Source organism: Salinisphaera sp. S4-8, from assembly GCF_040361235.1.
In the GTDB taxonomy this organism is placed as follows: Bacteria; Pseudomonadota; Gammaproteobacteria; order Nevskiales; family Salinisphaeraceae; genus Salinisphaera.
The window spans coordinates 402,404-580,686 of the sequence record NZ_APNF01000001.1; the positions used below are offsets into that span (position 1 = coordinate 402,404).

General features: G+C 63.2%; 162 protein-coding genes, 2 tRNA genes and 1 pseudogene (1 of these 165 cut by a window edge). 83 read left to right on the forward strand and 82 right to left on the reverse strand.

Features of this window, described 5'->3' with window-relative positions; genetic code table 11:
• Both S4A8_RS01870 and S4A8_RS01875 read right to left on the reverse strand, forming a co-directional pair.
• On the reverse strand, positions 1-155 hold the start of the coding sequence (locus S4A8_RS01870; RefSeq protein ID WP_353178696.1) for a plastocyanin/azurin family copper-binding protein. The gene continues 298 nt to the left of window position 1, outside the view; 155 of the gene's 453 nt are visible here — the first part of the coding sequence; the start codon lies at positions 153-155; its stop codon lies beyond the left edge, outside the window.
• Positions 156-374: 219 nt separating this feature from the next.
• Complete coding sequence (locus S4A8_RS01875) at positions 375-1,499, reverse strand: zinc-dependent alcohol dehydrogenase family protein (RefSeq protein ID WP_353218806.1); 1,125 nt, start codon at positions 1,497-1,499, stop codon at positions 375-377.
• Between the two features lie 196 nt (positions 1,500-1,695).
• Here S4A8_RS01875 and S4A8_RS01880 point away from each other — a divergent pair, with 196 nt between their 5' ends.
• Complete coding sequence (locus tag S4A8_RS01880; protein WP_353218807.1) at positions 1,696-2,262, forward strand: phosphoribosyltransferase family protein; 567 nt, start codon at positions 1,696-1,698, stop codon at positions 2,260-2,262.
• A gap of 78 nt (positions 2,263-2,340) precedes the next feature.
• Here S4A8_RS01880 and S4A8_RS01885 read toward each other — a convergent pair whose 3' ends face one another.
• The 4 genes from S4A8_RS01885 to S4A8_RS01900 form a co-directional block, all read right to left on the reverse strand.
• Complete coding sequence (locus S4A8_RS01885; protein ID WP_353218808.1) at positions 2,341-3,375, reverse strand: sodium:calcium antiporter; 1,035 nt, start codon at positions 3,373-3,375, stop codon at positions 2,341-2,343.
• On the reverse strand, positions 3,372-4,184 hold the full coding sequence (locus S4A8_RS01890) for a crotonase/enoyl-CoA hydratase family protein (RefSeq protein WP_353218809.1): 813 nt from the start codon (positions 4,182-4,184) through the stop codon (positions 3,372-3,374). Before S4A8_RS01890 ends, S4A8_RS01885 begins: the two co-directional genes overlap by 4 nt.
• A gap of 158 nt (positions 4,185-4,342) precedes the next feature.
• Complete coding sequence (locus tag S4A8_RS01895; RefSeq protein ID WP_353218810.1) at positions 4,343-5,014, reverse strand: dienelactone hydrolase family protein; 672 nt, start codon at positions 5,012-5,014, stop codon at positions 4,343-4,345.
• Between the two features lie 108 nt (positions 5,015-5,122).
• Positions 5,123-5,554 (reverse strand): polyribonucleotide nucleotidyltransferase, encoded by a 432-nt coding sequence (locus tag S4A8_RS01900; protein ID WP_353178916.1) that lies wholly within the window; start codon positions 5,552-5,554, stop codon positions 5,123-5,125.
• Positions 5,555-5,757: 203 nt separating this feature from the next.
• On the opposite strand from S4A8_RS01900, the gene S4A8_RS01905 reads away from it, so the two are divergent.
• Positions 5,758-6,288 (forward strand): pilin, encoded by a 531-nt coding sequence (locus tag S4A8_RS01905; protein ID WP_353218812.1) that lies wholly within the window; start codon positions 5,758-5,760, stop codon positions 6,286-6,288.
• 18 nt (positions 6,289-6,306) lie between these two features.
• Here S4A8_RS01905 and S4A8_RS01910 read toward each other — a convergent pair whose 3' ends face one another.
• Positions 6,307-6,705 (reverse strand): RNA-binding S4 domain-containing protein, encoded by a 399-nt coding sequence (locus S4A8_RS01910; RefSeq protein ID WP_353218813.1) that lies wholly within the window; start codon positions 6,703-6,705, stop codon positions 6,307-6,309.
• Between the two features lie 43 nt (positions 6,706-6,748).
• On the opposite strand from S4A8_RS01910, the gene S4A8_RS01915 reads away from it, so the two are divergent.
• A complete protein-coding gene (locus S4A8_RS01915; protein ID WP_353178711.1) occupies positions 6,749-7,027 on the forward strand; it encodes a DUF3634 family protein in 279 nt (92 codons plus the stop codon).
• 328 nt (positions 7,028-7,355) lie between these two features.
• Entirely contained in the window at positions 7,356-8,021 is a 666-nt protein-coding gene (locus S4A8_RS01920) for a glutathione S-transferase (protein ID WP_353218814.1), read from the forward strand.
• Between the two features lie 53 nt (positions 8,022-8,074).
• On the opposite strand, the gene S4A8_RS01925 is transcribed toward S4A8_RS01920, so the two are convergent.
• The 7 genes from S4A8_RS01925 to S4A8_RS01955 form a co-directional block, all read right to left on the reverse strand.
• Complete coding sequence (locus tag S4A8_RS01925) at positions 8,075-8,383, reverse strand: ComEA family DNA-binding protein (protein WP_353218815.1); 309 nt, start codon at positions 8,381-8,383, stop codon at positions 8,075-8,077.
• Positions 8,384-8,569: 186 nt separating this feature from the next.
• Complete coding sequence (locus S4A8_RS01930; RefSeq protein WP_353218816.1) at positions 8,570-8,953, reverse strand: hypothetical protein; 384 nt, start codon at positions 8,951-8,953, stop codon at positions 8,570-8,572.
• Positions 8,932-9,864 carry a histone deacetylase family protein gene (locus tag S4A8_RS01935; protein ID WP_353218817.1) on the reverse strand — a complete coding sequence of 311 codons (933 nt, stop codon included), beginning with the start codon at positions 9,862-9,864 and terminating at the stop codon, positions 8,932-8,934. Before S4A8_RS01935 ends, S4A8_RS01930 begins: the two co-directional genes overlap by 22 nt.
• Before the next feature lie 216 nt (positions 9,865-10,080).
• Positions 10,081-10,470: a DUF3015 family protein gene (locus S4A8_RS01940; protein WP_353218818.1), complete on the reverse strand. Its 390-nt coding sequence runs from the start codon at positions 10,468-10,470 to the stop codon at positions 10,081-10,083.
• A 77-nt stretch (positions 10,471-10,547) separates the two neighbouring features.
• Complete coding sequence (gene thiC, locus S4A8_RS01945; RefSeq protein WP_353218819.1) at positions 10,548-12,419, reverse strand: phosphomethylpyrimidine synthase ThiC; 1,872 nt, start codon at positions 12,417-12,419, stop codon at positions 10,548-10,550.
• Between the two features lie 92 nt (positions 12,420-12,511).
• Positions 12,512-13,141 (reverse strand): bifunctional nicotinamidase/pyrazinamidase, encoded by a 630-nt coding sequence (gene pncA / locus S4A8_RS01950; RefSeq protein ID WP_353218820.1) that lies wholly within the window; start codon positions 13,139-13,141, stop codon positions 12,512-12,514.
• A 7-nt stretch (positions 13,142-13,148) separates the two neighbouring features.
• Positions 13,149-14,621: a nicotinate phosphoribosyltransferase gene (locus S4A8_RS01955; protein WP_353218821.1), complete on the reverse strand. Its 1,473-nt coding sequence runs from the start codon at positions 14,619-14,621 to the stop codon at positions 13,149-13,151.
• 112 nt (positions 14,622-14,733) lie between these two features.
• Between S4A8_RS01955 and S4A8_RS01960 the strand changes: the two genes are divergently transcribed.
• Both S4A8_RS01960 and S4A8_RS01965 read left to right on the forward strand, forming a co-directional pair.
• Positions 14,734-15,480: a lysophospholipid acyltransferase family protein gene (locus S4A8_RS01960; RefSeq protein ID WP_353218822.1), complete on the forward strand. Its 747-nt coding sequence runs from the start codon at positions 14,734-14,736 to the stop codon at positions 15,478-15,480.
• Positions 15,481-15,687: 207 nt separating this feature from the next.
• On the forward strand, positions 15,688-16,443 hold the full coding sequence (locus S4A8_RS01965) for a lysophospholipid acyltransferase family protein (RefSeq protein WP_353218823.1): 756 nt from the start codon (positions 15,688-15,690) through the stop codon (positions 16,441-16,443).
• A 166-nt stretch (positions 16,444-16,609) separates the two neighbouring features.
• On the opposite strand, the gene S4A8_RS01970 is transcribed toward S4A8_RS01965, so the two are convergent.
• Positions 16,610-18,565 (reverse strand): non-ribosomal peptide synthetase, encoded by a 1,956-nt coding sequence (locus S4A8_RS01970; RefSeq protein ID WP_353218824.1) that lies wholly within the window; start codon positions 18,563-18,565, stop codon positions 16,610-16,612.
• Between the two features lie 23 nt (positions 18,566-18,588).
• Entirely contained in the window at positions 18,589-19,929 is a 1,341-nt protein-coding gene (locus tag S4A8_RS01975) for a cytochrome P450 (RefSeq protein ID WP_353178731.1), read from the reverse strand.
• 85 nt (positions 19,930-20,014) lie between these two features.
• On the opposite strand from S4A8_RS01975, the gene S4A8_RS01980 reads away from it, so the two are divergent.
• Positions 20,015-20,683 carry a 4'-phosphopantetheinyl transferase family protein gene (locus S4A8_RS01980; protein ID WP_353178732.1) on the forward strand — a complete coding sequence of 223 codons (669 nt, stop codon included), beginning with the start codon at positions 20,015-20,017 and terminating at the stop codon, positions 20,681-20,683.
• On the opposite strand, the gene S4A8_RS01985 is transcribed toward S4A8_RS01980, so the two are convergent.
• Together S4A8_RS01985 and S4A8_RS01990 are read right to left on the reverse strand one after the other, a co-directional pair.
• Positions 20,631-21,155 carry an NUDIX hydrolase gene (locus S4A8_RS01985; protein ID WP_353178734.1) on the reverse strand — a complete coding sequence of 175 codons (525 nt, stop codon included), beginning with the start codon at positions 21,153-21,155 and terminating at the stop codon, positions 20,631-20,633. The genes S4A8_RS01980 and S4A8_RS01985 overlap by 53 nt on opposite strands.
• Before the next feature lie 56 nt (positions 21,156-21,211).
• Positions 21,212-22,024 (reverse strand): UDP-2,3-diacylglucosamine diphosphatase, encoded by an 813-nt coding sequence (locus tag S4A8_RS01990; protein ID WP_353178735.1) that lies wholly within the window; start codon positions 22,022-22,024, stop codon positions 21,212-21,214.
• A gap of 185 nt (positions 22,025-22,209) precedes the next feature.
• Between S4A8_RS01990 and purD the strand changes: the two genes are divergently transcribed.
• The 4 genes from purD to S4A8_RS02010 are packed head-to-tail and all read left to right on the forward strand — an operon-like array spanning position 22,210 to position 26,688.
• Positions 22,210-23,520, forward strand: coding sequence for a phosphoribosylamine--glycine ligase (gene purD, locus S4A8_RS01995; RefSeq protein WP_353218825.1), 1,311 nt, complete (start codon positions 22,210-22,212; stop codon positions 23,518-23,520).
• Between the two features lie 56 nt (positions 23,521-23,576).
• Positions 23,577-24,137 (forward strand): retropepsin-like aspartic peptidase RloA3, encoded by a 561-nt coding sequence (gene rloA3, locus S4A8_RS02000; RefSeq protein WP_502950687.1) that lies wholly within the window; start codon positions 23,577-23,579, stop codon positions 24,135-24,137.
• Between the two features lie 11 nt (positions 24,138-24,148).
• On the forward strand, positions 24,149-25,690 hold the full coding sequence (locus S4A8_RS02005; RefSeq protein ID WP_353178738.1) for an inactive transglutaminase family protein: 1,542 nt from the start codon (positions 24,149-24,151) through the stop codon (positions 25,688-25,690).
• The gene (locus S4A8_RS02010; RefSeq protein ID WP_353178740.1) at positions 25,687-26,688 is read left to right on the forward strand and encodes an alpha-L-glutamate ligase-like protein; all 1,002 of its coding nucleotides are present in this window, start codon (positions 25,687-25,689) and stop codon (positions 26,686-26,688) included. Before S4A8_RS02005 ends, S4A8_RS02010 begins: the two co-directional genes overlap by 4 nt.
• Before the next feature lie 146 nt (positions 26,689-26,834).
• Here S4A8_RS02010 and S4A8_RS02015 read toward each other — a convergent pair whose 3' ends face one another.
• The 3 genes from S4A8_RS02015 to S4A8_RS02025 form a co-directional block, all read right to left on the reverse strand.
• Positions 26,835-27,452: a class I SAM-dependent methyltransferase gene (locus tag S4A8_RS02015; protein ID WP_353178742.1), complete on the reverse strand. Its 618-nt coding sequence runs from the start codon at positions 27,450-27,452 to the stop codon at positions 26,835-26,837.
• A 98-nt stretch (positions 27,453-27,550) separates the two neighbouring features.
• The gene (locus S4A8_RS02020; protein ID WP_353178743.1) at positions 27,551-28,126 is read right to left on the reverse strand and encodes a hypothetical protein; all 576 of its coding nucleotides are present in this window, start codon (positions 28,124-28,126) and stop codon (positions 27,551-27,553) included.
• 168 nt (positions 28,127-28,294) lie between these two features.
• Positions 28,295-30,226 carry an aconitate hydratase gene (locus S4A8_RS02025; RefSeq protein ID WP_353218826.1) on the reverse strand — a complete coding sequence of 644 codons (1,932 nt, stop codon included), beginning with the start codon at positions 30,224-30,226 and terminating at the stop codon, positions 28,295-28,297.
• A 301-nt stretch (positions 30,227-30,527) separates the two neighbouring features.
• Between S4A8_RS02025 and ndhC the strand changes: the two genes are divergently transcribed.
• The 13 genes from ndhC to nuoN all read left to right on the forward strand — a co-directional run bounded on the left by ndhC (position 30,528) and on the right by nuoN (position 45,260).
• Entirely contained in the window at positions 30,528-30,977 is a 450-nt protein-coding gene (gene ndhC / locus S4A8_RS02030) for an NADH-quinone oxidoreductase subunit A (protein WP_353218827.1), read from the forward strand.
• A gap of 55 nt (positions 30,978-31,032) precedes the next feature.
• A complete protein-coding gene (locus S4A8_RS02035; RefSeq protein ID WP_353218828.1) occupies positions 31,033-31,689 on the forward strand; it encodes a NuoB/complex I 20 kDa subunit family protein in 657 nt (218 codons plus the stop codon).
• Complete coding sequence (gene nuoC / locus S4A8_RS02040) at positions 31,689-33,437, forward strand: NADH-quinone oxidoreductase subunit C/D (RefSeq protein WP_353178749.1); 1,749 nt, start codon at positions 31,689-31,691, stop codon at positions 33,435-33,437. Before S4A8_RS02035 ends, nuoC begins: the two co-directional genes overlap by 1 nt.
• Entirely contained in the window at positions 33,434-33,901 is a 468-nt protein-coding gene (gene nuoE / locus S4A8_RS02045) for an NADH-quinone oxidoreductase subunit NuoE (RefSeq protein ID WP_006912265.1), read from the forward strand. The genes nuoC and nuoE overlap by 4 nt, the downstream gene beginning before the upstream one ends.
• A gap of 23 nt (positions 33,902-33,924) precedes the next feature.
• Positions 33,925-35,241 (forward strand): NADH-quinone oxidoreductase subunit NuoF, encoded by a 1,317-nt coding sequence (nuoF, locus tag S4A8_RS02050; RefSeq protein WP_353218829.1) that lies wholly within the window; start codon positions 33,925-33,927, stop codon positions 35,239-35,241.
• A gap of 14 nt (positions 35,242-35,255) precedes the next feature.
• The gene (nuoG, locus tag S4A8_RS02055; protein ID WP_353218830.1) at positions 35,256-37,940 is read left to right on the forward strand and encodes an NADH-quinone oxidoreductase subunit NuoG; all 2,685 of its coding nucleotides are present in this window, start codon (positions 35,256-35,258) and stop codon (positions 37,938-37,940) included.
• Positions 37,940-38,917: an NADH-quinone oxidoreductase subunit NuoH gene (gene nuoH / locus S4A8_RS02060; RefSeq protein ID WP_353178753.1), complete on the forward strand. Its 978-nt coding sequence runs from the start codon at positions 37,940-37,942 to the stop codon at positions 38,915-38,917. Before nuoG ends, nuoH begins: the two co-directional genes overlap by 1 nt.
• Positions 38,918-38,963: 46 nt before the next feature.
• Positions 38,964-39,479, forward strand: a complete 516-nt coding sequence (nuoI, locus tag S4A8_RS02065) for an NADH-quinone oxidoreductase subunit NuoI (protein WP_353178754.1) — start codon at positions 38,964-38,966, stop codon at positions 39,477-39,479.
• Positions 39,480-39,486: 7 nt separating this feature from the next.
• Positions 39,487-40,044 (forward strand): NADH-quinone oxidoreductase subunit J, encoded by a 558-nt coding sequence (nuoJ, locus tag S4A8_RS02070; protein ID WP_353178756.1) that lies wholly within the window; start codon positions 39,487-39,489, stop codon positions 40,042-40,044.
• Positions 40,041-40,349, forward strand: coding sequence for an NADH-quinone oxidoreductase subunit NuoK (gene nuoK / locus S4A8_RS02075; RefSeq protein ID WP_353218831.1), 309 nt, complete (start codon positions 40,041-40,043; stop codon positions 40,347-40,349). The genes nuoJ and nuoK overlap by 4 nt, the downstream gene beginning before the upstream one ends.
• Positions 40,346-42,196, forward strand: coding sequence for an NADH-quinone oxidoreductase subunit L (nuoL, locus tag S4A8_RS02080; protein WP_353218832.1), 1,851 nt, complete (start codon positions 40,346-40,348; stop codon positions 42,194-42,196). The genes nuoK and nuoL overlap by 4 nt, the downstream gene beginning before the upstream one ends.
• Positions 42,197-42,266: 70 nt before the next feature.
• Positions 42,267-43,796 (forward strand): NADH-quinone oxidoreductase subunit M, encoded by a 1,530-nt coding sequence (nuoM, locus tag S4A8_RS02085; protein WP_353218833.1) that lies wholly within the window; start codon positions 42,267-42,269, stop codon positions 43,794-43,796.
• 12 nt (positions 43,797-43,808) lie between these two features.
• Positions 43,809-45,260, forward strand: a complete 1,452-nt coding sequence (gene nuoN / locus S4A8_RS02090) for an NADH-quinone oxidoreductase subunit NuoN (protein WP_353218834.1) — start codon at positions 43,809-43,811, stop codon at positions 45,258-45,260.
• 202 nt (positions 45,261-45,462) lie between these two features.
• Here the strand turns inward: nuoN and S4A8_RS02095 are convergent, their stop codons facing one another.
• Positions 45,463-46,878, reverse strand: coding sequence for an FAD-binding oxidoreductase (locus S4A8_RS02095; protein WP_353218835.1), 1,416 nt, complete (start codon positions 46,876-46,878; stop codon positions 45,463-45,465).
• On the reverse strand, positions 46,879-47,775 hold the full coding sequence (locus tag S4A8_RS02100) for a TIGR01777 family oxidoreductase (protein WP_353218836.1): 897 nt from the start codon (positions 47,773-47,775) through the stop codon (positions 46,879-46,881).
• A gap of 172 nt (positions 47,776-47,947) precedes the next feature.
• Between S4A8_RS02100 and S4A8_RS02105 the strand changes: the two genes are divergently transcribed.
• Positions 47,948-48,023 (forward strand) — tRNA-Gly (locus S4A8_RS02105).
• A 326-nt stretch (positions 48,024-48,349) separates the two neighbouring features.
• Positions 48,350-49,906 (forward strand): c-type cytochrome, encoded by a 1,557-nt coding sequence (locus S4A8_RS02110; RefSeq protein WP_353218837.1) that lies wholly within the window; start codon positions 48,350-48,352, stop codon positions 49,904-49,906.
• Positions 49,907-49,934: 28 nt separating this feature from the next.
• Here S4A8_RS02110 and S4A8_RS02115 read toward each other — a convergent pair whose 3' ends face one another.
• Genes S4A8_RS02115 through S4A8_RS02145 form a run of 7 tightly spaced genes read right to left on the reverse strand, consistent with a single transcriptional unit; the run spans position 49,935 to position 59,070 of the window.
• Positions 49,935-50,471, reverse strand: coding sequence for a hypothetical protein (locus S4A8_RS02115; protein ID WP_353218838.1), 537 nt, complete (start codon positions 50,469-50,471; stop codon positions 49,935-49,937).
• A gap of 25 nt (positions 50,472-50,496) precedes the next feature.
• A complete protein-coding gene (locus S4A8_RS02120; protein ID WP_353218839.1) occupies positions 50,497-52,479 on the reverse strand; it encodes an acetyl/propionyl/methylcrotonyl-CoA carboxylase subunit alpha in 1,983 nt (660 codons plus the stop codon).
• Positions 52,476-53,276 carry an enoyl-CoA hydratase/isomerase family protein gene (locus S4A8_RS02125; RefSeq protein WP_353218840.1) on the reverse strand — a complete coding sequence of 267 codons (801 nt, stop codon included), beginning with the start codon at positions 53,274-53,276 and terminating at the stop codon, positions 52,476-52,478. Before S4A8_RS02125 ends, S4A8_RS02120 begins: the two co-directional genes overlap by 4 nt.
• Positions 53,277-53,291: 15 nt before the next feature.
• Complete coding sequence (locus tag S4A8_RS02130) at positions 53,292-54,449, reverse strand: acyl-CoA dehydrogenase family protein (RefSeq protein ID WP_353218841.1); 1,158 nt, start codon at positions 54,447-54,449, stop codon at positions 53,292-53,294.
• A gap of 20 nt (positions 54,450-54,469) precedes the next feature.
• On the reverse strand, positions 54,470-56,086 hold the full coding sequence (locus S4A8_RS02135) for an acyl-CoA carboxylase subunit beta (RefSeq protein ID WP_353218842.1): 1,617 nt from the start codon (positions 56,084-56,086) through the stop codon (positions 54,470-54,472).
• 8 nt (positions 56,087-56,094) lie between these two features.
• Positions 56,095-57,261 (reverse strand): acyl-CoA dehydrogenase family protein, encoded by a 1,167-nt coding sequence (locus S4A8_RS02140; RefSeq protein ID WP_353218843.1) that lies wholly within the window; start codon positions 57,259-57,261, stop codon positions 56,095-56,097.
• A gap of 12 nt (positions 57,262-57,273) precedes the next feature.
• Positions 57,274-59,070 (reverse strand): acyclic terpene utilization AtuA family protein, encoded by a 1,797-nt coding sequence (locus tag S4A8_RS02145; RefSeq protein ID WP_353218844.1) that lies wholly within the window; start codon positions 59,068-59,070, stop codon positions 57,274-57,276.
• 166 nt (positions 59,071-59,236) lie between these two features.
• Between S4A8_RS02145 and S4A8_RS02150 the strand changes: the two genes are divergently transcribed.
• The 5 genes from S4A8_RS02150 to S4A8_RS02170 all read left to right on the forward strand — a co-directional run bounded on the left by S4A8_RS02150 (position 59,237) and on the right by S4A8_RS02170 (position 64,659).
• Positions 59,237-59,893 (forward strand): TetR/AcrR family transcriptional regulator, encoded by a 657-nt coding sequence (locus S4A8_RS02150; protein WP_353218845.1) that lies wholly within the window; start codon positions 59,237-59,239, stop codon positions 59,891-59,893.
• A 156-nt stretch (positions 59,894-60,049) separates the two neighbouring features.
• A complete protein-coding gene (locus S4A8_RS02155; protein ID WP_353178785.1) occupies positions 60,050-61,030 on the forward strand; it encodes an NADPH:quinone oxidoreductase family protein in 981 nt (326 codons plus the stop codon).
• A gap of 185 nt (positions 61,031-61,215) precedes the next feature.
• Positions 61,216-62,262 carry a glycosyltransferase family 4 protein gene (locus S4A8_RS02160; RefSeq protein ID WP_353218846.1) on the forward strand — a complete coding sequence of 349 codons (1,047 nt, stop codon included), beginning with the start codon at positions 61,216-61,218 and terminating at the stop codon, positions 62,260-62,262.
• Complete coding sequence (locus S4A8_RS02165) at positions 62,259-63,455, forward strand: NAD-dependent epimerase/dehydratase family protein (RefSeq protein ID WP_353178789.1); 1,197 nt, start codon at positions 62,259-62,261, stop codon at positions 63,453-63,455. Before S4A8_RS02160 ends, S4A8_RS02165 begins: the two co-directional genes overlap by 4 nt.
• Positions 63,456-63,624: 169 nt before the next feature.
• Complete coding sequence (locus tag S4A8_RS02170) at positions 63,625-64,659, forward strand: hypothetical protein (RefSeq protein WP_353218847.1); 1,035 nt, start codon at positions 63,625-63,627, stop codon at positions 64,657-64,659.
• Positions 64,660-64,675: 16 nt separating this feature from the next.
• Here the strand turns inward: S4A8_RS02170 and S4A8_RS02175 are convergent, their stop codons facing one another.
• The 6 genes from S4A8_RS02175 to S4A8_RS02200 all read right to left on the reverse strand — a co-directional run bounded on the left by S4A8_RS02175 (position 64,676) and on the right by S4A8_RS02200 (position 70,813).
• On the reverse strand, positions 64,676-65,656 hold the full coding sequence (locus S4A8_RS02175; RefSeq protein WP_353218848.1) for an ArsA family ATPase: 981 nt from the start codon (positions 65,654-65,656) through the stop codon (positions 64,676-64,678).
• Positions 65,657-65,750: 94 nt separating this feature from the next.
• Positions 65,751-66,011 (reverse strand): cory-CC-star protein, encoded by a 261-nt coding sequence (locus S4A8_RS02180; protein WP_353178793.1) that lies wholly within the window; start codon positions 66,009-66,011, stop codon positions 65,751-65,753.
• A gap of 31 nt (positions 66,012-66,042) precedes the next feature.
• Positions 66,043-66,510, reverse strand: a complete 468-nt coding sequence (locus tag S4A8_RS02185) for a hypothetical protein (protein ID WP_353218849.1) — start codon at positions 66,508-66,510, stop codon at positions 66,043-66,045.
• On the reverse strand, positions 66,507-68,213 hold the full coding sequence (locus S4A8_RS02190; protein WP_353178796.1) for a carbon starvation CstA family protein: 1,707 nt from the start codon (positions 68,211-68,213) through the stop codon (positions 66,507-66,509). Before S4A8_RS02190 ends, S4A8_RS02185 begins: the two co-directional genes overlap by 4 nt.
• A 145-nt stretch (positions 68,214-68,358) precedes the next feature.
• Positions 68,359-69,462 (reverse strand): molybdopterin-synthase adenylyltransferase MoeB, encoded by a 1,104-nt coding sequence (moeB, locus tag S4A8_RS02195; protein ID WP_353178798.1) that lies wholly within the window; start codon positions 69,460-69,462, stop codon positions 68,359-68,361.
• Positions 69,452-70,813, reverse strand: coding sequence for a DNA recombination protein RmuC (locus S4A8_RS02200; protein ID WP_353178800.1), 1,362 nt, complete (start codon positions 70,811-70,813; stop codon positions 69,452-69,454). The genes moeB and S4A8_RS02200 overlap by 11 nt, the downstream gene beginning before the upstream one ends.
• Before the next feature lie 637 nt (positions 70,814-71,450).
• Here S4A8_RS02200 and S4A8_RS02205 point away from each other — a divergent pair.
• Positions 71,451-73,352, forward strand: a complete 1,902-nt coding sequence (locus tag S4A8_RS02205; protein WP_353218850.1) for an ATP-binding cassette domain-containing protein — start codon at positions 71,451-71,453, stop codon at positions 73,350-73,352.
• Between the two features lie 940 nt (positions 73,353-74,292).
• On the opposite strand, the gene S4A8_RS02210 is transcribed toward S4A8_RS02205, so the two are convergent.
• Both S4A8_RS02210 and S4A8_RS02215 read right to left on the reverse strand, forming a co-directional pair.
• On the reverse strand, positions 74,293-74,886 hold the full coding sequence (locus tag S4A8_RS02210) for a YceI family protein (protein ID WP_353218851.1): 594 nt from the start codon (positions 74,884-74,886) through the stop codon (positions 74,293-74,295).
• A gap of 128 nt (positions 74,887-75,014) precedes the next feature.
• On the reverse strand, positions 75,015-75,617 hold the full coding sequence (locus tag S4A8_RS02215) for an exopolysaccharide biosynthesis protein (RefSeq protein WP_353178808.1): 603 nt from the start codon (positions 75,615-75,617) through the stop codon (positions 75,015-75,017).
• Positions 75,618-75,736: 119 nt separating this feature from the next.
• Between S4A8_RS02215 and S4A8_RS02220 the strand changes: the two genes are divergently transcribed.
• The gene (locus S4A8_RS02220; RefSeq protein WP_353218852.1) at positions 75,737-76,720 is read left to right on the forward strand and encodes an aldo/keto reductase; all 984 of its coding nucleotides are present in this window, start codon (positions 75,737-75,739) and stop codon (positions 76,718-76,720) included.
• A gap of 52 nt (positions 76,721-76,772) precedes the next feature.
• On the opposite strand, the gene S4A8_RS02225 is transcribed toward S4A8_RS02220, so the two are convergent.
• Together S4A8_RS02225 and S4A8_RS02230 are read right to left on the reverse strand one after the other, a co-directional pair.
• Positions 76,773-78,089 (reverse strand): lytic murein transglycosylase, encoded by a 1,317-nt coding sequence (locus S4A8_RS02225; protein WP_353218932.1) that lies wholly within the window; start codon positions 78,087-78,089, stop codon positions 76,773-76,775.
• Positions 78,090-78,133: 44 nt separating this feature from the next.
• The gene (locus tag S4A8_RS02230; protein ID WP_353218853.1) at positions 78,134-79,327 is read right to left on the reverse strand and encodes a BaiN/RdsA family NAD(P)/FAD-dependent oxidoreductase; all 1,194 of its coding nucleotides are present in this window, start codon (positions 79,325-79,327) and stop codon (positions 78,134-78,136) included.
• 352 nt (positions 79,328-79,679) lie between these two features.
• Between S4A8_RS02230 and S4A8_RS02235 the strand changes: the two genes are divergently transcribed.
• The 4 genes from S4A8_RS02235 (at position 79,680) to S4A8_RS02250 (ending at position 85,768) form a co-directional block, all read left to right on the forward strand.
• A complete protein-coding gene (locus S4A8_RS02235) occupies positions 79,680-80,702 on the forward strand; it encodes a hypothetical protein (protein ID WP_353218854.1) in 1,023 nt (340 codons plus the stop codon).
• Positions 80,702-82,837, forward strand: coding sequence for a TRAP transporter large permease subunit (locus S4A8_RS02240; RefSeq protein ID WP_353218855.1), 2,136 nt, complete (start codon positions 80,702-80,704; stop codon positions 82,835-82,837). The genes S4A8_RS02235 and S4A8_RS02240 overlap by 1 nt, the downstream gene beginning before the upstream one ends.
• A gap of 83 nt (positions 82,838-82,920) precedes the next feature.
• On the forward strand, positions 82,921-83,967 hold the full coding sequence (locus S4A8_RS02245; protein WP_353218856.1) for a putative solute-binding protein: 1,047 nt from the start codon (positions 82,921-82,923) through the stop codon (positions 83,965-83,967).
• A 340-nt stretch (positions 83,968-84,307) separates the two neighbouring features.
• Positions 84,308-85,768, forward strand: coding sequence for an alanine/glycine:cation symporter family protein (locus S4A8_RS02250; RefSeq protein ID WP_353218857.1), 1,461 nt, complete (start codon positions 84,308-84,310; stop codon positions 85,766-85,768).
• 379 nt (positions 85,769-86,147) lie between these two features.
• Here the strand turns inward: S4A8_RS02250 and S4A8_RS02255 are convergent, their stop codons facing one another.
• From S4A8_RS02255 to S4A8_RS02270, 4 genes are all read right to left on the reverse strand, one after another.
• A complete protein-coding gene (locus tag S4A8_RS02255; RefSeq protein WP_353218858.1) occupies positions 86,148-86,354 on the reverse strand; it encodes a hypothetical protein in 207 nt (68 codons plus the stop codon).
• A gap of 399 nt (positions 86,355-86,753) precedes the next feature.
• Positions 86,754-88,019 (reverse strand): alpha-hydroxyketone-type quorum-sensing autoinducer synthase, encoded by a 1,266-nt coding sequence (cqsA, locus tag S4A8_RS02260; RefSeq protein ID WP_353218859.1) that lies wholly within the window; start codon positions 88,017-88,019, stop codon positions 86,754-86,756.
• 298 nt (positions 88,020-88,317) lie between these two features.
• Positions 88,318-89,340, reverse strand: coding sequence for a response regulator (locus S4A8_RS02265; protein ID WP_353218860.1), 1,023 nt, complete (start codon positions 89,338-89,340; stop codon positions 88,318-88,320).
• Positions 89,333-90,580 carry an ATP-binding protein gene (locus tag S4A8_RS02270; protein ID WP_353218861.1) on the reverse strand — a complete coding sequence of 416 codons (1,248 nt, stop codon included), beginning with the start codon at positions 90,578-90,580 and terminating at the stop codon, positions 89,333-89,335. Before S4A8_RS02270 ends, S4A8_RS02265 begins: the two co-directional genes overlap by 8 nt.
• A 380-nt stretch (positions 90,581-90,960) precedes the next feature.
• On the opposite strand from S4A8_RS02270, the gene S4A8_RS02275 reads away from it, so the two are divergent.
• The 3 genes from S4A8_RS02275 (at position 90,961) to S4A8_RS02285 (ending at position 95,867) form a co-directional block, all read left to right on the forward strand.
• Positions 90,961-93,396 (forward strand): EAL domain-containing protein, encoded by a 2,436-nt coding sequence (locus tag S4A8_RS02275; RefSeq protein ID WP_353218862.1) that lies wholly within the window; start codon positions 90,961-90,963, stop codon positions 93,394-93,396.
• Positions 93,397-93,470: 74 nt separating this feature from the next.
• Positions 93,471-94,022, forward strand: coding sequence for a lipocalin family protein (locus S4A8_RS02280; protein WP_502950694.1), 552 nt, complete (start codon positions 93,471-93,473; stop codon positions 94,020-94,022).
• A gap of 66 nt (positions 94,023-94,088) precedes the next feature.
• Positions 94,089-95,867 (forward strand): ABCB family ABC transporter ATP-binding protein/permease, encoded by a 1,779-nt coding sequence (locus S4A8_RS02285; protein WP_353218864.1) that lies wholly within the window; start codon positions 94,089-94,091, stop codon positions 95,865-95,867.
• Positions 95,868-95,886: 19 nt separating this feature from the next.
• On the opposite strand, the gene S4A8_RS02290 is transcribed toward S4A8_RS02285, so the two are convergent.
• The 7 genes from S4A8_RS02290 to S4A8_RS02320 form a co-directional block, all read right to left on the reverse strand.
• On the reverse strand, positions 95,887-97,071 hold the full coding sequence (locus S4A8_RS02290; protein ID WP_353218865.1) for an MFS transporter: 1,185 nt from the start codon (positions 97,069-97,071) through the stop codon (positions 95,887-95,889).
• A 211-nt stretch (positions 97,072-97,282) separates the two neighbouring features.
• Positions 97,283-98,167 carry a glycine betaine ABC transporter substrate-binding protein gene (locus S4A8_RS02295; RefSeq protein WP_353178832.1) on the reverse strand — a complete coding sequence of 295 codons (885 nt, stop codon included), beginning with the start codon at positions 98,165-98,167 and terminating at the stop codon, positions 97,283-97,285.
• 63 nt (positions 98,168-98,230) lie between these two features.
• The gene (locus S4A8_RS02300) at positions 98,231-99,175 is read right to left on the reverse strand and encodes an ABC transporter permease (protein WP_353218933.1); all 945 of its coding nucleotides are present in this window, start codon (positions 99,173-99,175) and stop codon (positions 98,231-98,233) included.
• Positions 99,175-100,392 carry a glycine betaine/L-proline ABC transporter ATP-binding protein ProV gene (gene proV / locus S4A8_RS02305; protein WP_353218866.1) on the reverse strand — a complete coding sequence of 406 codons (1,218 nt, stop codon included), beginning with the start codon at positions 100,390-100,392 and terminating at the stop codon, positions 99,175-99,177. The genes S4A8_RS02300 and proV overlap by 1 nt, the downstream gene beginning before the upstream one ends.
• A 285-nt stretch (positions 100,393-100,677) precedes the next feature.
• Positions 100,678-101,277, reverse strand: a complete 600-nt coding sequence (locus S4A8_RS02310) for a GNAT family N-acetyltransferase (RefSeq protein ID WP_353218867.1) — start codon at positions 101,275-101,277, stop codon at positions 100,678-100,680.
• 104 nt (positions 101,278-101,381) lie between these two features.
• On the reverse strand, positions 101,382-102,458 hold the full coding sequence (ada, locus tag S4A8_RS02315) for a bifunctional DNA-binding transcriptional regulator/O6-methylguanine-DNA methyltransferase Ada (protein WP_353218868.1): 1,077 nt from the start codon (positions 102,456-102,458) through the stop codon (positions 101,382-101,384).
• Positions 102,459-103,012: 554 nt separating this feature from the next.
• Positions 103,013-103,933, reverse strand: coding sequence for a Dam family site-specific DNA-(adenine-N6)-methyltransferase (locus S4A8_RS02320; RefSeq protein ID WP_353218869.1), 921 nt, complete (start codon positions 103,931-103,933; stop codon positions 103,013-103,015).
• 146 nt (positions 103,934-104,079) lie between these two features.
• Here S4A8_RS02320 and S4A8_RS02325 point away from each other — a divergent pair, with 146 nt between their 5' ends.
• Together S4A8_RS02325 and S4A8_RS02330 are read left to right on the forward strand one after the other, a co-directional pair.
• A complete protein-coding gene (locus S4A8_RS02325; protein WP_353218870.1) occupies positions 104,080-104,313 on the forward strand; it encodes a helix-turn-helix domain-containing protein in 234 nt (77 codons plus the stop codon).
• Positions 104,297-105,028, forward strand: a complete 732-nt coding sequence (locus S4A8_RS02330) for a type II restriction endonuclease (RefSeq protein ID WP_353218871.1) — start codon at positions 104,297-104,299, stop codon at positions 105,026-105,028. The genes S4A8_RS02325 and S4A8_RS02330 overlap by 17 nt, the downstream gene beginning before the upstream one ends.
• A gap of 271 nt (positions 105,029-105,299) precedes the next feature.
• On the opposite strand, the gene S4A8_RS02335 is transcribed toward S4A8_RS02330, so the two are convergent.
• The 9 genes from S4A8_RS02335 to S4A8_RS02375 all read right to left on the reverse strand — a co-directional run bounded on the left by S4A8_RS02335 (position 105,300) and on the right by S4A8_RS02375 (position 113,457).
• On the reverse strand, positions 105,300-106,097 hold the full coding sequence (locus S4A8_RS02335) for a hypothetical protein (protein ID WP_353218872.1): 798 nt from the start codon (positions 106,095-106,097) through the stop codon (positions 105,300-105,302).
• A 574-nt stretch (positions 106,098-106,671) separates the two neighbouring features.
• On the reverse strand, positions 106,672-106,866 hold the full coding sequence (locus S4A8_RS02340; protein WP_353218873.1) for a helix-turn-helix transcriptional regulator: 195 nt from the start codon (positions 106,864-106,866) through the stop codon (positions 106,672-106,674).
• A gap of 496 nt (positions 106,867-107,362) precedes the next feature.
• Positions 107,363-107,656: a hypothetical protein gene (locus S4A8_RS02345; protein ID WP_353218874.1), complete on the reverse strand. Its 294-nt coding sequence runs from the start codon at positions 107,654-107,656 to the stop codon at positions 107,363-107,365.
• 89 nt (positions 107,657-107,745) lie between these two features.
• Positions 107,746-108,966 carry a tyrosine-type recombinase/integrase gene (locus tag S4A8_RS02350; RefSeq protein WP_353218875.1) on the reverse strand — a complete coding sequence of 407 codons (1,221 nt, stop codon included), beginning with the start codon at positions 108,964-108,966 and terminating at the stop codon, positions 107,746-107,748.
• A 160-nt stretch (positions 108,967-109,126) separates the two neighbouring features.
• Positions 109,127-109,202: transfer RNA gene (locus tag S4A8_RS02355), tRNA-Phe, on the reverse strand.
• An 81-nt stretch (positions 109,203-109,283) separates the two neighbouring features.
• The gene (locus tag S4A8_RS02360) at positions 109,284-109,556 is read right to left on the reverse strand and encodes an oxidative damage protection protein (RefSeq protein WP_353178838.1); all 273 of its coding nucleotides are present in this window, start codon (positions 109,554-109,556) and stop codon (positions 109,284-109,286) included.
• Entirely contained in the window at positions 109,553-110,632 is a 1,080-nt protein-coding gene (gene mutY, locus S4A8_RS02365; protein ID WP_353218876.1) for an A/G-specific adenine glycosylase, read from the reverse strand. The genes S4A8_RS02360 and mutY overlap by 4 nt, the downstream gene beginning before the upstream one ends.
• Positions 110,604-111,212, reverse strand: coding sequence for an SRPBCC family protein (locus S4A8_RS02370; RefSeq protein WP_353218877.1), 609 nt, complete (start codon positions 111,210-111,212; stop codon positions 110,604-110,606). Before S4A8_RS02370 ends, mutY begins: the two co-directional genes overlap by 29 nt.
• Positions 111,178-113,457, reverse strand: coding sequence for an AsmA family protein (locus S4A8_RS02375; RefSeq protein ID WP_353178843.1), 2,280 nt, complete (start codon positions 113,455-113,457; stop codon positions 111,178-111,180). Before S4A8_RS02375 ends, S4A8_RS02370 begins: the two co-directional genes overlap by 35 nt.
• A gap of 213 nt (positions 113,458-113,670) precedes the next feature.
• On the opposite strand from S4A8_RS02375, the gene thiS reads away from it, so the two are divergent.
• From thiS to S4A8_RS02400, 5 genes are all read left to right on the forward strand, one after another.
• A complete protein-coding gene (thiS, locus tag S4A8_RS02380; protein ID WP_353178844.1) occupies positions 113,671-114,669 on the forward strand; it encodes a sulfur carrier protein ThiS in 999 nt (332 codons plus the stop codon).
• Positions 114,670-114,736: 67 nt separating this feature from the next.
• Positions 114,737-115,420, forward strand: coding sequence for a tRNA (guanosine(46)-N7)-methyltransferase TrmB (trmB, locus tag S4A8_RS02385; protein ID WP_353218878.1), 684 nt, complete (start codon positions 114,737-114,739; stop codon positions 115,418-115,420).
• Between the two features lie 292 nt (positions 115,421-115,712).
• On the forward strand, positions 115,713-116,333 hold the full coding sequence (locus tag S4A8_RS02390) for a TRAP transporter small permease (protein WP_353218879.1): 621 nt from the start codon (positions 115,713-115,715) through the stop codon (positions 116,331-116,333).
• A 45-nt stretch (positions 116,334-116,378) separates the two neighbouring features.
• Positions 116,379-117,662: a TRAP transporter large permease gene (locus S4A8_RS02395; RefSeq protein ID WP_353178849.1), complete on the forward strand. Its 1,284-nt coding sequence runs from the start codon at positions 116,379-116,381 to the stop codon at positions 117,660-117,662.
• 268 nt (positions 117,663-117,930) lie between these two features.
• The gene (locus tag S4A8_RS02400; protein WP_353218880.1) at positions 117,931-118,392 is read left to right on the forward strand and encodes a GNAT family N-acetyltransferase; all 462 of its coding nucleotides are present in this window, start codon (positions 117,931-117,933) and stop codon (positions 118,390-118,392) included.
• A gap of 180 nt (positions 118,393-118,572) precedes the next feature.
• Here the strand turns inward: S4A8_RS02400 and dctP are convergent, their stop codons facing one another.
• Positions 118,573-119,601 (reverse strand): TRAP transporter substrate-binding protein DctP, encoded by a 1,029-nt coding sequence (gene dctP / locus S4A8_RS02405; RefSeq protein WP_353178851.1) that lies wholly within the window; start codon positions 119,599-119,601, stop codon positions 118,573-118,575.
• Between the two features lie 24 nt (positions 119,602-119,625).
• Between dctP and S4A8_RS02410 the strand changes: the two genes are divergently transcribed.
• From S4A8_RS02410 to S4A8_RS02420, 3 genes are all read left to right on the forward strand, one after another.
• Positions 119,626-119,877 carry a hypothetical protein gene (locus tag S4A8_RS02410; protein WP_353218881.1) on the forward strand — a complete coding sequence of 84 codons (252 nt, stop codon included), beginning with the start codon at positions 119,626-119,628 and terminating at the stop codon, positions 119,875-119,877.
• Positions 119,878-120,005: 128 nt separating this feature from the next.
• Positions 120,006-120,890, forward strand: a complete 885-nt coding sequence (locus S4A8_RS02415) for a phosphoribulokinase (RefSeq protein ID WP_353178855.1) — start codon at positions 120,006-120,008, stop codon at positions 120,888-120,890.
• A gap of 40 nt (positions 120,891-120,930) precedes the next feature.
• Complete coding sequence (locus tag S4A8_RS02420) at positions 120,931-121,971, forward strand: NADP(H)-dependent aldo-keto reductase (RefSeq protein ID WP_353218882.1); 1,041 nt, start codon at positions 120,931-120,933, stop codon at positions 121,969-121,971.
• Between the two features lie 37 nt (positions 121,972-122,008).
• On the opposite strand, the gene S4A8_RS02425 is transcribed toward S4A8_RS02420, so the two are convergent.
• Complete coding sequence (locus S4A8_RS02425; protein WP_353178858.1) at positions 122,009-123,499, reverse strand: hydroxymethylglutaryl-CoA synthase; 1,491 nt, start codon at positions 123,497-123,499, stop codon at positions 122,009-122,011.
• 161 nt (positions 123,500-123,660) lie between these two features.
• Here S4A8_RS02425 and mvaD point away from each other — a divergent pair, with 161 nt between their 5' ends.
• From mvaD to idi, 4 genes are all read left to right on the forward strand, one after another.
• The gene (gene mvaD, locus S4A8_RS02430; RefSeq protein WP_353218883.1) at positions 123,661-124,647 is read left to right on the forward strand and encodes a diphosphomevalonate decarboxylase; all 987 of its coding nucleotides are present in this window, start codon (positions 123,661-123,663) and stop codon (positions 124,645-124,647) included.
• Between the two features lie 2 nt (positions 124,648-124,649).
• On the forward strand, positions 124,650-125,675 hold the full coding sequence (locus S4A8_RS02435; protein WP_353218884.1) for a mevalonate kinase family protein: 1,026 nt from the start codon (positions 124,650-124,652) through the stop codon (positions 125,673-125,675).
• Positions 125,676-125,765: 90 nt separating this feature from the next.
• Positions 125,766-128,042 carry a hydroxymethylglutaryl-CoA reductase, degradative gene (locus tag S4A8_RS02440; RefSeq protein WP_353218885.1) on the forward strand — a complete coding sequence of 759 codons (2,277 nt, stop codon included), beginning with the start codon at positions 125,766-125,768 and terminating at the stop codon, positions 128,040-128,042.
• Between the two features lie 6 nt (positions 128,043-128,048).
• Positions 128,049-128,630, forward strand: a complete 582-nt coding sequence (idi, locus tag S4A8_RS02445; RefSeq protein ID WP_353218886.1) for an isopentenyl-diphosphate Delta-isomerase — start codon at positions 128,049-128,051, stop codon at positions 128,628-128,630.
• Positions 128,631-128,639: 9 nt separating this feature from the next.
• On the opposite strand, the gene S4A8_RS02450 is transcribed toward idi, so the two are convergent.
• A complete protein-coding gene (locus tag S4A8_RS02450) occupies positions 128,640-129,260 on the reverse strand; it encodes an ABC transporter substrate-binding protein (protein WP_353218887.1) in 621 nt (206 codons plus the stop codon).
• Between the two features lie 212 nt (positions 129,261-129,472).
• Here S4A8_RS02450 and ispA point away from each other — a divergent pair, with 212 nt between their 5' ends.
• Positions 129,473-130,360, forward strand: a complete 888-nt coding sequence (gene ispA, locus S4A8_RS02455; RefSeq protein ID WP_353218888.1) for a (2E,6E)-farnesyl diphosphate synthase — start codon at positions 129,473-129,475, stop codon at positions 130,358-130,360.
• 16 nt (positions 130,361-130,376) lie between these two features.
• On the opposite strand, the gene S4A8_RS02460 is transcribed toward ispA, so the two are convergent.
• The 5 genes from S4A8_RS02460 to S4A8_RS02480 are packed head-to-tail and all read right to left on the reverse strand — an operon-like array spanning position 130,377 to position 135,234.
• Positions 130,377-130,994, reverse strand: a complete 618-nt coding sequence (locus tag S4A8_RS02460) for a Type 1 glutamine amidotransferase-like domain-containing protein (protein ID WP_353218889.1) — start codon at positions 130,992-130,994, stop codon at positions 130,377-130,379.
• Between the two features lie 46 nt (positions 130,995-131,040).
• Positions 131,041-131,571 carry a hypothetical protein gene (locus S4A8_RS02465; protein ID WP_353218890.1) on the reverse strand — a complete coding sequence of 177 codons (531 nt, stop codon included), beginning with the start codon at positions 131,569-131,571 and terminating at the stop codon, positions 131,041-131,043.
• Positions 131,572-131,574: 3 nt separating this feature from the next.
• Positions 131,575-132,945, reverse strand: a complete 1,371-nt coding sequence (locus S4A8_RS02470) for a DUF4139 domain-containing protein (protein WP_353218891.1) — start codon at positions 132,943-132,945, stop codon at positions 131,575-131,577.
• The gene (locus S4A8_RS02475; RefSeq protein WP_353218892.1) at positions 132,942-134,456 is read right to left on the reverse strand and encodes an AmpG family muropeptide MFS transporter; all 1,515 of its coding nucleotides are present in this window, start codon (positions 134,454-134,456) and stop codon (positions 132,942-132,944) included. The genes S4A8_RS02470 and S4A8_RS02475 overlap by 4 nt, the downstream gene beginning before the upstream one ends.
• A complete protein-coding gene (locus tag S4A8_RS02480; RefSeq protein ID WP_353218893.1) occupies positions 134,443-135,234 on the reverse strand; it encodes an exodeoxyribonuclease III in 792 nt (263 codons plus the stop codon). The genes S4A8_RS02475 and S4A8_RS02480 overlap by 14 nt, the downstream gene beginning before the upstream one ends.
• A gap of 148 nt (positions 135,235-135,382) precedes the next feature.
• Here S4A8_RS02480 and pyrE point away from each other — a divergent pair, with 148 nt between their 5' ends.
• The 4 genes from pyrE (at position 135,383) to S4A8_RS02500 (ending at position 140,056) form a co-directional block, all read left to right on the forward strand.
• The gene (gene pyrE, locus S4A8_RS02485) at positions 135,383-136,036 is read left to right on the forward strand and encodes an orotate phosphoribosyltransferase (RefSeq protein WP_353218894.1); all 654 of its coding nucleotides are present in this window, start codon (positions 135,383-135,385) and stop codon (positions 136,034-136,036) included.
• A gap of 909 nt (positions 136,037-136,945) precedes the next feature.
• Positions 136,946-137,827: a DUF4153 domain-containing protein gene (locus S4A8_RS02490; protein WP_353218934.1), complete on the forward strand. Its 882-nt coding sequence runs from the start codon at positions 136,946-136,948 to the stop codon at positions 137,825-137,827.
• Between the two features lie 210 nt (positions 137,828-138,037).
• A complete protein-coding gene (locus tag S4A8_RS02495; RefSeq protein ID WP_353218895.1) occupies positions 138,038-138,343 on the forward strand; it encodes a hypothetical protein in 306 nt (101 codons plus the stop codon).
• Positions 138,344-138,373: 30 nt separating this feature from the next.
• A complete protein-coding gene (locus tag S4A8_RS02500) occupies positions 138,374-140,056 on the forward strand; it encodes a methyl-accepting chemotaxis protein (protein WP_353218896.1) in 1,683 nt (560 codons plus the stop codon).
• Positions 140,057-140,102: 46 nt separating this feature from the next.
• Here the strand turns inward: S4A8_RS02500 and argB are convergent, their stop codons facing one another.
• The 3 genes from argB to coaBC are packed head-to-tail and all read right to left on the reverse strand — an operon-like array spanning position 140,103 to position 142,751.
• Positions 140,103-141,014 carry an acetylglutamate kinase gene (argB, locus tag S4A8_RS02505; protein ID WP_353218897.1) on the reverse strand — a complete coding sequence of 304 codons (912 nt, stop codon included), beginning with the start codon at positions 141,012-141,014 and terminating at the stop codon, positions 140,103-140,105.
• Positions 141,015-141,051: 37 nt separating this feature from the next.
• Positions 141,052-141,507 carry a dUTP diphosphatase gene (dut, locus tag S4A8_RS02510; RefSeq protein ID WP_353218898.1) on the reverse strand — a complete coding sequence of 152 codons (456 nt, stop codon included), beginning with the start codon at positions 141,505-141,507 and terminating at the stop codon, positions 141,052-141,054.
• Complete coding sequence (gene coaBC, locus S4A8_RS02515) at positions 141,507-142,751, reverse strand: bifunctional phosphopantothenoylcysteine decarboxylase/phosphopantothenate--cysteine ligase CoaBC (RefSeq protein ID WP_353218899.1); 1,245 nt, start codon at positions 142,749-142,751, stop codon at positions 141,507-141,509. The genes dut and coaBC overlap by 1 nt, the downstream gene beginning before the upstream one ends.
• Positions 142,752-142,869: 118 nt before the next feature.
• Here coaBC and radC point away from each other — a divergent pair, with 118 nt between their 5' ends.
• From radC to rpmG, 5 genes are all read left to right on the forward strand, one after another.
• Entirely contained in the window at positions 142,870-143,544 is a 675-nt protein-coding gene (gene radC / locus S4A8_RS02520; protein WP_353218900.1) for a RadC family protein, read from the forward strand.
• Between the two features lie 132 nt (positions 143,545-143,676).
• Positions 143,677-144,348, forward strand: a complete 672-nt coding sequence (locus tag S4A8_RS02525) for an outer membrane beta-barrel protein (RefSeq protein WP_353178894.1) — start codon at positions 143,677-143,679, stop codon at positions 144,346-144,348.
• A gap of 201 nt (positions 144,349-144,549) precedes the next feature.
• Positions 144,550-145,206 carry a putative outer membrane beta-barrel protein gene (locus S4A8_RS02530; protein WP_353178896.1) on the forward strand — a complete coding sequence of 219 codons (657 nt, stop codon included), beginning with the start codon at positions 144,550-144,552 and terminating at the stop codon, positions 145,204-145,206.
• Between the two features lie 139 nt (positions 145,207-145,345).
• Positions 145,346-145,579: a 50S ribosomal protein L28 gene (gene rpmB / locus S4A8_RS02535; RefSeq protein ID WP_006912358.1), complete on the forward strand. Its 234-nt coding sequence runs from the start codon at positions 145,346-145,348 to the stop codon at positions 145,577-145,579.
• Positions 145,579-145,734: a 50S ribosomal protein L33 gene (rpmG, locus tag S4A8_RS02540; protein WP_209060564.1), complete on the forward strand. Its 156-nt coding sequence runs from the start codon at positions 145,579-145,581 to the stop codon at positions 145,732-145,734. The genes rpmB and rpmG overlap by 1 nt, the downstream gene beginning before the upstream one ends.
• A 108-nt stretch (positions 145,735-145,842) precedes the next feature.
• On the opposite strand, the gene S4A8_RS02545 is transcribed toward rpmG, so the two are convergent.
• Positions 145,843-147,864 carry a hydantoinase/oxoprolinase family protein gene (locus tag S4A8_RS02545; protein ID WP_353218901.1) on the reverse strand — a complete coding sequence of 674 codons (2,022 nt, stop codon included), beginning with the start codon at positions 147,862-147,864 and terminating at the stop codon, positions 145,843-145,845.
• Between the two features lie 80 nt (positions 147,865-147,944).
• On the opposite strand from S4A8_RS02545, the gene S4A8_RS02550 reads away from it, so the two are divergent.
• The 10 genes and pseudogenes from S4A8_RS02550 (at position 147,945) to S4A8_RS02595 (ending at position 157,433) form a co-directional block, all read left to right on the forward strand.
• Positions 147,945-148,880 (forward strand): ABC transporter ATP-binding protein, encoded by a 936-nt coding sequence (locus S4A8_RS02550; protein WP_353178900.1) that lies wholly within the window; start codon positions 147,945-147,947, stop codon positions 148,878-148,880.
• The gene (locus tag S4A8_RS02555; protein WP_353218902.1) at positions 148,877-149,647 is read left to right on the forward strand and encodes an ABC transporter permease; all 771 of its coding nucleotides are present in this window, start codon (positions 148,877-148,879) and stop codon (positions 149,645-149,647) included. Before S4A8_RS02550 ends, S4A8_RS02555 begins: the two co-directional genes overlap by 4 nt.
• The gene (locus S4A8_RS02560) at positions 149,647-150,990 is read left to right on the forward strand and encodes a GldG family protein (protein WP_353218903.1); all 1,344 of its coding nucleotides are present in this window, start codon (positions 149,647-149,649) and stop codon (positions 150,988-150,990) included. The genes S4A8_RS02555 and S4A8_RS02560 overlap by 1 nt, the downstream gene beginning before the upstream one ends.
• A gap of 7 nt (positions 150,991-150,997) precedes the next feature.
• Entirely contained in the window at positions 150,998-151,948 is a 951-nt protein-coding gene (locus S4A8_RS02565) for a DUF4340 domain-containing protein (RefSeq protein WP_353218904.1), read from the forward strand.
• A gap of 68 nt (positions 151,949-152,016) precedes the next feature.
• Positions 152,017-152,832 (forward strand): bifunctional DNA-formamidopyrimidine glycosylase/DNA-(apurinic or apyrimidinic site) lyase, encoded by an 816-nt coding sequence (gene mutM / locus S4A8_RS02570; protein ID WP_353218905.1) that lies wholly within the window; start codon positions 152,017-152,019, stop codon positions 152,830-152,832.
• Positions 152,833-152,853: 21 nt separating this feature from the next.
• Entirely contained in the window at positions 152,854-154,443 is a 1,590-nt protein-coding gene (locus tag S4A8_RS02575; RefSeq protein WP_353218906.1) for an FMN-binding glutamate synthase family protein, read from the forward strand.
• A 144-nt stretch (positions 154,444-154,587) separates the two neighbouring features.
• A complete protein-coding gene (locus S4A8_RS02580) occupies positions 154,588-155,010 on the forward strand; it encodes a YkvA family protein (RefSeq protein ID WP_353218907.1) in 423 nt (140 codons plus the stop codon).
• A 4-nt stretch (positions 155,011-155,014) separates the two neighbouring features.
• Positions 155,015-155,824, forward strand: a complete 810-nt coding sequence (locus S4A8_RS02585; RefSeq protein WP_353218908.1) for an SDR family NAD(P)-dependent oxidoreductase — start codon at positions 155,015-155,017, stop codon at positions 155,822-155,824.
• A gap of 411 nt (positions 155,825-156,235) precedes the next feature.
• A pseudogene (locus tag S4A8_RS02590) lies at positions 156,236-156,421 on the forward strand (GlsB/YeaQ/YmgE family stress response membrane protein); the annotation flags it as partial.
• Positions 156,422-156,761: 340 nt separating this feature from the next.
• Positions 156,762-157,433 (forward strand): hypothetical protein, encoded by a 672-nt coding sequence (locus tag S4A8_RS02595; protein ID WP_353218909.1) that lies wholly within the window; start codon positions 156,762-156,764, stop codon positions 157,431-157,433.
• Positions 157,434-157,440: 7 nt separating this feature from the next.
• On the opposite strand, the gene S4A8_RS02600 is transcribed toward S4A8_RS02595, so the two are convergent.
• From S4A8_RS02600 to S4A8_RS02610, 3 genes are all read right to left on the reverse strand, one after another.
• Entirely contained in the window at positions 157,441-157,875 is a 435-nt protein-coding gene (locus S4A8_RS02600) for a PaaI family thioesterase (RefSeq protein WP_353180191.1), read from the reverse strand.
• A 54-nt stretch (positions 157,876-157,929) separates the two neighbouring features.
• Positions 157,930-158,664, reverse strand: a complete 735-nt coding sequence (locus tag S4A8_RS02605; protein WP_353180189.1) for a sulfite exporter TauE/SafE family protein — start codon at positions 158,662-158,664, stop codon at positions 157,930-157,932.
• Between the two features lie 125 nt (positions 158,665-158,789).
• Positions 158,790-160,946, reverse strand: a complete 2,157-nt coding sequence (locus tag S4A8_RS02610) for a dihydrolipoyl dehydrogenase family protein (protein WP_353218910.1) — start codon at positions 160,944-160,946, stop codon at positions 158,790-158,792.
• Between the two features lie 220 nt (positions 160,947-161,166).
• Here S4A8_RS02610 and S4A8_RS02615 point away from each other — a divergent pair, with 220 nt between their 5' ends.
• Complete coding sequence (locus S4A8_RS02615; RefSeq protein ID WP_353180186.1) at positions 161,167-162,243, forward strand: 3-deoxy-7-phosphoheptulonate synthase; 1,077 nt, start codon at positions 161,167-161,169, stop codon at positions 162,241-162,243.
• A gap of 75 nt (positions 162,244-162,318) precedes the next feature.
• On the opposite strand, the gene S4A8_RS02620 is transcribed toward S4A8_RS02615, so the two are convergent.
• Positions 162,319-164,328, reverse strand: coding sequence for an SDR family oxidoreductase (locus tag S4A8_RS02620; protein ID WP_353218911.1), 2,010 nt, complete (start codon positions 164,326-164,328; stop codon positions 162,319-162,321).
• 169 nt (positions 164,329-164,497) lie between these two features.
• On the opposite strand from S4A8_RS02620, the gene S4A8_RS02625 reads away from it, so the two are divergent.
• Entirely contained in the window at positions 164,498-164,839 is a 342-nt protein-coding gene (locus S4A8_RS02625; protein ID WP_353180182.1) for a histidine triad nucleotide-binding protein, read from the forward strand.
• A gap of 174 nt (positions 164,840-165,013) precedes the next feature.
• Positions 165,014-165,874, forward strand: coding sequence for a GTP cyclohydrolase FolE2 (gene folE2 / locus S4A8_RS02630; RefSeq protein WP_353218912.1), 861 nt, complete (start codon positions 165,014-165,016; stop codon positions 165,872-165,874).
• Between the two features lie 738 nt (positions 165,875-166,612).
• Here folE2 and S4A8_RS02635 read toward each other — a convergent pair.
• Entirely contained in the window at positions 166,613-167,275 is a 663-nt protein-coding gene (locus S4A8_RS02635) for a hypothetical protein (protein ID WP_353218913.1), read from the reverse strand.
• Positions 167,276-167,418: 143 nt separating this feature from the next.
• Here S4A8_RS02635 and lexA point away from each other — a divergent pair, with 143 nt between their 5' ends.
• Entirely contained in the window at positions 167,419-168,057 is a 639-nt protein-coding gene (gene lexA, locus S4A8_RS02640; RefSeq protein ID WP_353218914.1) for a transcriptional repressor LexA, read from the forward strand.
• A gap of 101 nt (positions 168,058-168,158) precedes the next feature.
• Here lexA and S4A8_RS02645 read toward each other — a convergent pair whose 3' ends face one another.
• From S4A8_RS02645 to S4A8_RS02660, 4 genes are all read right to left on the reverse strand, one after another.
• The gene (locus S4A8_RS02645) at positions 168,159-169,175 is read right to left on the reverse strand and encodes an OmpA family protein (RefSeq protein WP_353218915.1); all 1,017 of its coding nucleotides are present in this window, start codon (positions 169,173-169,175) and stop codon (positions 168,159-168,161) included.
• Positions 169,172-169,600 carry a hypothetical protein gene (locus tag S4A8_RS02650; protein WP_353218916.1) on the reverse strand — a complete coding sequence of 143 codons (429 nt, stop codon included), beginning with the start codon at positions 169,598-169,600 and terminating at the stop codon, positions 169,172-169,174. The genes S4A8_RS02645 and S4A8_RS02650 overlap by 4 nt, the downstream gene beginning before the upstream one ends.
• Positions 169,601-169,673: 73 nt before the next feature.
• On the reverse strand, positions 169,674-170,354 hold the full coding sequence (gene murU, locus S4A8_RS02655) for an N-acetylmuramate alpha-1-phosphate uridylyltransferase MurU (protein WP_353218917.1): 681 nt from the start codon (positions 170,352-170,354) through the stop codon (positions 169,674-169,676).
• An 8-nt stretch (positions 170,355-170,362) separates the two neighbouring features.
• Positions 170,363-171,415, reverse strand: coding sequence for an aminoglycoside phosphotransferase family protein (locus S4A8_RS02660; protein WP_353218918.1), 1,053 nt, complete (start codon positions 171,413-171,415; stop codon positions 170,363-170,365).
• A gap of 203 nt (positions 171,416-171,618) precedes the next feature.
• Between S4A8_RS02660 and S4A8_RS02665 the strand changes: the two genes are divergently transcribed.
• From S4A8_RS02665 to rsmA, 4 genes are all read left to right on the forward strand, one after another.
• A complete protein-coding gene (locus S4A8_RS02665; protein WP_353218919.1) occupies positions 171,619-173,982 on the forward strand; it encodes an LPS-assembly protein LptD in 2,364 nt (787 codons plus the stop codon).
• Complete coding sequence (locus S4A8_RS02670; RefSeq protein ID WP_353218920.1) at positions 173,979-175,403, forward strand: peptidylprolyl isomerase; 1,425 nt, start codon at positions 173,979-173,981, stop codon at positions 175,401-175,403. Before S4A8_RS02665 ends, S4A8_RS02670 begins: the two co-directional genes overlap by 4 nt.
• Positions 175,404-175,409: 6 nt before the next feature.
• Positions 175,410-176,414 (forward strand): 4-hydroxythreonine-4-phosphate dehydrogenase PdxA, encoded by a 1,005-nt coding sequence (pdxA, locus tag S4A8_RS02675; RefSeq protein ID WP_353218921.1) that lies wholly within the window; start codon positions 175,410-175,412, stop codon positions 176,412-176,414.
• Positions 176,415-176,496: 82 nt separating this feature from the next.
• Positions 176,497-177,282: a 16S rRNA (adenine(1518)-N(6)/adenine(1519)-N(6))-dimethyltransferase RsmA gene (rsmA, locus tag S4A8_RS02680; protein WP_353218922.1), complete on the forward strand. Its 786-nt coding sequence runs from the start codon at positions 176,497-176,499 to the stop codon at positions 177,280-177,282.
• A gap of 42 nt (positions 177,283-177,324) precedes the next feature.
• On the opposite strand, the gene S4A8_RS02685 is transcribed toward rsmA, so the two are convergent.
• Positions 177,325-178,062 carry an EAL domain-containing protein gene (locus S4A8_RS02685; protein ID WP_353218923.1) on the reverse strand — a complete coding sequence of 246 codons (738 nt, stop codon included), beginning with the start codon at positions 178,060-178,062 and terminating at the stop codon, positions 177,325-177,327.
• Here S4A8_RS02685 and S4A8_RS02690 point away from each other — a divergent pair.
• The coding region (locus S4A8_RS02690) for a hypothetical protein (RefSeq protein WP_353218924.1) at positions 178,033-178,283 on the forward strand (251 nt) is incomplete at its 3' end. The two genes, S4A8_RS02685 and S4A8_RS02690, sit on opposite strands and share 30 nt — an antisense overlap.

A 178,283-nucleotide genomic window follows, 5' to 3' on the forward strand; every position in this document is an offset into this window, starting at 1 on the left:
TTGATGGTCACTTCTTCGCCCGGCTTGACCGTGATCGATTCCTGGCTGAAACGCAGGCTGTTCATGCCTTCGATTTCGACCGTCTTGGCCTGGGCGGCCACTGCCAGCGTGGACAACGCGGCAAACAATACGAACAGGACAGTTTTCTTCAACATATCGCTCGATCTCCTTTGAATTCGTCAATGCACAATGCATCGAATCAGTGCAATACGCAAGCTTCGACAAGGCTTTGCGGCTCATCATGCAGGCCAATTCAGCCTCCGCTCATGAGCTTGTCGAGTCTAGTCGAAAAGGCTGAACGATCGCTGACGGATACCTGGCCCAAGGGCCGGTCTTGACGGGATACGCCATCGCATTGCCCGTGACGACAGGCGCTAGAACACAATCACCTGGCGAATGGCCTCACCGGCGGCCAGACGTTCGAAGCCGACATTGATCTCGTCCAGTGTCAGCCGATGCGTGAGCAGGCGGTCGACCGGTAGTCGCCCGGCCTGGTACAGGGCGATGTATTCAGGGATATCGAGCTTGGGCACATGCCCGCCCAGATACGAGCCCATGAGTGTGCGTTCCTGGGCGACCAGCTGGGTCGGCGACACCGGCAGACGCACATCCGGGTGCGGCAAGCCCGCAGTGACCGTCTTGCCGCCCTTGCCGGTCGCGGCGAATGCGAATTCGAGCGCCGGCTGCACGCCGGCAAATTCCGCGGCGATATCCACGCCGCCGCCCGTCCATTCCTTGATCTTGTCCAGGGCGTCGTCGTCCTTGGTATTCACCGTGGCCGTGGCACCTAGCTCGCGCGCGCGTTCGAGTTTGTCGTCGTCGATATCGGCGGCGATCACCTGGGCGGCGCCGCCGGCAATCGCGCCGAGGACCGCCGACAGACCGACCCCGCCCAGGCCCACGACCAGCACGGTCTGGCCCAGACGCAAACCGGCGGTATGCACCATCGCGCCCACACCGGTGAGCACGGCACAACCGAAGATGGCCGCGATCTCGAAATCGAGGTTCTTGTCGATTTTGACCAGCGATTCGGTACGCACCACCGCATATTCGGCAAAGCCGGATACGCCCAGATGGTGATAGACATCGTTGCCCTGTTCTTTCAGACGAATGCCGTCATCGAGCAGCGTGCCGGCGTTATTGGCCACCGCACCCGGGGTACACAGCGCAGCGCGCCCGTCGGCACAGTATTCGCAGTGGCCGCAGCTGGGCACGAACGAACACACGATGTGATCGCCCACCTCGAAACCTTTCACGTTCGGCCCAACTTCGATGATCTCGCCGGCGGCTTCGTGGCCGAGCACCATGGGCGTGGGCCGTGGGCGATTACCGTCGATGGTGGACAGGTCGGAATGACACAGCCCGGCTGCATGGATCTTGATCAGCACTTCCCCCGCCTGCGGGTCATCGAGCTCGAAGGTCTCGATCTTGAGCGGCTGAGAATCGCTGTACGGACGCTGCGCGGACATCTCGCGCAATACGGCAGCTCGGGTCTGCATAAGAACTCCTGGTCTAAAAAAACGCTGGCAACATAAGCGGCCTGCGCTCGAATCTATCATTCGAAACGATGTTTCGGGAGTATGAATCTTACCCGCGAGGCTTCGAGGGTCCTGTCAGTCGTGCAAAAATACGGCCCTTATACGTTTACTCGACGGTCAGTGCGTCGTGCGCTGGCTCGTTCGCAAAGGCTTTGACATGACCCCCAGCACCGAGACCTACCCCATCGATATCGCCGGCCTGCATCGCGAGCTTCCGCTGTTCGAGGTTTCCAGCGGAACCCGCATCGCAGTGCTCAACGTACTCGGCGACACCGAACTGGTAGAAACCGCCAGCCGCGCGCTCGCCAAAAAACTCGATGCCGTGGACTACAGGGTGCTCGTCACCGCCGAGGCGAAATCGATCCCGCTGGTGCATGCCCTGTCGGTGGCTACCGGCAAGCCCTACGTCGTGCTGCGCAAGAACTACAAGCCGTATATGGGCGATGCGCTCAAGGCCGAAACGCTGTCGATCACCACCGGCGAACCGCAGACGCTGTTTCTCGATGCCAAGGACCGGGCCCTGGTCGACGGCGCGCGCATTATCCTGCTCGACGATGTGATCAGCTCCGGCTCCACGCTCAAGGCGATGCAGGCGATCATGGATCGCGCCGGTGCGATCGTGGCCGCCGAGGCCGCGATCCTCACCGAAGGCGAGCGCGAAAGCTGGCACGAGATCATCGCGCTTGGCCATCTGCCGGTCTTCACCGACGATCAAAGCTCGTAATCCGGCGCAAAACAGCTGACTTGGTCAGCTGTTTTCAACCCGAAAAATCATGGACTGGTCTGCCGGATTAATCGACCTCTACACGGCAAAGACCGCGGTCGCGATACCGAAACCATAGAGCACGACCAGCGCCGCACTTTCGAAGCCGATATTGGCCAGCCCGCGCTTTTCGCGGCGAATGAGGCCCAGCAACAGCACGCCGGTCATGAGAATCGACAGCGCCATCCATAGCAGCGTCTGTTGCGGAATGGCGTGATAGATCGAGCCGTCGCGATAGGCGATATCCGCCGCGCCCGCGAACAGGCAATCGAAGGCATTACCGCCGATGATGCCACCCACCGCCAGCTGCAACGCACCACGGCGTACCGCCGCGATCGAGGTCACCAGTTCCGGCAACGAGGTACAGATGGCGGTGAGCACCACGCCCACCGCGGTCGCACCGAGACCGGTCTGGGCACCGATACGGCTGGCCACGGTTTCGAGCACGAACCCGCTGAGGCCCAGCAGCGCGGCCAGCGCCGCAAAGCTCAGCCATAGCGACACCAGCGAACGCGCCAGCGCGTCGTCGTCGGGCTCGTCCGCACGGGTTTCACCGGTTTCGCGCGGCGCCCACATGCGCAGCTGCTGGGCATCGTTGACCACGCGCAGACCAAAGCCGTAGCCGGCGAACAACACCAGCGTAGCGGGATGAATACCGGCGATCGTATAGTCCGGCGTATAGGGCGCGACCAGCAATAGCGACAACAAACAGATAAGCAACGCGCTCTGGGCCAGATTGGCGGTGGAGGCAGCGGCATGTTCGAGATTGGCGCGCTGATAGACCCCATCGGCGATCGCCAGAAACACCGTCTGTACGGCGATGCCACCCAGCGCATTGCTCATGGCCAGCTCCGGCTCACCCTTGAGCGCGGCGGTCACCGATACGACGATACCCGACAGCGACGTCGCCGCCCCCAGCAATACCGCACCCGCGATCGCTTCGCCCAGGCCGGTACGGTCGGCCAGATCGTCGGCGATATGGGTCAGGCGCGTGCCGACCACGGCAATCACGACCGCGATCAGTGCAAACAGGCCCAGGTTGGCTTCCAGCCCCAGCGACGCGATCCAACTCATCCGGAAATACTGCGCCGTTTGAAGGGTTTGTCGCGTTCCTTGCCGTTGCGCGCGATGCTGATGCGCTGATTCACGCGTCCGATCAGTCGCCGTTGCCAACGCCGCTCGGCAGCGGTGGCCGCCGATTCACTGGCACCCCAGGCTTCCTGCAACAGGAATTTTCCGGCCGCGACGGCATCCGGCGAGTAGGCGCTCATCTCGAGCGCAATATCGCGTGCGGCTTCGGCCGGATTGGCGTCGATATGGGTGACCAGACCCAGCGCATGGGCTTCGTCAGCACCGATGATCTTGGCACTCATGACCAGTTGCTTGGCCACATCGATACGCACCAGCTCGCGCAACAGGGCCACGCCGCCCATATCCGGAACCAGGCCCCATTTGGTTTCCATGATCGAAAACCGCGCATCCGGAGCGGCCACGCGCACGTCCGCGCCCAAAGCCAGCTGTATGCCGGCACCAAAGCAGTTGCCATGGATAGCCGCGACCACGGGCACGGCGATATCGCGCCAGGCCAGGCTCCAGCGTTGAAACCGATTGGCATAGGGCAGCAACAGTTGCGCCATCGCCGGTGCCGCGGCCAGCGGCGACTTCATCACCGACGCGAAATCCAGACCGGCACAGAACGAGGGCCCGTTGCCCTGAATGACGATCGCACGCAGATCGCGATCCTTGGCCAAGGTGCTCGCGGCGTCGTTAACCGCGTCCAGCATGGCCAGATTCATGCCGTTGTGCTTGCGCGGCCGGTTCAGGCACACCCGCGCCAGATTACTTTCATGTTCGACGACGACGGTTTGCTCCGCTTCGCTCATAGGCCCTCTCCGGCGCAAAAGATCTCACTTTGCCGGCTTTTGATCCGATCGCCTAGCGCGGGGCGACGCCCGTTTAGCGATCGGCCGCGCACACGCCTACCGGCCAGGCAAAAAAAGACGGCCCGCAGGCCGCCTTTTCGACGCATTGCGATCGCGCTTTATGCTTTCAGATGCTTTTCGAAAAACGTCATGCTGCGTTGCCAGGCTTTCTTGCTGGCCTCGGGATCGTAATAGTCCCAGTCTTCGTTGCCGAAGGCATGCGGCGCATCATAGCGATAGGCTTCATAGGGCACGTTTGCCGCCTTGAGCTTGTCCTCGAAGGCATCGGCCTGATCGATGGGGAAGAAGGTGTCCTGCTCGGCGAAATGACACTGCAACGGGATGGTAATCGAGGCCGGATCGCCGGCTTCGTCCGGCGGAATGCCATACCAGGACACCGCGGCATCGGTTTCGTCGTTATGCATGGCCGACAGCACCGCGAGCACGCCGCCCATGCAGAAACCGATGACGCCGACCTTGTCGCTATCGGCCTTGAGGTATTGCTGCGCACCGCGAATATCCTGGGTCGCGGCATCACCGAAGTCGAGCTCGTTCATCTTGTGCTCGGCTTCTTTTTCATCCAGCGCCTTGTCGCCGTGATAGAGATCGGGCACCAGCACCCGATAGCCGGCGTCGGTCCACTGCTGGCCGACCCGCTTGATCTGGTCGTTGAGCCCCCACCATTCCTGGATCACCACGATACCCGGCGCATTCGCATTATTCTGCGGCTCGGCATAGAAGCCGCTGGCCGTGCCGCCGTCGGGCCGCTTGTATTCGATATTTTCGGACATGGCGTGTGTTACTCGATAAGAAAACGTACCTGCATGCTACCGCGCCCGTATTGCGTTTTTAAACGCGACGATCGCGGGCGCGGCGCATGTTCGGCTCAAGTGAGGCGCCTAGCGCGCAGCCTGCTGACGCACGCCGGTCAGGGCCGCGAACTGGGTATCGTTAAGCACGGCATCCAGCGGCAACCAGGCCTGGCTGTCGGGGGTACGGGTGCGCAGGGCCGGATCGGCCAGCGAGACTTTTTCGCCGGTCTTTTCCTCGATGATGCGTTCGATGGCGGCCGCATCCAGTTCACCTTTCTGCAGCTTGACCAGTTCGGCCTCGTCCAGCTCCAGGGTGGTGTTGTTCGCGCTGCCCGGCAGATAGATCGCGCCGGTGGCAAAGTCCACGGCAAAAGCGATCACGCCCGGCACGATGAAGAACAGCAGGCCCACGGCATCGAGCACGGCGACGGCCGGATCGATACGGCCATCGACCTGGCCCTTGCGCTCGGGATACAGGATCACACCACAGGCCGTGGTGCCGATCAGCGTCGCCGTCATCGTCGCCACGATACCCACACGGCGCGCGTTTCTGAATCGATCGGTCATATGTTTTCCCCATGAATGATTGGACGTCGAGTGTGTAGCGCGCCCATCCCGCGCCATGACCTCGACCGAATGATTGTAGCGCCTACTCAGGATTCGCGCGCGCGGCCGATCAAGTGGGTAGAGCCCTTCCCGCCCACGCAGCGCGAACGAACACCATGGCGAAATATAACGGGTCGGCGATGGACCGAACCCAGGCATTTGCGACGAGCGCAGAGCCGGCCGGCGACAGTGCGGGCTTCACCCTGATCGAACTCATGATCGTGGTCGCGATCATCGGCATTCTCGCGGCCATCGCGGTACCGGTTTATATCAATTACATCGCCCGTGCCAAGGTCAGCGAAGGCCTGGCGCTGGCAGCACCGGTGAAAACAGCGGTCGTCGAGTACTACAGCATCCACGGCAAACTGCCCGATGTCGAAGGCAACAACTGGATCCAGGTACTCAAGGCCCTCAACCTGCCGGACAGTTCGGACGCCGGCGCGGCCTCGGGCAAGTACGTCAAGCGTATCTGGTGGTACAACAACGCCGATGCCCCGGCGATCAAGATCCGCTATAGCGGCATTCCCATCGACGACGATCTGTTGTTCCTGGAAGCCGACATCAACGACGGCGCGATCCGCTGGAACTGCACCGCGCCCAGCAGCGACGGCGTGGACGATCGTTACCTGCCCGCCAGCTGCCGCTGACCGGCACCGTGATCGGGCTTATTCGCCCTGCTTGAAACGCCGCAGTTCGCGGCGCTGTTTCTTGTCCGGACGTATGGCCGGCCGTGGCATGGACATGCGCGCCGCCCGCCGCTCGGCGGCCTGAGCTGCACGGCGTTCGCGGCTGGCATCGGTTTCGTTATAGAGCTGCACCGCCTGCACCGCCGGGCCGCGCTGCTCGCTGAGCCCGCATACATCGATCTCGAACGCTGTCTCGCCCTTGGTGATATCCAGCCGGTCGTCGACCTTGACCGCCGTGCTCGCCTTGGCCCGGTGGCCGTTGACATGCACCTTGCCGCCCTTGACCGCCTTGGCGGCCATGGAGCGGGTCTTGAAGAAACGCGCCGCCCAGAGCCATTTATCGACCCGTACGGCAGTGTTGTGTGGAGCCTGCGTCATGCCCAGACTGTGACATCAAATTCGATGACCGCAAACCATTCGCGTGTTCGATCGTTTCCGTCTGATCTATCGCCTGCGTGCGACGCCCGAAGGGATTCATGTCGTTGCCGGGCGTGTACCGCCGCGTTTTCTCGCGGCCGTGCGCGATATCGCCCGTCTGCACGGCATCGACTGCGGCGAGATCGAATGCAAGGGCCGCGCCCGCCATGCGCGTCTGCGCTTTTCCGACGATTTCCCCAAAACCGGCCGTCAGGCCATACGCAATGTCTGGACACCGCCAACCGCGCCAGGACCAAGCGGCGGCCGACGTGCGCGCGGCTGAATACCCGCAGCCCACGCAATGGGCTGCTTGACGATGGATGAAACGCAGCTGGCTTTTCTCAAGCAGGCAGTTTGTCCGCCAATGAACGCGAAGACACGCGAATAAGGCAAAGACAGATCGCGCGAAGGCCGGCTGGGCTGATGTTCGCGCCACACGCTGAACCTTGTAAATTATCAAGGCAGACTTTGCGCTCGGCCCGACCTCTCGTCCGGCCATCAACCCGCCGGCACGCACACCCGGCCAACCCCGTGAGATACGACAAAGGTCTGACATCGATCGATCGAATGGCGTATGTTTACGCGGGGCTTCACTTCGCAGGGACAAGCGCATGATCACGGTTCACCATCTCGAGGATTCACGCTCGCAACGCGTGCTATGGCTACTCGAAGAACTGGAGTTGCCCTATGAGGTCAAGCACTACAAGCGCGATCCCAAGACCATGCTCGCGCCCGCCGAACTCAGGAAAGTGCATCCGCTGGGTAAATCGCCGCTGATTACCGACGACGAGCGCACGGTTGCCGAAACCGGGCTGATCATCGACTACATCGTGGAAACCCACGGCAACGGCGCTTTGGCCCCGCCCCGCGGCAGCGAACAACGCATGGCCTACGACTACTGGCTGCACTATGCCGAAGGCTCGGCCATGCCGCCGTTATTGCTGCATCTGGTCTTCGATACCGTGGAAAAGAAGGCGCCGTTCGTAATCCGCCCCATCGCGAAGGCGATTTCGGCCAACGTGAAAAAACAGTTCATCCGCCCGCAGCTCAATCTGCATATGGACTATATCGAGCACGCCCTGCGCCAACATACCTGGTTCGTGGGCGATACCTTCAGTGCGGCCGATATCATGATGAGCTTTCCCCTGGAGGCCGCCTGCGCGCGTATGGATCTACAGCCGCGCTGCCCCAATATCGCCGCCTTCGTCAAACGTATTCACGAGCGTCCCGCCTATCAGCGCGCCCTCGAGGCCGGTGGCCCCTACGCCTACGCCTGACGTGAACAGACCCGCGAAGAGCGGGCCTGTTCGACACGTTCGCCCGTAACGGCTTAACTGCCGGACGATTCGTCCGCACTCTCGTCGGCCGTCGACGACGCGTCATCGCCGACCGTGACCTGGTCGCGGATTTCCTCGACCGTCTTGTCGCCGATACCGCTGACCCGCGTCAGATCGTCCACCGATTCGAACGGCCCGTGGGCTTCACGTTCTTCGATGATCGCAGCCGACTTGGATTCGCCGATATAAGGCAGCTGACTGAGCGCCTCAGCATCGGCGCTATTGATATTGACCGCTGCCATGGCGAGACCACTGAGGCTCAGCAGGCAGGTGGCGATGAAAAGAATGGCTATTTTTTTCATGGTTTAGACTCCCGTGCATTCGGAAGCTTAAACCTATCGAGTCCGATCGGATGGCGCAAACCGATTGATTTGATAGGGCCGATAGCCACTATCGAGAAACGAAGACTCAATTACTTACGGCATTTTTCGCTTAAATTTCGAAATAGCGTTCTAAATCCGAAAATCCAATATGCGCACTCGCCACTGTCATCGCGTCCCGGGCAAGCGCGTCACGAACTTCGCCTTTTCGACCTGCCAGCGCCGGGCCAGACCGCTGACCCGATCACAGCCCAACGCGCGCGGCTCGGATCGCGGTGCAAGGGTGAACTCGCTGGGACTCTGGGCGCGGGTTGCGCCGGTGTAGGCCATCAATACGACCCGGATGGCGCGTTTGGCATGGCTATTGGCGATCTGGCGCAACTGGCCCCGGTGGCGCATGCAGTCGGCAGTGAGCACCGTGCTGAATACGAGGTAGTCGCGTGCTGTCGGCTTGTCGGCCCGCGGGTTGCCGAGCGCCAGCAACACAACCAACGCCAGCGTCATCGCTACGGCGAGCCGTAGCCCGGCAATCAACGCTCGCCGGCCTCGCATAACGCACGGATATGCACGGCAGCACTGGCCGCCAGCGCATCCAATGCATAGCCGCCTTCGAGGGTGGATACGACGCGGCCCTCACACAAGCGGTCGGCCGCCTCGACGATGCGTTCGGTAATCCACTGATAATCCTCGGCCTCGAACATGAGATCGGCCAGTGGGTCCGAGCGATGGGCATCGAAACCGGCGGATACGAAGATCATGTCCGGCGCGAAAGCGTCGAGCGCCGGCAACCAGTCGCGCTCGACGGCCTGACGAAACACACTGCCCGGCGTACCGGCCTTGAGCGGTGTCTTGATCAGGGTGTCGTGCGTATTGTCGTCGGCGGTGAACGGAAACAACGGGTTCTGATAGCTCGAACAGAACAGCGCCCGCGGCTCGTTACGCAACACGTCTTCCGTGCCGTTGCCGTGATGGACATCGAAATCCAGCACCGCCACGCGGCGCAGGCCATGGACATGCAATGCATGGGCTGCAGCCACGGCGACGTTATCGAAAAAACAAAATCCCATGGCCCGATCGCGTTCGGCATGGTGGCCCGGCGGACGTACGGCACAAAAGGCGTTGGCCGCCTGGCCAGCCAGCACTGCATCGGTGGCCGCGACGACCGCGCCCGCGGCATGCAGCGCCGCGTCGAGGCTATGGCCGTTCATCGACGTATCCTCGTCGAGGCGTACGCGCCCGCGGGTCGGCGCGAAACTCACCAGTTCGTTGACATAGGCCGGCGCGTGCACCCGTTTGATCGCATCCAGCGATGCGCGCGGTGCTTCGCGGCGCGCGACCTGGCGGTCTACCCCGACCACACTCATGCCTTTTTCGACCGCCACGAGTCGCGCAGGCGACTCCGGGTGGCCGCGCCCCATGTCGTGCAAGGGGCAACTCGAATGGCTGAAATAGGCAGTGGTCATAGGCGGGTCCGTATACCGATGATTAAGCCGGCATAAAACAGCGGGTCGTGGCCAGCTGTTTCCACGCTTTCTCAACGAGCGCCAGCGTATGCCGGCATCGAACAACAGCACAACCGGCAATGCAAGTATGCCGCACCGGCCAGCCCCGCGCGGCGATCGCCTCGCCAAAAAAAACGCCGCACGAGGCGGCGTTTTTCTCGGTGGCTGATATCGGCGCTAGCGCATGGCCACGATACGATCGACCACGTTGCTTTGCTGCGCAGCCTGCGGACCATAAAGCTGGGCATAGTTATCCTGCATCCAGCGCCCGAACGCATCCGGGTCGTCTTCGTGCAGCAGCGCGGCCAGCGCGTCGAGATTCTCGCCGTCACCCATGGCGGCTTCGCGACGCAGCGCGACCGACTGGGTATCGGCAAAGTCCTGAGCCTGGGTGAAATCATCATCGATGTTCTTGCCGACGATATAAGCCGTGGTGCCGGCCGTACTCGCGGTGGTAATCAGATCATCGCGATCACGGGCGGAGCCGATGCTCGCCACGCTCAGACCCACAACGGCCACGCCACACAAGGCGATACGGCGCATCAACGGACTGCTCTGTTTGTTCACGGGATTCTCCCTATGGTTGCATCTACCACCGACGTTAGTGCGCCGTTGATGAATTATCGCTGAACTGCAGGCGCCGCTCATTTGTAGAGCGCGTGGCCACCCTCGCGAAATTCCTCGGCTTTCTCGGCCAGCCCGGCGTCGAGTGCGTCTTGCGGGGTTTCGATACCGCGCTCGGCGGCGAACTCGCGGACTTCCTGGGAAATGCGCATGGAACAGAACTTCGGCCCGCACATGGAACAGAAATGCGCGACCTTGGCACTGTCCTTGGGCAGGGTTTCGTCGTGGAACTCACGCGCTTTCATCGGATCGAGGCCGAGGTTGAACTGGTCTTCCCAGCGGAATTCGAAGCGCGCCTTGGACAGGGCGTTGTCGCGAATCTGGGCCCCCGGATGGCCCTTGGCCAGATCGGCCGCGTGGGCCGCGATCTTGTAGGTGATGATGCCTTCGCGCACATCGTCCTTGTCGGGCAGGCCGAGATGTTCCTTGGGGGTGACATAGCACAGCATCGCGGTGCCGTACCAGCCGATCTGGGCCGCGCCGATCGCCGAGGTGATGTGGTCGTAGCCGGGGCCGATATCGGTGGTCAGCGGGCCGAGCGTATAGAACGGCGCCTCGTGGCAATCGGCCAGCTCGGCGTCCATGTTCTCCTTGATGCGCTGCATGGGCACATGGCCTGGGCCTTCGATCATCACCTGCACGTCGTGCTTCCAGGCGATCTGGGTCAGCTCGCCCAGGGTACGCAGCTCGGCCATCTGGGCTTCGTCGTTGGCATCGGCAATCGCGCCGGGGCGCAGGCCGTCGCCGAGCGAAAACGCCACGTCATAGGCCTTCATGATTTCGCAGATCTCTTCGAAATGCGTGTACAGGAAGGACTCGGTGTGATGCGCCAGACACCACTTGGCCATGATCGAGCCGCCTCTGGAGACGATACCGGTGACCCGATTGGCGGTCATCGGCACGAACGGCAGGCGCACGCCGGCATGGATGGTGAAGTAGTCCACACCCTGCTCGGCCTGTTCGATGAGCGTGTCGCGATACATTTCCCAGGTCAGGTCTTCGGCCTTGCCGTCGACTTTTTCCAGCGCCTGATAGATGGGCACCGTACCCACCGGCACCGGCGCGTTGCGGATGATCCACTCGCGGGTTTCGTGGATATGCTTGCCGGTGGACAGATCCATGATCGTGTCGCCGCCCCAGCGCGCGGCCCAGACCATCTTCTCGACTTCCTCGGCAATCGAACTCGTCACCGCCGAGGTGCCCATGTTGGCGTTGATCTTCACCCGGAAATTGCGCCCGATGATCATCGGCTCGGATTCGGGGTGATTGATGTTGTTGGGAATGATCGCGCGCCCGGCCGCGATTTCGTCGCGCACGAATTCGGGCGTGACGTAGTCGGGGATATTCGCGCCATAGCCTTCGCCCGGATGGCGCCGCAGCAGTCGCGAATCCTTGATCGCATCGATCTTCGCATTCTCGCGAATCGCCACGAACTCCATTTCCGGCGTGACGATACCCTGGCGGGCATAGTGCATCTGCGACACGTTGGCGCCTGCCCTGGCCTTGCGCGGCACCCGCACGTCGGGAAAACGCAGATGGCCGGTCGCGGCATCTTCGGCCCGGGCACGCCCGAACTGCGACGACAGCCCCTCGAGCAGCTCGGTATCGCCGCGCTCCTCGATCCAGGCTGCACGCAGTGCAGGCAGGCCGCGGGTCAGATCGATCGGGGCGTCCGGGTCGGTATACGGCCCGGAACAATCGTAAATCGTGATCGGCGGGTTCTTTTCCACGCCGAACGTGGCTGGCGTATTCGACTGGCTGACCTCGCGCATGGGCACGCGAATATCCGGCCGCGAGCCGGTTTCGTGAATCTTGCGGGAATTGGGGAATGGCTCGCGCATTTCGTCGGCCAGACGCGCGGACACCGCCAGATCTTTGGGAACAGCGCTCATATCGATTTGCCGTCGGGGGAATAGGCTTTCAATCTACCAACCTGCCGTGTGCAATAAAAGCCACGCGCGTACGCAGGCGGCGCGGTTGGAGCTCAGCGCGGCGCGCCCGCGAGCGTGGCACTGTCGGCAATCACCGCCCCGGCTGCGCGCATGGCCTCGATCGCAGCCTCGGTGTCGCCGGGCTGCATATCCACACCGCGCACGCCGTCGCGCACGAGCGTGACCGCAAACCCTTCGGCCAGCGCATCCAGGACCGTGAACTTCACACACACATCGGCGGCCAAGCCGAGCACCACCAGATGATCGATACCGCGTGCCTTCAAATGCGCGCCAAGCCCGGTGGCATTGCGATGGTGGTTGTCGTAGAAGGCCGAATAACTATCCAGGCGCCGGTCCATGCCCTTGCGCACGACATGATCGATGCCAGCGATATCCAGCGCCGAGGCAAAGCCTGCGCCGGGTTGGCCCTGGACACAATGCGCCGGCCACAGAATTTGTTCGTAGCCGTCGAGTTCGATCACCTCGAACGGCGCGCGCCCGGGATGTTCGGCCGCGAACGACAGATGCTGCGGCGGGTGCCAGTCCTGACTGGCCACCACATACTCGAATGCCGGCATCAAGGCGTTGGCCACCGGTACCACGGCATCGCCGTCGGCAACGGCAAGCGCGCCACCGGGCAGGAAATCGTTCTGTATATCAACGAGTAGAAGCGCCTCGGTCATATCGATCTCACTCGGCCATCTTGCCGGATCGGCTCGGCCGCGGGTTATCGCGTCGCGCCAGCCAGTCGCGCAGCGCATCGGTGGATTCTTCGAGATAGCGGTCGATCAGCGCAGGATAATTGGCACGCGCGGCGAAGTAGGCAAACTGCTCGCCCGCATGGGCACGTACGTCCGCTAGCGCCGGTGCCGATCCTACCCGCTGGCCGTTTTGTACCACCGGCGCCAACAGATCGATATGCGGCGCGTTGGCCTCGAACTGGTGACACTGGGGGCCGCAGGTACCGGCCCAGGCGGTGCTCGGCGCGGCCTCGTCGAACAGCAGATCGGCGCTGGGCTCACCGTTGCGGGTGAACCGGCGTACCTGATGCACACCGGGGCGGGTGAGCTTTCCCGGCGTATCGGAGAGCTTCATTCGATACGACCAGGTCCCGCGATCGCTACGAATCGCGCCGAGTTTGTAGACACCGTCGAGCGCGGCATCCGGCTGGGCAGTCGTCAGACGCGTGCCCACACCCCAGAGCACGATGGGCGCGCCTTCGCGCTTGAGCTCGGCGATGACGTTTTCATCCAGACTGGAGCTGGCCGCGATGCGGACGTTCTCGAAACCGGCCGCGTCGAGCATGCGCCGCGCAGTCTTCGACAATTCGGCCAGATCGCCGGAATCCAGCCGGATACCGGCCATTTCATGACCGTTTTCGCGCAGTTTCTCGCCAGCCCGAATCGCGTTTTCGATCCCTTCTATCGTGTTGTAGGTATCCACGAGAAATACGCAGTTGTCCGGCAGCGCCCGGGCATAGGTATCGAAGGCATCGATCTCGTCGTCGAAGGCCATGACCCAGCCGTGGGCATGGGTGCCGGAAACCGGGATACCGAACAGCTGCCCGGCGAGTACGTTCGATGTACCCGCACAGCCGCCGATATACGCCGCGCGTGCCGCCGACACGCCGCCGTCGATGCCCTGGGCCTTGCGCAGCCCGAAATCGAGCACCGGGTCGCCGCCGGCCGCATGCGCGATACGTGCGGCCTTGGTCGCGACCAGGGTGGGGAAATTCATCATGTTCAACAGCGCGCTTTCCAGCAGCTGCGCCTGCAGGATCGGCGCGCGCACCCGCAGCATCGGCTGATGCGCGAACACGGCGGTGCCTTCCGGCACGGCATGAATATCGCCGGTAAAACGCAGATCGCCCAGATAATCGAGAAAGCCGCGCTCGAACAGCGGGTTGCCGGCGTTGTCCTCGAGCGTGGCCAGATAGGCGATATCGGCCTCGGTGAACGCCATCTGGGTGACGTATTCGACCGCCGTTTCCAGCCCGCAGGCGATGGCAAAGCCGTTGTCGAACGGCGCCTCGCGAAAGAACAGATGAAATACCGCCTCGCGCTCGCTGGAGCCGTTATGCCAGTGGGCATAGGCCATCGTCAGCTGATAGAGATCGGTCAGCAGCGCGGGCGCGCGGCCGTAGAGTTGCCCCAGCAAGGACATAGACAAAAGCGCAGGAATGATCCGGGTAGAATGCGAACGTTGGCCGCGAGTTTCAACTCGCCGTCGCCACGCGTACTTGCGCAGCGACGCCGGCCGCCGCAAGCTCGGCGCCATGGACAGGCAGACATCCAAGGACGCCCAGCGCCGCGCCCGCCAACCCGCGCACGAGAAAAAGCGCGGAAAACGGCCACCGTCCCTGGGCAAGCGACTCCTCAGAACGCTATCGCAGTGGGCGATGGCCGGCTATATCTGGCTGTTGCGCCTGACCTGTCGTATCGACATCGTCGCCGGCCGCGAACACCTCGAAGACACGCTCACGCGCGCGACCCCGGTGGTGCCCTGCGCCTGGCACCAACGGCTGGTGCCGAGCGGTTTGTTCCTGCGCTCACTGGTCGCGCGCGGCATGCATGTGGGTTTTCTGATCAGCCCGTCGCGCGAAGGCGAGTTCATGTCACGGGTGGCCCGCAATCATCGGGTCGAACCCATCCGCGGCTCCTCCAGTCGCACCGGGCGCGAAGCGATGCAGGCCCTGGTGGAAGCGGTAGCACACGGTATATCGCCGATGATGTACGGCGACGGCCCGCGCGGGCCCGCACGCGTATTCAAGACCGGCGCCGTGATTCTTGCCAGCCGTACCGGCGCGCCGCTGTTTCTGGTGGGCGCGGCGGCCAGCCGCTACTGGGAGGTCAAATCGTGGGATCGAATGCACGTGCCCAAACCGTTCTGCCGGTTTAAAATCGCGGTGGGCGAGCCGTGGCCGATCGGCCAACTGCACGCAAAACACGAAGCCGAAGACATCGCCGAACAACTCGGCCAGCGGCTCGATTCGCTTTGCGAGGTTGCCCACAACGCCGATTGAGCCGGTATGAAAATGGCTGATTTTCGGGCTGAGGGCATACCTCGGTATGCGCCGCGCCTTGAAGCCGCAACGGCCATCCCCATGACCCATCGCTATGTGTCGACGTTTATTTTTCCATGACGCTGGAAACGGCTGACCCCGTCAGCTTTTTTGATGCCGGATCATTAATAACAAGCCCAGTCATAAGCACAGGAACATGTCGGGTCTATGAGTGAAGACAGTCAGGATCGGCCAAGCTGGCAACACCGGCTGACCATGCGTGTCGCTGTGCCCCTACTGCGGTTGTTGGCGCGCGCGCTGCTGGCCAGCTGTCGTCTGCGCCATGTCGAAGGCGATACGCATCTGACACAGGCAATCGATAGTGGGCGCGCGTTTCTGCCCTGCTGCTGGCATCAGCGCTTGAGCGTGAGCGTGGGTTATCTGCTGCGTGCTCGCGCGCGCGGACTGCGGCCGGGCTTTCTGGTATCGCCCTCGCGCGACGGCGAGATCGTGGCCGGCGTAGTCGACGGCATGGGCGCCGAGATCATCCGCGGCTCGGCCACGCGCACCGGCGCACGCGCCATGCGCGATTTGTATACCGTGATGAAGACCGGCGTCTGCCCGATCATCCACCCGGACGGCCCGCACGGGCCGGGCTTTGTCGCCAAACCCGGTACGCTCATGCTCGCCCAGATGACCCAGGCCGTGATGCTGCCGATGGCGTTTTCGGCCGATCGCTACTGGCAGCTCGGCTCCTGGGATCGACTGATCATTCCCAAGCCGTTCGCACGCGTGGCCATCGTCATCGGCGAACCCATGGCCGTGGCCCGCGGCGACGATATCAACGCCGCGGCCCAGACGCTCAGTGCGCACCTGGATGCGCTCACGCGCGAGGCCGACCGACTGACCGGCGCCAGCCCGCGGCCACCCAGGAAGATGGGCCCACCGGCAGACAATCCTCCGCCCCCGAACACCGCTGCATAACCCGTTGCGACTCGCGTTCGAGTCCTCGAACGCGTGGCGACAAGGCCTGCGCGCGCCGCGCCTGCCTCATGGGCGGATCCAGCTCGGCAACGCCGTTACGGCGCCTTTTAGGCCGAACCCGTTAAACGCCGCCGGCGCGACCACGAGCGATTGTTCAGAGCGCCCCCTAGGCAGGCGCCACTTCGTCCTGCAGATAGGCCGCCAGGGCGTTGATGGTCGGATATTCGAACAGATCGGTCATCTCCAGCCGGTCCGGCCAGCGGTTTTCGATGCCTTCGTGGATCTGGGCCAGTTCGAGCGACGACAGCCCGATTTCGAACAGGTCGTCATCGACACCGATATCCCGGCCGGGCACGACCTCCTCGCAGATGCGCGTGAGTTCGGCCGTAATATCGTTACTGGCGGGCGCCGGTTGTTCGGCCTCGTCGCTGGCGAGCAGCGTATCGAGCCGGGCAGCAATCTCGTCGAATTCGCCCTCGGCATACTGGCGTGCCAGCAATGCGCGCTGCAGCTTGCCGCTGGTGGTCTTGGGCATGCGCGAGATCGGCAGGACGCGCGTCGCCACAAGGCCCGCGCGCTGATTGAGTGCACCGCGCAGCGTGCGCGCGATCTCGGCGAAATCCTCGAGATGCCCACGAAAGACCACGAACAACACCAGCGCCTGCTCGGTCGTGCTCGGCGCCTGTACGCCGGCCGCGGCGAGCTTGTTGAGTTCTGCGCCGGGCAGATCCTGTAGCAGTGCCTCGATATCCTGCGGATAGTGGTTCTGGCCGTTGACGAAGATGATCTCCTTGGCGCGACCGGTAATCACGAGCTCACCGTCGTGACAGAAACCCAGATCGCCGGTATCCAGCCAGCCGTCGCCCATGAGTGCGCCCGCGTTGGCCTGGGGATTATCGTGATAGCCGGCGGTCACGTTGGCACCGCGAATCCAGACCCGGCCCACTACGCCATCGCCCACGGCCTGGCCGTTGTCATCTGCCAGCCGGACTTCGGTGGCCGCGACCGGCGTACCCAGACACACGAGTTCGAGTGCGTGCACGCCGTCGTCGTAGCGCACCGTATCGCCCACGCCCAGCTCGCCGCGCGCAACCGACACGGTACGCAGACCCCGACCAGGCGCCGGGAACGTGGCCGCCAGGCTGGCTTCGGCCAGGCCGTACACCGCGAACATGGTTTCGCCAGCCAGACCGGTGGGCGCGAGCGTATCGAGAAATTCGCGCACCAGCGCCGGCGCAATCGGCTCGGCGCCGTTATAGATCAGACGCACGCGGGACAGATCGAGCTCGGGCCGGCCCTTGGCCGCGATTGCCCGCAGGGTGTGGCGATAGCCGAAGTTCGGCGAGCACAGCAGCGTGGCCCGTGTTTCGGCCGCTTTTTCCAGCCAGAGCAGGGGCCGACGTGCAAACAGATCCGGCGTCATCAGGTGATGCGCAAAGCCGTTGTAGACCAGCGTCAGGTGAAAGCCGATCAGGCCCATATCATGGGTCAAGGGCATCCAGGACAGCGCAATCTCGTCGGCCCCGAACCGTGAGCCGCTGCTGATCGCCTGAATATTGGCCAGTACGTTGGCATGGCTGAGCACCACGCCCTTGGGATCGCCGGTCGAGCCGGAGGAGAACTGGATGAACGCCGTATCCTGCGCATCGAGCACCGGGCGCTCAGCCGGCTGATCCGCCGCCGGGGGCTCGTCCGAGAAGGCCGTATCGGCCAGCCGCGCGGCGGCGTCGGCTTCACCGCGCTGTTCGAGAAAATCGCGCACGCGCTCGATATGCTTTGGCGCCGCCACGATCCGCGGCTCGTCCAGATGGCGCCATACCCGCACCAGCTTTTCGAGCTGGGCCGGGGTCGCGCCCGCCGCGATCGGCACCGGCACGATCGCGCCGTAGATCGCTCCCCAGAAGAATTGCAGAAAGCGCATGTTGTCTTCGACGAACAGGATCAGATGATCGCCGCGACGCATGCCCTGCTGTTGCAGCACCGCGAGCCGGCCCTCGGCCGATTTCGACAGCATGCGGTAGTTCAGACCGCGCTCGTCGTGGGCACCGTCGATGAATACGATGCCATTCGGCGAGTCGATTTGTGCATCAAGCGCGTCGGCAAGCGTACGAATACCGGACATAAGCAGACCTCTAGGACGATTTCTTATCGCGCGTGCCAGCGAATCGGCACGCCGTCGCCGGGGCGCAGATTGATCCGCGCCTCCAGCGTGGGGGGATGGGCGCCGGCATAAACCGGCGTAAAACGGCGCAGCATCGTGATCAGATGCACACGCATTTCCGTCATTGCCAGATGCTCGCCCACGCAATGGCGCGGGCCGGCGGCAAACGGAATATAGGCAAAACGCGGCGCGGCCGGGCGCTCGGCCAGAAAACGCTCGGGCATAAACCGATCCGGCGTATGCCAGTGCTCCCGATCGCGGTGCAGCACGTAGGGGCTGATGAATATCTGATCGCCGGCCGCGATCTCGTAGTCGCCAAGCGTGTCGTGCGCGATCGCGCGCCGCGACAACAGCCAACCCGGCGGATACAGGCGCAGCGTTTCGTGGATAAGGGCATCGATGAAGCGCAGCCGATGACTGGCGTGATCCGCGAGAGCGGCCAATTCATCGTCGCCCAGATCCGGGCCCAGCGCATCGACCTCGGCCTGCGCCCGCGCACAAAGGTGCGGATGGGTCGCGATCTCGTACCAGGCCCAGGCCAGCGCACTGGCGGTGGTTTCATGCCCGGCCACGATCAGGGTCAAAACCTCGTCGACGAGCTGGCGCCGGCTCATGCCCGCGCCGTCGCGATCGCGTGCCGCGAGCAGATGACCGAGAAAGTCGAAAGATACGTCCGCGCCGCGGGTGCGCGCATCAGCGCGGTGATCGATGACCGATTCCACGACCTTGCCCAGGCGATGAAAGCGCGCGGCAAAACGTAGATCACGGGTCGCCTCTTCGCTGAGCAGCGAAAACGGGTTGCTCGCCCCATCGACCAGGCTTTGATAATCCGCCCCGAAGATCGATTTAAGTACGATCACCAGCGTGAGTTCGCTGATATGGGCGGCCACGTCGACCGGCGTATCGGGCGGCACGTCGGCCTGCCAGCGCTCGGCCAACGCCCTGTTCTCCGCCGCGATCATGGTATTGAAATCGGCCAGACGCCGCGGCTTGAACGCAGGCTGGAGCATGCGCCGCTGGCGCGCCCAGAAATCGCCCTCGCTGACCATGATGCCCTCGCCCAGTAGCAGGCGAACGCGATCCAGACCCATGCCCTTGGCATAGTTGCCCGCGCGCCGCACCATGATCTGCTGCACCAGTGCCGGGTCGTGAATCACCCAGTACGGCGAACGCGCCTGGGGCGCCGGTATGCGATAGACCGGGCCGTAGACCTCGTGCCAACGCACGAGCATGCGCCGGGTCGCTTCATCGGGGGCCACATCGAATTCGACGCTCGGGCCGGCTACGTCGGCGGCACAGACGATATCGGATAGGCTGCTGGACATCGGGCAACGCCCCACTCGGAACGCAGCCCCTATCTCCTCGAAAAGCGTGGGCTACGCGGTTAACAAAACGAACCAGTTATTTTTTATGGTACGTGTATTCTACATCTTTATAAGCGAAAAAGATCAACTCGCCTTCGCCCGGCAGGCCGGCGATACCGATCCGCCCGCCTATCGCGAACGCTTGCAACGCATGGCCGATACCGGGGCGCGCACTCGTACCCGTGCTGGTTTGTGGTTATTACAGCAATTACTGGGGGCCGCGGGCTATCCGGGCAATTGCCTAGCGCGTATCGGTTTCAGTGCCAGCGGCCAGCCGCAGATCGCCGGCGCGCCTGCCTTCAGTATTTCGCATAGCGATACGCTCGTGGCCTGTGCGCTATGCGATCACGCGCATATCGGCCTGGACGTGGAACGCCGACGCCTGCGCGACATGCAACGCATGGCCCGTCTGCTCGACGGCGACGAACGCCGGCGTGTCGAACACGCGCCGCTGGCGTTTTTCGACTACTGGTGCGCACGCGAAGCCACGGTCAAGGCCAGCGGCCGGGTAGGACTCAAACGTATCCGCGCGCTCGAGCTCAACGGCGATCGCGCCCGCCTGGACGAGCGCGACTGGTATCTGCAGGCAATCGAGCTGGACGCCGACTATGCCGCCTGTCTGGCGAGCGATGGCCCGATCGGGACGCTGGAGCTACGCGAATTCAGCCTGGCCGATGCAGAAAATACAGACCGGCAAAGATCTTGGGATCGATAAGCAGGCCCTCGGCTTCACGCGCAGCCAGCCACTGCTCGACCTCGGCCAGCGGGACCGCATGCGGAATGATGTCTTCGCTGGCATCGCCGCCCCCGGCATCGATCCGGGTCAGATCGAAAGCACGATAGAAGCTCAGGGTTTCGTTGGCCAGGCCCGCGCTGGGCGGGCCAGCGGTCAAGAACGCCATGCGCGCCGGCCGGTAGCCGGTTTCTTCCTCGAGTTCGCGCGCGCCGGCGATCTCCATAGCCTCGTTCTCGGCGCCGGGCACATCGCCAACCAGACCGGCCGGCAGTTCGATCACATGCTTTTGCAGCGGCAGGCGCGGCTGTTCGACGAGCAGCAATTCATTAGCGTCGGTTACCGCCACGATCACCACCGCGCCACGGGCGTTGGCGCGCTCGACGTACTCCCAGTGGTCGCGGCGTTTCAAACGCAGGAACTCGCCTTCATGCAGGGTGCGATCGGCAGACATAGCGGCTTTCGGCCTCGAACGACAAAGCCGCTAGTCTAACCTGCTTGCCAGACGCGTCAGGCTACGCGCAGCGGTTGCACGTTGCTGGGTTTGATCGTGTCCTTGATATCGTTCCAGTAGACGATTTCCATGCGCCCGTCGAAATGCTCGACCAGCGCGCTCGCCGACTCCACCCAGTCGCCCGAGTTGTAATAGCGCACGCCTTCGATGGTCTTCATCTCGGCGTGGTGGATATGGCCACAGACCACGCCATCGAAACCGCGGCGCCGACATTCGTGGGCCACTGCCTTTTCGAATTCGCTGATGAAGTTCACCGCCGACTTGACCTTGTGCTTGGCATAGGCCGACAACGAAAAGTACGGATAGCCCAGCCGCGCGCGCGCATTGTTGAAGTAGCGGTTCACGCGCAGCAACGTGACGTATGCCACATCGCCGATACGCGCCACCCAGCGATGATACCGGGTGACCACGTCGAACAGATCGCCATGAATGACGAACAGCTTGCGGTTGTCGGCGGTGACATGCACGGCATCGTTGACGATCTGGATATTGCCCATGCGCAGCTCGTAATCGACGAACTTGCGCAGGAAATCATCATGATTGCCGGTCACGTAGTAAACCTGCGTACCGCGCCGGGACTTGGTCAGAATCCGACGGATGACATTGGTATGTTCCTGCGGCCAGAAAAAGGTCGAACGCAGCCGCCAGCCATCGATGATATCGCCGACCAGATAGAGTTTTTCGCACTCGCAGTGCTTGAGAAACGCCGATACCGCTTCAGCCTGGCTACCCGCGGTTCCCAGGTGCACGTCGGAAATGAACACGCTGCGATAGCGTAGTGGCTGGCGTTGCTTGCTGTCTTTTGGCATGGCCTGTCCCGTAACGGTTTCGCCATGCAGGCTAGAACGGCCAAATCACGCGGCGATGACGCTTTGATTGCGTTTTCATGACAACCGCGGGGCGCGCCGCGCCCGACGCTTTTGCTAAGCTTCGCCGCACGAGTCCACCCGGCTGCGCCGTAGCGGTCTGGCCCCTTTCGACGACAAGACAGCACATGACAACGACACCACACCGGGTTCTCATCGTGGGCAACGGCGGGCGCGAGCATGCGCTGGCCTACAAGATCGCGGCCTCGCCGCGCGTCGAGCGGGTGTTTGTCGCGCCGGGCAACGCCGGCACCGCGCGCATGGCCGATGTCGAGAATGTCGCGATCGCGGCCACCGATATCGACGCGCTGCGCGATTTCGCCCGCGATCAGGCGATTTCGCTGACCGTCATCGGCCCGGAGGCGCCGTTGGCCGCGGGCATCGTCGATGTCTTCGAACAGGCCGGTCTGGCCTGCTTCGGCCCCCGACAGGGCGCCGCGCAGCTGGAAGCCAGCAAGGCCTTTTCCAAGGATTTTCTGGCCCGCCATGCAATCCCGACCGCCGACTACGCGGTATTCAGCGATTACGACGAAGCCGCAGCCTATATCCACAACGTCGGCGCGCCGATCGTGGTCAAGGCCGACGGCCTGGCGGCCGGCAAGGGCGTGTATCTGGCCGACAGCGAAGAAGCGGCCTTGGCGGCGGCGCGCGACATGCTCGAAGACAATGCCTTCGGCGATTCCGGCGCACGGATCGTGGTCGAACAGTTTCTGGTTGGCGAGGAAGCCAGCTTCATCGCGCTGGTCGACGGCGAAAACATCCTGCCCCTGGCCAGCTCCCAGGACCACAAGGCCGCCTTCGATGGCGATACCGGCCCGAACACCGGTGGCATGGGCGCCTATTCGCCAGCGCCGGTGATGACCGATACGGTCTTCGAACGAGTCATGCGCGATGTCATTCGTCCGACCGTGGCGGGTATGGCCGCCGACGGTAATGCGTTTACCGGCTTTCTGTATGCCGGGCTGATGATCGACGAGGCGGGCGATGCGCGCGTGCTCGAATTCAACGTCCGCCTGGGGGATCCGGAAACCCAGCCGATACTCATGCGCCTGCAAAGCGATCTGGTGGACCTGATCGAGGCCGCGCTGGACGCCCGCCTCGACCAGATCGAAGCCGAATGGGACCCGCGCGCCGCGCTCGGCGTGGTCATGGCCGCCGGCGGCTATCCCGGCGCCTATGCCAAGGGCGACGAGATCGGCGGCCTGGATGCGGCCGAGGCCACGGGCGCCCGCGTATTTCATGCCGGCACCCGCCTGGCCGATAACGATCGTGTAGTAACAGACGGCGGGCGCGTGCTGTGTGTCTGCGCACTCGGCGACGACGTTGCCCAGGCCCAGGCGCGCGCCTATGCTGGGGTCGAAAAAATAAGCTGGCCCAAGGCGATGTATCGTCGCGATATCGGGCATCGCGCGATTTCACGTACGCCCACGTCCGTTTGAATCATTATTTTAAAACCCTGCCCGTCCGCGATCTGACTGTCTCAAGGAATATAGCGATGAAAACGACTCGTCTCGTGAGCCGTATGTGCCTGTTGTGTGTGTTGTTCACCATGACCGCCGCCAGCCAGGCCGCCAGCGACAAGACCATTTACGGATGGGTCGAAAAGGCACAGCTGGTTCCCTGGGGCGTGACCGTCAAGGCCAAGCTCGATACCGGTGCCCTGACCTCGTCGATGCATGCCACGGATATCGAGAAGTTCGAAAAGGACGATGAAAGCTGGGTGCGCTTTACCACGCGCGTCGAAGATCAGCGCACCGAAGAGATGGTCGAGAAGAAATTCGAGCGTCCGCTCTATCGCGAGCTCGAGGTCACCGGCGCGGGCGGCAGCGACCAGCGCCCTGTCGTGCTGCTCGACGTGTGCATGAACAACACCATCTACGAAGAACAGTTTTCGCTGCGTGATCGCGGCGACATGATCTACCCGATGCTGCTGGGCCGGCGCACGATTCGGCATCTCGGGCTGATCGATGTCAGCAAGAGCTTTCTCAACGACCCCGAGTGTGATCACGATTCGAAAGTCGTCGAACACAAGAACGAATCGGATTCCGACGACTGACGAGCGGCTAAGTGAAAGACTTCCATCTGAAGATGCTGGCGCTGTTTCTCAGCGTCGTGGCCATCGGCGTGTGCTATTACAAGACCGAACGTCTGGGCGTGCCGCTGACCCCGCAGTCCAGTGCCCAGGTCTGGACCGCCGAGGCCACCGTACGCTTCAACGGTCAGAATCGGTCGGCCAAGATCAATCTTGCCGTGCCGCGCACGCCGCCCGGTTTTTCCGTGCTCGACGAGAACTTCATTTCGGCCGGCTACGGGCTGGCCACCGACGATGTCGGCGCGAATCGCGTGGTGCAATGGGCGGCACGCAATCTCAGCGGCCCACAGACGCTCTACTACCGCGTGGTGCTGACCGAAGATGCCTCCGCGCATCGCGATCGCACCCAGCCCACGCCGAGCTACCCGGATATTCCCGAGTATTCGGACCCGGAACGCGCGGCCGTGTTCACGCTGCTCGACAGCGTACGCTCACGCTCGGCGGATACCGCCTCCTTCGCCCACGAGCTGCTGCGTCGCTTCAACGACCCTACCCCCGAGGCCGAGGTGAAGGTTCTGCGCGACGAGTCGGCGAATGCCGTGGCCCAGGTCGAGCAGATACGTCATATCCTCGCCGGCGCGCGTATTCCCTCGCGTATCGCCCATGTGCTGCCGCTGTCGGGCAGCCTGCGCCATGGCAGCCTCACACCCTGGCTCGAGGTCTATAACGGCGAACGCTGGCTGGCGTTCAATCCGCGTACCGGCGCGGCGGGCTTTCCGGCCGATGCGCTGGTCTGGTATTCCGGCGACATGCCGCTGGTCGAGGTCGAAGGCGCGGACGATGCCAGCGTCCAGTTCTCGGCCCTGCGCACCTCGCGTGATGTCATGGGCCTGGCGCAGCAGCGCGCCCGGCTGATCAACTCCGATGTGCTCGAATATTCGTTGCTGTCGCTGCCCATCGCCACCCAGAACACTTACAAGATTCTGCTGACCGTGCCGCTCGGCGCGCTGGTGGTGGTGCTGCTACGCAACTTTATCGGCCTGCGCACCTTCGGCACCTTCATGCCAGTGCTGATCGCCCTGGCCTTTCGTGAAACCGAGCTGGTGTGGGGCTGTATTCTGTTTACCGTGCTCGTGGCACTGGGGCTGATCGTTCGTTTCTATCTGGAGCGACTCAAGCTGTTGCTGGTGCCGAGACTGGCGTCGATGCTCACCATCGTGATCCTGCTCATGGCGGGTGTTTCGATCATCAGCCACAAGCTCGGCATGGAGCACGGGCTGTCGATCGCGCTGTTCCCGATGGTGATTCTGGCGATGACCATCGAGCGCATGTCGATCGTCTGGGACGAAAACGGGCCCAAGGACGCCCTGCTTTCGGGGCTGGGCAGTCTGGCCGTGGCAGCGGTGGGCTTTCTGGTGATGACCAATCCGCTGGCCGAGTATCTGGCGTTCGTATTCCCCGAGCTTCTACTGCTGGTGCTTGCATTCACCCTGCTGGCCGGACGCTATACCGGCTACCGTGTCTCCGAGCTGTGGCGCTTCCGCGCCGCGGCCCGTGCGATCAGCAACAAGCAATGAGCAGTATCGGCCGGGGTTGGCGAAGCCGGTTGCGCCTGCTGCGGCGCAACCCGCCGTTTCGCATGCCGTCCACGCTCAAGGCGCTGGGTATTCTCGGCATGAACGAGCGTAACGGCGACTACATCAGTATCTACAACAAGCGCAAGTACTATCCGCTGGTCGACGACAAGCTCAAGACCAAGCAGCTGGCCCTGGAAGCCGGCATCGCCACACCCGAACTCTACGGGGTGATCGAGATCGAGCACCAGGTGCGCGATCTGGATACGATTCTGGGCGATCGCCAGGATTTCGTGATCAAGCCGGCCCAGGGCTCCGGCGGCAGCGGGATCATGGTCATCGGCGGTCGGCGCGGCAATCAGTTTCTGCGCTCGTCGGGCGTGAGTGTGTCGCGCGGCGAACTCGAGCACTTCATCTCCAATGTGCTCTCGGGCATGTACAGCCTGGGCGGCCTGCCCGACAAGGCGATCATCGAGTACCGCGTGAAACCGCATGCGGTATTCGATGCAGTGAGTTTTCAGGGCGTGCCCGATATTCGCACCATCGTGTTCCGCGGCATCCCGGTGGCCAGCATGGTGCGCCTGCCGACCCGCCAGTCGGACGGCAAGGCCAATCTGCATCAGGGCGCGATCGGCGCCGGCATCGACCTGGCCAGCGGGCGCACGGTCGACGGCGTGTGGTTCAACAGCGTGCTGGATTCACATCCGGATTCGGGCAATGTCGTGCGCGGCATTCAGGTGCCGGACTGGCAGCTGCTGCTGGAACTGGCCGCGCGCTCTTACGATCTCACCCAGCTCGGCTATCTGGGCGTGGATGTGGTGCTCGATGCCGAACACGGGCCACTGGTGCTCGAATACAACGCGCGGCCGGGGCTGAACATCCAGCTCGCCAACCAGATGGGCCTGCGCCATCGTCTGGAAAAGGTGCGGGCCCTGGAGAGCGTGCCCGAATCCGCCGCCGAGCGCGTGGCCCTGGGCCAGCGCCTGTTCGGCGAAAGCTGAGCTACGAGCCCGCCCCAACCCGTGCTAGCCGGCCGGTCACCCGGCATTACACGCATACAGGCCTCGCGCTATCGGCCGCGAGGCCCACGAAAACAGCTCGGGCGCGCTTGTATGCGTCGCGGCGCAAAAAAAACGCCGCTGGCGGCTCAACCGGCCTTGTTGCGGGCGTGGATGAAGGTCCAGTAGCCGAATGCGTTAACCGGGCGCTGTTCGACGACGTCGAGATCGGCCATCTTGAGGAACTCGTCCAACGGAAACGACGGCCGGAAACCCACCAGTTTCGACAGCGGCGACACCATGCGTTCCAGCGAGGCCATCGCGCCCTTGCCCTGGCTGAAATGGTTAACAATAAACAGATCACCACCGGGCTTGCAGACGCGCTTCATCTCTTCGACGACTTTCTTCGGATCCGGCGCGACGGAAACCACGTACATCGCCACGACCTTGTCGAAGCTGTTGTCGGCGTATTCGAGCGCCTGCGCGTCCATGAGCGCCAGCGAGATGCGATCGGCATTGCCATTGACCCGCGCCTTGGCGTATTCGAGCATCTCGGGCGAGACATCGATACCCACGACTTCGACATCGTCGGCGTAGTGATCGAGCGAAAGCCCGGTACCGACGCCAACCTCGAGCACACGATCGCCTGCCCGACAGTCCATCTTGCGCACCGCCACTTCGCGTCCCTGTTCGAAGACCGGGCCGAAAAAACGGTCGTATTGCCGTGACAGGCGGCGATACGCGGTGACGACGGATTTTTCATCCATGAAATAGGTTCCCGTAAATAAGCCGTGAGACCACTTAGGCGAGCGAAGAATACGCCTGTGTCGACAGGGACACAAAAATCGGCTGTACACGAGCGATTCTAATTCGGCCGTGCCAAACGTTCGCCACGGTGCTCGTCGACCAGTTCGAACAGCCCGCGCATATCCGCCCCGCGATGACTCAGCCGCGGTCGGGTTTCGTCTTCGAAAAAACGAATGGTGCGAAAAGCGCGCGTACCATCCATACGAAACCAGTGCCGGAGCCCGGCGGGCATGCGCACATAATCGCCCGGCTCGCAGGCCAGCGCGTACACCGTGTCGGCTGTGCGTATGAACAAAACGCCCGCGCCGTGCACCAGCAACTGGGATTCCACGGCATCGTGGGCATGCTCGATCATGAGCTCGCGCTCGATGGTGTCGCGGCGCGGATGGGTGAGCGCCACACTGGCGACATCGAGCGCGACCCGCGGCATTTTTCTCATAAGCCGATCGAGCGGTTCGATATAACTGCCGATCACTTCGTCCGGACGCGATTCTTCATCGAAAGCCAACGGCGGCAACTCGACATGGTCGTAATGCACGCCCACCCCTGCCAGACGGGCCGCGATACAGCGGCGTTCGGTGTCACACAGCCGCAAGCGATAGGCATGGTCGACATCGCGATAGAGCTCAGTCATGGTCGTTGCCCTGGCGCAAGAAGATTGATTGAACACCCCGACAGCCGCCGTCGTCGACTGGATTCGACACGACCGCCGGCCGCGCACCATAAAAAAGGCGCCGGCATGGTAACCGGCGCCGCGTGACAACGCCATGTCTAACCGGCGCTAACCGGTGCGCGCCAGGGGCTAGCCCTGATCGCGCTTCCAGTTGATCAGCCCGCCCGCACGCAGGATGTCCACCTGCCGCTCGGACAATGCATGCTTGCAGCTGATCGTCTCGCCGTCCTCGGTTTCCACTTCCACACTGTCGCCCGAAGCCAGCGCCTCATGTAGACCGCTGATCTTGAGTTTGGTGCCCTGCTTGAGGTTACCCAGGTCACCGCCGTCGGCGAAGGTCAGTGGCAATACGCCGAAATTGACCAGGTTCTGCCAGTGAATACGGGCATAGTCCTTGGCGATGACAACACGCAGCCCCAGATAGCGCGGCGCGATCGCGGCATGCTCGCGCGAACTGCCCTGGCCATAGTTGGAGCCGCCGATGATGGCGTGATCGCCCGTGTCCTTGGCGCGATCGGGATAATCCTCGTCGACCACGTCGTAAACGAACTCGGCGATGGCCGGAATATTGGAGCGAAACGGCAATACCTCGGCCCCGGCACGCATGATCTCGTCGGTCGAGATATCGTCGCCGACCTTGAGCAACACCGGCAGCTCGAATTCGTCGGGAATGCCGTCGAAATCCGGCAGCGACTTGATATTCGGCCCCTTGACCAGTTCCACCTTGCGCGCTTCCTCGATCGGCAACGGCGCTTCCAGCATTTGATCGTTGACCACCGGATCGTCCGGGTTTTCGATCTTCGGGTAGTCGAAATCCAGCGTGCGCGGATCGGTGATCTTGCCCATCAGCGCCGAGGCGGTCGCGGTCTCCGGCGAGCACAGAAACACTGAATCCTCCTTGGTGCCGGAGCGCCCGGGGAAGTTACGCGGCGTGGTGCGCAGGCTATTGCGCCCCGACGCCGGCGCCTGGCCCATGCCGATACAGCCGTTACAGCCGGCCTGGTGCAGGCGCGCGCCCGAGGCGATCAGCGGCCCGAGCAGATTGTCGCGGGCCAGCGTCTGCAGCATGGCGCGCGACGACGGATTGACGTCGAAGGACACCTCCTTGGAGACATGACGCCCGCGCACCATTTCGGCCGCAATAGCGAAATCGCGATAGCCCGGGTTGGCCGAAGAGCCGATATAGGCCTGGTAGAGCTCGTCGCCGGCGACCTCTTCGACCGGAACCACGTTGCCCGGCGAGGTGGGCTTGGCAATCAGCGGCACCAGCGTGGACAAGTCGATTTCGTCGTGCTCGTCGTATTCGCAGCCCTCGTCGGCCACGAGTTCCTCGTATTCGTCTTCACGGCCCTGGGACTTGAGAAAGCGTTTGATCTCGGCATCGGCCGGAAACACGGTGGTGGTCGCGCCCAGCTCGGCGCCCATATTGGCGATCACGTGGCGATCCATGGCTTCCAGGTTATCCAGCCCCGGACCGTAGTATTCGATGATCTTGCCGACACCGCCGGATACACCGTGGCGGCGCAGCATCTCCAGAATCACGTCCTTGGCCGAGACCCATTCCGGCAATTCACCAGTGAGCTTGATACCGAAGACCTTGGGCATCTTGGTGTAGAGCGGTTCGCCGGCCATCGCCATGGCGACCTCCAGACCGCCCGCGCCGATGGCGAGCATGCCCATCGAGCCGCCGGCCGGGGTATGGCTGTCGGAACCGAGTAGCGTCTTGCCCGGCCGGCCGAAGCGTTCCATATGCACGGCATGGGAAATACCGTTGCCCGGGCGCGAGTAATAGGCCCCGAAGCGTTCGCAGGCGGACTGCAGGAACAAATGATCGTCGGGGTTCTTGTTGTCTTCCTGAATCAGGTTGTGGTCGACATACTGGGCCGATATCTCGGTCTTGACCCGGTCGAGTTCCATCGCCTCGAGCTCCAGCATAACCAGCGTGCCGGTCGCGTCCTGGGTCAGCGTCTGGTCGATTCGCAGCGCAATCTCCTCGCCTGGCGTCATTTCGCCATCGAGCAGATGCGATTCGATGAGTTTCTGGGCAACGTTCTGGGCCATGGATCCCTCCGGCGTGTTTGTTGCCTTCACCATAGCCTGCGTCGATCCAATCACAAAGCCACACACCGGATATATAGCAAAAAATATGCCGTGAATGAGAATCAGTTTCATTCAAGAGCATTTTTAGTTCGCACAGACCGGGGTAAATCGGCTACCGTTAGCGCGGCGATGCCTCAGGCATCGGCTGGCCACGAGGGAATGCCGGCACCGGCTTCTTGTGTACACTACACCTATTCATATCGGCACAAGGCGTGCGATATGAGTCGACGGGCGAGTGCTTCGCGTAGAATAGGACCACGCCATGAATGCCGCTACCGAACAAGCCGTTGTCATCTGGCCCTTGCTGCTATTCGCAGCCGGCGCGCTGGGACTGATTATTTTCATGCTCGGCGTTTCGGCGGTTCTGGGCGGGCGCCATAGTTCACGGCTGGGTAACCAACCCTACGAATCGGGTATCAAGCCCACCGGCAGCGCACGGATGCGCTTTTCGGCCAAGTTCTATCTGGTGGCGATCATCTTCGTGCTTTTCGATCTCGAAGTGGTCTTCATCTTCTCCTGGGCCATCGCCGCACCCGCGCTGGGCTGGCCCGGCTACTTTGCATTTCTGTTCTTTCTCGGCGTGCTGACCCTGGGCCTGATCTACGAGTGGCGCATCGGCGCACTCGACTGGGCCCCCAAGGCACCGCGCCAGTATCGACTGGAGGCGATCGAAAGCAATCGCCGCCGTAATCTCGATGCTGCGCCGCGGTGACGTACGCGCACTGTGAACACGACGTTCGATTGAACACCCGACAGGACGATCATTAATGGGATGGTCACTGACTAGCACCGACAAGAATCCGAAACCCGGCTCGGCCGGTTCGGACGACGGCAGCGGCGGTACGCTCGAAGACGCGCTGGCGCGTAACGTCGTTACCGCCAAGCTCGACGACATGATCGCGTGGGGGCGCAAGCACTCCATGTGGCCGTTCAACTTCGGCCTGTCCTGCTGCTATGTGGAAATGGCCACGGCCCTGACCGCGCCGCACGACATGGCGCGCTTCGGTTCCGAAGTCATTCGCGCCACGCCGCGTCAGGCCGACGTGATGATTATTGCCGGCACCTGTTTTCTGAAAATGGCGCCGGTGATTCAGCGTCTCTACGACCAGATGATGGAGCCGCGCTGGGTGATCTCCATGGGTTCATGTGCCAACTCGGGCGGCATGTACGACATCTATTCCGTGGTTCAGGGCGTGGACAAGTTCCTGCCCGTCGATGTCTACGTATCGGGTTGTCCGCCGCGCCCCGAGGCCTTCCTCGAAGGCCTGCTGCTGCTTCAGGAAAACATCGGCGCAGAAAAACGCCCGCTGTCGTGGATGATCGGCCCGCAGGGCGTCACCCAGCGGCCGAAACTGTCGATGCGCGATCGCAAGCGCAGCGAGCGCCTGTCGGTCACCACTCTTCGTACGCCGGATTCGGTCTGATGCTCGATCGCGTCGATATCAAACAGCAGCTGTTCGAACGCTTTGACGAGCGTACGTTCACCGAGCAGATCACCGCCGATGGCATGCCCACCCTGTGGGTCGGCCGCGACAGGATCTGCGACGTACTCAAGTTCCTGCGCCAGGACAGCACCCCGGCCTACCGGATGCTGTTCGACCTGACCGCGATCGACGAGCGCGTACGCGAGCACCGGCTCAACCAGCCGGCCGCGGATTTCACCGTGGTCTATCACCTGCTCAGCCTGTCGCCGGTCGCCGAGATCCGCCTCAAGGTCGCGCTGTTCGACGACGATCTGAGCACGCCCACCGCCACCGGCGTGTGGCCCAACGCCAACTGGTACGAGCGCGAAGTCTGGGACATGTTCGGGATCACCTTCGACGGGCACCCGAACCTGCGCCGTATTCTCATGCCGCCGACCTGGAAGGGCCATCCGCTGCGCAAGGACCACGCCGCGCGCGCGACCGAATTCGAGCCGCTGCATCTGGACCCCAAGCGCCAGGACGAAGAAGAGAACGCCCTGCAGTTCAAGCCCGAAGACTGGGGCATGAAGCGTGAGTCCGGCGATAGCGAGTTCATGTTCCTCAACATGGGCCCGAACCACCCGTCGGTGCATGGCGTGTTTCGTGTTGTGCTACAGCTCGACGGCGAGGAAATCATCGGCGCGGTGCCGGATATCGGCTATCACCATCGCGGCGCCGAGAAGATGGCTGAGCGCCAGTCCTGGCATACCTACATCCCCTATACCGACCGGGTGGACTATCTCGGCGGGGTGATGAACGAACTGCCCTACGTCATGAACCTCGAGCACGTGCTCGGCATTCAGGTGCCGGAACGGGTCAAGGTCGTGCGCGTGATGCTGTGCGAGTTCTTCCGTATCACCAGCCACCTGATGTTCTTCGGCACCTATGTGCAGGACATCGGCGCGATGAGCCCGATCTTCTGGATGTTCTCGGATCGCCAGAAAGCCTATGACGTGATCGAGGCGATCACCGGCTTTCGCATGCATCCGGCGTTCTTTCGTATCGGCGGCCTGACCATGGACCTGCCGAACGGCTGGGATCGCAAGGTCAAGGAATTCCTGGATTGGTTCCCGCCACGGCTGGCCGAATACAAGAAAGCCATGGCGCGCAACAGCGTGCTGGTCAAACGCTCCAAGCATATCGGCGCCTATTCCCAGGACGAGGCGATCGACTGGGGCATCACCGGCCCCGGCCTGCGCTCGACCGGCGTGGACTTCGATCTGCGCAAGGCCCGGCCCTACTCGGGCTACGAGAACTTCGACTTCGAGATTCCCACCGGCACCAACGGCGACTGTCAGGACCGTCTCGATGTACGCATCGAAGAGATGTTCCAGAGTTGTCGCATCATCGAGCAGTGCATGAAGAACATGCCCGCCGGTGACTACAAGGCCGATCATCCCTTGACCACACCGCCGGTCAAGGAGCGCACGATGCACGACATCGAGACGCTGATCGCGCATTTTCTGACGGTGAGCTGGGGACCGGTGGTGCCGGCGATGGAATCGGCCTGCATGGTCGAAGGCACCAAGGGCCTGAACGGCTATTACAGTATTTCCGACAAGCATGCGATGAGCTATCGCACGCGTATTCGTACGCCCAGCTTCGCCCATCTGCAGCAGATACCGCTGATTGCCCAGGGCGGCCTGATTGCCGACCTCGTGGCGATTATCGGCGCGATCGACTTTGTTATGGCAGACGTGGACCGATGAAGTTATCGAAAACCGAAATTGAGGCCATCCAGCACGAGATGACCCTGTACGAGGACCCGGGCGCTGCGACCATCGAAGCGCTCAAGATCGTGCAGGAACATCGCGGTTGGGTATCGGACGAGTCGCTGGAGGCGGCCGCGGCCGTGGTGGGCGTGACCCCGACTCAGATGGAAGCGGTGGCCACGTTCTACAACCTGATCTTTCGCCAGCCCGTGGGCCGGCACGTGATCATGATCTGCGACTCGATCTCCTGCTATCTGACCGGCTACGAGGAAATCCTGGCCTATCTGAAGAAGACACTGGGCATCGAGTTCGGCCAGACCACGCCGGACAACCGCTTCACGCTGCTGCCGATCTGCTGTCTGGGCAACTGCGACAACGGCCCGGCCATGCGTATCAACACCGACTATCACGGCCGGCTCACGCCCGATAAGGTCGACGCCATTCTGGCGGAATACCCCTAGGCGCGGCGCAAGGACGAACAGTCATGGAAAAGGTTCTTACCAAAAACATCCGCGACAACCGCGAGCCGATGACCCGGGCCGAATACGAGCAGGCCGGCGGCTGGGAGGCCTACAAGAAGGCCCTCCATGAGATGAAGCCGACCGAGGTCGCCGATCTGGTCAAACAGGCCGGCCTGCGTGGCCGCGGCGGTGCGGGCTTTCCCACCGGCGTGAAGTGGTCGTTCATGCCGCGCTTCGAGGAAAACCCCGAGAAGCGCCCGGCCCACGTCTATCTCGTGGTCAACGCCGACGAAATGGAGCCCGGCACCTTCAAGGATCGCCTGCTCATGGAAGGCGATCCGCATCAGCTGATCGAAGCGATGGCCATTGCCAGCTATGCGATCGGCGCGGATATCGCCTACGTGTTCATTCGCGGCGAATACACCGAATGCCAGCGCAAGCTCCAGCGCGCGATCGACGAGGCCATGGAAGCCGGCTATCTGGGCGAGGATATCCTGGGCACCGGCTTCAATCTCAAGATGTATCTACACATGAGCGCGGGTCGTTATATCTGCGGCGAGGAATCGGCGCTGCTCTCCGCGCTCGAAGGCCGTCGCGCCGTGCCGCGCCACAAGCCGCCGTTTCCAGCGGCTTCCGGCCTGTTCGGCCAGCCGACGACGGTTAACAACGTCGAAACCATCTGCAACGTCCCGCATATCGTGAAAAACGGCGCCGAGTGGTACAAATCGCTCGGCCTGCACAAGGACGGCGGCACCAAGATCTTCGGCGCCTCGGGCCATGTCGCCCGCCCCGGACTGGTGGAACTGCCGCTGGGCACCAAGCTGTCCGACCTGCTCGATCATTTCGGCGGTATTCGCGGCGGGCGCAAGCTCAAGGCGCTGCTGCCCGGTGGCGGCTCCACGCCGCTTTTGACCGACGAGCATCTGAATACGCCGATGGACTATGAGGGCGTGGGTGCGGTCGGCAGCCGTCTGGGCACGGGCACGATGGTGGTCATGGACGACCAGACCCCGATCGTGGGCGTGCTCAAGAACCTTGAGCATTTCTATGCCCAGGAATCCTGCGGCTGGTGCACGCCCTGTCGTGACGGCCTGCCCTGGGTCGAGCGCATTCTCACCAATCTGGAAGCCGGGCACGGCAAGCCGGGCGATATCGAGCTGCTGGATCTGCACGTCAAACTGCTCGGCCCGGGCAAGACGTTCTGTGCCCATGCGCCTGGCGCCATGGGCCCGCTCGAATCCGGTCTCAAGTATTTCCGCGATGAACTGGCGGCGCTTATTCCGCCGGACGCAGAAACGCTTGAGCTCACCCAGCCGGCCAACGCCGCCTCGAACAACTAGCGCACGGTTTAGCGATGGCAACGATCAAGATCGACGGCAAGCAGTTCGAGGTGGACCCCACCGACAATCTGCTCAAGGTCGCGCTCTCCAAGGGCTTCGACCTGCCCTATTTCTGCTGGCACCCGGAGCTGCATTCCGTGGGCGCCTGTCGCCAGTGCGCGGTCAAGCAGTACAAGAACGAAGACGATACCCAGGGCCAGATCGTCATGGCCTGCATGACCCCGGCCGCGGACGGCGGCTGCTTCTCGATCGAGGACAAGGAAGCCAGCGATTTCCGGGCCCAGGTCATCGAATGGCTGATGATCAACCATCCGCATGACTGCCCGGTATGCGAAGAAGGCGGCGAATGCCATCTGCAGGACATGACCCTGATGACCGGGCATACGCGCCGGCGCTATCGCGGGCCCAAGCGGACCCATCGCAATCAGGAGCTGGGCCCGTTCATCAATCACGAGATGAACCGCTGTATCGCCTGCTATCGCTGCGTGCGCTACTACCGCGACTATGCCGACGGTGACGATCTACGCGTGCTCGGCTCGCATTCGAACGTCTATTTCGGCCGCGAAGCCGATGGCGCCTTCAACAGCGAGTTCTCGGGCAACCTGGTGGAGGTCTGCCCCACCGGCGTGTTTACCGACAAGACGCTGGGTGCCCACTACAACCGTAAATGGGACATGCAGAATGCCCCCGGCATCTGCACCCATTGCTCGTTGGGCTGCAACACCAGCCCCGGTTCGCGCCAGGGTATCCTGAAGCGTATCCAGAACCGCTATCACGGCGAGATCAACCATTATTTCCTGTGCGATCGCGGGCGTTTCGGCGCCGGCTTCGTCAACCGCGAAGACCGTCCGCGCCAGCCCTTGGTACGCGCCGACAACGGCGTGCTCGAGCCGCAGGACATGGATGTCATGCTCAGCTCGCTCAAGCGCGTGCTGGCCGAGGCCAAGGGTCTGGTCGGTATCGGCTCGCCGCGGGCATCGCTGGAAGACAACTTCGCACTGCGCCATCTGGTCGGCGCCGATAACTTCCATAACGGTATGAGCGGTCCGGAAAGCCATGCCAGCTTGGCCGCGCTCGCGCTGTTGCAGGAACACGCCGGGCGTTTGCCGACGCTGCGCGAGGTGGAATCCTGTGACGCGGTGTTCGTGCTGGGCGAAGACGTCACCCAGTTCGCCCCGCGCTTGGCGCTGTCGCTGCGACAGGCGGTACGCAACGAGCATCACGTGCTTGCCGAGGCCGCCAATATCCCGAAATGGCATGCCCGCGCGGTGCGCGACGAGGGCCAGCATTTCTACAGCCCGCTGTTCATGGCGGTGCCGGCAGCCACGCGTCTGGACGACGTGGCCACCGAGCTGTTTCATCTACGCCCGGCCCGTATCGCCCAGCTGGGCTTTGCGGTCGCCGCGATGCTGGACGACACGGCGCCGATGCCGGCCGATATCGACGACGAAACCCGTGCCCACGCCGAAACCATTGCCAATGCGCTCAAGACGGCGAAAAAACCGTTGGTGGTGGCCGGCACGAGCCTGGGCAGCGAAGCGGTGCTCACCGCGGCCGGCAATGTCATGCGCGCGCTCGAATCGGTCCACGACGATGCGGGCCTGTTCGTTACGCTGAGCGAGGCCAACAGCCTGGGCATGGCCATGATGAGCGATCGCGATGTCGATCACGCCTTCGAGGCGATCAACAGCCGCCGGGCCGATACGCTCATCGTCATGCAGAACGATCTGTACGAACGCGCCCAGCAGGGCAAGGTCGATGCCGCGATCAAGGCGGCCAAGAACCTGATCGTGCTCGATCACAGCATGACCGCAACCATCGCCAAGGCCGACTACGTACTGCCGGCCGGCAGTTTCGCCGAGGCCGACGGTACGCTCGTCAACAACGAAGGCCGCGCCCAGCGCTTTTTCCAGGTCTTCATTCCCGAAGCGCCGCTGCAGGAAGGCTGGCGCTGGTGTGCTGATCTCAACCGCGCCATCGGCAAGCCGGTGAACTGGTATGGCATGGACGATCTCATCGATGCGATCGAGTCGGCCTGCCCGCAGTTCACGGGTATCAAGACGGCCGCTCCGAGTACGAGCTTTCGCAAGGCCGGCATGCGTTTTCCGCGCAGCCCGCATCGGTATTCCGGGCGTACAGCACTGTATGCCAATGTGGACGTGCGCGAGCGCCGTCCGGAAGTCGACCCGGACTCGGCACTGGCCTATTCCATGGAGGGCTACCACGGCAGCGACCAGCCGCCGGCGCTGATGGCGTATGCCTGGGCCCCGGGCTGGGATTCCAACCAGGCCGCGATCACCCGTTTTCAGGATGAGATCGGCGGCCATCTGAAAGGCGGCGATCCGGGTACACGCTTGCTCAAGGTCGATGCCAACGTCCCGGAATACGCGCCGGCCGAGCCCAAGCTGGTCGAAGGCTGGCAGGCGATCCCGCGCTATCACATCTTCGGTAGCGAATCGCAGTCGGCCAAGGCCCCGGCGATTCAGCAACGCATGCCGCGGGCCTGGTTCACGCTCAACGAGGCCGGCGCGAAGGCGCTGGGTCTGGCCGCGGCGGATACCCTGCGCCTGACCATCGATGGCGAGATCCATGCCCTGCCGGTCACGATCGACCCGAGCCTGCCCGACAAGACCATTGGTGTGCCCGTGGGCGCACATGGCTTGATGGGCGTACGCCTACCTGCCGCGGTGTCGCCCTGATGTTCGGTATAAGCACAGACACACTGCTCGACCTGGCGTTCACCGCCTTCGAGACGATCGCCATTCTGCTGGCCGTGGTCATCGCCGCGGCGCTGCTGATCTGGGTCGAACGCCGCCTGCTGGGTGTCTGGCAGGATCGCTACGGGCCGAATCGCGTCGGTCCGTTCGGCATCCTTCAGGTGGCGGCGGACATGATCAAGATCTTCTTCAAGGAAGACTGGATCCCGCCGTTCGCCGACAAGGCCGTGTTCGTGATCGCGCCGGGGATCATCATGTTCACCACACTGATGGCGTTTGCGGTGGTGCCGTTCACCGAAACCATCGGCGTGGTCGATCTGAATATCGGTATTCTGTTCGTGCTGGCGATGAGTTCGCTGGGCGTGTATTCGGTGATTCTGGCCGGCTGGTCCTCGGACAACAAATACGCGCTGCTTGGCGGTATGCGTACCGCCGCCCAGATGATCTCCTACGAGGTCTTCATGGGCCTGAGCCTGCTGGGCGTTGTGCTGCTGGCCGGCAGTTTCGATCTGCGTACGATCGTCGAATCGCAGGCCGGCATGTGGAACGTGATCCCGCAGTTCCCGGCATTCGTGATCTTCTTCATCGCCGGTATTGCCGAAATTCACCGCGCGCCCTTCGATCTGCCGGAGGCCGAACAGGAACTCACCGCCGGCTATCACACCGAATATTCGGGCATGAAGTTCGGCATGTTCTTCGTGGGCGAATATCTGGGCATCGTGCTCATCTCCTGTCTGACCACGGTGCTGTTCTTCGGCGGCTGGCTGGGCCCGATTCTGCCGGGCTTTGTGTGGTTTGCGCTCAAGGCCGGATTCTTCATCTGCTTTTTCGTGCTGCTGCGCGCGGCCACCGTGCGCCCACGCTACGACCAGCTCATGGCCTTTGGCTGGAAGATCCTGCTGCCCATCGCACTGGTCAACGTTGCGATCACGGGCGCTGTCGTGGTGGCCATGGCATGAGCACGTCGTACTCTCTACTCGATTTCACCGGTTACGCGAGTCACCTATGCTGAGTGTTCTGCGCACCATCTGGATGACCCTGATGCACACCTTTCGCAAGCGCGATACGGTGCTGTATCCGGAAGAAAAGCCTTATCTGCCGCCGCGTTATCGCGGGCGTATCGTGCTTACGCGCGATCCGGACGGCGCCGAGCGCTGCGTGGCCTGCAATCTGTGCAGCGTGGCCTGCCCGGTGGACTGCATCAGCGTGGTCAAGGCCGAGGACGAAAGCGGGCGCTGGTACCCGGAAACCTTCCGCATCAATTTCTCGCGCTGCATCTATTGCGGCTATTGCGAGGAGGCCTGCCCGACCTACGCGATCCAGCTCACCCCGGATTTCGAGATGGGCGAGTTCGATCGTCAGAACATGGTCTACGAGAAATCGGACCTGACCATTGCCGGCGTCGGCAAGCGGCCCGGCTACAATTTCTATCGCGTCGCCGGCATGGCCGTGGGCGGCAAGGACAAGGGCGAGGCCGAGAACGAGGCCGAGCCGATCGACGTTAAAACCCTTCTGCCGTAGGCCGGTCATGGAAATCGCCTTCTATCTCGCCGCTATCGTCGCCGTTGCCGCCACCGCGCGGGTGATCAGCTGTGCCAATGCCGTGCATGCGCTGCTGTATCTGATCGTGTCGCTGCTGTCGGTGGCGATCGTGTTCTATACCCTGGGCGCGCCGTTTGCGGCCGCGCTCGAGGTGATCGTCTATGCCGGCGCGATCATGGTGTTGTTCGTATTCGTGATCATGATGCTCAATCTCAATCATGAAACCGTGGCGCGCGAGCGCAGCTGGCTGGCGCCGCGGGTCTGGATCGGGCCGGGCATACTCGGCATCGTGCTGCTCGGCGTACTGGCCGTGGCCCTGGCCAGCGGCGGCTCGATGGGCAACGTCGACAGCACGCCGCTGATGGCCTCGCGTATCGGCATGACGATGTTCGGCCCCTATGTGCTGATCGTGGAACTGGCCGCGTTCGTGCTGCTGGCAGCACTCGTGGTCGCTGCCCATCTGGGCCGCGACGATCGTGACGTGGCCGAAGAGAAACGCGTTGCCGCCGCCCGCGGGCGCCGTCATCCGGGAGGCGAACAATGAACGGGATTCCCATGGAGCACGGCCTGGTGCTCGCTGCCCTGCTGTTCACGCTCGGGCTGGTGGGTCTGGTGGTACGGCGCAATACGCTGTTCATCCTCATGTGCCTGGAAATCATGCTCAATTCGGCCGGCCTGGCCTTCATCGTCGCCGGCGCAGCCCATGGCGCGCCCGATGGCCAAGTGATGTTCATTCTGGTGATCACGCTGGCCGCTGCCGAGGCCAGCATCGGTCTGGGCCTGCTGCTGCAGCTGCATCGCCGTTTCAAGACCATCGACATCGACGCCGCCAGCGAGATGCACGGATGAATTTGCTAGCTCTGACCATCGTCTTTCCGCTTGCCGGCAGCCTGGTGCTGTCGTTCTTCCCGCGCATGCCCGATCGTGCCGCCGCCACCATTGGCGCCGGGTCCGTGGGCCTGTCGGCGCTGGTGTCGGCGCTGCTGATCTATACCTTCGTCAGCGGCGACGCCATGGCCTATAACCAGACACTCTGGACATGGGTGTCGGTCGGCGATTTCACCCCGGCGTTCGCGCTCTATTTCGATGGCCTGGCGGCGACCATGCTCGGTGTGATCACGGGGGTGGGTTTTCTCATCCACCTGTTCGCCGGCTGGTACATGACCCACGATCTCGACGGCGAACCGGGCATGGGGCGCTTTTTCGCCTACATGAACCTGTTCATCGTCGCCATGCTGCTGCTCGTACTCGGCGACAACCTGTTCCTGCTGTTTCTGGGCTGGGAAGGCGTCGGCCTGTGCAGCTATCTGCTGATCGGCTATTACTACACCGACGAGGCCAATGCCTGGGCGGCCTTCAAGGCGTTCCTGATCACCCGTATCGGCGACGTGTTCCTCGCCATCGGCCTGTTCCTGCTGTTCACCACTTTCGGCACGCTCGATATTCAGACCCTGCTGCACCAGGCACCGCAGGCCTGGGCCGAGGGCGATACGATGGCCAGCGTCGCCGCGCTGCTGTTGCTTGGCGGCGCGGTGGGCAAATCCGCCCAGCTGCCGCTACAGACCTGGCTGCCCGACGCCATGGCTGGCCCCACGCCCGTGTCGGCGCTGATTCACGCGGCCACCATGGTCACTGCGGGCGTCTATCTGATCGCACGCATGCATGGCATCTTCGAACTCGCGCCGGTGGTACTCGCCCTGGTGGGCGTGGTCGGCGCGGTCACGTTGCTGCTGGCCGGCTTCGCGGCCCTGTGCCAGACCGATATCAAGCGCGTGCTGGCCTATTCCACCATGAGTCAGATCGGCTACATGTTCCTCGCGCTCGGCGTGGGCGCCTGGGATGCGGCGATCTTTCATCTGATGATTCATGCCTTTTTCAAGGCACTGCTGTTCCTGGCCTCGGGCTCGGTGATCATCGCCTGTCACCACGAGCAGAACATCTTCAAGATGGGCGGGCTGCGCAAGAGCCTGCCGCTGGACTACGCCGTATTCATGATCGGCGGCGCGGCCCTGGCTGCCCTGCCGCTGGTCACCGCCGGTTTCTATTCCAAGGACGAGATCCTCTGGCTGTCGTTTGCCAACGGCCATTACGTGCTCTGGTTTGCCGGGCTGGCCGGCGCGTTCCTGACCGCGCTGTATACCTTCCGTATGATCTTCATCGCCTTCCACGGCGAGGCCAGGATAAAGGCCCATGCGGGCAAGGGCATTGCCCATCACCTGCCGCTGATCGTGCTCGCAATTCTGTCGACCTTCATCGGCGCCTGGATTCATCCGCCGCTGGCCGGCGTACTGCCGGGCCACGAAGGCGGCGATCACGGCACCACCAAGCTGGTCGTCGAAGTACTCTCGGCCGTAGTCGCGGTTGTCGGCCTCGGCATCGCCGCGGCGCTGTTTCTGGGCAGCCGCCAGACCGCCGAAAAGCTCGCCAGCAATCCGCTGGGTCGCAATCTCTGGCAGCTGTGGCACAACGCCTGGGGCTTCGACAGCCTGTACGATCTGGTATTCGTGCGCCCCTATCTGATGCTCACCCGGCTGCATCAGCGCGATTGGATCAACTCGACCATCAATATCGCGCCGCAGTTCGCGCTCATGCTCAACAGCGCACTCGTCACCACCCAGAGCGGGCGACTGCGTTGGTATGCCCTGTCGTTGTTTGCCGGCGCGGTGGTGTTGCTGGCGGCTTTGCTGTTCGGGTGATGCGCATGCGTACCTATCTTGACGACATCGCCGCCGCGCGTTCATTCACAGGTCCCAAGGAACGCTTTCAATGATCCTGTGCTGGCTTTTATTCGTTCCCTTCATCGGCGGCCTGCTGTGCTGGCAGCTGGAAAGCCGCCATGCGCCTGCACAGGCGCCGCGCTGGATCGCGCTGCTGACGATGCTGATCGTGCTCGCGCTGGCGTTGTGGCTGTGGTTGACGGGCGACTACACGCTGGCCGGCGGCGCAGTGGGCGATGCGCCGAACTGGGCCCACCAGATCCGCCTGCCGTGGATCGATCGCTTTGGCATTTCCTTCCATCTGGCGCTCGACGGCCTGTCGCTGATCATGATCATGCTGACGGGCTTTCTCGGCGTGCTCGCCGTGGTGTGCTCCTGGCAGGAAATCACCAACCGGATCGGCTTTTTCCACCTGAACCTGCTCTGGATCATCGGCGGCGTGGTCGGCGTGTTCCTCGCCGTGGATCTTTTCCTGTTCTTCTTCTTCTGGGAAATGATGCTGGTGCCGATGTATTTCCTGATCGCGCTGTGGGGGCACAGCGGTTCCAAGGGCAATACCCGCATCGGCGCGGCCATCAAGTTCTTCATCTATACCCAGGCCAGCGGTCTGTTGATGCTGGTCTCGATTCTGGGCCTGGTGTTCGCCCACTACAGCCAGACCGGCACCTTCACCTTCGATTACATGGTGCTGCGCGACACACCGCTGACCGGGCCGATCGCTTACGTGCTGATGCTGGGCTTTTTCATCGCCTTTGCCGTCAAACTGCCGGTCGTGCCCCTGCATGGCTGGCTGCCGGATGCCCACGCACAGGCGCCCACGGCGGGCTCGGTGGACCTGGCCGGCATTCTGCTCAAGACCGCGGCCTACGGCATGCTGCGTTTCGCGATCCCGTTGTTTCCCGAAGCCTCGGCCCAGTTCGCGCCGGTGGCGATGGCGCTGGGCCTGATCGGTATCTACTACGGCGCGCTGATGGCCTTTGCCCAGACCGACGTCAAGCGCCTGATCGCCTGCTCGAGTATTTCGCATATGGGCTTCGTGCTCATCGGCATCTACTCCGGCACCCTGCTGGCGCTGCAGGGCGTGATCGTGCAGATGGTCGCGCACGCCTTCTCGGCGGCCGGGCTGTTCATCATTTCGGGCCAGATCTACGAGCGTATCCATACCCGTGACATGCGCCAGATGGGCGGTCTGTTCGGGCGTATGGGTGCGCTGCCGGGCTTTGCACTGGTGTTCGTCATGGCGTCGCTGGGCATGCCCGGCACCGGCAACTTCATCGGCGAATTCCTCATTCTGTTCGGTGCCTTCAACACCGTGCCGTGGGTCGTGGTTGCGGCCAGCGGCGGCCTGGTGATGGCCGCCATCTATTCGCTGGTGCTCATGCACCGTGTCTACTGGGGTGCACCCAAGTCGCAGGCTTCGCTCGGCGGGCTCGACGTGCGTGAATACAGCATGATGCTGCTATTGCTCGTGCTCACGCTCTGGCTGGGGCTGTACCCGAATACCGTGCTCGATATCTCGCATACGGCGATGACCGAAGTCACCGACTGGTTCGCCGTTGCTCCCTTGCCGTCCCGTTAAGCGAAAGGCGTCATGACCGACTTTTCCACTCAGATGCTCGCCCTCGCGCCGTTGCTGATTCTGTGCGCGACCGTCGTCGGCGTGATGTTGTCGATCGCCATCGGTCGTCATCATTTCACCGCGGCGACGATGACCGTCATCGGCCTGAATGCCGCACTGCTGTCGCTGCTGGGCGTGCTTCAGGTGACGCCGATCCAGGTCACGCCGCTGTTCGTCATCGACGACTACTTTCTGTTGTTCAGCGCTATCGTGCTGGTGGCGTCGCTGGCCTGTACGACCCTGGCCCATGCGTATCTGGAAACGCTGCCGGACCGGCGCGAAGAGTTCTATATTCTGTTGCTGTGTTCGGCCGGCGGCGCCCTCGCGCTGATCGCCAGCCGGCATTTCGCGTCGCTGTTCATTGGCCTGGAGCTGTTGTCGGTACCGCTCTACGGCATGGTCGCCTATGCCTATCGCGACCGTATTTCGCTTGAAGCCGGCCTGAAGTACATGGTGCTCTCGGGCGCGGCCTCGGCATTCCTGCTGTTCGGCATGGCCCTGCTCTATGCGGCCTCGGGCTCGCTGGAATACGCCGGCCTGGCCGACACCCTGGCCGGGAATAGTGGCTCGCCGTGGCTGCTGGCCGGCGTAGGCATGATGGTGGTGGCCCTGGCCTTCAAGCTGTCGCTGGTGCCCTTTCATATCTGGACGCCGGACGTCTACGAAGGCGCCCCCGGGCCGGTTTCGGCGTTTCTGGCCACGGTCAGCAAGGTCGCCGTGTTCGCCCTGCTGCTGCGCTTTTTCACCCTGGCGCCGCCGGCCGCCAACGGCTGGTTGTTGACGCTGATGGGCGTGATCGCCATGGCCTCGATGCTCATCGGCAACCTGCTCGCCCTGCGCCAGCGCAACGTCAAACGCCTGCTGGGTTATTCCTCGATCGCGCATCTGGGGTATCTGCTGACCGCGATCGTGGCCGGCGGGGCCTTCAGCATCGAAACCGTGGGTATCTATCTGGCGACTTATGTGGCCACCACGCTGGGTGCCTTCGGCGTGGTCACCCTCGTATCCAGCCCCTACTCGGGCACGGATGCGGGCGCGCTGCACCACTATCGCGGGTTGTTCTGGCGCCGGCCGTATCTGGCTACCGTGTTCACCATCATGATGCTGTCGCTGGCCGGCATTCCGATGACCGCCGGTTTTCTCGGCAAGTTCTATGTGATCGCCATCGCCGTGCAGTCCGGCCTGTGGTGGCTGGTCGGCGGTATCGTGCTCGGCAGCGCCATCGGCCTGTACTACTACCTGCGCATGATGGTGATCCTGTTCCTGGACGAGCCCGGCGAAAGCCGCCGCGACGCGGTCTCCGGCTGGGGCCAGCAATCCGGCGGCATCATGGTGCTGCTGATCGCCGCAGCCGTAATCTTCTTCGGCATCTACCCGCAGCCGCTGATCGCACTGGTGAACGCAACGGGCATGGCCGGCGGCTAAACAAGCCAGCCACGGCGGGCGTTTTTCACGCCCGACCGGGCATACCCGCAGATATCAGATCAGGGTATTCGGCTCTGAAATGTCTCCATGGCGATTGCCAACGCCGCGCCAATGACCGCCCATTATCGATTTGCGTTGTATTGGCGTGGATTTGCGGACGGCCTTTCGCCGGCCGGCTTGCACAAACCCTGTGCCCGATGGGTCAGGACTCGGCAACGATGACCCCCGGATTCAACCGGTTGTGCGGGTCCAGCGCGGTCTTGATCGCTTTCAGCATGTCGCGCTCGACATCGGACTTGTAGCGATCCAGGGCCGCGACCTTGAGCCGGCCGATGCCGTGCTCGGCGGCGATCGAGCCGCCCATCTCGGCGACGATATCGTGCACCACGGTATGCGCGGTTTCGGCCTGGGCCAGAAACGCCGCGCCGTCGGCGTCCACCGGCTGCGACAGGTTGAAATGCAGATTGCCGTCGCCGACATGCCCGAACGGACAGGGCCGTACGCCCGGCAACGCTTCGCGCACCGCCGCGAGCGCCCGATCGAGAAAAGCAGGCAACTTCGATACCGGCAAGGAAATATCGTGCTTGATCGACGCGCCTTCGGCGACCTGGGCCGGTGGCAGGGATTCGCGCAGATGCCACAGCCGCCGGCTGGTATCCGTATCGTGGGCGACGATTACATCCACCAGTTCATGCGCCTGACGGGCGTTTTCCACCACCGCCGACAGGGCCTCCAGCAGCCAGTGGCCTTCTGCCGAACTGGCCAGCTCCACCAGCAGATACCAGTCGTGATCGACATCGAACGGCTCCTCGCAGCCATCGATATGGGTACAGGCCAGTTCGACGGCCTGACGCGACATCAGCTCGCAGCCGGTCAGGTTGTGCCCCGAGGCCGCGGTCAGCCGGCGTTGCAATTTCACGGCCTGGGCCGGTGATCGCAGCGCGAACAAGGCGCTGGCCTGTTGCACCACCGGTTCGTAAAGCTTGAAGACGGCGGCCGTGATGATCCCCAGCGCGCCTTCACTGCCAATGAACAGGTCGTCGAGATCGAAACCGCTGTTGTCCTTGCGCAGACCGGTGAGGTTGTTCCAGATGCGCCCGTCGGCAAGCACGACTTCCAGACCCAGCGCCAGATCGCGGGTGTTGCCATAGCGCACCACGTTCAGCCCGCCCGCGTTGGTCGCCAGGTTGCCGCCGATCCGACAGCGATCGCGCGAAGCCAGGGTCAGTGGAAAGAACAGGCCGGCATCGACGGCGGCCTGTTGCACGTCGGCCAGAATACAGCCGGCCTCGACGGTGATCGTGGCATTGTCGGCGTCGACTTCGCGTACACGATTCATGCGTTCGAGATTGACGATCACATGGCATCGGGGATCACTGGCCGCGGCGCCGCCCACAAGCCCCGTGTTACCGGACTGCGCGATGACCGCACAATCGGCCCCGGCACAGGCTCGCACGACCGCTGCGAGCTGATCGGTATCGGCCGGGCGTACGACCGCGAGCGCCTGCGGCTGGAACGCGCCCCGCCATTCCACCAGATAGGGGGCCGCAGCCTCGCCTTGCAGTACGTCCTCGGTGCCGACGATTGCACCAAGTTCGGCGATCAACCCATCGCTCATTCAGCGTGCTCCGACCAGATCCTGCAATGCCGGCTGCAGCCGGCGGAATTCGAAGTTGAACCCGGCCTTTTCCAGGGCGCTGGGAATGGCGCGCTGACCGGTGAGCAGCAGATGCGCCATTTCGCCCACCATCAGCTTGAGTGCCGGCCCAGGCACCCAGGCGAACTTGGGCCGATGCAGCACGCGCGCGAGCGTGGCCGTGAATTCGCGGTTGGTGACCGGCTCGGGCGCGGTGAGATTGAACGCGCCGCTGGCATTTTCCTGATCGATGAGAAAACGGATCGCGCGCACTTCGTCGCGAATATGAATCCAGGGCATGTACTGCGCGCCGGTACCGAAATGCCCGCCCAGGCCGAACCTGAACGGCGTGATCATCTGTGCGAGCGCGCCATCGTCGGCGCCGAGCACGATACCGGTACGGATACGACACACCCGGATGCCAGCGGCTTCGGCACGCCGTGCTGCCTGTTCCCAGGCCACACAGAGCTCCGACTGGAATTCGTCGCCCGGCGGCTGGCTTTCATCCAGTACGTCCGCCCCCCGCGCGCCGTAATAGCCCACGGCCGAACCGCTGATCAGCACCTGTGGCAAGACGTCCCAGGCACCGATCGTTTCGGTGAGTTCGCGTGTAATGCGCAAGCGGCTTTCGCGCATCTCGCGCTTGCGGGCTTCGGTCCACCGGCCATCGGCCAGATTCTCGCCGGCGAGGTTGATCACCGCATCGGCCGGCTCGGCGGCTTTGATATTCGCGACCGGCACCACCCCGGCCGGCAACACCCGGGCGGCAGCGTCGGTATCACGGGTGATGACCTGAACGGCCCAACCATCCGCCAGAAACGATTCACAAAGATGCCGGCCGATAAAACCGGTGCCGCCGGTCACCAACGCCTTTTTCATCACAGGCTCCGCGGGTAAAAAATCAATATCCGGTGCGAACTTGCAGACTAGATCGCCGCCAGCCCGTAGCCGAATGTTACTAATACAATACGCTGATCGGGCATGCTGCGTTGCATCGTTTTGCCCGTGCTATTGCAAAAACACGAAAGATCGCGTTAGCTATGCGGGCGTGGCGGCGGTAGCTCAGTTGGTAGAGCGCGACCCTCCCACGGTCGAGGTCGCGAGTTCGAATCTCGTCCGCCGCTCCATCGCATCGCCCGGCGCAGCCCCAACTAGGGTAACCAGCCCACACTTTTAAGTGCCCCCTAAGTGCCACAGGCAGTACGGGCGCGGCAGCACCGGCGCAGCACTAGGTGCTCGTACGATCTGCGCTGTGCGCATCATCGGGCAATCTTTGGCATTCAGCGCAAATCGCGAGACGCCCCCGCGTGCCCGCTTTCAGCGATTGTGTCTGGGACTGGGTTCGAGACGATTCCCGGCACCTGCACGACAACAATAACTTTTTCGTCTATCTTCATTCCTACGTGGAATACAGCGTCGGCCCGGCCGCGCTGGCTGAGTGGGGGCGTTCGTCATGGCACTAAGCAAACGTACATTCTGGGCATTCGCCCTGTTGATGCCAGCGGCTGCGCTTGCGCAGAGCCCGGCAGCCGATATCGCACAGCAAGGCGTGGGGAATACGGTCCCGCCCTGTAGCAGCTGTCACGGGCCTGACGGTCAGGGCAACCCCGCCGCCGGCTTTCCGCGGCTTGCCGGCCTGGGCTCGGTCTATCTCCAGGATCAGCTCGACGCCTATGCCGATGGTCGCCGGGAAAACGCCATCATGCAGCCGATCGCGAGTGCCCTGTCCGCCACGCAGCGTCGCGCCATGGCCAACTATTACAGCGCGCTTGCGTTCAAGCCCAGCGAAACCAACGCCCCGCAACAACCGATATCCGCCGCCGCTGTCGAACTGGCCGAGCACGGTCGCTGGGATGACGCGATTCCCGCCTGTGTGCAATGCCACGGGCCCGGCGGTATGGGCGTCGGCGATCGCTTTCCGGCACTCGCTGGCCAGTCCGCGAACTATATCGCCAGCCAGCTACGCGCCTGGCGCGCGCACAAACGCCCGGCCGGGCCAATGGACCTGATGGCCACGATCGCCAATCGGCTCGACGCGGCCGATATCATGCCGGTGGCCGAGTACTTCGCGGCCCAGCCGAGCACGACTGCGCCGGCCACGAACAAAGCCGACGACAAGGCGAACGACTCTTCGACCGGCTCAGCAAAACCGGCTGGTACGCCGAATGCCTCCGGCGTTCAGGCGTCGACTTTCGTACCGCCGGCCCGCGGCACGATTCCCGACAACGAATTCGGGGCCATGGTACGCAAGGGCCGCGCAATCTTTACCGATACCCAGCAGCATGCGGCACGCTTTGTCGGCAACGACCTGCAATGTGCCAACTGCCATCTCGATGAAGGCCGGCTCGCCGATTCCTCGCCACTGTGGGCCGCCTGGGCGATGTATCCCGCCTACCGTGGCAAGAACAAGCATGTGAATGATTTCCCCGAGCGCATCCAGGGCTGTTTTCGTTACAGCATGAACGGCACACCGCCGCCGCGCGGCGACGAGGTGTTGCTGGCGCTGGAAACCTATGCCTACTGGCTGGCCAGCGGCGCGCCCGTGGGCAAGGCGCTGTCCGGTCGCGGCTACCCCGAACTCGACGCGCCCAGGCAATCACCGAGCTTCGAACGCGGCGCGCAGGTCTACACCGAGCACTGTGCGTTATGTCATGGCAGCGATGGCCAGGGCCAGCGCGCGGCCGACGGGCGTATCGCATTTCCGCCGCTATGGGGACCGCGTTCCTATAACTGGGGCGCGGGCATGCATCGCGTGAACACGGCTGCGGCCTTCATCAAGGCCAATATGCCGCTGGGCGCGACCACGCTGTCCGAGCAACAGGCCTGGGATGTGGCCCAGTTCATCGGCAGCCACGAACGCCCGCAGGATCCGCGTTTCACCGGCTCGGTCGCCGATACCGCCAAGCAGTATCACGGCAAGTACTCGATGTATGGCCAAACCGTCAACGGCGAGGTACTGGGCCAGAACGCCCCGCCGTCAGGCACCGCGCCCGCCGCGAAGACGCGGTAAAACCCGGGCGACGAGCCCAGGCGCGCGTTTACGGGCGCTGGTAGAGCAGCGCGGCCTGATCGAGCGCGGCCACGATCTGACGGGCCAATGCATCGGCCTGCTGCGATACCGCAGCACGCGCGCCGGCCGGGCTTTCGATTGCCAGCTGTACGGCCACACGCTGGTCCGCATTGTCTACGACACGCACGTTGTAAGCCGGGCGGGCCTGGCCGATGACCCGACGCGACACGCTGTCCATATCCGCCAGTTCGATCACGATGCTGGCCTGCGCACCACTGGCACGGCTGGCCGCATGCCGGCTGGCGCCGTCCTGTTCACGCGTGGGCGGTGCGGCATCGAGCATGGGCGTACATGCATGGCCGGCTGCCAACAGCCGCTTGCACAGCGCCTGCTCGAAGGCCGCTTCGATGGCCAGATCGGTAAAGGCCGCATAGGCGATAAAGCCGTCATAGCGTGTGTCGTCATAGCCCGGATCGACGAAGCGATAGGCCGGCGTGCTTGCGCAGCCGGCCAGCATCAGACACACGAGCGTCAGCACAATACGGCGGCAAAAATCGAACAACACGACTTTCCGACAGGCGAATGACGCCTCAAAGATTAGCCGGCGTGATCACCGCCAACAACTGGCGCGCGGCGACCTGATCACCCGCTTTGCAGCTCAGGTTTTCGATCTCGCCGTCGATGTCGGCCGCGATGGAAAACTCCATCTTCATGGCTTCGAGCACCAGCAGCGTGTCGCCCGCCTGCACCTGATCGCCCACGGCCACATCGACACGCTGGATCTTGCCATCCATACGGGCCAGCACGCGGCCATCGCCTGCCCCATCGGCAGACTCGGGCGGCAGCCGCAGGGCATCGGTATAGAGTGCTGTACGCCCCTGGGCACACAGCCACACATCCGCGCCGTGGCACAGCACATCCGCGCGCGCGGCCACGCCGCTCAACACATAATCGAAACGCGTGCCGTCGAAGGCCCCGATACGCAGATCGATCCACGTATCGTCGACCCGCACCTGATAGTCCCCGCCGTCATGGCGCAGCCGCAAGTCGTTGCGGCGATCGCCCTGTATCAACACCAGCGGCGTTTCATTGGTGCCCGCGCTGCGCCAGCCCGCCAATGCGTCTGCCAGGCCGGCGCTCGCCGCGAGACGCCCTGCATCATGGGCATGACAGGCCACCGCCGCGAGCGCGAGATGTTCACGCCCGGGGGCATCGCCGGCCAGGGCCGGCTGCATATGCGTGCCGACGAAACCGATATCGAAATCCCCCGACACGAACGCCGGCTCGGCGAGTATGTGCGCGAGAAAATCGCGATTGCTGACCGGGCCGAACAACAGGGTTTCGTCGACCGCGGCGGCCAGCCGGCGGCGCGCGATATCGCGGGTTTCGCCCCAGGCGATGATCTTGGCCGCCATGGAATCGTAATGCGGGGTCACCATCTGGCCTTCACGCAGGCCATGGTCGACGCGAATACCCGCCCCCTGCGGCACCCGCCAGGCCCGTACGAGGCCGGTCTGGGGCATGAAATCCTGGGCGACGTCTTCCAGGCACAGCCGTACTTCGATCGCATGGCCGTCGAAACGCACATCGTCCTGGGCGAGCGTAAGCGGCTCGCCGGCGGCGATACGCAGCTGCCAGGCGACCAGATCGAGTCCGGTCACCAGTTCGGTCACCGGGTGCTCGACCTGTAGCCGCGTATTCATTTCCATGAAATAGAACGCGCCGCTGGCATCGAGCAGAAATTCCACCGTGCCGGCGCCACGATAACCGATCGCAGCCGCAGCATCGACCGCAGCCTGGCCCATGCGTGCCCGTAATTCGGCGTCGACAGCCGGCGACGGCGCTTCTTCGACGACTTTCTGGTGGCGACGCTGGACCGAACAATCGCGCTCGCCCAGGTGAATCACATGGCCGTGCATGTCGGCCAGCACCTGAATCTCCACATGGCGTGCGCCGAGCACGGCTTTTTCCAGAATCAGTTCGTCCGAACCGAAGGCACTGGCCGCTTCCGAACGCGCGCCGCGTATCGCCTCGGCCAGATCGGCTTTGCGCTCGACCAGTCGCATGCCGCGCCCGCCGCCGCCCGCCGACGCCTTGACCATCAAGGGAAAGCCGATCCGTTCGCCCTCGGCAATCAGCGTGTCGTCGTCCTGGGCCTGCCCCTCGTAACCGGGCACGCAGGGCACGCCGGCTTCGATCATGCGCTGCTTGGCCGCGCGCTTGCGCCCCATCAGATCGATGGCCTCCGGCGTCGGCCCGATAAATATCAACCCGGCCGCTTCGACCGCACGGGCGAAATCCGCGTTTTCGGCCAGAAACCCGTAGCCGGGATGAATCGCCTGGGCGCCGCTGGCCTTTGCGGCGGCGATCAGTTTGTCCACCGCCAGATAGGATTCAGCCGCCGGCGCGGGGCCGATCGCCACCGCCATGTCGGCTTGCTGCACATGCAGCGCCTGGGCATCGGCGCTCGAATATACCGCCACGCTGCGACACCCCACCGCGCGTGCGCCACGGGCGATACGGACGGCGATTTCGCCGCGGTTGGCGATCAGAACGCTGTCGAAACCATTCATGTGCGGGCCCATCGGGGTGTGCGTTTTTCGCGAAATGCCTGCGTACCTTCGGCGCCTTCGTCGCTAAGCAGACAATCGGCAAACAGCGCTGCTGCCTGATCGGCGAGCCGGTCCATATGGCGGCCATCGAGCATAGCCAGCAGTTGTTTGGAGGCGGCATTCGCACCCGGCGCACAGGCCTTGATATCGGCCAGTACGCCCTCGAGCGCGCGATCGGCCGCGGCGAGATCGTCGACGACGGTATGGGCCACGCCGAGTCGATAGGCCTCGGCGCCATCGAAGCGCAGCCCGCAGACGGCAACCCGCCGGGTCGCGGTCATCCCGATACGCGCGACCACGAACGGCATGATCTGGGCTGCGGGCAGGCCGAGCCGGGTTTCGGGCATGCCCATCGTCGCATCGCGGGTCACGATGGTGATGTCGGCAACACACAACAGGCCGAAGCCGCCGCCGAGAGCCGCGCCCTGGGCTACGACCACCACCGCCTGTGGTGCACGATCGATCATCGTCAGCACCTCGCCGAAACGGCGGTTGAAGGCAACGACGGCCGCGCGCCGGTCTGCGCCCGTCACATCGCCGATGGATTTCAGGTCCGCGCCGGCACAGAAATGCCGGCCGGCCCCGCGCAGCACGATCGCGCGTACGCTGCGATCGTCGGCGACTGCTTCGAAGACGGCGGCCAGCTCTTCCACCGTCTCGCTATCGAGCGCATTGGACACGCCGGCACGATCGAATACGACCTGCAATACGCCGTCGCGCAGTGCCAGGGTCAGCTGTGTTGTCTCGGGTAACGCCATGGCAGGGACCTGGGCTTAACGCGAGCGCAGTTCGAGGCGCTTGGCGATGATCGAAAGCATCACCTCGTCGGCGCCGCCGCCGATCGAATGCAGGCGCAGGTCGCGATAGAACTGGGCGGTGGTGGATTCGGCCATATAGCCCTGCCCGCCCCAGAACTGCAGACAGGTATCGGTGAGCTGTCGGGCCAGGCGGCTGGTCTTGAGCTTGGCCATGGAGGCGTTGAGGGTCACGTCGCGACCATCGACCAGATCGGCCGTGGCCTGATACGTCAACGCACGGGCGGCTTCGAGTTCGGTGGCGAGTTCGGCGAGCGTGAACTGGACATACTGGTTGTCGATCACGCCCTGGCCAAAGGCCTTGCGCTCGCGGGTGTAGGCCACGGTGTCGTCGAACACCCGTTGCATGGCCTCGAGAATGCTGGCCGCCAGAAACAGGCGTTCTTCCTGGAACTGCTGCATCTGGTAGCTGAAACCCTGGCCTTCTTCGCCGATGAGATTGCGCGCCGGCACGCGGACATTGTCGAAGAAAATGATGGCCGTATCCGAACTGCGCTGGCCGAGCTTGTCGAGTTTCGTCTCGCGGTTTACGCCCGGCGCGTCGAGCGGCACGACGATCAGCGACTTGTTGCGATGCTTCGCCTTGTCATCGCTTACGCCGCCGGTCACACACAACAGGCAGATCCAGTCGCCCTGGGTGCCGTTGGTGATCCACATCTTCTGGCCATTGATAACGTAGTCGTCGCCATCGCGCTTGGCCGTGGTGGTAATACCCGCCACATCTGACCCCGCACCGGGTTCGGATACGCCGATACAGGCGACCTGATCGCCGGCGATCGCGGGGGCGAGGAATTCGCGTTTCAATGCCTCACTGCCATAGCGGGCCAGGGCCGGCGTGGCCATATCGGTCTGTACGCCCACGGCCATGGGAATACCGCCACAGGTCATACGCCCCAGACTTTGTGCAAAGGCAAGCTGGTAGGAGTAATCCAGCCCGAGTCCACCGTATTCCTCGGGCTTGGTAATCCCGAGCAGGCCCAGATCGCCCAGGCCCTTGAACAGCTCGTGGGCCGGGAACAGGCCCGCCTGCTCCCATTCGCGTACGTGTGGATTGACCTGTTCCTCGATATAGCGCTCGGTGGTGCGCCGTATTTCATCGTGTTCGTGGGTGAACATGGCAATTCTCCTCGCGCGCCCTAGAAGCGGGCCACGCCGAAATCGTTGGGCCGTACGTCGCGTCGGCGCGCTTCGCGGCATACGGACAGCGTGAGCGCGAGCACGCGGCGGGTATCGCGCGGGTCGATCAGCCCGTCGTCGAACAGGCGCGCGCTGCCGTAGAAGGCATGGCCCTGCTCCTCGAACTTGGCGGTGATCTGTGCGTACATCTTGTCGAGCAGGCCGTCGGGCGGGGTTTCGCCGCGGCCTTGGTACTTGGCTTCGGTGACGATCTGCATGACACCGGCCGCCTGTTCGCCGCCCATGACCGCGGTACGCGAATTGGGCCACGCGAAGATGAAATCCGGCGAAAAGCCGCGCCCGCACATGCCGTAGTTGCCGGCACCGAAAGAGCCGCCGATCACGAAGGTGACCTTGGGCACATGGGCGTTGGCCACGGCCTGGATCATCTTCGAGCCGTGCTTGACCATGCCCGCCTGTTCGGCGTCCTTACCGACCATATAGCCGGTGATGTTCTGCAGAAACACCAGCGGAATATCGGCCTGGCAGCACAGCTGGATGAACTGGGCGGCCTTGTTCGCGCCCTTGGTGGTAATCGGCCCGTTATTGGCCAGCACGCCGACCGGACGCCCTTCGACCGCGGCATGTCCGCATACCAGCTGGCCATCGAAATCGGCCTTGAATTCATCGAAATCGGAATCGTCGACCAGCCGGGCGATGACTTCGCGACAGTCGTAGGGCTTTTTGTGATCGGCCGAGACGATGCCGCACAACTCGTCGATGTCGTAGCGCGGCGGCGCAAACCCCGGTAGCTCGGCCTTCGGCGCGCGCGCGTTCCAGTCCAGCCGGGCCATGACCTCGCGCGCCTGACGGATGCCGTCGGCATCGTCGGCAGCCAGATATTCGCAGGTACCGGCGGTGCCTGCATGCATGTCGGCGCCACCTAGCGCTTCGTCCTCCGCGATCTCACCGGTGGCGGCCTTGAGCAGCGGTGGGCCGGCCAGAAACACCTTGGCCCGCCCGCGCACCATGATCACGTAGTCGGACAGCCCCGGCATGTACGCGCCGCCAGCGGTCGAGGAACCATGCACGACCGTGATCTGAGGCAATCCCTGTGCAGACAGCCGCGCCTGGTTGGCAAAGGTGCGTCCGCCTTCGATGAACATTTCGTCCTGATAAAGCAGATTGGCGCCGCCGGACTCGATCAGCGACACGATCGGCAATTTCTGGATTCGCGCGATTTCCTGTATGCGCAGGGTTTTCTGTACACCCCAGGGGGTCATGGTGCCGCCCTTGATCGCGCTGTTGGAGGCATTGACCATGCAGCGCACGCCCGACACATAACCGATACCGCAGATACTGTTGCCGCCGGCCAGCGAACCATCGGTATCGTCGTGGCAGCCATAGCCGCACAGCGTGGATAGCTCCAGAAACGGCGAACCGCGATCGAGCAGCAGATTCACCCGATCGCGCGGCAGCAGCTGTTCGCGCTTGCGATAGCGCTCGGCCTTGCTCTGTTCGGTCGCATGGACCTTCGCTTCGATTTCGCGCAGTGCGTCGACCGCGGCGAGCATGCCTTCGCGATTGCGCTGAAAGCTGTCGGCGTTGTGATCGACACGGGTGGAGAGAACCGCCATATCCGAATCTAACCCCGCTGGCCGGGCAGAATGCCCATCGTTTTGCAGATGATGCCAAGCATGACTTCGTCCGCGCCGCCCCCGATCGAGGCCAGGCGGGTATCGCGAAATGCCCGCGAAACCTCGGCTTCCCACATATAGCCCTGACCGCCCCAGTACTGCAGACAGGCATCGGTGACTTCGCGCACCAGGCGCCCGGTCTTGAGCTTGGCCATGGAGGCCAGTTGCAGCACACCGCTATCGTCGGGGTTGACGACATAGCGTTCGCAACAGCGATAGGTCAGTGAACGCAGGGCTTCGATCTCGGTCTGCAGTTCGGCCAGGCGAAAATGCACGACCTGGTTATGCAGAATCGGCACGCCAAAGGTCTGGCGGTCCGAGGTGTATTCGATCGTGGCGTTGACCACGTTTTCCAGGCCCTTGAGCGCGGAGGCCGCAGCGAATATGCGCTCTTCCTGGAACTGCTGCATCTGCATGGTGAAGCCCATCCCTTCGGCACCGATGCGGTTGCGCTGCGGCACGCGCACGTCGTCGAAAAACAGCTGGGCCGTATCCGATGACCACATGCCGAGCTTGTGCAGCTTGCGGGCACGTTCGACGCCGGGGCTATCCAGCGGCACCACGATCAACGACTTGTTCCGGTGCGGCCCGTCATCCGAGGTGTTGGCCAGCAGGCAGATCCAGTCGGCCTTCATGCCATTCGTGATCCACATCTTGGAGCCGTTGATGACGTAGTCGTCGCCATCCTTTCGTGCCGTGGTCTTCAGCTGGGCGACATCGGAGCCGGCCTGCGGTTCGGATACACCGATGGCGGCTACCTGCTCGCCGGCGATGGCCGGGGCCAGAAACTCACCGCGTAGTTCGTCGCTGCCATAGCGCGCCAGCGCTGGCGTGGCCATATCGGTCTGTACGCCGATGGCCATCGGCACGCCGCCGCATTTGATCCGGCCCCATTCCTCGGCGGCGACCATGGCATAGGAATAATCCAGCCCCTGACCGCCGTAGGCCTCGGGCTTGTGGATACCAAGCAGGCCCAGATCGCCCATCTTCTTGAACAGTTCGTGCGAGGGAAACTGCTGGGCCTGCTCCCAGTCGGCGACATGCGGGTTGATCTCGCGATCGATAAACCGGGCAATGGTGTCGCGCAGGGCGTCGTGTTCGGGGGTGAATTGCATAACAGGCTCTCGTTAAACAGTGTCGATACGCGCGGCGATCGCCGGGGATACCGGCACCGGAAAATCCAGCAGTATCTGACCCAGACACTTGCCCTGGGCGTCGGCGCGCAGCGATGCCACGCCGCCACCGCCCAGTACGCGGGTGAGCAGGAAATTCATCGAATGGGTGCCGGGCAGTTCCCAGTGGCAGACCTCGCCTTCGAGCAGGTGGGCAAACCAGTCAGCAACCGCGGCATCGGTGAGGGCAGCGCGCAGATACGGCAAATAGGCCGGATCGCGCGCGATCACGCCGATATTGGCGGCATCGCCCTTGTCGCCACTGCGCGCCAACGCCAAGCGAACAAGCGGTACGGACACAGGATCATCGAGCGCGATGTCGTCGGCCGGATTAGGCTCGCTTGCCCGTGAGTCGCGGTCGAAACCGCCGTTGGTATCGATTACGACCTGTGCGATCGTGGCGTCGATATCGACCTGTACGGCCACTGCTGCCTTGGGCACGAAACAGGAATACAGCCGGATCACCGGGCTCACGCTGGGTCGCCCGCCGAAAAAGCCGGTCACCCCCGGCACCATGCCGGTGGCAGCCTGGGCCAGTTCGCGGGTAAACAGCGCCAACGCGTCCTTCGACTCGTGGCGTACGGCCAGTTTGAGCACGACTTCCCGGCTGTGTGCGGCGGCCTCGCGGGCATTCGCGCCATACATCGCTTCCGTGCCGAGCACGGCGATATCGTAGTCGGCGTAGGGGCCGAGCCCGCGCTCGGCGAACAAGCGCTCGGTCTTGGCCAGGATGGCCATGGCTGCGCTGTGCGCCTTGGCCCCGGCCTCGATGCCGCCAACAACGAACACCGCTGTGCAGCGGTAACCATCCATATAGGTGGCCGAAATCTTGTAATCGGCATTGGGCGCCTGACCGCGCGCGCCGGCGACCGCGACCCGATTCTCGCCGACCTGGGATAACGTTACCTGGGTGAAATCGCAGGCGACATCCGGCAACAGATAGGCCCGCGGATCGCCGATTTCGTAGAGCATCTGCTCGGCGACGGTATGACAACTCACCAGCCCGCCCGTACCCGCCGGCTTGGTCACCACGAACGCGCCATCACGCGCGACCTCGACGATGGGAAAGCCCATATCGGCATAGCCGTCGGCCACGAGATGCCAGTCGGTGAAATTGCCGCCCGTGCACTGACAGCCACATTCGATGATATGCCCGGCCAGACTACCCGCGGCGAGCCGGTCGTAGTCCTGCCAGTGCCAGCCGAATTCATGCACCAGCGGCGCGAGCACGAGCGCGCTGTCGACACAGCGCCCGGTGATCACGATATCCGCACCGGCATCGAGTGCGGCGACAATGCCCGGCGCACCGAGATAGGCATTCATGCTCACCGGCGCCTGCGGCATGGCGCCTTCGCCCGCCATGGGCTCGATGGCGCTGGCCAGACGCGCGCGCTCGGGCATGAGATCGTCGCCGGTCACAATCGCAATCTTGAACGTCAGCCCGGCTTCGGTCGCTGCCGCGGCCAATGCATCGCGACAGGCCGCCGGGTTGATACCGCCGGCATTGCTGATCACCCGAATGCCGCGTGCCTTGATTTCGGCCAGCACGGGCTTGAGCGCATGGGCGACGAAGTCCTCGGCGTAGCCGGCACCGGGATCGCGACGGCGCTTGGCCGCGAGTATCGACATGGTGATTTCCGACAGATAGTCGGACACCAGATAGTCGATATCGCCCTCTTCGACGAGCTGGGCGGCGGCGGTGTTGGTATCGCCCCAGAATGCCGACGCACAGCCGATGCGGATCGAATCCACGGGTAATGGCGCTCCTGCCGAAAGGCGGTCGCCGATCACGGGCGCTTTCGTACCCGAGCGGCGACGCTATGGTTCTGATGACCTGTTTGAGATGAGAGTGCAGCGCCGTTGTTTTTAAGTCAAGTCGAGTGACTCACCTTAGGAATAATTGCGCTAGACTTGCCCCGTGCCCCAGTCAGGAAAGCCCATGGCCAGCGCCAGCCCGGCCGCCGCCTACCATCGTCAGATTTCAGCCGAGAAACGCGATGCCATTCTCGATGCCGCCCTCGAGTGTTTTCTCGAGCGCGGCTTTGCCGGCACCAGCCTGAACCGGATCGCCAAGGCCGCGGGTGTGTCCACGGCCACCCTGTACCGGCATTTTCCGAGCAAGGACGAGCTGTTCGCGCAGATTATCGAGCGCCCGTTTCTGGATGGCTCGCCGGAATCGCTCGCCGAGTTGCCGGCCGGCGAACCCGAACGCGTACTCCACGAAATTGCCGAGCGTTATGCCCGGCTGATTCTCACCCCCTATTTCCATCCGCTGGTGCGCGCACTGATCGCCGAGGCGCTACGGCTGCCGCAGATGGGCCACGCCCTGGAACAGCGCGGCCACGGCCCGTTTCTGGCCGCGGTAAAAGGCTACTTCGAACGCGAACACGACTTGGGTACGCTCGATGTGCCCGATGCCGGCCTGGCCGCGGAACAGTTTTTGGGCATGATTTCGAGCGTGGTGTTCTGGCCGCGCATGCTCAACGACGAACGCCGGCCTTCCGCGGCCAAGGTGCAGCGCACCTGCGATGCGGCCGTAGCGACGTTTCTGGCCCGATACGCCGTCGCCGACTAGGCGTCGCCCGAGAGGCCTGGCCGATTTGTGCCGAGCCCGCTGGCAAGCGACGATCGGATCAGGTTCAGGCAGAATGCATGAACGAACGTCCGTTCATGGCTGCGCCGTGTAGCGGCGCTCAATCAAGACAATCGTCAATAAAGAGGAGACCCCCTGATGCGAGCATTGCTCTGCAAACAATTCGGCCCGCCGGAAACGCTGGTCGTCGAAGAACGCCCCACGCCCGAGGTCGGCCCCAAGCAGGTGCTCATCGACGTGCAGGCCGCGGCAGTGAATTTCCCGGACAGCCTGATCATCGAGGACAAATACCAGCTCAAGCCGGAGCTGCCCTTTTCGCCGGGCGGCGAACTCGCGGGCGTGATCAATACCGTCGGCGACGAGGTCACCCATCTCAAGCCCGGCGACAACGTGATCGCCTTTACCGGCTATGGCGCCATGGCCGAACAGATCGCCACCGACGCCAACCGCGTGATCCCGATGCCGGACGGCGTGGACCACGTGACCGCCAGCGCCTTCGTGATGACCTATGGCACCACCTATCACGCCCTGGCCGACCGCGCCGCGCTCAAGTCCGGCGAAACGCTGCTCGTGCTGGGTGCGGCCGGCGGCGTGGGCCTGGCCGCGATCGAGCTGGGCAAGGCGCTGGGCGCGCACGTGATTGCGGCGGCCTCCAGCGAAGAAAAGCTCGCGGTGTGTCGCGAGCACGGCGCCGATGAAACCATCAACTACGTCGAAGAAGACCTCAAGGACGCCATCAAAGCCCGCACCGACGGGCGCGGCGTGGACGTGGTCTATGACCCGGTCGGCGGCGACATGACCGAAAAAGCCCTGCGCGGCACGGCCTGGCGCGGACGTCTGCTGGTGATCGGCTTCGCCGCTGGCGAGATTCCCAAGCCGCCGCTGAATCTCGCCCTGCTCAAGGGCTGCTCGATCGTGGGCGTGTTCTGGGGCTCGTTCACCCAGCGCGAACCGCAGGAAAACCAGAAACAGCTCAAGCAGATCTTTACCTGGCTGGCCGAAGGCAAGCTGCGCCCGCATGTCTCGGGCACCTATCCGCTTGAACGCGGCGGTGAGGCCATCACCATGCTGGCTTCGCGCAAGGCGGCCGGCAAGCTGGTCATCAAACCGCAGGAATAGTCTGATCGGCCGGCCCGGCCGAACCGCGCCGGGCCGGCACTGCCCTATTTCGTTCCCGCGACAACGCGGCGATGTTGTCATGCAAACGACATCGCCGTGTCATCCCGGCGTTATCTGAACGACCCACACTGCGCTCCATTGCAAGCCGGCTGTCATATCCATGACAGCCCGCAACGAGGAGCCGCATGCGTATTGCATTGCTCACCGACGCGTGGAAGCCGCAGGTCAATGGCGTCGTCACGGCGCTGACCGCCCTGGTTCGAGAACTGGAAGCCGCCGGTCATGACGTGCTGGTCATCCATCCGGGCCTGTTCGTGACCGTGCCCTGCCCCACGTACGCCGAAATCCGGCTGGCCGCCGCACCGCTGCCCGGCGTGGCCCGCCGGCTGCAACGCTTTGTGCCGGATGCCGTGCATATCGCCACCGAAGGCAGTGTGGGCCTGGCGGGCTGGTTGTACTGTCGGCTGCGCGGCTGGCGTTTCACCACCTCGTTTCATACCCGCTTTCCCGAATACATCAATGCACGCTGGCCGATGGTGCCGGTGGGCCTGGGTTATCGGGTACTCAATCTGTTTCATCGGCGCAGCGTACGCACCATGGTGAGCACGCGCCCGCTGGCCGATTATCTGCAGGATCGCGGTTTTTCGCGCCTGGCCCTGTGGGGCCGCGGCGTCGACACCCGGCTGTTTCGCCCGGTCACGCCGGCCGTTGTCGATCTGCCCGGGCCGGTATTTCTCTACTTCGGCCGCGTGGCGCCGGAAAAGAACGTCGAAGCGTTTCTCCAACTCGATCTGCCCGGCAGCAAGCTGGTAGTCGGCGACGGCCCGGCCCGCGCCGCGCTCGAACGCCGCTATCCCGATGCCTGTTTCGTGGGCATGCGCCTGGGCGAAGACCTGGTCCGTCATATCTGTGCGGCCGACTGCATGGTGTTCCCGAGCAAGACCGACACGCTCGGGCTGGTGCTCATGGAGGCCATGGCCTGTGGCGTGCCGGTGGCTGCCTACCCGGTCACCGGGCCCAAACAGGTGGTCGAGCCCGGTATCACCGGCGTGCTCGACGACGATCTGCAGGCCGCGGCGCTGGCTGCGCTCGAACTCGACGGCGAGGCCGGCATCGCCTATGCCCGTGCCCATAGCTGGGCCGCCTCGGCGGCCGAGTTCGCGACCCAGCTCGCCCCGGCACGACGCCCCAACCTGCGCTTTGCGACCCCGGCATTGGAGAACGCACGATGAAAGTCCTCATACTCGGCGGCGACGGCTTCTGCGGCTGGCCCACGGCATTGCATCTTTCCGGTCAGGGCCATGAGGTGACACTGATCGACAATCTGTCGCGGCGACATATCGACAACGAGCTCGGCGTGAGTTCGCTCACCCCGATTTCGCCGATCGATATCCGTCTGGCCGCCTGGAAGGAACTCACCGGGCGCACGATCGCTGCGCTGCATATGGATGTCGCCCGCGAATACGACCGCCTGGAGGCCACGATCGAACGCCTGGCGCCGGATGCCATCGTGCATTTCGCCGAACAACGCTCGGCGCCCTATTCGATGAAACACGCCCGCGCCAAACGCTACACGGTCGAGAACAATCTCGCCGCGACCCAGAACGTGCTCTGTGCGCTGGTCGAAACCGGCATCGATGCCCATTTGGTGCATCTGGGCACGATGGGCGTCTATGGCTATGGCGGCGGGCTGCGTATTCCCGAGGGCTATCTCACGGTCGAAGTCGACGACAGCGCCGGCGCGCGTACCCAGCGCGAGATTCTGTTCCCGCCGGATCCGGGCAGTATCTATCACATGACCAAGACCCAGGATCAGCTGCTGTTCTATTTCTACAACAAGAACGACGGCCTGCGGATCACCGATCTGCACCAGGGCGTGGTCTGGGGCACCCAGACCCGCGAAACCCGGCTCGACGAACGCCTGATCAATCGCTTCGACTACGACGGCGACTACGGCACCGTACTCAACCGTTTTCTCATGCAGGCCGCGGTCGGCCACGATCTGACCGTGCACGGCAGCGGCGGCCAGACCCGGGCCTTCATCCATATTCAGGACACCGTGCGCTGTATCGAAATGGCGATTGGCAACGCGCCGGCCGCCGGCGAACGCGTGCGCATCTACAACCAGATGACCGAAACCTGGCGCGTGGGCGAACTGGCCAAACTGGTTGCGCGCATGACCGGCGCACAAATCGCCCATCTGCCCAACCCGCGCCGTGAAGCGCCGGAAAACGACCTGTGCGTGGATAACGCCTGCCTGCTGGATCTGGGGCTGGATCCGACCACGCTGCGCGACAACCTGCTGGGCGAGATCATCGACGTGGCCCAGCGCTATGCCCACCGTTGCGACGAAAGCCGGATTCTGTCGACCTCGCAGTGGGTACGCCCGCGCCCGGCGCCGGCGTCGCAGGCCGTGGCCGGCTGATCGCGCGGCGGCCGGGCCACCCCGGCCACGTACCAGACTGCCGTGGCACAACGCCGGCAGCCCATGGCGGAACAAGCGATTGGAAGTAGCCGGATATCTATCGCGTTCGACTCAATTGCGCGCCGCTGATCTATAATCCGTTTCAGGTTACGAACCGGATACGCTGCCTGTGCCGATCGATGGCCGCTGGACGCTTGCTGCGCTGACCAGCGCCCTGCTCGTACTCTATTTCACGCCCTGGCTGGCCCTGGGCGACGGCGTCGATAGCTCGGGCTATGCGCTGTCGTCCGGCCTGGCTGTCCTGCTCGCCCCGATCGACCGCTTCGATATCGGCCAATATCTGGGCCCGGTACTGGGCTGGACACTACCGCTGATCGGCTTCGTGGGCCTTGTGCAGAGTGCACGCGGGCGTATCAGCCTGTGTGCGATGACGCTGGCGGTGTGCGTATGCAGCCTGCTCGGATTCGGCTTCTGGCAATCGCCCTGGTATCAGGCCCCCACCCTCGCCTCGCTGCCATTGACCCATGCCGGCATGGCGGTACTCGCCAGTGCCCTGCTCAGCCTCGTCGCGAGCCTGCTCGTTGCGCTGTTGTCGGGCTGGCGTGACCATCGACACGGCATCACCGAGCATCGCCGCGCCGATGGCACCGTCGCGATCGAGATTCGCCCGCCGCGCTGGCGCCCCTTGCGGCGATTGCTCTACTTCGTCGCCAATGTCGCGATCATCTACGTCGCCCTGCTTTTCTGGGCGCATCACCATCTTCTGGAACTGGCCGACCAGGCGATGGTACCCGTCACCCTGATCGTGCTGGCGTTCATTGCCCTTGCCGTGGCGGTGATCGTGCGCTCGGCACTGCGCCACAACCGGCGTGCCCGTATCGTCATCGACCAGCAATCGCTGAGCGTGATCACCGGCGGCGATTGCGGCCGCTATCAGCGCCAACACATCAACGGGCTCTACGTTCCGCAGCAAGCCGACGACAACGTGCGCGACTATTACGACGCCGCGCACGGGGCCGACGCACTCACCCTGCCCGTCACAACGCAAATCCCCGATACCGTCACGGCCGAGCCATTGCTCGGCAAGCCCCGTACCCGGGTGATGATGCGCCTGCGCCATCGTACGGTCGCGCTCGCACACCATCTGGGGCCGGCCCAGGCCCGGGAGCTGGTCCGCCGGCTGACCATCCGGCTGCTCGATTGAACGCCTGGCGGGCGCGCTAGCCCACGCCCGGCGTACTCAGGCGGGATGCCAGTGCTTCGAGCTGGCTGCGACCGACGATATCGCGTGCACTCTGGGCGACCTCGATAAGTGCCTGGCCGGCAAAGCGATCGCGTATTTCGGCCAGATATTCGTTCTGCTGGGCCACGCGTTCGGTCACGAATGTACTGCGCTCATCGGCCGGCCAGAGCCGGTTCACATACAACGCGCCCACCGGGATATGGGTATCGCGCAGCTGTTCGATCACGCGGGCGGTTTCTTCGATCGGCAGACGTTCGGCCTGCAACACCGGATGGAACACCGATTCGTCGTGCAGACGCTGGCGGGCCTGGGCGAAGCGTTCGGCGCGCTGGCGCAGGCGTACGAGCACCCGGTCTTCGCGCTCGGGCTCGCGGACACCGGCCATGGAGCGCCACATGCCCTGTAGCTTGTTCACCTTGGCGCGCTGGGCCTGTAAACCTTCGACCCAGGCCCCGAGCATGGACGGCAATGTCAGCAGGCGCAGCGTATGGCCGCTGGGCGCGGTATCGAATACCACCCGATCGAAGCGTTGCGGGCACCACTCCATGATTCGGGTAAAACGATCGAACAAAGCCGACTCGGCCGTGCCCGGCGCCTGTACGGCCAGCTTCAGATGCCGGTCGAGCGCCGGCAGCACCGCCTTGGACACCGCCGATTCCGCGTCTTCGCGAATCCCTTCGACATAGGCCCTGGCATCGGCTTCGGGGTCGATCTCCATGGCCCAGAGATTGTCGCCGGCCACGGTCGGCTCGGCGCCGAGCCGAGTTTCCAGCAAGTCGGAAACCGAATGGGCCGGATCAGTGGAGACCAGCAGCGTACGTTCGCCGGCCGTGGCCAGGCGCAGCGCATTGGCCGCCGCGAGCGTGGTCTTGCCGACCCCGCCCTTGCCGCCAAATAGATAGAACCGCGTGGGCAGATCGTGGCCATCGCGGTGGTGATGTGCATGAGAATGCGCCATGGCTCGCGTCTATCGGTCGACCTGGGTTAATTCGATTGCCGTATTGCGCGCACCGTCCGAACGGGCATTGCCCGCACGTACAGAGCACTCGTCGTCAGCAACACACGCCGGCTTCGGGAAAGGTTTCCATGCCCATGCGCTGGTGCCAGCGATGGAATGCCTCGATCAGATCCGGATACAGCTCAAGCGCATAATAATCCGCCGGCCCGGGGATACCCAATGCCTCCAGAAACAACAGCGCAACCAGCGCATCTTCTTCCGAACGCGCCTCACGCGCGATACCGGCGCGCCACGGCGCCATGAACAGTTCGTCGTGGTAGTCGGAAAAACGTTGCCAGAGGCTTTTTTCGCTCATCGGTTTCGACCTGCGGTAACCCGGGCTGTCTTCACGCCGGTAACGAGCGCCCGGTGTATTCGAGCACGGCTTTCACGACCGTCGCCGTATCCGGCAGGCGCCCCGAGTAGAGCGTATGGCCATCGACGACCACCGCCACCGGCGCCCCGGCACGGGCCACGGCCCGCAGTGCGGCGAACACGCCGGCGCCGTCGGCACGCGCGGATTTCCAGACCGCCGGATACAGCCACAGTAAATTACGCGGATCGGCCACCACCAGTTCGAGATCGGGCGCAGCCTGCGCGAGCGCGCGATAGATTTCTCCGGTGTGTTGCATACGTGCCCGGCTGTGACTGAAATCCGCGGCCGCACCCAGCGCAGTGTGACATTCGCCGAGACGACCACAACACCCCGAACCGCTGTGCTGGGCATCCTGCTCGCGCACCAGAATCACCTGATGCGCGCCCGTGCCGCGACGCCGATCGCGATACGCGGCGGCCGGCGCGGGCATAGCGGTCATGATTGCTCGGTAGCCGCGCTCGGATTACGCCGCTCGCGGTTGAAGGCCGTAAACGCTTCCACCACCAGCCACGCGGCCAGCACGAAGATCGCCGCATCCATGATTAGCAGCAGCCAATCACCCTTGGCAAAGAAATCGCCCAGGTTGAGCACCAGCGCCCAGGTGGTCATGAACAGCAGAAACACCAGCGGAATGAGCGCCGCCAACGGGTTGCGATTACGTGCCAGCAGCCATACGCCGATAATCGACAGTGCCAGTCCGGCGGTGAGCTGGTTGGTAGTACCGAACAACGTCCACAACCGGCCGAAGGCAAAGCCCTTGCCGCCAGCGCTGTCGCCACCCGGCAGCAGCGCCAGCCCGAGCGGAATCAGCACGGCGAGCGTGGTGAGCAGATTCACCCGTCCGACCAGCGATTTGACGCCCGCCAGCTCGGAAATCTCTTCAAGAATATAACGTTGCAGACGTACGCCGGTATCCATCGTGGTGCCGGCAAAGGTGATGACCACCACGGCCGCGAACGTCGCCCCCAGCGTCGCGGGGATGCCGAGATTGCTTAGAAAATGCCCGGTGCCATTGACGAAGTGGCCAAGCGCACCGCCGGAGGCCGCACCGAAGTCGGCGTACGCGGCATTCCAGTCGCCGGCCGCGCCGAGCCCGGCGGTACAGGCCAGAATCGCAGCCAGCGCCAATGCACCCTCGCCGAGCGCACCGCCATAGCCGACGAAACGCGCCTCGGTTTCGTTACCCAGCTGTTTCGAAGTGGTGCCGGAGGCGACCAGGCTATGGAAACCCGAGATCGCGCCACAGGCCACGGTGATGAACAGATAGGGGAACCAGTGCGGCGAATTCGGCGCCACTTCGTTGACCGCCGGCGCGCTGACCGTATCCCAGCCGACGAGCACGCCGAGAAAGATCACCACCAGCGCGACAATCAGCTGCTGGCCGTTGATGTAGTCGCGCGGCTGCAGCAATACCCACACCGGCAACCGCGAGGCAATCCAGGTATAGGCGAAGATGAGAATGATCCAGGTGGTACGCACCGACAGTCCGACCGCCTCGGCTAGCCCGTCGACATAGATCGGATAAGCCTGGCCCACCGGGATTGCCGCATAGAGCAGCAATAGACCGATGACCGAAGGAATGATGATCGACCGGCCCATGCGATAGGCCCATTGGCCAATGAACACCGCGATCGGGATGACGATCAGCGCCGGGATCACCGCGCCCGGATTCTTTTCGAACAGAATCGCCATGACCACGCCGAACACCGCGTTCACGAGCGTGAGCAAAAAGAAGATGATCAGCAGAAACAGCGTGCTGGCTCGGGCGGATACCACCTTGCCGGAGAGCGTGCCGATATTCTGGCCGCGATTGCGAGCAGAGACGACGATCGAGCCGAAATCATGCACGCCCGCCGCGAAGATCGTGCCCAGCACCACCCAGGTCAATGCCGGCAGCCAGCCCCAGTAGACCGCGATCGCCGGACCGACGATCGGCGCCGCGCCGGCCACCGAGGTGAAATGGTGGCCGAGCAACACATGTTTATGCGTGGGTACGAAATCCACCCCGTCGCGCATGGCATGCGCGGGGGTGACGAAGTTCGGATCGAGCCGATAGACCTTCTCGGCCAGGTAGCGTGAATAGAACTTGTAGGCGAAATAGAACGCCACCAACGTAATCACGATCAGAAGAAAGGCCGGCATCTCGTATCCCCTCGCGATCGCGCCCATCCAGACCGGGCGCTATAAAGTCGCCGAATCCTAGCAATCCGCCCTACCACGACGATAGTCGACTATCGTCGGTTGTCATGTACAGCGTGTGTCAAATACGCATGCACGCGTCGGCGGATCACCCGCCGGCACAGGTCGCACAGTGTGGATCGGCCGGTATCTGCAGACTGCGCCAGCGCTGGGTCTTGGCATCGAGGGTGAGCACCCGTGCGGTCAGCGTGTCGGCCATGCCCACGATCAGCTTGATGGCTTCCAGTGCCTGAAGTGTGCCCACGATGCCCGGCACCACGCCAAGCACACCGGCTTCGGCGCAGGTCGGTGCCGCCCCGGCCGGCGGTGCACTGGCGAACAGACAGCGATAACAGGGCTGGCCACCGGCCGGAAATACGCCGACCTGACCGGCAAAGCGCTCGACCGCCCCATAGACCAGGGGAATACGCGCGGCGACACAGGCATCGTTGATGGCATAGCGCGCGCTGAAATTGTCGCTGCCGTCCACCACCAGGTCGTAGCCGGCCACCAGCTCGGCGGCGTTGTCGGCGCTCACGCGCTTTTCGATCGGCTCGATATCGATACTCGGATTGAGCGCACTCAGGCTGGCCATCGCCGAGCGCACCTTGGGCTGGCCGACGCTGGCATCGCGATGCAGGATCTGGCGATGCAGGTTGGAGCGATCGACCACGTCGTGATCGACGATGCCGATATGCCCCACGCCGGCCGCGGCCAGATAATAGGCCGCCGGCGAACCCAGCCCGCCGGCGCCGATGATCAGTACCCGCGCATCGCGCAGCTTCGTCTGGCCGGCTTCACCGACCTCCGGCAGGGTGAGCTGGCGCGCATAGCGGGCGCGATCGGCGGTATCGAGCATGGCCGGGGTTTCGAAGGCCAGCCCGGCGTCCTTCCAGGCATCGAAGCCGCCTTCCACCGAGCGCACATCGGTATAGCCGAGCCGCGTGAGCTGATCGGCCGCCAGCAGCGAGCGCGAGCCGGATGCACACATGAGCAGAATGGTCTGGCTCGGATCGCTGACCTGTTCTTCGATCCGCATTTCCAGAAACCCGCGGCCCAGCGCTTTCGCCCCCACCGGCGTGCCCTGGGCAATCTCATCGGCCTCGCGGATATCCACGAGCAGCGCGCCATCACCGGCCAGTTCGGCCGCGCGTTCGGCGGCCACCGGCGGTATACGCTCGCGCAGCAGGGCAAGCTCGTCTTTAAGGCTCATGGCGTTCGTCCAGGTCGTCGTTATCGTCGTCGGGCGCTTCATCGGCGTGCGTGGATGAGCCCAGCTCGGCCTGGCGCACCCACGTGGCCCCCATCGACTTGCTGGTATTCGCGCCCATCTTTTTCAACTGTTCGCTGCGCCGAACGATATTGCCGCGTCCGCTCACCAGCTTGTTGCGGGCGGAATCGAAGGCCTTGTTGGCGGTGTCCATGGCCCGGCCCAGCTTGTCCAGATCGTCCACGAAGCCCACGAACTTGTCGTAGAGCGCGCCCGCCCGGTTGGCGATCTCGGCGGCGTTTTCTTCCTGCTGCTGGAGCTTCCACAGGTTGGCGATCGCCCGCAGCATGGGCATGAGCGTGGTCGGCGACACCAGCGCGATATTGGCATCCAGCGCCTCGCGCTGCAGATCGAAATCCCCGCGCAGGGCCTCGACGTAGGCCGCTTCCGAGGGGATGAACATGAATACATAGTCCAGCGTTTCGATGCGGTCGATGTTCTGGTAGTTCTTGGCCGACAGACCCTTGAGATGACGCCGTACCGAGGCCACATGATCGGCCAGGGCCGTACGGCGCGTGGTTTCGTCCTCGGCTTCGTGCACCCGCAGATAGGCGGTCAGCGACACCTTGGCATCGACCACGATGCTGCGCTGTTCGGGCAGATGCACCACCGCGTCCGGTAGCTGGCGATTGCCGTCCTCCGTGGTGGCCGCGAACTGGGTTTCGTACTGCACGCCCTTTTCCAGCCCCGAACGTTCCAGCACGGTTTCCAGAATCATCTCGCCCCAGTTGCCCTGGGTCTTGGATTCGCCGCGCAGCGCATTGGCGAGATTGGTCGCATCCTCGGCAATGGCCTTGTTGGACTGTTCGAGCAGGCGCACCTGTTCGGCCAATGCCGAGCGCTGCCGGTTTTCCTGGTCGTAGGCTTCGCGCACCTGTTTTTCAAAGCGCCCGATATGCTCGCGCAGCGGGTTGATCAACGGTTCCAGGCTGGCCTTGTTCTGCTCGGTAAAGGCCCGGCTTTTTTCCTCCAGAATCTCCTGCGACAGGGTCTTGAACTGGTGGGTGAGCGCTTCGCGTGCGTCGGTGAGCGTCTTGAGCTTGTCCTCGGCATGGCGGCGCTCGGCCTCCAGGCGGGTTTCCAGGCGCGCGTTGTCGGCGCGGGCGTTATCCAGGGCAGCCCGGACATCGGCCAGTTCGGCCGCACGCGTGTCCGCTTCGCGCTGGGCGCTGGCACGGTCGGCCACCAGCTGCGCCTGTTTCGAGCGCGCCCATAGCAGCACGAATACGCCGCCCAGCAGCACACCGGCCCATAGCGCAGCTGCCAGGTAAAGCGTGGTAACGGATGGCATCATCAAATCGCGGCTCTTGGTGATGGGTAACGAACGTCAGCATACGGGTTGCAGCACGGCACGCTTACCCGCCGAACTACCGGTCTTTCGCGTATTTTCGCGTTCATTTTCGAACAGATTGCCTGCTCGAGAACAGCCCGCTGCGTTTCATCAATCACCGAGAAGACATTTATCCGCAGATTACGCAGATCACACAGATTGAAGACAAGAAATCGACGGCCGTTCGGCATCGTCTGGCCCCTGTGCCACGCGCTTCTTCATCTGCGTAATCTGCGAAATCTGTGGTTCCTCTTAAGGAACGAAGCCATCACAAGGTCGCTTACCGAACTGCGCCCACAGAGTGCACCCTCTGCGAATTGCCGTTAGCGTACGGCCCGAACATCTCACCGCCCGGTCTTCTAGCAATCTGCCTGTCGCCTATTCGCGTGTCTTCGCGTTCATTTGCGGACAACCTACTTGCCTGAGTGCAGCAGCTGCGTTTCAGCCAAGATCGAGAACCCATCGGCCCGTGGATTGCGTAGATGGGTTGTTTGGGCCGTGATGGGCAGTCGCTTCGCTTGCCGGGCCGCGGCCCACGACCGCGCCCGCCAACGCGTACAATACCCGCCTCTATTTCCCACCTCGCGATGTTGTCGCGCCCATGATTCTGCAACTGCGCAACCTGCGTCTGGCCTACGGCACCCATCCGCTGCTCGACGACGCCGAACTCAGCATCGACCGCGGCGAGCGCGTCGCCCTGGTCGGGCGTAACGGCACCGGCAAATCCACCCTCATGCGTATCGTGTCGCGCGAGATCGAGCCGGACGAGGTCATCCGCGAACAAAAGCCGGATCTGCGTATCGCGCGCCTCGAACAGGAGGTGCCGGCGGACACTTCAGGCGCGGTATTCGATGTGGTGGCCGGCGGACTCGGCGACGTCGGCGCGGCCCTGGCGCGTTTTCACGAACTCACCGCCCGGTTGTCGGCCGGCGAGGACGTGATGGACGCCTTTTCCAAGGCCCAGGCCCGGGTCGAGGCCATGGACGGCTGGACGCTCGCGCCGCAGGTCGAATCCACCCTGTCGCGTTTGAATCTAGACGCCGATTGGCAGTTCGAAGCGCTCTCGGGCGGGCAGAAACGCCGCGTGCTACTGGCCCGCGCGCTGGTGCAGGAACCCGACCTGCTGCTGCTCGACGAACCCACCAACCATCTGGATATCGCGGCCATCGCCCAGCTCGAGGAAATGCTGCTGGCGTGGAACGGCGCCTTGCTGTTCATCACCCATGATCGCGCCTTCCTGAAGAATCTGGCTACCCGCATCATCGATCTGGATCGCGGCAAGCTCACCTCCTGGCCGGGCAACTACGATGCCTTCATCGAGGGCAAGGAAAAGATGCTGGCCGACGAGGAAAAGGCCAACGCCCTGTTCGACAAGCGCCTGGCCCAGGAAGAAGTCTGGATTCGCCAGGGCATCAAGGCCCGGCGTACCCGCAACGAAGGCCGCGTGCGCGCGCTCAAGGCCATGCGGGCCGAGCGCGCCGAACGGCGCGAACGCGGCGGCACCGCCAATATCGTTACCCAGGACGCTGCCCGCTCCGGCAAGCATGTGATCGTGGCCGAAAACCTGGCCTATACCTGGCGCGATGGCGACAACGAAAAACCGATCGTCAACAATCTGTCGACCGTGATCCAGCGCGGCGACAAGGTCGGCATCATCGGCCCCAACGGCTGTGGCAAGACCACGCTCATCAATCTACTGCTCGGGCGCATCGAGCCCGATGCCGGCACCATCAAGCTCGGCACCAATCTCGATATCGCCCATTTCGACCAGCACCGGGCCGCGCTCGATGACTCCATCAGCGTGCTCGACAACGTGGCCCAGGGCCGCTCCTCGATCACCATCAACGGCCAGGACCGGCACGTGATGAGTTATCTGCAGGACTTTCTGTTCTCGCCCAAGCGCGCGCGCAGCCCCACGCACGTGCTCTCCGGCGGCGAACGCAACCGCCTGCTGCTGGCCAAGCTGTTCACCCGCCCGGCCAATCTGCTGATCATGGACGAGCCCACCAACGATCTCGACGTGGAGACCCTGGAACTGCTCGAAGAACGGTTGATGAGCTACGAGGGCACGCTGCTGCTCGTGTCGCATGACCGTGCCTTTCTCGACAACGTGGTCACCAGCAGTCTCGTGTTCGAAGGCAACGGCGCGGTCAACGACTATGTCGGCGGCTATACCGACTGGCTGCGCCAGCGCCCGCGCAAGGCCGAACCCGCGCCCGCTGCGACCAAAAAACCGCAAGCCTCCGCGCCGCCGGCAGCGCCCAAGCCCAAACCGACCAATCCGCTGAGCAGTGCCGAACGCAAGGAACTGCGCGCCCTGCCGGACACAATCGAAAAGCTGGAAACGAAGATCGAAGGCTTCGAAACCGAGTTCGGTCAGCCCGGTTTCTACGACCGGCCGGCCGACGAAATCAAACGCAAGACCGAAGCGCTGGGCAAGGCCCAGAGCGACCTCGAGCACGCGTTGGAGCGATGGGAGGCTTTGGAGGCGCGCCAGGGTTAATGGCCGCGGCCATTGCCCGCGCGAGTTGTTTCAACCGTGTTGGCTTCGTTCCTCAGGCGGAACCGCAGATTGCGCCGATTACACAGCTGAGGAAGCGCGCGGCACAGGCGCCAACGACAGCGAACGACCGCGGCTTCCTGTCTTTGATCTGCGTCGATCTGCGTGATCTGCGGACGGTTGCTTGGCGCTAGTCTCACCGACGCCGCGGCTCAAATGAAGCCGGTTGCCCACTACGACTAAATCAATGCATCTGCGTAATCGGCGTAATCTGCGGATAAATGCCTTTTTGGTGAGGGATGAAACGCAGCTGCTGCAGTCAGGCAAGCAGGTTGTCCGCGAATGAACGCGAAGACACGCGAATAACACAAACAAAGAATCGCTCGAAGGCCGGTTGATCTGAAATGCACGCACCGCACTGCTACAGGCAATCCGCAGATGCAGCACGATGTATCCGGAGCTCGGTAAGCGACCTTGTGGTGGCTTCGTTCCTCAAGCCGAACCGCAGATTTCGCAGATTACGCAGATGAAGAAGCGCGTGGCACAGGGGCCAGACGATGCCGAACGACCGTCGATTTCTTGTCTTCAATCTGTGTGATCTGCGTAATCTGCGGATAAATGTCTTCTCGGTGATGGATGAAACGCAGCGGGCTGTTCTCAAGCGGGCAACTTGTCCGCGAATGAACGCGAAGACACGCGAATAAGACGAAAGATAGATCGCTCGATGGCCGGTCGCTGTGCTGTTCGCGCCGCATGCTGACCTTTGTACATAATCAAGATCGGGGACGAATAAGACGGGCGTGGTGGCCGAGTCGCGACCCTTTAATTGGCACGCCTAGCATTCATTTGCGGACTTTTTTTGAAGCAACGAAGCCTCGCGATCACCGACACGCCTGCGATCAGCCGGTGACGCGTTCGAGCCACCGGCTGATAACGCGTTGGTCTAGCCTTGGTCGTTGGGCCGGTTGGCTTCGGCTTCGATCTGAATTTCGACTTCGTCGGCTACCAGCGGGATAAACGCATCCATGCCGAAATCGCTGCGCTTGATCTCGGTTTCGGCCGAGAAACCGCAGGTGTATTTCTTCTCGTCCATGGGGTTGGTCTTGCACACGATATCGTCGACATCGAGCGTGACGGGCTTGGTGGTGCCATGCATCGTGAGCTCGCCTTCCACGGTGGCTTCGTCATCGCCGTCGAAGGTCACGCTCGTGGACTTGAAGCGCATTTCGGGATATTTCTCGACCTCGAAGAAACCTTCGGTTTCGCGCAGATGTTCGTCGCGCTTGTCGTGGCCGGTATCCACGCTGGCCGGATCGAGGGTCACCTCAACGCGGCTGGTATCGCCGTCGCGATCCATGACGATTTCGCCGCCGGTGACATCGATACGCCCGTGCATGGTGGACAGGCCCATATGGCCGATCTCGAAGTTGCCATAGGTATGCGAGGGATCGATCGTATAGGTTGCGGCTGCGTTCGCACTGAGGGCGGTGGCAGCGAGCAGCCCGCTCGTGGCCAGCCCAATGAAGATTTTATTCATACGATTCACTTCCTTGCGAGGATAGGGTTTGATTGTCGAATCCGAGTCTAGCGGATTTCGAATAAACACTGGCCGCACGATAATCCGTCGGATCGATGGGCCGCGCCAGCGCGCTTGCCGGTGACGGCCTAGCTAAGCACGGTATAGACGAAATAGCCGGCCAAACCGGCCGGTACCAGACCCGCCAGCACCCAGAATCCATCGCGTCCGGTCAGCCCTAGCCCCATGAGCGCAATCCCGAGTGCGGGCGCGGCGGCAGCGAACGGCAGAATTTCCAGTGGCACCATACACAGGCCAAGGGCGACACAGGCCAGGCCGATCAGCCGGGTGCTCGCGCCTTGTACGAGCACGGTCAGACGCGGACGCACGAGCCGATCGATACGGCGTGTCCACGGTATGAGCCGGCGCGAAACCTGACGATAGCGATGCCGCTCGATCGCCAGGCGGCGCAGACGTTTGGGCAGCCAGGGATGGGCCTTGCCGAAGATCAGCTGGGTGGAGACCAGCGCAATGGAAATACCGCAGACGCTGGGAATGCCGGGCACCGCGCCCGTGGGCAACGCCGCGATGAGCGCCAGGATGAGCACAAGCGGGCCGTAGCCACGCTCGCCGATGACTTCCAGCACTTCGCCAATCGACAGCTGATCGTCCGAACCATGACTGTCGGCCTGGCCTTGGGCGCTGGAATCCAGCGATTCCAGGAGTCCGGTCAGGGTGGTCTGTTCGCCCATCGGGGCTTGTCTCTGCGTGAGTTCGAATGCGCGTCAGATTAGCACGGTCGCGCCCGGTTCCCGAGCGACGCTGCCTGCTTTATTGTATGTGGCATCGATTTTTCAAAAGCGTATACGCCATGCAGTACAAACGTCTTGGCAGCACCGGCACGAAAGTCTCGCCCCTGTGTCTGGGCACCATGACTTACGGCACGCCCGAATGGCGGGAATGGGTGCTCGACGAACAGGCCAGCCGGCCGTTTCTCAAGCAGGCGCTGGATGCCGGCATCAATTTCTTCGATACCGCGGATATGTATTCGCTCGGCGCTTCCGAGCGGGTGGTCGGCAAGGCGTTGACCGACTACGCCCGGCGCGATGAGTTCGTGCTCGCCACCAAGGTGTACATGCCCATGGGCGACGGCCCGAACGACCGCGGCCTGTCGCGCAAGCACATCATGAGTGCGATCGACGGCTCGCTCGAACGCCTGGGCACCGATCATGTCGACCTCTATCAGATCCATCGCTGGGATTACGACACGCCGATCGAGGAAACGATGGAAGCGCTGCACGACGTGATCAAGGCCGGCAAGGCCCGGTATATCGGCGCATCGTCCATGTATGCCTGGCAATTCGCCAAGGCCCAGCAGGTGGCCGAGCGCCATGGCTGGACGCCGTTCGTGACCATGCAGCCGATGTACAACCTGGTCTATCGCGAAGAAGAGCGCGAAATGCTGCCGCTATGCGCCGATCAGGGCGTGGGCGTGATTCCGTGGAGCCCGCTGGCGCGCGGCGTGCTGGCCGGCAAGACGACCCAGGGCGAAGGCGGCGAATCCACGCGGGCGAAAACCGACGAAAACACGCGCAAGTGGCATCTCGGCGGCGAAATCGACGCCCCGGTGATCGCCGCGCTACGCGAAGTCGCCGAAGCCCGCGATGTGTCGATGGCCCAGATCGCGCTGGCCTGGGTGGCGTCCAATCCGGTGATTACCGCGCCGATCGTGGGGGCCAGCAAGTCCCATCATCTCGATCAGGCGATCCAGGCAATCGATATCGAGCTCAGCGCCGACGAGAAGCAAACGCTGGAAGCGCCCTACCTACCCCACCCCATCGCTGGCCATAACTGATCGGCCGCGTTGTCGCCATAAGGCCGGGCGCGGCCGCGCCCGGCCTTTGCGGTCAGCCGGCGGCGCTACGAATCCGGCGCAGCAATTCGTGGGTCGGGTAGCCGTCGGCGGTCAGCCCCTGCGAACGCTGAAATGCGCGCAGCCCGGCACGGGTATTCGGACCCATGATGCCGTCCGGCGTGCCGGTGCCATAGCCAAGCGCGTTGAGCAGGCGTTGCATATCCTTGATTTCGGTACGCGACAGGCTCGCCAGCGTACGCGGCCAGTCACCATAGACGCCGGGCGCGCCAGCCAGCCGGTCGGATAGCAGACCGACCGCCAGCGCATAGCTGGTGGCATTGTTGTAGAGCAGGATGGTGCGGAAATTCGGCCCCACCAGGAACGCAGGCCCATGCGCGCCAGCCGGGGCGATGATGGCCGCCGCGGTGAACGACGGGAGCCCGCGGCTGTCGACCGCGCGCACGCCCACGGCCTGCCACTGGGCGGTGCTGCGCCGCGTATCGAGCTCGGCCTGACCGTAGTCGAAGTTCGGCGGCAAGACGACTTCACGGCCCCAGGTCTGGCCGCGCTGCCAGCCATTCTTTTGCAGATAGTTGGCCGTCGAACCCATCACGTCGGCGATGCTGCCCCAGATATCGCGACGGCCGTCGCCATCCTCATCCACGGCGTAGGCCAGAAAGCTGGTGGGAATGAACTGGGTATGACCCATGGCACCCGCCCAGGAGCCGCGCATGCGCTCGCGATCGATATCGCCGTTGGCCAGAATCTCCAGCGCGGCATAGAGCTGCTCTTCGGCAAAACCCGTGCGCCGACCGTCGTAGCCGAGCGTGGCCAGGGCGTCGATGGTTTCGTAGTTGCCGAAGTTGCGGCCGTAATTGCTTTCCACGCCCCAGATCGCGCCGATGATCGTCGCCGGCACCCCATAGCGACTCTCGGCTTCGCGGGCCTCGGCCGAATAGGTCGCCAACTGCTCGCGGCCCTGGCGAATCCGCGCGTCGGATACCGCGCTGTCGAGATAGTCCCAGATAGCGCGCGAAAATTCGGGCTGGCGCCGGTCGAGTTCGACGATACGGGGGACAAATTCGGCGCCGTCGAACGCTTCGTCAAGCGTGCCCGCCGATACGCCGCGCGCGGCGGCGCGGCGGCGAAAATCCGCGACCCAGCGTTGAAAACCCACGGCGTCGCGGGCCGGCGCGGCCGGCGGCTGCGGCGTACTGGCCGGCGGCGCGGACATGCGCATGTCCGCGGCGACGTCGGGGCTGGCATCCGATGAGCGCGCCGTTTCGACCGACTGCGAGGCACAGGCCACCAGCGTGAGCATACCCAAGGGCCACAACAGATCACGCCATCTGCCGGTCACGCATCGCATCCGCATAACGATCAATCCTTTGCCGAAAACGCCTGAAAGAAGGCCTAGACTACCTCGCCCGCGGCCTGCGCACAGGCCCAGGCCCACTGAAAGTTGTGACCGCCGAGATGGCCGGTCACATCCACCACTTCGCCAATAAAATACAACCCGTCCACGTCCTTTGCCGCGAGCGTGGCCGAGGACAACGCATGCGTGTCGACGCCGCCAAGGGTGACCTCGGCGGTGCGATAGCCTTCCGTGTCGGCCGGGGTGAACGGCCATGCCGAGAGCTGGTCGACCAATACGGGCGTGGTGGTGGCATCCAGCTGCTTGAGCCGTTTGTTACCTGACGCACAGCGTTCGGCCAGCCAATTCGCCAGCCGGCGCGGCAAGCGGGTGGCCAAGGCGCTGGCCAGGCGCGCATTCGGCCGTGCTGCGCGCTCGTTTTCAAGCCAGTCGCCGACATCCGTACCTGCAAACCAGTCGATGACGATCGTGTCACCCGGCTGCCAGTAAGAGGAAATCTGCAGCATGGCCGGGCCACTCAGGCCGCGATGGGTGAACAACAGCCCGGCCTCAAACAGGCCATCGTTGCAACCAGCCTCGACCTGGGTCGCGATGCCGGAGAGCTCGGCGAAGGCTGCACGTGCCGAAGCATCGACGGTAAACGGCACCAGCCCGGCCCGCGTCGCACGCACGGGCAGGCCGAAATCGCGGGCGATCCGATAACCGATACCACTGGCCCCCATCTTGGGAATCGACAGCCCGCCGGTGGCCACCACCACGCTTTCGCCGTGCAGCGGGCCCGCAGGCGTATCCACGATGAAGCCGCCCTGCGCGTCGCGGCGCACCTGTTCGATCGGCGTATTCACGCGGATATCCACGCCCGCGGCAGCACATTCGTCGAGCAGCATGGCCACGATCTGCTTGGACGACTCGTTGCAGAACAGCTGTCCGCGTTCCTTTTCGTGATAGGCGATGCCATGGGCTTCAACCAGCGCGACGAAATCGGCCGGGGTATAGCGGGCCAGTGCCGACTTGCAGAAATGCGGGTTCGCCGAAAGAAAATTCTCTGGCGCGCAATACAGATTGGTGAAGTTGCAGCGCCCACCGCCGGACATGAGGATCTTCTTGCCGCAGCGCTTGCTGCCCTCGACCACGGTTACGCGACGACCGCGCGCGCCTGCTACCGCCGCGCACATCAGCCCGGCCGCGCCGCCGCCGAGCACGATTACATCTGTCGATCGCTTGTCATTCATGAGCTGTGTCGCTATCGCGCCCGAGCCGCGTCAAGACGGCTGCCGAACCGGTATGAAGGCGGGCTTTGCAACGCGCGATTGTCGCATGGCCAAGCGCTTGCCCGAAGCGCGGCCGGGCCTGCCGGGGGCGGTGTATGGTCCACGAAAACTTGGTTTCGGCGGGCGTAAAAGATATATTTTCCGAACTGCCCGTGGCGCTGGGGGCAACGATGTCGGATATTGATCGCTGTCGGCAACGGCATTCGGCGCCCGGTAGCGATATGTGCGCGGCATGAACAACAACAAGGCTAGCCGGCGTCACGTGGTGCGAGTACACAAGGATTACAACAATACGTAGGAGGGCTTAACCGCCATGTTGAAGAGACTCTCGCTGCCGCTCATGGCAGGCATTGTCGTCGCGCTGAGTGGCTGCGGCCTGATCTACAAGCCCACCGGCCATGTGCTCGCCCACTATTCGCAGGATGAGGTCGTGCCCTACGTGATCGGCAGCGGCGACCTCGATCTGGCCGCCTGCGGTACCGGCATGGGCCAGCATCAACTGCTGGCGTCGTTCAGCCGGGTGATCGGCCGGCCCTCCCAAGTCTTGCTCAACACCAGCCTGCTGGCCGGGCTGTGCTCGGAAGCCGAGGCCCAGGAAGAACAGCTGCGCTTTGCGCGCGCACTGCGCGAAGGCAATACCGAGGAGGCACGCGACGCGCGCGTCGAGTCCCAGCGGCTGTTCCGGCGCACCGCGCTGCGCCGTTATGCGGTATATCGCGACACGGTCGACGCTTTTGGCGAACTGGGCAACGGCGAATGCCCGTCGCTGGGCAGCGATGTCGAGGAATTCGAATACATGGTCGGCACGCTGACCTCGGTACAGGCCCTGCTGAGCGATATTCAGGCGTCGAGCAGTGTGGGCGTGCCCCAGGATGTGGCCGCGCGGGCCGGCCGGGCCACCGAGTGCATGGATAACGAAAAATGGTGGGGTGTCCCGAATGCGCTGCAGGCCGTCGTCTGGCTGAGCGTGCCCGGTACCGCGCCCGAGGGCAGCGATGCCTGGAGCCAGCTGACCGAGGCGGCCGATTACGGCGAGTCCAAGGGCATGCCGATGGCCGCCATGCTCTACGCCCTGGCGGGCTATGGCCAGTCCGACGAGGCCCGCGAAAAACAGGGCATTCGTCAGGTCGCCAAGATCTACAACGCGGGCGATGGTCCGCCGGATTACATGATCCTCAGTGAAGTCGCCTATGCCCAGGCGCTGTATCTGTCCGACCGCATCTGGACCCGTGAAACCGGTCAGCGCACGCCGTTTCTTGCGCTCGGCGATTTTCCGGGCGATGACGACAGCAGCGAATCCGATTCCAACTTCGATGCCGGCAGCTTCCTAGACTGATGAGTGATCAAAACCTAGATAGCGGATCGACCGCGCTCGATCCGCAAAGCGACGACTTGTCCACGAGCTATAGCGCAGCACGCAACTGGCTGATCACCCTGCCGATCGCGGCGTTGCTGCTGTTGGCGATCCTGTTTGGCACGAGCGCGTTCATTCATGGCCAGCTGCTCAGCCTCGGCGGCGATATCTGGCAGAACTACAACATGTTGCGCGTCGACATGGACGAGCCGACGTGTAATCCGGATATGGATATCGACGCGCGCGTGGCCCAGAGTCAGTCCAGAGCCGCGACGCCCGACGAAGACAGCCTGTTCGATGCGGGCCCGTCCGATCCGGAGGCGCTACGTCGCTCGCTGGAGGCCCAGCGCGGCCAGTGTCGTGAAAGCTACGAGCGCTACGAATACAACCAGCGCATGACCTCGACCTCCACGCTGCGCGCCTTTCGCTCGCTCGAACTGGGCATGGGGCGCATCAACCAGATGGGTCAGGGCCTGCAAGCCTATATTCTGGTGCTGCTGATCATGCTCGGCGGCTTCGTGGCACTTGCGCTCAACGAACAGATCGCGCTGCGCATGCCCAAGTCACAGCTGGACTATCGGGTCAGCGCTGGTGCGCAGGTAGCCGCCAATCTGGCCATGGCAGTCAGCGGCTTCGTATGGATGCGCCTGGATTCCGGTGGCGACTTCGGCCTGAACCTGGTCTGGCTGATCGGCTTTCTGGCCCTGGCAGCCGTAGCGGCCTACCGGTTTTTCCGTATCCCCGCCAGCGCCACGCCGGGCGGTTCGTTCTTCCATGCCCAGCTGACCATCCCGCTGTATTGCTGGCTTGCGCTCATCAGCCTGCTGTATTTCTTCATCAGCGAAGGCTATATCGCCGGCCCGGCCATTCAGTTGACCAAGATGATCCGGTTTGCGGATCTGTATACCGGCATCGGCCTGTATGTGTGGGTGGGCATGATGCTCAAGCACACCCGGATCGCCGAACTGCTGTTCGGCGTATTTCGCTCCTGGGAGATGCGCCCGGAATTCATCGTCATCATCGTGGTGATCGCCTCCGCCTGGCCGACGGCCTACACCGGCGCGTCGGGGATCTTCGTGCTCGCGATCGGCGCCGTGATCTATCAGGAACTCCGGATCGCCGGCACCTATCGCCAGCTGGCGGTGGCCTCGACCGCGATGTCGGGCAGCATGGGCGTGGTGCTCAACCCCTGTCTGATGGTGGTAATCATCGCCGCGCTCAACCGGCAGGTCACTACCGATCAGCTCTATGGCTGGGGGCTGTACGTGTTCGCACTCAGCGCGACGCTGTTCACCGGCTTCGTCTATCTCACCCGCAAGAGCCGCCCGCATCTGGCCACCCCGGACGACGCGCTGCCAGCCACGCGTCGGGCGCTCGGGCCGATCATCCCCTATGTGGTGATCGCGGTCGCGGTGGTACTCATCTACGCCAAGCTGCTCGGCCAGAGCTTCAACGAGTTCTCCGCGCCGGTGATCCTGCCGTTGATGATGATCGCCCTGCTCGGCTATGACCGCTGGCGCGCACGCCGGCTCTACGACAAGGCCATCTATGCAGCCGATCGTGGCCAGGCGAAAGCCCCCGATCACGAGCCGGCAGGTTTCTGGAATGCCTTGCGCGCCTCCACCGCGGATACCTCGGTGTTGCTCGGCGCGCTGCTGATGCTGATGGTGCTGTCCATCGTCTTCGGCGGCGTGATGGAGCGCTCCGGCGTGATGGAGCTGTTCCCCGAAAACCTCGGCAACGTGTGGTACGCAACCGGCATTCTCGTCATCATGCTGGTGATCATCGGCATGATCATGGAGCCCTACGGCGCCATCATTCTGGTAAGCGCGACGCTTGCACCGCTGGCCTACGACAACGGCATCAATCCGGTGCATTTCTGGATGATCGTGCTGGTGGCCTTCGAGCTGGGCTACCTGAGCCCGCCCGTGGCACTCAATCAGCTATTGACGCGCCAGGTCATCGGCGATGCCGAGATTCAGGCGGCCAAGGCCGAGGTCGCCAACGACCCGAGTTTCTGGCGCCGCCACGAAGCCTTGCTGTTGCCGATTACGGTGATGGGCTCCTCGCTGTTGCTGGTGGCCTTCATTCCGCTGATCTTCATGGCGCTGTTCTAGCCGACGCCCCGGGGTCGCGCCACGACCCCGGGCCATTTCGTTGAACGTCCCGTACTACAAAGACACCCCGGAGGATAAGACCCATGCTGTCCCGAAAAATGACGTCCTACCTGAGCGCCGCCGCGCTCGGCGCCGCCGCCCTGCTGGGCGGTGCGCTGCAAACCGCCAGCGCCCAGGAAACCCGCTCCCTGTGTATCTATGACCCCATCGGTGCCAACGGCTTCATCTACCAGTCCTTCCAGGACTATGTCGTGCAGGCGCGCGAATGGGGCATCAAGTTCGATACCCGTGCCTATACCGACGAAGCCGTCGCCGCCAACGACTTCAAGGCCGGCAAGTGCGACATGGCCGCGGTGACCGGTATTCGTGCCATCCACTTCGTCAAGTTCGCCGGCAGCCTCGACATGGCCGGCGGGCTGCAGACCTACGATCAGGAAAAGACCGCGATCAAGGTCATGTCCAGCCCCAAGGCCGCCGATCGCATGAGCGAAGACGGCTATGAAGTCGTCGGTGTCGTGCCGTTGGGCAAGGCCTTCCTGTTCTCCCGCGACAAGGCCTATCTGGAAAGCCTGGATACCATCGCCGGCAAGAAGATCGCCGTGATGTCGTACGACAAGCAGGCCTCGACGCTGGCCAATGTCGCCGGTGCTTCGCCGGTGGGCGCGTCGATTGCCTCCTTCGGGCCCATGTTCAACAACGGCAGTGTGGATCTCGCCTATGCCCCGTCGTTCGCCTACAACGCACTCGAGCTCTACAAGGGCCTCGGTGAAAAAGGCGGCATCGCCGACTTCGTGCTCGGCATGCTCTCGGGTCAGCTGATCATCCACGAAGACAAGTTCGACGACGGCTTTGGCCAGAAGTCGCGCAGCTGGGTGTTCAACAACATGTACGACTCGACGATGCGTCGGGTGAAAAACGCCGACCAGGAAATCCCGGACAAGTACTGGGTGCATATCTCGGGCGAACGCGATGCCAACTATCGCGAGATGTTCCGTGAAACCCGGCAAAAGCTGTGGGATGAGAACTGGTACGACCACGACATGCAGCATATGCTCAAAAAGATCCGCTGCTCGAGCGATGCCGGCCTGGCCGAGTGCAGTCAGGATAGCGAGGGCGGTCCGGTCAACTGATCGTCGCCATAGCGTTGCCACCCGTCGCATGGACACCATGCGGCGGGTTTTTTTTGCCCGCTCGATACGCAGGCCAAGCCGCAAGCCCTGCCCCGGTCATGGCCGTTAAGCGCGGCGCACCCACCCGCTGCACGTTACGGCCACTTCGACCAATCGCGGTATGGCGTTCGCGCCGCGGCGGGCGTAGGCTCGATGGAACACGCCGTGGGGACGGCGTTCGACTGGCATTCGATAACGCGTCGCAAGACACGCTGGCGTAACAATTGCTTGAACACATCACCGGGTGGAACGCGACGACAAACGCGCCACGCTCGTCTATTCGATCAGGGGGAACCCGATAATGGAATTCATTGAAACGTTGCGCGGCGCGATCTATGCCGTGATGACGCCGGTTAGCGATTTTGTCTGGACCTATATCCTGTTTTATCTGCTTTTCGGCGCCGGCATCGTATTCACCGTCGCCACCCGCTTCATGCAGTTCCGCATGCTCGGGCATATGGTGAAAATCACCTTTGACAGCCGCAGCAGCGATCAGGGCGTGAGCTCCTTTCAGGCACTCGCGACGTCGCTGGCCGCTCGTGTGGGGACCGGCAACCTGGCCGGCGTAGCCCTGGCCCTGTGGGTCGGCGGGCCCGGCGCGGTGTTCTGGATGTGGATGACCGCGCTCGTCGGGCTGGCCACCACCTTCATCGAATGTACGCTGGGCCAGGTCTACAAGATTCATTACGCCGACGGCGTCTATCGCGGCGGGCCCGCCTACTACATCGAACGCGCGCTCGGTCAGCGCTGGATGAGCATCATCTTCGCGGTGTTTCTCATCATCGCCTACGGCTTTGCCTTTTCGGGCGCACAGGCCAATACCATCGCCAAGGGCATGCAGGGCGCGTTCAATGTCCCGACCTGGGCGACCGGCCTCGTACTGGTCGTGCTCGCCGGGATCGTCGTCTACGGCGGCCTGCGCTCGATTGCCAAGACCGCCGAAAAGATCGTGCCGTTCATGGCCATCGCCTATTTCCTGGTCGCGGTCTATATCCTGATCGCGAACTACGAACAGGTACCGGGCATGTTGGCGCTGATCGTGAAGAGCGCCTTCGGTTTCGGGCCGGCCGTCGGCGGTGCTGTGGGCTACACCATCAAGGTGGCCATGGAAAACGGCGTCAAACGCGGCCTGTTCTCCAATGAGGCCGGCATGGGCTCCACGCCGAACGCCGCGGCCACGGCCGAGGTCAACCACCCGGCCGCTCAGGGCCTGGTGCAATCGTTTGGCGTGATCGTGGATACGCTGATCATCTGCAGCTGTACCGCCGTGGTCATTCTTCTGTCGGGTGTGTACGACCAGATGCTGTCGACCCAGACCGGTGGCGACTCCATGCAGGGCATTCAGCTCACGCAGGACGCCATGGCCGATCATCTGGGCAGCTTCGGGGTCGGCTTCATCGCGCTGGCGATCTTCTTTTTCGCCTACACCTCGATTCTGGCCAACTTCGCCTATACCGAGATCAATCTGGAGTATCTCGCCGGCAAGCATCACGCCAAAGCCGTCGCCATCCTGCGGCCCCTGATTCTGGCCATGGTGATGATCGGATCGATGGCCACCCTGACCTTCGTCTGGGATTTCGCCGATCTGGCGATGGGCCTGATGGCCACAACCAACCTGATCGCGATTCTGCTGTTACTGCCGATCGCCTTGCGCGTACTCAAGGACTACGAACGCCAGCGCGCCGAGGGCATCGACGAACCGGTCTTCCATCGATCGGTACTCAAGAACCCCGATCAGGTGGAACCGGGCATCTGGGACTAGCCCTGCCCCGGGCTCGACGGCATGCCGTCGAGCCCATTGACCTGGCGGCAGCCAGGCAACGGCCAAGTAACGACCAGGGAACGACCAGGGAACGACTAGAAAAGCCAAGGAAGCGCTGCCCAACCTCACGCGGATCGCGTTCGAGTCCTGACAGACGGTGCAGCAAGGCGTCCAAGCGCAGCGCCTGCCTTATTGGCAGGTCAAGCTTGGCAACCCAACTGCGGCATCTGAGGCCGAACCCCTTGCGGGCCGCCGGCTTTGCGCGCTCCTGGTCTTCGTCAAGACACGCTGGCGTGCAACAAACACGCTACGTGCACCGTTGCTCGCCCGCCACGCGCAAAGCACGCCGGCGCGACCGTGACAGGTTGTGCAGAGCGTCCTAAAGCACCTCGCGTCCCTGCCACTTCAAGGGCAGGCTTTCATGCCCAGCGTTTTCGCGGGCGCGGGCGATGAGGGAGTCGAAATCCTCCGGGTTTTCCAGGACTTCCTGGATCCTGTCGGCATCATCGCCTTGTTGATCGGCGATCGCCTGCAATATTTCGACGCTGGTATCGGTCTTTTCGCTGAGTTCGTTTAGATCGGTCATGGTAGTCATTGCCTTGGCATGGCGTCGCTGTCACAAACAACGACGCAAATCATTCCTCGCCGCTTAATTCTGCGACGAGGCGCACACGGCTGTTGTCGACGCCGCAACCAACCAATGCAGGAATCAACCCGGGTTGAACACGCGTGTGCAAACGCATGCACACCCGTGCCCGGCGCCAAGCAGCCGTCAAACCAGCCGATGCAGTCGGCTGGTGCAGTGCCGGACCATAACAACGTGGCGGGCCCGGATACATACGCACGATTACGGGCAGGCACACGCCCACCACCACGACGGCACCCGCCGATGCCGTAACCGGTTTGCACGACTGCGCGGGCCGTATAAGGGGAAGGATACGGCGCGTCGGCCCGCAAGACGGACCGACGCGCCGCACAGGCACAATCAGGCCGCGTTCGCGCGTGCCACGGCAGCATACTTGCCGCCGCGTCGGGTCGAAGGCCAGTTCGCCAGATCCACTTCCTCGCGTATCTCGCGACAGACATCGATCACGCGGTTGAGCTGGGCATAGCTGTGGCTGCAATTGACCGACAGCCGGATCAACGACCGCTTGGTGGCCGTGGCCGGCGCGCAGAACACCGAACCGAATACGCCCCGCGATTCCAGCGCGTCGCGCAGGATGATGGTCTGCTCTTCGCGACCGGCCTCGAGGGCAATCATCTGCGCCTGGCCGCTATCCACGTTGTAACCCAGCGCGTCCAGATGGCGACGCAAATACGCAGCGTTGGCGTGCAGGCGTTCACGTTCGTTATCGGCGCCCTTGATCAGATCCAGCGTACGCGAGAGCGCGGCGATATCGTGCGGTAGCAGCGATGAACTGAAGATCGCCGGGAACGAGTTGTACTTGATGAACTGGCGCAGGCGCTCGCTACAGGCAATGACCCCGGCCCGTCCGGCAAAGGCCTTGGCCAGGCTCGCGGTCACAAAGTGCACCTGCGATTCCAGACCGAGTCCGGCCACCAGCCCCCGGCCCTGATCGCCGTGGGTACCCAGCGAATGCGACTCGTCGACGATGGTCACGCAGCCATGTCGGTTGGCAACCGCCACGATCTCCTTCAACGGCGCCACACTCCCGGTGGTGCTATAGATCGAGTCGATGACGATGATGCCGGCACCATTGCGCTTGATCATGGTTTCCAGATGCGAGGGGTCGTTATGGCGAAACGGCTTCCACTCGAGTCCTGCGCTGCGCACCCCCTCCCAGAGCGAGGCATGGGCGAACATATCGACATACACCGGCGTGCCGGGCGCGCCGATCGCCTGAATCAGCCCGACATTGGCCGCATAGCCGGACTGGCACAGCAGACTCGACTCCATGCGCAGCCAGCGGGCCATACGCCGTTCGAGATGCAGCTGCGGGCTGTCGCCGTGCAGATACACGCCCGACATGACCACCGTATTGTCGGATGCGCGCAGACAATCAATCTGAGCCTGAATGACTTCCGGATGGTTGGCCAGATCGAGATAATCGTTGGTCACCATCAGAATGGAATCGGCGTCCGGCTGACGGCCATGCATGATATGCCCGCCCTGCCAGGTCTTCTCGACGCGTTCACGAAAATAGTGATCGACGTGATGCTGGAGAAAGGCGGGCTCGGTAGCCGAGTGTGGACGCAGCGAAGAATAGCGCGATGTGTCGAATTCGTTCATGGCAACCTCGTCTTGTATTGATATGGCGGTTCATTGCTTTGCGACGGCCGCTCGCGACCGCACGCGCAATTTTTAATTGAACTCTATTTATATTAAATATCTGCGCCATACAAAAATGCGCCGCCGCAATAGCGGGCAATTTCATATTTGCCAAGCCGATGGACGCCAACTTTTGAAAGGATGTTTCAAAAGCGCACGAAAAGAACGGTAACCGCATGCCGGCAGCGGCCTGAAAGCCCCGCCAGGTAAGCCTCGACAGACGATCGCGGTACGGGCGCCCGGACGGCGCCCGAGGCGTCTACATCAATGAATATCCGACCGTATCCAGCCACTCGAGATAGCGATTGAAGGTCGCCTTGGGCCGGCTCATGCCATGCTCTTCAGGGTCGGATTCGAACACGGCCCAGCGATAAGTGCGCGCGCCTTCAACCCGCTCGGCCACGCGCATATGCGACTTCCAGTGGCGATACGACTCGCCGGCGGCGTTGTTTGCGCGCCCCAGAAAGGCCGGGTCGAGCAGATTCTCCCCGGCCTGGAGCAGACGCACGCATTCCGTGGGCGCGCCGAGCGCGACCGCCTGCTCGACCAGGGTTTCCTGTTCGTCCTCGTCGACGATCACCAGGCGATAGAGTTCGCCGTCGCCGTCGATGAGCACGAAGCCGGTGGGATTGAGCACCATGTAGTATTCGACGAACTCGTAGCGCGAGCGCAGCGTGGCGAGCAGCTGTGCAATCGCCTCGTCGGCCAGAAGCGCCGGGACCTCGACATCGAACATATCGATCGCGGTCGTAAACGTGTCCAGGATATGGTCGTGCTGGAGTTCTCGAATCGTACGATTGAGGTGCTCGTAGACGTTGTGCTCGCTTTTGCGGATATAGCGATCGATCACACCGGCATTGAACCCTTCCACCGCCTCGGCCTCGGTGGCCACGCCAGTGAACAGGATCTTTTTGATATTCGGATCGCCGATACGGCGACAGAACTCGAGGCCGTTCATGCGCGGCATGGCGTAGTCGATCATCGCGATCGATATCCGCGAAAACCGGTTGGTGAAGTGCATTTCGCGCGCCAGGGCCTCGGTATCGAGGGTAACGCGACGCCGGCCGTCGGCCTCCTCCTGCAGCTTGAAAAAGCGCTGTCGCGACGGCGCCTCGTCTTCGCGGTCGTTGATATAACCGAGCGCTTTCTGGGTGGAATCGAACAGCAGATACGGTAGATCGGCTTCCAGTTGCAGGCTGAGATTACCGAGAAAGTCGATATCGTCATCGACGAGCACGATCTGAGTGGGGTGAAAATACGGCGCTAAACAGGTTTTATTCATCGCGGCCTACCGCAGGAAACAACATGACGAATTCGGTATAACGTCCGACAACCGAATGACACCGGATATCGCCGCCGAAGCTGTTCATTACCATACGCGCGAATGCCAGGCCGATGCCCGTGCCCTGGCCGTGCGGCATGGCGGAATAGAACCGCTCGAATATACGCGGCAACACATCGGGATGTATGCCCGGCCCGGTATCGCGAAAATACAGTCGGTGCGCGCCGCCGGCTTCACGCTCGGCCCAGATACGGATATCCCCGTCATCCACCCTGGCCAGAAAATACAGCGCGTTCTTCAACAGATTGAACAGTACGTGGACCATCAACACGGACGATCCATAAAAACGAAAATCCGCGCCCTCATCCCAATGCACCATCGCGCGCTCCTGGGCGGAATGAAACGGATAACGCGCAAGTGCCTCCTGTACGCAGGCGCCGATGTACACGGTTTCGAAAGTGGTTTCGTCGACTCGCGTGCGGCTCGAGTTGACCAGCAGCATATCCAGAATGACGTTCGTATATTCGGCCTCGGTGCTGATGCGATCGAGCACGGCATGCATTTCGCGGTAGTGCGCGGTACGGATACGCTTGACCGGCAGCCCGTGTTCGCGCGCCATGTCGAAGCCTTCGAAAATTGACGGCAGATAATTCTGCAGTCCGCGCGCGCCGCTTCGAATACCCAGCAGCGGCGTACGCAGTTCGTGCGCCATGGTGCCCACCGCCGAGGTGATCGCGGCCAGTTTTTCGCGCGCAACGAGTTCGGTCTTGTAGTTGAAGACACTGCCGCCAAGCAGCGCGAAAAGATAGGTCGGCACCAACTGGCCCAGCGTCTCGGACTGCGCGCTCATGTCGCCGCCGATGGCGATATAGACCAGACAGGCCAAGACCGTACCGAGACCCGCCATCAACATGATCATCAGCCAGTCGAAGACCAGCAGTACGAGAAACAACGATGCGGCCATCGTCGAGAGCGCCCACACCGTGTCGAAATGATTCATCAACGCCATGAACACGAAGAAAAACGGCAGCTGGTAAATAAGAATCAGAAACCAGTAGATACGAATGCCGCGTCGCCATTCGCCGCCGCGAAACAGATAGCGCCCGAACAGCATGGGCAGGGCCACCACCACGCTGAACGCGCGCAGCCAGACGCTTTCGAAATCCTGAGGTTGGAACTCGGTCCAGTAGACGTAGAACACGGGGTGGCATACGACAGCCACGATGGCGAACAATCGCATGTTGGCCAGAGAGTAGGTCGCACTCTGGCTCAAAGACGCCGTCAGTCGAACCCGCAGCCGCCGTACGAGGTTCGGCATATGACTGGCGAGCAACCCGACCGGGCGCCATAAAAACACGTCAACCCCCGATACGGCGCGTTCGAAGCGCGAATTCGGGTTGATAAAAATCACCGATCATGGCGCCATCCTATACGTGGACTGCGAGAATTCGTAGTATCCAGGATATCGGTTCAATGGATATTCAGTGGTTTGTCATCGCATGCGCGCTATGATTACGCCCTGCAACCGACGATCGAGGCCAGGTCGAAACATATGTTTTCCGCTCGCCGCCCGAACTTTTCGGCCGATATGGGTATCGGCCTGTCCATGACACGGTGGCCATGAAACTCGCGCGCCGCCGGCTTATTGTCATCGTGGTTGCCCTGAGCAGCGTACTCGCTGCGCAGATCGCCATGCTGACCCTGAGCTACGCTGCCGGCACGATCGCAATCCTGGCCATGAGTGGCCTGGCGATGATTTCGATTCTGGGTGTGATCGTACTGTGCTGGCATGCGCTCTACGACAGCGACCCGGATCGTGATAACGCGATCTCGCCGCTGATCAGCTGGCTGGACCAGTCCGATATCGTCGGCCAGCACGCCGCGCGACGCCCGCCCGCGCTCAGCGGTGTCGATGGCCGCCTGGCGGATGCGGTAGAAAACCTCGTACACCGCGTACAGCGTTACCGCGACAAGCTGCTGGTACGCCACCAGCGCGTACAACGGCTGTTACGCAATGTCACGGACGTGCTTTATCACACCGACCAGGATGGGCGTATCACCTGGGTCACCGATACCGTCACCGACATGCTCGGCTACCGGCCCGACGAGCTGGAAGGCCGTCTTCTGCGCGACCTGCTGGCCGATGCGGACGACGAGCGCACCCTGCTCGACAGTGCACAGCTGCATCGCCACCCCACCCGGGTCTATCGTCGCAACGGTGAAATCGCCTGGCTTTTGATCTCGTCGCGTCGTATCGACGATACTGCCGGTCGCGCCATCGGCAGCGAAGGCGTATGCCGCGACGGCACCCGACTGATCGAAACACAGCAGGCGCTCAACGAACACAAGGAACGCGCCCAGGTCACGCTCGCCTCGATCGGCGATGCCGTGATCACCACCGATGCCAGCGGCGCTGTGGACTATCTCAACCCGCGCGCCGAACAGATGCTGGCAGTACGTATGGACGCTGCGCTGGGCCGGCATTTCGACAAGATCTGCAATTTCGTCGACACCGAACGCAACGTGGCCGTCAACGGCCTGGTGCACAAATGCCTGGCCAGCGGCACGATGCAGGAGCACGACGAGGACCTCACCCTCTACGATCGCGCCCCCGAACAGACCGGCCACACCGTCAAGGTCACGATCGCCCCGATCCGTGACAGCGCCCACACCATCACCGGCACCGTGATCGTGTTGCACGACATCACGCGGCTGCAACAGATCTCGCGCGAGCTCGCCTATCAGGCCAACCACGATCTGATTACCGACCTGCCCAACCGACGCGCCTTCGAGCAACTGCTCGATCAGGCCCTGGCCGAAGTCGACGACAGGCACAGCCACGCGCTGTGCTATATCGATCTCGACCAATTCAAGCTGGTCAATGACACCTGCGGACATAACGCCGGCGACGAAATGCTGCGCCAGATCGCCGCACGCCTGGGCACCTGCATCCGCAACGACGATACGCTCGCACGCCTGGGCGGCGACGAATTCGGACTGATCATGCGCGATATGTCGATTATCGACGCGCAGGCCAAGGCCGAGGAACTGCGCACCGAAATCGATCGCTTTCGTTTTCGCTGGGACGAAAAGCTCTTTCGCCTGGGCGCCAGTGTGGGCGTGGCCTCGATCGATCGCGAGGCCATCGATGCCAACGAACTGTTACGCCGGGCCGATACCGCCTGCTATCTGGCCAAGGAAAAAGGCCGTAATCAGGTCTATGTCTACCACGGCGACAGCGACGAGACGCTCACCCGCCACGGCGACATGCAACGCATGCAGCAGATCAGCGAAGCGCTGGACAGCGACAGCTTCGAGTTGTTCGCCCAGTTCATTCAGCCGATCGATCGCCGCGAAAACCCGGGTTACGGCGTGGAATTGCTGCTGCGCGTTCGCGATACCGACGGCTCGGTTCTCTCGCCCCAGAATTTTCTGATTACCGCCGAGCGTTACAACATCGCCCCGCGTATCGACCGCTGGGTGCTGCGCCGTGCGATCGAGCTCATTACCCAGGCCGGCGAAGATCATGCCGCGATCGAGCATTACAGCATCAATATCTCCGGCCAGTCGATTACCGACGAACAGTTCGTGGACTATGCGCGCGGGCTGATCGAGGCCGCCAGCGTGGACCCGCACCGGCTGGTCTTCGAGATCACCGAAACCGCGGCGGTGACCAATACCCGCCGTGCCGGCGAGCTGATTCATTCGCTGCGGGCGCTGGGCTGTCGCTTTTCGCTGGATGATTTCGGCAGCGGGCTGAGCTCGTTTTCCTATCTCAAGAACCTGCCCTCGGACTTCATCAAGATCGACGGCAAGCTCGTCTCCAACATCCTCACTGATCCGGTCGAGCGCTCGATCGTCGAAGCGATCAATCAAGTCGGCCAGGCGATGGGCCTGCTCACCGTGGCCGAGCATGTGGAAACACGCGCCATGCTGGATGCCCTGCGCACCATCGGCGTGGACTATGCCCAGGGCTATCACGTAGCCCGGCCGATCCCCTTCGAAATGCTCTCCTCCGCACTCGGCACGCGCGAACGCGTGGTGCGCGCCCGCTGATCGAAGCGGCGGCGGGCATCCACGGCCCGCGGGTACGACGTAGTATCCTGATCATCGCAAATATCAACATGCCCATGACCATTTTCAAGCAACTGCTCGTGCTGCTCGCCCCCGGCCTGCTGGCTGCCTGCAGCCTCATGCCGCCCGCCGATTTTCCGGTCGCCGAACAGGTGGATATCGATCGCTACATGGGCAAGTGGTATGTCATCGCCCATATCCCGCCGAGTGCGACCGAGAACGCTTATAACTCGATCGAACGCTACGAACAGAGCGAACCCGGCACCATCGACACCACCTTCACCTATCGCGAGGGCGGTTTCGACGGCGAACGCAAGACCATGCACCCGGTCGGCAGCGTACTCGAGGGCACCAACAACGCCGTCTGGGCGATGCGTTTCTACTGGGTGCTGCGCATGCAGTACGTGATTTCCTATGTCGACGACGATTACCAGACCACGATCGTCGCCCGCGACAAGCGCGACTATGTCTGGATCATGGCGCGTACGCCGCAAATCGACGAGGCCACCTACGATTCGCTGGTCAAGAAAGTCGCCGACTACGGCTACGATATTTCCAAGCTGCGCAAGGTGCCCCAGCTGCCGCTCGATCAGCGCGACGACGGCTAGCGCCGCCGACAGCCACAACGCGTCCGGGCCGCACCGCTGGCGCCCGCCCGGACGGTCTGGAGCGATTTGAAAAACGACGCGACTCAAAGCGAGGCGCCGCGCGACGAATGGCGACGCCTGTCCGCGCTGTGGCCCTATCTGTGGGAACATCGGCTGCGCGTGGCAGCGGCCCTGGTGCTGCTTATCGGCGCCAAGGGCGCGACCGTGCTGCTGCCGATCGTACTCAAGCATATCGTCGATGCCCTGGATGCCAGCGAGACCGCACGCATCAGCCTGCCCGTGGTGCTGTTGCTGGCCTACGATGCGTTGCGTCTGGCCTCGGTGCTGTTCGGCCAGCTGCGTGATCTGGTCTTCGGCCGGGTGACCGAGCGCGCGATGCGGCGTATTGCGCTGACCGTGTTCGAGCATCTGCATGCCCTGGACATGGATTTTCATCTGTCGCGGCGCACCGGCGGCTTGTCGCGCGATATCGAACGCGGCATTGGCGGCATCAGCTTCCTGCTGCGCTTCATGCTGTTCAACATCATTCCCACGCTGCTCGAGATCGCGCTGGTGGCCGGCATTCTGCTGTTCTACTACAGCGCGTGGTTTGCCGTGATCGTGCTCGTAAGCGTTGTCATCTATATCGGCGCCACCGCCCTGCTCACGGAATGGCGCACCCGCCACGTGCGCGAATCCAACCGACTCGACGCCCGTGCGAATACGCGTGCGGTCGACAGTCTGCTCAACTACGAAACGGTCAAATACTTCGGCAACGAACGCTACGAGGCCGAACGCTATGACCGCGAACTGCGCGACTGGGAAGCCGCGCTGCGGCGCTCGCGTCTGTCGCTGGGCACGCTCAATACCATTCAGGCCACGGTAATCGCGATCGCCATTACCGCCATGATGCTGCTGGCCGGTTCGCGCGTGGTCTCCGGGCAGATGACCCTCGGCGATCTGGTCATGATCAATGCCTACATGATTCAGCTGTTCGTGCCCCTGAACTTCCTCGGCTTCGTTTATCGCGAACTCAAGAAATCACTGGCCGATACCGCGCGTATGTTCCGGCTGCTCGATGTCGAGGCCGGCGTCGATGACGCGCCCAACGCACACACGCTTGTTGCGACGCGTCCGCAGGTGCGCTTCGAGAACGTGCAGTTCGGCTACCAGGCCCAGCGCCAGATTCTGCGCGGCATCGATTTCACCATCGAACCCGGCAAAAAGCTGGCCGTGGTCGGTCAGTCCGGTGCCGGCAAATCCACACTCGCACGGCTTCTGTTTCGCTTCTACGATGTCGATGGCGGGCAAATCAGCGTGGACGGCCACGATATTCGCGATGTGACGCTGGCCAGCCTGCGCGATGCGATCGGCGTCGTGCCCCAGGATACGGTGCTGTTCAACGACACCATCGAATACAACATCGCCTATGGTCAGCCGGATGCGCCGCCCGCGGCGGTGGCTCGCGCGGCGCGCATGGCCCATCTGGACAGGCTGATCGAACGCCTGCCCGACGGTATGGACACGCTCGTGGGCGAGCGCGGGCTCAAGCTCTCCGGCGGCGAAAAACAGCGTATCGCCATCGCCCGGGCAATACTCAAGAACCCCGCGATCCTGATCTTCGACGAAGCCACGTCGTCACTCGACAGCCACGCCGAACAGGCGATCACCACCGCGCTCGCCGAACTGGCCGCCGATCACACCACGCTGGTGATCGCGCATCGGCTATCCACCGTGGTCGATACCGACGAAATCGTGGTCATGGACGATGGGCGGATCATCGAGCGCGGCCGGCATGCCGAGCTGCTCGCCGCCGACGGCCACTACGCAGCGATGTGGCGGCTACAACAGCGTGAATCGTCCTGACCGCACCCTTTGCTGCGGGTCAGTACGATTCGCGCCGACGAACGAGCAGACTGACCAGCGCCACCGCGGCCAGTACCGCCACCGCGGCCGAAAACCCGATACCCGCACTACGCAGGCCCAGCGTCTGGGCCGCCACACCGATGCCCACGACGGGAATCGAGATCGCGACATACAACACCACGAAAAATGTCGACGCCACTTCGCCGCGACGCTCGGGCGGACTGGCTGCGGTCACCGCCCCCATGCCCGCCCGAAACGCCACGCCCTGACCGATACCGGCCACGATCGCGCCGGCCACGAGCACCGCGAGCGACGACAGGATGATAGCCAGCGCTACCAGCGCGATCCCCACGATCAGACCGATACAGCCCAGCGGCAAACGCCACGCTTGCGGCAAACGCGCCTGACCGATCTGTCCCAGCGTCGAGGCGACGAACAAAACGAATACCACGAGGCCGGTCAGGGCATGGTTTTCATAGTGCAGGATCTTGCCCATGAACGCCGGCGCGATTGCGGTGAACAAACCGAGTACGGAAAAACCGGCAAAGCCGGCGATCGCAGCCGGTATGAATACGCCGCGTACTTGTGCCGGCACCTGCAACGACTGGATCCGCAGACGTACCCGGGCCGGACGGCGGGCTGTTTCGGGCACACATAGAATCGCGACAGCGGCCAGTACGATCAACACCAGATCCACGATGAAACACAGGCGCAACGGCGCCGGCAGATACTGCGACAACACGCCCGCGAACAGCGGCCCGAAACCCAGCCCGCCCATATTCGCAGCGGTGGCAATCAGCGTCGCGCTGCCCGCCCACGCCGCCGGCGCGAGTTCGACCACGGCCACGGTGGCCGTGCCCGTGAATATGCCGGCTGAGATACCCGAGAGCACGCGCCCGATCAGAAGCGCCGTGAGCCCGCCGCCCCAGAGAAAGGCACAGGCACTGGCGGCCGAAAAGATCAGCCCCAGCGCCAGCATCGGCCGGCGCCCCAGCTGGTCCGACCAGCTGCCGGTCACGATCAGCGCGCCAATCACACCGACCGCATAGGCCGCGAAGATCACGGTGATGATCAGCTGCGAAAAACCCAGTTCCGATTGATAGATGGGATAGAGCGGCGTCGGCAAGGTCGTGCCCATCATGGTCACGACGAAGGCAAACGCAGCGCCGAAAAACAGCGCAGCACGACGGTTCGACTCGGTCATTCAATCATCCTGAAATGTGCGAAAACCGGGCAGAATCGCCGCGGCCGGATCGCAAGAGAGCGATGGAGGCTAACAGGCTTCATCATGCACGCATATCGTTATCGTCGATCTCGAACCGTATCCGCGGAGCCGGGCGCTCGATACGATAAGAGCGCGCATAAAAAAGGCCCGGCGATGCCGGGCCTTGCACATCCATCGCCAAGAAGCGAAATCAGCTCTGTTCGAACCAGCCTTCGATCTGGTCGCCGTGGCTGTCGATATATTTCTGGATGGCTTCGTCGTAGCTCGTTTCCTGGGCCTCATACATGGCGGCCTGGAGTTCGTCGAGATCCAGCTTGTAGTTGCTCAAAAAGGTGGCAACTTCCGGATAGTCTTTCTTGAAGCCCTTGCGCGCGATCACGTCGACATGCTGCGCTTCGCCCAGCGTGCCTTTCGGATCGTCGAGAAAACGCAGGTCCCAACGGCCGAACATCCAGTGCGGCGTCCAGCCGGTGACCACGATCCATTCGTCGCGCTTCTCGGCACGGGCCAGCGCGGCGGTCATTGCGGCACCACTGGCCGACACCAGGCGATAGTCGTCGCCCAGATCGTAGGCTTCGATGGTCTTGTTCGACAGCTGCATCAGCCCGGCGCCGGGATCGATGCCCTGGATCTTGCCACCAAGCTTGTCCTGGACCTCGGCTTTTTTCAGATCCTCGATCGAGGCCAGCTGATCCTCGGGAATCGAGTTCGGCACCACCCAGCCTAAACGGGCGCCACCATAGATCGTGCCCATATCGACGACATCGTCCTTGACGCGTTTCATGTAGTCGGCATGGGTATCGGGCAGCCAGGCCATGAGCATGGCGTCGAGATCGCCATTGGCCACGCCCTGATACTGCACGCCGATGGCCGACAGCGTGAGCTTGACGTTGTAGTCGGTATGTTCCTCGATGACCTGCTTGGCCAGCTTGGTCACGAACTCGGCGTCCGACCAGGCAGTCCAGCCGAATTCGATCGTATCGTCGGCGGCCTGGGCGCTGCCCAGCGCGCCGAAGGTCAGGCCGGCCGCCATCGCGGCCGTGCCGAGCCAGTGCTTGAATGAATGCGTTTTCATCTTTTTGGTCTCCCTTCGAATGATCGATTGGCCGGCGCTACGCGTCCAGGCGCGCGCCCGGCCCTAGTGACTGCCCGCGCCCTCACCGCGCCCAAAGAAGGTCTTCAAGCGGGTGGCAATCGACGTGCGCTGGCGGCTGCGCTGGGCAAAGCTCTGGGTCAGGCGATCGAGGATGATCGCCAGGATCACCACCCCGAGGCCGCCTTCGAAGCCGGTGCCCAGACGCAACTGTTGAATCCCGGCAAGTACCGGATCGCCCAGCCCGCCGGCGCCGATCATCGACGCGATGACCACCATCGACAGCGCGAGCATGATGGTCTGGTTGATACCGGCCATGATCGAGGGCAGCGCCAGCGGCAATTCCACCTTGAACAGCAGCTGCAACGGGTTGCAGCCGAAGGCGCGCCCGGCCTCGACGTTTTCGGCCGGTACCTGACGAATGCCCAGATTCATCATGCGCACCGCGGGCGGCATGGAGAAGATGACGGTGGCGATCGTACCCGGCACGCGACCGGTGCCGAAAAAGATCACCGCCGGAATCAGATACACGAATGCCGGCAGCGTCTGCATGAAGTCGAGCACCGGGCGTACCGTGGCGGCCAGCAGTTCGCTTTTTGCCATCGCAACACCCAGGGGCAGGCCCACGCCGAGTGCTGCCAGCGTCGCCGCGATCACCAGCCCCAGCGTATCCATCGACTCGGCCCACAGGTCCATGCCGAGCACGACATACAGCCCCACGAGTACGAACAGGGCAAATCGCCAGCCCACGCGCCAGAGCGCGAGGATCGCGAGCACACCGAATACCAGCTGCGGCGGCAGGTAGTTGAAAAACGCGGTGAGATTGTCGGCAACGAAACTGATCGTATTGGCAACCGCAGTAAAAAACAGGTCGAAATGCGCCTGCATGAAATCGACCACCGCGGTGAAACCTTCACCGATCGGCAGATCGATCACGAACGCCTCCTTGAGCGTTTGCCAGAACGCGCCGATACCCGCTTGCAGACTCATCATGCGGCAGCCCCCTTGTCCGTACGATCGAGCGTGTGCAGCAGCGTCGCGCGTGAAATCGTGCCCTTGTAGCGACCGTTGTCATCGACCACCGGCACCGGATAAGGGCTTTCGGCCACCTGCGTCATGAGTTCGGTCAGCGGTGTATACGCTGCCACCGGCTGAATTTCGGCGATGAACGCATCCTCGATACGGCCGTCGTCACGCCGGCCCAGCCCGTCAATACAGGCCATGAGCGAATCGATGCTCACCACGCCTTGATACATGCGGCTGCGATCGTGGACCACCGCGGCCGAGCCGTCGTGCTCGCGCAGACGCTCGAGCGCGGCGCGCACGCTCACACCCGGACGTTCCATGACCGTGACCTGATCGCGCCGAGCGACGTCAGCGGCGGTAAACACATGGCTGACATCCACACCGCGAAAGAAGGAACGCACATATTCGTTGGCCGGCTCGCGCACGATCTCTTCGGGCGTGCCGACCTGGACCACCGTGCCCCCCTGCATGATCGCAATGCGATCGCCCACGCGCATGGCTTCGTCCAGATCGTGGGTAATGAACACCACCGTGCGCGCATGCTCGGACTGCAGGCGCAGCAATTCATCCTGCATCTCGGTACGAATCAACGGATCGAGTGCGGAAAACGCCTCGTCCATGAGCAGAATGCCGGGGTCGACCGCCAACGCACGGGCCAGGCCGACCCGCTGTTTCATGCCGCCCGAGAGTTCGTCGGGATAACTGTGCGCATTGGCCTTGAGGCCGACGGCGTCCAGCGCGGCGAGCGCTTTTTCATTGCGCTTGGCGCTGTCCACGCCCGCCACCGCCAGTCCAAAGGCGGTGTTTTCGAGCACGCTTTGATGGGGCATGAGCGCAAACGACTGAAACACCATGCTGATCTCGCGGCGACGCAACGCAATCAACTGCTTGCGCGTCATGCGCGTAATGTCCTGGCCGTCGATATGAATAGAGCCGGCGGTCGGCTCGATCAAGCGATTGAGCATACGCACGAGCGTGGACTTGCCGGAGCCGGACAGCCCCATGACCACGAAAATCTCGCCTTCGGCCACATCGAAACTGGCATCGGACACGCCAACCGTCATGCCGGTGGCGGCGAATATCTCGTCCTTGGTCTGTCCTTTTTCGATGCGTTCGAGCGCGCGTTTGGGATGCGCGCCAAAAACCTTATAGACGTGATCTACCGATAATTTAGTGCTCAAAGGCGTCCCCCCGACGCTCCCTGCGAAGCTGGCCCTACCCTAACGCAAGTTTCACACCATTGTCGCGCGACAGCCCCGACCCTATCGCTTGACCAGGGTCCGAATCCCGGCGCGCCGGCCGTGGTATTGCCCCGCTCACACGAGCCCTGGCATCGACGGGTGCGCCATGCGATGTGCGCGCCGGCATGACCCGTGCACCTGGTTGGTGCGCGCCCGCAACATACCGAACAGGTCGTCGTCGGGCGCTCGAATACGGCGGATTCGCTGGGTTACAGACTCGCCGGATTATTCGTCGAGTCGGCGCAGCCAGAAGGTCAGGCGCTTGTCGGTTTCCTGTGCTCCATCGATATCGCGCCAGCGGTAGGTCGCACAGATATCGTCGCGGCGCACGAAACCGCGCCGCTGCCAGAACGCATCCAGCGGCTGATAGTCGGCCGGGCGCAGCGGATGATCGGCCGGGCGCTGCACCGCACAGAAACAGGCATGGGAGAAATCGCCCGCCTGGCGTGCCCAGGCTTCGCGTTCGTCGAAAAAGCGATGCCCGAGTCCGTGGCCCCGGTAATCGCCCAGCAAAAGCGATTCGCCGAAATAGAACACCCGCGCCACATCGAAGCCGGCATCGGCGAGCGGCTTGCGAAATGCCGGCTCCTCGTCGGCCAGCGGCAAGGCCGTGGTCGCGCCGACGAGCCGCTGGCCTTCGTGTACGAGAAATGCCAGCGAGCGCGCTGAGTTCACATAGGTCGCCAGATAGTCGCGCTCGTAATCGAGATCGCCGTCGTAGAGATAAGGAAAATCGCGAAATACGCGAATACGCAGCTCGGCGAGGTCATCGACATGCGGCGCGATTTCACGGCCGCTCACGCGCATGAAAGACAGATCGGACATACGAACCAGACCGGCATGTTCGAATTCGAACACGAGTGTAGAACAGCGCTTGCGCGCCGCGCATCCCGCTTCCACGGCACAGCAGCGCGCGAGGTTCGAAGCCGTCAACAGTCGGTATGCGCGTCGTTGTGTGCGGCCTTTGCCTCGCGATCGAGCAAGGCGCGTTTTCGTGCCACGCCCCAACGATAGCCGGAGAGCGCGCCATCGGTGCGCACGACGCGATGACAGGGAATCGCTATCGCCAGCGTATTGCCCGCACAGGCACGCGCCACCGCGCGGGCAGCCGCGGGCGCGCCGATACGCGCTGCGATCTCGGCATAACTGGCGGTCTGCCCGCAGGGAATGCGTTGCAGCGCATGCCACACTCGCTGCTGAAAGACGGTGCCGCGGATATCCAGCGGCAGATCGAGCGCCTGTGCCGGGGCTTCGACAAAACCGACCACGGTGGCGACGTAGTCTTCGAACACGCCGTCACCGCCAATCAATTGCGCGCGGGCAAAACGCGCTTGTAGCGACTGAATCAGCCCCTCCGGATCGTCGCCCAGGCTGATTGAACAGATACCGCGTTCTGTACCCGCCACCAGAATGGTGCCTAGCGTCGTTTCGCCGAGCGCGAAACGAATCACCTGATCGGTACCGCCATTGCGATAGGCCGTCGGCGCCATGCCCAGCGCTTGATCGGCGTTTGCATAGAAATGCCCGCTCGATTCGTACCCGGCGCCAAATACGGCCTCGGTCACGTCCTGGCCGCTGGCGAGCGCTGTCTGCACCCGCCGCTCGCGACAGGCGATCGCATACTGACGCGGCGTCATGCCGATCGCATCCTTGAACACACGCTGAAAATGAAACCGGCTCAGGCCCGCGCGCTCGGCCAACACGGCCAGCGATGGCGCCTTGTCGCTGTCCTCGATGAAGCGACAGGCCTGGGCCACACGCTCGGTGTTGCGGGCTGCGCGCGAGCGTTGCTGCGGCTGGCAACGCTTGCAGGCACGAAACCCGGCCTGCTCGGCCTGGGCCGCATCGTCGAAAAAAAGCACGTTCTCGCGCCGCGGGGGGCGCGACGGGCAACTGGGCCGGCAATAGATGCCCGTGGTCTTGACCGCATAGAAGAAATCGCCGTCCGCGCGGGCATCATTGGCCAGCACGGCGGCCCAGCGGTGTGCGTGTGGCTGCTCGCTCATACCCGTTCCGCCTCGCTGTTGGATACGCCGAACCAATCTAGCGCGAACGCGGCTGCAAAACGTCTCGAAACTTGCGCTGTCATTCGCGACCGCGGCGCCCGGCACTCGCCAAGGCAAGTGCGCAAACCAGGTGGACGCGCTTTACAAGCGATTGCATCGCGGCGGCACGGCTACGCGCGAAACACGCATGGCGTATTCAACGCATCAGAACGCCGAACATTCAAGCAACGGGCAGGGGAAAAATGGTGGCCGGAGGTGCTACCAAATTGGGCACTAACTATATGTCTATGCTTGACTTTTATAATGCAGAAATAATTAGTACCGCCTCAAGGTACCGTCAATACATTTCCGCCAAGTGGCAAGCAAACCGCTCCGGATTATCCGTGCGTTGCGCCCCAATAGATTGTTCTTCGGAAGAGTCTCTCAGTACCGATGAGAGGAGCGGTCGCCACGTGCGCCCGCGCGAAACGCTGCGAAAACAACGATCGCACCTTGTTAAGGACGCCGCCACTTACCTATCAAACCATTAAAAGCAGCTGCTGCTAACGTCTCGATTAGGCGGTTTGGTAGTCGCCACGAGCCTCAAGGAGCCGAAGCTGCTCCGCAGGCTCTTCTGATGCATACACCACATCCCCCACATCTAATGAAGTTACCAACGCTTCGACCATCGAATTACGGTTATTTTCGCGCCCACCGACGTGATAAAAATGCTCTTGAGTCAAAATCTTGAATACGCCCCAGTGGGTATCAATATATTTATTTGACCTGAACTTATTATGATGCCACGTGGACAAAATAAATGAAGCACTCGACTGGTCTAGACTTTTAAATAAGGCTTCTTCGTTGTCCGAATCCCAAGCGTTGAAGTAATCAACGTGTCGATCAATGTAAGGCGGATCGCAATAAATAATGTCATCGTCACTCGCTTCAGCCACAGTATTCGAAAACTCTTGGCATTTAAACTCGAAGCTGTTGCGCGTAATAATTTCTTGTGCCGCAGCCACTTGGTTGACTATCTTCGTAACGTAAGCGCGCGCGAATCTTTTTGGCTTTTTACAGAAAGGGATATTAAATTCACCCTTTCTATTAAAGCGTATCATTCCGTTAAAGCCAGCCCGGTTTAGGAATAGAAAATCCAGCGGATCCTTTTTTTCGTTAAATCTTTTTCGAATAAAGTAGTAGTGGGAGTCGCCAGAGCTTCGAAGTTGTTCACCCTCGCGCTCAAGATAATCACGAACTATAGCTGGCGTAATGGCTCCTGACTGGATCGACTTGTAGAAGGCGACCAAGTGGGGATTCGTGTCGCATAGAAGTACGTTTCTGGGCGCGACGTTCAGTCCGACTACGCCTGTGCCCATGAAAGGCTCTATCCAGCGCCCCGAGAAGTCATCCGGGACCAAGCTTCGTATCCACGGCACCAACTTAGTCTTAATGCCTTGCGACTTAATGGGGGGAACTATTACTGGGTTAGTCATAAGCAAGCCTTCTCTTCTATATCCGTGCGCAAGGCCATACGGAATTGGCGGTAGTCTAAACGCTTCGCCCGAAAGCTTCAATCCTGTTTTGGGATATTCTAGCAACACCTTCAAACTTTGCGCAGCAAGACTAGCGGGAAAAATAAGTGCTCAAGGTTTTGTTGAAGCAGCGACGCCTCAGCCGCGGTATTACTCAGCAAGAACTAGCTCGCAAGCTAGGAAAACCTCAATCGTTTGTCTCTAAATATGAAAGCGGCGAGCGGCGGCTAGATGTCGAAGAATTTATCAATGTTTGTCTGGCGCTGCACGACTGTCCAGAAGAGCTAATTCGCATCTTGCGCCATAACCAAGCGAAGGAAGATAATGTCAACGAAGGATAAATTTGACGAGCTAATGGAGCGTTATGATAAAGATCAGGATTTATGCGGCGTCATCTCCTCAGGTAAAAATGTATACCCATTAGGGAGCGATACGAAGGTACTAAGCACTATTTTTGAGCTGTTCTCAAGACCTCTCGTCAAACACTTCGCAGATAAATATGGGTACGAAGTTATTGAGCCAGACAAACAAAATCACTACCCAGACTTCACCCTGCAACGAAACGCTTGTGACAGGGCAAAGATCGCTATCGACGTCAAAACCACTTATGTTATCGCGCCAACTGACAGATTCAGCTATACGCTAGGCGGATACACAAGTTTTATACGAAACAATACAAAGAACATTGTTTTTCCATTCAACCATTACAGCGAGCACTGGGTGCTTGGTTACGTTTACACCCGATCAGCTTTAAAAAAATCAGCAACCCATAAAGTCTATAAATTAGACGAAATAGATGAAATACCGCGACCATACCAAGATGTAGAGTGGTTCTTCCAAGAAAAGTGGCGCATCGCTGGAGACAAAGCAGGCTCGGGCAATACTACTAATATTGGAAGCATATACGGGTGCTTGGAAGACTTTCAGGCAGGCAACGGGCCATTTCGCAGTGAAGATGAATTTTTGGATTACTGGCGACACTATGAACGAACGGCCGAAGAGCGCGCCCGGAAATTTTCCCACGTGGAAGGTTACAGGCAATGGCTTAAGAGCTAGTTTTCCGCATCACCGGCAAATTAGCATCTCAGGCACACTGAATGGCCAACGTGAGCGGGCATCGACGCACCTGACTCCGCGCTAGCATCCTGGTATTCAACTAGCTCAAAGCCTTTGCATCCCAATAGTTTCGGACGCATCTGCTAGCACAACTCAACGAAGCCGAGCGTAGCCGAGCACGGCAGAGCCGAACCGAACGCGACCTCTATGGGGAAGGTGGTTATCTCCCCCGCGCGCGAGGCGCGCCTCTGCCGTGCTGGCTGGGCGTCTATCACAACTCGGCGATGCGCTCGGCCTCGTCGCGGGTCATGTCCGGCCCGCCTATTACCTTCTGAACGCGCGAGTAATCCGATCCGTCACTCGCACACGGCCCGCCGACGAGAATCCAAATCCTCGGCTGCCGCCTCAATGCTGGAATTAGGCGATCCGGGCGTAATTTTCCTTCTTCTGCACGACATACCTGATCGATCTCGCGCCGCATGTCGCGGCTTTTTTTAGGTATGAGAAAGTCGCCCTCTATCCCGCGCGACGTGCCTCGCTCGAACTGCGCATTCCAGTAACGATTGACGCGAGTTCTAGCGTCATCCCCCTCTATGATTACGAAGGTGCAGATGACCTTACCGCCTTCGACCTTCCGCGTCGGATAACGTCTCGATGAGCGCAGCTCCAACGCGGGGCTTGAACGACCGGGCGTCAGCATCGTGTGGTAGCCATCAAAGCGGGCGCAGTAGACTTCCGGCTCTAAGTCGGCATCGTCATCGTCCAGTGGATCATCGCCCGGCTCGTCTGCAATTCCCGGCCCGCTCTCCGCTGCTGAGCGGGAGGGAAACTCTATCGGATCGCCGTGCCGGTTATGCAGCGGCGCGCGCGGCTCCGCCTGCCACGTGTCAGAACGTAGAGTGCGCGGAGACTGGCCTCGATCGTCGAACGTAATCGGCTTGTCCAAGTCTTCGGCCCCGAACTCCTGCCCGTCGTCGTCTAAACCGCGGATATAACTGTCCCAATCTTCCGGGGCTTGGCTCGTATCCTCGATCGCTTGCGGCTCTTGCAGAGTGTTGTTGCCTGACACCGTTTTCCTCCTTTTTGGTTAGGCTGGGCCTCTTCGAAGGCCCAGCCCGAGATGCATAATTGATTTCGCTGCGGTCAGCTAGGCCGCGTTCTTAAGCCGTGACGGCCGTCGCGCGCTCCGGCGCAAAGCTCTGCGGATATGGGCCTGAGCGCTAGCGACCTCGGGGTAGACCCTCTGGACGGCTTCGGCCTGTTTCGTCGACAGGCCGGGGGTCACAGGCGCTCTGCCGCCGCATTTCGATGCTTCCGTAAGCCACGGACAAACCCGTTCGCCGTCGATATGCGTTCGCTGTCGCCATAATGGGTCGAGTGGACATACCGGGGCGTTGCAGCCCGCAAACCTCGTACAGTCCTGCGGCTGGATGCCGTGTTCACGATTCCGGGCGGAGCGGTCCTCCGCCGGGGCGTCATTCTCGATTAAAGGGGTGGGGGTGCCGTCGAGTTCGGCACTGTCATGTGACGAATCCATGATTGCGTCCTCGCATTGGCGGCGTGGTGCCGTGTGCGAATGCCGCTGTGCTGCGGCGCGCGTCTCCCGGTCGATGCCGGGGCCAGTCTTGGCGCTGGCGATGCCTTCAAGCTGCGCGGAAATACTCGATCCTCTCGTCAATCCATCGTTTTACCTCGCTCTCTACCCATGCCACGGCGCGCTTGCCAATGCTGACGGGTTTCGGGAATGGGTGCTGCTCGCTTTCCATTGCTCGATACAGGCTCGAATTGCTGCCGAAACCTGCAAGCTCGCGGACTTCGGCGCGGCGAATGAGTCGCATACTCTCGATTCCTCCTCGATTGTTGAAAGAACGCCTGCGGCTTCTTGGGCCGCGTTATTCAACTTATCAGCGAATAAAAGAGTGTCAAACACGGATTTTTAAGCCATTCCCACACAATTCCCACGAGGCGATTTTTACTTTTAACTTACTGATTATCAACAACCCTGCGGGGGTTAATAACCCTCAAATACTCGCATAGTTTGTTAGTAGGCGCGCGCAAAAACTGTTAGCTAAAAACTAATCGATTCTCGTCTAAAGTCATAGTTAGACGAGCGGGCTGACTGCGGGGATCAGTATTTTGTTTCGTTTCGCTATGTCTCTGGGGAAAGGAGACAGGCAATCAGGCGGGCGGGGTGAACGCGGAATAGCACGCAACGATCCACCCCGTATGGCTCCACGCTCAATCAAACCGGGGGCGGGGTCGCGTCGCGTCTAATCGCTGTCTAAAAAGAGCGTGCGATCTAATCGGTGGAGGCTAGCGCGCTGTCACACTCGTCTAACCTGTGTCACGTGACACGCGGCACGCCTCGGCCAGCCGCGCGGCACTGGCTTCGAGTTCGGCGAGCATCGCCAGCAGGTCGCCCGTGTGTACCTGTTCGCTCTGTGGTCGGGCGTCTGTGATCGACGCATCGGCCAGCAGGCTACCGAGCGCGGCCATGCCAGCGGATGCGATGCGCTGTACGTCGTCGGCGCGGCCTACGATAGCTTGGCGCTCGCTCGCCGGCTGCGCTTGCGCGTGCTCTGGCGAATGGATCAGGCCCGCGATACCGGGAAAGGCTGTGGTCTGCATTGCGTGTGTCTCGTCTCGTGCGAATGAGACAGGGACGCTATACCGCGCAAATGCCGGTTAACAAAGGATTAGCGCGCGTTAGTCATTCGCTAACGGGCGGCGGCGTGTAACGGCACGACCTTATCGGCCTTCCCCTCGCGGAGCCGATCCAGATAGTCCGCCCATGCCTGCATCATCTGGCGGCGCTCCGGTAGATGCTGGGCCTTGTTGTACGCGGCCCGTACCGCGTTGCCCTCGACGTGCGCTAGCTGGCGCTCAATAGCGTCCGGGTGCCAACCCTGCTCATTGAGCAACGTGCTCGCGATAGTGCGAAAGCCGTGTACGCTCATTTCTTCTCGCCCGAAGCCCATGCGTCGCAGCGCCGCTAATGGCGCGTTGTCGGTCATGGGCCGATCTGCGCTCCGCTCATTTGGAAACACGAGACGGCCTCGCCCAGTTAGCGGCTCGATCTCGCGGAACACGGCAATCGCCTGCTCTGGCAACGGCACGATATGCGCTCGCCCACCTTTCATCCTGTCGAGCGGTAGCCGCCACTCTGCGGCCTCTAGGTCGATCTCGCGCCATTCGGCTCCGCGTAGCTCTTTGCTACGAAGAAACAACATCGGCAATAGCTTGAGCACGCATCGCGTCTTGAGGTTGCCGTAATAACCGTCTATCGCCCGCAATAGACCGCCGATATCGGCCGGGTCTTGGAGGCTGGCGTGATTTTTCGACACCGGCTGCGGCAGTGCGCCCTTTAGGTCGGGGGTCGGGTCGCGCTGTGCGCGGCCTGACGCTAGCGCGTGGCAGAATACCTCGCTGCAAATGCCTTTCACACGCTTGGCGGTATCACGCCTGCCGGTATCCACGATGCGCCTGAGGCAATCCAGCATGACGGGTGGCGTGATGTCATCCATCCGCATGTCGCCGATGAACGGGAAGACGTGAATCTCAAAGCGGCGGATTTGCTTGTCAGCGTGGGCCACCGACCAGTTCGGCACTTGCTCGGCGTACCACTCGCGGGCTATCGCCTCGAACGTGTCTGCGCCGCGCTCTGTACGCTTGTGTGCCTTGCGCGCTTCCATCGGGTCGATGCCCTCGGTCAGCGTCGTGCGGGCCGCTTGGTGCGCCTCTCTCGCGTTCGCAAGCGTGGTATCCGGGTAGACGCCCAGCGCCATCGTCTTGCGCTTGCCGCCGAAGCGGTAGTCGAAGCGGAAATACTTCGCGCCGTTCGCGTTGACCTTAACGTAAAGCCCGCGCCCGTCCGGGAGCCTCGCGCCCGGCTTGGCGGTTTTGATCTGGCGATCTGTCAGCTTGTGCTTGCCTGCCATGACGGTATCCGCTCCCCTCGTCTGCCTGATACCGCCAGCCGCTACCGTCAATGCGACGGTATCTGACGGGATCAGTGGATTGCATGGAACAGAGCGAAGCAAAAAAAAGCCCGTCAACACAAGGCGTGTGGGACGGGCTGGACCGTATGGGTCTTTGTGTTGGTGGCCGGAGGTGGAATCGAACCACCGACACTGCGATTTTCAGTCGCATGCTCTACCAACTGAGCTATCCGGCCAGATCGTGGAATCCGATCTTGGAGAGCGCGTATTAAACCGATCCCGAGGCCTAACGTCAACCTCGGTCGCGCCCTTTCGGCCTATTGTTCGGGCGGCACGTAGTGCGTTTCGGCGGTCTGGCCGCTGCCAAAGAAATATTCTTCGGTTTGTTCCATCAGGAACTCGCGCGCTTTCGGATCGGCCAGGTGCAGGCCGTATTCATTGATCAGACGCGTCTGTTCGGTCATCCATTGCTGCCAGGCCTGCATCGAGACATTCTCGTGAATGCGTTTGCCGAGCTCGCCGGGTAGCGGCGGCCGCGGCAGGCCTTCGGCCTCTTTATCGAGTTTGACGCAGTGTACGGTATGGCTCATAGCGCTAGCGTGTGTTGCGGGCTGTCCAAAAGCTTGGCAATGGGCGCAGGCACGCCGGGGCGCGCACTGTCGGCAAACCATTGCCGCGAAGAATCCATGATACGTGTCGCATGCCGGCTATGCACCCGCGTGGCATGAATGCGCAGCTGAAAATGGGTAAACGCATGCTCGATGGGCGCAAGTTCTGTGATGTGCTCGACCGCCAGCCCGAATTGCGCCTGACACTGCTCGGCGATATCGGCGTCGAGCGCTACCTCCGGCAGGCTCCAGAGCCCGCCCCAGATACCGCTTGGCGGGCGTTTTTCCAGCAGTACCCGATTGTCGGCATCGGTTATCACCAGCACACGGGTTTCGCGTAGCGGGCGTTTGGCGCGTTTGCGCGGCGCCGGGATATGCGCCTGTCTGGCGCTGGCATAGGCTTGGCAGCGATCGGCCAGCGGGCAGCGCTGGCAGGCCGGCCGGGATCGGGTGCACAGGGTGGCGCCCAGATCCATGATCGCCTGCGTATAGTCGGTCACACGCGTACGCGGCGTATAGCGTTCGGCCAGTTGCCAGAGCGGTTTTTCATAGGCGGCCGTGCCGGGCGTGGCTTCCAGCGCGGCCAGCCGCGCGATCACCCGCTTGGCGTTGCCATCGAGTATGGGCGCCCAGACGCCAAACGCCTGGGCCACGATCGCCCCGGCGGTGGACCGCCCGATGCCGGGCAGGCGCATCAGCGATTCGACATCCTGCGGGAATTCGCCGCCATGTTCGGCCACCACGGCCTGTGCGGCGGCGTGCAGATTACGGGCACGCGCGTAATAGCCCAGCCCCGCCCAGTGCGCCATGACGTCGTCGCTGGGCGCCGCGGCGAGCGTGTACACATCGGGAAAGCGCGCCATGAAGGCGTTGAAATAATCGATGACCGTGGCCACCTGCGTCTGCTGGAGCATGATCTCGGCCACCCACACGCGATAGGCGCTGCGCGGATGCTGCCACGGCAGATCGTGGCGGCCATGCACGTCGAACCAGGCGAGCAGCGCATCGGCGATTGTGGCCGGCGCGCGCTCAGTCGCGGTCTGGGCGGTCGTTGTCATAGTCGCTGGCAAGCCGTTCGATGGATTGGCCGGTCACGCGCGCCTGGCGGCGCAGTTCCCGGGCGATCAGATAGGGGCCGATCAGTGGCGGCACCCAGAAATCGGGTTCGATCTCGGCTTCGAAGACCAGCCGGGTCGCGCCGCTGTCTTCGCTGCTGAAACGCCAGTCTGCGTGACCGGACTTGAGATCACCCGCGCCGGGCACGACCTGCATCGAGATCGCGTCCGGCGGCGTTTGCCGATAGCGCATGACCTGTTCGACCTGCTTGCAGATCAGGGCCACGCACAGACGAATGGTCGAACGCAGCCGGTCGCCGGGCAGGCGCTTGCTTTCGATGATGCTCGGATTGAATTCGGGCAGGCGTTCGTAATCGCTGGCCGCACGAAAGGCCTGGCGCTGGGCGATTGCAAGCTGCATGTCGGCGGTAATCGTATAGCGCGTATCGGCGCGTTCGACCTGCATGCGTTCGATGGTCACCGCCGGCGCGCTCGCGCTTATACATAGCGCGAGCGCGGCCAGCGCCTGGCACCTGCGTGCCCCGGCCTTACCGCTCGGAATCGTCGCTGCCTTGCGGCGCATCGGCATCCGATTGCGTACCGGCTTCGGCCTCGCTATCGGACTTGGCGGCTTTCTTGTTACCGCCAAACAGGCTGTTCAGGCCTTTTTCGATACGCGCGCGGGTGTCCTCGTCGACTTTCTTGCCGCGCTCTTCGAGCTTTTCGCGCACCTTGTCCTTGAGCTCGTCCTTTTCCTCGCGCAGGCGCTGTTCGGCCGCGCCGCGCAGCGCGCTTTTCACATCCAGGCTGTAGTTCGGCGACATCAGGTTGCCGGTGAGCTTGATCGGCACGCTCAAGCCCGCCAGTTCGCCGAGCTTGCCGGAGGCATTGTCGGGCACCTTGACCGCGACGGTGTAGTCGAGCGCGTTGTCGGCCAGGTCATAGCTGCCCGAACCGTCGGCCTCCAGTGCCGCGGTGGCCAGATTGAGATCCTTGCCGGCGAGCACGCCGTCGCTGACGTTGAACGACGCCGCGAAACGGTTGAATGGCGTTTTTTCTTCGCTGCCGACGCCATTGTCGACGTCCGCGCTCTTATCCCCGGCCAGCCGGGCACGTGCGCCAGCGATCACCTGGGCAAGATTGAAACCATTGAAGGCACCGTCGCGCAGATCGAAACTGAAACGGCCATTGAGGGCGCGCTTCATCGAGGCCACCTGCTTGCCGGCACTGGTGACATCCACGCTCATATTGGCCAATGCCGAGACGCGGTCGGTATCGGCCACGTCTTCGAGCAGCGGCTGGAACTGCAAGCCGTTGAGATTGCCCTTGAGGGCATAGCGCGGCGTATCCTTCGAGGCATCCACCCGGGCATTCACGCGCACGTTGCCATCGTAGAGATCGGCGGTGAGTGGCTCGATCGTCAGCACGCCGTCGCGCGCTGCGACTGTGAGTTCGGCCTGGGTGACCTCGATATTCGCGGCTGTCAACGAACCCGCGGAGAGCTGGCCGTTCAGGCGTAGATCCTTGAGCGCGGACAGATCGATCTCGGCGGCTTTCTGTTTTTCGCCGCCGCCGGTTTCGGCTGGCTGTTCGCTTTTCGCCTGCTCGGCGCTGCCCGGCGGCAGATAATCGTCGATATTGAGCTTGTCCAGATCGAGATCGAACGTGAACGCCGGCCGCTCGAAATTCTCGACCGCAGCCGTGCCCTTGAGCGAGCTGTCGTCGAGGGTTGCCAGGATCTGCTTGAACTCGGCGCGCTGACCGTTGACATCGAACTGGGCATCGAAACCAGCCGACGACAACGCGCCGGATTTCTGCGTGGCCGGCGCGTCGATGGCCAGCTCGTTCATGACCGCGCGCGGGTCGAAGCGTTTAACCGTGACCCGTCCGGCATAGGATGGCTTGTCGTTCAGACCTACGCCGTCGACACTGGCGGTGACGTTCAGACCCGCGCCCTGGAATGTCACCCCGGAGAGCTTGAGTCGGCCTTCCGCGGCATCGTATTCGCCGCTGCCGGACAGCGAGCCCTGCTGCTTGCCGTTGGGCACGGCCTCGCCAGTGGCCAGCACACTCAGGCTCAGATCGGAAAAGCGGTAGAACTGGTCGGCGATATTGGGCTCGACCCGCGAAACCAGATTGAAGTCGGCTTTCAGATCCTGCGCGGGTGCGGCCAGATCGCCGGAGAACTCGAGACGAACCGGCTGACCGTCGACGAGCCGGCCGGTGGCCAGCCGCACGCCGCTCAGACGATAGTCCGCACCCGTGGTGGCATCGCGCCAGGACACCGCAGCGTCCGAGATATCGATCGCGCCGATCTGTAGCGATTCCAGGGTAAAACCGCCCGGCGTACGCGTGCTGCGATCGACCTCGTCGGGGCTTTCGGTCTGCTCGGCCTGTTCGGCTTCGGCCTGGGTCTGACTCAGATGCTCGCTGATATCGGCCCAGTTGCTGCGCCCATCCGCATTGCGGGCCAGACGCAGGCGCAGGCCATTGAGACTGACCGTACCCACTTCGATATCGCGGGCGAGCAGTGGCAGCAGCTTGACGCTGATCTCGGCGGAGTTCATTTCGGCCATGGGCTTGTCGCCGAAGCCCTGGGCGTTGGCGACCTCGACCCGGCCGAGCTCCAGGCCCAACCAGGGGAAGACCGACAGGCCGATATCGCCGCTGATATTCACTTCGCGGCCAATCTGGCGTTCGATCGCGGCGTTGATCTGCGGCTTGTAATCGTTGGGGTCGAAGATCAGCGGCAAGGTGATCATCGCGACCACGACCAACACGACGAGCACGCCCAACACGGCAAGCAGAATCCGGACAAAACGTTTCATGCGGGCAAGGCCATACTGTAATTATCGAAGCGGCGCGCAATGCATCGCCGACCCGGCGGATGGACCACGCATACGCCGTGGCGTTCCTCGCGGACGATGGCGCCTTGGCTGCGTGCCGCGCAAGTCGCGTGCAACCGCGAGGCGCGTTATTCTAGCGCGTCTGGACAGGCGAGATCGCCTGTTCGCCACTCTCGAACGACGTCAGACAACATCATGCAGATCGAAGTCAATGGTGCCCCCACGCAATGCGCCGAGCACGCCACGCTCGCGCAGCTGGTCAGCGATCTGGGCTATGGCGAGCAACGCATCGCGGTCGAACACAACGGCCAGATCGTGCCTCGCGAACGCTACCAACAGACGATGATCGCGCCCGGCGATACGCTGGAAATCGTGCATGCCATCGGCGGCGGTCAGGCGGTCGCCGAGTCCGACCAACTCACCATTGCCGGACGCAAGTTCGAATCGCGCCTGCTGGTGGGCACCGGCAAGTATGCCGATCTCGACCAGGCCGATGCCGCCATCCGCGCCTCGGGGGCCGAAATCGTCACCCTCGCGATCCGGCGCACGCCCGCGCTCAACGATCCCGAGGCGGCCAAGCGACGCAATCTGCTGGATATCATCCCGCCGGAAAAATACACCCTGCTGCCGAATACCGCCGGCTGCTACACCGCCCAGGACGCGGTGCGCACCTGTCGCATGGCCCGTGAACTGCTCGACGGCCATAACCTGGTCAAGCTCGAGGTGCTCGGCGACAAGAAAACCCTCTATCCGGACATGAGCGAAACCCTGGTCGCCGCAAAACAGTTGGTCGACGACGGCTTCGAGGTCATGGTCTATACCAGCGACGATCCGATCGCCGCGCGCCGCCTGGAAGACATCGGCTGTGTCGCGATCATGCCGCTGGCCGGGCCGATCGGTTCGGGGCTGGGTATCCAGAACCGCTACAACGTGATCGAGATCGTCGAAAACGCGAACGTGCCCGTGCTCGTGGATGCGGGCGTGGGTACGGCCTCGGACGCATCGATTGCCATGGAGATGGGTTGCGACGGCGTACTCATGAATTCGGCCATCGCCCATGCCAACAAACCGGTACTCATGGCCCAGTCCATGCGCCATGCGGTCATTGCCGGGCGTATGGCCTTTCTGGCCGGGCGCATGCCGCGCCGACGCTATGCCTCGGCCTCTTCGCCGATGACCGACCTGCCGTTCTAGGGCGTGTCGTCATTCGCAGCTTGGTTCGATCGGGCGCGGCGCGCCGCATTTGCCAGGATGACATGACGTGAACACGACGCACGAACGCCGTATCCGCAGCTTCGTACGCCGCGAAGGCCGTCTGACCAGCGGCCAACAGAAAAACCTCGGCGTGCTCTGGCCGCGTTATGGGCTGACCATGCCCGATGCACCGGTCGACTGGGCACGGGAATTCGGCCGCGACGCACCGCGTACGCTGGAAATCGGCTTCGGCGCCGGCGAGGTACTGTCCGATCTGGCCGCACGTCACCCGGACGAAGACTTCATCGGTATCGAGGTCTATCTCACCGGTGTGGGGCGGCTGCTCGGCGCGCTCGACGCCGCTGGCGCGACCAACGTACGCGTATTCAATCTCGACGCAGTGGAGGTGTTGGCGGCCGGGTTTGCCGATGCCAGCCTCGATCAGGTGCTGCTCTACTTTCCCGACCCCTGGCCGAAGAAGCGCCACCACAAACGCCGGATCGTACAGCCCGGCTTCGCCAGCGAGATCGCGCGGGTGCTCAAACCGGGCGGCCTGTGGCGCCTGGCCACGGATTGGGCGAACTACGCCGAACACATGCGCGACGTGCTCGATGCCCACGAATCGTTCGAGAACGTCGGCGATCGCGACGGCTTCGTAAGCGATCCCCCGCGAACGGGAACGCGCTTCGAAGCGCGCGCCCTGCGCAAGGGACATGCCGTATTCGATATGGCGTACCGCCGCCTGCCCTGACCACTTTCCCCGCGTCGAGCAGCACGCGTGCCGTCCGTTTTCGGGCTCACGCGCCCCGCGTCTGGCATCGCTTTTGCTAGCTTTAAAACCAGTTGCGCGAGCGCCGCGGGCATACCGACGTTGGCCGAATGGCGAGTAGCGCAGTGCGCGGGATGCCTGTACCGTCAATCAATGGCGCGGCAAGCCGCGCAGGCACAAGGCCCCGGTTCGCAACCGCTGTGCCCTGTGATTTGGGGGCAATCGGCCGGGCAGGTCAGGCCGACGATGGGAAAATGAAGACGAGGCAGCACACATGAGCGAAAACCCAACCGCTGAGGCCGGGCATCGCAATATCGTTCTATCGATACTCAATGCGATCGACCAGACATTCGGCTGGATCGAGCGCGTGGTGGTAGCGGGCAGCGTACTGATCATGGCTGCGCTGATGAGCGCGCATGTCGTCGGCAACCTGCTGTTCGACCGGGGTATTCCCGGCACCTACGAAGTCACCGAAATGCTCATCGTGGTCATGACCTTCGTCGGGGTCGGCTATGCCGCACGCTGTGCACGCCATATCAGCATGTCGGCCATTTACGATCAGCTCAGCGGCGGGCTGCGCAAGACCTTGCTGATCATCATCTGCCTGGGCACCGGCGCGCTAATGTTCTACTTCGCCTACAAATCCGCCCAGTACGACATGACGCTTTACGAACGCGGCCGTGCGAGCTCATCGCTGGGCGTGCCGCTATGGACGGTGAACCTAGCCCTGCCCATCGGCTTCACGCTGGCTGGCGTGCAGTATCTGCTGACCATCATTCGCAATCTGGTCAGCGACGATATCTACCGCTCGTTCAACGAAAAAGAAGAATATTCCGCCGTGCCGATCGACGACAGCGGCCAGACCCATACCAGCGATGAGCCGCACGGTATTTGAGTGCCGAGCGCTTGGACTGGGAACGATGATGACGAGGGATAGCGCATGTTGATGTGGTTGGGTTTGCTGATGCTCGTGCTGTTGATGCTCGGGTTTCCCATGATGGTGCCGTTGGCCGCGGGCACGCTTTACATGATGTTCACGGGCATGACGTTCTTCGGCCCTGACCAGGCCGTGAGCTGGATGATCAACGGCGTGGGCAGTTGGGTGCTCGCCGCGGTACCGATGTTCATCTTTGCTGCCGATATTCTCACCAAGGGCCATACCGCCAATCGGCTGCTCGATCTGGTGGATGCCTTTACCCGCCATATGCGCGGCGGCTTGCCAATTACCACCGCCGCCTCCTGTGCGTTATTCGGGGCCGTGTCCGGCTCCACCCAGGCCACGGTCGTGGCCATGGGCGGGCCCATGCGCCCGCGCCTGCTGGCCAAGGGCTATCCGGACAAGTTCGCCCTGGCGCTGATCATCAACGCCTCCGATATCGCCCTGCTGATTCCGCCGTCGATCGGTTTCATCGTCTACGGCGTGGTCATGAAGACCTCGATCGGCGATCTGTTCCTCGCCGGCATCCTGCCGGGGCTGCTGATCCTGGGGATGTTCTCCGTCTACTGCTATATCGGCGCCATCATTCAGGACATCCCCGCCGAGCCCAAGGCCAGCTGGGGCGAGCGCTTTACCGCGCTGCGCAAGACCATCCTGCCGCTGGGCTTTCCGGTGCTGGTGGTCGGCGGTATCTATGGTGGCTATTTCAGCGCCGTGGAAGCCTCGGCCATCGCCGTGGCCTATGCGCTGGTGCTCGAAGTCATCATCTATCGCCAGGTTTCCATTCGCGATCTCGGCTCGCTGGCACTGTCGACGGGCATGATCACTGCCGTGGTGTTCATCCTGGTGGCGGTGGGCGCGGCGTTTTCGCAGACGTTGGGTACCGCCGGCGTGCCTGAACAGCTGCTCGGGCCGGCTATCGATGCCATCGGCGACAACAAGATTCTTGCCCTGCTGCTGATCGCGGCCGCGTTCTTCGTCGGCTGCATGTTTGTCGATCCGATCGTGGTGATTCTGATCCTGGTGCCGATCTTCAAGCCGCTGGTGCAATCTGCCGGGCTCGATCCGGTGCATGTGGGTGTAATCGTCACCCTGCAGGCCGCCATCGGCTCGGCCACGCCGCCCTTCGGCTGCGATATCTTTACCGCGATCGCGGTATTCCGTCGGCCCTATATGGACGTGATCCGCGGCACACCGCCGTTCATCGCCATCCTCATGCTGGCGACCTTCATTCTGATCCTGTTCCCGGAAATCTCGCTGTTCCTGCCCTCGATCGGCGGGCAATAGCGGCACGGGCAAACGCCGCCTACACGCAACGATGCGCACGTTATTAACCCGGCACACATAGATGAATTATCGGGTTAATAACGCGAGTGCGCCACAGCGTACTCGCCGCGGCCGACGGCCGCGAAGCTATTGAAAATCAAGGACGGACACGTGCCGGCCTTGATTTTCAATCGCGTTGAAAACGGCTGACAGAGCCAGCTGTTTGGGTGCCGGGTTAATAATCGCGCCCCGTAAAGGGGCGCATTTTTGGTGCAAGAAAAACTTTAGCGTGGCCACACTTCGTTCGGCAGGGCAAGCCGATCTCGACGAGGTCATCCCCTGGATCGGCTCGGCGCTGCAGTGTCGGCATTGGGCGGGCCCGCGGGTGTCGTATCCGATCGACAAGACGAAGCTGGCCGAACAAATTGAATGGGCCCATGCCTACCCTTTCTGTCTGGCCGATACGCAGGAATTGATTGGCTTCGGACAGCTTGTACCCAAACCGGAAAGCCGTCTTCATTTCGCGCGCCTGATCGTCAAACCGGCGCATCGAGGCCATGGCTACGGCCTAGAACTCGCATACTGGCTACTGCGCTGGGCCCTGGGCAGGCAGCCTGAAACGATCTCGTTGAACGTATTCCGTGAAAACGAAGCAGCGATCGCGCTGTATAGGCGCCTGGGTTTTGTGGAGGCATCACCTGCCGCCAGCGATCCCCGCTCGGAGGCGCTGCATAGGCGCTACAAACGGTGAGTTCCCCCGGGCTCGCGCGCGTACAACGGACGGCCGTCGCTACAACGCGGTCGTCAAGGAAACGGCGCCGCGTTCAGGAACCGCTCGCCCTGCCCCGGACATGAAAAAACCCGGGCAGCGGACTGCCCGGGTTTTCATTATGACGCCCGATCAGGTCGACCGGGCAGGCGCAACGAAGCCTTACTGGCTGTCGCTGTCGCTCTTGTGCTCGTCGATGGCCTTGAGCAGCGCATCAAGCGAAGCCTGACCGCGTTCGCCCACGTCTTTTACGTAGGTGTCACGTACCGGCTTGGCTTTTTCCTCGAACTTGGCGCGCTCGTCGTCGCTGAGTTCGATAATCTTGATATCGCTTTTTTCCTTGATGGTATCCAGACGCTCGTCATTGAACTTGTTCTGGATGTCGTAGCCGACCTTGACCAGGTCCTGGGTGGTCTGTTCGACCATCTTCTTCTGGTCGGCGGACAGGCTGTCCCACCAGTCCAGGTTGCCGATCATGTTGGCCACGAACTGCGACTGGTTGGCGAAGATCATGTAGTCCTGAACTTCGTAGAAGCCCATTTCTTCATGCGCGAACACCGGCTGGATGTTGGCATCCGCCTGGCCCTGCTGCAGCGCGCTGTAGAGTTCGCCGTAGGCAATGGTGATCGGCGCAGCACCGTAGGCGCGATAGGTCGCACGCAACAGGCTGTTGTCCATCACGCGGATATGCAGGTTCTTCATGTCATCCGGGGTACGGATTTCGCGGTTCGCGGTCCATACCTGATAACCCTCGGGCAGCTCGGCCAGCGGCACCAGGCCACGATCCTTAAACGACTTCTGCCAGGCATCGCTTTTCAGAAATGCATCGGAGTTGAGCACTTCGGCGGTTTCCAGCTGATCGTCGGGCATGACGAAGTTCAGACTCATGAGCTGACTCTCCGGCACGGTACCGCCCAGAAAGCCCGAACCGAAGCCGATCTGAATGGCGCCGTTCTGGATGGCGTCATACAGCGCGGAATAGCTCGAACCCCACTTGCCGTAGGGCAGCAACTGCACGGTGATATCGCCACCGCTCTTTTCCTCGATGCGCTCCTTGAATTCCTTGGCATATTCGTACTGGACGCTGCCTTCAATCTCTTCGAGACCGAAGCGCCAGGTTTCGGCATTTGCCACGCCCGCAACCGTGACGAGCCCGAATGCAATGGCTAAACCGATGGCTTTGAGCCGCATAAAATCCCCCTTCGTGGATTCTGAATGAGTGGTTTCACTAAATGGTATAGACCGGTTCCTGTCAAGCTGCAGCGCAACACGAGCACGATCGATGCGAACGGCTACGCCACGGCGGCACAGTCTTTGCGGCCTGATAACGAGTGCATGCAAAAGGCCTGCCGCAAGACGGCAGTACACTGCGATCCGGCGCATGGCAGTGGTATGGTGAGTAATCGACAAACCGCGTTTGTCGATCCGACGGCAAACCTGTCGTCTGGGGGTACGCTCGTTTTTTAATGCCATTCTCTATCGCGGCCGGTAGCGGCTGCGGCGGGCCGCGCACGGCGTCGCGGTCGTCGCGACGCATCGCTCGCAGCGGCTGGATTGGCTATGGTACGGGCCGCAGTACTGGGAGTTATCGCAACATGTCCGTGATCCATCCGATCGTCGCGGTGACGGGGTCCTCCGGTGCCGGCACGTCGACCGCGCGTATTGCATTCGAGCACATCTTCCATCGCCTGCATGTGCGCGCGGCCTATATCGATGGCGATGCGTTTCATGCCTACAGCCGGCGCGAAATGGCCAAGGCGGTACGACGGGCCACCATTCGGGGCGAGAACTTCAGCCATTTCGGCCCGGGCGCCAACCGCCTCGATCGTCTGGAAAGGCTGTTTGCCGAATACGGCGATCGCGGCACCGGCGAAACCCGCCGTTATCTGCACGACGAAATCGAAGCCGCCGAGTTCGACCGCGAACCGGGCACATTCACCGACTGGGAACCGATCGCGTCCGATACCGAACTGTTGCTCTACGAAGGACTGCACGGCGGCGTGGTCACCGATCAGGTGGATGTGGCCCAGCATGTGGATCTGATGGTCGGCGTGGTACCCACCATCAACCTCGAATGGATCCAGAAGATCCGGCGCGATATCGATGTGCGCGGCTATGCGCCGGAAGATGTCGCCAAGGTGATCCTGCGACGCATGCCCGATTACGTGCGCTATATCACCCCTCAGTTCACCCGCACCGATGTCAATTTCCAGCGCGTGCCGCTGGTGGATACCTCCAACCCGTTCGTGGCCCGCGACGTCCCCAACGATGACGAATCCATGGTGGTGATCCGGTTTCGCGATCCGGCCCACTGGGCGGTTGATTTTCCCTATCTGCTGACCATGATCCATGGGTCGTTCATGTCGCGCCCGAATACGGTGGTGGTACCCGGCACGAAAATGCGCATGGCCATCGAAATCATCATCGGGCCGATCATCCGACGCCTGCTCGAACAGCGCGAAGCCGCGCTCACCCGTTGAGCACGCCAGAACACATCACACGCCAGTAAAGAAGACTTTCATGCAATACCGCAAACTCGGCCGCAGCGATATCGACGTCAGCCGTATCGCGCTCGGCACCATGACCTTCGGCGAACAGAACACCGAGGACGAAGCCCACCGCCAGATCGACTATGCCCTCGATCAGGGCGTGAACTTCATCGATGCCGCCGAGATGTATCCCGTGCCGCCCAAGGCGGATACCCAGGGCCGCACCGAGGAATACATCGGCTCCTGGCTGGCCGCCTCCGGCCGGCGCGACGACGTGGTGCTGGCCAGCAAGGTCACCGGCCGCTCCAAGATGGACTACTTGCGGGATGGCTTCGAAACCCGCCTGATGCCGAAACAGATCCGCAGCGCGCTGGAAGCCAGCCTCGATCGGCTGCATACGGATTATCTCGATCTGTATCAGGTGCACTGGCCGGATCGCGCGACCAACACCTTCGGCAAGCGCGGCTATGTCCACAATGAAGACGACGACGCCGTACCCATCGAGGAAACGCTGGGCGAACTGGGCCGCCTGGTCGAGGAAGGCAAGATCCGCTGTGTGGGGCTGTCCAACGAAACGCCCTGGGGGCTGATGCGCTATCTACGCGCGGCCGAAAACGAAAACCTGCCACGCGTGGTGTCCATTCAGAACCCCTATTCGCTGCTCAACCGCACCTTCGAGATCGGCCTGGCCGAATGCGCGGAACGCGAGGATGTGCGTCTGCTGGCCTATTCGCCGCTGGCGTTCGGCATGCTGACCGGCAAGTATCTCGACGGCGCCATGCCCGAAGGCGCACGCCTGACCCGCTGGGAGCGTTTCTCGCGCTATACCAACGCCCGTGGCCAACAGGCGACCGCCGATTACGTGGCGCTGGCACGCAAGCACGGCGTGGACCCGGCCCAGATGGCGCTGGCCTATGTGAACAGCCGCAGCTTTCTGACCTCGAACATCATCGGCGCGACCACCATGGAACAGCTGGAAACCAATATCGCCAGCGCCGATATCGAGCTATCGGACGAGCTCATCCAGTCGATCGAGGCGATTCACGCCGACAATCCCAACCCCTGCCCCTAGGCGCCGGCACGGGCGTCATGTTGCACCGCAGGCGTAATCAGCGCCTGCGGTTGCGCGTATGGCCGTTGGCGACATAGCGGTAGTACTCGATGCCCACGTCGCGAAAGTCCGGCTCGTCGCGCGCGCCGATCGCATCGACCACGAACTCGTCATGCGCGGGCACCGGATCGAGCGCGGCCACGCGCCCGTCGTGCAGGGCCACGTACTGATCCTGGTCGAGATCGAGCGGATCACCGAGCGCGGCCATGAAATTGATTCGCTCGGCGGCGTTGCGCCAGCCGTCGGCCACGCGCATGGGCAGGGCCTCGGCGGCATCACCACTGCCATAGCCCAGCGCCAGCCAGCGTTGGCCGTCGAGATCGGTATTTTCGCGCAGCGCCTGCACGAAACCGGCCGCCAGCCACGCCGGCAGGGCCGCGGTATAGAGATTGCCCAGATCGCGCATCATTTCGCTGCCCAGCGACAGCTTGCCGGTGACCAGCGTCTTCCAGAGGTCGGTACTGCGCAGATAACGCAGCAGTAGCGAGGCCAGCGGGAAGGCATCGTCACCGCTCAGGCCCGCATGCACGCGCTCGCGCATATCCGGCGCCGCCCCGCCGATCTCGGCGAGCACGGCGTCGTAGTCCATATCGGCCTGTGCGCAGTAGTCGCGCAGCTCGGCGCGCGCGGCGTCATCGCCCTCGGCCAGGGCGAACAGATACGCCATGGCCCAGCCGGAGGCCGGCATCTTGTGGTACGGCCGGTGCATGAACACGGCGTCCACATCGTGAAAGTAATCGGGCCAACGTGCGTGCTGGCGCGCCAGCAAGGCATTCATCGCATGACGCGTGGCATCGATATAACAGCTGGTCGAATAGCGGCCGTTGAACACCGGCAGATCCTGCATCTGGCCATCGATACGACTGGGCTGACCACGAAAACGCGCGAACGGCTTGCGAAAATCCACCATTCGATAATCCGAGGCGCTGCCCGCGCCGGCCAGATCCACATGCAACAGTTGCGGCTCGGCCTCGAGCAGCATCGCCACCGCGCCCGCGCCCTGGGTCGGCTCGCCGCTGCTGCCGCGCTCGTATTCAGCAATATCCGAACAGATCACGATCGCCTTGCGCGTGGCCCCATCGGTGGCCAGATAGCGCAGCGCGCCCTTCATCGCATACACGCCGCCCAGACAGGCATGCTTGTATTCCGGCACTTCGCATTCGCGCGACATCGCCGGCATCTCGTGGGCGGCGAGCGCGTCATCGAGCATGCCCTTGACGATCACCGAGCCGGCCGAATTATCGCTGGAGGATTCGGTGCCCAGCGCCAGATAGCCGATCTCGCGCGGGTCGATATCGTAGGCTTGAATCAAGCGCCAGGCGGCATTCGCGGCGAGTGTATACACGCTCTGTTCCGGGCCGCGCATACGAAAACTGCGCCCGACCACGTTACGAATCTTGTCCCAGGGCTGGTCATTCCATTCGCACCAGTCGGCCAGCTGTACACGATAGGGCGGCAGATAAAGCGCCAGTCCACTGATTCCAGGCATCGCGATCTCTTGTCTTCGCGGCTGTGCCGATTATCGGCAGGCCAGTTTGAATGCCGCTATGCTAGCAAATGCTGCACCCTGTACGGCCCTGCCCGGCCTGCGCCCTGTGTGCGCTTTCGCGTATCCTCTCACCTGGTTTCGACCGGCCTGGAACTCGCCCGATGGCTGCTGCACCGATTTCGCCTGTCACTGCCCGCGCGCACAGCAACATCGCCCTGATCAAGTACTGGGGCAAACGCGATGCCGCGCTCAATCTGCCGGCGGTGGGCTCGATCTCGATTACCCTCGACGGGCTCTATACCGATACCCGCGTGGGCTTTCATGCCGGCGCCGAACGCGACAGCGTGGATATCGGCGGGCGCAAGGTCGACGCCGCCCCGTTCACGCGTTTTCTCGATCTCATCCGCGCGCGCGCCGGCATTGATTACCGGGCTCGGGTGGAATCCTGGAACAACTTCCCCACCGGCGCGGGTCTGGCCTCGTCGGCCTCGGGCTATGCCGCGCTGGCCCTGGCCGGCAGCCGTGCGGCCGGGCTCGATATGAGTCCGCGCGCACTCTCGATTCTGGCCCGCCAGGGCTCGGGATCGGCCGCGCGCTCGATATTCGGCGGCATCGTGGAAATGCATCGCGGCGAAGCCGACGACGGCGAAGACGCGTACGCCGAAGCCCTGCTCGCCGCCAACGAATGGCCGCTCGAGGTGGTGGTCGCGATCACCGATCGCAACAGCAAAGCTGTGAACTCCACCACCGGCATGAGCGCAATCGATACGCGCTCGGATTATTACGATGCCTGGGTCAAACACGCCCCAGACGATCTGGCCGCAATGCGCGCCGCGATCGCCGCCCGCGATTTCGAAACCGTGGGCGCGCTCGCCGAAATGAGCTGCCTCAAACTGCACGGGCTGATGCTGTCGACCCGGCCCGGGCTGATCTACTGGAACGCCGCCACCGTGGCCGCCATGCATGCGATACGCGAACTGCGCGACGCCGGCACACCGGTGTATTTCACGATCGATGCCGGGCCCCAGGTCAAGGCCCTGTGCGCACCCGAACACACGGCTCGGGTGGCCGCGGTTCTGGCCCAGGTGCCGGGCGTGCTGGATACGCGTATCAGCGGCCTCGGCCCGGGCGCCCACCTGCTCGACTGATCGTGCATATCGAAGCCAGCGCCCCCGGCAAACTGTTTCTCATCGGTGAATATGCCGTACTCGACGGCGCGCCGGCGCTTTTGAGCGCGGTCGACCGGCGGGTACAGGTCACCATCGCGCCCGCGCCGGATGGTCGTTGGCGCCTGACCGCGGCGAATCTCGGCATCGAAGCGCTCGATCTGGGCGCCGACCTGCCCACGCGCGCCGAGCTGGATAGCGCCACGCGCCAACGGCTTGCCGTCTTCGAGGCCGTACGCGCGCACAGTGCCGTGGCAATCGGGGCACGCCTTGCCCCACGGCATGTCACGATCGACAGCACCGATTTCGCCCAGGACGGTCACAAACTCGGTCTGGGCTCGAGCGCGGCCGTGGCCGCGGCACTCACTGCGGCGTTGTCGCGGGCCAGCGGCGAATCGCTGGACAAGGCCGCGCTGTGTGAGCGCGCAATCACGGCCCATCGCGATGCCCAGAACGGGCGCGGCAGCGGCGGCGATGTCGCTGCGGCGGTCTATGGCGGTCTGATCAGCTATACCCGCGATCAGACACCGATACCGCTGCCCTGGCCGACCGATCTCGCCGCATTCGTGGTGGTCACCGGCACCGGCGCGAGCACACCGGATCTGGTGCAACGCGTAGCCGACTACGGCGAGCGCGCGCCGCACGCCCATGCCCAATACATGGCGGATTTGCGCGCACTGGCCGAGGCCGTCACCCATAGCCTGGACGATACGGCTGCGTTTCTTGCCCTGGCCGGCGATTATTTTGCTGCGCTATGTCGGCTCGACAGCGCCGCGGGCGCCGGCATCGTCACACCGCAGCATTTTCAGCTGGCGGAACTGGCGGCAAGGCATGGCGGCATATTCAAGACCTCCGGTGCGGGTGGCGGCGATGTCGGGCTGGTGTTCACCCGGCGCGGTGCCAACGAAACACGCCTGCGCGGCGCACTCGAACAGGCCGGCGCGCATATCGTGAATCTGGGTTTTGCGGCCCCCGGCGTGGCCTGCCACGCCCGACAATCGGCGGGCTGAGGCGCGTCTGCGATAAACTGCGCCCCTGTTTGCTGTGCGCCAGCCCGCGCGCCCGCGATTTTGCCCCTGCCACATACGCCTTCGACTGCGATGAGCCATTCCCGCATACCGTCGTTCTACAAGTTTTCCGTTGCCAATCGGCTGCGTGTTCTACTCGAGCGCGAGGTGATCGACGAACGCGAATACGAGATGCTCGTCGACGGCAGCCACATGATGGACGCCAGCCAGGCCGACCGGCTCATCGAAAACGTCATCAGCGTATTCGGCCTGCCCATGGGCCTGGGCCTGAATTTCCAGATCAACGGCCGCGACTATCTCGTGCCCATGGTTGTGGAAGAGCCGTCGATCATCGCCGCGGTCAGCTCGGCCGCCAAGATCGTACGCGGTGCGGGCGGTTTTCAAAGCCAGGCCGAGCGCCCGCTGCTGATCGGCCAGATTCAGGTCGTGGGCGTGCCCCATGTCGCCCATGCCCGTCAGGCGCTGTTGCAGAACGCCCAGGAGATTCTGGAGCTGGCCAACAGCCTGCATCCGAACATGGTCGCCCGTGGCGGCGGCGCGCGCGAGATCGAGGTCCATACCCACGGCACGACCGCCGCGCACGGCGACATGCTGGTGGTGCATCTGCTGGTCGACACCCGCGATGCCATGGGCGCGAATCTGGTCAACACCATGTGCGAGGGCGCGGCCCCGCTGGTGGAAAAGATCTCCGGCGGGCAGGTGTTTCTGCGGATTCTGTCGAACCTCACCGATCGCGCGCTGGTGCGGGCCAAGGCGGTGATTCCGACCGATCGGCTGGCCGCCGGCGATTACTCGGGCGAAGAGGTGCGCGACGGCATCATCCTCGCCAACGAATTCGCCGAAATCGACCCCTACCGGGCCACGACCCACAACAAGGGCATCATGAACGGCATCGATGCCGTGGCGATTGCCACCGGCAACGACTGGCGCGCGATCGAGGCTGCTGCCCATGCCCATGCGGCGCGTACCGGACGCTACAGCTCGCTGACCCGCTGGTACGCCAATGCCGCAGGCGATCTGGTCGGCGAACTCGAAATTCCGCTCAAGGTGGGCACGGTCGGCGGCCAGGTCGAATCCAACCAGGCGGTGCGTATCGCCCATCGCGTGCTGGGCATCGAATCGGCCGCGGAGCTGGCCCAGGTGATGGGCGCGGTGGGCCTCGCGCAGAACTTCGCCGCGATCAAGGCGCTATCCACGCACGGCATTCAGCGCGGCCACATGACGCTGCATGCCCGTAGCGTGGCCATGGCCGCAGGCGCGGATGCCGCGATCTTCGACGACGTGGTCGACCGGTTGATCGCCGCCGGCGATATCAAGGTCTGGAAGGCACGCGAGATCATCGCCGAACTCGAAGACACCGCAAGCGACGCCGCGACCGGCGCAACACAACGCCAGCCGGTCATCGAACATGCCGATACCGCCGGCGATATCGGCTACGGCAAGATCATCCTGCTCGGCGAGCATTCGGTGGTCTATGGCCGGCATGCGATCGCCGCGCCCATTCCGCTGCACGTACGCGCCGAAGTCACTGCCCAGGCCGATCATATCGATCTGGTGATCCCGCGCTGGGGCGTGGAAATGCGCCTGGCCGAACCGGAACGCGCGATCAGCTCGCTGCATGCCTCGATCACGCTCATCGCCGAGCGGCTGGGTGTGGCCGATCGCGGCATGCGTATCGATGTGTTTCCGCATATCCCGCGCGCCAATGGCCTGGGCGCCTCGGCCGCACTCGCGGTAGCGGTCATCCGGGCGATGGCACGCTGTTTCGATATTTCGATCAGCGAACGCGAGATTTCGAGCCTGGCCTTCGACTGCGAAAAGATCGCCCACGGCACGCCATCCGGCATCGACAATACCCTGGCCACCTTTGGCCAACCGATCCTGTTTCGGCGCGACGACGCCAACAGCCGTGCCGATATCCAGGACCTGACCACGCCACGGCCGATCCCGGTGGTCATCGGGCTGTCGGGCGTGGCCACGCTCACCATGCAGACGGTGGGCAGCGTACGCGCGGCCTGGCAGAAAAACCCCGAGCGCTACGAATCCATCTTTTCGCAGATCGATGCGCTGGCCCTGGCTGGCGCCGAGGCCATGCGCAAAGGCGATCTCGCCGAACTGGGCGAACTGATGAATATCGACCACGGCCTGCTCAATGCCCTGCAGGTATCGTCACGCGAAATCGAGGAACTGGTGCAAATCGCGCGCGACAACGGCGCGCTGGGCGCCAAGCTCACCGGCGGCGGTGGCGGCGGCGCGATGATCGCGATCAGCGAGCCCGAGCGTTGCCAGGCGATTGCATCCGCCATGCGCAGCGCGGGCTACAACACATTCATTACCGAAATTCGTTGAGCCTTCATGTCCAACCCTGACTCCACCGCCCCGATCGTGTCGTTCGACGACGAGCCGCTCATCCTCGTCGACAGCGACGACAACGTACTCGGCTACAAACCCAAGGCGGCTGCCCACGAAGGCGATGGCGTACTGCATCGCGCCTTTTCCATCTTTTTGTTCGACGATATGGGCCGGGTCTGGCTACAGCAGCGCGCGCCCGGTAAACAGCTGTGGGGCGGCTACTGGGCCAACAGCTGCTGCAGCCATCCGCGTCGCGGCGAAACCGTCGACGATGCCGCCAGCCGGCGTTTGCACGAAGAACTGGGCGTAAGCGCCGAACTCACATTTTTATATCGCTTCGAATACCACGCCCATTTCGGCAGCATCGGCGCCGAACACGAGTTGTGCTCGGTCTATATCGCAAAATCGGATACGCCGGTGACCACCAATGCCAACGAGATCGCGGCCAGCCAGGCGGTTACGCCCGACACCCTGGATCACGAATTGGCCGAGCATCCCGAGCGCTACACGCCCTGGCTGAAACTCGAATGGCCGCGTATTCGGGCCGATCACTGGGCGACCGTCGAGCGCGTACTCGCCGATTAATTGCCGCCGTCAGACCGGCGGCGACTTGTGGGTAGCCGGCGTACCCGGCCGGCCGAGCCAGCCGAAAAGCGCCTGCGGCGTGTCCTCGTTCGTGATCGCGGCCTGGGCATAGCCGCTCGGCTGCGACAGGCCGACCACACGCCAGCGGCCGTGGTCGCTGGCCAGAATATAGTGCGTCACCCGCCGCCGCCCGTCAGGTTCTACCAGCGCGGCTTCGACCTCGCGGGTGTCGCCGGCGAGCGTTCGCAGCCCGGATATCATGAAATGCTGACCGGCATAGTGGTCGTAGTCGTGTGCATAGCGCGCAATCAGCGTATGTCGAAGCCGGGCCACATAGGCGTGACGCGCCTGCGCGCTCATCTGCGCCCATTGCCCGCCCAGGCGCCGGTGGGCAATCTGGGCGATATCGAAATCCGTATCGATACGTTGGGCGATACGGTGATAGCGCTGATCGAAATCGAGCGCGTCGCCCTGTTTCATCGTCGTGAGCAGCAGGCTGTCGAAACGCTCGATCAGCGCCGGGGCCGGCTCGCGGGCCGCCGCGTTCCACACGCCCAGACAAACCACCACGACAAGCGTTGCCAGCACGCAGCTCAAGGTGTTTCGCAACGTATTTCGACGCCGACGCATGTTCGTCTCCTCGGGTGCCCGCCCGCTCGCTCGTTCGATAGCGATGGACCACGCGCCGCCACCCGGAGTTCGCCGGGCGGCGCGCTCGTCATCGAATCTTCAAGCGGCGATCGCCCTTCGCGCGATCCGGCTATTTGACCGCTTCGCGCTTTAGTGGCTAGCTAGCGCGCCATCGTCTATCAAAGCGCCGCTCAACAACGGCTTGCCCGCCCATGGCCACCGACGCATCCAACGCCTGTTCTGCCCGTATCGAAGCTGCACTCGAACGCGCGCTGCCCGGTGCCGATACCGAACCGACACGGCTCCACGCGGCGATGCGCTATGCCGTGCTCGGCGGCGGCAAACGTATTCGCCCGCGGCTGGTCCATGCCACCGGCCAAACCCTCGGCATCGCCGCCGAACGCCTGGATGCGCCGGCTGCTGCGGTCGAACTCATCCATGCCTATTCGCTCATTCACGACGACCTGCCGGCCATGGACGACGATGCCCTGCGCCGCGGCCAGCCCACCGTGCATATCGCCTACGACGAGGCGACCGCCATTCTGGCCGGCGATGCCCTGCAAAGTCTGGCCTTCGAAGTGCTGACGACGGATGTGAGCGTGGCCGACCGACCCGAGATCGCTGCCGCGCGTACGCATACGCTGGCGCTGGCCTGCGGCTCGCGCGGGATGGTGGGCGGGCAGGTGCTGGATATGGCCAGCGAAGGCAAGACGATCGACCAGGCCACGCTCGAACGCCTGCATCGGCACAAGACGGGCGCACTGCTGCGTGCCTGCGTGCGTCTGGCCGCCGATAGCCAGCCGTCGCTGGGCGCCGATCGCCGCGCCGCGCTGGATCGCTTTGCCGAGCATATCGGGCTGGCGTTTCAAGTACGCGACGACGTGCTCGATATCGAATCCGATACGCAGACGCTGGGCAAGACCCAGGGTGCGGATATCGCCCATGCCAAGGCCACCTATCCGGCCCTGCTCGGCCTGGACGCAGCGCGCGATTATGCAAACCGCCTGTACCAGGACGCGCTCGCGGCGCTGGCGCCATTCGGCGACGATGCCGACCCGCTACGCGCAATCGCCACCGAGATCGTCAAGCGCGACCATTAGCCGCGCGCCGATCGGCTCAGGCGCCCACAACCGCAACGCGCTCGCCGTCGACAATCACCGCCTGCGTATTGCTCAAGGGCCGAAGCGCGAGCGTTGCACCATACGTGGCCATGATCTGTTCGGCGGCCGCGGCAAACGGGGCGTTGCCGTAATGCGGAACCGGAAAGAAGTCGATCAGCCCGAGCCCGCTCAAGGCATCCAGATCGGGGGCCGCCGCGGGATCGTCCATAAACCGCGCGTATTCGATATGCGGTGCGATGACCATCGCCCCCGCCGATTCACCCAGGTAGGGCGTGCCCGACTCGACTTGCCGAACCAGCGCCTGGTCGGCACCTGTTCTTCGCAGCTCCTGGAGCAGATAGAACGTATTGCCGCCGCTGACATAGATATAGTCGTTGTCTTGCAGCGTGCGGCGTGTCTGTTCGCGCGTGGCCGTGGAAATATCCAGCGCGTCGACTTCGAGGCCCAGACGCTGTAACGCCTGCCGGCCCTGCTCGACGTAGAAATTCACACTTTCGACCACGCTGGCCGTGGCGATGAAGGTTACGCGCTTACCCGCGCAGTCATCGCCGACGAACCGTGCGAACTCATCTGCGACCTGGGCAAACGAGGACGACAGAAAAAGGCTTTTCATCGGCCACCCCCTCCCGCATGCATAAAAACGATTGGCGTGCAGCGGCTCACGACGCGCCCGAATGCAGGCCCAGCGTGCGTAGCCGAAGCACCCACCGACCCAGCGAACGCGCGCCACACACGACGGCTATCGCCAGCACGCAACGCAGGGCCAGCGCCGCCACCTGCCACCACGGATCGTGCGCCGTAAACGCGGTACCGGTTTGCCGACTTACGACCAGCGCCTGGACCGCGCTCCATATCAATTGCGGCAGACCGTGAATCAGCACGACCACGCCGGCCACGCCAAAGGCCGTCGCCGCGACCGCCTCGGCGCTCAAACCGCCCGTTTCGATAGGCCCGGCACCGCCGCGCGTCATACGGTTCGCAAGCCACGGCGCGCCAAGCCACATCAACGCCGCCAGCACGACCGGCACGATCAGTTGCAGCAGCACGCTCAGCTGTACCAATGACGGGTCATCGACCGGCTGACTCGCCCAGAGGTAGGGCACACTCTGGGCCGCGACCAAAAGGCCGCGTACGACCAGATAGAACGCAATCAGCCGTACGCCGATGAGGGCCAGATCACGGGTCGCCATCGGCTAGTTCTCCCAGCTCACCGTATAGCGCACGGTCTGTTCACCATTGGCTGGCACATCGACCTGCCACTGGGCGGTATTCGCCGGGGCGTCATCGGCGACCGTCGGTTGCGCCGATTCGATACGCGCGCCCTCGGGCAGGTGTTCGATGACCTCGACGCTCGCGCTATCGGCGCTGGCGTTGTGCAAGGTGATCTCGATCGTGCGTCGACGCGCGTTCTCGCCGGTCTTGCGATCCTCGACCAGGCGACGCTCGCTGGTCAGGTCGAAAGCCGTACCGAGCGTGAGCGTGACCGGCGCCTGTTTGGGCGTGTCGCCAATACGGTCTTCGCCCATCAGATTGGCCGCGCCGCTGCTGTCGTAGACCCGTACCACGCCGGCCGGCAGCGGCACATCGGCATTATTGTCGAAGGCCAGACGAATCTGGGCATGGCTGCGCTGGCTGTCGCGGCTGATCGAATAGAAACTGTTCTCGAAGCGATAGCTGCGTGTGGCCTCGAAGGTTTTCGGCGCCATGATCGATACCGCGCGAATGCCCCCGGCCGCGACCTCAATGCCGTTGTCGAGCGCGTAGCGATAGGTGTCGCCGCTGGCCTGGGGCGCACCAGCATCGCTGACCTTGGCTTCGGCGCGGGCCATCATCATCGGTGCGGGCGCATTGCCCGTGCTACGCGCCACATCGCCGGCGACCAGCCATGCCTTGTCGGCGGCCAATCGCGCGCCGGCGCTATTGTCGATGACCGCCATGCTGGCCAGTTCCAGCTGGCCGGCCTGGGCATCGAAACGCCCGGTATAACTGGCCTGCCAGCTCGGTCCGTCGATCTGATAGGTCGCGGTCAGTGCCTGCTTGCCGGCCTTGTCGGCGTCGATATCCAGGCTAAGCCCGGCGGCGCTGTCGTCGCCGGCCGGCCAGGTGATACGCCAGGGCGAATTCGGACCCAGGCGTTCGATATGATCATCGACGCGTACCAGCAGCGTGTCACCATTGGCCGCCACCAGCGTAGCCTCGCGCGCGCTGGCATCGCCTTCGTCATTGGCCGGCAGCAGCGTAACTGGCTGGCCGATACGCGCGGCCAGCAGCCCCTGGCCGCTGTCATCGGGCATATTCGTACTTAGCCCGGTCAGGCGCACGCCCTCGCCTTCGAGCCAGAGCGTATCCGCGCGCAGGCGCCCGGAGATCGGCCACCCAATGGTCTGGGCACCGGACTTGAGCGGGATATCGCGCGTGGTCTGCACCACTGCGGCGCCGCGGTTGTACAAGGCCATGGCATCGACCCGGCTCTGATCGGCCGGCGTGGCCGCGAATACAGCCAGCGGTACGAGGCTGGCCGGCAACACGGCCAGGGCTTTGAGCCAGTGATTCGAATGCTTCATGACGCCGATTCCTGCGGTTTATGAGCCGGTTGTTCATGCCGGTGAATATAAAACAGCCATACCGCCAGCAAAATCGCGGGCACGCCCGCCAGCGCGGTGTAGCTGAAAAACGGTAGATAGCCGAAGTTGTCGACCACCCAGCCCGAATAACCGCCGATATATTTGCCGGGCAACGTCATTAGCGATGAAAACAGGGCGTACTGGGTTGCCGTGTATTGAGTATTCGTCAGGCTGGATAAATAGGCGATGAACGCGGAGCCGGCCATACCACCCGACAGATTATCCGCAGATACGGTCAGCGCCAGCGACAGCAGCCCCGGATTACCCGGCTGCCAGGGCGTATTCAGAAACGGCGTCCACAAAAACGCAGCACTGTCGCCGCGGGTGGCCATATCCATCAGCCCGGTATTGAACAGCAGCAGACTCTGCGCATCCGGCGCCTGCGAAGCCAGCCAGGCAAAAGCGAGATTGGTCGCGGCCGCGAGAATGGCACTGGCCAGCAGCGGCTTGAGAATGCCGTAGCGCACGATCAGCACGCCGCCCAGCGCCGCGCCGCCGAGGGTCATGGCAATGCCGAACAGCTTGGTCACGCTCGCGATTTCGTTGAGCGAATAATGCATGTCCAGATAGAACGGGTTGGCCATCACGCCGAGCGTGATATCGGTCACCCGGAACAGGCTCACGAACAACAGAATGATGATCGCCGGCATGCCGTAGCGGGCGAAGAAATCCACCAGCGGACACACCACCGCGCCCAGCACCCAGCCATAGGCGCCACGCACCGGCTCGGGCAGAAAACCACACCGTTGCAGATGCGCCTTCACCCAGGGCTCTTCCGGCAGCAGCGACGCCCGCGCCGAGGCTTCCGGTTCGGCGACCAGCAACACGGTCACCATGCCCACGCCGACGAGCCCGGCCATGACGAAATACGTGAACGGCCAGGATGTGCCCGAGGCGATATAGAACGCGCCCGCGCCAGCGGTGAGCAACGCGATGCGATAGCCGGCCTGATAGGTGGCCGCCATCGCGCCCTGAATACTTTCGTCTACCGCCTCGATACGCCAGGCGTCGATCGCCACATCCTGGGTGGCCGAGGAAAACGCCACCAGCAAACCGAACCAGGCAAGCGCAGCGAGATTCTGGGTGGGGTCGGTCGTCGCCATCGCGATCAGACCGGCCATGAGCCCACATTGAGCCAATAGCATCCAGGCCCGGCGCCGACCCAGCAGACGGCCAAGTACGGGCAGCGGCAGGCGATCGACCACCGGCGCCCAGAAGAACTTGATCGAGTACATCATCCCGATCCACGAGAAGAACCCGATCGTGGTCTTGGACACGCCCTCCTGCGCCAGCCAGGCCGAGAGCGTGGAAAACACCAGCAGAAACGGCAGTCCCGAGGCGAAGCCGAGAAAGGCCATGCCGATGACGCGCGGCTGGGCATAGACTTCGAGTGCCGCGCGCCAGTCACGCCGGCCCTTGCCTGCGGTGTCGAGACCTTCAGAAGTCGACATCGTAATCAATCGTCAGCGGGGCATGATCAGAGAGGCGTTCGGCGCGATACACCGATTCGGCCGTGGCCCGGGCGGCGAGATTGGGGGTGGCCACGTGATAGTCGATGCGCCACCCCACGTTGTTATCCCAGGCCCGCCCGCGATTGGACCACCAGGTGAACTGATCCTCGTTGGGGTTGATCTCGCGAAATACATCGACCAGGCCCATTTCGCCGAACAGCCGATCCATCCATTCGCGCTCGTGGGGCAGAAAGCCCGAATTCTTCTTGTTGTTCTTCCAGTTCTTGAGATCGATTTCCTTGTGCGCGATGTTCCAGTCGCCACAGACCAGATAATCGCCGGGCGCTGCCGCGCGCGCGGCCAGCAGCTCCGGGAAATGCACCAGATAGCGTTCCTTGGAGTCCTGGCGATGATCGCCCGACGAGCCGGAGGGCGCATACAGACTGGCAATGCTCAGATCGCCGTCGGGCATTTTAAAACGCGCCTCGATATAGCGGCCCTCGGCGTCGAATTCATCGTGGCCCATACCGCGGATGATCTCGTCGGGTTCGCGCTTGGAATAGATCGCCACGCCCGAATAGCCCTTGCGATTGGTCGCCTCTTCATAGAAGCAGTGATAGCCCTCCGGCCAGAACGCGGCCACCCCCTCGAGCTGATGCTGCTGGGCCTTGAGTTCCTGGATACAGACCACGTCCGGGTCCTGGGTGGCCATCCACTCGAAAAACCCCTTGCGCTGCGCGGCACGAATACCGTTGGCGTTGAAGGACATGACCCGCATCGACGTTCCCTTGTTTGACCTGTTTGGCTTGATTGACAAGCGCTTGCGCGCCGCGGACCGTTTCGGTGACGGCTCGCCGCTGCGCCGCGCAGGCCTTATCATACGTGCTTGCCAAGCCCGTACGATCCAACCACGCCGGGAACTGCCCATGTCTGCGCCGCCCACCGACCATAGCCAGAATTTTCTGGCCCTTGCCGCTACCTACGACGCGCTCAAGTTCGGCGAGTTCCAGCTCAAGTCGGGCCGCGTGAGCCCCTACTTCTTCAATATGGGCGCGATCGCCTCCGGCGCCGGCATGAAACGCCTGGCCGCCGGCTATGCCGCGGCGCTCACGCAGGCCGGCATCGACTACGACAGCCTGTTTGGCCCCGCTTATAAAGGTATCCCGCTGGTGGCCACTGTCGCCTGTGCACTGGCCGATCACGGCCGCGACGTCCCATTCACCTACAATCGCAAGGAAGCCAAGGATCACGGCGAAGGCGGCACGCTGGTGGGCGCGCCGTTGGGCCAGCGCGTGGTAATCGTCGACGATGTGATCACCGCCGGTACAGCGGTACGCGAAGCCATTGCCATGATCCGCAACGCAGGCAGCGAAGTCGCCGGCGTACTCATCGCCCTCGATCGCCAGGAACGCGGTACGGATGCGCGTTCGCCATTGCAGGCGCTGGCTGAAGACGAAGGCATTCCCACCGTCGCCGTGGCCAATCTCGATGATGTGATCGGGTATGCCGAACACACGGGCCTGGACGCCGGCACACTCGCCGCAATCAAGCGCTATCGCGACGAATACGGCGTAGCGTGAGCACGCGCAGCGCCGACGCGAACAGCGACTACACGCCGGGCCTCGACCGGCTTACGCGCTATGCGCTGATCGCCCTTGCCGTAGCGCAGGCGCTTGCACTGTATGGGCTGGCGCAGGCGAGCGACGCTTTCGATGCGCCGCGTTGGCTGTACGGCGCCTATGTCGTCGTCGGCCTGCTGCCGCTGCTGTTTTATCTGGGCTGCGAACGTCTGTACGACATACACAATCTGATCGCGGCCGTCCTGCTGGCGCCGCTGCTGTTCGGCCTCGGTTGGCATCTGGGCTGGCTGTGCGAGCCGTTCGAAAATCACAGCTACCCGACCGATGCCTTCCTCTTGAGTTTCGCACTGAGCATGGGCGCCGCGGTGTTCGTGCTCGCCAGCTATCTGCGTGCCTGGACCGCACAGCACAAACCCGTCTTTCACTATCCGCTGCTGCTGATCTACACGCACGAGCAGCTATTCTGCATCGTGCTCGTGAGCGTGTTTCTCGGCATTGCCTGGGGGCTGCTAACACTCTGGGCGATGCTTTTCGATGCCATCGGCATTACGCTGTTCTCGCAGCTTTTGAACAACGAACTGTTCGGCTATCTGTGCAACGGCCTGATCGCCGGCATAGCGCTGGTCGTCATACGCAACCAGCCGCGACTGATCGCGACGTTGAGCGCCATCACCCGCGCCCTGCTACGGGTGCTGCTGGTACCCGTAGCGCTCGCCATCCTGCTCTTTGCCCTGGCGTTACCTTGGGTCGGCGTCGAACAGATATGGGCGACCGGGCGTGCGGCCTCGCTGATGATGATGCTCAGCGTGGTACTGCTGGCATTGTTCGCCACGGCATTTCTCGAAGCACCACAGGAAACGGGGTACCCACGCCCGCTACGCGCGCTGGTTTGGGGGGGCCGTCATACTCCTGCCGCTCAACGTCGTTCTGGCGAGCTGGGCACTGGGCCTGCGTATCGGCCAGCACGGCTTGAGCGTCGACCGACTCTGGGCCGTCGTGCTGCTGGCCCTGATCGCCGCCTATGCACTCAGCTATGCGCTGGTGATCCTTTGGTCACGCGCCAAGGCCAGCGCAAGACTGCAGCGGATCAACGTCGTCATGGGCCTGGTCGTCGCCGGCACGCTGATTCTGGTCAACACGCCGCTGGCCGATCTGCGCGCCCTGAGCGCGCATAGCCAGGCCCAACGGCTGACCGAGTCTCGCGTCGCACCGGAGCACTTCGACTACAACTATCTACGCAAAAAGCTCGGCGCCTATGGCGTCGCGGAATTGAAGCGCTTGCGTTACAGCGATTTTGCCGACAGCCATCCACGCGTCGCCCAACGGATCGCGGCCGTACTCGACAATCCGTCGACAACAGATGTCGAACCGACGGTCGATACGACCGACCCCGACGCGATTGCCGCGACGTTCAATATTGTTCCCGGCGATACGGTCGTACCGGCTGAATTCATCACGACAGCCGCCGAGGCATGGCCCGAGTGTCTGCACTCACCGGGGCGTTGTACGCTGGTGCGCGCACAGCATCCGGACATGACTTTCTGGTGGGTTTTCACCCGCTCGTCCTCCGGTCATCGCTATGGTTCGGCCTATGCGCAGATCGACGGCGAATGGCGCAAGGTTGGCCCGGTCTCATCACACGGCTGCGGCGGGGTATCCGAATCCGAAAACGACACGAATGTGGCTCCGCAGGCCGTGCCGGGGCCGTTCGTCGCGTTCAAGGACAAGCGCTGCTTTTATGTCATCACGCCCGATGATACCTACCTGCGCGATCTAAGCGATAGGCGCTGACCGGCCGTTCAAGCACGACATATGGCTGAAACCCGATCGCCATAGCGTGCCCGTGCCGACCCGCGCTCTGCCGTAGGCATGCCGACGTGGCGATGCAGCGCCCGGCACTCGTAGCATGGGATTGGCGATCACGATGCCGACGGATGGCATATCGCGGCCTGGCTTGTCTTATGCGTCGCATTGCTTGGCAGCTGTAACAAAAACACATCGGTGGACCTGACCGGGCGGGACACCGCCGGCGCCCCGTCCTCGCACGGCGACGACAATATCCCGGAGGTGCCCGAACAAGCCGAGAACGCGGATATCGCACCGACCGTGGCATGGTTGCGCGGCCTGGCGTTGCACGCTGAAGATCTCGCCCACGCCCGGCGCTTCGACGGATGCACACTCACCGAGGCGTTCGCGACCTTCGATACCAACCCAAGCGCCGACGCGCCGCGCCGTAGCCGCATTGCCGGTGCATGGCCGCCTTACGTCGCGGCGCTGTTCTCAAGCAATGCACATCCGCGTCGATAAGAAGACAACTTTAATCGACCGGTCTTCCTCATGCTCAATCGACTCGGCATCGGCCGCCGTCTGGGGCTCGCCTTCGGCATATTGACGCTTCTTCTGATCGTCGATACAGCGGTGGCGACCTACGGCCTCAACCACGTGGCCGCCACCGCAACGCGCGCCATCAGCGTGGATACGCAAATCGCGCTCAATTCGGCAGAAGTTCAGCGCCTTGGGCTGCAAGCGCGGCGCTACGAAAAAGACACCTTCATCAATATCGGCAATGCCGCCAAGCGTGCCGACTACAAGCAGGCATGGGACGATAACCACAAGGCACTCGTCGGCGTGCTCCAGCACGGCGAGCAAATGGCCGTAAACGACAAGCAGCGTGCACTCTACCGCGATGCAGCGAGTGCACTTGCCGGCTATCGCGACGGCTTCGATCGGACCTATGCCCGGATCCGAGACGGCGAGTTGAGTTCGACCGCTGCGGCAAATTCTGCATTCTCAGAATACAAACAGTCGATCTACGATCTCGAGTCGATGGCCGAAGCGATCGATCAACTGGCCGATACGCGCATGGCCCAGAGCATTCCCGCGCTCGAGGCTCAGCAGCGCAGTTCGATGATCGCGCTGCTGGCGTTCGCCGGCACAGCAATCGTTTTGGCCATTGTGTTTGCCTGGATCATCACGCGCAGCATTACGAAGCCGCTGGATTACGCCGTCGATGTGGTCGAGAACGTGGCCCGCGGCAACCTGCGCCGCGAGATCACGGTCCGCGGCAGCGATGAAGTCGGCCGGCTACTCGCAGCGATGGCCGAGCAACGCGCACAGCTGACCGCCCTGGTGATCTCGCTACGCGAACTCAGCCAGAACGTGCACGCCGGTGCACGCGAAATCGCCTCGGGCAACGACGAGCTCAGCACACGCACACAGCAGCAGGCGGCAAGCCTCGAAGAAACCGCGGCGTCGATGGAACAGATGACCGCGACGGTCAAACAGAACGCCGACAACGCCACTCAGGCCGACCAGCTCGCCCATGCCGTACGCACACGTGCCGGCGAAGGCGACGAGGTCGTCACCCGCGCGGTGCATGCGATGGGCGAAATCAGCGCATCGAGCAAGCGCATCAGCGAAATCGTCGGCCTGATCGACGATATCGCCTTCCAGACCAACCTGTTGGCGCTCAACGCTTCGGTCGAGGCCGCGCGCGCCGGCGAACAGGGTCGCGGGTTCGCGGTGGTTGCCTCGGAAGTGCGAAATCTGGCTAGCCGCAGCGCAGCCGCGGCCAAGGATATCAAGACACTGGTCGAGGACAGTGCAGCGAAGGTTGCCGACGGTTCGAATCAGGTCGAGCTGTCAGGAACCCTGCTCAAGGAGATCGTCGGTTCGATCGCCCAGGTCGGCGACCTGATTTCCGAAATTGCCGCAGCGGGCAACGAGCAGGCCCACGGCATCGACCAGGTCAATATCGCAGTATCGCAAATGGATACCACGACCCAGAAGAATGCTTCACTCGTCGAGGAGTCGGCAGCGGCGAGTCTGTCCCTGGAAGAACAGGCCGGCGCGCTCGAAAAGCAGATCGCCTTCTTCGAACTACCCGACGAAAACTTCGCGCCTGCAGCCACCGCGGTACAAGCCCGCCCGGCCGACCCGGCCAGGATCGCCACCAAGATGCCACGGCAGGCGCCGGCCCGGCCCATGCCCGAAGAAGATGCCGACTGGGCGACTTTCTAGGTATCGATCTAGCGCATAAAGCGGGCGCGCCCGAGCCGGCCTGAACTCAGGCCGGTTCGGGATCGTTGACTGCCGGGGGTTCGGCGGGCTGGCGCGTGATCTGGGTGCCCACGCCGGCATCGGTGAACAGCTCGAGGAGTACCGCGTTTTCCACCCGGCCATCCACGATATGGGCCGATGTCACCCCCGAAGCCACCGCGTCCAGCGCGCACTGGATCTTGGGCAGCATGCCGCCGTGAATCACCCCGCTGTCGATCAGTTCCCGCACCTGGCCGGGTGCCAGGCCGGTCAACAGATGCCCCTCACCGTCGAGCACGCCGGGCGTATTGGTGAGCAGCATGAGCTTTTCGGCTTCGAGCACGGAGGCGATCTTGCCGGCCACCAGGTCGGCATTGATATTGTAGCTGCGTCCGTCCGCGCCCACCCCGATCGGGGCGATTACGGGGATGAAATCGTCCGCCTCCAGGCGTTTCACGATCCGTGGGTCGATATGCGACACCTCGCCGACGAAGCCCAGGTCGGTATCGTCACCCACCAGCGCCAGCTTGCGGGCATGAATCAGTCCGCCGTCCTTGCCGGTCAGGCCCACGGCACGGCCGCCGTGCTGGTTGATGAGATTCACGATCTCCTTGTTGACAAGCCCGCCGAGCACCATTTCGACCACGTCCATGGTTTCTTCGTCGGTGACCCGCATGCCCTTGATGAACTCGGTCTGCTTACCGACGCGCTCGAGCAGCTTGCCGATCTGCGGGCCGCCGCCGTGCACAACCACCGGGTTGAAACCCACCAGCTTCATGAGCGCGATATCGCGGGCGAAACCAGACTTGAGCTCGGGATCGGTCATGGCGTTACCGCCATACTTGATCACTACCGTCTTGCCGGCAAAGCGCCGAATATAGGGCAAGGCTTCGCCGAGCACGCGGGCCACGCGCGCGGCCTGTTCGGGATCGAGTGACATACGTTTGTGTTGTTCGAATGGTGTCATGGCGTGCTGCTCAGCGGCTGCCGGTCGACCCGAAGCCGCCCACACCGCGGGCGCTGTCGTCGAAGGCTTCAACCACTTCAAGCTCAGGGGCGACCACCGGCACGAGCACGAACTGGGCAATACGCTCGCCGACATCGATAGTGAATTCGGCCGTGCCACGGTTCCAGCAGGACACCATCAACGGGCCCTGATAGTCGGAGTCGATCAGCCCGACCAGATTGCCCAGCACGATGCCGTGCTTATGCCCCAGCCCCGAACGCGGCAGAATCAGGCCCGCCAGGTTCGGATCGGCAATATGAATCGCCAATCCCGTGGGCAGCAGTTCGCATGCGCCTGGGGCGAGCGTGAGCGGGGCCTCGAGCATGGCACGCAGATCGATACCGGCCGAGCCGGCCGTGGCCCGCTGCGGCAATTCGAAATCGCGGCCCAGACGGGCATCGAGCACCTTGACCTGCAAACGGGACATCAAACGTTTCCTTCGGATGAATCGGGTAACAGGCCGACTTCGGCGGCCATGCGCTCGGCGATGAGATCGACCAGCTGTTCGGCCAGTTCTTGCTTGCTGGCCTGGGCAAGTTCACGTTCGCCGCCGTCCCAGACCACGTACAGCGCGTTGTCGTCGCGGCCGAACGCATGTTCCGGGCCGACGACGTTGCCGGCCACCATCGACAGCTTCTTGCGTTCGCGCTTGGAACGCGCACTGGCCTGCATGTCGGTGGTTTCGGCCGCAAAACCCAGCGTGAACAGATAGGGGTGGGCGGCGGCCACGTCGGCGATGATATCGCGGGTCCGGGTCAGCGCCAGGCTGGTATCGCCGTCCGACTTCTTGATCTTGTCGGCCGCGGTGGTCGCCGGCCGGTAATCGGCAACCGCGGCCGCGCCGATGAAGATATCGGCCGTATCGATCACGGCCATGACTGCGGCGTGCATGTCCGCGGCCGACTGTACGTCCACCCGCTCCACGCCGGCCGGCACGGCCAGCGCGGTCGGCCCGGACACCAGTGTCACCCGGGCGCCGGCATCGGCACAGGCCGCGGCCAGGGCATAGCCCATACGCCCGGAAGAATGATTGGTAATGAAACGCACCGGATCGAGCGCTTCGCGCGTGGGCCCGGCGGTGATCACCACGTGCCGGGTCGCGAGCACGCCCTCGCCGGTCGCCGTTTCGAAATAATCGACGACCGCATCGCAAATCGCTTCGGGCTCGACCATGCGCCCCGCCCCGCTTTCACGCTCGGCCAGTGCGCCCTCGGCCGGGCCGATGAACCGCACGCCCCGTGCGCCCAGCGTTTCGACATTGGCACAGGTGGCCGGATGCGCCCACATGACGTGATTCATCGCCGGGGCGACCATCACCTCGGCATGGCTTGCCAGACACAGCGTGGACAGCAGATCGTCGGCCCGGCCAGCACACAGACGGGCCAGCGTATCCGCCGAGGCCGGCGCAATCACGATCAGATCGGCCCAGCGGGCCAGTTCGATATGCCCCATGTTCAGCTCGGCCGCCTCGTCCCAGAGGCTGTCGCGCACCGCGTGACCGGATAGCGCGGCCAGTGTCATCGGCGTGATGAAACGTTTGGCCGACTCGGTCATCACCACCTGGACCTCGGCCCCGGCTTCGACCAGCCGGCGTACGAGCACGGCCGCCTTGTAGGCCGCGATACTGCCGGTCACGCCGAGCAGGATTCTGCGATGAGCAAGTATAGACATGATCGACATTGTACCTGCCTGACTGGACGGCGCTCGCTTTGCAATTACAGGATTGACTCGCTGTACCGGCCGATAACGAACCACGAGGATCGCAAAACAACGATACGGAGGATCTGCAATGGGGATTGCCGACTGGCCGGCCGCGGAGCGGCCGAGAGAAAAACTGCTGGAACGCGGCGCGGGTGCGCTGTCGGATGCCGAACTGCTGGCGATTTTTCTACGGGTGGGCGTACGCGGGGCGAGCGCGGTGGATCTCGCCCGCCAGTTGCTGGCCGAATACGGCAGCCTCGGCGCGCTGCTCGCGGCCGACCAGGCGACCTTTTGTGCCACCAACGGCCTCGGCGTGGCCAAATTCGCCCAGTTGCAGGCGGTCATGGAAATGGCACGCCGTCATGCCACGGAAACCCTGGCCGAGGTGGACGTACTCAGCGCACCGGAAGCCACCCGGCGCTATCTCACCCTCAAACTGGCCCATGTGCCGCACGAGGTCTTCGCCTGTGTGTTCTTGAACACGCGCAATCATGTCATCGCCTTCGAGGAACTCTTTCGCGGCACCATCGATGGCGCGGCGGTCTATCCGCGCGAAGTGGTCAAGGCCGCGCTGCGCCACAACGCGGCCGCGGTGATCCTCGCCCACAACCATCCCTCGGGCGTGGCCGAGCCCAGCGCGGCCGATCGCGATATCACCCATCGACTGGCCGACGCACTCGCGCTGGTCGACGTACGCGTGCTCGATCATCTGGTCATCGCCGCGCGCCAAACCGTCTCGTTTGCCGAACGCGGGTTGCTCTAGCCCTTGCCCACAAAGGCTTCGCAGCGCCGTTAAGACGCGTTAATGTTTCGTTAATTTAAAATTAAGATGATGTGCGCGGACAGATTGCTGTCCCGGCCGGTCTGCACCGGCCCCACCGTTTTGGAGTACATCATGAAGCACATCAATAGACAGGCCGTGATCCTGATCGGCGCCGCCTGCGTACCGTTTGCCGCCATCGCCGCCCCGACCAGCGCCGAGGGCCCGAGCTATACCTATGTCCAGGGCGACTATATCCCCAACGGCAAGGTCGACGGCGCGGATGCCGACTATGACGGTTTCGGCCTCGAAGGCTCGGCGGCCATCGTGCCGCACGTCTATGTAAAAGGCCGTTATGACCGCCTGGATGTGGACGACTCGCGTACCGATGTCGATCGCGGCAGCCTCGGTGTGGGCCTCAACGACTTCTACGACTACGGCGGCGCCGAAGGCACCGGCATCGGCTATTACGGCCAGGTGTCCTACGAGCGGCTGCAGTTCGACGATGTGGTCGGCAGCGCCGATACGAGCGCCACCGGCTACGGCATCGATGCCGGCCTGCGCTGGATGGTCGACCCGGCCGTCGAGATCAACCCGAACATCGGTTATGTCGACTACGGCCGCAATTCCGGCGACGGCGTGGATCTGGGCAAGGGCGACGGCATGCGCTACAGCCTGCGCACGCTCGGCTACCTGACCGACAATCTCGCCCTGTCGGCCGAATATGCCAAGACCGATTACGACATCGGCAGCGCCGGCCTGGACTTCGGCAATGAAGTCAAGGTGGGCGCGCGCTACAGCTTCTAGCGCCGACGGCGTAAAGAATCCGGCGGTCGCGCGGGTGCGCGGCCGCGGTCCCGGCACCCCGCTTCGGCGGGGTGTTTTATTACCGGGGGCGGTCTCTCAGCACAAATACGCTTTGACACACCGCGACCCAGCCACTAGCTTGCGCCAGCCGCGAACTTGCTTATCTTTCAATAAGTTCTGCGCTCAACAGGAGAAGATCCGATGAACAAGACCCTGCTCGCCCTGAGTGTATCCCTGGTACCGATGGTCGGCATTGCCGCGCCCAACGATACGCCCGGCGCGCCCGATTACAGCTATGTTCAGGGCGACTGGATCGTCGATGGCGACGCCCATGGCACCGGTCACGATTACGACGGCTATGGCATCGAAGGCTCGGTCGCGATCACGCCCAATGTTTACGTCAATGGCCGCTATGACTGGGTCGATGTGGACAGCAGTGCGTTCGACGCCAATCGCACCAGCATCGGTGTCGGCGCCAACGATTTCTACGACTTCGGCCGCGGCGATGGCACGGGCGTGGGCTATTACGGCCAGGTCTCCTTCGAGCGCCTGAACCTCGACGACCTGCCGGGCAGCAATGACGATGCCGACGCCAACGGCTATGGCGCCGATGTCGGTCTGCGCTGGATGGTCGATCCGCGTATCGAAATCAACCCGCATGTCGGCTGGGTCGATTACGGCGATCTGGGCTCGGGCCTGGGCGATGCCGACGGTGTGCGCTATGGCGTGCGTGCGCTGGGCTACGTCAACGACGCGCTCGCACTCACGGCCGATTTCCGTGCCAGCGACATCGAGACGTCGCGTCGCGATATCGGCTTCGACAACGAGATCCGTGTCGGCGCACGCGTGAACTTCTAAGACAGCAGCCCGGCTTGCGGGCCGCCGCGTTTCGTACCGGCGGCCTGCAAATTCTGGCGCACAACGGTTGTGTCGCGCGGTTATTGATGGTTAAATGCGCGGCTCGCTGACGCATGAGCGCGCGACCCAGGAGTTAGTCATGTCCCAGATCTGTCAGGTCACCGGCAAAAAGCCGGTCACCGGTTACAACGTCTCGCACGCCCACAACAAGACGAAACGTCGCTTTGTGCCCAACCTGCACTGGCATCGTTTCTGGGTGGAATCGGAAAAGCGCTACGTGCGCCTGCGCGTGTCTGCCAAGGGCATGCGTATTATCGACCGCCAGGGCATCGATACAGTGCTTGCCAAGATCCGCAAGCAGGAGAAAGCATAATGCGCGAAAAAGTACGCATGGTCTCGACGGCGGATACCGGGTTCTTCTACACCACGTACAAGAACAAGCGGAACACGCCCGACAAGCTCGAGATGAAGAAGTACGATCCCAAGGCGCGCAAGCACGTGACCTTCAAGGAAGCCAAGATCAAGTGATCTTCGCTGTACCGGCGTGACGCGCCGGTGCCGATCGCGAAAGAACCGGCCGTGCGCCGGTTTTTTTGTGCGTCCTGCCTTTTGGGGCCGGTCGTCGCGAGATACGCCCTAGTCCCGGCGCAGCAACAGATTGCCCTTGGTATCGACCTCGGCAGACCAGCCTGGCGCGATCCATGTCGTGGTGACCTGCTCGCGCACGATCGCCGGGCCCTCGAAATGCTGGCCTGCGCGTAGCGACTCGCGCTCGTAGAGCGGCACCGCGTCGCCGCATTCATGTACTGCCACGGTTTGCGCGGTCTCGGGCGCGCCTTCGCCAGCTTCGATATCCGGCAGCTCGACATCCGGCACCGGCCCGGCACGGTGCAGGCGCAGATTGACCAGTTCCACACTCAAATCGAAGCGATGGCCGTAGCGCGCTTCGTGCGCTTCATGAAAAGCCCGCATCAGTTCGTCCGGCGCACGCCAGGCGAGATTGAGCGAGGCACTCTGGCCGGCATAGCGCAAATCCGCGCTCAGGCGTTCCTCGATATCGGCTTCGGCCACGCCTTCGGCGACCAGCTCATCGCGGGTGGCTTCGCGCAGTGGCGCCAGCCAGCTGTCGATTTCGTTGCCATCGATATGCGCCAGCGGCTGCAGAATACTCAGCGAGCGCTCGCGCGAACGTCGTGCCACCAGCATGCCCAGCGCCGAGAGCACGCCTGCGAATACCGGAATGAGCACCCGTTTCATGCCCATGCCGTCAGCCAGCGCACAGGCATGCAACGGCCCCGCCCCGCCGAAACACAGCAGGCTGTCGTCGGCCACGGATTCACCGCGGGCAACCGAAATCACCCGCAGGGCACCGGTCATGGCTTCATCGGCAATACGCAGAATGCCGGCAGCGGCCGCTTCCACGCTCAGATCGAGCGGTTCGGCGATACGCGAAACCGCCCGCCGGGCGGCATCCACATCCAGGCCCATATGCCCGCCCAGCTGGGTCGAGGCCGGCAGGCGGCCGAGCACGACATGGGCATCGGTCACGGTGGGCTGTTCGCCGCCCTTGCCGTAACAGGCAGGGCCGGGCTCGGCACCGGCCGAGGCCGGGCCGACCTGTAGCAACCCGCCGGCATCCAGCCAGGCGATCGAACCGCCGCCCGCGCCGATGGTATGCATGTCGACCATGGGCACGGCCACCGGGTAACCGGCGATCCGGGTCTTGCTGGTCAGTGCCAGTTCGTCGGCGACCAGCGCCACATCGCTGCTGGTACCGCCCATATCAAGAGTAAGCACGCGCTCGAGACCGGCTGCGCGGGCCACGAAGCGTGCGCCCAGCAGTCCGCCGGCCGGTCCGGACAACAACAGATTCACGGCGTTGTCCGCAGCCTGGTCGACACCGACCGTGCCGGCCGCGCCGTGCATGATCGCTACCCGTTCGAGCGCCTTTTCGAGCCGGCGCAGATAGCCGCCCACGGTCGGGCCAAGCGCGGCGTTGAGCCAGGTGGCGATACCGCGCTCGTATTCGCCGTATTCGGGCAGCACACGACTGCCGCGGGCAATGGCCAGATCGGGCAATGCGGCGCGCAAGGCGGTTTCGATAGCGGCTTCGTCGTCGCCGTTGAGAAACGCAAACAACAGGTTGATGGCCACCGCCTCCACACCGGCCTCGCGCAGCTTGTCGACCAGCGCGTCGCACATGTCCTCGTCGAGGGCGACCAGCGATTGGCCTTTCGCGTCGCGGCGCGCATCGATTTCGAAACACAGGCCGGGCTCGACCGGGACCGGATTGGGCGCAGGCTCCAGCGCATACAACTCGCGCCGCGCCTGACGACCGATGGTGAGCACATCGGCAAAGCCGGTATTGGCGATATAGGCGGTGCGCGCGAGCTTGTTTTCCAGCACGGCGTTGGTGGCGACCGTCGAGCCATGCACGATACGCCAGTCCGCGGCGGCGTCGCCGGCAAAATGGCGCACGCCGTCGATAACCGCCGCTTCCGGGGCGTCGGGCGTAGAGGCGATCTTGTAGACCGCCAGCCGGCCGTGCTCGCGGGCGATCACGTCGGTGAAGGTGCCGCCGGTATCCACGCCCAGTTCACCGGCGGCGGGCGGGGTCGATTGCGGCTTTGTCGAACGATCGTCGTGGTTTACGGTCATGATCCTGTCAGCGGATGATTCGGCCTCGTGGTGCTGCCCAGTGGGCGGCAGTACCGGAGGACGTGGTACCGGGAACGATCATGGAAAGCGATTTGAAGCTCCGAGCGCAAGGCCTGGTTCGCGATTATGCGGGCCGGCGGGCCGTCGACGGCGTGGATCTGTCGCTTGCGCGCGGCGAAGTGCTGGGCCTGCTCGGGCCCAACGGCGCTGGCAAATCGACCACCTTGCGCATGCTGGCCGGCACCCTCGCCCCGGGCGCGGGGCAGGTCGAGATCGCCGGCTTCGACATGGCGCGCGAACCGCTCCAGGCCAAACGTCATCTGGGTTATCTGCCCGAACATCCGCCGGTCTACGGCGAACTCACCGTTGATGAATATCTGGGCTTTTGTGCGCGATTGCACGCGATCGCGCGTGCCGATCGCCGTGCCGCAATCGAACAGGCGAAAAGCGATTGCGGGCTCGAAGATGTCGGCAAGCGCCTGATCGGCAATCTGTCCAAGGGCTATCAGCAGCGCGTGGGTATCGCCCAGGCGATCGTGCATCGCCCGGATGTGCTGATCTTCGACGAACCCACCGCCGGGCTCGACCCCAACCAGCTGCGCGGTATCCGCGAACTGGTGGCGCGCCTGGCGGCCCGCCACAGCGTGATCGTGTCCAGCCATATTCTTTCGGAAATCGAGGCGGTGGCCGCGCGGGTGGTGATTCTGCATCACGGCCGGATCGTGCTCGACGAACGCCCGGGCATACAGGCCCATGCGCCGGCGGTGATCGACATCACGCTGCGCTCGGGCCCGGATACCGACACACTGTCTGCCCTGCCCGGCGTACAGTCGGTCGCGATGATCGGCGACGGGCGTTGGCGTATCGTCGCCGAGGCCGGACGCGATATCCGCGGCGCGCTGGCCGAAACGGCCGTTCATCACGGCTGGCAGTTGCTGGAAATGCGCAGCCACGCGCCCGATCTGGAAAGCCGTTTTCGCGAGCTCACCCGGGACACGCCGGAGCATGCCGCATGAATGCCCTACGCGCGATCGCCGCCCACGAACTCAAGCGCCTGTTCGTCTCGCCGCTGGCCTGGACGCTGCTCGCCGTCACCCAGCTGCTGCTGGGTATTCTGTTCGCCCTGTCGTTGACCGATATCAGCCTCAACCCGCAGACGGTGGGCGAATACGACGGTATTTCCGCGATCGTCGGCGGCGGTGTGTTCCGGTTTGCCACCGTGGTGCTGCTGCTGGTGGTACCACTGCTGACCATGCGCGCTTTTGCCGAGGAACGTAAAAGCGGCAATCTCGATCTCATGCTGGCCGCGCCCGCGCAACTGTGGGCGATCGTGGGCGGCAAGTTCGCGGCGCTGATGGGGTATCTGAGCCTGATGTTCGTGCTCATCGCGGCCATGCCGTTGTCGCTGGCGCTGTTCACGCCGCTGGATTTCGGTCTGCTGTGTGCCGGGCTGGTCGGCCTGTGGCTGGTCATGGCGTCGTTCGCCGCGCTCGGGCTGTTCGTATCCTCGCTCACCCGCGAGCCGACGCTGGCCGCGGTCGCCACGCTGGGCCTGCTCATGCTGTTGTGGCTGTGCTATGCGGTGTCCACCTTCGACTGGCAGCCGGTCGTGCTCGGCACCACGCTGGCGGTGGGCGATATCGCCCATGCGCTGTCGCTGATCGGCCACCACGATGCGCTGCTGCGCGGCGTGTTTTCGAGCGCCGATGTGCTGTATTTCGTGATCTTCACCCTGTGTTTTCTCGCCCTGACCGTGGTGCGCCTCGATATGGATCGTCACTGATGCGTGCCAGCCATGCCCTGACCTGCGTGCTGATCGTAATCGCCGCACTTCTGGCCGGCGCGCTCAGCCAGCGCTTTTCTGTGAGTGCCGACTGGACGGCCGGCAATCGCAATTCGCTGTCGAGCGCCAGCCAGCAGGTGCTCGACGCGCTCGACGCCGGGCCGATTTCGTTTGTGGCCTATATCTATCCCGGCCCGCGCCGTGCCGACGTACGCGAACGCCTGGCGCGTTATACGCGCGCCAGTTCGCGCGTGACGCTGGAATTCGTCGACCCCGCACGCGATCCGCGGCAGGTGCGCGCACTGGGCATCGGCGATCAGGGTGCGCTCCAGATACGCTATCAGGGGCGCAGCCAGACGGTGACCGATTTCAGCGAAAAGAGCGTGACCAACGCCCTGCAGAAGCTCTCGGTAGCCAAGAATCAATGGGTCGTCTTTCTATCCGGTCACGGCGAGCGCTCGCCGTCGGACACGTCCAATGGCGGCTATAGCGAACTCGCCGCCGCCCTCGATGCCCAGGGCCTGACCACGCGCAGCCTGAATATTGCCGAGGCCGCGGCCATTCCCGACAACGCCGCGATCGTGGTCATCGCAAGCCCCCAGCGCGCGCTGCTGCCCGGCGAAGTGCGCATGCTGCGCGACTACGTCGCCCGCGGCGGCGCCCTGCTCTGGGCCGACGATCCCGGCCCGCGCTACGGCCTGGAACCGCTGGCGCGCGATCTGGGCCTGCGCTGGCTGCCCGGCACCCTGATCTACCCGGATTTTCGCGAACTGGGCACAGGCCATCCCGCGATCGCGCTGGTTGCCAACTATCCGAATACGCCGATCACCGACAACCTCACCCAGATCGGTCTATTCCCCTACGCAGGCGCACTGGCGCGCGCGGATGACGCGCCCGACAACGACTGGCAGGCGCAGACCTTTTTGCGTTCGAGTACGCGCAGCTGGCTGGAAACCGGTCCGCTGGATGGCCAGCAAAGCCTGACCTTCGAGCCCGATCAGGGCGATACCCGCGGCCCGCTGGATATCGGCATCGCGCTGACCCGTGCCGTGAACACCGATGCCGGCCAGTTCGCCCAGCGCGTGGCCGTGGTCGCCGACAGCGACTTCATGACCAATGGCCATCTCGACCGGCTCGGCAACCGCCCGCTCGCGCTCGCCCTGTTTCAGTGGCTGGGTTTTCGCGACGCCCAGATCGCGGTCGATGTCGCCAAGGCCCCGGATACGCGCCTGCAACTCAGCCCGGCACAGATTCGCGGCTTCTGGTGGGTGTATGTGCTGATTCTGCCCTTCGTGTTACTGGGCTTCGGCCTCTGGCGCTGGCAGCGCCGGCGACGGCGCTAACATCGCGATGAATCGCAAGCGACTGATTTTCAATAGCGCGCTCATTCTGGGCATCGCGGTACTCGGGCTCACCCTGTGGCTGCTGCGCAAACCGACACCCGCGCCGCCCGAAACGGTCAGTGCCCTGCCCGCCGATACGATCACCGCCATCGAAGTGCATCTGCCCGATGCCATCGTGCAACTCGATCGCAGCGGTGCCGGCCACAACTGGCAAATGCGTAAACCTATCGCCGCCCCGGCCGATACCGCGCCGCTCGAAGCCATGCTGGCCCTGGCCGATGCAACGCCCACGCAGCGCTACGAGCGCGGCGCGATCGACGACAAGACCACCGGGCTCGATGAGCCGGCGCTGGTGGTGCGCTTCAACGGCGAAGCCCCGATTGCCGTGGGCAATGAAGGACCGACGCCGGCCAGCCGTTATGTCGCCACGCCGCATGCGCTGCTGCTGGTCGAGGCCGAGCGCCTGGCGCGGCTACCCGCGAACTGGCGCAACTGGGTATCGCCCACGCTGCTGACCGACGATGCCGATCTGAGCGAACTCATATTGCCTCGGCTGACGCTGACCCGGAGCGATACCGGCGGCTGGCAGGTGGCGCCGGCCAAGGCCGATCGCGGGGCCGATTATGCCCAGGCCACCATCGATGCCTGGCGCCACAGCAGAGCACTATCGCTCGAGCCCGTCGATGCCTCACGCGCGCGCATTGCTCGTGTGACCCTGCGCTACGGCGACGACCGTATTCGCCATCTGGATGTGATCGAACGCGAGCCGGAACTCATCCTGCGCGATGCCGGGCGCGGTATCGACTACCACTTTGCTGCGCATCTGGCCGCGCCGCTGCTGGATATGCAGCACCCGGACACACTCGGCGCGGGGCGCGCACGCAGCCTGCAACCCTCGGCGATTCCGCTGACCCCGGCAGACGACGGCGCCGCAGGCACTACATCGATGCCAGACTAGACCGCGCCCCTCGGCCGGCGATGTTGGCCAAATGCGGTCTGGCTCGAAGACCGTGGCAGAATGGCGCGATGCCCGAATTGCCCGAAGTCGAAACCACGCGTGCGGGGATCGAGCCGCATGTGCGCGGTCAGCGCGTGCGCACGGTCATCGTGCGCCAGCCGCAGCTGCGCTGGCCGGTATCCGAAGCGTTGGCCGAAGTCCTGCCCGGCCAGACCATTCGCACCGTGCATCGACGGGCGAAGTATCTGCTGTTCGAGGCCGAGACCGGCCACATCTGCCTGCATCTGGGCATGTCCGGGCGTCTGCGTATCGTGCCCGCCGACACCCCGGTGGCTACCCACGACCATGTCGATATCGTGCTCGATAACGACTGGACCGTGCGCTTCAACGATGCCCGGCGCTTCGGCTCGCTGTTCTGGCTCGACGGCCCGCCCGAGCGATTCGCGTTGCTGGCGCATCTCGGCCCGGAACCGCTGGGCGAGGCCTTCGACGGCGACTGGCTGTATACGCGCTCGCGCGGACGGCGCGCGCCGGTCAAGACATTCATCATGGATAGCGCCACGGTGGTCGGCGTGGGCAACATCTATGCCTGCGAAGCCCTGCACGCCGCGCGTATTCATCCGCGCCGGCCGGCCGGCCGTATCGGGCGCACGCGTTACCATGCGCTGGCCAGCGCGATTCGACAGGTGCTTGCCGACGCAATCGTGGCCGGCGGTACGACATTGCGCGACTATATCGGTGTCGACGGCGATACCGGCTATTTCCAGCTACACCTGGCCGCGTATGGCAAGTCCGGCCAGCCCTGCCCGCGCGGATGCGGGCCGATTCGTCGCGAAGTAATCGGTCAACGCAGCACGTTTTTCTGCCCGGTCTGCCAGAAATGAATCACCACCTAGATTGACCCCATGCGCTATATCGCCTTAATCGCCTGTATCGCGGCCACCGTGGGCTTCGGTTACCTGACCCTCGGCATGCCGCGTTATTTCGGCCTGTTCTTTCTGATCAGCGTCGCGTTTCTGGGCATGGGCCTGCACGATTTCTTCCAGCGCGAACACGCGCTTTTGCGCAATTACCCGCTGCTGGCGCATTTTCGCTGGATGATCGAAGCGATCCGCCCGGAAATCCGCCAGTATCTGCTGGAATCGGATACCGAAGCCGCGCCGTTTTCACGCGAGCATCGTTCGCAGGTGTACCAGCGCGCCAAGAACGTCAACGATGCCGACCCGTTCGGCACCGAGCACAATGTCTATGCCGAAGGCCATGAATGGCTGGTGCATTCGATCGCGGCCAAAACCCCGAGCGAAACCCCGCCGCGCGTGCGTGTGGGCGGGCCGCAGTGCACCCAGCCGTATGAAGCCTCCACGCTCAATATCTCGGCGATGAGCTTCGGCTCACTGTCGGCCAATGCCATTCGCGCACTCAACTTCGGCGCGGCCAAGGGCGGCTTCGCCCACGATACCGGCGAAGGTTCGGTCAGCCGCCACCACAAGGAATTCGGTGGCGATCTGATCTGGGAAATCGGCAGCGGCTATTTCGGCTGTCGGCGTGCCGATGGCGGTTTCGATCGCGATCAATATGTACAGGTCGCCAACGACGACCAGGTCAAGATGATCGAGATCAAGCTCAGCCAGGGCGCCAAGCCCGGCCACGGCGGCGTACTGCCGGGCTCCAAGGTCACCCCGGAAATCGCGGAAGCACGCGGTATCGAAGTCGGCCAGACCTGTGTCTCGCCACCGGCGCACTCGGCGTTTTCCACGCCCATCGAGCTGATGGAGTTCATTGCCGATCTGCGCGAGGGCGCGAACGGCAAACCGGTGGGTTTCAAACTCTGCGTGGGCCACGGCTGGCAGTTCATGTCGTTGGCCAAGGCCATGCTCAAGACCGGCATCACGCCCGATTTCATTGTCGTCGACGGCGCCGAAGGCGGCACGGGTGCGGCGCCGCTGGAACTGGCCGATCACGTCGGCACACCGCTGCGCGAGGGCCTGATCTGGGTGCACAACACGCTGGTGGGCGCCGGTCTGCGCGATCGTATTCGTATCGGCGCCTCGGGCAAGATCACCTCGGGCTTCAAGATGGCCGCGAACATGGCCCTGGGCGCGGACTGGTGCAACTCCGCCCGCGGCTTCATGTTCGCGGTGGGCTGTGTGCAGTCCGAATCCTGTCATACCGACCGCTGCCCGACCGGCGTGGCGACCCAGAACAAATGGCGCCAGCGCGCCGTGGTGGTGCCGGACAAGGGCGAGCGCGTCTACAACTTCCATCGCCGCACGGTCGCGGCCATGCAGGAAGTAGTGGCCACCGTCGGGCTCGATCATCCGGGCCAGCTGCGCCCGGAACATCTGTGCCGGCGCACCATGGATTCGGAAATCCATACCGCCGATCAGGTCTACCGATTTCTGGAAACCGGCGAACTGCTTACCCGGCTCGGCGATGGTCGCTACGAAAACGCCTGGCGCAAGGCCCAGGCACATAGCTTCCTGCCGGCCATCTAGGGCCTGTCGTCGCGGGTTAGGCCGTCGCAACGACGACGCGATCGAAACGCGACCGGCGAACGATACGGATACGCCTGTCGCCGTGCATGCGCTACGCTCGACACTATCGTTCTCATCCAAGGCGCCGTACGCCGGGAGTGACCCATGCCCCTACCAACCGTTCATCGACCAAGCGAGGCCCCGCAGAATGCGGCCGAGGTGCGCGATTATGCCGGCCAGTATTCCAATACGCGCTTCTGGACCAAAGTGTCGCGGGTGGCCAAGCGTGCCGGCTACGAACTGCTGGAAAAAGCGCTCTGGCTGCATTATGCCGCCCAGCGCCCGGAAACCCCGCGCTGGGCACGGGTGACCGCCTACGGCGCGCTGGGTTATTTCATCCTGCCGATGGATGCCATTCCGGACTGGCTGTTCGGCTTCGGGCTGACCGACGATCTGTCGGCGCTGACCCTGGCGGTGGTGGCCCTGTCGCAATACATCAATGACGACGTGCGTCGGCGTACCGCGCACAAGCTCGACCAGTGGTTCGAACGCCCGGCCCACAAACGTCCGTTGCAACCGGTGGAGTAAGCCCATGACAGTCAAGCAGTTAGCGGGCTCCGTGGTGCTGGTTACCGGCGCCTCGGCCGGGGTGGGCGAAGCTGCGGCGCGCGCGTTTGCCGAGGCCGGCGCGCAGGTCATCGTGGCCGCCCGCGGCGCCGAAAAGCTCGAACGCGTTGCCCGCGATATCGGCGCCACGCCCCTCGTGGCGGACGTATCCTCCGCCGCCGGCTGCGAGCAGCTCATACAAGAAACGCTGGCCGTTCACGGCCGGCTCGATGTACTGGTCAACAATGCCGGCTGTCATCACCGCGGGCCGGTGGCCACGCGCAGCGCCGACGAAATCGGCGAAATGGTGGATACCAATCTGCGCGCGCCATTGATGCTCTCGCGTCTGGCCCTGGATGCGCTTCAGGCCGGCGACGGCGGCGCCATCGTCAATGTGGCCTCGATTGCCGGGCATATGCCGCTGGCCGGCAGTGCCAGCTATTCGGCCACCAAGTTCGGCCTGCGCGCTTTCACCTATGCCCTGGCCGAGGAACTGGACGATACCGGCGTCAGCGTGAGCGTGGTATCGCCGGGGCCGATCGCGACCGATTTCATTCTGTCCGATATCGACTCGGTGTCCGACATCACCTTCTCGCAGGCAATGAGTACGCCCGAACAGATCGCCGAGCTGATCGTGGCCTGTGCCTGCGACGGGCGCGTCGAACGCAGTCGCCCGGCGATGAGCCGCGTGATGGCGACCGCCGGCTATCTGGTGCCGGCCTTGCCACGCGCGCTGCGTCCGCTACTGGCCGCCAAGGGCCGGCGCGCAAAGGATCGCTACCGACGCAAGACGTAGAATTCCCCGCTTGTGCGGGCAACGGGTCACGCGCACAGTGGCGTGCTGTTCTCCAATGCAAAGGATCAAACCATGGGCATTATCGCCTGGATCATCTTCGGCCTGATCGCCGGCGCCGTCGCTAAACTGCCCAGGAACCTCTGATCTATTCATCTACGGTCGCGCCGGAGTCTTTTGCGCGCGTCTGACAAGGCGCCGCGAGCGCCGTTTGCTGAATGCAAATAAGCGAGCGGCAACGCCGCTCAGGCGCGCGCAAAAGCCCGGCCGCTAAGCGGTTTGGCCCAAAAGGCCGCGCTACGGCGTTGCATGGCTGGGTCATAGAGTGGCTATGACGCGGCCCCATGCGCCTTGTATCGCGGCCTTTTGGGACTCAAACGCGACCGTGGATGAATAGATCAGAGGTTCCATACGGGCAAGGACCCGGGCGGCATCATCGTGACCATTGTCATCGGCATTCTCGGTGCCGTACTCGGCGGCTTCATCTCGACCGCGCTCGGCATGGGCACGGTATCGGGTTTCAACCTGGGCAGTTTCGTGATCGCCATTCTGGGTGCGATTCTGCTGCTGTGGCTCTATCGCGTGGTCAAGTCGCGCTAGTAAGCACCGCACGGCGCATACGAAAGCCGGCCTGTCGTCAGGCCGGCTTTTTTTGTGTCGTTTCTTAAGACAGGTCCTGTGCGCGAATGAACGCGAATACACGCCAATGCGCGTCGGTTTTTGGATTGTGCGAGCGCTCCGGCAAAGGGCTCTCAGCACTGATCTGGCGCCCCTTGTACTATTTGTATTTTCGCCTGATTTGCGGCCTTTGCGTTGATTTGCGGAAAAGATGCCGGGTTGAACACCGCCGACGCAGGTCACGTTCATTTGCCGAGCGGTTTGCATTCGCGCAACGTCCGATAAAGCGAAATCACCGCCTACGCCCGCCCCGGACTCGGCCATGCCGCAAGCGCCCACGATAACCGTTGTCTATTGCCTGCTGGCCCTGCTCGCCGCGCTGGGCGTGATCCAGCTTGGGCGTTGCAGCGCGCGGCTTCGCCAACGACGCGTGGGCGCAGCATCGCGCTCGGGCATGGGCGGCGGCCTGTGCCTGGCGATCGCGGCGCTCATGGGCGCGTTGTTGCTCAATCTGCATACCTACCAGCGTCTGAGCTATGAGCAACCGGTCGCCCAGCTACATTTACAAGCGGTGGCCGATCAACGTTTCCAGGCGACGCTAACCCGCGGAAACGCCACGCCGCGCGTGTTCGAACTTGCCGGCGACGAATTCCAGCTCGATGCACGGGTGCTCAAATGGCGCGCCTGGGCCAATCTGCTGGGCTTTGACGCGCTATTCCGGCTGGAACGTCTGAGCGGGCGCTATCGCGATATCGACGACGAGCAAAACCGGCCGCGCAGCGTGATCGCACTCGATGATACCGAGCCGGGCGTCAACGCGTTTGCGCTGGCCCGGCGTATGCCGGACTGGGCCCGACTGGTCGACGCACGCTATGGCAGTGCGACCTATCTGCCCATGGCCGACGGCGCGGCCTACGATATCGCCCTGACCCAGAGCGGGCTGATCGCACGCCCGGCCAACGGCGCTGCCCGCGCCGCGATCGATCGCTGGTAGCCGGTCGTCAACCGGTTCCGCTAGTGGCCGTACCCATGCGTGCATAGCCGCCGCTGACATGGGCGACGAGCGTGTCGAAGTCCTGCGAGAACAATTCGACCCGACAGGTCACCGAGCGCCGGCCCACGCGCAGCAAATGAGCCCGGGCCAGAACGTCGGCGGCTTTCGGCCGACGCAGAAAGTCGATATGAAAATGGCTGGTCACGGCATATTCGCCGTCCGGCACGTGGGCGATGATGGCGGCATACATGGCGGCATCCGCCGCGGTCATGAGCACGGGTCCGGAAATCGTATCGCCCAGGCGGGTCATGCCCGTATCGAATGGCAGGCAGACATCCACATGGGCTGGCTCAACCGCCAGCACCCGAAACGCGGGCTGGCCCGGCGCGCCCACATTGCGGCGAATGACGGCTTCGATATCCTGCGCATCCATCAGGCTCATGCGTACCTCCCTTGTCGTCGTATCAGCCGCGGCCATAACGACCGCGGGGTCAGTCTAACCGGCAAACAGCCCGGCCAGGCCGTCCCAGCCCAGCTTGAGCGCGAGCACCAGCATGATCACGCGAATGAGCCCGCGAAAGCCGGCTTCCGAGAACCGGCCGTTGAGCCATCGGCCCAGCAGCGTGCCGAGCAGCGCGGCCACCGCCATCGGCACCAGCAGTTCCAGACGGGCGAACACATTGAACCCGTTGAGCGAAAACGCGCCGATCTTGAGTAGATGGCCACAGGCCTGGGCGACGGCCATGGTCGCGATGACCTGTTCCTTGCGCCAGTCGTCACGCAGAAAGAATGGCGCGACGAGAATACCCGTGGCCCCGACCACGGGCCCGACAATACCCGCGATCGCGCCGGCAACGAGCAGGCCTGTACGGCCATGAATCTTCAAGCGCGCCGCCCAGCTCGGCCACACCGCCAGCGCCACGAATACGGCCATGATCAGGCGAATCCAGTCCGGATTGGCATCGACGACCCATGGCGCGACGATAAACGGACCCGGCAGCGCGGTGAGCATGAACAGCCCCAGCGCGGGCCAGCGCACATAACGGCCATAAACGACGCTGCGCGAGGCATTCGAAGCCAGCTGTACGCCGGCATGCAGAGGCAGCGCCAGTGCGGGCGGCATCCCCAGCGCGAACAGCACGGCGATCAGAATCGCCCCGCCGCCCATGCCGGCCATACCCGATAGCGCGGCGGTGGCCAGCGCGGCGAGTGTGAGCAAGGCGATAAACATCGACCCAGTATGACCGATGTCTCGGTCTGAGCTGCGGGCGCGATCTTGCCCTGAAGGGCGATCGGCTACGTCTGCGCTACAACGCTCTCAGGGGCAAACACCGATTGGCCCTGCGGCCAATTTTGTCAACGCCGCCAGGTATGAAACCGCGCCAGCCAGGGAAAGGCCCACGCCGGCGCATGGGCTTTTTTCCATTCACTGGCAGCAAAACGATTGGCCTCGGCCAGCGTCGGGTAGGGGTGAATGGTCGCCAGCATCTTGTTCAGGCCGATGCCGTGTTTCATCGCGGTCACGAATTCGATGATCAGTTCGCCGGCCGCCTCGCCGACGATGGTCGCGCCCAGGATGGTGTCCTTGCCGGGTACGGTGAGCACCTTGACCACGCCGTTGCGCGCCGATTCGGCAATCGCGCGATCGAGTTCGGCCAGATCGTAGCGGGTGACTTCGTATTCGATGGACGCCGCCCGGGCACTGTTTTCGTTATGGCCGACGTGGGCGACCTGCGGATCGGTGAACGTACACCAGGGCAGCTTCGAGTAATCCACCGCAAAGCGCTTGAACGTGCCGAACAACGCGTTGACCGTGGCATGCCAGGCTTCATGGGAGGCCGCATGGGTGAGCTGATAACCACCGATGGCGTCGCCACAGGCATAGATGCTGGGCAGCGCGGTCTGCAGATATTCATCCACCGCGATACGCCCGTCCTTGACCAGACCCAGCTCTTCGAACCCCATGCCCTGGGTCCGCGCGCGTCGGCCGACCGCCACCAGTACCCGATCGCAGCCGATCTCGATCTTGCGTTCGCCCATCTTGCAGGTCAGTACGGTCTCGCGATTGGTGCGGGCGGCCGCCGTCACCTGAACTCCGGTTCGCACGGTCACGCCTTCTTCGATGAGTAAGTCACGCATCTGTGCGCTGATGTCGTCATCCTCGACCGAGAGGATGCGCGCGCCCTGCTCGATGAGCGTGACCTGGCTGCCGAGCCGTGCGAAGGCCTGGGCCATTTCACAGCCAATGGGCCCCGCGCCCATCACCGCCAACCGTTCGGGCAGTTCGTCGAGATCCCAGAGATTATCCGAGGTGAGATAGTCGATATCGGCCAGTCCGTCGATGACCGGCACGAACGGTACCGCGCCGGTGGCGAGCACGATATGGCGTGCGGTCAGGCGGTTGCCGTCGTCGGTTTCGACGGTCCACGGGTCGACCAGACGCGCGCCGGCCTGAATACAGTCCACGCCCAGCGATTCGTAGCGCTCGACCGAATCGTGCGGTGCGATGGTTGCCACGACGGACTTCACCCGCGCCATGACATCCTGAAAATGAAAATTCACGCTCGCCGAGCGAATCCCATAGCGCTGGCTATGCCGAATTTCGTGCATGAGCCTGGCCGTGCGAATAAGCGCTTTCGACGGCACGCAGCCGGTATTCAGGCAGTCGCCGCCCATTTCGTTCTTTTCGATGAGCGTAACCCGGGCCTTGACCGTGGCCGCGATGAGCGAGGCCACCAGCCCCGCCGAGCCGGCGCCGATCACGATCAGGTTCCGATCGAAATGCCGGGGCTTGTCGTAGCCGGCCAGCGCCTTGCGGGCGGCAAGGAAATCCAGCGTCTTGCGCGCGATCAGCGGAAACAGCCCCAGCAATACGAACGAAGCGATCAACCCGGGCGAGAGCACGCCCGACAAGGACTCGACCTGCCCGAGCTGGGTGCCCGCATTCACGTAGACGAGCGTGCCGGGCAGCATGCCGAGCTGGCTGACCCAGTAGAAAGTGCGCGTGCGAACGGGGGTGAGCCCCATGGCCAGGTTGATCACGAAAAACGGAAATACCGGCACCAGCCGCAAGGCGAACAGATAGAAGGCACCGTCGCGCTCGACGCCGCGATTGAGCGCTTTCAGGCGTGACCCGAAGCGTTTCTGCACGCTTTCGCGCAGTACGAAACGGGCAATCAAAAACGCCAGCGTGGCGCCGATCGCCGAGGCGAACGACACCAGCAGCGTGCCTTCGGCCAGACCGAACAGCGCGCCGCCGATCAGGGTCATGACCGCCGCACCCGGCAACGAAATCGCGGTGACGGCCACATAGACCAGAAAGAAACCGGCCGCGAACAGCAGCCCGTGCGCCGCTGCCAATTCACCGAGCGCGGCGCGCTGGCTTTCGAAACAGGCCAGGCTGAATACCTGATCGCTACAGGCACCGCCCAGATATTGCCCGGGATTGAGCACGAACCAGGCGGCAATGAGCGCGATTACCAAAACGGCCAGGCCGATACGCGTGATAGTCATCGATTACTTTCCTTTCAAACGCCTGCAGGGCGTGCGCTATAACAGGCGACGCCGTTGTGCCCGTTACGCGATGCCAGGGCATACGGACGCCGCGATTGACCGGCGCGAACACCGGGTCACTATCGGTATACGCGCGACATGCCTGAAATCACGGTACGTCTGCTAGACTCGCCGCTCATTTTTTATACGGTCGTCGCCGGCCGCTTTCGCCCGAATCACCATGCACGAAACCGACAATCTCCGTATCAAGGGCATTCAGGAATTGATTTCATCGCAGGCGCTGCTCGAGGAGCTGCCGGTCAGCGAAGCCGCTTCCGAGACGGTATTCAATACCCGCACGGCCATTCAGAAGATTCTGCATGGCGAGGACGATCGCCTGCTGGTCGTGGTCGGCCCCTGTTCGATCCACGACGTGGATGCCGCACTCGAATATGCCAAGAAACTCGCGGATGCGCGCGATCGCTATGCCGACGATCTGCTCATCATCATGCGCGTATATTTCGAAAAGCCGCGTACGACGGTGGGCTGGAAGGGTCTGATCAACGACCCGGACATGGATGATTCGTTCAAGATCAACAAGGGCATCCGCCTGGCACGCGAACTGCTGCTCAAGCTCGCCGATCAGGGCATTCCTGCCGGCGTCGAGTTTCTTGATCTGATTTCGCCGCAGTATCTGGCCGATCTGGTGGCCTGGGGCGCGATCGGCGCCCGCACTACCGAAAGCCAGGGCCATCGAGAGCTGGCCTCGGGGCTGTCCTGCCCGGTCGGTTTCAAGAACGGCACCGGCGGTTCCATCAAAATTGCGGTGGACGCAGTGGGTGCCGCCCATCATCCGCATCACTTCCTGTCGCTGACCAAGGAAGGCCAGTCCGCGATCTTTGCCACCGAAGGCAATCGCGATACGCATATCATCCTGCGTGGCGGCGCGAACGGGCCCAACTACGATGCCGATTCGGTCGCCGGCGCGGTGGCCCTGCTCGAACAGGCCCAGCTGTCCGGCCGGCTGATGATCGATTTTTCGCATGCCAACAGCCGCAAGCAACACAAGAAACAGCTGGAAGTCGGCGACGACGTGGCCGGCCAGATCGCGGCCGGCAGCCGTGCCATCTTCGGCGTGATGATCGAATCCCATCTCAAGGAAGGCAACCAGAAGCTCGTACCCGGGGTCGAGCCCGAATACGGCGTTTCGATCACCGATGCCTGCCTGCACTGGGACGACACCGACACCCTGCTCGCCGAGCTGGCCAAGGCCGTGTCCGAACGTCGTGACCTGCGCCACAACGGCGACGACGACTGACCCCGCGTACCAACACGGGTTCACGAAAAAAGCCGCCCGAGGGCGGCTTTTTTCATGCCCGGGCCTGGCCGGCGTCTACCAGTACGGGCCCGGCAACAAAGCGGCCAGCACGCGCCCCGGGATATTGGGCTTTTCGGCCTCGGCCGAGCGCCCGCCACGGGCTGCCTTCGACGACGGGAACATGTGGAATGCCTTGTGCAGCACGAAGTCGTTGACCTTGGGCCAGAGCGCATAGCTGATCTGTGCGGTGGTGCCCAGCGGCGAGGCAATCCGCTTGGGTTTTTCCAGAATCGCGGACACGATCATGTCGCCCGCCTGCTCGGGGGTGAGCGTGGGCACGTAATCGTAGAGCTTGGTGGGCGCGATCATGGGCGTGCGCACCAGCGGCATGTAGATGGTGGTCAGATCGATATTGCGCGACGCCACCTCCGGTGACAAGCAGCGTGAAAACGCATCCAGCGCGGATTTGGAGGCCACATAGGCCGAGAACCGCGGCACGTTGGTCAGACAGCCGATACTCGAGATATTGATGATATGTCCGGTGCGGCGTTTGGCCATCGCCGGCAGGAAGTTGAATATCATCCGGATCGCGCCGAAGTAATTGAGCTGCATGGTGCGCTCGTAATCGTGAAAACGATTGAGCGACTCGAACACGCCGCGGCGGATCGAATGCCCGGCATTATTGACCAGAATATCGACATGGTGATGATCGAAGAGGATCTTCTTGGTGCATTCGTCAATCGCTTCCATGTCGCTCAGATCACAGGGATAGGCAAACGCCTTGCCTGTGCCCATCTTGTCGACGATGGCCCGCGTTTCTTCGAGCTTGTCGGGGGTACGCGCGATCATGCAGATCGTGGCCCCGGCCCGGGCCAGCTTTTTCGATGTCATGAAACCGATGCCACTGGAGGCGCCGGTAATGACCACCACCTTGCCCTGCATACGCCGCAGCAGTTTTTCCGGCACATGGACATCGCAGTCCATATGCATTTCCCAGTACTGCCATAGCGTCTCGGCATAGTCTTCCAGGCGCGGGCAATGAATGCCGCTGCCCTTGAGCGCGGCCTGGGTGTTGACGTCCTCGAATATGGCGCGATTGTTTACATAGCCGAGAATCGACAGCGGCACGCCGATACGTTTGGAAATACGCTTTTCCAGCCATTCCGCTTTCGGAATATTGCCGGCCAGACGCTTGAGCTGCTGCTCGATATTGGCCGGCCATTCATGGGTGGGCAGCCGGCGCACGATATCCGGGCCATGCGCGGCGCGCATGAAGATACGCAGCATCTCGCCGGCGGTCGGCGGCTCGTCCTGGATCAGAAAGAAGGCCTGACCGTCGAGGTTCTTCTTGTGGGCGATATGCACCATCGCATCGACCACATAGTCGACCGGGGCAACCGGCATCTGTCCGCCCTCGATGCCGAGTAGCGGCAGCCATTTCGGCACGTTGTCGCGGATGCGCTTGATCGGCTTGAAGAAATAATACGGACCGTCGATCTTGTCCATTTCGCCGGTTTCGGAATGGCCCACCACCATCCCCGGCCGATAGACGCGCCACGGCACCTTGCAATGCTCGCGTACGATCGCCTCGGACTGAAATTTGGTTCGATAATAGGGATGGCGAACCTGCTGGCCCTCGTCGAACATCTGGTCGGTGAATACGCCCTCGTAATCGGCGCCGGCCACCGCCACCGACGACACATGATGAAAACAGGGCTTGCTGCCCGACTCGTTGGCCAGTGCCCCGGCGAGTGCCACGATATTGGCCGTGCCCTCGTTGTTGACCTTGTCGGCCTGCTCATCGGTCATGTTCATGTCGTAGACCGCGGCCAGATGAAAGACATGATCGATGTGGCCCGACAAATGCTCGAGCGCCTCGCGGTCGATGATCCCGCGCCGGGTGATATCGCCCCAGACCGGGATCAGGCGATCCTCACTCACCCCCAGGCGCTCGCACAGCCCTTCGTAGCGATCGGCACTGGCTCTACGCATCAGCACATATACCGTCGCGTTGCGCCGGGCGAGCAGTTTTTCGACAAGAAAACGACCGATGAAACCGGTCGCGCCAGTCACGAGATAGTTCATTATTGCTTTGTCCTGGTCTGGATATCTTCCTCGGTAGCGCCGGCCCCGACGCTGTTCGCATCGCTGACGGTAAACCCATGCGGGGGCTTCGCGCCACTATTGCGAATTGCGTGAGCGCTTCTGACACAATGCGTGCACACAAGACCGCTCACCGAAAAAGGATCAACGCATGAGCGACACCATCTTCTCCAAGATCATCAATCGCGAGATCGACGCGGATATCGTCTACGAGGACGACCAGTGCCTGGCCTTTCGGGACATCAACGCCCAGGCGCCGATGCATATCCTGGTCATCCCGAAAAAGCCGATCGACATGCTCGTCAATGCGCAAGACGACGATCAGGCGCTACTCGGCCATCTGTTGCTGACTGCCCGTCAGGTCGCGCGCGACGAAGGCTACGGCGAGGCCTTCCGGCTGGTGGTCAACAACGGCGAGGCCGTCGGCCAGAGCGTATTTCATCTGCACGTGCATATTCTCGGCGGGCGCGAATTTTCCTGGCCGCCGGGCTAGGGAAGCTCTGCGCAATCTCTCGCGGCAGGCTGGGCAGAGCGTCCGAAGCTTGCACCCGGGCGAATCGGCCCCATCATCGATACCGGTCGCTTTGTCGGCTGATCGCCCGCGCGCTAAGATGGCGCGCTTTGGATCGGCAGGGCGGCCGATTCGCCTGACTGGAATCGCAACACGATGAGTACCGTGGCCAAGGCGCAGGGCGCCAGCAACAGCACTGCCTCGACTTCGCGCGAGCGCACCAGCGCCGGGATCGAAGACGTTCAGGGGCGCGCCGACCCGCGCCATCTGGCGATCAACAAGGTGGGCATCTGCGATATCCGCCATCCCGTGTCGATCGAGCAACGGGTCGGCGGCCATCAAAGCACGGTGGCCACCTTCGGCATGTACGTGAACCTGCCCCATCACTTCAAGGGCACCCACATGTCGCGCTTCGTGCAGATTCTCAATGCACACGAGCATCAGATCACGGTGGAATCGTTTCGTGCCATGCTCGGCGAAATGACCGAGCGTCTCGAGGCCGATAACGGTCATATCGAGATGCGCTTTCCCTACTTCATCGACAAGTACGCGCCGGTGACACGGGAAAAAGGCGTCATGGACTACAACGTCGCCTTCATCGGCGACCAGCGCGGTGATCGCACCGAGTTGTATGTCGAGGTGAAGGTGCCGGTCACCACGCTATGCCCCTGCTCCAAGGACATCTCCGACTACGGCGCCCACAACCAGCGGTCTCTGATTACCATTCGCGTGCGCGCAACCGACTTCTTCTGGCTGGAAGAACTCGTCGATATCGCCGAGGCCCAGGCCTCTTCCGAGCTGTACGGCATTCTCAAGCGCGTTGATGAAAAGGCGGTCACCGAGCGCGCCTACGAAAACCCGAAATTCGTCGAGGACGTGGTCCGCGATATCGCCCAGTGCCTGAATGACGATCCGCGTTTTCGCTATTATGTGGTGGAGTCGGAGAACTTCGAATCGATCCACAACCATTCGGCCTACGCCATGATCGAACACGATAAGGATCAGCCCGCCAGCTGAGCCTTCGTTCGATTCGAAGTCCGGCTGACATCAGCGATCGCATCCCGCGGGCAAGCCGCGGGAACCCTGCTCTGGCGTCGCTGAATCAGCCGACTCCTCATCGATTCACAACCATTCGGCCTACGCCATGATCGAACACGATAAGGATCGGCCCGCCAGCTGAGCCTTCGTTCGATTCGAAGTCCGGCTGACATCAGCGATCGCATCCCGCGGCCAGGCCGCGGGAACCCTGCTCTGGCGTCGCTGAATCAGCCGACTCCTCATCAATCCACAATCACTGCGCCTACGCGATCATCGAGCACCACAAGGACGTGCCCGCCGCGTAAGCCTTCTCTGCTCAAGAAAGCAGGTTGTCCGCCAATGAACGCGAAGGCACGCGAATAAGGCGAAAGACAGCGCACTCCAAGGCCCGGGCGCGAGTCTTCACGCTGCCTGCTGAACTTTATATGTAATCAAGAACCTTCTTGTGAACGTACAAACTGCGCATAAGGGTTGAAGCGCTCATGACACGCCCTTCGGCCTATCCGCTTGTTGGCCTCATTTGCGTTTCTTCGCGTTCATTTGCGGACGATATTCTTCTTGAGCCCAGCCAACTCAGTTTCCCGGGTCATCACGCAAGCCCTTGTTCGATTGAGCGCCCGGCTCCGGGCGACGCCGTCCGATGGCAGACACAAAAAAGCCCGGCCGAAGCCGGGCTTTTTCTTTGCGCCTTGCTAGCGCTCGTAAGCCAACGTGGGCTTACGAGGCGCTGCTGTCACTGCTGCCGGGCGTGGCCTCGGCGCTGTTCGACGGCGCCGGCGCGCTCGCCTTCTTGGCGGTGCTGCGCTTGCGCGTGGTCGCAGTGCTCGACTTCGCGGTCGAGGCGCTGGCCGTGCTCTTGCGCGTGGACGCGGTCTTGCGCTTGGCGGCCGTCGTCTTGCTCGCGCTGGTCTTGGCACGGCTGCTGCTCGTAGCGCGCTTGGTCGTCTTGCCAGCGCTGGAGGCCGCACGCTTGCGCGTGGTCGCGGCCTTCTTCGGCGTTTCGCCGGAGAGCTTGGCAATCACCGTCTTGTAACCGCTGGTCACAACGCTGGTGAGTTCGTTGGTGGTCTGTACCAGCAGGTCGATGGTGTCCTTGTAGGCCGACACGATCTGGTCGCGGCCGTTGGGCACATAGGCCTGCGGGTTGTTGGCCACCTTGCGAACGCCATCGGTGCGCGCCTTGTCGAAGCTCGAACGGGCAGCGGCAAAGATATTCTTGGCCGCGCCGATTTCCGTGTTCGCCAGGGTCTGGCCATTCTTGGTCACGACACCCACAGCCTTGCGCTGGGCATCGAAATAGGCCTTGAAGGCATCCTGGTAGTTGCGCCCGACGGTACCGACGCGATTACGCACATCCGAAACGATTTCCTGAATCTTCATGGTTGGCCCTCTCACAAATAGGTTCTTTTCGTTTGCTGCGTTGCAGCATGTATATACGATAACGCTCGTGTTGCAGCGCGTCAAATGGGGCCACCCCAACGAATTCGTTGCGTGGGCGCGCTACAACTGGATATCCTTACACGATGAACGAGCTTACCGAGAAGCAGCGCCGGGTGTATGCCTTCATCCGGGATACGATCGAAGAACGGCATACGCCGCCCACCCGCGCCGAAATCGCCGAAGCCCTGGGTTTTGCTTCGGCCAACGCGGCGCAGGCGCACTTGCGCACGCTCGAGCGCAAGGGCTTTATCGAACTCAATGCACGCCTGAGCCGCGGCATTCGACTAACCGCGGCCGAGGACACGCCCGAACCCGATACGATCGCACCAAGCCATGCGCTCAATCTTGCGGTGATCGGGCGCGTGGCCGCGGGCGCGCCGCTACTGGCCGTCGAACACGTGGAACGCCATTGCCAGGTCGATGCCACACTGTTTTCGCGCACGCCCGACTATCTGCTGCGGGTCAGCGGCGACAGCATGACCGGCATCGGCATTTTCGATGGCGACCTGCTGGCCGTTGCCCGTGCCAGTGAAGTACAGACCGGTCAGGTCGCGGTGTTTCGGGTGGACGACGAGGTCACGGTCAAGCGTTTTGCCCGTGACGGTCGGCGCGCGCGGCTTCAGGCCGAAAACCCCGACTACGACGATATCGTGGTCGATACCGAGCGCGAATCGCTGGCGGTGGAAGGTATCGCCGTGGGCGTGATCCGCAGCCTGCACTAGGCTATGCACGCGGGGGCACGCAGCCCGTGCCCGCCCTACTCACCGGCGGCGACGCCATTGAACACAGCTGACCAGGTCAGCTGTTTGAGTGCCGGATTGAATTAAGAGCCGGCGCGGGCGCGCTGGGCTTGCGGGCTGTCAGGCCCGGGCACGATTACCGCCTCGATACGGCGATTGGCCCGCCGGCCTTCGGCGGTATCGTTGGAGGCCACCGGGCGCGTATCGCCAAAGCCGCGCGCGCCGATCCGGCGTGCCGGGATACCGTTTTCCACCAGTTGCTGTGCCACCGCCCGGGCCCGCGCCGCCGAGAGCGCGAGGTTGAACGCGCGCACCTTGTCTTCGCGGGTAGGCGCCTGTTTTTCCAGGCCCGGATTGGCGGCCACGAAGCGGTCGATGGATTCCGGCGACGGGCCGACGCTGTCGGTATGACCAAAAATCGCCACGCCTACGGTCGGATGTGCCTTAAGCAATTCGGCGAGCTGACGCACCACGGCCTGGGATTCGGTTTTCATGCGCGCGGTGCCGGTTTCGAACGACACGCCGCCGAAACGATCCGGTACCACCTGCTGGCCAACCAGTGCCTGATCGGCCTTGGCAACAGGCCGCACATCGCGCGCACCACTGGCTGAAGCGCTAGCCGTTGCAGGCGTAGGCTGCTCGGCGGCGCGCGCCTTGAGCCTGTCGTTGACGGCGATCAGCGTTTCCAGATTGATCTCGCGAATGGCGGTATAGCGGGCAATCTCGGCCAAACGCTGGGCCCGGTGCGCCTGTTCGGCCACCTCACCGAGCGCATCGCTGGCCGGGCGTCGCTTGCCGGCCAGCGCCTGCCAGCCCTGTTCGGCCTGCTCGAAGGCCGTGTGTGCGCCCGCGAGTTCGTCGGCCGCATAATCCGCGACCTGCGGCTGAGCCTCAGCTTCGGCGAGTGCGGCGCGCGCGTCTTCAAGCGGCGCAAAACGCGCGTCGCCGTCCTGGACGCGCTGGATCTGGCTCTGCCAGGCCGCGTTCTGGGCATTGACCCCGGTCAACGCCGGGCTGGGCGGAACCACGTTGGATTCGAACACCGAACAGCCAGCCAGTACCGGGACCAGGCCGAGCGCAATCAACCAGGTATTTTTCATGGCGCGGTCTCCGTGGCCGAACCGGCCTGGCCATCGAGTTCGGCCTGCAGTTGGGCGAGTTTGGTTTGTACCGCCGTGGCCTGGGTCTGGGCCAGCGCGGCCCGGGCATCGAGCTCGGCGGCCTCGACCAGCGCCTCGACCCGGGCGCGCTCCTTATCGGTGAGTGCGCGATCGGCGCGGGCGGCGCCGAACAGAATATCGCGGGCAACCGCGATGCGCCGGCGGGCGGCATCCACCGTCCGCGGGGCGAACTCGTCGGCATCGGCGGCGCGCGCCTTGGCCAGTGCCTGCTCGGCCGGCGCGAGCGCGCTTTCATCGGGCGCGCTGGGCGCGATCATCGTATGCGATGCGCAGCCGCTGGCTGCGAGGATCACGAGCCCGCAAAACAGTACCCGGATCAGCAAATTCGACCTACTCGCCGGCATGCGGCTTCTCCATTGTCTTGACGATGCACCTGCCCCATCGACTCTGCCTGGCGGGCGCGACAAGCCGGGGATTCTAACAGCGGTTTCGGCCTCGGCCACCCACGGCCGCACGGCGGGCCGCATCGAGCGCGCTGGGCCGCCCGACATCGATCCAGGCGCCTTGATGATGTTCGCCACTGGCCGCGCCTTGCGCCAGTGCCTTGCGTATGACCGCGGACAGGGCAAAGCGTTTCGTATCCATCGCGGCAAAACGCGCCGGGTCGAAAACGCCGATCCCGGCATAGGTCAGGCGTGGCTCATCATCCACCAACCGGCCTTCGACCAGGCCGAAGTCGCCCTGGGCATGATGTTGCGGATTATCGACCAGCACGCAGTGCACGTCGGCATGGCGGCGTTCGTGCAGCCGGGCATAGTCGTAGTCGGTGAATACGTCGGCGCTGATCAGGGCAAACGGGGCTTCGCCCAGCAGCGGCAGGGCACGACGTACGCCGCCACCGGTATCCAGCTCGCCGGGCGTTTCGCGGCTGTAGTGCAGGCGCAGCCCCCAGGCGCTGCCGTCGCCGAGTGCATCGACGATCTGTTCGCCGCGATAGGCGACGTTGATCACGACGTCCTCGAAGCCGCCCTCGGCCAGGCCCTCGAGATGATGGCCGATCAGCGAAGTGGCGCCGACCTCGATCAACGGCTTGGGCATTTCGTCGGTGAGCGGGCGCAGGCGCTCGCCGCGCCCGGCGGCCAGAATCATGGCTTTCATGGGCGCGCTCATGGGGCGGTTTTCGCCAGCAGGGGTGCCAGCGGGGCCAGCGGCTCGTAGGCCGCCACCACCGGCTCGAGATAGCGCACGAAGCGCGGCGTATCGGCCAGATAGCGCGGCTTGCCATCCCGATGGGCAATACGCGCAAAGATCCCCAGCACCTTCAGATGACGCTGCGCACCCATGAGCGCGAGATCGCGCTTGAAGGCATCGAAATCGTCGCCGACCGGAATATCGCGCTCGCGCGCGGCGTCCCAGTAATGGCGTACCCAACCGTCGATGCGCCCGGCCGGCCAGCTGATGAAGGCATCGCGAAACAGACTGGCCAGATCGTAGGTCACCGGCCCGTAACGGGCATCCTGAAAATCGAGCACGCCGGGCAGCGGATGGCTGATCATGAGGTTGCGCGGCATATAGTCGCGATGCACGTAAACCCTGGGCTGGGCACAGATTTCATCGAGCAGAAAAGCAAAGGCCCGGTCGATATCGGCATGCTCGCCGGCGGTGGGCGTATAGCGCAGATGTCGGGCCAGATACCAGTCACGAAACAGTTCCAGTTCGACAGCGAGCGTGGCGCGATCGTAGTCGGCCAGCACGCCCGGCGCGCTCGCCTGTTGCCAGTCGATGAGTGCGCCGGTGGCCGCGCCGAACAGTGCGTCGGCATTGTCGGCATCGAGCACATCGAGAAAGGTCTTCGTGCCCAGATCGGTGAGCAGCAGAAAACCGCGCTCGTAGTCGGCCGCGAGCACGCGCGGCACGTTCAACCCGGCCGCGGCCATGAGTTCGGCAATACGCACAAACGCGGGATTGTCTTCGCGCTCGGGCGGCGCATCCATGGCGATATAGCTCGTCGTCTTGCCCGACTGTTCGACTTGCGCACGAAAATAACGCCGAAAGCTTGCATCCGCCGAAGCCACCGCCCAGCTCGGATCGGCGCCCAGTTGTCCGGCTACCCAGGCTTCAAGGGCGGCACGCCGCGGATCGCTGGCCACACTCATGCCGTACTCGCGATAGGCCGCGCGTGGCGTCGTTTTATTGCGGGTATTCCACCGGGTGCGCATAATCGGGCGAACTTGGGGGTTCGCTTGCGAACACAACCGCTTTCTGCGGCGCCGCTGCCTGGCCAACGGCCGGCGCGTCGTCGTGTCCAAGGGTGAGATATCCCGCCGTGATTCGTATCGCTGTTCACTATTGTCGTTTCGGTACTGGTCGTTTGGGTGCTGATCGTTTCGATACCGCGTGCCGTACGGGCCACGCCGCGTTGATGCGTGGCCGTTTTGCCCTGCGCCTGCCTGCACTCACGCCGCTGGTCATGAGCGTATCGCTGGTATGTGCGGGCACGCTGGCGGCCAAGCCTAGCATTGCCGCGGAGATGGGGTGTGCTGTCGACACGCCGCCGATCGCCCTGCCCGAGCCGAGCGCGGAGTCCACCCTGGTCGCCGATCAGGCCAGCCTGGAGAACGAGGTCGCCGAGGCGACCGGCAATGTGCGCCTGGAACGCAACGGTCAGGCGCTGGAAGCCCCGTTCGTGCGTTACGACCGCAAAAGCGGGCGCGCCCAGGCACGCAACGGGCTGCAATATTATCGCCCGGGGCTGTTCTTGACCGCCGACAACGGCGATGTGCTCATCAACGACGAAACCGGTGAATTCAATCAGGCCCGCTATTCGGTACTCACCAACGGCGGGCGCGGTGAGGCGGCCACTGTCAACGCGCTCGGCGCGGGCCGCTTCGAACTCACCGACGCCAACTACAGCACCTGCGACGGCGAAACCAAGGCCTGGCTGCTCTCGGCCGACCGTATCGAGCTGGATCGCACCACCGGTCGCGGCGAGGCCTTCGATACCGTCATGCGCTTCTACGGCGTGCCGGTGTTCTATTCGCCTTATCTGAATTTCCCCATCGACGACAAGCGCCATACCGGCGTATTGCCGCCGACCTTCGGCAGTACCAGTGATTCCGGCTTCGAACTGGCGGTGCCTTATTACTTCAACCTCGCGCCCAACTACGATGCCACCCTCGTGCCGCGCATCCTCGCCAAGCGCGGCCTGCAGCTGGGCGGCCAGTTCCGGTACCTGCAGCAACACCACCGCGGCGAATTCGATGGCGAATATCTGCCCAGCGACAACGAATACGACGATGACCGTGCCCTGTTCCATTTCGAACATATCGGCCAGCTCAGCCCGCATGTGGGTATCGAGGCCAACTACACGCGGGTCAGCGACGACGATTATTTCGATGATCTGAGCAACGGCCTGGCCGGCAGCTCGACCTCGCAGCTGGAACAGGCAGTACGCCTGACCGCGGTGGATACCGGCATCCGCTTTACCCTGCTCGCCCAGGATTTTCAGACGCTCGACGATTACGACAACGACAATCTCGACCGTGCCTTCAGCAACGACCCGTATAAACGCATGCCCCAGGCCCGCCTGGAAATGCTTACGCCAACCGCGCCGTTCCGGGCCGGCCTGGATGCCGAATTCAGCAATTTCCGTCGCGACGACGATATCGACGCCTTTCGCGCCGATGCGCGTCCGCGCCTGCTCTGGGGCGTGGATCGAGGCGGCTGGTATGCCAACAGCGAAGCCTCCTATCGGCTGACCCGCTACGACCTGCGCGGCTTCGACGAGACTGACAACTTCACCCGGGCCGATACCGGCGACGACGACGTGATCACCCGTGACATCCCCCAGTTCAAGCTGGACAGCGGACTGCGCTTTGCGCGCAGTTTCAACGACGGCTGGATACAGACCCTGGAGCCACGCGCGCAGTATCTGTATACCGGCTATGAAGACCAGTCGAATATTCCCATCTTCGACTCCGGCGTGGCCGACCTGCACTTCGACCGCCTGTTCGCCGACAACCGTTTCGTCGGTTCGGATCGTATCGGCGATGCCAACCAGCTCACGCTGGGCGTGTCCTCGCGCGTGATCGAACCCGAGAGCGGACGCACCGTCGCCAAGGTGGATTTCGGCCGTGTGACCGGTTTTCGCGATCTGCGGGTGAACATGCCCGGCGCTGGCGAAGTCGGCTACGGCGATCGCGGCTCCGATTATGTCGCCGGCCTCGAACTGCGCCCGACCGAACACATCAGTGCGCGCACCACCATCCAGTACGACCCGGACGACAGCCGCGTGAACCGCGCTGTGGCCACGGCCAGCTATCGCAGCGATGCCGGCTACCAGCTGGATCTGGGTTATCGGCGCTATCACGACTACCGCCCGCTGCGCGAAGTCACGCGTATCGACGACGACACCACCCGCACCACGCTCGTGCCCGGCGCCTACGAAAGCCTGGAGCAGACCGCGGTCGGGCTGCGCGCGCCGGTGACCGAAAATCTCGATGTGCTCGGGCGCTGGAACTACTCGCTCGAAGAAAACGAGAACGTGGAAACCCTGGCCGGCTTCGAATATCGTCCGTCCTGCTGCTGGGCGGGCCGCGTGGCCTGGCGGCGCTATGTCGCAGACAACGACGGCCGTCGCGATACCGCCATCATGTTTCAGTTCGTGCTCAACGGCCTCGGCCAGTTCGGCGATACGGTGCAATCTTTCGTCGATGACGATGTCTACGACGATCAGGACCGTGGCCGCAGTTCGAACAGCTCTTTTGATACCATCCGCTTCCCATGAGATACCTCCTCGCAACGGGCCTCGCGCTCGCGATCACGCCCCTGGCGTTCGTCTGCCTGCCGGCAGCGGCCCAGAGCCTGGGTTTTCCCGACGACTATTCGTTGATGAGCCGCTCGTCGGACCGCGCCGATGCCGCGCCCGCCCAACCCAGCGCCCAGACGCTGGACAAGATCGTGGCCGTGGTCGGCAACGGGGTAATCCTGGAAAGCGAGCTTGACCAGGCGGTCGCGCGTATTCGTGCCCGTGCCGGCCAGCGCGCCGATCAGATGCCACCGAACATACTGCGCTCCCAGGTGCTCGATCAGCTGATCATGCAGCGCCTGCAGATCCAGCGCGCCGAAGAGCGCGGGATCGAGGTCAGCCAGCAGGAAATCGATGGCGGCATTGCCCGTATCGCCCAACAGAATAATATGGACATGCAGCAGTTCATGCGCGCGGTCGCCGCCGACAGCAGCATGACCATGGACCAGTTGCGCACCCAGATTCGCGAGGAGCTGCTGGTCAGCAAACTGCGCCGTCAGGAAGTGATGTCGAAGGTGTCGGTCAGCGACGAGGATGTCGATCGCTATCTCGAGAACCAGTCGCTGCGCAATGCCCAGGATCGCGAATATCGCGTTCGCCAGATCCTGTTGCCGGTGGTACCGGGCGCGGATACCGCGACCATCGAAGCCACCCGCGATAAGCTCGAAGCGCTACGCCAGCAGATCGTCGACGGCGATGTGGATTTCGCCGAGGTGGCCGCGGACTATTCCGAAGGCGAGAACGCGGCCGAAGGCGGCGACATGGGCTGGATGGAAGGCGATTATCTGACCCGTTCCCTGCGCGATGTGGTGCCGACGCTCGCCCCCGGCGAAACCAGCGAGGTGTTTCGCGACGACCAGGGCTTTCATCTGGTCCAGCTCGAAGACATCCGCGGCAACGGCGCGCTGGCCGATCAACCCAAGGTGATGGTCGAGGAGCTCCAGACCCGCCATATCCTGCTCAAGCCCAACGAAATCCGCGATGACGAGCGCACCCGCGAACTGGCCCGCCAGATTCGCGAACGCCTGGAAGCCGGCGACGATTTCGCTGCACTCGCGCGCGAATATTCCGACGACAGCGCTACCGCTAACCAGGGCGGCGATCTCGGCTGGGTGCAACCGCGCAAGCAACGTCTCGACCCCGTCACCCGACGCCAGCTCGAAGCACTGGCGCCCGGCGAGGTCAGCCCGGTGTTCCAGACCAACGAAGGCTACGAGATTCTCAAGGTCACCGACCGGCGCGAGCGCGACCAGACCCGCGAAGCCGCGCGCGAACGCGTACGCCGTACGCTGGGTGAACAGAAATCGGTCGAGGAAGGCGAGCTGTGGCTGCGCAAGCTGCGTGACGAGGCCTATGTCGATGTACGCATGCCCGGCTACCAGGCCACCGGCGGTGGCTAGCCACTCTTGAGTGCAACCGCCCGCCTGGCCTTTACGCCGGGCGAACCCGCCGGGATCGGCCCGGATCTGGCGGTTCGTCTCGCCCAGCGGCCCCAATCGGCACAACTGGTCGCGGTCGCCGACCCCGACCTGCTGACCGCGCGCGCGGCGGCGCTAGGCCTGCCGCTGACGCTCGAACCCATCGACTACGACAAACCTGCGCGCCCGCTTGCTGCCGGCACGCTGGCCATCGATCCGATTCGCTGTGCGAACGCACCGCGTGCCGGCGTACTCGATCGCGCCAATGCGCGTTACGTGCTCGATACCCTGGACCACGCCACCGATCTGTGCCGAAGCGCGCGATGTGGCGCGCTGGTCACCGGGCCCGTGCACAAGGCCGTGATCAACGATGCCGGGATCGTGTTTTCCGGGCATACCGGTTATCTTGCCGCGCGCTGTGCGAGCGATGAGCCCGTGATGATGCTGGCCACTGACGACGGCGCGCTGCGGGTCGCCCTCGCGACGGTGCATATTCCGCTGGCCGCGGTACCGGCGGCGATTACCGCCGAATCGCTGACGCATACGCTGCGCGTGACCGAGCGCGCGCTGCGCGAGCGCTTTGGCATTGAACGACCGCGATTGCTGGTCGCCGGTTTGAATCCGCATGCCGGCGAAGACGGCTATCTCGGTCGCGAAGAGATCGACGTAATCACGCCGGTCATCACGGCCGAACGCGCACGCGGGCTCGATCTGGTGGGTCCGCTGCCGGCCGATACGCTGTTCACCCCGCACCGCCTGGCCGATGCCGACGCGGTCGTGGCGATGTATCACGACCAGGGCCTGCCGGTAATCAAGCATCTGGGCTTCGGGCGTACGGTCAATATCAGCCTGGGCCTGCCGATCGTGCGTACCTCGGTGGACCACGGCACCGCGCTCGAGCTGGCCGGCAGCGACGAAGTGGATTGCGGCAGCGCCCAGGCCGCCATCGATACGGCGCTGCGTATGATCGGTATCGAACACCGCCCAGCCTGACCCGATCCGGCGTTTTTCAAGGCTCACCTGCGGGTGGGCTGACTCACTCCTGCAACCGCGCGCCCGCGTTTGGAACAAGACCATGGCCCGGAAACGATTCGGACAACATTTTCTGCACGAACGCGGCGTGATTGATCGGATCGTGCGCCTGCTCGCCCCCGCGGCCGAGGATGCACTGGTCGAAATCGGCCCCGGTCAGGGTGCGCTGACCACGCCCTTGCTCGAGCACGTACAACGGTTGAGCGTGATCGAGATCGATCGCGACCTGATTGCCGATCTCGAAGCCCGGGCCGCACGCGATTCGCGCCTGGACGTAATCGCCGGCGACGCGCTGCGCATCGACTACGCGGCCCTGGCCGAACGTCGCGGCGCGCCGCTGCGCCTGGTGGGCAACCTGCCCTACAACATCTCCTCGCCGCTGCTGTTCGCGCTGCTGGCTAGTGCCGCGCCGATCGTGGATATGCATTTCATGTTGCAAAAGGAAGTCGTCGATCGGATGACCGCCGCCCCCGGCAGCCGCGACTATGGCCGGCTCACGGTATCGATGGCCGCCCGCGCGCGCGCCGAGGCCCTGTACGATGTCGGCCCCGGGGCATTCAACCCGCCGCCCAAGGTGATGTCGTCGGTGGTACGAATCACCCCACGCATGCCGGATTTCGAGATTCACGACGACCGGCTGTTCGATGAACTGGTAACCGCGGCCTTCAGCCAGCGCCGCAAGACACTGCGCAACGCCGTGGGCCGTTTTCTCGATGCCCAGGCAATCGAAGCCTGCGATATCGACCCGATGCTGCGCCCCGAACGTCTGGCCCCGCATGAGTTCGCCAAACTGGCCAATCGGGCAAGCGCGGCGAGCAGCAACGACTGAGCCGGGCGCCGCAGGCTGAAGCCGTTGGCTTCAGGAGGTCGGCTAGATCGGTTGCGTGCTGCAGCGGGTCAGCAACCGCGCGAATGCCCGTGGCGAATACAACGCCTGTTCGTCGTCGCTGAACCAGAGCACACGATTATGGTTGATCAGGCGCGTGTACGGCTCGGGATCGTCGATCGGGCCGAGCAGTACCGGGCATTGCAACTGCTCGACACAGGCAAACCATTGTTCGCTGTCCGGTCCGACATCGGCGGCATCGACACAGGCGATATCGCAGTCGGCCGGCACCGGCTTGTCGTGGCCGGCCAGGGTCAGGGCGCGACGCACCGGCAGCGAGCTATGTACACCACGGCGCATACGCGTACTCAACAGGCGCAGAATGAGGTCGTTGGGGTCCCGGTCGGTACGACGTAGTGCATCGCGCCATACCGCCTCGGCATCGGCAAAAGCGAGCATCGCACTCGGAATCGGCAGCACGATGGGTACGGTATTGATTTCCAGGGTGCGCCAGTTGCTGTGCAGCAACGAAAAGCGCCGCGCGATCCATTGCGTGAATGCGCGTAGCGCGCCCTTCTGTTCGGCCAGACGGGTGAGCGTATCCGCATCGACGAGCCGTGTTTCCGGGGTGCGCCAGGCAAGCGCCGCACAGGCGCCGGCCAGCACTTCGCGCTTGGCATCGCGCCAGATCGGATAAAACCGCAGGTCCAGCGTCGCATCGCCGAGCCGTGGTTCGGCATCCAGGCGCGGCGCGTGCAATTCGGTTTCGACCGGGGCGGCCACCGCGGCACGCCGTTGTGGCGCTGGCTTGCTGGCCTGGGCGGGCGCGTCTTTGCCTGGCGTACGCTGCCTGCTCGGCGCCGACTTCTGTACAGCGGGTTGCGAAGGCGGCGGCTGTACGGACGGCTTGGCCTGCTTCGGCTCGGCCTGCTTCGGCTCGGCCTGCTTCGGTTCAGCCTGCTTCGGTTCAGCCTGCTTCGGTTCAGCCTGCTTCGGTTCAGCCT

Bases quoted from the DNA above. Each gene is read 5' to 3' on its own strand.
- S4A8_RS01875 (WP_353218806.1), bottom strand. From the start codon at position 1,499: ATGCAGACCCGAGCTGCCGTATTGCGCGAGATGTCCGCGCAGCGTCCG.
- S4A8_RS01880 (WP_353218807.1), top strand. From the start codon at position 1,696: ATGACCCCCAGCACCGAGACCTACCCCATCGATATCGCCGGCCTGCAT.
- S4A8_RS01885 (WP_353218808.1), bottom strand. From the start codon at position 3,375: ATGAGTTGGATCGCGTCGCTGGGGCTGGAAGCCAACCTGGGCCTGTTT.
- S4A8_RS01890 (WP_353218809.1), bottom strand. From the start codon at position 4,184: ATGAGCGAAGCGGAGCAAACCGTCGTCGTCGAACATGAAAGTAATCTG.
- S4A8_RS01895 (WP_353218810.1), bottom strand. From the start codon at position 5,014: ATGTCCGAAAATATCGAATACAAGCGGCCCGACGGCGGCACGGCCAGC.
- S4A8_RS01900 (WP_353178916.1), bottom strand. From the start codon at position 5,554: ATGACGGCGACGCTGATCGGCACCACGGCCTGTGGTGTGATCCTGTAT.
- S4A8_RS01905 (WP_353218812.1), top strand. From the start codon at position 5,758: ATGGCGAAATATAACGGGTCGGCGATGGACCGAACCCAGGCATTTGCG.
- S4A8_RS01910 (WP_353218813.1), bottom strand. From the start codon at position 6,705: ATGACGCAGGCTCCACACAACACTGCCGTACGGGTCGATAAATGGCTC.
- S4A8_RS01920 (WP_353218814.1), top strand. From the start codon at position 7,356: ATGATCACGGTTCACCATCTCGAGGATTCACGCTCGCAACGCGTGCTA.
- S4A8_RS01925 (WP_353218815.1), bottom strand. From the start codon at position 8,383: ATGAAAAAAATAGCCATTCTTTTCATCGCCACCTGCCTGCTGAGCCTC.
- S4A8_RS01930 (WP_353218816.1), bottom strand. From the start codon at position 8,953: ATGCGAGGCCGGCGAGCGTTGATTGCCGGGCTACGGCTCGCCGTAGCG.
- S4A8_RS01935 (WP_353218817.1), bottom strand. From the start codon at position 9,864: ATGACCACTGCCTATTTCAGCCATTCGAGTTGCCCCTTGCACGACATG.
- thiC (WP_353218819.1), bottom strand. From the start codon at position 12,419: ATGAGCGCTGTTCCCAAAGATCTGGCGGTGTCCGCGCGTCTGGCCGAC.
- pncA (WP_353218820.1), bottom strand. From the start codon at position 13,141: ATGACCGAGGCGCTTCTACTCGTTGATATACAGAACGATTTCCTGCCC.
- S4A8_RS01955 (WP_353218821.1), bottom strand. From the start codon at position 14,621: ATGTCCTTGCTGGGGCAACTCTACGGCCGCGCGCCCGCGCTGCTGACC.
- S4A8_RS01960 (WP_353218822.1), top strand. From the start codon at position 14,734: ATGGACAGGCAGACATCCAAGGACGCCCAGCGCCGCGCCCGCCAACCC.
- S4A8_RS01965 (WP_353218823.1), top strand. From the start codon at position 15,688: ATGAGTGAAGACAGTCAGGATCGGCCAAGCTGGCAACACCGGCTGACC.
- S4A8_RS01970 (WP_353218824.1), bottom strand. From the start codon at position 18,565: ATGTCCGGTATTCGTACGCTTGCCGACGCGCTTGATGCACAAATCGAC.
- S4A8_RS01975 (WP_353178731.1), bottom strand. From the start codon at position 19,929: ATGTCCAGCAGCCTATCCGATATCGTCTGTGCCGCCGACGTAGCCGGC.
- S4A8_RS01980 (WP_353178732.1), top strand. From the start codon at position 20,015: ATGGTACGTGTATTCTACATCTTTATAAGCGAAAAAGATCAACTCGCC.
- S4A8_RS01985 (WP_353178734.1), bottom strand. From the start codon at position 21,155: ATGTCTGCCGATCGCACCCTGCATGAAGGCGAGTTCCTGCGTTTGAAA.
- S4A8_RS01990 (WP_353178735.1), bottom strand. From the start codon at position 22,024: ATGCCAAAAGACAGCAAGCAACGCCAGCCACTACGCTATCGCAGCGTG.
- purD (WP_353218825.1), top strand. From the start codon at position 22,210: ATGACAACGACACCACACCGGGTTCTCATCGTGGGCAACGGCGGGCGC.
- rloA3 (WP_502950687.1), top strand. From the start codon at position 23,577: ATGAAAACGACTCGTCTCGTGAGCCGTATGTGCCTGTTGTGTGTGTTG.
- S4A8_RS02010 (WP_353178740.1), top strand. From the start codon at position 25,687: ATGAGCAGTATCGGCCGGGGTTGGCGAAGCCGGTTGCGCCTGCTGCGG.
- S4A8_RS02015 (WP_353178742.1), bottom strand. From the start codon at position 27,452: ATGGATGAAAAATCCGTCGTCACCGCGTATCGCCGCCTGTCACGGCAA.
- S4A8_RS02020 (WP_353178743.1), bottom strand. From the start codon at position 28,126: ATGACTGAGCTCTATCGCGATGTCGACCATGCCTATCGCTTGCGGCTG.
- S4A8_RS02025 (WP_353218826.1), bottom strand. From the start codon at position 30,226: ATGGCCCAGAACGTTGCCCAGAAACTCATCGAATCGCATCTGCTCGAT.
- ndhC (WP_353218827.1), top strand. From the start codon at position 30,528: ATGAATGCCGCTACCGAACAAGCCGTTGTCATCTGGCCCTTGCTGCTA.
- S4A8_RS02035 (WP_353218828.1), top strand. From the start codon at position 31,033: ATGGGATGGTCACTGACTAGCACCGACAAGAATCCGAAACCCGGCTCG.
- nuoC (WP_353178749.1), top strand. From the start codon at position 31,689: ATGCTCGATCGCGTCGATATCAAACAGCAGCTGTTCGAACGCTTTGAC.
- nuoE (WP_006912265.1), top strand. From the start codon at position 33,434: ATGAAGTTATCGAAAACCGAAATTGAGGCCATCCAGCACGAGATGACC.
- nuoF (WP_353218829.1), top strand. From the start codon at position 33,925: ATGGAAAAGGTTCTTACCAAAAACATCCGCGACAACCGCGAGCCGATG.
- nuoG (WP_353218830.1), top strand. From the start codon at position 35,256: ATGGCAACGATCAAGATCGACGGCAAGCAGTTCGAGGTGGACCCCACC.
- nuoH (WP_353178753.1), top strand. From the start codon at position 37,940: ATGTTCGGTATAAGCACAGACACACTGCTCGACCTGGCGTTCACCGCC.
- nuoI (WP_353178754.1), top strand. From the start codon at position 38,964: ATGCTGAGTGTTCTGCGCACCATCTGGATGACCCTGATGCACACCTTT.
- nuoJ (WP_353178756.1), top strand. From the start codon at position 39,487: ATGGAAATCGCCTTCTATCTCGCCGCTATCGTCGCCGTTGCCGCCACC.
- nuoK (WP_353218831.1), top strand. From the start codon at position 40,041: ATGAACGGGATTCCCATGGAGCACGGCCTGGTGCTCGCTGCCCTGCTG.
- nuoL (WP_353218832.1), top strand. From the start codon at position 40,346: ATGAATTTGCTAGCTCTGACCATCGTCTTTCCGCTTGCCGGCAGCCTG.
- nuoM (WP_353218833.1), top strand. From the start codon at position 42,267: ATGATCCTGTGCTGGCTTTTATTCGTTCCCTTCATCGGCGGCCTGCTG.
- nuoN (WP_353218834.1), top strand. From the start codon at position 43,809: ATGACCGACTTTTCCACTCAGATGCTCGCCCTCGCGCCGTTGCTGATT.
- S4A8_RS02095 (WP_353218835.1), bottom strand. From the start codon at position 46,878: ATGAGCGATGGGTTGATCGCCGAACTTGGTGCAATCGTCGGCACCGAG.
- S4A8_RS02100 (WP_353218836.1), bottom strand. From the start codon at position 47,775: ATGAAAAAGGCGTTGGTGACCGGCGGCACCGGTTTTATCGGCCGGCAT.
- S4A8_RS02110 (WP_353218837.1), top strand. From the start codon at position 48,350: ATGGCACTAAGCAAACGTACATTCTGGGCATTCGCCCTGTTGATGCCA.
- S4A8_RS02120 (WP_353218839.1), bottom strand. From the start codon at position 52,479: ATGAATGGTTTCGACAGCGTTCTGATCGCCAACCGCGGCGAAATCGCC.
- S4A8_RS02125 (WP_353218840.1), bottom strand. From the start codon at position 53,276: ATGGCGTTACCCGAGACAACACAGCTGACCCTGGCACTGCGCGACGGC.
- S4A8_RS02130 (WP_353218841.1), bottom strand. From the start codon at position 54,449: ATGTTCACCCACGAACACGATGAAATACGGCGCACCACCGAGCGCTAT.
- S4A8_RS02135 (WP_353218842.1), bottom strand. From the start codon at position 56,086: ATGGCGGTTCTCTCCACCCGTGTCGATCACAACGCCGACAGCTTTCAG.
- S4A8_RS02140 (WP_353218843.1), bottom strand. From the start codon at position 57,261: ATGCAATTCACCCCCGAACACGACGCCCTGCGCGACACCATTGCCCGG.
- S4A8_RS02155 (WP_353178785.1), top strand. From the start codon at position 60,050: ATGCGAGCATTGCTCTGCAAACAATTCGGCCCGCCGGAAACGCTGGTC.
- S4A8_RS02160 (WP_353218846.1), top strand. From the start codon at position 61,216: ATGCGTATTGCATTGCTCACCGACGCGTGGAAGCCGCAGGTCAATGGC.
- S4A8_RS02165 (WP_353178789.1), top strand. From the start codon at position 62,259: ATGAAAGTCCTCATACTCGGCGGCGACGGCTTCTGCGGCTGGCCCACG.
- S4A8_RS02175 (WP_353218848.1), bottom strand. From the start codon at position 65,656: ATGGCGCATTCTCATGCACATCACCACCGCGATGGCCACGATCTGCCC.
- S4A8_RS02180 (WP_353178793.1), bottom strand. From the start codon at position 66,011: ATGAGCGAAAAAAGCCTCTGGCAACGTTTTTCCGACTACCACGACGAA.
- S4A8_RS02185 (WP_353218849.1), bottom strand. From the start codon at position 66,510: ATGACCGCTATGCCCGCGCCGGCCGCCGCGTATCGCGATCGGCGTCGC.
- S4A8_RS02190 (WP_353178796.1), bottom strand. From the start codon at position 68,213: ATGCCGGCCTTTCTTCTGATCGTGATTACGTTGGTGGCGTTCTATTTC.
- moeB (WP_353178798.1), bottom strand. From the start codon at position 69,462: ATGAGCCTTAAAGACGAGCTTGCCCTGCTGCGCGAGCGTATACCGCCG.
- S4A8_RS02200 (WP_353178800.1), bottom strand. From the start codon at position 70,813: ATGATGCCATCCGTTACCACGCTTTACCTGGCAGCTGCGCTATGGGCC.
- S4A8_RS02205 (WP_353218850.1), top strand. From the start codon at position 71,451: ATGATTCTGCAACTGCGCAACCTGCGTCTGGCCTACGGCACCCATCCG.
- S4A8_RS02210 (WP_353218851.1), bottom strand. From the start codon at position 74,886: ATGAATAAAATCTTCATTGGGCTGGCCACGAGCGGGCTGCTCGCTGCC.
- S4A8_RS02215 (WP_353178808.1), bottom strand. From the start codon at position 75,617: ATGGGCGAACAGACCACCCTGACCGGACTCCTGGAATCGCTGGATTCC.
- S4A8_RS02220 (WP_353218852.1), top strand. From the start codon at position 75,737: ATGCAGTACAAACGTCTTGGCAGCACCGGCACGAAAGTCTCGCCCCTG.
- S4A8_RS02225 (WP_353218932.1), bottom strand. From the start codon at position 78,089: ATGCGATGCGTGACCGGCAGATGGCGTGATCTGTTGTGGCCCTTGGGT.
- S4A8_RS02230 (WP_353218853.1), bottom strand. From the start codon at position 79,327: ATGAATGACAAGCGATCGACAGATGTAATCGTGCTCGGCGGCGGCGCG.
- S4A8_RS02235 (WP_353218854.1), top strand. From the start codon at position 79,680: ATGTTGAAGAGACTCTCGCTGCCGCTCATGGCAGGCATTGTCGTCGCG.
- S4A8_RS02240 (WP_353218855.1), top strand. From the start codon at position 80,702: ATGAGTGATCAAAACCTAGATAGCGGATCGACCGCGCTCGATCCGCAA.
- S4A8_RS02245 (WP_353218856.1), top strand. From the start codon at position 82,921: ATGCTGTCCCGAAAAATGACGTCCTACCTGAGCGCCGCCGCGCTCGGC.
- S4A8_RS02250 (WP_353218857.1), top strand. From the start codon at position 84,308: ATGGAATTCATTGAAACGTTGCGCGGCGCGATCTATGCCGTGATGACG.
- S4A8_RS02255 (WP_353218858.1), bottom strand. From the start codon at position 86,354: ATGACCGATCTAAACGAACTCAGCGAAAAGACCGATACCAGCGTCGAA.
- cqsA (WP_353218859.1), bottom strand. From the start codon at position 88,019: ATGAACGAATTCGACACATCGCGCTATTCTTCGCTGCGTCCACACTCG.
- S4A8_RS02265 (WP_353218860.1), bottom strand. From the start codon at position 89,340: ATGAATAAAACCTGTTTAGCGCCGTATTTTCACCCCACTCAGATCGTG.
- S4A8_RS02270 (WP_353218861.1), bottom strand. From the start codon at position 90,580: ATGCGATTGTTCGCCATCGTGGCTGTCGTATGCCACCCCGTGTTCTAC.
- S4A8_RS02275 (WP_353218862.1), top strand. From the start codon at position 90,961: ATGAAACTCGCGCGCCGCCGGCTTATTGTCATCGTGGTTGCCCTGAGC.
- S4A8_RS02280 (WP_502950694.1), top strand. From the start codon at position 93,471: ATGACCATTTTCAAGCAACTGCTCGTGCTGCTCGCCCCCGGCCTGCTG.
- S4A8_RS02290 (WP_353218865.1), bottom strand. From the start codon at position 97,071: ATGACCGAGTCGAACCGTCGTGCTGCGCTGTTTTTCGGCGCTGCGTTT.
- S4A8_RS02295 (WP_353178832.1), bottom strand. From the start codon at position 98,167: ATGAAAACGCATTCATTCAAGCACTGGCTCGGCACGGCCGCGATGGCG.
- S4A8_RS02300 (WP_353218933.1), bottom strand. From the start codon at position 99,175: ATGAGTCTGCAAGCGGGTATCGGCGCGTTCTGGCAAACGCTCAAGGAG.
- S4A8_RS02310 (WP_353218867.1), bottom strand. From the start codon at position 101,277: ATGTCCGATCTGTCTTTCATGCGCGTGAGCGGCCGTGAAATCGCGCCG.
- ada (WP_353218868.1), bottom strand. From the start codon at position 102,458: ATGAGCGAGCAGCCACACGCACACCGCTGGGCCGCCGTGCTGGCCAAT.
- S4A8_RS02320 (WP_353218869.1), bottom strand. From the start codon at position 103,933: ATGACTAACCCAGTAATAGTTCCCCCCATTAAGTCGCAAGGCATTAAG.
- S4A8_RS02330 (WP_353218871.1), top strand. From the start codon at position 104,297: ATGTCAACGAAGGATAAATTTGACGAGCTAATGGAGCGTTATGATAAA.
- S4A8_RS02340 (WP_353218873.1), bottom strand. From the start codon at position 106,866: ATGCGACTCATTCGCCGCGCCGAAGTCCGCGAGCTTGCAGGTTTCGGC.
- S4A8_RS02345 (WP_353218874.1), bottom strand. From the start codon at position 107,656: ATGCAGACCACAGCCTTTCCCGGTATCGCGGGCCTGATCCATTCGCCA.
- S4A8_RS02350 (WP_353218875.1), bottom strand. From the start codon at position 108,966: ATGGCAGGCAAGCACAAGCTGACAGATCGCCAGATCAAAACCGCCAAG.
- S4A8_RS02360 (WP_353178838.1), bottom strand. From the start codon at position 109,556: ATGAGCCATACCGTACACTGCGTCAAACTCGATAAAGAGGCCGAAGGC.
- mutY (WP_353218876.1), bottom strand. From the start codon at position 110,632: ATGACAACGACCGCCCAGACCGCGACTGAGCGCGCGCCGGCCACAATC.
- S4A8_RS02370 (WP_353218877.1), bottom strand. From the start codon at position 111,212: ATGCGCCGCAAGGCAGCGACGATTCCGAGCGGTAAGGCCGGGGCACGC.
- S4A8_RS02375 (WP_353178843.1), bottom strand. From the start codon at position 113,457: ATGAAACGTTTTGTCCGGATTCTGCTTGCCGTGTTGGGCGTGCTCGTC.
- thiS (WP_353178844.1), top strand. From the start codon at position 113,671: ATGCAGATCGAAGTCAATGGTGCCCCCACGCAATGCGCCGAGCACGCC.
- S4A8_RS02390 (WP_353218879.1), top strand. From the start codon at position 115,713: ATGAGCGAAAACCCAACCGCTGAGGCCGGGCATCGCAATATCGTTCTA.
- S4A8_RS02395 (WP_353178849.1), top strand. From the start codon at position 116,379: ATGTTGATGTGGTTGGGTTTGCTGATGCTCGTGCTGTTGATGCTCGGG.
- dctP (WP_353178851.1), bottom strand. From the start codon at position 119,601: ATGCGGCTCAAAGCCATCGGTTTAGCCATTGCATTCGGGCTCGTCACG.
- S4A8_RS02410 (WP_353218881.1), top strand. From the start codon at position 119,626: ATGAGTGGTTTCACTAAATGGTATAGACCGGTTCCTGTCAAGCTGCAG.
- S4A8_RS02415 (WP_353178855.1), top strand. From the start codon at position 120,006: ATGTCCGTGATCCATCCGATCGTCGCGGTGACGGGGTCCTCCGGTGCC.
- S4A8_RS02420 (WP_353218882.1), top strand. From the start codon at position 120,931: ATGCAATACCGCAAACTCGGCCGCAGCGATATCGACGTCAGCCGTATC.
- S4A8_RS02425 (WP_353178858.1), bottom strand. From the start codon at position 123,499: ATGCCTGGAATCAGTGGACTGGCGCTTTATCTGCCGCCCTATCGTGTA.
- mvaD (WP_353218883.1), top strand. From the start codon at position 123,661: ATGGCTGCTGCACCGATTTCGCCTGTCACTGCCCGCGCGCACAGCAAC.
- S4A8_RS02440 (WP_353218885.1), top strand. From the start codon at position 125,766: ATGAGCCATTCCCGCATACCGTCGTTCTACAAGTTTTCCGTTGCCAAT.
- idi (WP_353218886.1), top strand. From the start codon at position 128,049: ATGTCCAACCCTGACTCCACCGCCCCGATCGTGTCGTTCGACGACGAG.
- S4A8_RS02450 (WP_353218887.1), bottom strand. From the start codon at position 129,260: ATGCGTCGGCGTCGAAATACGTTGCGAAACACCTTGAGCTGCGTGCTG.
- ispA (WP_353218888.1), top strand. From the start codon at position 129,473: ATGGCCACCGACGCATCCAACGCCTGTTCTGCCCGTATCGAAGCTGCA.
- S4A8_RS02460 (WP_353218889.1), bottom strand. From the start codon at position 130,994: ATGAAAAGCCTTTTTCTGTCGTCCTCGTTTGCCCAGGTCGCAGATGAG.
- S4A8_RS02465 (WP_353218890.1), bottom strand. From the start codon at position 131,571: ATGGCGACCCGTGATCTGGCCCTCATCGGCGTACGGCTGATTGCGTTC.
- S4A8_RS02470 (WP_353218891.1), bottom strand. From the start codon at position 132,945: ATGAAGCATTCGAATCACTGGCTCAAAGCCCTGGCCGTGTTGCCGGCC.
- S4A8_RS02475 (WP_353218892.1), bottom strand. From the start codon at position 134,456: ATGTCGACTTCTGAAGGTCTCGACACCGCAGGCAAGGGCCGGCGTGAC.
- S4A8_RS02480 (WP_353218893.1), bottom strand. From the start codon at position 135,234: ATGCGGGTCATGTCCTTCAACGCCAACGGTATTCGTGCCGCGCAGCGC.
- pyrE (WP_353218894.1), top strand. From the start codon at position 135,383: ATGTCTGCGCCGCCCACCGACCATAGCCAGAATTTTCTGGCCCTTGCC.
- S4A8_RS02500 (WP_353218896.1), top strand. From the start codon at position 138,374: ATGCTCAATCGACTCGGCATCGGCCGCCGTCTGGGGCTCGCCTTCGGC.
- argB (WP_353218897.1), bottom strand. From the start codon at position 141,014: ATGTCACTCGATCCCGAACAGGCCGCGCGCGTGGCCCGCGTGCTCGGC.
- dut (WP_353218898.1), bottom strand. From the start codon at position 141,507: ATGTCCCGTTTGCAGGTCAAGGTGCTCGATGCCCGTCTGGGCCGCGAT.
- coaBC (WP_353218899.1), bottom strand. From the start codon at position 142,751: ATGTCTATACTTGCTCATCGCAGAATCCTGCTCGGCGTGACCGGCAGT.
- radC (WP_353218900.1), top strand. From the start codon at position 142,870: ATGGGGATTGCCGACTGGCCGGCCGCGGAGCGGCCGAGAGAAAAACTG.
- S4A8_RS02525 (WP_353178894.1), top strand. From the start codon at position 143,677: ATGAAGCACATCAATAGACAGGCCGTGATCCTGATCGGCGCCGCCTGC.
- S4A8_RS02530 (WP_353178896.1), top strand. From the start codon at position 144,550: ATGAACAAGACCCTGCTCGCCCTGAGTGTATCCCTGGTACCGATGGTC.
- rpmB (WP_006912358.1), top strand. From the start codon at position 145,346: ATGTCCCAGATCTGTCAGGTCACCGGCAAAAAGCCGGTCACCGGTTAC.
- rpmG (WP_209060564.1), top strand. From the start codon at position 145,579: ATGCGCGAAAAAGTACGCATGGTCTCGACGGCGGATACCGGGTTCTTC.
- S4A8_RS02545 (WP_353218901.1), bottom strand. From the start codon at position 147,864: ATGACCGTAAACCACGACGATCGTTCGACAAAGCCGCAATCGACCCCG.
- S4A8_RS02550 (WP_353178900.1), top strand. From the start codon at position 147,945: ATGGAAAGCGATTTGAAGCTCCGAGCGCAAGGCCTGGTTCGCGATTAT.
- S4A8_RS02555 (WP_353218902.1), top strand. From the start codon at position 148,877: ATGAATGCCCTACGCGCGATCGCCGCCCACGAACTCAAGCGCCTGTTC.
- S4A8_RS02560 (WP_353218903.1), top strand. From the start codon at position 149,647: ATGCGTGCCAGCCATGCCCTGACCTGCGTGCTGATCGTAATCGCCGCA.
- S4A8_RS02565 (WP_353218904.1), top strand. From the start codon at position 150,998: ATGAATCGCAAGCGACTGATTTTCAATAGCGCGCTCATTCTGGGCATC.
- mutM (WP_353218905.1), top strand. From the start codon at position 152,017: ATGCCCGAATTGCCCGAAGTCGAAACCACGCGTGCGGGGATCGAGCCG.
- S4A8_RS02575 (WP_353218906.1), top strand. From the start codon at position 152,854: ATGCGCTATATCGCCTTAATCGCCTGTATCGCGGCCACCGTGGGCTTC.
- S4A8_RS02580 (WP_353218907.1), top strand. From the start codon at position 154,588: ATGCCCCTACCAACCGTTCATCGACCAAGCGAGGCCCCGCAGAATGCG.
- S4A8_RS02585 (WP_353218908.1), top strand. From the start codon at position 155,015: ATGACAGTCAAGCAGTTAGCGGGCTCCGTGGTGCTGGTTACCGGCGCC.
- S4A8_RS02595 (WP_353218909.1), top strand. From the start codon at position 156,762: ATGCCGCAAGCGCCCACGATAACCGTTGTCTATTGCCTGCTGGCCCTG.
- S4A8_RS02600 (WP_353180191.1), bottom strand. From the start codon at position 157,875: ATGAGCCTGATGGATGCGCAGGATATCGAAGCCGTCATTCGCCGCAAT.
- S4A8_RS02605 (WP_353180189.1), bottom strand. From the start codon at position 158,664: ATGTTTATCGCCTTGCTCACACTCGCCGCGCTGGCCACCGCCGCGCTA.
- S4A8_RS02610 (WP_353218910.1), bottom strand. From the start codon at position 160,946: ATGACTATCACGCGTATCGGCCTGGCCGTTTTGGTAATCGCGCTCATT.
- S4A8_RS02615 (WP_353180186.1), top strand. From the start codon at position 161,167: ATGCACGAAACCGACAATCTCCGTATCAAGGGCATTCAGGAATTGATT.
- S4A8_RS02620 (WP_353218911.1), bottom strand. From the start codon at position 164,328: ATGAACTATCTCGTGACTGGCGCGACCGGTTTCATCGGTCGTTTTCTT.
- S4A8_RS02625 (WP_353180182.1), top strand. From the start codon at position 164,498: ATGAGCGACACCATCTTCTCCAAGATCATCAATCGCGAGATCGACGCG.
- folE2 (WP_353218912.1), top strand. From the start codon at position 165,014: ATGAGTACCGTGGCCAAGGCGCAGGGCGCCAGCAACAGCACTGCCTCG.
- S4A8_RS02635 (WP_353218913.1), bottom strand. From the start codon at position 167,275: ATGAAGATTCAGGAAATCGTTTCGGATGTGCGTAATCGCGTCGGTACC.
- lexA (WP_353218914.1), top strand. From the start codon at position 167,419: ATGAACGAGCTTACCGAGAAGCAGCGCCGGGTGTATGCCTTCATCCGG.
- S4A8_RS02645 (WP_353218915.1), bottom strand. From the start codon at position 169,175: ATGAAAAATACCTGGTTGATTGCGCTCGGCCTGGTCCCGGTACTGGCT.
- S4A8_RS02650 (WP_353218916.1), bottom strand. From the start codon at position 169,600: ATGCCGGCGAGTAGGTCGAATTTGCTGATCCGGGTACTGTTTTGCGGG.
- murU (WP_353218917.1), bottom strand. From the start codon at position 170,354: ATGAAAGCCATGATTCTGGCCGCCGGGCGCGGCGAGCGCCTGCGCCCG.
- S4A8_RS02660 (WP_353218918.1), bottom strand. From the start codon at position 171,415: ATGCGCACCCGGTGGAATACCCGCAATAAAACGACGCCACGCGCGGCC.
- S4A8_RS02665 (WP_353218919.1), top strand. From the start codon at position 171,619: ATGCGTGGCCGTTTTGCCCTGCGCCTGCCTGCACTCACGCCGCTGGTC.
- S4A8_RS02670 (WP_353218920.1), top strand. From the start codon at position 173,979: ATGAGATACCTCCTCGCAACGGGCCTCGCGCTCGCGATCACGCCCCTG.
- rsmA (WP_353218922.1), top strand. From the start codon at position 176,497: ATGGCCCGGAAACGATTCGGACAACATTTTCTGCACGAACGCGGCGTG.